The sequence below is a fragment of the Streptomyces sp. NPDC001617 genome (genome assembly GCF_053596855.1).
In genome coordinates, this window is record NZ_JBSFHA010000006.1 from 1 (window position 1) to 223912 (window position 223912).

Below are 223912 nucleotides of genomic sequence, written 5' to 3' on the forward strand. Positions count from 1 at the left end.
CTGCTGTCGCTGCCCGGCTCGCCGATCCTCTACTACGGCGACGAGATCGGCATGGGCGACAACATCTGGCTCGGCGACCGGGACGCCGTACGCACACCCATGCAGTGGACCCCCGACCGCAACGCGGGCTTCTCCTCCTGCGATCCGGGACGCCTCTACCTCCCGACGATCATGGACCCCGTCCACGGGTACCAGGTGACGAACGTCGAGGCCTCCATGGCCTCCCCGTCCTCCCTGCTCCACTGGACCCGACGCATGATCGAGATCCGCAAGCAGAACCCGGCCTTCGGGCTCGGCTCCTTCACGGAGCTCCAGTCCTCCAACCCGGCGGTCCTGGCCTTCCTGCGCGAGTACGGGGACGATCTCGTGCTGTGCGTCAACAACTTCTCCCGGTTCGCCCAGCCGACCGAGCTCGACCTGCGCGAGTACGACGGACGGCATCCCGTGGAGCTGATCGGCGGGGTGCGTTTCCCGGCGATCGGTGAACTGCCGTATCTGCTGACCCTGGCCGGGCACGGCTTCTACTGGTTCCGGCTCACCCGAGTCGCATCCCGCATCGGCCGACGACGATCTTGAGCGTATGCCGAGGAAAGGACGCGTCACCATGCCGAAGACCGCATCGCTGAGCCCGAGACCCACCGTCGTCACCGATCCCATGGCCTCGCTCGCCGGGCTGCTCCGGGAGTGGCTGCCGCGGCAGCGCTGGTTCGCGGGCAAGGACCGGCCCGTCACGGAGCTCGGCCTGCTCTCCCTGACCGAGTTGTTCCCGGGCTGTCTGCATCTGCTCGTCCAGGCCGGACACGACTGCTACCAGCTGCTGCTCGGCGTACGGCAGCATCTGTCGCCGCGTCACGGGCCGGCCCTGATCGGCCGGGCGGAGACCGGTCCCCTGGCCGGTCTGACGGTGTACGACGCCCTGCAGGAGCCCCGGTCGGCGCAGTTGCTGCTGGAGCGGTTGCGGCATCCCGGCACGTCGGGTCCCCTGCGTTTCGAGGCCGACCCGGCCACCGAGGTGCCCGCCGGGCTGGTGCCACGCGTGCTGGAGGCCGAACAGTCCAACTCCTCGCTGGTGTACGGCGAGGAGTTCATCCTCAAGGTCTTCCGGCGCATCCAGCCCGGTGTCAACCCGGACCTGGAGGTGCCCGGCGCGCTCGCCGGTCAGGGCTGCCGACGGGTGCCCGCGCCGGTGGCGTGGTTCCGGACGACGTATCCGCACGCGGCGACCCTCGGAGTGCTCCAGCCGTTTCTGCGCGACGCCTCCGACGGCTGGACGCTGGCCCTGCAGGCGCTCGCCTCGGGCGACGACTTCACCGCGCAGGCCCATGAGCTGGGCCGCGCCACGGCGGAGGTGCATCTCGCGCTGGGCGCCGCCTTCCCCACCGGGGCGCATGACGAGGGCGGCCGGACGGCGGTGGCGATGGCCGACCGGCTGGATGCCGCCGCGCACGCCGTCCCGGCGCTGCGGCCGTACGTGCCAGGGCTGCGCACCGCCTTCGGCGCGCTCGTCGCCTGCGATCCCGGGCCGCCCGCCCAGCGCATCCACGGCGACCTGCACCTCGGGCAGGTGCTGCGGGCCGGCCGGGACTGGTTCGTCATCGACTTCGAGGGCGAGCCGTCCCGTCCGCTGGCCGAGCGGCGCGCTGCCCAGTCCCCGGTGCGGGACATCGCCGGCATGCTGCGCTCCTTCGACTACGCGGCCCGGCAACGCCGCCCCTGGCGCCCGGAGTGGGCCCGCCGCTGTCGGGAGGCGTACTGCGCGGGCTATGCCGAGCGGGCCGGCTGGGACCCGCGCAAGAAGCACACACTGCTGCGCGCCCACGAGACCGACCGAGCCGTGTACGAGGTGCTGTACGAGGCCCGGCACCGCCCCGACTGGCTCCCTGTACCGATGGCGGCGATCGAGCGTCTCGCCGTGAGAGGAGGCTGACCCCATGGCCCTGCGTGACACGTCACTGCCCGAGGCGTCCGGTCCGGCGCTGTCCGGGGCGGCCCCCGCCCTGGACCCGGGCGACCGCGAACGCCTGCTGGCCGGCCGCCATCACGATCCGCACGCGCTGCTCGGCGCCCATCAGGTGCGGGGCGGGATCGCCTTCCGCGCCCTGCGGCCGTACGCCCGTGCGGTCGCCGTCGTCATCGACGGGGAGCGGCACAGGCTCACCTCGGAGGGCGACGGCCTCTTCTCCGGCGTACTGCCGCTCGACGCGGTCCCCGCGTACACGCTGGCGGTGAGATACGCCGACGGCGAGCACGAGGCGGCGGACCCGTACCACTTCCTGCCCGCCCTCGGCGAGCTCGACCTCCATCTCATCCGCGAGGGCCGGCACGAGCAGCTGTGGAAGGCGCTCGGCGCCGAACCGATGACGCACGAGGGCGTCACCGGCACCCGGTTCACCGTGTGGGCGCCGAACGCCCAAGGGGTGCGCGTCACCGGGGAGTTCACCTGCTGGGACGGGACGGCACTGCCCATGCGCTCACTGGGTGCGTCGGGCGTGTGGGAGCTGTTCGTACCCGGCATCGGCGAGGGCGCGCGCTACAAGTTCGAGATCACCTCCCGGTACGGCGGCCGTTTCCTCAAGGCCGACCCGATGGCGCGCCACGCGGAGGTCCCGCCGGACACGGCGTCGATCGTGCACGCCTCGCACTACGAGTGGGGCGACGCCGACTGGATGGCGCACCGGGGTGACATCCCGGTGCACGAAGCACCCTTCTCGGTCTACGAGGTCCATCTCCCCTCCTGGCGGCCCGGACTGACCTACCGTCAACTCGCCGACGAGCTCCCCGCGTACGTCAGCGGCCTGGGCTTCACCCACGTCGAGTTCATGCCGGTCGCCCACCACCCCTTCTCCGGTTCCTGGGGCTACCAGGTCACCGGCTTCTACGCGCCGACCCCGCGGCTGGGGACACCCGACGACCTCAAGTACCTGGTGGACGCCCTGCACCGGGCCGGCCTCGGGGTGATCGTGGACTGGGTGCCCGCCCACTTCCCCAAGGACGACTGGGCGTTGGCCCGGTTCGACGGGGATCCGCTGTACGAGCCCGGGGACGCGCGGCGTGCCGAGCATCCGGACTGGGGGACGTACGAGTTCGACTTCGGGCGCACCGAGGTGCGCAACTTCCTCGTGGCGAACGCCGTCTACTGGTGCGAGGAGTTCCACATCGACGGCCTGAGGGTGGACGCCGTCGCCTCCATGCTCTACCTCGACTACTCGCGCGACTCCGGCCAGTGGACGCCGAATGTGCACGGCGGGCGCGAGGACCTGGACGCGATGGCGTTCCTGCAGGAGATGAACGCGACCGTGTACCGGCGGGCACCGGGTGTGGTGACGATCGCCGAGGAGTCGACGGCGTGGGACGGGGTGACGCGCCCCACCGAGAGCGGCGGTCTGGGCTTCGGCCTGAAGTGGAACATGGGCTGGATGCACGACTCGCTCGGCTACATGGCCCACGAGCCGGTCCACCGCAAGTACCACCACAACGAGATGACCTTCTCGATGATGTACGCCTACAGCGAGAACTACATCCTGCCCATCTCCCACGACGAAGTCGTCCACGGCAAGCAGGCGTTGGTGTCGAAGATGCCCGGCGACTGGTGGCAGCAGCGCGCCAACCACCGTGCGTACCTGGGCTTCATGTGGGCCCATCCGGGCAAGCAACTCCTCTTCATGGGCCAGGAGTTCGCACAGGGCGCCGAGTGGTCCGAGCCGCACGGCCCGGACTGGTGGCTGGTCGATGCGGCCTACGGGGCGGAGGCCGACCACCGCGGGGTACGGGACCTGGTCCGCGACCTCAACACCGTCTACCTCCGTACACCCTCGCTGTGGCAGCGCGACACCGATCCCGCGGGCTTCCGCTGGGTGATGGGCGACGCCGCCGAGGACAACGTCTTCGCGTTCCTGCGGTTCGCCGCCGACGGCTCGCCGCTGCTCGCCGTCTCCAACCTCTCCCCCGTCGTCCGCCACGACTACCGCCTGGGTGTTCCGGACCACGTCCCTGTCTGGCGGGAGATCCTCAACACCGACGCCGCGTGCTACGGCGGCAGCGACGTCACCAACCCGGACGACCTCAAACCCGAGGACGGGACGATCACGCTCACCCTGCCCCCTCTCGCGACGGTCTGGCTGAACCCGTTGCACTGACCGATCGCGCGGGTACTCGGTGACGGCGTATCCGCAGCGATGTCCCGGAGGCAGCCCACGTGCGCACTGTCGGAGTGGAGGAAGAACTCCTCCTGGTGGACCCGGAGACCGGCGAGCCGAAGGCGCTGTCCGCGGCCGTGCTCGCCCGGGCACAGCTGTGCGGCCAGGACCAGGGCGTGTTCGAGAAGGAGCTGTACGGCCAGATGCTGGAGCTCGCCACGCATCCCCAGGCCGAGATGGCGGACCTGGGCGCGGATCTCGTCCGCTGCCGCCGGGAGGCCGCCCGGCACGCCAGCGAGATCGGGTGCACGGTGGCCGCGCTCGCCTCCTCGCCCCTTCCCGTCAGCCCGACGGTCGGCATGAGCAGCCGCTATCAGTGGATGGCGCAGCAGTACGGCATCGCGGCGCGGGAGCAGCTCGTGCTGGGCTGCCACGTCCATGTGTCCGTCGAGTCCGACGAGGAGGGCGTCGCGGTCCTGGACCGTATCCGGCCATGGCTGTCGGTACTGGCGGCGCTGAGCGTCAACTCCCCCTTCTGGCAGGGCAGGGACACCTGCTACGACAGCTATCGCAGCCGGGTGTGGCCGCGCTGGCCGTCGGCCGGCCCGACCGAGGTGTTCGGCTCGGCCGAGCGCTATCACCGGCGGGTGGCGAACATGGTGGCGAGCGGGGTGATCCTCGACGAGGGAATGGTGTACTTCGACGCCCGGCTGTCCCGGCGGTACCCGACGGTGGAGATCCGGGTGGCGGACGTGTGCCTGCATGCCCGGACCGCCGTCCTCGTCGCGCTGCTGGCCCGGGGGCTGGTGGAGACCGCGGCGCGGGAGTGGCGGGCGGGCCACGCGCCGGTGGACCACAGTGTGAGCCTGCTCCGGCTGGCGTCCTGGCAGGCCGCGCGCTCCGGGCTGACGAAGGAGCTGCTCCACCCGGCGACGATGCGCCGACTGCCCGCCGAGAACGTGCTGGCGGGGCTGGTGCAGCACGTCGAGGAGGCGCTCGCGGAGAGCGGCGACCTGGAGCAGGCCCGCGCGGGCTGTGCCGCGCTCCTGGACGGCGGCACAGGTGCGCGGATGCAGCGCGAGCTGCTGGAGCGGACGGGAAGCCTCCGGGAGGTCGTCATCGCGTGCGTTCGTCACACGCAGGAGTAGGGCCTCCTCCACCCCGAGATCATCACAGCTCCGCAACTTCGCACGTTCCGGTCACCATCCGCACTCACCTGGGCTAGATTCGAGCACCGTCGACAACAGAACCCGTCGGCATGGTCACCCTCCGTACAGCTCAGGAGCAGCGCATGCGCGATGTCGCCCTCGCTCCCCGCACCGTCGCGCCCCTGACCGGCGGGCTGGCCGACAGCCTCTTCGACATGGCGGTCCTCGAACCCACCCTTCCGCTGCTCGCCCGCCGTCCCGACCCCTCCTCCGCCACCTGGGAGGAAGTGACCGCCGTCGAGGTCCGGGACGAGGTGATGGACCTGGCCAAGGGGCTGGTCGCGTCCGGGATCTCGCCCGGCCACCGCGTCGCGATCATGGCGCGAACCCGCTACGAGTGGACGGTGCTCAGCTACGCGCTGTGGGCGGTGGGCGCCGAGGTGGTCCCCATCTATCCGACCTCCTCACGCGACCAGGTGGAGTGGATCCTCAGGGACGCCGGCTGTGTGGCCGTCGTGGTGGAGGACGAGCAGGCCGTGATGACGGTCGGCTCGGTGTGCGGGGCGCTGCCGCTGCTGCGCCACGTGTGGCAGCTGGACGCGGGGGCGATGGGCCAGCTGGTCGAGCGGGGCGCCTTCATCCCGCTGGCCACGGTCGAGTCGCTGCGCCGCATCGTGCTGCCGGACTCCACCGCGGCCATCACCTACACCTCCGGGACCACGGGCCGCGCGCTGGGCTGCGCGCTCAGCCACCGCAATCTGGCGAGCCCCTGCGACACGCTGCTGCAGGGCTGGGGCCACACGGTGATCCCACCGGGCGAGCGGCAGGCGTCCGTGCTCGCCTTCCTGCCCTTCTCCCATGTCTACGGCCTTCTGGTACAGAGCCTGTGCATCCGCGGCGGCATGCTGATGGCCCATGAGCCCGAGATGACCGAGGAGGCGCTCTCGGCGGCCCTGCGCACGTTCCGCCCCAGCTATCTCTGCGCGGTTCCCTCCCTCCTGGAGAAGATCTACAAGAACTTCCTCCGCGCCGCCCAGGAGACGGGCAGAGGCGCACTGTTCGAGCGGGCCGCGGACACGGCGCGGGACTTCGCGGCGGCGCTGGAGCGGCAGCGGCTGGGCGGCGGCTCGGGCCCCGGCTTCGATCTGCGGCTGCAGCACGCCCTGTTCGAGCGGACGGTGTACCGCAAGCTGCGGGCCGCGCTCGGCGGCCGGGTGGTCCGCGCGACGTCCGGCGGCTCGCCCCTCAGCCGCGAACTCTCCCTCTTCTACGAGGGCATCGGGATCTACGTCAACGACGGCTACGGCCTCACCGAGGCCTCCGGCGGCGTCACCGCTCAGCCGCTGGGGCGGGAGATGTCGGGCACCGTCGGGCAGGCGCTGCCGGGCAACGACATCATCGTGGCCGACGACGGCGAGATCCTGGTCCGCGGGCCCTCGGTGTTCCAGGGCTACATCAACGCCGAGTCGGCGACCCGGACCATCCTGCGCGGCGGCTGGCTGGCCACCGGGGACATCGGACGGCTCGACTCCGAGGGCTATCTCACGATCACCGGCCGCAAGAAGGACATCATCGTCACCAGCAGCGGCAAGAACGTCGCCCCGGCCGCACTGGAGCAGCGGCTGCGGATGCATCCGCTGATCCACCAGGCGGTCGTCGTCGGCGACAACCGCCCCTGCGTGGGGGCCCTGATCACGCTGGACCCGCAGTTCCTGGCGTACTGGCGCGGCTCCCTGTCGCTGCAGAGCGACATGCCGAGCCGGGAGGCCCGGGAGGAGAACGCCCTGCGGGAGGAGATCGGGCGGGCCGTGGCCGCGGCCAACAGCGCGGTGTCGCGCTCGGAGTCGATCCGGGTCTTCCGGGTGCTGCCGGAGCAGTTCGACCAGGCCAACGGTTTGCTGACGCCGTCCATGAAGCTGCGCAGGGACGCCATCGTGCAGCATTACGCGTTCGAGATCGACGCGATGTACCAGGCCCGCTCGCGCCCGCTCCGGCAGACCGTGCCGGACGAGCTGTCCACCTGGGACGAGGCGGACAACGTCTTCCGGTGAGCAAAGAGGTCGCTCCGCACGCGTCACAACCGATCGGTCCCCGATAGGCGTAGCCGTCGCCGGCTCGGGAACCAAGAAACGGCAGGGACGAGTGAGCCGAGCCGACGGGCCCGGCCCGAGCGAGAAGGTGAGATGGCAGCCGAGCGCCGTGGGAATGGAGGTCCGGTCTCCGGGGACACCCCGAAGCGGGTCGGACGCTACCCGGGCGAGCTGCACGACGTGACGGACGCGCGCCTCGACGCGGAGCGTTTCCTCGAGGACCTCGCGCGGGTGACGCCGCCGACCGCGCGGGAGCACTGGGACGACATCCTCCTGGTCGTCGCGGAACTCACCGCGAACGTGGTCCAGTACGCACCGGGCCCCTTCGAGGTCCGGCTGCGCAGAACCTTCGACGGGGTGCACGTCGTCGTGCACGACACGAGCACCACACCCCCGGCGCCGCGCCCCTTCGACCGCGCCGGAGGCGGCGGGGTCGGCTGGCATCTGATCCATACGCTGTGCAGCCAGGTCAGCGTCGTCACGCAGGAGGACGGGAAGGACATTCACGTCTTTCTTCCCTGGTGAGGGCGTTACGCAGTGGCGTGGAACCGGCACGCGGATCTGAGCGACTCCGAACGCGACGACGACGTCTGCCTGCTGCGGTGCGATCTCACACAGTAGGCGCCGTCGGCACGACGGGGACTCGTGATCCAAAAGGTTCACTCCTGCCCGGTGCGTTTCGGCAGTGCGTTGGGCAAGGTAGTCCTCGACGCGTTCGTCTGCCTGCCGCGTCCCACTGGCGGAACGGCTGGAGTCACGGTGGGATCGATGTGGTGCGAGCAGCGATCCAGGGCATGCGAAGGACGTTGGATGCAGACCGCCTGGAGCCGCAGAAAGGGATGAACGACGTGACACGACCCAGGATCCTGGTGGTTGGCGCGGGTTTCGCCGGCGTGGAGTGCGTGCGCCGGCTGGAGCGGAAACTCGGGCCCGACGAAGCCGACGTCACTCTGGTGACACCCTTCGCCTACCAGCTCTATCTGCCGCTGCTGCCCCAGGTCGCCTCCGGCGTGCTGACGCCCCAGTCGATCGCCGTCTCGCTGCGCCGCAGCAAGAAGTACCGCACCCGGATCATTCCGGGCGGCGCGATCGGCGTCGACCTGAAGGCCAAGGTATGCGTCATCCGCACCATCACCGACCAGATCGTCAACGAGCCCTACGACTACATCGTGCTGGCACCCGGAAGCGTGACCCGCACCTTCGACATCCCGGGGCTGACCGAACACGCCTTCGGAATGAAGACCCTTGCGGAGGCCGCCTACATCCGCGACCACGTCATCTCCCAGCTCGACCTGGCCGACGCCAGCCAGGACCAGGCGGAGCGCGAGTCGCGGCTGCAGTTCGTGGTCGTCGGCGGCGGATACGCCGGCACCGAGACGGCCGCCTGTCTGCAGAAACTCACCCATGCCGCGGTCAAGCGCTACCCGCGCATCGACCCGGGGCTGATCAAGTGGCATCTCATCGACATCGCGCCGAAGTTGATGCCCGAGCTGGGCGACAAGCTGGGCCGCAGCGCACAGGAGATCCTCGCCCGTAGGGGTATCGACGTCTCGCTGGGCGTCTCCATCGCGAAGGCGGGCCCCGAGGAGGTCACCTTCACCGACGGTCGGGTGATCCCCACCCGCACCCTGATCTGGACCGCCGGTGTGGTCGCGAGCCCGCTGATCGCGACCCTCGGCGCGGAGACGGTCCGGGGCCGGCTGGCGGTCACCGCCGAGATGAACCTGCCCGGCCAGGACGGCGTGTTCGCGCTCGGCGACGCCGCCGCGGTGCCCGACAACGCGAAGGAAGACGACACCGCCGTCTGCCCGCCCACCGCCCAGCACGCGATGCGCCAGGGCAAGCACATCGCCGACAACGTCATCGCGACCCTGCGGGGCAATCCCCTGACCCCGTACGTGCACAAGGACCTCGGTCTCGTCGTCGACCTCGGCGGCAGGGACGCCGTCTCCAAGCCGCTCGGCATCGAACTGCACGGCCTGCCCGCGCAGTTCGCCGCCCGCGGCTACCACTGGATGGCGCTGCGCACCAACGTCGCCAAGGTCCGTGTCGCCACGAACTGGACGCTCAACGCGATCGCCGGTGACGACTTCGTGCGCACCGGCTTCCAGGCCCGCAAGGCCGCCAAGCTGAAGGACTTCGAGTACACCGACGCCTATCTGACGCCGGAGCAGGTGCGGGAGCACATCGAGGGGAAGGGCGGCCAGGAGACATGAGGCGGGTGCCGGCGTCCCGGTCGTCCCGTGTCATGCTGAGATCCGGATCATGACGTGAAGCGGGAGTGAGTACGGCGGCGTGAGGGCAGTGGGTGGGTCGGTCCGGGCGCGGCTGCGCGATCTCGTCGCGGCCTCCGACCCCGGGCTGCTGCGCCTGGCGGCGGGCCTGCGGACCGTGGGCGCCATCGCCCTCACGCTGGCCGTGCTCGGCCTGCTGGGGGCCGACGTCCGCCACCTGGTGGGCGGGGCCATCGCGGCCATGGTGGCCACATTCGCCATCCGCGAGAAACAGCGGGCGGAACAGGCCGTCACGCTCGCGCTGGGCCTACCGGTGGCGCTGGCCTCGCTGACCCTGGCGGCGGTCCTGCACTCGCGGGTGGTGGCCGGGGACGTCTTCTTCGTCGCGCTGATCTTCTGCGCCGTCTACGCCCGTCGGTTCGGCGACCGAGGCACCGCCCTGGGGCTGATGGGCTTCCAGGTCTACTTCATGTCCCTGTTCGTCGGCGCCACCGTCTCGACCCTGCCGCGGCTGTACGGGGTGGTCGCCGTGGCCTTCGCGAGCAGTGCCCTGGTGCGCTTCGTCCTCGTGCCCGAGACACCCGCGGGCATCCTGGAGCGGCTGCGCGACGCCTTCCGGGCCCGGCTCGCCCAACTGGTGTCGGCGCAGCTGGAGCTGCTCGACGCCGGGCCGCAGGAGATCGACAAGGCGCTGCAGGACGTCCGCGACGGCACTGCGCGCCTGCACGAGACCGCCATGATGATCCAGGGCCGGCTGGAGGACGGCACCGACGACGAGACCATGGCCCGGCTGGTGCAGCGGCGTGTCGCGGACGCCGAGATCGCCGCCGAGCGCCTGGGCCTTCTGCTGCTCACGGCGCGCAGTGCCGAGCGGGCGGACACGCTGACCCTGCATCTGCCGGGAGCGCCCGTCCCGGAGGGCGGGCATCTGCCGGTGCGGGAGGAGGCGACCACCACCCTGCGCCGTGATCTGGAGGCGCTGCGCCTGCTGGTCCTGCGGCCCGTCTCCTCGGGGACGGGCGCCGGTCTGGTCCAGGTACGCAACCGGCTGCTGGGCTACCGGGACGAGGAGAACCTGCCGAAGGCCTCTCCGGCCGTCCAGGACGTCTTCCGCGGCATCGGCGAGGCCGCCCGGGCGGTGCTCGGACTCAGGATCGCGCTGGGCGGGCCGCCGGACGAAGCGGACGACACCCCGTCGACGGCACGCTCGCGCGAGGAACTGGACGCCGAGGACGCCGCCATCGACGCGGGCGAGGAGGCGGCCCAGGCGCGGCTCACGGGGTGGGACCGGCCCACCACGCGGGCGGCCGTGCAGGTCGCGGTGGGGTCGTCGCTGGCGATCGTCGGCGGCGAGTTCCTCTCCAGCCAGCGCTGGTACTGGGCGGTGCTGACCTGCTGGATCGTCTTCATCAACACGGCCTCGACGGGCGAGATCCTGGTCAAGGGCTACCGACGGCTGTTGGGCACGGTCCTCGGCGTCGTCGCCGGGCTGCTGCTCGCCGGCCTGGTCGGCCACCACACCTGGACGGCGTTCGGGCTGGTGCTGCTGTGCGTGTTCGCGATGTTCTACACGGCACCGCTGTCGTACACGCTGATGTCGTTCTTCGTCACGGCGGCCCTCGGCGTGCTGTACACGCTGCTGCACACCTACAGCCTGTCGGTGCTGGTGCTGCGCGTGGAGGAGACGGCGCTCGGCGCGGCCTGCGGGATCATCGCGGCGGCGGTCGTACTGCCGGTGCAGACGGACCGCCGTACGAACGATGTCCTCGACACCGTGCTCGACCGGCTCGCCGAGGTCACCGAGGCCGCGATCGACCAGCTCAGCGGCGGGCCGCCGGACGAGCTGCTGGACAAGGCGCGCGACCTGGACCAGGCGCTCGCCGATCTGCGGGCCGCCACCCAGCCGCTCACGCACCCGGTCACCCCGCTGCGGACCCGGCGCAACACGGCCCGCTATGTCGTCGCGCTCCTGGAAACCTGCGCATACCACGCCCGTTCGCTGGCCGCGATGGCCGAGCTGCTGCCCACTCACCCGTCCATCGCGGCGGACCCACGACTGCGCCGGGCCGGACAGCGCATCCTGCGCAACATCCAGGCCATCTCCGCACGCGTCGCCGACGAGCGGGCCGCCGTCGCGATCGAGACGGGCGCGAGCATCGCCTCCCTGCTGGAGTCCGAGCTGCCCGGCGTCTCGCGGTACGGGCGGATCACCGACCGGGTGCTCAGGCATCTCCAGCGGCTCGACGAGGCCGTGGTGGGCCTGGCGCGGCCGCTGAAAGTGCCGGTGGCGGCACCGAAGCGGTGACCCCCGTCAGAAGTCGGTGGGCAGGCCGCTCACCTCGGCGATGCCACGCAGTTCCTCGTTCTGGCGGTGCCGCTCCCGGATGTAGTCGGCGATCTCGCCGAGCCGTGCCGGATCGGAGGCGGTGTCCGCGTCGGTGACCACGCGGATCGGGCCGGTCTCCTCCAGTTGGATCTCGATGACCTCGTTGTCCAGTCTGCCGGTCACCGCCGCGGCGATGACCAGGGCGGCCTCGTCGCGAATCTCCTGGGGCAGTCCGTCGGTGCCGTCGCCGTCGAGTGCGAAGTCCAGCGCGGGCAGCCGCTCCTCGTCGAGCGCCCGCAGGACGGGCTCCACGACATCGAGCAGGAGCCGGTAGTCGTCCGTGTCCATCCGGGTGCGCAGGATTCCGAGGTACATGTCGACGGGCCGATGCTCGGGTGGGAACTCGGATTCGTTCATCCCGTCCGTGTGCCCAGCCTCGCGAGGGTCAGACCCTTTGCCAGCGGGCCAGTGCGAACGAGAACATCCCGAACAGCACGAGACCGGCGGCGACGCAGGCCAGCAGCCATGGACCGAGCGGGGTGTGGGCGAAGGAGCGCAGGGTGTCGTCGAGGCCCTTGGCCCGGTCCGGTCGGTAGTCGACGGCCGCGCGTACGGCGAAGCTCCCCGCGGCCGCGAACACCAGGCCGCGCGCCGCACCGCCGCCCACGCCCGTGACGTCCACGAGCCGGATCGCCCACCGGGACATGCGACCGAGCTTGAGTTCGCGACGGTAGTCGCGTCGTACGGCCCGTGCGCCCACCCAGACTCCGGCCACCACGACCCCGGCTCCGGCCGCGCCCACCAGCCACTGTCCGGCGGGCAGGTCGAGCGCCCGGGCGGTGACGTCGCGGGACTGCCGGTCGCTGGAACCACCGCCGCCCCCGTGCGGGCCGGCCGCGAACGCCAGCACCGAGGAGGCGACGAACGCGTAGAAGACACAGCGGACCGCGGCGAGCAGCCGCTTCCTCACACTGCGGCCGTCCGGCCCGACCGAGCCGAAGACGGCCTCCGACAGCCGCCACAGCGCCATCCCGACGAGGCCCAGTCCCAGCGCCCACAGCAGGACGGCGCCGAAGGGCTGCCCGGCCAGCTCGGCGACGGCGCCGCCGCGGTCCGCCTGCCGGTTCGTGTCCCCGAAGGCGACCTGCAGGGCCAGGACCCCGACCAGGCAATAGATCGTGCCCCGCGCGGCGAGCCCGGCCCGGGCGGCGCCCTCCGTCAGGGAACCACGTGCCGCCCGCTCGGCCTCGACACGAGTGGTATGTGACATAGCACTGGCATTCATTCGACCCTCCCGCCGTCCGACTGCCCCGACCCGGCCCCGGCACACCCGGCCCGTGCTCAGGACCTCCGCATCCGTGTGCCCCGCCGACTGCGCCCGAGGGCGTGCACATGCTCCAGGGCGTCCAGGACGACGGTGCGGTCGTGCCAGGCGATCCATCGGCCGGCCTCGGCGCCCATCACGTCCAGGGCCTTGAGCTGGGCACGGGACAGCTCGTCCAACCTGTGCTCGACATGCGCGGACACCATGCCGACGCACAGGCCCGACGCCGTCGTCAGCGGAACGCTGTGCACGGCCCGGCTGCCCGCCGCGAGGATCGCCGCCCGGGCCGGTTCGTCGAACACCGGGTCGCTCTCCACGTCCTGGACGGTGACCTGGGCGATGTCGCGAGCGGCCTTCGCACAGGAGGTGCCGTCGTCGCCGACGTGGGCGAAGAAGTCGACGAAGTCCTCGGTGAGACCGGTGTGCTTCTCGATGTACAGGCCGCCGTCGACCCGGTCGGCCAGCTGGACGTTGCCCATGTCGGCGCCGACGACGGCGAGGGTCTGGGTCAGTACGGCGCTCAGGACCGCGCTGCGGTTGTCGGCGTCCGGCCGGTGTGCCGGCGCGAAGCTGATCGCGGGTTCGGGGTGCCGGGCGCGCCGCGGGAACCACAGCCTGTCGTTCGCGGGACGCGGGGCGGACACCAGAACGCCCGCCAGCGTCCGCAGCTTGACGTTGTGGCGCTGGGAGGCGCGCTGCAGCAACGCGAACGCGCTGTCTCCGTCGGACAGCTGGTAGCGCTCCTGCAGGATGCCCTGCGCCTGTGCGATCAGCGGACGGGTGCGGGCACGGGCGCGCAGTCCGCGCACCTCGGCGCGCAGCCGCTCCACTTCGTCGTGCTCCACGTGCTCGTCGGCTGTCATGGATTCCCCTGGCCCTTCGGTTCCGGTCGACCTCTCACAGCCGTGCCCGCGTGCGAAGGAGAGCGCGTTCGGGCACGGCTGCGGCTCGCTTTCCCCGTCCGGTCACCTGTACACCGCGCGGTCGGGATGTACGGCGGAGCCGGAGCCGGTGGTCAGTCGGCCACGAGTACGTCGGTCGGCCGGGCGTGGTGGGCCAGGGACCCCGCCGTCAGCAGGCGGTGGGCCGCCTCCAGGGCCCGTCCGACGTCGCGCGTGCCGGTGGTCACGCACAGGGTGTAGGCCAGGTCCTGCGCCCGTGGCCCCGCCCAGCCCCTGCCGGTCTCGGCCTCCTCGGCCGGCAGGGCCTCGTACTCCTCGACGAGTTTGCGCAGGACGGCGGGATGAGGGATCAGCATCGCTCTCGCTCCTTCTCGCATCCGTCCGTTCAGGCCGCGACCGTGCGACGCCCGGCGTCCCGTCGGCTCTGCTGCCCCAGGGCCTCGGCGCGCACGCGGGCGCAGCTGCGGCTGATGAGGCGGGAGACGTGCATCTGGGAGATGCCGAGCTGGTCGGCGATCCGGCTCTGGGTCATGTCCTCGAAGAAGCGCATGTAGAGGATGGCGCGTTCACGTTCGGGCAGGCGGCGCAGACCTTCCTTGGCGGACTCGCGGTCGATGACGACGTCGTACGAGGAGTCCTGTTCGCCCAGGGTGTCCGCGAGGCTGTAGCCGTCCTCGTCGCCGGAGAGCTCGGCGTCCAGGGAGAGCGTGCTGAAGCTCTCCAGGGCCTCCAGGCCGCTGCTGATCTCGTCCTCGGTGAGCCCGGTGTGGGCGGCGAGGTCGGCGACGCTGGGCTCGGGGCTGCCCGGGGTCTGGGCGAGCTCGCGGCGGGCCACCCGGACCTTGTTGCGCAGTTCCTGGACGCGGCGGGGTACGCGCAGAGCCCACATCCGGTCCCGGAAGTGGCGCTTGACCTCGCCGGTGATGGTGGGCACGGCGTAGCTCTCGAAGGCGCCACGCTCCGGGTCGAAGCGGTCGATCGCCTTGACCAGTCCGAGGGCCGCGACCTGGCGCAGGTCCTCGACGGTCTCGCCGCGGTCCCGGAACCGGCCGGCGATGCGGTGGGCCATGGGCAGCCAGGCGGTGACGAGTTCGTCGCGGATGGTGTCCCGCTCGGGACCGTCCTGGAGGGCTGCCAGACGGACGAAGAGGTCCGCCGTGTCGGGTGCGTCGTCGTGCCGCCGCGCCGAGGACGCGGTCGGCCGGGTCTGCGTGCCGGGACGGCTTGTCGACATGTCGATGAGCATGCGGATTCGCTCCTGAACGAGGGGGGTGTCAGGGACTTACCGCGGGAAGGTCGCCGCCCGGACCGGTTCGAGGGGCCCGGGGCGGTCAGTCCGCTCCCGCTGGCGCGCCTCCGGTCCGAAGCACGAAATTCCGCCTGCCCGGCCGTTACGACGACAAACAGCCGTCGCGCGAAAACTTCACGGCAGCTCCACCACGGCGGTGATGCACTTGCCGCCGGCGGGCAGTTCGGACACGCGCACATCGCGTGCCAGGCGGCAGACGATGGGCCACCCGTGGCCGCCCACCCGGTGCCGGCCGCACGCGTCGACCGGCGGCCTCACCACCGGCACCTCGTCGCTGCGGTCGCTCACCGAGACACACAGACAGGGTCCGGCGACATCGACGTGGAAGTCCGTGACCCCACCCCCGTGCAGAATGGCGTTGCTCGTGAGTTCGGAGGCCACCAGCAGAGCGTCACCGAGGGCTTCGGGATCGCACGTCGTGTGGGTGGCGCGGCAGCGCTCGCTCACCACCCGCTCCACGGCCCGGCGCGCCTCGACCGGCCTGCACAGCCGTGTCGGCCCGGCGCCTGCCGCGCCCGGCGGCTCGTAGGCGGTTTCGGTCGTGCGCTTCTGGCACATCGCCTGGCTCCCTGTCGGTGGGTGAGTTCTGGCTCCTGATCGGTGAGGGATACAGCCGAGCCCGGCCACCCGCGACCACCGCACCGGGCGGGCACCGCGATTCTCTTCTGTTCGGCTCACCGGCATCCGCCCCGCCAAACCTCCTGTACGGGGTCATGAACACCGGTCTTTCCGCAGCGCGACGGGGTACCCGGTCGTTATGACCGATGTCGTGGACTCAGACGAACTGCTGCGCCGTCTCCGGCGCGCCCACGCCTGCGCACAGCAGGAGGAGCGAGCCTGGCGGGCGCGCCGCGACGACCTCGGGGCGGCCGAGCCGGATCCGGCGCGCGACGCCGTGGTACGGACGCTGGCGTACGAGACGGTGGTCCGGGTGCTGGACGAGGTCCTGACCCCCGGCAAGCACACCGGCCCGGTCTGACCAGGCACTCCGTTCAGCCGACGGGCCGGCCGATGGGCACGGAGGTGGAGGCGGGCATGGCCCCCGCGAAGTGAAACCGGTCACTTGACCCGATTCTGGCTGCGCGAACCCGCGCGGATGGTTTACCGTTCATTCATACGTGGTGGCGGAGTGGACCGCATCGTCCTCCGGCATCACCGCGAACGGCCCTGGCTGGTCTCCCCCGTCCAGCCAGGGCTTTTTCATGCCCTGGTGCGCTGTCGCGCGAAAGTCGTCGTCCGCCGAGGTGCTCGGGGCGCCCACAGCGGCTGAAATGGGCGTAGGCAAACACCGGACCCCCTGCCGGCGAGGAGCCCCGCGTCATGACCAAAGCGATAAAACTGCTGACCGCCCTCCCCCAGCCCCAGCGACAGCGCCTGATGGCACTCGCCAAGGAGGTCTCCTTCCCGGAGGACACCCGGATCTTCGAGGCGGGGGGCCGGGCCGACCGGTTCTGGGTCATCCGCTCGGGGGCGGTCTCCCTCGACCAGCGGGTCAACTCGCTGCAGCGGGTGACCGTGGCCAGCCTCGGCTCGGGCGATCTGCTCGGCTGGTCCTGGCTGTTCCCGCCGCACGAGTGGGACTTCGGCGCGGAGGCCTTCAGCCCGGTGCGCGCCTACGAGTTCGACGCGGCGCAGGTGCTGCGGCTGTGCGAGGAGGACCCGCAGCTCGGCATCGTGCTGGTGCGCAGCGTGGCCGAGATCCTCGCGCACCGGCTGGAGATGACCCGCGGCAAGCTGATGGAGCAGTACGCGGGGCACCGGCGCGGCGTCCTGTAGCCCCTCAGACGCGGTAACGCCGCAGGGCCGGCACCGCCGCGGCGAGGGTCAGCATCACGGCGACGACCAGGAGGCCGCCGCCCGCCACGGCCGTGCGCGGGCCGAAGGCCGAGCCCGCGGTTCCGTGCAGGACGTCGGCGAGTCGCGGGCCGCCCGCGACGACGACCGTGAAGACGCCCTGCATACGGCCGCGCATCTCGTCCGTGGCGGCGGACAGCAGGATCGCGCCGCGGAAGACCATCGAGACCATGTCGGCGACCCCGGCGACGGCCAGGAAGGCGGCCGCGAGCCACAGGTTGCCGCTCAGTCCGAACCCGGTGATCGCCGCACCCCAGGTGACGACCGCGCCGATGACCATCCAGCCGTGCCTGCGGGCCCGGGAGAAGGTGCCGGAGAACAGCCCGCCCAGCACGGCCCCGATGGGGATCGCGGCGAACAGCAGGCCGAGGGCGAGCCCTTCACCGTAGGAGCTGAAGGTCTGGGCGGCGAGCTGCGGGAACAGGGCGCGGGGCATGCCGAAGACCATCGCGATGATGTCGGCGAGGAAGGACAGCAGCAGCACCTTGTGCAGGGAGATGTAGCGAAAGCCCTCCGCGATCTCGCGCACGCCGGCGCGGCGAGCCGCGGCGCCCGCGAGCGGGGGCAGTGACGGCAGCCTGTAGACCGCCCAGACGGTGACGCACAGCGCGAGGGCGTCGATCAGGTACAGCTCGGGCAGGCCGATGACCGGGATCAGGGCGCCGGCGAGCAGCGGTCCGACGACCTGGCCGGTCTGCATGACGGTCGAGCCGAGAGCATTGGCGGCGGGCAGCTGGGCCTCGGGGACCAGGCGGGCGATGGAGGCGTTGCGGGCAGGGGCGTTGAGGCCCCAGAACGCCTGCTGCATCGCCAGCAGGACCATCAGCGCGGCCACCGACTCCAGGCCGGTGACGGCCTGGAGCCAGAACAGCAGCGAGGTGACGGCTATGCCGCTGTTCGTGATCAGCAGCAGCTTGCGGCGGTCCATGCTGTCGGCGACCGCGCCGCCCCACAACGCGAACACGATCAGCGGCAGGAGGCCGGCGAGGCTGGCGGCGCCGACCCACGCCGAGGAGCCGGTGATGTCGTAGATCTGCTTGGGTACGGCGACCGCGGTGAGCTGGCTGCCCACCGCGGTGACGATGGTGGAGGACCAGAGCCTGCGATAGGCGGGGATGCGCAGCGGGCGGGTGTCCATCGCCCAGCGGCGCCAGCCGCGCCGGGGCGGGTCGACCGCGACGGGGTCCGGTGCCTGCGGTTCGGTGCTGCTCTCGCTGGTGTCCACGGGCTTCCTGGTTGCTCGATACATCTTTCGGGGCCAGGGTCACTATCCCAGCACCGTCCGAGAGTTCGGGACGCGCAGTCTCAGTTTGTGGACTTCACACCGCGGACTTTCACGCCCTGGCGACGAGCGTGACGCCGAGCGTGATCATGGTCGCCGCGACGAGCCCGTCCAGCACGCGCCAGGCGGACGGCTTCGCCAGGAAGCGGCTGAGCAGTCGGCCGCCGAAGCCGAGCGCCGCGAACCAGCAGAGGCTGGCGAACGCGGCGCCGAGGCCGAAGGTCCAGCGCAGCGCGCCGCGGTCGGCGGCGATCGAGCCGAGCAGGAAGACGGTGTCGAGGTAGACGTGCGGGTTGAGCCAGGTCAGCGCGAGGCAGGTGAGCACCGCCCGCCTGCGTGACCCCTCGGCCCGGCCCTCGGTGCTCAGGGCGCCCTGCGGCCTGACCACCCGGCGTGCGGCGAGGGCGCCGTAGCAGAGCAGGAAGGCGCCGCCGATCCAGCCGACCGCGGTGAGCGCCCCCGGATACGCCACCACCAACGCGCCGACGCCGCCGACTCCGAGGGCGATCAGGGCCGCGTCGGACAGGGCGCAGATCCCGACCACGGCGAGGACGGCGTCACGGCGGATGCCCTGCCTCAGGACGAAGGCGTTCTGGGCGCCGATGGCGACGATGAGTGAGAGGCCGGTGCCGAATCCTGCGGCCGCGGTGGTCAGGGCGTTGGTCATGCCATCGACGTTACGGAGACGATCACTGCCCGTACAGCTAAAGATTCTTACGTATCATTAGCGGATATGAAGTCCGAGCTGACCGAGCTTCCCCTGGACCAGGTGCGGACGCTGCTCGCGGTGGTGGACGAGGGCACGTTCGACGCGGCGGCCGCCGCGCTGCATGTGACGCCGTCGGCGGTCAGTCAGCGGGTGAAGGCGCTGGAGCAGCGCACGGGCCGGGTGCTGCTGATGCGCACGAAACCGGTGCGGCCGACGGAGTCGGGCGAGGTCGTGGTGCGGTTCGCCCGCCAGCTGGCCCGGCTGGAGCGCGACGCGCGCGCCGAGCTGGGCATGAGCGGGGCAGGGGAGCCGACGCGCGTGTCGATCGCGGTCAACTCCGACTCCCTGGCCACCTGGTTCCTCCCGGCGCTCACCCGGGTGCGGCACGAGCCCCGGCTCTGTTTCGAGCTGCGTCGCGAGGACGAGACCCGGACGGCGTCGCTGCTGCGGGAGGGGCTGGTGATGGCCGCGGTGACCTCCTCGCCCGAACCGGTCACGGGGTGTTCCGTGCGCGCGCTGGGCCGGATGCGCTATGTCCCGGTGGCCGACCCGGACTTCGCCCGCGAGCACCTCGACGGGCCGCTGCGGGACGTACTCGCCGTCGCGCCCACGGTGACCTTCGACCGCAGCGACGACCTGCAGGACGCGTTCGTGCGCCGGCTGCGGCGCGGCGCGGGCGGTGCGAGTCCGGTACGGCACTTCGTGCCGACCTCGGAGGGGTTCGTGGAGGCGGTGGCCGCGGGGTTCGGCTGGGGTGTGGTGCCGGAGGTGCAGGCCGAGCCGCTGCTGCGGGCCGGGCGGCTGGTGAACTTCGCGCCGGACCATGCGGTCGACGTCCCGCTGTACTGGCAGCAGTGGAAGCTGGACTCACCGGCGCTCGCGGCGGTGGCCGAGGTGGTCGTGAAGGCGGCCGCCGAGGCACTGCGCGACTGAGCAGAAGGCCTCCGCCTCCCCGCCGCCCAACAGGTCGAGTGCGGCGGCCCACTGCGCCGGGGCGAGGGGGTCGACACCCTCCCCGTCCGTCCTCCGGTAGCCGGTTCCCTGGTCGTGCACGCGCCGGACGAAGCCGTCGCGCATGACCAGGTAGGACAGGACCGCGGCGGGGTGTTCGCGCAGGGCGGCCGACAGGCCGGGCAGGGACTCGGCGGTGAGGTTCTCCGTCACGGGATGTGGCCGTGGATCAGCAGGCGGGGATCGAGGTCCTGGACGGTCCGCAGTGCGCCGAAGAGGCCCTCGGCCGATCCTTCCGGGAAGAACGGCGCGCCGAGGTAGGTCATGCACATGTCCCCGGTGAACACGACGTCCTGGTCGGGGAGATGGACAAGGAGACCGTCGCTGGTCCCGCCCCCGGCGATGGGAATGAGGTCGAACCGCGTGCCGCCGACGGTCAGTGTCTCGGGCCGGCCGACGAGCCGGTCGGGGACGACCTGCGGGCGACGGGTCCGGTCCGACGGGACCAGGCGCGGCAAGGGCGGCGGGCCCGCTGCCTGGAGCGTCAGGAACTCAGGGTCCGCAGCTGCGCGGCGGCGCTGTCCAGCAGCATCTCCAGGGCCGTCGGATAGGCGCTGTCGACCATGCGGGTGGCCAGCAGGGGTGCGGCCTCGGCGATGCGGGGGTGGGTGGTGCGGGGCAGACGGGCGTACGTGGAGCGCCACATGTCCTCGTCGGCGTGCAGGGCGGCGCTCGGCAGGGCCAGGGAAGCGGCGTCGAGGGCGGCGAAGGCCAGGGTCTGGTCGATGAAGGCGTGGTAGATGCGCACGGTGTCCGGGAGCGGGAAGCCGGCGGTGCGCAGCACGTCCAACACGGCCTCGTCGGCGGCCAGTTCATTGGCCCGGCCGGTGACACGGCTCGTGGTCAGCACGGCCGCCTGCGGGTGGCCGACGTACACCGCGTGGATGCGCAGGCCGACGGTGCGCAGGTCGGCCCGCCACTCCCCCGTCGGCCGCCAGCCGTCGAGGGCCTGGCCGATGAGGGCGTCGCCGATGGCGAGCGTCAGGTCGTCCATGCCGCGGAAGTAGCGGTAGAGCGTGCTCGGGTCGGCGTCCAGGGCGAGGCCGAGGCGGCGGGCGGTGAGGCCGGCGCTGCCGTGCTCGCGCAGCATCCGCAGCGCGGTCTCGACGATCAGCCGCTCGGAGAGCACCGTGCCGCTCTTGGTGGGACGGCGCCGGCGCCGCTTCTCCTCGGGCACGACGGGCTTGGGCACGGCGACTCCTTATGCCAACGCCATTGACCTTACGTGAACCGGCGGCGTTGTATCTGCGGCAGGGCCCCTCGTCATCACTCCTCAAGGACAGGGAGATCTGTCATGCGTGTACTGCTCGTGGGCGCCGGCGGAGTCGGCACCGCCGTCACCCGGATCGCGGCCCGGCGTTCCTTCTTCGACGCGATGGTGGTCGCCGACTACGACCCGGCGCGGGCCGAGGCGGCGGTCGCGGCCGTCGACGACGCCCGCTTCAGCGCCGAGCGCGTGGACGCGAGCGACGAGGCCGCGGTGACGGCGCTGCTGCGCCGGCACGACTGCGACGTGCTCCTCAACGCCACCGACCCCCGCTTCGTCATGCCCCTGTTCCGGGCGGCACGGGCGGCCGACGCCGGCTACGTCGACATGGCGATGTCGCTGTCCCACCCGCACGCCGAGCGCCCGTATGCCGAGTGCGGGGTCAAGCTCGGCGACGACCAGTTCGCGCAGGCCGAGGAGTGGGAGAAGGCGGGCGCGCTGGCCCTCGTCGGCATGGGCGTGGAACCGGGCCTGTCGGACGTCTTCGCGCGGTACGCCGCCGACGAGCTCTTCGACGAGATCGAGGAGATCGGCGTGCGCGACGGGGCGAACCTCACCGTCGACGGCTATGACTTCGCCCCCTCCTTCAGCATCTGGACGACGATCGAGGAGTGCCTCAACCCGCCGGTCGTCTACGAGGCCGACCGCGGCTGGTTCACGACGGAGCCGTTCAGCGAGCCGGAGGTGTTCGACTTCCCCGAGGGCATCGGTCCGGTCGAGTGCGTGAACGTGGAGCACGAGGAGGTGCTCCTCGTCCCGCGCTGGGTGGACGCCCGTCGGGTCACCTTCAAGTACGGCCTGGGCAGCGAGTTCATTGAGACACTGAGGACGCTGCACCTGCTGGGTCTGGACCGGACGACGCCGGTGACCGTGCCGAGCGCGGGTGGACCGGTGGCTGTCTCACCGCGTGACGTCGTCGCCGCATGTCTGCCCGACCCGGCGACGCTGGGCGAGCGGATGCACGGCAAGACCTGTGCGGGCACGTGGGTGCGGGGCACCAAGGACGGGGCGGCGCGCGAGGTGTACCTGTATCACGTGGTCGACAACCAGTGGTCCATGAAGGAGTACGGCAGCCAGGCCGTGGTGTGGCAGACCGCCGTCAACCCGGTCGTCGCTCTCGAGCTCCTCGCCACCGGCGCGTGGTCGGGCTCCGGCGTCCTCGGCCCGGAGGCGTTTCCTGCCCGTCCGTTCCTGGATCTGCTGAGCGCGTACGGCTCTCCGTGGGGCGTGCGGGAGCAATAACACCGTTTCTTCGCGACTTTCGCTGTTTCACTCGCGCATCGACAGGTGACCCGAAAACGAGTAAGCCATTCGCGAGGGCACGTACGACTTCGATCGCAGGTGACTGATGATGGACAACTGGCGAGACCAGGCCGCGTGCCGTTACGAGGACCCCGAGCTGTTCTTCCCGATCGGCACCTCAGGCCCCGCGTTGCTGCAGACGGTTCAGGCGAAGGCGGTGTGCGGGCGGTGTCCCGTGCGCGAGCGGTGTCTGGAGTGGGCGCTGGATCATGGGGAGATTCTGGGGGTTTGGGGTGGTATGGGGGAGATGGAACGGCGGGCGTTGCGGCGACGGCGGGCACGGGCGGAGGCGCGCCGAGGGTAGGGCCAATCGATAGAGCCCCGCGCCCCTAGGGGGTAGGACCGGCCGGCAGCCTCAAAGTGAACTCGGCTCCTGTGCCGGGTTCGCTTGCTGCTGTGACGCTTCCTCCGTGCGCGGCGATCAAGTGGCGGACTATCGACAGGCCCAGACCGCTGCCTCCGGTCCGGCGGCTGCGGGATTTCTCGGCTCGCCAGAAGCGGTCGAAGACGTGGGGCAGGTCCTCCGGGGCGATTCCGCTTCCGGTGTCCGTGACGGTGAAGACGATCTCGTCACCCTCACGGCGGGCCGTGAGGGTGACCGTGCCGTCGGGTGGGGTGTGGCGCAGGGCGTTGGAGACCAGGTTGGCCAGGGCCTGGCGCAGGCGGACGGGGTCCGCTTCCAGCCATGTGGTGTCGTCGGCCTTGGTGTGGACGGTGACTCCGGCCGTGGCGGCCGCGACGTGGTGGGCGGCGGCCACCTGGTCGAGGAGTTCGTCGGCGCGGACCGGCTCGGGGTGCAGGCGCAGGGTGCCGGCGTCGGCGGCCGCGAGGTCCTGGAGGTCGTCGATGATGCGCTGGAGGACCACGGCCTCCTCGTGCAGGGAGGAGAGGAGGGCCGGGTCGGGGTCGACGACTCCGTCCCGGGTGACCTCCAGCCAGCCGCGGATGTTGGTGAGCGGGCTGCGCAGTTCGTGGGCGATGTCGCTCACCATGGCCTTGCGCTGGTCCTCCAGGCGTTCGCGGCGCTCGGTGAGGTCGTTGAACGCCTCGGCCAGGATGCCCGTCTCGTCGCGGGTCGTGACCGGGACCCGGACGTGCAGTTCCGGGGGCTGTTGAGCCGCCGCGGTGAGTGCGCGCAGGGGCCTGACGAGGCGGGTCGCGACCACGGCGGTGACCGCGACCGTGACGGCCAGGACCAGGCCGACCACGCCGACGATCTTGGCCTTGTTGGCCGGGGACATGTCGAAGCGGGGCGGGGTGGTGTCGTCGCCGCCGAGGAACAGCTCGGCCACCGGGGCCACGTACGGGTCGAGTTGGGCGCGCAGTCCGTCTTCGGCGCAGGTCTTGGCCGTCTTGATGGCCGCCTCGTTGTCCACGGCGTACTTGGCGAGGACGTACCTGCTCAGCGGGTTGCTGCCCCTCGGGTTGAGCCGGAGGAACAGGGGCGCGTTCGGGCTCTGGCCGTGCTGCCTCAGACAGGCGCGGGCCGCATCGGTGAGGGAGGCGAGGGCCTTCTCCTCAGTGGGCGTGGGGTTGTCGAGTTGGTTGTAGCCGCATTCCTCGGGGAGGAGGGCGGTGGCCTGGGTGCCGTCCTGGTTGAGGATGACCGGTCGGCCGCCGGGGACCGTGGAGACCTTGGTGTCGATGCCGAAGCGGGAGTAGCACGTCCGTTCCTTGTTGGCGACAGCCTCCAGCTCGGAGCGCTCTCCGGCCGTGAGCTGATAGGGGCCCACCGCACGTGGGTCGATGCCGCTCAGCTGGGCGCCGGTCTCGGTGTACGTGTCGGTGTGCAGGGGGTCGACGGTGGCGGCGGCACCGATCGGCAGGGCGGTGCCCTTGCCGGCCGAGTCGGCGATGAGCGTGCGGTCGGCGGTGGTCAGGGCGATGCGGCGGCCGGTGCGCTCGGACAGGGTGCGAATCAGGGGCTGGACCCCGGTCCACCGGGGATGGGTGGCGGCATAGCCGCTGAGTTCGGCGAGGATCTTCATGTCGTCGGCGAGGTCCTGGCCCTGCTCCTCACGCAGGGCTCGGGTGGTGGTCTCCACCGCGAGCCAGGTCGTCGCCGCCACGGAGCACACCGCGATGAGCGCCGAGGCGAACAGCAGGCGGACCAGCAGGCGTTTGCGCAGCGGGATGCGGCGCTTCACGGGCGGCCGCCGCTGAGCTTGTAGCCCACCCCGAACACGGTCAGCAGCCGGACCGGGCGGCGCGGGTTCGCCTCGGTCTTCTTGCGCAGGTTCATGATGTGCACGTCGACGGCCCGCTCGGTGGAGGCCCGGTCGAGACCGCGGGTGACCTCCAGCAACTGCCGTCGGGTGAAGACCCGTTCCGGCTCCCCCGCCATGGCCAGCAGGATCTGGAACTCGGCCGGCGTGCACTCCACCGGCTCGCCGTCACAGCGCACCTCGTGCCGCTGCGGATCGACGGCGAGCCCCGCGGCCCGTACGACCGGGTCCTCGCGGACACCGACGGCGCGCCCGCTGCGCCGCAGCACCGTGCGGATACGGGCCATCAACTCCCGCGGGCTGTACGGCTTGGTCATGTAGTCGTCGGCGCCCAACTCCAGGCCGAGCAGGACGTCGTCCTCGTCGGAGCGCGCGGTCAGCATCAGCACCGGGATCTCCTCATCGGCGCTCCGCAGCACCCGGCACACACCGAAGCCGTCGACCACGGGGAGCATCAGGTCGAGGACCACGAGGTCGGGTCTCAGGCGTCGGGCGGCAGCCAGCGCGGCCCCGCCGTCGTGGACGACGGTGGCCGTGTGGCCCTCGGCCAGCAGGGACCGGCGTATGAGTTCGGCCTGCATCTCGTCGTCCTCGGCGACCAGCACATGTGCGCACACTCGGCGGATCCTAAGCGGTCAGCGGGCGAGGGACGTGGCGTCCCCCATGACGATGACGGGGTGCAGCTCCGGGTCGAGCGCGCGGAGCAGCTCCTTCATGTGCTTCTCCGCGATGCTGACACAGCCGTGGGTGGGGCCGCCGTGGTCCACGTGGATCCAGATGCCACCGCCGCGCTCCGACCCGAGCGGGCGGGTCCAGTCGAGGGGTGAAGTGCCGGGTTTGCGGTTGTAGTTGATGGCGACGACATAGTCGAAGGCACCCGCCAGCGACTCGCCCTCGAAGCCGGTGCCGGGCGAGGTGAAGGAGTAGGAACGGTGGTACGGCAGCTTCGAGCCGGGGTCGCCGAGCAGCCCGCCGGCGTCGGTGAGGCCGTAGACACCGATCGGCGAGCGCAGGTCTCCGGCCGTGTGGTGGTCGGTCCAGCCCCTGAGGGCGTTGTGGGCGGGCCAGCTCGCGCCGGCCTGCCAGCCGGTGGCGGTGCGCTCGTACAGGCCGAGCGTGGACAGCGGGGAGTTCTGGTCCTTGCCGGTGACGATGACGGCCTGGCGGGCGTCGGCGGGTATCTCGGCCAGCGTCTTCGGTCCCAGGCCGGACAGTTGCAGCGGGGCGGACTCGGCTCTCGCCCTGGACGTCGGCGTGGGGATCGGTACCGCCCCGGAGGTGCTCGTTCCTGTCGTGTCACCGCCGGAGGGATGGCCCGGCGTCGCCATGGCCCCGCCGCCGCATCCCGTCAGGAACAACAGGGACGCGGCGAGCAGGGCGGCACGGGGTCTGCGCGTGATCATGAACGCATCCTGGCGCAGAGATGTAAGGAACCGGTCAGGTTCTAGGCCTTGTTCGGCTTTCCCTGCTGATAGAGCCAGGATTGGAACAGGCCGTTCAGATCCTTTCCGGACTCCCGTTCGGCGAGATGCACGAACTGCGCCGTCGTACCGTGTGCGTTGCGGTGCTCGGCCGCCCAGGTCCGCAGGATGCGGAAGAAGGTCGGATCGCCGACGGCCTTGCGGAGTTCGTGCAGGGCCATGGCGCCGCGGGCGTAGACGGGCGTGCCGAAGAGGTTCGCGCCGCTGCCGGGGTTGCCGGGCGGGAAGGACCACAGGTCGTCGCTCGCGGGGCGGGCGTAGAGGGAGTCGAAGGTCTTCTGTGCGCTGTCGCCGCCGTGCTGTTCGCTGTAGAGCCACTCGGCGTAGGTCGCGAAGCCCTCGTTGAGCCAGATGTCCTTCCAGGTGGTCAGGGAGACGGAGTCGCCGAACCACTGGTGGGCGTTCTCGTGGACCAGGGTGCTCAGGTCGGGCGCCGAGTCGTAGAGGGGCCGCGTCTGGGTCTCCAGGGCGAAGCCGACGTCCGGCGCCTTGTCGACGATCGATCCGGCGTCGCGGTACGGGTAGGGCCCGAACAGCTTGCTCTCCCACTCCAGGACGGAGGGCAGCTTCTTCAGCACCGGCGCCGCGGCGGAGGCCTCGCGCGGGTCGACGGCGTTGTAGACGCGGATGCCGTCACGGGTGGTGTACCGCTCGACCTTGAACTTCCCGACGGTCGCCGTGGCGAGGTAGGTGGCCATGGGCCGGCTCTCGCGCCAGTGGAAGGTGGTCTTCCCGTGCGACGTCCGCTGCGAGAGCAGGGTCCCGTTGGACACGGCGGTGCGGCCCTTGGGGACGGTGATCGTGATGTCGTACGAGGACTTGTCCTTGGGGTGGTTGTTCCCCGGGAACCAGGTCATCGCGCCCTGCGGCTCGCCGGCGACGAAGGCGCCGTCGTCGGTCTTGATCCAGCCGTCGGCCGAGCCGTCGGGGTCGGTCACCTGCTTGGGGGTGCCGCTGTAGGTGACCTTGACGCGGAACTCCTGGCCCTTGCGCAGGGGGTGGCGCGGGGTGACGACGAGTTCCTGGCCGTCGCGGCGGAAGGCCGCCCTGGTGCGGTCGACCGTCAGACCGGTGACCTTCAGGCCCTTGAGGTCGAGGTCGAAGCGGGTCAGCCGCTGGGTGGCACGGGCGGTGAGGACAGCTGTGCCGTCGAGGTGGCGGCTCGCCGTGTCGTAACGGAGGGTCAGGTCGTAGTGCTCGACGTGGTAGCCGCCGTTGCCCGCGAGCGGGAAGTAGGGGTCGCCGACGCCGGGCGCGCCGGTGTCGGCGGCTACCGCGGTGCCGGCGCCGGCGAGCAGTGCCGCGATCGCGACGGGGACCGTCGTGGTCACCGTGGTGTGTCTGACGACCTGTCTGCGGGATTGCCTCACGTGCGCTCCTGGGGGATGGCGTTGATCGGTCGGCCCCAGGCTAGAGAGCCGAACGACTGGGATTCCTCCTCCTTTTGGCCAAGTCACGCAACGTGACCCCACATGGGCGCACTAGCCTCGGCAGCAGCCGCCACCCGAGAAAGGCACGACCGTGAGCGTTCACGTGCGACGCGTCTATGACCCGCCCCGGCCGGAGGACGGCGTCCGTGTCCTGGTCGACCGCCTGTGGCCGCGCGGCCTGTCCAAGGACGCGGCGCACGTCGACGAGTGGCCCAAGGCCCTCACCCCGTCGACCGAGCTGCGCCGCTGGTATCACGCGGGCGAGAGGTCCTACGAGGAGTTCGCGAGCCGTTACGAGGCCGAGCTGGCCGAACCCGAGGCCGCGGAACTCCTCGAACATGTGAGGGAGTTGGCGGGCAAGGGCACGATCACGCTGCTGACGGCGTCGAAGACTCCCGACGAGAGCCACGCGAGCGTGCTGGCCCGCCTCCTCCACGCGTGAGGCGTCAGCGCGTCTGCTTCGCCGCCGCCCGTCCCGCGGCCCGCCCCGAGAAGAGGCAGCCGCCGAGGAAGGTGCCCTCCAGCGCGTTGTAGCCGTGGACGCCCCCGCCGCCGAAGCCGGCGACCTCGCCGGCCGCGTACAGACCGTCGATCGGCGTGCCGTCGGCGCCCAGGGCGCGGGAGTCGAGGTCGGTCTGGATGCCGCCGAGGGTCTTGCGGGTGAGGACGTGCAGCCTGACGCCGATCAGGGGGCCGGCGGCCGGGTCGAGGATGCGGTGCGGGGAGGCGACGCGGCCGAGACGGTCGCCGATGTAGCGGCGGGCGTTGCGGATGCCCTGGACCTGGGAGTCCTTGCTGTACGGGTTGGCCATCTGCAGATCGCGGGCCTCGATCTGGCGGCGCAGCTCGGCCGCGTCGAGCAGCGGCTTGTCCGTCAGCTCGTTCATCTTCGCGACGAGTTGCTCCAGGTTCGGCGCGGTCACGAAGTCGGCGCCCTTGCGCAGGAAGGCGTCCACCGGGCCCGGGGCGCCCTTGCCGAGGCGGTTCTTCAGGACCGCCGCCTTGTCCTTGGCGGTGATGTCGGGGTTCTGCTCGGAGCCCGACAGCGCGAACTCCTTCTCGATGATCTTCTGGGTGAGGATGAACCAGGAGTGGTCGTGGCCCGCGATGTCCTCGGTGGTGCGCAGGTGCTTGAGGGTGCTCAGGGTGTCGTAGCCCGGCAGGCAGGGGTCGGGCAGGCGGCGGCCGAGGGCGTCGAACCACATCGAGGACGGGCCGGGCAGGATGCGGATGCCGTGGCCGGGCCAGATCGGGTCCCAGTTCTGCACGCCCTCGGTGTAGTGCCACATGCGGTCGCGGTTGACGAGGCGTACGCCCGCCTCCGCGCTGATGTCGAGCATGCGGCCGTCGACATAGGCGGGCACGCCGGTGACCATCTCGGTGGGCGGGGTGCCCAGGCGCTCGGGCCAGTAGCGGCGGACGATGTCGTGGTTGGCGCCGATGCCACCGGTGGTCACCACGACGGCCTGGGCGGTGAGTTCGAAGTCGCCTACGCGGTCGCGGTTGGAGGCGACACCGCGGGCCGAGTTGTCCTCGGCGAGGACCGTGCCGCGCACCCCGCGGGCGGTGCCGTCCTCGATGACGAGCTCGTCGACCTGGTGGCGGTGGTGGAAGGTGAGCAGGCCGTCGCGCGCGGCCTGCCTGGCGGAGTCGACGAAGGGCTCGACGACGCCCGTGCCGGTCCCCCAGGTCACATGGAAGCGGGGCACGGAGTTGCCGTGCCCGTCGGCGCGGAGGTCGCCGCGCTCGGCCCAGCCGACGGTCGGCAGCAGCTTGATGCCGTGACTCTCCAGCCAGGGCCGCTTCTCCCCCGCCGCCCACTCGACGTACGCGCGCGCCCAGCGCACCGCCCAGGAGTCCTCGTCGTCCGTCCGGTCGAACTGCGCGCTGCCCTGCCAGTCGCTCCAGGCCAGGTCGAAGGAGTCCTTGATGCCGAGGCGGCGCTGCTCCGGGGAGTCGACGAGGAAGAGTCCGCCGAACGACCAGAATGCCTGGCCGCCGAGGTTGGCGGCGTTCTCCTGGTCCACCAGGGCGACGCGCCGCCCCCTGCTGGTGAGTTCGTGCGCGGCGACCAGGCCCGCGAGGCCCGCTCCGACGACGATGACGTCCGCATCCATGGCGACCGTTCCCTTTCTCAATGGGCTCGTTGGGGGTTGCCGCTGCCGTCGGTCAACAGCGCGGTGAGAAGTTGCTTCAGCCAGACGCGGGCGCGCTCGACGTCCTTGTCCAGCAGGAGTTGGGTGGTGACTCCGTCGTAGGCGGCGACCACGGCATGGGCCGCGCTCTCCACGTCGCCGAGGACGGCGGGCAGCCGGGGGAAGCCCTGTGCGCGGGCCAGCCGGTCGGCGATCGCGCGCCGCAGCCGGGCCCGGTGCTCCAGCAGGGTCTCGGCCACCTGCGGATCGCGGGCGGCGTGCACCAGGAAGTCCGTCTTCACCAGGAGCCAGTCCAGGTCGAGGAGCAGCACTTCGGTGACACGGTCGACAGCCGCGGGTACGTCGAGGTCGGGGCCGTCCAGGGCGAGGGCGCCGGCGACCTGCTCGGCGATCAGGTCGGCGCGCTGCTGGTAGAGGGCGAAGAACAGCTCGTCCAGGCTGTCGAAGTTCGAGTAGAAGGCGCCTCTGCTGTACCCGGCGGCCTCGCAGACCTCCTCGATGGAGACCCGCCCGAACCCCTTGGCCGCGAACACCGCGAACGCGGCGTCGAGCAGGTTCGCCCGCGTGCGCACCCGGCGCTTCGTCACGCGCCGCGCCGTCTCCTCGACCACCATGCCGGTCCCTCCGTTGGATACAGGAATGTATCCGATACGTCGATGTATCGAAAGCACAGGCGGCGAAGGCTTTGCCCGACATCCAGCCCGGCATCCGGCCCGACATTTAGTGGGAACATATTTTCGATTAAGGAGTACGCTGGATCCATGACCACGCACCTCCAGGGCTCGCTCTTCGACCAGACCGACCGGCTCCGCCTCGGCCCCCTCGACGGGATCCGCCGGACGCCGCTCGGGCTCGGCGCCTGGATCGACGTGCTGCCCGGATGGCTGGCCGGTTCGGACACGCTGTTCGAACAGCTGGCCGCCGAGGTGCCATGGCGGGCGGAACGTCGCACGATGTACGACCAGGTCGTGGACGTCCCGCGACTGCTGGCGTTCTACAGCGCGGACGACCCGCTGCCGCACCCGGTGCTGGACGAGGCGCGGGAGGCGTTGAGCGCGCACTACGCCGACGAGCTGGGTGAGCCGTTCACCACGGCGGGCCTGTGCTACTACCGCGACGGCCGGGACAGCGTGGCCTGGCACGGCGACCGGATCGGGCGCGGTGCGCGGGAGGACACGATGGTCGCGATCCTCTCGGTGGGCGCACCGCGTGACCTGCTGCTGCGTCCGATGCGAGGGGGCGACACCGTGCGCCGGCCGCTGGGGCACGGGGACCTGATCGTCATGGGCGGCTCCTGCCAGCGGACCTGGGAGCACTGCGTACCCAAGAGCACAAGGGCCTCGGGACCGCGCATCAGCATCCAGTTCCGCCCGCACGGCGTGCACTGAGGCGGAGAGGCGGCCGCTTCGGATGCACGCGGGGGCGGCCTCCGGCGGACGGTGCCGGAGGCCGCCCTTCCTCCTGCCCCAGGTTGGCGCGGACCGGACGCCTCCGGTCCCGCCCCCGTCTGCTTTGCTGAGGCCATGCAGGCAGACGTACGTCAGGTCGCCGACGGTATTCATCTGGTGCGCGGCAGCAACACGAACTGGGTGATACTCGCGGACGGGGACGAGGTCACCCTCATCGACACCGGCTACCTGGGTGACCGGCAGCAGCTGCTCGCCTCCCTCGCGGCGGTGGGCAGTTCCCCGGAGGCCGTCGCGGCGGTGCTGATCACCCACGCGCACAACGACCACCTGGGGTCCGCCGAGTTCCTGCGCTGCACCTACGGCACGCCCGTCTACCTCCACGAGGCCGAAGTGCCGCACGCCCGACGGGAGTTCCTGCAGCAGGTGAGCGTCGGGCAGGTGCTGCGCAACAGCTGGCGGCCGGGGGTGCTGCCCTGGGCGCTGCACACCCTGCGCGTCGGCGGTATGGCCGACGTGCCGGTCGCCGCTGCCGAGGCGTTCCCGGTGCCGGGCGCGCTGGACCTGCCCGGCAGGCCCGTGCCGGTGCACACGCCGGGCCACACCGACGGGCACGTGGTCTTCCATCTCCCGGACGCCGGTGTGGTGATCGCGGGCGACGCGATCGGAACCGGTCACCCCACCTCACGCATCCAGGGGCCGCAGCTGCTGCCCGACATGTTCCAGCACGAGCGCGCCCGGGCCGTGGCCTCGCTCGACGTGATCGCCGCACTGGAGGGCGATCTGCTGCTGCCCGGACACGGTCCCGCGCACCGCGGTCCAGTCCGTGAGGCGGCACTTCAGGCCAAGGAGCGCGCCCTTTAAGGTGAGGTGACGATCACCCGCGAGGCAAGGACACGCGAGCCATGGCACTGCAGATCAGCGCGACCAACCCGGAGCACCCCGCGCTCCTGCTGGAACTGCCGTGGCAGCTGCCGCTGGAGGAGTGGCCGGAGGAGTACCTGGTCCCGCTGCCCCGCGGCATCTCCCGGCACGTCGTGCGCTACGCCCGCGCAGGCGACGAGGTGATCGCCGTCAAGGAACTCGCCGAACGGCCCGCGCTGCGCGAGTACGAGCTGCTGCGCGACCTCGACCGGCTCGGCATCCCCGCGGTCGACCCGCTGGCCGTGGTCACCGGCCGCACCGACGGCGAGGACGCCCCACTGGAGCCGGTCCTGATCACCCGGCATCTGCGCGGATCGCAGCCGTACCGCTCGATGTTCGAGACCACCATGCGCCCGGCCACCATGCACCGCCTCATGGACGCCCTCGCCGTCCTGCTGGTGCGTCTGCACCTGGCCGGGTTCGCCTGGGGCGACTGCTCCCTGTCCAACACCCTGTTCAGACGGGACGCGGGCGCCTACGCCGCCTACCTGGTGGACGCCGAGACCGGCGATCTGCACCCCCAACTCAGCACCGGGCAGCGGGAGTACGACCTCGACCTCGCCCGCGTCAACATCAGCGGCGAGCTGCTGGACCTGGAGGCGTCCGGGGCGCTGCACCCGTCCGTGGACCCGGTCGAGTTCGGCATGGAGATCTGCGCGCGCTACGGCGACCTGTGGCAGGAGCTGACCCGCACCTCCGTCTACCCGGCGGGCAAGTACCACTACATCGAACGCCGGATCCGCCGCCTGAACGACCTCGGCTTCGACGTGGCGGAGATGCAGATCCAGCACTCCTCGAACGGCGACACGGTCACCTTCGTGCCCAAGGTCGTCGACGCCGGCCACCACCAGCGCCAACTCCTGCGCCTGACCGGCCTGGACACCGAGGAGAACCAGGCCCGACGGCTGCTGAACGACCTGGAGAGCTGGATGGCCACCCAGGAGGACTACGCCCCGGGAGACCCCCTCGCCGCCCGCCCCGAGGTGCTGGCCCACCGCTGGGTGCGGGACGTCTTCCGGCCCACCGTGCGGGCCGTACCGCTCGAACTGCGCGGCACGATGGACGCGGCCGAGATCTACCACGAGCTGCTGGAGCACCGCTGGTACCTGTCCGAGCGGGCCCAGCAGGACATAGGCCTGGACGTGGCGGTCGAGGACTACATCCAGAACATCCTGCCCACGGCCCGCGAGACGCTGCAGCCCACGACCGGCGAGTGACTCAGGCGTGCGGGACCACGGCCACCGGACACTCCGCGTGGTGCAGGACCCCGTGCGCCACCGAGCCGATCCGCGCGCCCACCGCCGTACGGTGCGCACGCCGGCCCACGACCATCAGCTGGGCCCGCGCGGCCACCGCCAGCAGCACCTGCCCCGCGCTGCCGATCTCCACGTGCTCGACCACGGGGACGTCCGGGAACCGCTCCCGCCACGGCTGAAGGGCCGCGGTGAGGGCCCTCTTCTCGTACGGCTCCAGTCCCCCGGCCTCGTCGAGTAGCTCCATGGAGGCGGGGCTGTACGCGAACACCGGCGGCAGCGTCCAGGCCCGTACCGCCCGCACGGTCGCCCCTCGGGCGGCCGCCGTCTCGAACGCGAACCGCAGCGTCTCGGCGCTGTCGTCCGGCTCGCCCTGCTGACCGACGACGATCTCGCGGCCCGCCGCCTCGGTCGAGGGCTGGTCCCCGGCGCGGACGAGCACCACCGGCCGGGTCGCCTCGGCGATGACCTGCTGCCCGACCGACCCGAGCAGGAACCCGACGACCGGCCCGTGCCCCCGTGAGCCCAGCACCAGCAGCTCGGCCTCCGCCGCCGCGCCCACCAGCGCGTCGACCGTCTCCCCCTCCAGCACCTCGGTGGTCACCTCCAGACCGGAGTGCCGCGCGGCGACGGCCTGCGCCGCCTGGGCGACCGCGTCCCGCACCCAGCCGGCCTGGGTCTCCTGACCGGCGGCGTCGATCGCGTCGTACGGCTGGAACCGCCAGGCCTGCACCACCCGCAGCGGGAGCCCCCGGCGGACCGCCTCCCTGGCCGCCCAGTCCAGTGCGGCCAGGCTCTCCTCGGTTCCGTCGACCCCAGCGGTGATCGGGCGCGTCATCCGACTGCCTCCAAATGTCGTGGTCACGTCGCTTCAGTCTTCACTACGCTGACGCCGTGGCCTTGGAATGGGAGCAACTGAACGTGGACGCGGCCGACCCCGTCGCCCTGGGACGCTGGTGGGCCGAGGCACTGGGCTGGGTGGTCGTCAACGACTCGGCCGACGAGTACGAGATCCGGCCCGAGAAGGACCGGCTGCCGGGGCTGCTCTTCGCGCCGGTGCCCGAGGGCAAGACCGTCAAGAACCGGCTCCACCTGGACTTCCGTCCCGACGACCGGGACGCGGAGGTGGCCCGGCTGCTGGCGCTCGGGGCGCGGCGCGCGGACGTCGGGCAGGGCGAGCAGACATGGGTGGTGCTGCAGGATCCGGAGGGGAACGAGTTCTGCGTGCTGTCCTCGCGGCACGGCTGAGGGGTCCTGCCCGCTCCGTATCCGGCTGCCCGCGCCATATCTGAGCGAAGCGGGACGATCGAACATACGATGGGCGGGAGCCGGCGCGGCGACCGCCTTTGCGACAGGGCTCTCCGCGTCGTCGGTCCGACCACTCGGGGTGGGAGAGGCATGGCACAGGCGTCCGACGCTGCGCGGACCGTCATCATGACCGTGGACGACGACCCGGGAGTCTCCCGAGCCGTCGCCCGTGATCTGCGGCGGCGCTACGGCGAGTCCTACCGGGTCGTGCGCGCGGAGTCCGGAGAGTCCGCGCTGGACGCGCTGCGCGAGCTGAAGCTGCGCGGTGATCTCGTGGCCGTGATCCTGGCCGACTACCGCATGCCGCAGATGAACGGCATCGAGTTCCTGGAACAGGCGCTGGACGTGTATCCGGGCGCCCGGCGGGTCCTGCTGACCGCGTACGCGGACACGAGCGCGGCGATCGACGCGATCAACGTCGTCGACCTCGACCACTATCTGCTCAAGCCCTGGGACCCGCCGGAGGAGAAGCTCTATCCGGTCCTGGACGACCTCCTGGAGGCCTGGCGGTGCAGTGACTTCCGCCCGGTACCCAGCACCAAGGTCGTCGGGCACCGCTGGTCGGCGCGGTCGTCGGACGTACGGGAGTTCCTGGCCCGCAACCAGGTCCCCTACCGCTGGTACTCGGCCGACGAGCCGGAGGGCAGGCGGCTGCTCTCCGCCGCCGGGCAGGACGGGCAGCGGCTGCCGCTGGTGATCACCCCGGACGGGGATCCGCTCGTCGAGCCCGAGGCACCCGAACTGGCGGCGCGGGTGGGCCTGGCGACCACACCGGCGGCGGACTTCTACGACCTCGTCGTGATCGGCGGCGGGCCGGCCGGGCTCGGGGCCGCCGTGTACGGGGCCTCGGAAGGGCTGCGGACGGTGCTGGTGGAGCGGTCGGCGACCGGCGGGCAGGCCGGGCAGAGCTCGCGGATCGAGAACTACCTCGGCTTCCCCGACGGCGTCTCCGGCGCCCAGCTCACCGACCGGGCGCGGCGGCAGGCGGCGAAGTTCGGCGCCGAGATCCTCACCGCGCGCGAGGTCACCGGTCTCGAGGTCAACGGGGCCGCGCGGACCGTGCGGTTCTCGGACGGGTCGGCGGTCGCCGCGCACAGCGTGATCCTGGCGACCGGCGTGTCCTACCGGCAGTTGGAGGCGCCGGGCTGCAACGACCTGACCGGCTGCGGGGTGTACTACGGCTCCGCGCTCACCGAGGCGGCCTCCTGCCAGGGCCACGACGTGTACATCGTGGGCGGCGCCAACTCGGCCGGGCAGGCGGCCATGTACCTGTCCCGGGGCGCCAAGTCCGTGACGTTGCTGGTGCGCGGACCGGACCTGTCGGCCTCGATGTCGTACTACCTGATCCAGCAGATCAACGAGGCGCCGAACATCTCGGTACGCGCGCGTACCGTGGTCGAGTCGGCGCACGGCTCGGACCATCTGGAGCAGCTCACCCTGCGCGATGTGGAGACCGGCGAGACCGAACTCGTCGACGCGCAGTGGATGTTCGTGTTCATCGGCGCGGCCCCGCTGACCGGCTGGCTGGACGGCACGGTGCTGCGCGACGAGCACGGGTTCATCCTGGCCGGACCCGACCTCACCGCCGACGGGCGTCCGCCGGCGGACTGGGAGCTGGACCGGCCGCCGTACCACCTGGAGACCAATATTCCCGGCGTGTTCGTGGCGGGCGACGCGCGCGCCGAGTCCGCCAAGCGCGTCGCGTCCGCCGTCGGAGAGGGAGCCATGGCCGTGATGCTCGTCCACCGGTATCTGGAGCAGTCGTGAGCGGCCGGTTGATGCCGTGCAGCCCCGAGGAGGTCGGGGCCCTGTTCCTGTTCGAGAAGCTGTCGCCCGTACAGCTCGGGCAGTTGTGCAGCGCGGGCCGGGTCGAGCTCTTCGAGCCCGGACCGGTCTACACCGAGGGTGAACCCGCCACCTGCTTCTACGTCATGATCGAGGGCACGGTCGTCCTGTCGCGTCGCGTCGGCGGCGACGACGTGGAGGTCACGCGCACCTCCCAGAGCGGGGTGTACGCGGGATCCATGCAGGCCTACCTCGGGGACCGGGTCCCCCAGGTCTACAACAACTCCATGCGGGTCACGGAGCCGACCCGGTTCTTCGTGCTGCCCGGCGAGAAGTTCTCGGACTTCATGCAGGAGTGGTTCCCGATGGCGGTCCATCTGCTGGAGGGGCTCTTCTTCGGTTCCAAGAGCACCCAGCGGGCGATCGGACAGCGCGAACGGCTGCTGGCCCTCGGCTCGTTGTCGGCGGGGCTGACGCACGAGCTCAACAACCCCGCCGCGGCGGCCGTCCGGGCCACCGCGACCCTGCGCGAGCGCGTGGGCAAGATGCGGCACAAGCTCGCCGTCATCGCGCAGGGCAACTACGCCCCCGAGGTCATGGCGAACCTCATCGAGATCCAGGAACGCACCGCCGAACGCGTCGCCAAAGCACCCACGTTGAGCCCGCTGGAGGCCTCCGACCGGGAGGACGAGCTCGGCGACTGGCTCGACGACCACGACATCCAGGAAGGCTGGCGGATCGCACCGACCTTCGTCCAGGCCGGCCTGGACGTGGACTGGCTCGACCAGATCGCGGCCTCCGTGGACGAGGAGATCCTGCCGAACGCGATCGGCTGGCTCAACTACACCGTCGAGACCGAGCTGTTGATGGACGAGATCAACGACTCCACCGACCGCATCTCGCACCTCGTCGACGCCGCCAAGCAGTACTCGCAGCTGGACCGGGCGCCGTACCAGGTCGCCGACGTCCACGAACTCCTCGACAGCACCTTGCTGATGCTCTCCGGGAAGATCGGGGAGAGCATCAAGGTCGTCAAGGACTACGACCGTACGCTCCCGAAGATCCCCGCGTACCCGGCGGAGCTCAACCAGGTGTGGACCAACCTGATCGACAACGCGGTCTCCGCCATCAACAGTGCGGGCGGGGAAGGCACGTTGACCGTGCGAACGGCGTTGGAGCACGAGCAGTTGCTGGTGGAGTTCCGGGACACCGGGCCCGGGGTGCCGAAGGAGATCCGCGGCCGTATCTTCGATCCGTTCTTCACCACCAAGCCGGTGGGTGAGGGGACGGGGCTCGGGCTCGACATCTCCTGGCGGATCGTCGTCAACAAGCACCACGGCACGCTTCAGGTGGAGTCCGAGCCCGGGGACACACGCTTCCAGGTCCTGCTTCCGCTCACGGCCGCCGCCGACGAGACACCCGAGGAGTCTGTATGAACAGCGCCGACGGAATCGATCCGAGCGTTCCGCCGAGCGGCACCGGATGCGTGGAGTGCGACGCGGTGGGTGGGTGGTGGTTTCATCTGCGGCGGTGTGCTCAGTGCGGGCATGTCGGGTGTTGTGACGACTCGCCGTCCAAGCATGCGACCGCGCACTTCCGGGAGACGGGGCATCCGGTCATGCGCAGCTTTGAGCCGGGTGAGGGGTGGTTCTGGGACTTCAGCAGCTCGCAGTTGTACGAGTCCGGCCCTGACCTTGCGCCGCCGGTGAGTCATCCTGCGGATCAGCCGGCGCCGGGTCCTGCGGGGCGGGTGCCGGAGGATTGGGCTCGGGTGTTGCGGTCTTGAGCGCCCCAGGGGGTGGGGGTTCTGTTTTGGCGGCGGGTGCCGGTGGTCGGTGCCTCGTCGCGCGGTTCCCCGCGCCCCTTGACGGCGTTTCCCGAGGCCTTGACCTGGAAGCGCTGTCAGTGGTGCGTGCCAGGATGGGGGTGTGACGGAGAGCGTCTTCAACAGCCCGTTGGTCGGCCGCGACGAGGAGGTCGGGCGGCTGCTCGATGTGCTGGAGCGAGCCCGGCGGGGTGAGGCGGGGGCCGTGCTCGTGGCGGGGGACGCCGGGGTGGGGAAGACCCGGGTGCTGGGGGAGGTTGCGGGGCGGGCCGTCGGGGCCGGGATGACCGTGGTGGTCGGGCACTGTGTCGATCTCGGTGATGTGGGACTGCCGTATCTGCCGTTCACGGAGATTCTCGGGGTGCTGGCCGGGGACGAGCGGTTCGCTTCGGTGCTGGGTGCTCATCCCGTGGTGGGCCGCTTGCTCGGTTCAGGGGTGGACGCGGGCGGTCGGCTGGAGCTCTTCGAGGGCATGGCCGGGCTGCTGGCCGAGCTCGCCGATCTCTCGCCCCTCCTGTTGATCCTGGAGGACCTGCACTGGGCGGACCAGTCGTCCCGGGATCTGCTGCGGTTCCTGCTCAGCCGGGGCATTCTGCAGCGGTCGGCGGGCGGTGCGCCGACCCATCGTCTCGGTGTCCTCGCCTCCTATCGGGCGGACGACCTGCACCGGCGTCATCCGCTGCGGCCGTTGCTGGCCGAGCTGGTGCGGCTGCCCGCGGTGGAGCGGCTCGAACTGCGACCCCTGGCCGACGGGGAGGTCGCCCGGCTGGTGCGGGCCGTGCAGGATCGTCCGTTGCCGGATGCCACGATCCGGCGCATCGTCGAGCGGGCCGAGGGCAACGCCTTCTACGCGGAGGAGCTGGTCGCTGCCACGGACGCGGAGGCCGGTGGGGTACCGAGCGGGTTGGCCGATGTGCTGCTCATCCGGGTCGAGCAGCTCTCGGACACCGCCCAGCAGGTGCTGCGCACCGCCGCCGTCGCGGGGCGGCGTGTCGAGCACGAGGTGCTGCGGGCAGCGGTCGGGCTGCCGGAGGAGGAGCTGGAGTCGGCGCTGCGCGAGGCGATCGGACGCCAGCTGCTGGTCGCCGGGGGCGGGGACACGTACGCCTTCCGGCACGCCCTGACCCGGGAGGCGGTGTACGCGGATCTGCTGCCGGGTGAACGGTCCCGGCTGCACGGCACGTTCGCCCGGCTGCTCGTGGGGCGGGGCCATCCGGGCGAGACCGCTGCCGAGCGGGCCCATCACTATCGCGAGAGCCATGAACTGGCGGAGGCGCTGGCCGCCTCGCTGGAGGCCGCCGGTCACGCACAGCGGGTGGGCGCGCCCGCCGAGGAGCTACGTCATCTGGAGACCGCGCTCGACCTGTGGGCCTCGGTGGACGCGGCGGCCCGGCCCTCGGGCGAGGGCGTCGACCGGGTGACGCTCACCCTGCGTGCCTCGGCGGCGGCCGCACACGCCGGTGACTCGCATCGCGCGGTGTCGCTCACCCGGGCCGCGCTCGCGGGCATCGGCCAGGACGCGGACTCCGAACTCGCCGCCCGGGTGCGCTACACGCTGGCCGGCAATCTGATGAGCGTCGACAACCTCACGTCCGCCTTCGCCTACAGCAGCGAGGCCCTCGCGCTGATCCCCGCCGAACCGCCCACCCGGACCTGGGTGTGGGCGGCGGCCACCCATGTGATGGCGGCCCGGCACATCGGGGAGAACGAGACCGCGGTGCGGGTCGCCCGCGAGGCGCTGCGTGTGGCCGAGCAGCTGGGGGTGCCGGACGCGCAGGCCGATCTCCTGATCTCCCTGGCGATCCTGGAGGGCGGCGGCCGTCGCACGCCCGAGGGACGCGAGCGGCTGAAGGAGGCCCGCGAGCTGGCCCGACGGGCCGGGAACGCGCCGGTGGAGATGCGCGCCCTGTTCAACCTCGCCGTCGGCTGCTTCGAGTCCGGCGACCTGGAGGCATGTCTGCCGTGGGTGGCCGAGGGGCTGGACCGGGCCCGGCGGGCGGGGCTGCTGTCATCGCCGTATCCGCTGGAGATCCGGTATCTGCAGCTGCTGGTGCTGTACACACTGGGTCACTGGGACGAGTGCGTCCGGGCCGCGGCCGCCGACGCGGCGGTGCTGCCCGCGGCGGGCGGGTACGCGGCGGCGCCGGCTCTGTATGTGGCGCTGGCGCGCGGTGACCTGGGAGCCGTGGAGCGGGCCGAGGCCCTGTTGAAGGGGCCCTTCGACTGGATGGCCACGCTGGTCGCGGGGATCGCGCTGACCGAGGCGGCCGTGCTGCGAGGTGATCCTGCGGCGGCCGTGCAGCAGACGCGGGCCTCGGTGGAGGCGCTGACCGACGAGTCGGGTGCCCGGCCCTACGCCTCGGTCCGGCTGGCGGCCCTCGCGCTGTCGGCGGTGGCCGACGCGGCCGTGGAACTGCCGCTCGGCGGCGACGGTTCGCAGCGCTGGAAGGACACCGCCGACGAGCTGATCGAGTTGGCCCGCGACACGGCGGGGGGCGATGGGAGCGGCGCGCCCCAGGGCCCCGAGGGACAGGCCTGGCTGGCCCGCGCCGAGGCGGAGTGGGCGCGGGTCTTGTCCGGGCCGGACACGGCGGCCTGGGAGAAGGCGATGGCCGCGTTCGGGTATGGGGACGTGTACGAGCGGGTGCGCTGCCAAGTGGGGTATGTGGAGGCCCTGTTGGCGGCCGAGCGCCGGGAGGAGGCGGCCGTCCAGGCGCATGAGGCCCGAGCGGTGGCCGAGCGGCTCGGTGCGGCACCGCTGTTGGAGCGCCTGGACGGGTTGATACGCCGGGGCCGCCTCGCCGACGCCCCCTCGGACGGGTCACGCACCTCGCCGCTCACCGCCCGCGAGCAGGACGTGCTGCGGTTGCTCGCCCTCGGCCGCAGCAACCGGCAGATCGGCGAGGAGCTGTTCATCACCGGCAAGACGGCGAGCGTGCATGTGTCCAACATCCTGGCCAAGCTGGGCGCGACGAGCCGTACGGAGGCGGTGGCGATCGCCTACCGGAAGGGTCTCATCGCGCCCGGATCCCAGGCCTCGGGCTGAGTGGCCCGTGTCTCACCTCCGTCCGTCGCAGTCGAGGCTCTTGAGGTCGACGGAGTCGGCCATCGCCGCCATGCCCTTGTCGTTCGGGTGCAGATGGTCGCCGCCGTCGAAGAAGGGCAGGATCCGTTCGGGGTCGTAGGGGCTGCGCAGGATGCGGTCGAAGTCGGTGACGGCGTCGAAGTCGTCGCTGCCGCGGAGGTAGGTGTTGACCTCCTGGCGTACCGCCTCGGCGGCCGGATCCCATTCGGGCCAGCCCTTGAAGGGGCCGACCGTGGAGACGACGACGCACTTGCCCGCCGCGTGGACTCGGGCGGCGATCTCGCGGTAGCCGGCGATCAGGTCCTGGGCGGTGACCCCGGTGTGGGCCTTGAGGTCGTTGACGCCCTCGAAGAGGAAGACGGTACGGACCCCCGGCTGGGAGAGGACGTCACGCCGCAGGCGGTTCAGGGCGCTCTGGCCCGCGCCGTCCGCGAGGACCTTGTTGCCGGAGATTCCCTCGTCGGCGACGCCTCTGACGTCCGTGTCGCCCTTCTGGAGCCGGCGCGCGAGGTAGTCGGGCCAGCGGCGGTTGAGGTCGGTGGTGGACTGCCAGCCGTCGGTGATGGAGTCGCCGAGGGCGACGACGGCACCGCTGCCCGCGGATGGTCTTACGGAGACGGCGTCGAGGTAGGTCCAGGAGCCGGTGGTCTCCGTCCAGTTGACGGCGCCGTCCTCGGCGGTGTGGTCGCCCTGGGCGGCGTAGGACGTCTGCATGGCCATCCAGTGGCCGGTCGCCGGGCCCGCCGCGTCGGGTGAGTGGATGCTGATCACCAGATTGGTCGCGGCGGGGAGTCCGCCGGGCAGGGGATCGCTGAGCGCCACGGCACCGGCGGGGACGGTGACGGACCGGGCGCCGTCGAAGGTCAGGCGGCGGTTGCTGCCCGGGACGAGTTCGGCGCCGGTCCGCTGGATTCCGGCGTACGCGCTGTCGAAGGTCACCGGCCGGTCCCCGAAGGCGTTGGAGAGCCGGATCCGCAGACCGGTGCCGCCGACGCTGGTGTGCACGACCAGCCGGTAGCCGCGGTCGGCGACGGCGGCGCCCATACGGTCGGCGCTCGCCCCCCAGGTGACGACGTCATGCCTGTCGACGGGCGCTCCCCGTACGGCGAACTCCGGTTGCACATCGGCCGCGTGCACCGGTGCCGCCGCCTGGATCGCGCCGACCAGTACGAGCAGGGCGGCCAGCCGGACGGCCCGGGCGGACCGAGCCCTCACCACGCGAAGTCCTTGAGGATCATCGATCCGCCGGGTTCCACGATCACGGTCCGGGACGCACCGCCGTACGCCACTGTCGTGGTGCGCCCGCCCACACTGTGGATGCGTGCCTCGGTCGGCTTCCCCTGCTTCCAGCTCAGGTCGACGACGAAGCCGCCGCGGGCCGGGGCCCCGGTGAGGGAGCCGGAGGCGGCCCATGCGTCGGGGAGGGCCGGAAGGAGTTCCAGGTGGCCGGGGCGGGAGTACAGGAGCATCTCGGTGACGGCCGCCGGGGTGCCGAAGTTGGCGTCGATCTGGAAGACACCGTTGCCCGGCCCGAGTTCGTAGATGTCGAAGAGGTTGGGGGCGGTGCCGTTGCCGCCGTCGGTCGACGGGCGGAGGTTGTTCACGATCAGCCGGTAGGCGTTGTCGGCGTTCTTGAGGCGGGCCCAGCACAGGCTGCGCCAGGCGTTGGCCCAGCCGAAGCTCTCCATGCCGCGCGCGGTGAGCAGGGCGGTGGCGCCGGCAACGATGTCGGCCGAGGTGGAGCCGTCGGGGCGGATGCGGTCGCCGGGGAACAGGCCGATGAGCGGGGAGAGGTGGCGGTGGGTGGTCTCGCCCAGGTTGTCGGGCGACATCCACTCCTCCAGCCAGCCGGTCTTGGGGCTGACCTGGGACAGATAGAGCCGCTTGCGGAGGCCGGCGACGGTGTCCGCGTAGCCGCCGTCCTTCTTCACCTCGGCCGCTGCGACGCAGTAGTTGCCGAACAGCGCCCACACCAGCTCCTGGGCGTAGGTGATCCCCTTGGCGTCGAGCGGTCCCTGCTCCGGCGACCAGTCGCTGTCGGCGATCAGGACCTCCTTCGACGTGCCCGGCAGGGTGGTCGTCAGCAGCCGCGCCTCCCAGAACTCGCAGGCGCCCTTGAGGAGGGGGTAGATCTTCTCCAGGTGGGACCGCGACCGTGTGAACTCGTAGTGCTCCCAGAGGGTGTTGCACAGCCAGGCGTTGCCCGCCGGATGCCACCACCAGCCGCCACCGCCGTACGGGTTGGTGGAGATGGCGACGGTCCAACCGGCGCTCTTCCCGCTGGAGTTGCGGTAGCGGTTGCGCGGATCGTCGAACAGGCGGCGGGTCAGGTCGGTCCAGGACGGGACCTGCGCGACGCAGTAGTCGGTGAAGGCGTCGAAACAGGAGGACAAGCCCGCCCGGTCGGCCATCCAGTAGTTCATCTGGATGTTGATGTCGGTGTGGTAATCCCCCATCCAGGCCGGGTCGTTGCCGTCCAGCCACAGGCCTTGCAGGCCCAGCGGCAGGCTGCCGCGTGAACCGGAGATCATCAGGTAGCGGCCGAACTGCACATAGGTGGCCTCGAGTTCGGGGTCGGGTGCCCCGTCCCTGGCGCGGGCCGTGATCCGCTCCCAGGTGTCGAGGGAGCGCTGCTCGTCGGTGGACGCGCCGAGCGACAGGTCGAACTTCCCGAACAGCGCGCGGTGGTCGGCGACATGGGTGCGCAGCAGGGTGTCCGCCGAGTGGGCGGCCGCGTCGCGGACCTTGGTGCGGGCGAGACGCTGCGGGTCGAGGGACGGGTCGCGATAGCCCTGGGCCGCGTCCGGTGCGTAGTCGGTGCCTCCGCTGACGACGACGGTGAGGTCCTTGCAGCCCGAGAAGGCGACCTGCGACCCACTGACGGCGACCCGGCCTCCGGTGCCGTACGCGGTGACGGCGGCCCCGTACCTCAGTCCGTTGGGAAACGCGGCGCCGAAGGAGGTCGAGGCTTTCTCCCCGTGCGTGCCCTCCAGGGCTACGGTGCCGGTGTAACGGCCGCCGCCGCTCTGGGTGAAGTGCACGACGATCACGTCATCGGGCCGACTCGCGAAGATCTGCCGCTGGTACGTCACCCCCGACCGGACGTACGACGTCGTCACCACGCCCTGTGCGAGGTCGAGGGTGCGACGGTAGCCGGAGACCGAGCCCAGGTCGTGGTCGGGGATGTCGACGGTGAGCCGGGCGAGCAGGGTGAAGGAGCCGAAGTCGTCGCGGCCGTAGGGGAATTGGCCGTCGGCGTCGAGGGTGTCGTTGAGGCCGCCGGTCCACATCGTGGCGTCGGTGAGCAGGAGGAGTTCACGGCCGGGGTCGTTGCTCGCGAGGGCGCCGAGGCGGCCGTTGCCGACGGGAAGGCCCTGTTCGATCATCGAGGTGTCGTCGGCGGGGGCCTGCCACCACAGGGTGTGGCGTGAAGTCGCCGGTGATGCCGGTGCGCCGGCGGGACGCCGGGGTGCGGCCGTCGCGGTGAAGGCGGGGAGGGTCGCGAGGGCTGCTCCGGTGGCCGTGGCCAGGGCGAGCAGCTTGCGTCTGGGCAGGTGGGAGGAGTGGTCGGGGGTCATGGCGGCTCCTGGTGGGTCGTTCAGGACGACTTGGGTACGTCGATCCGGTCGATGTCCGGTGCGTAGCTGTTGCCGCTGTCGAAGGTGATCATGTTGGAGCCTGCCTTGAGGGTCAACGGGACCGTGACCGTTTCGGCCGTGCCCCAGTCACCGGTGGACGGGAACGTGTGGGTGGTCGCCCCGCCGCCATTGGTGGAGACGGCGACCGAGCGGGCGTCGCCGCTGACATAGGCGATCTTCACCTGGTAGGTGCCGGCCTTGGGCACGACGATGTCGTTGAAGGTGAGCTTGCCTCCGAGGTAGAGATTGCCGACCTTCTTTCCTCCGGAGCAGGCGGAGCAGTCGGCGACGGAGGCGTTGCCGGCGAGGGTATTGCCGCTCGACTCGGCCTCGTAGCCGGTGAAGCCGAGCGTGCTGCCGTGCGGGGTGACCGTGAAGAGACGGGAGCCATGGGCGGGCAGCGCCTCGGCGACCTTGTCCTTGAAGCTGCCGAGGTTCTCATGGTTCCACAGGTCGCGCACGGTCGCCCTCCCGGTGAAGCCCAGGGAGGCCCAAGGGGCGGAGACGGCGGCGGGCGAGTCGGCGAGGTTGAACAGGGCGACGGTGTAGCTGCCGTCGGGGTTCTTCGCGGCCCACACCCGCTGGGGGTCGGAGGGGGTGATCGGGCGTGCGGGCGGGGTGGCGCCCTGGTTGAAGGCGATGACTTCCGTGTTGGTCAGGAGGGAGAGGCCGTAGGAGTCGAGGCGGGTGAGGTCGTCGCCGGTGAAGAGAGGGGACTTGGCGATGGCCCAGAGGGTGGCGTAGCTCTGCCGCTCGGCCTTGGTCAGGCCGTCCATCGCGCCGTTGCCGACGTCGAGGGAGTCGAGGTCGTTCCAGCCGCCGGGGCCCGCGTGCCTGGTCCAGCCGGGAGCGTCGTCCCAGCGGTCGTCGACGGAGTTCTCCCAGCTGACGAGGGTGTTGCAGTAGCACTCGACGTCGGTGTCGATGCGCCAGCCGTTCGAGTACTTCTTCCAGTCGGCGGCGTGGCCGATGTCCAGCGACCAGGACAGTTCGAGGTGGATCGGGCGGCCGGTGGCGGCGATGGCCTTGTTCCAGGCGGCCACGTCGGCAACGTTGTCGTACTGGTCACCGCTCTTGCCGGACCCGGGCCCGACGCCGTCGAGCTTCAGGAAGTCGTAGCCCCATCCGGCGATCAACCGGGCCTGCGCATCCACGTACTTCTGGGTGCAGGGGCGGGAGAAGTCGAGCTTGTAGGAACTGTCCCAGCCGTTGGTGGTGCGCAGGTCGCCGTAGACGATGTCGGCGGTGGTGCAGCCCTCGGCGTTCCAGACCGGCGTCCTGCCGTCGCCGTACGCCTCCTTCTCCAGACCGGCGGGCAGGTAGATACCGGCCTTGAGACCCTTGGCGTGGATACGGTCGGCGACGGCCTTCATGCCGCTGGGGAAGCGCTTCGGGTCGGCCTTCTGGCGGCCGTACTGGTCGTACTCGGGCTTCCAGGTGGTGTCGCGCCACCAGCCGGCGTCGATGTTGACGTACTCGTAGCCGAACTTCTTCAGCTTGGCGGCCAGCGCGTCGGTCTGCTTGGTGACGTTCGCCTCGGTGAGGTAGCTGTAGTCGCCGTCCGGGTTGAGGCCGGGGTACTTGGAGGACTGCATGCTCCAACTCGACCAGCCCATATAGGGCTTGGCGGCGAGCGGCGGAGTGTCCGCGGTCCCTGCCCGGGCCGCGGGGGCTGCGGTGACGGCGCCTGCGGCGAGGGCCAGGACCACCACGGCTCTCAGGGCGCGTGCGGGCATGACGGCGTACGAGGATGACCGCATGGGTCGTACCTCCAGGGAGAGTTGGTTCAGCGGCTCGGGTGCGGGTGATCTGACGAGATGAAGGACTGGATCGCGGTGGCGGCGGCCCCGCGGGCCCACTCCTCGAAGGGCAGCGGGCGGGTCTGTACGTCGCACTGGGCGGCGGAGCCGAAGGCGGCGGCGGTGAAGGTGTCGCGTATCTGTTCGGCGAAGAGGTCGTGGGCGGCGAGCCCCTCGCCGGAGATGATCACGCGTTCGGGGCCGAGGAGGTTGGCTACGGTCGCGATGCCACGGCCGATGGCCTCACCGGCGTGGGCGTAGACCTCGCGGGCGCCCGGCACGCCACGGCGGGCGAGGTCGACCGCCTCGGTGGCGTCGGCGACCTGAGTACCCGTGGCCTCGCGAATCTGCCGGACGATGGCCGCCTCCCCCGCGATCGCCTCCACGCAGCCGCGGTTGCCGCAGTGGCAGGGCGGGCCGGACGGGTCGACGGTGACATGGCCGATCTCGCCGGCCACGCCGTGCGCTCCGGCGACGACCCGGCCGTGCACGACGAGGCCGCAGCCGATGCCGGCGCCGACGGTCACCACGGCGAAGTCGGACAGACCCACACCGGCGCCGAACCACTGCTCGGCGACGGTGAGGGCGCGGACGTCGTTGTCGACGGTGACCGGCAACCCCGTGGTCATGGCGGCGAGTTCGGCGAGCGGGACGTCGTGCCAGTCGAGGAAGGGCGAGTAGCGGACCACTCCCTCGGCGCGGTCCACGTCTCCGGAGAGAGCGATGCCCAGGCCCTGCACTCCCACCTCGAACTCGGTGGCCTCGGAGAGAAGCCGGCCGACGAGTTCCGCGAGAGCCGTGAGAACGGACCCCGGGTCGCGATCGGTCAACCGCAGTCGCCGTTCTGCCCGGATGCAGCAGCACAGGTCGGCCAGTACGGCGATGATCTCGTCGCCGGTCACCTTCATCCCGAGGAACAGCGCCCGTCCCCCGTCGACCCGCACGGGGTTGGCGGGCCGGCCGAGTACCGGACGTGTCTCCTCGGCCGCGTCCTCCACCAGGTAGCCGGCCTCGATCAGCGGCTTGACCGCCTTGGTGACGGCAGCCGGGGACAGCCCTGCCCGACGGGCCACCTCCAGCCGGGTGAGGGGCCCTTGGGAGAGGACCGTGGTGAAGATCTGCGAGGCGGCCGGCGTGTTCGCCGGGAACGTCTCGACACGAGGGGTCGGGCGCATGGCCGGAAACCTAGATGTCTTCTTTTCCGCCGTCAATAAAAGAAACAGGATTCGTCTGTGAGGGGACTGTCAGTGGCGGGCGGCACAATCACCTTATGACGACGATCAATTGGGCCGAGCTGGACCATGCGTCCGGGAGCGCCGAGAACATACCGGGGCTCTTCGCCCGCCTCGGCGGCTCCGAGGACGATGCGGTCTGGTCGGAGCTCTGGTCGGACCTGTGCCACCAGGGGTCCGTGTACGCGGCGAGCTGGGCGGCGATGCCCGTACTCACAGACATCGCGCTCGGCAAGGCTCCTGGTGAGCCGCTTCAAGCGGTCCTCATGGCGGGACTGATCGCAACAGATCCCGACGATGCCCGCCAGGAGCAGTACGCGCGCGAGATACGCGAGTTGCTCCGCGTGTCACGGGGACTGCTGGACACCCCCGGCCTCGACCCGAGCACTTTCGTCTACCTGCAGATGGCCGTGCTCGCCTTCGAGGGCGCGGGCGTGTGGGCCGAGGCACTCGAGGGCGTGAACAACGAGGAGTACGAACTGGAATGCCCCCAGTGCGAGGACACCCTCTACGTGGCCTTCGGCTCGTACGGGACGTTCACCTCGGCCGGTGACTACGTGCTGTCCGGCGCCACAGCCCCGGAGGCCCGGGGGAAGTTGACACCGACGCCCCCGGAGCGCCTCACGGGCATCGGCGCCCGCCTGCACCGGGAAGCCCTCGCCGTCGGCCAGGACGAGGTCGCTCTCGCGCTGACCTACGTCTTCGGCACAGCCCACTGCCCCTCCTGCGACGCCGGGTTCAGTGTGTCCGACGAGGTGGAGAGGCAGTGGGTGTGACGGAGCGGTGTGCCGTCAGTGCCCGTCGGCCGGGGTGTTGGCCTCGGTGACGTTGACGGCGGCCCAGGCCTGGTCCACCGTCTGGTACTCGACGCTGCTCGCGCCGTACAGGTCACTCGCCGCCTTCAGCGTCGCGACGCGCGCGTCGTGGAAGTCGGTCGTGGAGACCATGTAGCGGGTCAGGGCGCGGTAGAAGATCGCCGTGGCCTTGGTGCGGCCGATGCCCTTGACCGTGGAGCCGTCGACGGTCGGCGAGTCGTACGTGACGCCGCCGATCGTCTTCTGGCCGCTGCCCTCGGCGAGCAGGTAGTACGCGTGCGAGGAGACGCCGGAGCCGGCGTGCACCTCCGCGTCGTACACCTCGGGCGCCCAGTAGTCGACCGTGCCCTCGAGCTTGTCGAGGGACGGGTGGTCGAGGCGGCGCAGGAACTTCTGGGCCAGGCCCATCTTCTCGCCGATGAGGTAGTCCGGCTTGTCCGACGCGTTGTTGGTGAAGAACTCGACGTTGGAGCCGAAGATGTCGGCGAGGGACTCGTTCAGCGCGCCCGGCTCGCCGTACTGGTTGCCGTCCGCGTCGACGCGGGTGGGCTCCAGCTTGGCGGTGGCGTCCACGACGCCGTGGGTCAGCTCGTGGCCGGTGACGTCCAGAGCGACCAGCGGCTTCTTGAACATGTCGCCGTCACCGTCGCCGTACAGCATGCAGCCGCACGTCGGGTCCCAGAACGCGTTGGCGATCTGCTTGCCCCAGTGCACCATCGCCTTGGCGGGCTTGCTGTTGTTCGCGATGCCCTTGCGACCGAAGGTCTTCTTGTAGAAGTCCAGGGTCTTGGTGATGCCGTACTGCGCGTCGGCCGCCGCGCTGTTGCGGCTCGTGGTGGCGCCGTTGCCGAAGACGTCGTTCTTGGTGGTGATCTTCGTGCCGCGGCCGAAGCTCTCCGTGTAGCTGCCCTTGGCGTCCCGGGTCTCGGTGCCGTAGCGGGTCGGGTCCTTCAGCTGGAAGGTGGTGCGGGCCGTCTGGTTGGTCTTCAGCGGGACCTTGCCGACGAAGAGGGACTTGCCCGTGCCGTTGGCCGTCTTCGGGTAGTGGGTGGCGGCGGACACGGACGCGGCGTCGGAGGCCGCCAGGAGTCCGGCCGCCTGCGAGCCGCTGCCGGTCGCGGGGTCGGCCGTCTCGCCGCGCTCGCGCAGGGTGTCGAGCACCTTCGGCGAGAGGAACTCGTCGCTGTCCGGCGTGTTGCTGCGCACCTTGCCGGTGACGGCGTCGACGACGACCGTGCGGGAGCCGGCGCCCTCGCCGACGGCGCTGTCGGTCACGGTCACCTGATAAGCGAGCGCGGAGGCGCCGTCGCGGGCGTCGACCACGAGTTCGGCGCTGCCGGCGTCGCCCTTGGCGACCGAGGCGGCCTTCTGCTCGGCCTGCGCGGCCGAGAGCTTGGCGGTGGCGGTCGAGGCGGGCTTGACGGTGTGGTCGGCCGCCCGGGTGACACCCGCGTACGAGAGCCGCTTGGTGAGGTGGACGACGAGGTCGCCGCCCAGCACTGCCATGCCCTGGTGCGTCCGGGTGAACCGGACGTGGCGCGCACCCTCGGGGTCGATCATCACGTCCTGGGCGTGGAGCTCGTCGCCTTGGGAGACGCCGGTCGCGGACGCGTGGGCGAAGGCGGCGGAGCGGGCGGCCGAGACGACGGACGCGGCCGAGGTCTGGACGGCGGCAGCCGCATGAGTCCCCGTGTCCTGGCCCGCGAAGGCGGTGCCCGCGAGGCCGGTGGCAGCCGTCGTCACGGCGACGGCGACTGCCACGCTGCGTATGTGCGGTCTACGCACTGGTGAGGGTTCCTTTCCTCGTAAGGCGGCCGGGATCACCAACCGCCTTGAGGGATGGCGCGGTTGGGCGCCATGGGGGCTGGTCGGGCCCCGGTAAGAAACCCTTTCGGATAAGTCATGCACATGTAAAGCCCAAATGATCTCTTTCAGTGCGATATATGGCAATACTTTGCAAACTCAACCCGCAGAGTGATCAAAGGATCACCAACTGTGTGCCACTTGTGGAGATGTGACGAGACGGAAGAAGGTTGCCTCGCGTGAATGTGACCCATCTCGCATCCAGGGGAACGGCCTTGGGGACGGCCGTGCTCTGCCTCCTCGCGGTGCCCGCGCACGCCGCTGCGACCGGTGCGCTCCCGCAGCCCGACCTGACCGGCGTCACCGGCGTGCTGCGCAGCGCCCTGAGACAGGGCGCGCCCGGGGCGATCGCCCGCATCGACGACCACGGCACGGTCCGGACGGCGGCCGTCGGCATCGCGGACCGAAGCACCGGACGGGCCATCGGCAACACCGACCGGTTCCGCATCGGCAGTGTCACCAAGGTCTTCTCGGCGGTGGTGCTGCTGCAGCTGGTGGACGAGAAGAAGCTGAACCTGGACACCTCGGTCGACCACTACCTGCCCCGCCTGCTGCCCGACCGCCGGATCACGGTGCGGCAGGTGCTGGGCCACCGCAGCGGCCTGTACGACTACACGAACGACATGTTCGCGAGCTCGGTCTCCGGCTTCGAGGCGGTCCGCTCCAAGGTCTTCACCTACCGTCAGCTGGTGGACCGCTCGCTGCGGCACGCCCGCACCAACACCCCGGGCGCCGCGTACGCGTACTCGAACACCAACTTCGTCGTCGCCGGGATGCTCATCGAGAAGCTGACCGGCCACTCCGTGCATACCGAGTACGAGAACCGCATCATCAAGCCGCTGAAGCTGCGCGACACCTTCTATGTCCACCCCGGCAAGAAGATCCCCGGCCGCCACGCCGACGGCTACCTCACCCCGGACAAGGCAGGCGCCGCCCTGGTCGACGCGACCGAGCAGACCGTCTCCTGGGCGCAGAGCGCGGGCGCGATCATCTCCAGCACGCGGGACCTCGACACGTTCCTGTCGGCACTGCTGCGCGGCCGGCTCACCTCGGCCGCGCAGCTGAAGCAGATGGAGCGCATGATCCCGGTGAACAGCACCCAGGCGTACGGACTCGGGCTGCGGCGCCGCGACCTGTCCTGCGGGATCTCGGTCTACGGCCACACCGGCGCCGTGCAGGGCTACTACACGTACGCCTTCGCGACCAAGGACGGCCGCCGCAGCCTCGCGGCCGTCGCCAACACGTCCAACAACGCCGCCGTGCTCAACACCATGCTCGGCACGCTGGAGTCCGCGTTCTGCGGCAAGTCGGCGAAGCTGCGGCGCGGTGCCACGGTCGTGGAGCGCCACGGGGACCTCGCTCCCGCGGTCGTCCGTGACTAGTCGGACCTGACCGTCAGCCAGTCCGGGCTCGCGACCCGGGGACCTCCCTTCGCGACGAGGTAGAGGGTGTGGACGCCGGTCAGCCGGCGGGGAAGCGTGACGGACTGCTCCTGCCAGGTGTCCGCGGAGCCGGTGGCGCGCACGGGAAGGGTCCCGGCCACCGGCCCCTGCGGGCTGTCGAGCCGGAGTTGCAGCGCACAGCCGGAGGTGCAGGTGGAGGCGAGCCGTACGGTGAGCCGGCCACCGCTCACGCTCACGCGCCGGTACGCGATCCAGTCGCCGGCGCCCAGCACGCCCGTGGCCGCCGTGCCGCGCTCGACCCCGTGCAGGGACGTGGCCTGTTCCGCCTGGAGCGTGCCGGAGGCGTCGGGACCGTCGCCGTACAGACGCAGGTCGTTGACCACCCAGGGAGCCGGACCGCTCGCGGTGAGGGTGATCCGGACGTACCGGGCCGTCTGTGTCGGGAGGACTGCGTCCTGGGTGAAGGAGCGGCCGGAGACCCGGGCGAGGGCTCTGCTCCAGTTCGTTCCGTCGCGGCTGACGGAGACCGAGAAGCCGTAGGGCTGTCCGCCGGTGTCGCGGCCCGCGTCGAGGGAGAGCCGGTCGAAGGTCTGTGTCTCCCCCAGGTCGACTGTCAGCGACTGGCCGGGAGCCTGCGCGGCGGCCGCCGTCCAGCGGGTGTTGATGTCCCCGTCGACCGCGGCGGAGGCATTCGTGCCGTCGCTCGCGGTCACGGTCCAGGTTCCGTGCCGGACGCGCTGTCGGCAGCCGGGCAGGTCGCAGCCGGCCGACCAGACCGGCTCGCCGTACTCGTAGGCGCCGATGTCGGGAGCCGTGCCCCGCACATCGGTGGTGATCCCGTCGATCGGTTCGCCCGTGTCGATGGCGGGTGAGCCGCCGGTGAGCCAGAGTTCGCCGTTGACGGCGTCCGTGTAGCCGGGGGTGGAGGTGATCAGGTTGGAGCGGACGACCGGGAGCGGGTCGCCGGTCCGGGTCGCGCTGACCGGCATGGGTCCGACGATGTTGCTGAGGTACGAACCGGAGGCGTCGGTCGCCCCGCTCAGCAGCACCGAATTGCCGTTGATGCCCACGCCGTAGCTGGAGTTGTGGTCCTGGTTGGCGACGCTCGGGCCGGTGTGTCCGTTGAAGAAGGTGCCTCGACTGCCCGTGTTCCAGGCGACGTTGTGGTGCAGCAGGAAGTGGCCGGAGTAGTTGTCGACGTAGAAGCCGACCTGGCCGTCGGCGTCGTGCGAGGTGTTGTGGTCGACGGAGGTGCCGGAGCCGTCCAGGCTGCAGCAGACGTAGAAGGGCGCGCCGTCGCGGGAGGTGCGCATAGCCTCCGACATGTCGTTGTACGCGATGCGGTTGCCGTGGAACTCGGTGCCGTTGAGCTGCCAGGCCGTGTCGATGGAGGCACGTCCGGAGCGGCGGATCGTGTTGCGCGTGACGGTGTGGTCGTTGCCGTTGATCTCGATTCCGGGTGTGTAGCTGCCCATCCAGCCGACGTCGTGGATGTAGTTGTCGGTGACGGTGTTGCCGGTGCCGCGCACCAGGACGCCGTCGCCGGCGGACTGTGAGATCTCGCTGTTCTCAAGGGTGTTGCCGGTGCCCAGGATCTGCACGCCGGAGTCGAGGATGCGGGAGGCGACGATGTGCCCCTCGAAAGGCGGGATCGCGAGGTCGCTGTCCGGTGGCATGGGAAGGGTCGAGAACTCGGAGACATAGGTGGCGTGGAGGCCGTCGACCACGACTCCCGTGCTCGACCTGCCCGTTCGCAGCGAGGTGCCCCACAGGTCGAGGCCGCGCACGGTGACGTAGGAGCTGTCGCTCAGGTCGACGCCCCACAGGCGGTGCTTCGCGGTCACCGTGTGTCCGGCGATACCGCCCTTCGGGGGCACCAGGTAAAGCCGGTGGGCCGTCTTGTCGTAGTACCACTCCCCCGGCTGGTCCAGGGCGGCTTTCGAGCCCACGAGGTAGTAGTTGCGGTAGTTCTGGTTGCCCATGCACAGCGGCGGGCAACGGTAGTTGCCGCCGGTGAAGTCCAGCTTGCCGGGCGAGGTCGCGGTGACCGTGCCGGTCTGCTGGGCCCACGGGTTGGAGCCCGCCCAGAGGTGCACGGTCGCTCCGATCCAGTCGGCGTCCGGCAGGTCGGGGTCGTCGATGTGCTGGTCGGTGGAGGTGGCGTCGGCCTCGGCCCAGGTGGCGTTCAGCGGATCGGAGCCGGAGTTGGGCCAACGCCCTTCCGCCGCACGGCCGTTGTCCAGGAACACCGCGTTGAAGTCGGGGTCGAGGGGCAGGTTCGTGTCGGCGGCGACCAGTCCGTCGCCGGCCTCCTTCCAGCCGGTCACCGGCTCGGTGCCGTCGACGGTCACCGGGCCGTCGCCGTAAGCGGCGAGGGTGATCGGGGCATCCCGGGTGCCGGAGGGCGGGGTGACCTGCTCACGGTAGGTACCTCGGTGGATCAGGCAGGTGTCGCCGGGGTGGACGCGGGCCAGGCAGGCCTCGATGGTGCGGAGGGGGTTCGACCGGGTGCCGTGGGCGTGGTCGCTGCCCCAGGTGGCCACGTGGTAGGTACGGCCACCGGGGTCCGCCGCCTGTGCCTGAACCGGTAGGGCCAGCAGGGCTGTCACGGCGGCCAGTACGGACAGGTGTCTCGGTCTCATGTGCCGTCTCCAGCGGTCGGGGGTTGCCGCCAGGCCGCCTCGGCCCTGGGTCCGTCGGGGGGCGCCGAGCACCGCGCGTCTCAACCAGTGCTCACCGGGACGGAGTTGGCCGGTCAGTACGGGGAGGGCCGTACGGCGGGAGCGAGAACAGCCGTGTGCCGCGCACGTGCGGTCGGGACGCGGTGCCTGCGTATGTGCCAGGGCATGAGGATCGTGCCGGGGTGCGACTGGGCGCCGGCGGGCGGCAGTTCGCCGGCCAGTAGTGGCGCCGCGGTGACGGTGGCCGGCGAGGCGGTGCGCCGACTCCGGCCCGGACGCCGTCTCCTCATCGAGAACCACCTGCCACCTCTACGCCGGAGGGCTGGATTGCGATAGTTTTCGCAACCTGCGACCGCTTCGAAAACGTAGGAGATTCATCCGATGACGTCAACAGTCCGGGCAGGATCCGGTGAAGCGAGGCGGCGCACACTGGCCGAAATCGCCGAGGAGGCAGGGGTTTCCGTCTCCACCGTCTCCAAGGTGCTGCACAATAGATCCGATGTATCTGCGGAGACCAGGGCCAAGGTGCAGCGCCTGCTGGAGAAGCACGGCTATCTCGCGCGGCAGCGGTCCACGGCCACGGCGGCTCCACCCGGCGGGCTCATCGATCTCGTCATCAACGAGCTGGACAGCCCCTGGGCGGTCGAGCTGATCCGCGGTGCGGAGGACGTGCTGCACGAGGCCGGCATGGGACTGGTCGTCTCGGCCACGCACGGCCGGCGGAAGCGGGCGCGCCAGTGGCTCGACTCGCTGGCCACGCGCCCCACCCGCGGCGCGATCCTGGTCGTACCCGAACTCACCGCCGACCAGCACACGGACCTGGCCGGCCTCGGCATCCCGTACGCCCTTGTCGCGCCGATCGACGAGCCCGCGCCCGGCATCCCCTGGGTGGGCGCGACCAACTGGCCCGGCGGGCTCGCCGCGACCCGTCACCTGATCGAGCTCGGCCACCAGCGCATCGCCGTCATCAGCGGACCGGAGCGGCGGCTCACCTCACGTGCCCGCGTCGACGGCTACCGCTCCGCGCTGACGGAGGCCGGGCTCCCCTTCGACCCGGAGCTGGTCCGCTACGGCGACTTCACCCACGGACTCGCGTACCAACACGCCCTGGACCTCATGGCGTTGGCCCACCGTCCCACGGCGATCTTCGCCGGCAGCGACCACCAGGCGCTGGGTACCTACCGTGCGGCGGCCGAGCTGGGACTGCGCATTCCCGACGACGTCAGCGTGGTCGGCTTCGACGACCTGCCGTTCGCGGACTGGGTGACCCCACGGCTGACGACCGTGCGCACCCCCATCGCCGACATGACCGCGCTCGCCGCCCGCATGGTGTTGCGGCTGCTGGCGGGGCAGGAGCCGGAGACGACCCGGGTGGAGGTGGCCACGGAGCTGGTCGTGCGGGAGAGCACCGGGCCGGTGATCTGACCTACGGCTCCGACAGGAACAGCTCCACGACCGGGACGAGCACGTCGGGGCGGATGACCGGGAGCGTAAGGGTCAGTGTGTCGGCCGCCTGCGGCAACGGGTCGAGGTGGGCGTGCGGTTGCGGGGTGCTGTCGAGGTGGGAGAGCCCGACTTCGCTGCCGTCGTTGAGCAGGTGGGCGTATTCCACACGGCCGGCAAGTCCGGGCAGATGGACGTGCCGGAACGGCCAGGCGAACAGGTGCAGATACAGGCGGTTCCCGCGGCGGGTGTAGACGCTGTGGGCGGGCGGCGTGAAGGGGGCGGGGCCGGCACCGTGGACGGCGCGGGCGTGCAGTCGCATCCAGTCCGCGAGGGAGTCCAGGGTGGCTCGGGCTCGGGGCTCGATGTTCCCGCGGCCGTCGGGGCCCACGTTGAGGATCATGTTGCCGTTGTTCGCGACGGACTGGACGAGCATGCGCACCAGATCGCCGGGGTCCTTGAACTCCAGGTTGTCACGGTGGTAGCCCCACGAGCCGTAGAGGGTCTGGCACGCCTCCCACATGACCTCGACGCCGTCCTCGGTGAGCGGACGGTCCGGCTGGTACTGCTCGGGGGTCACGTAGTCGCCCGGGATGCCGAGGCGGTTGTTGACCACGATGCCGGGCTGGAGGGCGCGGGTGGGGGCGAGGAGTTGCGGGGAGTCCCAGTCCTCCGGCCCCTTACCGGGCATTCCACCGCGGTTCCAGGGAAACGTGAAGTCGTAGAACATCAGGTCCACCTGGCCGTACGAGGTGAGCAGCTCCTTGACCGATCTCGTCGACGCCGCGAACCGCTGCCTCGTCCTCGGTTTCTCCGGTACGACGCTTCCCGGCGAGCTGAAGCGGCTGGCCGACAGCGGACTCGGCGGTGTCATCCTGCACACCCGCAATGTCGCCGGACGCGCCGAACTGCGCGAGCTCACCGACGAGTTGCGCGCGCTGCGCCCCGGTCTGCTGGTCTCCGTCGACCAGGAGGGCGGCGGCATCGGTCATCTGGCGAGGGCGGGGGCGCCGGAGACCCGGGGGGCCTGGGCGCTCGGCGTCGCCGACGACACCGCGCTGACCGCCGCCGTCGCGGACGCGCTCGCCCGGCACCTGGCCGAGTGCGGAGTGGCCGTGAGCTTCGCCCCGGTGGCCGACCCGCACCGGGTCGCCGCCAACCCCATTGTGCGCACCAGGGCGTTCGGCGCCGACCCGGATCACGCCGCCCGGCACGTCACCGCCTGGATCGAGGCCACGCTGGCCGCCGGAATCGCCCCGTGCGCCAAGCACTTCCCCGGTCACGGCTCGACCGCCGTGGACCCGGCCGCGGGGGCGCCAGGCCGTGCGCGTGCAGTCTGCGGACCAGACGTCGGCCGCTGGGGTCGGTAATGGCCATGGCGTCGGCCAACTCGCGCGGTGTGACGGCTCGTCCGGCGAGGTCCTGCTCGATTGCGGCCAGTCTTGACAACGTTGCCGGACTCAGCCCGACCGTCCGCGCGAGTTCCCGCATACGGTCGTCCTCCTCCCGGCCAGGCCGAGTCCGCGGCTGCCCTCCCGGCCCCATCGGCCCGATGACCAGCCCGCCGTCCTCCATCAGATAGCCGCACGGCCGGTTCTCCGACTCCGCGCGTACGGCGGCCCGTTCGGCGAGCACCACCGAGGTGCGGGCCGACGGTCCCACGCCGAAGCCGGCCGCCACTTCCACGCCCAGCGTCTCCCGGGCCTGGTCCAGTACCGGTACGACGAGCAAGTTGCGGCTGAGGCTCTCGAACAACGTGCGGCGGCCGAGCACCACCACACCGCGTCGGCCGCGGTTCTCGATCCAGGCGTCGGCGAGCTCGGGCGTGGCCCGCAGCAGGTGCAGTAGGCCCGTGCGGCCGCGCTCCAGGTCACCGGAGCGGCCGAGCCCGTTGACGCAGAAGACACCGGCGGCGAACCCGGCGGCGCCCGCTCGCTCGGCCCGGATGCGCAGCACCAGTTCGTGCAGTTCCGAGCGGATGCTGGACGGCGTGGGCGAGCCGTTCAAGACCCGCAGGGTGCCGCGCAACCGCCGTAGCACCGCGGTGCGTGCGGTGATGACATAGCCGTCGCCGTCCGGCAGGGACCGCCGGTGGAAGGCGCCGATCTCGTCGGCCGTCTGGTCGTCGGCGTAAGGAAGGCAGGTGACCCGGGTGCTGTCGAGGTGCAGCGCCTCCGTCACCTCGGAGACCACCTCGTGGTCGAAGGTGTCGATACTGACCGGCACCGGCTGCCAGCCGCGGGCCTGCGCCTGCGCCAACGCCAGTGCCAGGTCGAGGGCCGAGCTGCGCATGACGGCGACGGGCAGACCGCGGGCGAGGACGTCACGGCAGGCGCGATACGGGACGGCGCCCACCAGTAGCCCGTCCAGGGCATGTCCGTCGACGAGGCGCTGAACTCGGGGCAGGATCTCCTGCTCGTGCCCGTAGGTCACCCACTTCAGGGAGATGCCGGACAGGGGCTCGACGGCCTCCTCGAAGACTCCACGCCGGCTTGCGTGAACGACGACCCCGATCGACAGACTCATACCTACCCCTCCGCGCCGGAGCTCTCAGCGATAGCAGGTGGTGAGCCCTGGGTGCCAGGGGCACGCGATTCCGGCGAAGCCACCGTTGGGGCCGACATCGACGCCCAGCGTGTCGCCGCCGCGCAGCACCTGCCGGTCCTGGACCAGCCCGTCGGCGCCGTCCCGGATCGTCTCCACCAGCCAGCGGCCCGGGCCGATCGACAGCGGCACCGTCGCCGTACGGGCGGCGCCCGCGTACACCCCGCCCAGGAACCAGCGGTCGCCGCTGCGGCGGGCCAGGACGGCCGAGTCGCCGGGCTGTCCGGCGAGCAGCCGGGTGTCGTCCCAGGCGGCGGGCACCTGGTCGAAGAAGGCGCGGGCGAGCGGTCGGGCGTCGTACGACTCGGGGGTGCCGGCGAACATCTGCAGGCCCGACTCGTAGGCGACGGCGAGGCCCACCTCGGCCGCGTCGGAGTTGGGGCGCAGGCCCACGCGCTGGAAGGCGCCGGGGGTGAAGTCCATGGAGCCGATGACGTTGCGGGTGAAGGGCAGGGTGGTGAGGTGGGCGGCGGTGTTGGTGCGCTTCTCCTCGCCGCCGACGCCCTCCATCGTCATGACCTGCGGCCAGGTGCGCTGGATGCCCTTGGGGATCGTGGAGCCGTGGAAGTCGACCATGAGGTGGTGGGCGGCCGTGTCCCGGAGGATGGCGTCGTACCACTGGAGCATGGGCTGCGCCTCGGAGTTCATGAAGTCGATCTTGACTCCCTTGACGCCCCAGCGTTCCAGGGTGGGCAGCCACTGGGCGCGTTCCTCGGGGGTGTCGAGGTCGCGTTGGTGGATCCAGACGACGATGCCGACACCCTTGGCGCGTGCGTAGTCGACGAGTCGGGGCATCCAGCTGTCGGTCTGCCAGTTCGGGTCGGTGGTGTCCCACGCGTCGGTCCTGAAGTACCAGCCGGCGTCGACGGCCTCGTAGGGCCAGTGCCGTTCGGCGGCGTAGTCGACGTAGCCCTGCTGCGCGGCCAGGCTCTGGCCGGCCTCCTTGCCGCCCGCGAGCCAGGTCCACAGGACGGTGCCGGGGTGGATCCAGGACGTGTCGGCGACCTTGGAGGCAGGGGCGAGGTCGTCGGTGAAGGTGGAGCGGGTGACGGTCGCGAGGTCTCCGGTGATCATGGCCCGCCAGGGGGTGGCGAGCGGGCCGTCGGTGTGGACACGGTCGTCGGCGAGCTTGATGCGGTAGGTGCCGGTGCCCTGGTCGTGGGCGAGCCGGGCGCCCGAGTACGCACCTGTGAGGTCCGACTCGGCCAGCAACGTGTAGCCACCGTCGGTGGAGAAGAGGGCCTGGTCGGAGTACTCGCCGGTGGGGGCGGTCGCGGCCGTGTACTGGTTGAACTGGCCCTCGTTGTCGACGCGGTAGGTGCCGAGCCAGGCGCTCGCGTCCGGCGGCAGGTTGAACGCGGACGTCTCGCCGAGCACGTCGCCGTGGCCGGCGGGCAGGACGTAGCGGTAGGCCACGCCGTCGGCGGAGGCGCGGACGACGAGGTCGAGGCGGGCGCCGGCGGAGGTGGCGAAGGACAGGCGCGTCTCGTTCATGCGGACCCGGCGCTCCAGCCGCTTGCCGGACTTGGTCCGGTAACGCTCGTCGACCCAGCGGTCCTTGCGGTGCAGGAGGTGCAAGTCGCGGGAGAGATCGGCCTGTTCGGTGACGATGCCGACGGGCGAGGGGGCGATGACGGTACGGCCGCCGCGGGTCACCGACAGGCTCAGCGTGCCGGTGGTGTCGTCCAGGGAGATCCGCGCCTGGGGTGCGTGGGGCGCCTCCGACACGGTCCAGGTCTGGTCGTGCTGTTCGGCCCGCGCGGGCGCGGTCATACAGAGCGTGGCCGCCAGGCCGGCGCAGAGCGTGGCGACCGCGGTCCTGATCGGAACCGCCATAGGAACCCTCCCTGATGAAGTGCCGGATCTGACGGAGCTTCAATACATCGGGTGTATCAACGAAACTATGAAGGCATAGTGCACCTGTCAACGACTCTGTCAGCAACAGTCTCACCCGAAGCTCTTGACTCCTCCGATGTATTGGAGTTGCCTGCGTCCCTCGTTCCAGACGCACCCGACCTTCACGACCTCACCGGAAAGGACCCACGATGAACCGGAGATCCGTCTTACGCGCCGGAGCAGGCCTGCTGGCCGGCGGCGGCGCGCTCGCCCTGCCGCCCGCGCCGCTCGCCGTCGCGGCGACGTCCGCCGCGGCCGCCGGCCCGACCGACGGGTGGACGCAGACCTCGTTCACGTACAGCTGGCAGAAGCCGTGGAACCTCGACCTGAGCGACCGGCACAGCTACAGCGGCGGTGTGCACCGGATGTGGGTGTACGCCACCGACGAGCCGTTCGAGGAGGGCAGCTCCACCGACCCGCGCACCGAGATGCGCTGGAAGGTCGACTACACCACCGGCGACCACATGTGGGACGCCGACGTCTACCTCCCCTCGGGCACGGACGGCGCCTCCTTCGTCCAGATCCTGCGCAGCGTCCATCCCTCGGGCACCCCCGCCACCGACATCATGCTCAACGTCTACGACACGGGCGGCGGTACCGTGCGGCGCTACGACGGCACGGTGCTCAAGACCGGCGCGTACGACACCTGGTTCAACGTGAAGATCGCCCATCAAGCGAGCAGCGGGACCGGGACCGTCAAGGTGTACTTCGACGACTCGCTCGTCCTGACGGTCGCGGACCGGGGTCCGGCCACGCGCTACTTCAAGAACGGCGTCTACGACCACGGTTCGGGGCGCGCAGAGGCCCGTTTCCGCAACCTCACCTACTGGACGCGGTGAGGCGGCGCCGCTCGCGGAACAGGATGCCGAACGGTCCGCGGACGCCGTACCCCACGGGGCGGCGGGTGACCGAGGCGCCGGCTCGCTCGGCCCGGGCGAGCTGGTGTTCGGCCAGGTCGAGCAGGGCTCGCTGGAACGGCCGGAAGCCGGGCGCGCTGGAGTCCACCAGGGACCGTGAATCGGAGAGTGCCTTTCCGGCCTTCTCGCACGTCGCGGCGGTGAGCGCCCCGATCGCCTCGGTCTGCTCGCCCTGTTCGAGTGCGGCGCGGGTGACGCCGAAGCGGTCGAGGTCCTCCTGCGGCAGATAGAGACGTCCTTCGGCGAGGTCCTCCGTCAGGTCGGTGAGGAAGTCGAGGCGTTGCAGGCCCTCGGCGAGCAGCCGGCAGCGCGAGCGGAAGAGCTCGTCACCGCCGCCCCGGTGCTGGAGGTCCTCCATCACCATGAGGGCGGGCAGGGCGAGCTGGTCGATGTAGCGCTGAAAGTCGGCCTCGGTCTCGTGGCCCGCGAAGTGCAGCTCCTCCTCCGTGCCCTTGAGGTAGGTGCGCACCCAGTGGTGGGGCAGCTCGCGTGCGGACGCCGTGTGCAGGAAGGCCCGGAGGACCGGGTCCTGGGCACGGCCGGTCTCCAGGCCCTCGGTGACCTGTTCGGACCAGGCGTGCCAGCGCGGCAGGCGTTCATGGAGGGGCCCCTGATCGGCCAGGTCGTCGGTGCGGGCGAGGAAGGCGTAGGCGGCGACCAGATGCGGTTGCAGCGACGGCGCCACCAGCAGTCTCACCACGGCGTAGTGCGCGACGATCCTGCGGCTGAAGACCCGGGCGGCGATCGTGTAGTCGGCGTGCAGAGCGCGGTCGTGCACTCCGGCGGCCTTCAGTCTGCGTTCCCAACCCGGCACGACCGACCCGTCTCCCTTCCTCCCGGGCCACCACCGGCCCGACTCCTGCGCCGACCCTAGCTTTCGATCGCCGGTGACATGTAATGGCTTCGGGGAACCCTCGCCCGGCGGCGGACGTTTTCGGGACAACCCCACCGGGGCGCACACGACTGGACGAGGGCGGCACGATGAGCGAGTTGGTCCCCGGCGGGAACACGCCCCTTCCCGGCGGCACCGTGACCATCCGCGTGCCCGGCCCCTTCGACGTCTCCGCGCTCATCACGGACGAGAGCGGCAAGGTCCGCGGCGACGCCGACTTCGTCTTCTACAACCAGCCGTCCGCTCCGGGCGCCCGCCTCAGCGGCGACACCCTCACCGTCGACCCGCCGAGGCTGCGCCCGGGAGCCACCCGGGTCACCGTCGTCGTCAGCCCGGCCGACCCCGGCACCCCCCTCGGCCGCCTCCCCGCCCCCACCCTCCGGGCCACCGCTCCCGACGGCCGCCTGCTGGCCCGGTTCGCCCCGCCGCCCCCGCGGCAGGAGACGGTGCTGTTGCTCGCGGAGATCTACCGCCGGGGCACCGGCTGGAAACTGCGGGCCCTGGGGCAGGGGTACGCGGACGGACTGGCCGGTATCGCACGGGACTTCGGCGTGGACGTCGCGCACGACGGGGCGGGGTCGGCAGCGGCGCCGACCTCCACTGCGCCGGGCGCGTCCTCGACCGTAGGCAGTCCTGCGGGAGGACGGGGTGCGCCGCCGGTGCGGACACCAGCGGCCCGAGCCACTGCCCCCGCCGTCCCCTCCCCGGACCCGGACGGCTTCCTCGCCCTGGTCAACTCCGCCCGCGCGCGGGCCGGTTCCCCTCCCGTCTCCCTCGACGCCCGCCTCGCCGACGCTGCCCACGCGCACGCCTCCGCCATGGCCGCGGCGGGACGTCTCGGTGTGGAGGGCCGGGACGGCGTCTCCGTCCACCAGCGGATCACGGCCACCGGATACACGTACATCACGGTCGGCGAGCACCTGGTCTCCGGCCCGCGCACGACCGCCGAGTTCGTCGACTACTGCCTGCGCACCGACCAGGCCCGACGCACCCTGCACGACCCGGCCTTCACCCACGCCGGTCCGGCCCACGTCAGCGGTGGAGGCGACACCTACTGGACGGCCCTGTGGGCGAGACCCCTCACCCCCGCCGACCTGGCCCGTACAACCGCCGAGGTCGTCGAGCTCACCAACCGGGAGCGCGCCAGGGCCGGTCTGCGTCCGCTGGCCGCCGACCCGCGGTTGTCCGCCGCGGCCCAGGCGTACAGCACGGACATGGCGGTCCGCGCCTTCTACTCCCACACCTCCCCGGAGGGCACCCAGCCCTGGGACAGGGCGGCCGCCGCGGGCGCGCGACATCGCTCGATCGGCGAGAACATAGCCTGCGGCCAGCGCTCCCCCGCCGAGGTCGTGGACGGCTGGATGAACAGTCCGGGCCACCGCGCCAACATCCTCAAGCCCGACTTCACCCACATCGGCGCAGGCTTCGCGGGCGGCGGCCCGGCGGGCACGTACTGGACACAGCTGTTCGGCGGCTGAACCGGCCGCCGGCATGCCCCCAACATCCGCGCCGCGCCGCGATCTTGGCGGAATGGAATCCTCCGGGACAGGATGCCCGTATGAAGGGTTCCCTCTTTTCCAGTGAGCACATGGTCCAGCCCGCCGCCGCGCCCGGGATGACCGTCGAGAACGCCAAGTGCGTCAAGTGCGCGGTGAACGGCGAGATGCTCGCCCGCCAGGGCGCGATGATCGCCTACCGCGGCAACCTCCAGTTCGAACGCAAGGGCCAGGGCGTCGGCGGCATGCTCAAGCGCGCGGTCACCGGTGAGGGGCTGCCCCTCATGACGGTGCGCGGGCAGGGCGAGGCCTGGTTCGCGCACGAGGCGCAGAACTGTTTCATCGTCGACGTCGACCCCGGCGACGAGTTCACCGTCAACGGCCGCAACGTCCTGTGTTTCGACGCCTCGTTGTCGTACCGCATCGCCACCGTGAAGGGCGCGGGCATCGCCGGCGGCGGCCTGTTCAACAGCGTCTTCACCGGGCAGGGCCGACTGGGTCTGGTCTGCGAGGGAAATCCGCTGGTCATACCGGTCTCGCCGCAGTATCCGGTGTACGTCGACACGGACGCGGTCGTCGGCTGGACGGCCGGCCTGCAGACCTCGCTGCACCGTTCGCAGTCCATCGGCTCGATGCTGCGCGGTGGCTCGGGAGAAGCCGTGCAGCTGATGCTGCAGGGCGAGGGTCACGTGGTCGTACGGCCCAGCGAGGTGACCCCGCAGAAAGCACAGCAGCACTGAGACCTCGTGAGGTGATCTGCGCCTCACGGGCAACCTCCTCGGCGTACGTGACGTCTTGACCGGCAACGGGTGATGCCCTGGCCTCCGGGCCGGGGCACATTTTTCGAGGGTCTATACACACCATGTATACACAGAGCGTAGAGATGGCATGTATAGACGGCGCGTATACCTACCGAAAGGGATCCATGTACGGCAAGGCATTCGCCCCGGAGTACCAGGGCGCCCTCACCGCGCTGTCCGTCAACTCGTCCCTGACCGACGTACTGGCGGCCGGGACACGGCAGTTGAGGGCGGCCGAGCAGGACGGGCAGCACGGGGAGGCGGCTCGCTCCGGGCTCGCGGTCGCCGAGGCGCACCGGCGACTGGGGCAGATCCGGGACGCCGACCGGGCGTGGAAGGCGAGTTACCGAGCCGCCCGGGAGGCCGGGGACACGGCGGCGATGGCCTGGGCGCTGTGGAGCGGCGGCACACTGGCCCGGCAGCGGGGCGGGTTCCCGCTGGCCAGGCGGCTGCTGGCGCTGGCGGCCGAGCTCGGCGAACGGGGCGGCGATGTCGTCGTGCGCGGCTACTCGCTCGCGGGCCTCGCCGAGACGGGCCGTATCCAGGGCGACTACGAGGAAGTCGCCCGGCTGCACGAGCAGTTGCTCGCCGAGGCCCGACGGCGCGGCGAGGCCCGGCACACGGTGTGGGCGCTGGAGGGCATCGCGCAGATCCACCGCAACACCGGCTCGTTCGACACCGCGTACGCCCTGTTCGAGGAGGCGGCCGAGATAGCCGGGCGCGCCGACGACCGGCGCGGGCACGCGTGGGCACTGCGCGGCCTCGCCGACATCGTCTCGGTGCGGGACGGGGACGTCGAGCGGGCTCTCGGGCTGCTGTCCGAGGCGGAGGCGACCTGCCGGGCCATGCGGCTCTCCAGCGCGCTGGCCTACAACCACAAGATGCGCGGCAACGTCCTGTACCGGGCCGGGCGTTACGCCGAGGCCCGGGAGCTGTACGAGCGGGCGCTGGCGGAGTTCCGGGCGATGAGCGAGCCGCGAGGCGAGGCGTTGTCCCGGCTCGGGCTGGCCAAGTCACTGGCCCGGCTCGGTCGCGACCGAGCCGAGACCGCCACCGAACTTGCCGCTCTGGCACACGAGTTGGAGCGGATCGGATTGCGGCACGCGCGGGAGATGGTGGCCCGGGCGCAGGAGGAGTTCCGCGTGCGGGCGGAGGTCGTCCGGTGACGGCGCTCTCCTCGGCCGCGCGGCCACCGCTCGACACCATGCTCTCCTCGTCGCTGCGAGCGCCACTCGACCCCACCCAAGTCCTGGACCATTGCCGCGAGTTGGTACGACCGGCGTTGGCCGAGTCCGTCGGGCGGCTGCATCCCTGGGTGGGTGAGATGGCCGCGTACTCCTTCGGCTGGTGCGAGGTGGGCGGTGCGCCCGCCGTCACCTCCGGTGGCAAGGGCGTGCGGCAGGCGCTGGCCGTGCTCGGGGCAGAGGCGGTGGGCGCGCCGGCGCGGGCCGGGGTGCCGGCGGCGGTCGCGGTGGAGCTGGTGCACACCTTCTCCCTGATGCATGACGACATCATGGACGGCGATGCGGTGCGGCGCCGTCGCCCCACGGTGTGGAAGGCGTACGGCACCGGGCCCGCGGTCCTGGCGGGCGACGCCCTGTTCGCGCTGGCCGTCGAGACCCTGGCCGCGCAGGCCGCCGGCCCGCAGGCGGTGCGGGTGCTGTCGACGGCGCTGGGCGACCTGGTGCGCGGGCAGGCGGACGACCTGCAGTTCGCCGCGCGGCCGTGGACCGGTCCCGAGCGGGTGCGGCCCGGGGAGTACCGGGCGATGGCCGAGCACAAGACGGGTTCGTTGCTGGGCTGCGCACTGGGGCTGGGCGCGCTGCTCGGCGGTGCGGCGCCGTCGACGGTCGCGGCCCTGGACCGTGCCGGACGGCATCTGGGGATCGCCTTCCAGGTGGTGGACGACGTGCTGGGCATCTGGGGCGATCCGGTGGTCACCGGGAAACCCGTCCACGCCGACCTCAAAGAGCGCAAGAAGACGTTCCCGGTACTGGCCGCGCTCGACTCGACGGACCCCGCGACACGCCGTCTGACCAGGCTGCTGGACGCCGGCGGTGCGGAAGAGGAAGCCGCCGCGCTGATCGAGGCGGCGGGCGGGAGGGCGACCGCGCTGACCGAGGTACGACGCCACATCACCGCCGTGGAAGCGGCTTTGGGCGACATGCCGCTTCAGGGGCGGGCCGTGCACGGACTGCGGTCGCTGCTGGGCTTCCTGATGCGCCGGGAGCTGTGAGACGCCCCTTCGGGCGGACCTCGGAGAACCGGCCGTCGACCCCTCCGAAACCGAGTTGACCTTCGCCGTGTGCCGAGTAAGGGTGCAAGCGGTGCGGACCGTCGCCCCGCACCGGAAGGGTGACCGCCGTGATCGGGATGTCGGAGATCGAAGCCGCGGCCGACCGTATCGCCGGGCATGTCGTACGCACCCCGACGGTGCCCTGCCCCGGCCTGACCTCGCTGCTCGGCGTCCCGGTCACCGTCAAGCTCGAACTGCTGCAGCGCACCGGGTCGTTCAAGGCCCGCGGGGCCACGGCCAAGTTGCTGTCGCTGAGCGAGCCGGAGCGGGCCGCGGGTGTGGTGGCGGTCAGCGGCGGCAACCACGGGATCGCCCTCGCGGTCATGGCCGCCGCCCTCGATGTGAAGGCCACGGTGGTCATGCCGCGCTCGGCGCCCGCGCGTGCGGTCGAGATCGCCGAGGACGCCGGGGCCTCCGTACGGCTGACGGACGACATGGCCGGGGCCTTCGCGCTCACCGCGCGGCTGCGGGAGGAGGGGCTGACGCTGGTGCATCCCTTCGACGACCCGGTCGTGGTCGCCGGACAGGGCACGGTGGGGCTGGAGTTCGCCGCCGACGCCGGCGAGCTCACCGACGTCCTGGTCAGCATCGGGGGCGGCGGGCTGATCGCCGGTGTGGCGGCGGCGCTGCGGGACAGGCGGCCGGGGCTGCGCATCTGGGGTGTGGAGACCGAGGGCGCCACGGCCATGTCGGAGGCGCTGGCGGCGGGCGGCCCGGTGCCGGTCGCCCTGTCGTCGATCGTGTCCACGCTCAGCGCGCCGTCCGTGTCCCAGCTGACGTACGACCATGTGTCGGCGTTGGTCGACGAGGTGCTCGTGGTGTCCGACCAGGAGGCGGTGCGGGGCACCCTCGACCTCGCCGACCACGCCAAGGTGTGGGCAGAACCCGCCGCCGGCTGTCTGCTGCCCGCGGCCCGCCGGGTGCTCGAACGGGTCGGTGAGGGTGCCCGGCTCGGGCTGGTGGTCTGCGGGGGCAACGCGACGACCGGCGATGTCATCGGCTGGACGGAACGCTTCGGGCTGCGCTGAGTTCCTGTCGCCGCGACCCCGGAATGGGCTCTCTTGAATTCCGGTCAGCCAAAGGCGACTTCCTCGAACCGGGCCAACTCGACATGAACAAACAACTTCATCGGCCCACGAGTTGCAGATTCTTTGAACACATCCCGTTGCACCCCCCGTACCTCTCTGTGAAAGGTGAGAGCCAGGGGTTCAGCGAGGGATGACCATGGTCAAGGCGCATGTCTTCACACACGAGCTGGTGGCCGGGAGGTACCGGCTCGTCGATGTCGTCCACCGCGAGACGAACCGCGTCTGCTGGTACGGCAAGGCGGTCGACGGCGCCGGGCGGCCCTATCTGCTCACCGAGATCCCCCTGCCCGCCGACGCGGACGGGGAGGCGGCGCCCCGGGCGACCGCGCGGGTCATCCGCATGTCCGAGACCATGGGCCTGCTGTGTCCCGGCTCGGTCGCCACGGTCATCGACGCCGTGGAGGAGAACGGCACCCTGTGGATCGTCACCGAGTGGATCGACGGTACTCCTCTCGGCGAACTCCTCGCCCAGCAGGGCACGTTCAACTACATCCGGGCCGCCCGGATCGGCCTGGAGCTGCTCGACGTGCTGGAGGTGGCGCACGGCGAGGGCATCACCCATGGGGAGCTCAGCCCCGGCCAGGTGTTCGTCACCGACCGGGGCTCGATCGTGGTCACCGGCTTCGGACTGGCCGGCGCGACCCTGGCACCCCGGCTGACGGCACCCTCGTACGCCTCGCCCGAACAGGCCCGCGACGAGCGCATCGGGCCGGCCGCCGACCTGTGGGCGCTCGGCGCGATGCTGTACACGATGGTCGAGGGACGGGCGCCCTTCCGGGACCGGGACCGGCCCGAGACCACGCTGAAGGGCGTGGACCGGCTGCCGCTGCGCACGCCGGTGCACGCCGGACCGCTCACCCGGACCGTGCTGGGACTGCTGCGCAAGAACTCCCGGGAGCGGCTGACCCGCCAGGTGGTCCGTGAGTCCCTCACCCGGGTGCTGACCGAGGACCCCGACACGGTCACGGAGACCGTGCCCCGGCCGCGGTTGCGCGGCGTCTACACCGCCGCCGTGCACGCCGTGCCCGGGTGGAGCAGACGCACCATGGCCGCCGGCACCGCACTGGCCGTCGTGACCATCTCGGTCGCCGCACTGGCCGTCACCCACGAACTCCCCGGCACCGACACGTCCTCGACGGACGCCGCCTCCCAGCCGACCGCCTCCGCACCCGCACCCGCGTCTCCTTCCACGCCCGCGGACCGCACCGACGGCAGGAACTCCACGCCGTCCGCGTCGCCGACGCCCACCGCCTCCCCGACAACGTCGTCAACGCCCTCGGCCCCGCCGTCCGCCTCGGCCTCCGCGCTGCCGCAGGGCTTCCAGCGCTACACCGCGCCGGAGGGCTTCTCGGTCGCCCTCCCCAAGGGCTGGAAGCGGCTGGACACCAAACGCGTCGGCGATCTGTCGTACCGCGTGACCTTCGGCGCCGACGGCGATCCGCGCACCCTCGCGGTCACGTACAGCACGGTCCTTGGCCCTGATCCCGTCGCGGTCTGGCGCGACGACGTCCAGCCGGAGTTGGAGCGGGAGGGCGGCTTCCAGCGGATCGGCGAGATCAAGGCGACGACGTACCAGGGCCACAAGGCCGCCGACATGGAGTGGTTCACCGTCGCCGACGGCAAGAAGACGCGCACCTTCGGACGCGGCTTCCTGCTCGGCGGCGGCCATGGCTTCTCGCTGCGCTGGACGACCCCGGCCGCCGACTGGGAGGACTCCGCCAACCGTCAGGCCCTGGACACCTTCCTGCGGACCTTCCGGGTGCCGTCAGCCTGACGGGCGGGGTGCGCGCATCGCGCGCAGGGGCGCCCTGTGCAGTGGAGTGGTGTGCCAGCGTGCCGTGAAGGTCCGCTCCGGCAGGGAGCAGGTCACGGTCAGGCGGTGCGGGGTCTCCAGGAACACGACGTCCACGGCGAGGGTGTCCGCGTCGGCCCATCCCCCGCTCACCGCGGTGGGCAGCGGCTCGTCGGTGACGATCCAGCCGGCCTCCCCGAAACGCAGATCCAGCGGGTGGCCGTCCTCGGTGAGCGTGAGACTCCAGCCGTCGGGGCCCGACGTCACGGCGACCGAGGTCAACTTCGGCACGTCGGCGCAGGTGCCGCCGTACGGAGTGAACTCGGCGCGCCAGTCCGCCGTCCGCCCGGGCGAGGCGGGCTTCCCGGCGGCCGGCGGCAGGGCGAGCCGGGCGAGGCGCTCCCGCAGGGCCGTGTCCTCGTCGTCCCGGCCGGTGAGCGACTCGGGTCCGAAGGCGGGCAGCAGGTGCTCCCAGACCAGGTCGAGCACCTGCTGCATCTGCTCGGTCGCCGCCGTGGTCGCGATGACCGCGTCGTGCTCGGGCAGCACCAGGCAGAACTGCCCGAACGCCCCGTCGCCGCGGTAGCCGTGGCGCGCCATCCAGAACTGGAGGCCATAGCCCTGCTGCCAGTCCGACACCGCCGGACCGGCGCCGGAATTGTCGATGTGCGGGCGCGTCGCCTCGGCCACCCACCCCTCGGGCAGCAGCCGCTCCCCCTCCCAGACCCCGTCCTGCAGATACAGCTGTCCCAGCCGCGCGATGGCGTCGGTGCAGGCGTGCAGCCCGCTGAAGCCGAGCTCCCGGCCGGCCCGGTCGTGCAGCCAGGCCGCCTCGCCGATGCCGAGCGGATCGAACAGGCGAGGACGGAGATACGCGGTCAGCGACTGACCCGTGACGCGCTGCACGATCGCCGCGAGGGTGTACGTCGTGGGCTGGTTGTAGGCGAAGACGGTCCCCGGGTCGCGGTCGGGCCGCACCAGCAGGAAGCCGCGCACCAGCTCCGCGCGGTCGGCGGCGAGCGCCCGGTCCAGCGTCTCGGCCTCGTGCCCGCTGGACATGGACGCCACATGCCGGACGAGCATCGCGCGGCTGCGCGGGTCGGTGATGTCCGCCTCGAACTCCGGGAAGTACGAGATCACCGGATCGTCGAACCGGAGCAGCCCCTCGGCCGCCGCGAGCCCGGCGGCCGTCGCCGTGAAGCTCTTGCTGAGCGAGTACAGCAGGTGGGGGCGTTCCGGGGTGTACGGCGCCCACCAGCCCGACGCCACGAGCCGGCCGTGTCTCAGGATCATCAGGCTGTGCGGCTCGATGTCCGGGGCGGCTTCGAGGGCGTCGAGGAAGGCGTGGACGCCGGCGGCGTCGACGCCCTGGGCGGCGGGGGTGGCGGAGGGCAACGGGCGAGCACTCATGACCACATCCTCCTCGGTGATCCACCGCGGATCCAGGCCCGTTTTCCGTCGCCGAGGCAGGATACCCGGCGGCCATGGTGCGCATCGGATACACGATGATGACGGAACAGGCCGGCCCCCGTGAGCTGGTCGACCATCTGGTACGGGCCGAGGAGGCCGGTTACGACTTCTCGGTGACCTCGGACCACTACTTTCCGTGGCTGCGCTCGCAGGGCCACTCGCCCTACGCCTGGAGCGTGCTGGGCGCGGCGGCCCAGGCGACCACGCGCATTCCGCTGATGACGTATGTGACGTGTCCGACCGTCCGCTACCACCCGGCGGTCGTCGCGCAGAAGGCGGCGACGATGCAGCTGCTGTCCGAGGGCCGGTTCCGGCTGGGCCTCGGCTCCGGGGAGAACCTCAACGAGCATGTGGTGGGCGGCGGTTGGCCGTCGGTCGACGTACGCCACGAGATGCTGGAGGAAGCGGTCGAGATCATCCGGGCGCTCTTCAAGGGCGGTCATGTCAACCATCGCGGCACACACTTCGACGTGGAGTCGGCCCGGCTGTGGGACCTCCCGGACCAGCCGCCACCCATCGGCATCGCCGTCTCCGGCGAACAGTCCTGCGCCCTCGCGGGCCGGCTGGCCGACCTGGTCATCGCCACCGAGCCCGAGGAGGGGCTGCTGACGTCGTTCGACGAGCACGGCGGCGAGGGCAAGCCGCGGGTGGGCCAGCTGCCCGTCTGCTACGACCCCGACCGGGACACGGCCGTGCGGCGCGCGCACGCGCAGTTCCGCTGGTTCGGCGGCGGCTGGAAGGTCAACTCCGAGCTGCCGCACCCGGATTCGTTCGAATCGGCCACCCAGTACGTCACCACCGACGACATCGCCTCGTCGATTCCGTGCGGCGACGACCCCGACGACTTCGTCGAGGCGGTACGGCCGTACGCCGATGCCGGGTTCGGGGAGATCGCACTCGTGCAGATCGGCGGAGAGTCCCAGCCGGCGTATCTGGACTGGGCGGAGAAGACCCTGCTGCCCGCGCTGCACGACGCGTTCGGCTGACGGTCGGCGCGTCGGCGCACCGAGCCCCGGCAAACCATGACCAACGGGTGCCTATAGGCTGCCGGTCTGCACTTCTGCAGTCCGACAAGCTTTGCACAGGAGAGTCATCGGTGACACTGGCGATCGACCCGTCCGAGGCGTCTGAGACCTCTGAGCCGTCCCCCGCGCCCCTGTCCGACCTGGTGGCGCGAGACGCCCGGGAGTTCGGGGTCTACGCGCGCACCGGCGGCTGGGCCTTCGGCCTGATGGTGGCGCGCAGCGTCCGGCCCGGCGGCCAGGGCGCGGAGGAGACGCCGAAGGTGTCCGCGAAGGAGTTCGCGGAGCTGGCCGGGTGCTCCCCGGAGCGCGTGATGCGCTACTACAAGGCCTGGGACCGGGCCGCCGACGACGGCATGGTGCCGCACTTCGAGGCGCTGCAGCCGGGCCAGGAGGTGGAGCTGCCGGACGCCGACGTGTGGCTGACCTACTACGTCTCCCGCAACAGCGCCACCTCCGAGCGGGGCACCGCCATCGGCGAGGCCGCCGAGGCCGAGGGCATCCGCCCCACCAAGGCCCTCGAAGTGGCCGAGAACCCCACCGCGCTGCGCGCCGCGATCCTCGCCGACCCGTCCACGGCCCGGGCGGCCCGCCAGGCGCTGCTCGACCGGGTGCGCGAAGACCCGGAGCTGCAGGCCGAGTTGGCTCGGGACGTCGTCCGCACCGACGACCTGAAGAAGGCGGTGGCCACCGAGAGCCGGGCCGCCGACCGGATCGGCTATGTGCGCCAGATCGCCGAGTCCGGCCAGGTCAAGACCCCGGCGGGGCAGACCATCGACGCACCGGTCGACCTGCGTCAGGAGGCCGAGCGGCACCTCTCGCTCATCGACGAGCTCGACGAGGACGAGGACACCGGCGAGTGGGCCTCCGAGGCCTACGACACCCTGAAGTCCCTTGTCGCTGAGACGGTCGAGTCGGACCCCGAACTGCGCGTCCAGGAGCGGCGGACCAGGTTCTACAGCAGCCTGCAGAAGGCGACGAAGGCCTTCGAGGAGCTGACCTTCGACGATGTGCAGGAGTTCGTCGAGGACGACATGGTGCAGCGCCTGGAGGAGCTCCAGCAGGCCATCGACTCGTGCCTGACCGCGCTGCGCGGCGCCACGGACTGAGCGTCCCGACCGGGCGGGGCTGAGTAGCCGTACTCATGCCACCGCCCACCCGCTCGACCAGCATGGGGGCTCCTGATTATGAGGAGCCCCCATGACCGCTGTTGTGCACTCCGCCGTCCCGCGACGGCAGCTGCCCGCCGTGCTCGCCGCCCTCGTGGTGCTGGGCATGGCCGTGTCGGCCTGGGGCGCGCGACCGCACGACCTGGTTCCTGGAGACCGTGTGGGTGCTGGTCGGCCTGCCACTCGTGGTGATCGCCTGGCGGCGCTTCCCGCTGACGAACCTGCTGTGCTGCCTGCTGGCCGTGCACGCCATGGTGCTGGCGGTGGGCGGCCACTACACCTACGCGCAGGTGCCGCTCGGCGACTGGGTGCGGGACACCTTCGGCCTGGACCGCAACCCGTACGACCGCTTCGGCCACCTCATGCAGGGCTTCGTCCCGGCGGTGCTGGTACGGGAGCTGCTCAGCCGTACCTCGCCGCTGCGCGGCAGCCGCTGGCTGGCCCCGCTCACCGTGTGTGCGTGCCTCGCCTTCAGTGCCGTGTTCGAGATGCTGGAGTGGCTGGCCGCGGTGGTCGGCGGACACTCCGCGGACGCCTTCCTGGCCACGCAGGGCGATGTGTGGGACACACAGTGGGACATGTTCTGCGCGCTGATCGGCGCCACGGTGTCGGTGCTGGTGCTGTCCCGGGCGCACGACCGGCAGCTCGACACCCTCGGGGTCACTCCGGCGTATGCCGGTGCCGGGTCCACAGCGGGATCGCATACCAGCACAGCACGTACCACGCGACGACTCCCGTGACGATCCAGGGCACGGCCCCGTTGTGGGTCGCGACCCGGAGGATCAGCAGGAGCGAGGAGGTCATGGTGGCGAGGAGGAGCACCAGGCCGACGTAGGTCATCCGGGAGGCCCATTCGACGGCCTCCGCCTTGACCCGCTGCCCGGACACCAGGCGGTGCAGGGACACGGGTCCGATCAGCGCCCCGGTCGCGGCGGCACCCAGGATCACCGTGACGATGTAGATGGTCTTGTCGGTGTGTTCCAGCGAGGCGTACTTCTGCTGGAACACCACGGTGAGCAGGAAGCCGAACAGGATCTGCACCCCGGTCTGGGCGACCCGGACCTCCTGGATCAGCTCGCCCCACTTGCGGTCGGCTCTCTCCTCCTCGGTCTCGTGCCGGCCCCACTCGTTCACGTCCGCACCGCTCTTGGAGCCCGTCAAGGTTCCTCCCGCTCGGTCGACCCGTGTCTCTTCCCCGACCGGGTTCCCGGTTCGCACGGAATTGACCGGGCCGGGCGGGAAACGACCACTGTTTGGGCGATCACACGGCGGTTACACGGAGCGGACGGCCTACGACGACCATCCGAGGAGTCCACGACCATGTCCGGCACCGAGCTCACGCTCACCCTCAGCGGCGCCACCGCCGACGACGCCCGCGCCGTCGTGCGGGTCCTGGAGCCCTCCTTCGGGAATGCGAAGGAGGAGCTGCCCGCCGACGACCGGGTGACGGTCCACACGGCGAGGTTCGAGCACGATCCGGCGGGCGCCCCGCCGTCCGCCGCTCCCGTGGGCACCGGTCACCTGTCCGGGGCGGTGACGGTGACCGTGCAGGGCGCTCCGGAGGCGGTGGCGAAGGCGCACGACGCCCTGAATCAGGCGTTCACCGCCCAGGACCAGGGCACGGTCTCCGGCGACCAGGAACAGGAACGGCAGCTGCTCCTGGAGCCGTGAGCGGGCCGCGGGCGGTTACCAGCGGCCTTCGACCTGGTCCTTGATCCGGCGGTCGTAGAGGTCGCCGATCGCGGCGAGGGTCTCGTCGGAGAGATCCGGCAGCCTGGCGGCGGCCGCGTTCGCGCTGGCCTGCTCGGGCGAGCGGGCGCCGGGGATCACGGTGGTGACACCGGGCTGCTGGACGATCCAGCGCAGGGCCAGCTGGGCCGGGGTGTATCCCTCGGGGGCGAGAGCGGCGAACTCCACGGCGGCCTCGACGCCGGTCGCGTAGTCGACGCCGGAGAAGGTCTCGCCCTGGTCGAAGGCCTCGCCGTGCCGGTTGTAGGTGCGGTGGTCGTTGTCCGGGAAGACGGTGTCCTTGGTGTACTTGCCCGACAGCAGGCCCGAGGCGAGCGGGACGCGGGCGATGATGCCGACGCCGGCCTTCTGGGCGGCCGGGAGCACCTCGCGCAGGGGCTTCATCCGGAACGGGTTGAGGATGATCTGCACGCTCGCCACACCCGGCCGGGCGATCGCGGTCAGCGCCTCCGCGCAGGTCTCCACGCTGACGCCGTACTGGGCGATCCGCTCCTCCTCGACGAGGGTGTCGAGCGCGTCGAAGACCTCGTCCGTGGAGTAGACGGGCGTGGGCGGACAGTGCAGCTGGACCAGGTCGATGCGGTCGACGCCGAGATTGCGCCGCGAACGGTCGTTCCAGGCGCGGAAGTTGTCGAGGACGTAGTTCTCCGGGATCTGGTCGACCCGACGGCCCATCTTGGTGGCGACCAGTACATGCAGGTCCGGGCGGCCCGCGAGGAACGCGGCGATGGTCTGCTCGCTGCGCCCGTCGCCGTAGACGTCGGCGGTGTCGAAGAAGGTCACCCCCGCCTCGGCCGCCGCCTCCAGCACCGCCAGGGCTTCCTTGTCGTCGACGTCTCCCCAGTCGGCGCCCAGCTGCCAGGTGCCGAGACCGATGACGGATGCGTGCTGATCAGACCTACCGAAAGTGCGCTCGTCCATGGCGTCAGTCTGTCATCCGTCACGCCCGAGCGCGGAATGGGCCGCTCCGGTGCGGGACCGGTGAATTGTTCACTCACATGAGTGCGGTGATTGGGCAGAGGGTGGACTCGTGTCAAGGCACGCCTAGCGTGGCCCCCGTGACTGATCGTTCAGTGAGCAACCATCCCGCCGAGGCTTCCGACGACCCGTCCTGGAGCCGCCGCGGCTTCCTGCTCTCGGCCGCCGCCCTGGCCGCCGTGCCGGTCCTGATCGCCGCCGATCCGGCGGTCGCGGCACAGGAGTTGCCGGACTTCCCTGCCGACGTCGACCTGTACCGCTCGGCGTACCGCAACTGGGTCGGCGAGATCACCGCCGACGGCCTGTGGGCCTGCGCCCCGACGAACCCCGCCCAGGTGGTCGATGTCGTCAACTGGGCCTGGGGGCACGGCTGGACGGTCCGCGCCCGGGGTTCCTCGCACGGCTGGTCGCCGCTGACGATCACCGAGGGCACGTCCTCGGACGCGAAGGTCCTCCTCGTCGACACCGCCCCGCACCTCACCGGCCTCTCCCTCGACTCCCCGACCGCCGTGCGCGCCGGCACCGGAGTCACCCTGGAGGGCCTCCTCACCTACCTGGAGGAGCACGGCCTCGGCGTCACCGCCGCGCCCGCTCCCGGCGATCTCACGCTGGGCGGCGCGCTCGCCATCGACGCGCACGGCTCCGCCGTACCGGCGAAGGACGAGGAGCGGCTGCCGGGGCACACATACGGTTCGCTCAGCAATCTGGTGCTGTCGCTGACGGCGGTCGTGTGGGACGAGGGCGCCGGGTCGTACGTGCTGCGGACGTACGACCGCGACGAGGCGGACTGTGCCGCCCTGCTCACCCATCTCGGCCGCTCGCTGGTGACCGAGGTCGTGCTGCGCGTGGGCGCGAACGTCAATCTGCGATGCCTGAGCCGTACGGACATCCCGGCCGCCGAACTCTTCGCCGCGCCGGGCTCCGACGGGCGCACTCTCACGAGCTTTCTGGAGGAGGCGGGGCGGGTCGAGGCGATCTGGTTCGCCTTCACCGAGTTCCCGTGGTTCAAGGTGTGGAGCGTGGCTCCGACGAAGCCGCTCACCTCACGGCACGTGACCTCGCCGTACAACTATCCGTTCTCCGACAACGTGCCGACCGTGGTGGCGGACCTGGTCGGGCGGATGACCTCGGGGGCGGCCTGGTATCTGGCTCCGGTGCTGGGCAACGCGCAGTCCGATGTGGCCACGGCCGGGCTCCTGGCGACACTGTCCGCGGACATCTGGGGCCCGTCGAAGAACACGCTCCTGTACATCAAGCCGACGACGCTCAGGGTGACGGCGAACGGGTATGCCGTGCTCACCACACGGTCCCAAGTCCAGCGCGTGGTGGCAGAGTTCACGTCCTTCTACCGGGAGCGGCTCACGGCGTACGCCGCCCTCGGGCGCTTCCCGGTCAACGGCTCGGTGGAGATCCGGGTGACCGGCCTCGACGACCCGGCGGACGCCGAACTCGACGGTGCCCACGCCCCGTTGCTCTCCGCCCTGCGGCAGAGCCAGGCGCACTCCGAGTGGGACACGGCCGTGTGGCTGGACGTCCTGACACTGCCCGGAACACCGTACGCGGAGGCGTTTCTGCGGGAGTTGGAGCAGTTCCTGCTGCACGGTTTCGACGACGAGCGCGCGCTGACCCGGGTCGAGTGGTCCAAGGGCTGGGCGTACACCGATGACGCCGTCTGGAGCGACGAGGACGTGCTGGATAGGACGATTCCCGCGTCGTTCGGCGACGCGGTGTGGGGGCAGGCGGCCGGGGTCCTGGACCGGCTCGACCCGCACCATGTCTTCGGCAACGCCTTCCTCGACCGGCTGTTCGCTCAGGGGGTTGCCGTCCTCGGGCGCCGCTGAAAGGCTCCCGATCATGACTGCCTTCATCGCGCCCGACGGAACCGAGCTCGCCTACCACGTCCTCGGCGACGACGGCCCACCCGTGATCTGTCTGCCGGGCGGGCCGATGCAGGCGTCCGCCTACCTGGGCGAGTTCGGCGGCCTGTCCGCGCACCGCCGGCTCGTGCTGCTGGATCTGCGGGGCACCGGCGACTCCGCGGTCCCGGAGGACCCGGCCACCTACCGCTGCGACCGGCTGGTCGAGGATGTCGAGGCCCTGCGCGAGCACTTGGGCCTGGATGCCGTGGACCTGCTCGGGCATTCCGCCGGGACGAACCCGGCCGTGCTGTATGCGGCCCGGTACCCGGAGCGCGTGAACCGGCTCGCCCTGATCACGCCGAGCGCGGTGGCCGTCGGGCTCGGAGTGCCGCCGGAGGTACGGCGGGAGACCGCGCGACTGCGCCGCGAGGAGCCATGGTTCCCGACGGCGTTCGCCGCCCTGCAGGACATCACCTCGGGCCGGGCGACGCCCGACAGCTGGGACGCCATCGCGCCTTTCCTGTACGGCCGTTGGGACGAGCGGGCACGTGCCCATCACGCCGCCGGCGCCTCGCAGCGGAACCAGGAGGCAGCGGCCGTCTTCGGCGCCGAAGGAGCCTTCGACCCTGCCGCCGCCCGGGCCGAACTCGCCCGCTTCGAGGCCCCGGTGCTCCTGCTGGCCGGTGAGGTCGACCTCAACTCCCCCGCGCCCATGGTCGCCGAGTTCGCCGGGCTCTTCCCGAAGGGCGAGTGCGTGGTGCAGCCGGGCGCCGGGCACTTCCCGTGGCTCGACGACGCCGAGCGGTTCGTGGCTACGGTCGCGGGGTTCCTGGCGTGAGGTGTTCCTGGACGAGGGGGGCGTAGCGCTCCACGATGTCGTCGATCGCGGCCGTCCGGACCTGGGGGCCGCGGGCGAGGCCGTAGATCACGCCGAGGCCGAGCAGGGCGGCCACGGCGAGTTCGGCACGCAGGCCCGCGTCGGGGCCGGCCAGGCGGGCGGTGAGGCGTTCGGTGACCTGGGTGCGGAAGTTGGCGCGCAGGATGTCGCCCTGTTCGGCGTGCAGGGGCGCGAAGACGATACGCAGGAGCGGGTCGGCGCCGAGCTGGGACTGGCTGACCAGGACATGCCGGACCATGTGCCGGCCCAGCTCGTCCAGCGGGGCGTCGAGCAGGGCGTCCGCGTCGGCCTCGAAGGACATGACACGGGCGAACAGGGCGTCCTTGTTGCCGAAGTACTTCAGGATCAACGGCGCGCTGACACCGGCGCGTTCGGCGACCGCCTTGAGGGTGATGTCGGCGTGGGCGTGCCGGGCCAGCAGATGGCGGGCGGCCTTGAGGATGGCCGTCTTGGTGGCCTCGGCGTCCCGGCGGACGGGTGCGCCGGTGGTGGGGGGAGTGCTCACGGCACTCATGCTCCCTCCAGCGCCTCGTCACGGGCGCCCTGGGCACGGCCACGGGCCCGGCGTGTCCCGCGCCGGCCGGCGTCACCGGGGATGGTCAGGGCCGTCGCGCTCGCGGCGAGGGCGACGGCGCCGGCGATGGTGAACGCCATCAGATAGCCGTGCAGCGTGGGCACCGGCACTCCGCCGACCGGGCTGGTGTGGTGCACCAGGACGGCGGCCACGGCGGCACTGGAGGTGGCCTGGCCGATGGTGCGCATCAGGACGTTCACGCCGTTGGCGGACGCGGTCTGGGAGGCCGGGACGGCGTGCAGGATGAGGGTGGGCAGCGCCGAGTACGCCAGAGTCGTGCCGGTGCCGACGACCGCCGCGCCCACCATGATCATCCAGAGGTCGCGGCTGTCGGCGATACGCACCGCGTACCCGCACGCGATGATCAGCGCGCCGAGGGCCAGCGTGATGCGGGGCCCCCGGGCCGTCGAGATGCGGGCCGAGACGGGTGAGAACAGCAGCATGATGAAGCCGCCCGGCAGCAGCACCAGGCCGGTGCCGACGATGGACAGGCCGAGCCCGTAGCCGGTGGCCTTGGGCGCCTGCACGAGCTGGGCGGTGACCAGGGAGTTGGCGTAGAAGGCGAACCCGGTGAAGAGCGCGGCCACATGGGACAGGCCCACCTTCGGCCTGGACACCAACCGCAGGTCCACCAGCGGCCGTTGGGCCTTCAGCTGCTGCCACCACCACAGGGCGAGCACGACCACGGCACCGGCGAACAGCGCCACGATCCGCGGGCTCCCCCATCCCCACTGGCCGCCCTGGGACACCCCCAGCAGCAGGCAGATCAGTCCCACGGCGAGCCCCAGTGCGCCCAGCACGTCGAAGCGGCCCGGCTCCCGGAGGGGCGACTCGCGGACCGCCCACCAGACCATCGACACGCCCAGGGCGCCCAGGGCCGCGGTCACCCAGAACATGACGTGCCAGTTCGCGTACTGGATGATCAGCGCGGCGGCGGGCAGGCCCAGCGCGGCGCCGATGCCTACGGTCGAGCTCATCAGGGCCACCGCACTGCCGCGGCGCTCGGGCGGCAGCTCGTCCCGCAGGATGCTGATGGACAGCGGTACGACGGCGGAGGCGGCGCCGGACAGCGCGCGGGCCGCGATCAGCACGCCGATGTCCGAGGACAGGGCGCAGGTGACGGAGCCGACGGTCATCAGGCCGAGCGCCGCCATCAGCACCCGCTTCTTGCCGTACATGTCACCGGCCCGGCCGAGGACCGGGGTGAGGACGGCGCCGGCCAGCAGGGTGGCGGTGACCATCCAGGAGACGGTGCCCGCGGAGGCGCCGGTCAGCCGGGGCAGGTCGGGCAGGAGCGGCACGACGACGGTCTGCATGACGGCCATCAGCGTGCCGCCGAACGCCAGCACCGGGACCGTGAGCCGGGTCCGCAGGGCCCTCTGTCCGAAGGGCTCGACCATCGGTGCGGGCTGCTCCATCGGCACTCCAGCGGGTGGCACGGGAAACAAAAGGGTGAATGGCAATTCACCCTAGCCGGTGAATTGCCATTCACCCAAGGATTACCGGTGGCCGTGGCAGCAGCAGGTGGGACGCCGACCACTCCGGCCGACTGCCTGGAAACGGGCCGCCTCGACGACGACCGCACCAAGGTGATGCTGCGTGATCACCTGACCGGCGCCGGTCAACCGGCCTCCGCCGTACGGCACTCCGGGTGCCCCCAGCCCTGCGCGTTCTTGGCGATGGACTCGCCCGCCGCGTAGGAACGGCCGCACGGACAGCGGCCGGGGAACTTGGCCTTGATGGTGCGCGAGGAGGAGCCGCCGTTCTTCCGCGCCGTGCCGGGCTTCCGGCGCGGCGCGGACGCCTTCGGGGTGTCCGGGGAGGGCGGCGGCACCGGTGAGCCGAGGTCGCTGCCCGCGGGTTCCTGGACGACGGCCGCCTGGCTGGCGGCGCGGTCGGCGAAGTCGTTGAGCGGATCGCCGTCGACCTGGTGGGCGGGGACGTAGCGGAACTCGACGGAGCGGCCGTCGAGCAACTCGTCGATGCGCACGACCAGTTCCTGGTTGGCGACCGGCTTGCCGCCGGAGGTCTTCCAGCCGTTGCGCTTCCAGCCCGGCAGCCAGGTGGTGACGGCCTTCATCGCGTACTGCGAGTCCATCCGCACCTCGAGCGGCACGCCCGGGTCGGTGGACGCCAACAGCCGCTCCAGCGCGGTGAGTTCGGCGACGTTGTTGGTGGCCCTGCCGAGCGGTCCGGCCTCCCAGCGGGCCGGGGTCTCGGAGTCGTCGGAGACCACCCACGCCCAGGCCGCCGGTCCCGGATTTCCCTTCGAGGCCCCGTCGCACGCGGCCACCACACGTTCACGCATGGGCTCGATCATGCCACGGACGGACGGGGCCTCCGGCAGGGTCTAGGACACGTCCTCGGTCTTCGGCAGCTCACCCTCGGTCGTCGCGATGTCGATCACCGAGAAGCTCGCGCCCTGCGGGTCGCTGAGCGCCGCGAAACGGCCGTACGGGCTGTCCATCGGCCCGAAGCGCAGGGTGCCGCCGAGCTTGGTCGCCTTGGACACCGCGTCGTCGCAGTCGTCGACCACGAAGTACAGGTTGACGTACGACGGGATCTCGGGCGGGAACTCGTCGCCCATCCGCATCCGGCCGAGGACCGTGGTGTCGCCGAGGTTGAACAGGCGGAAGTCGACCGCGTCGTCGACGATCTGCTGTGCCGTGTACGGGAAGACGGCGCGGAGGAACGCGTCGGTCTTCTCGGGTTCGCGGGTGAAGACCTCGGCCCACCCGTAGGCGCCCGGCACGGCCGTCACCTCGAAGCCCTCGTGGGTGCCGGCCTGCCACACACCGAAGACGGCGCCGCTTGGCTCACGGCCCAGGCACATGGTGCCGAACTCGCCGACCTGCATCGGCTCCATCAGCACCTCGCCGCCGTGCTCCCGGATCCTCGCGGCGGTCGCGGCGGCGTCCGGCGAGGCGAAGTAGAGGCACCACTGCGACTGGCCCTCCTGGCCGGTCATCGGCGGTACGACGGCGGCGACCGTCTTGCCGTCCACGTAGGCCTGTGTGTAGTTGCCGTACTCCGACGACGCCTCGCCGAAGGTCCAGCCGAGGACGTCGCCGTAGAAGCTCTTGGCTCCCTCGACGTCGTCGAACATCGCATCGGCCCAACAGGGGGTTCCTTCAGGTTGTACGGCCATGGCTGCGGCCCTCCCGAATCGACGCTTGGTCCGTTTCCTCACGCTAGTCATCCGTCCGCCGAAGCGCGCGCCGAACGGTCGCGTCCGTTCCAGACTGGTCGTGGCGGGGTTTCGGCGCTGCGGACGAGGTGCGGGATGACGAACGGGACGATGCACGCGTGGTCGGTGGTGGCACCCGGACCGGTCGAGGAGGGCGGCCTCCGGTTCGTGGAGAAGCCGGTCCCAAAGCCCGGTGACGACGAGTTGCTCGTGCGTGTGCGGGCGTGCGGGGTGTGCCGCACCGATCTGCATGTCACGGAGGGTGACCTGCCGGTGCGCCGGGCCGGAGTGACGCCCGGGCACGAGGTGGCGGGCGTGGTGGCCGGGTGCGGGGCGAAGGTGGCGGGGTTCGCGGTCGGTGACCCGGTGGGGGTGGCGTGGCTGCGGCATACGGACGGCACGTGCGCGTACTGCTCGCGCGGGGCCGAGAACCTCTGCCCGTCCTCGCGGTACACCGGCTGGGACGCCGACGGTGGTTACGCGGAGTACACGACCGTACCCGCCGCCTTCGCCTACCGGCTGCCGGACGCCCTGTCCGACGTGGCCGTCGCTCCCCTGCTGTGCGCCGGGATCATCGGCTACCGGGCGCTGCGGCGGGCGGGGCTGCCGCCGGGCGGGCGGCTGGGTCTGTACGGGTTCGGCGGCAGCGCTCATCTGTGTGCGCAGGTGGCGCTGGCCGAGGGCGCCACCGTGCACGTCCTGACGCGCGGGGCGGCGGCCCGGCGGCTGGCGCTGGACCTGGGCGCCGCCTCGGCGCAGGACGCGTACGCGATGCCGCCCGAGCCCTTGGACAGCGCGATCCTTTTCGCGCCGGTCGGCGATCTGGTCCCGGTCGCGCTGCGCGCGCTCGACCGCGGCGGCATCCTCTCCATCGCCGGCATCCACCTCAGCGACACACCTCCGCTGCACTACGAGACCGAGCTGTTCTACGAGAAGCAGGTGCGCAGCGTCACCTCCAACACCCGTGCGGACGGGCGGGAGTTCCTCGCCCTCGCCGCCCGGCACGGCGTGCATGCCACCACGCACACCTATCCCCTGTCGGGCGCGGATCAGGCGCTGCGGGACCTGAAGGCGGGGCGTTTCGACGGAGCCGCCGTACTGGTGAACGACCTCTCCTGAGCGCCAGGTCGAGGCGGTCGTACGCCCTGTGCGCCCAGCGTGCACCAGAGGCCGACCTGCGCGGGATCGTGACGGCCCTGCGCGGCCGGCGAGGTCGCGAGATGTGCACCGCCGGTAACGGAAACCGCCCCCTTCACGCCGTACCGGGTCTCGATCAAGGGCTGTTGCCTTGTACATGCGGTGCGCACCTGTCAGCCGCTACGGCCCGCCTTCCTCACCGACCACTCCGCTCACCCCTGTCCACCCTCAGGGAGGGAACGTGTCCGCCCCCGAAAGCGCCCCCGCCACCGACGACCCCGTCCCCGAATCCGCCGCCGAAGCCCAACTGACCAGTCTCAGCACGCAGGCGGCGCGTCAGCTCGCCACGACGACCAAGTCCGAACCACAGATGCAGGCGATCAGTTCGCGCTGGCTGCTGCGCTCGCTGCCCTGGGTGGACGTCAAGGGCGGCACCTACCGGGTCAACCGGCGTCTGCAGCTGCGGATCGGCCGCGGGCGGGTGCAGTTCGAGCAGAACGGCGCCGACGACATCAAGGTCATCCCCGAGACGCTCACCGAACTGCCGGTGCTGCGCGGGTACTCCGACACCGAGGTGCTCAGGGAGGTGGCGACCCGGTTCCGGGTCCGCGAAGTCCGGGCCGGCCAGGTGCTGTTCGAGGCCGGGCGACCGGTCACGGAGACCTATCTCGTGGTGCACGGCCGCTTCACCCGCTACACGGAGGGCAAGTACGGCGAGGAGGAGATCGTCGGTGTCGTGTGCGACGGCGATCAGATGGGCGACGAGGCGATCGGCCGGCCCGATCCGCTGTGGCTGACCTCGGTCCGGGCGGAGACCGCGGGCGTACTGCTGGTGCTGCCCTGGGACGTCGTCACGGAGTTCACCGACCGGGTGCCCTCGCTGGCCGCGCATCTGAACGCGTTCGCCGAGCGGCAGAACCTGCCGATGAACCGCAAGGGCGAGGCCGACGTGCCCGTGCAGGCCGGCCACGTCGGTGAGCCGACGATCAACGGCGGTTTCGTCAACTACGATCTCGCCCCGCGCGAGTACGAGTTGTCGCTCACCCAGACCGTGCTGCGGGTCCACACCCGCGTGACCGACCTCTACAACAACCCGATGAACCAGACCGAGCAGCAACTGCGCCTGACCGTCGAGGAGATCCGCGAACGACAGGAGTGGGAGCTGGTCAACAACCGGGAGTTCGGGCTGTTGCACAACGTCGACTACGGCCAGCGCATCAGCACCTTCACGGGACCGCCGACCCCGGACGACATGGACGAGCTGCTGTCCATGCGCCGCAGGACCAAGGTGTTCCTCGCCCATCCGAAGGCGATCGCGGCCTTCTTCCGGCAGTGCAACCGGCGCGGTCTGGTGCCGGGCACGGCGACCGTCGAGGGGCACGAGATCCCCGCCTGGCGGGGCGTCCCGATCTTTCCCTGCAACAAGATCCCGGTCAGCGACCGGCACACCAGCAGCATCATCGCGCTGCGCACCGGTGAGTCCGACCAGGGCGTGATCGGCCTGTACCAGACCGGTATCCCCGAGGAGTACCAACCGGGCCTGAACGTACGGTTCATGGGCATCGACCGCGCCGCGATCATCAGCTACCTGGTGACGGCCTACTACTCGCTGGCCATCCTGGTGCCGGACGCGGCGGGCATCCTGGAGAACGTCCAGATCGGCCGGACGGTCGACTGAGGTGGAGCACGCGATGCCCTCCCCCGCGTCCCCGTCGGCCCTGCCGGGCCCGCCGAACCTGGCCGGCAGCCTGCGCGCCCGGCGCGGCGGCGCGATCCCCGGGCTCAGGTACCGGCAGGTCGCTCCCGCCGACCCGGAGAAGGTGCGGGAGGTCGACCGCAGACTGGAGGCCTGGGCCCGCGGCCTCGACCTGTTCCCCGACGCCTGGTCGGGGGAGTTCGGCGGCTTCCAGTTCGGCCGGGCCGTGGTCCTGCAGCATCCGGCGGCGACCGACCTGGAGCGCCTGACCGTCGCCGGCAAGCTGCTGCTGGCGGAGAACCTCGTCGACAGCGTCTACTGCGAGGAGGACGAGGGCCGGGGCGGCTCCGCGCGCGGACTGGGCGGCCGACTGATCATGGCGCAGTCGGCGCTCGACCCCTACCACGGCCCGCCCGGGCTCCAAGAGCAGTGGCTGCACGGAGTGCAGGCCGACGGGCCGCTGCGCTCGTACCACTTCGCGCTCAAGGACTACGCCGTCCTCGCCACCCCCAGCCAGACCGACCGGTTCGTGCACGACATCGCCCGGCTGCACCTCGGGTATCTCGCCGAGGCCGCCTGGTCCGAGATCGGCCACATGCCACGGGTGTGGGAGTACCTGGTGATGCGGCAGTTCAACAACTTCCGGCCCTGTCTGTCGATCGTCGACGCCGTGGACGGCTACGAACTGCCCGAGGCGCTCTACGCCCGCCCCGAGATCCAGCGGATCACCGCACTCGCCTGCAACGCCACCACCCTCGTCAACGACCTGTACTCCTTCACCAAGGAGCTGGCGAGCGGCCCCACCCACCTCAATCTGCCGGTGGTGATCGCGGCCGACGAGCGCTGCGGCCTCAAGGCGGCCTATCTCAAGGCCGTGGAGATCCACAACGAGATCATGGCCGCGTTCGAGGACGAGTCCGCCCTGCTGTCCGCCACCTCACCGCTGGTCGAGCGCTACGCCCGGGGTCTGTCCGACTGGGTGGCCGGCAACCACGAGTGGCACGCCACCAACACCCACCGCTACCACCTGCCCAACTACTGGTAGTCCCCCCGCTCACTTGACGTTCCGTCACCAATCCTACGAGGAGTGACAGTTGACCATCGCACCCACCCAGTCGACGTACCAGGACCGTGTCGCTGACTACTGGAACGCCGAGGAGAACCCGGTCAACCTCGAACTCGGAAAGCTCGACGACCTCTACCACCACCACTACGGCGTCGGACCGGCCGACCGGTCGGTCCTCGACGAGCCCGACCCGGCCCTGCGCCGCGAGCGGATCACCGCCGAACTGCACCGCCTGGAACACTCCCAGGCGGAACTCCTCGCCGCCCACCTCGGACCCCTCTCCCCCGCCGACCGCGTCTTCGACGCCGGGTGCGGGCGCGGCGGCGGCAGTGTCGTGGCGCATCTGCGGTACGGCTGCCACGCGGACGGCGTGACGATCTCCGCGAAGCAGGCGGAGTTCGCCACCGAACAGGCCCGCAGGCGGGGCATCGACGACCGGGTGCGCTACCACCACCGCAACATGCTCGACACCGGCTTCACGACCGGCGCGTACGCCGCGTCGTGGAACAACGAGTCGACGATGTACGTCGAGCTGGAGCTGCTGTTCGCCGAGCACGCCCGGCTGCTGCGCCGCGGCGGACGCTATGTCGTCGTCACCGGCTGCTACAACGACACCTACGGGCGTGCCTCGCGCGAGGTGTCCCTGATCAACGCCCACTACATCTGCGACATCCACTCGCGCTCGGAGTACTTCCGGGCGATGGCACGCCACCGGCTGGTCCCCGTCCATGTGCAGGACCTCACGGCCGACACCATCCCGTACTGGGAGCTGCGCCGGCAGGCCGACCACCTGGTGACGGGCATCGAGGACACGTTCCTGACCGCGTACAAGAACGGCAGCTTCCAGTATCTGCTGATCGCGGCCGACCGGATCTGATCCGTTCCGGCACGGGCTCGTGCGATGAATGTGGCATCCCCGCATCGCGCGAGCCCGTGCCGGAACTCCCCCGGGCGGCTCCCCTTTGCTGGGCGAACACTGAACTCCGTTCCGGGCCTTCCCCCTTGGGCCCGCCTGTGCTTGCCTGGGGAACCGTTTTCGGTTGCCGGGGCGGGAGTTGCTGGATGCGGAAGCCGTGGATCGTGGGGGTGCTGCTGGCCGGTGCGCTGCTGCTCGGCGCGTGTGGCGACCCCTCGTCCGCGCCGCAGGCGCCGCCGCCCTCCCCCACTGTGCCGAGAGCGTCCGCGTCGACGACCCACCAGCAGGCACCGGCTTCGGCCGGTGTCCCCGCCGTGGGGCCCCGGGTGCTGTACCTCGGTGACTCGCTCGCGATGGAGGCGCAGAACGTCCTGGGCAAGCAGCTCCGCCAGGGCCTCAACGCGACCTACACCGCCGCCCCCTACTCGGGCACCACCCTCTGCGACTATCTGGAGGGCACGGGCGCCAAGTCGCTCGTACCGGACGCGGACAAGGCCGCCGCGCTGGTCCGTTCGCGGCATCCGGACTACGTGGTGCTGCAGTTCTGGGGCAACGCGTGGGCCTTCACCTGGTGCATGGACGGCATCAGCTACCACGCCTCGCAGCAGAAGTACTTCACCCGCTACAAGGCGGACCTGCGTCGGCTCACCGAGCAGATCGCGGAGGCGGGCGGGTCCAAGCGGCCCAAAATCGTGTGGGTGTTGCAGGGCCCGGACCCGATCACGCCGGACCGGGTGCGGCGCGTGAACGAGATGTACGAGCAGCAGGCGGCGGCCTCCGGTGACATGGTCGCCGACGCGGGCGCCACGGTCAGCCCGGCCGGGGCCCGCTACACCTGGTCCCAGTACCTGCCGTGCACCGTCTACGAGCGCGAGCACCCCGACTACTGCACCCAGCCGGACCAGGACCGTACCGCCCTCCACCTCGACAAGGACTACCTGCACTTCTGCCTGGTGCCCACGACGCCCACGCCGAGGCCGTGCCCGGTGCGCTCTCCCGGCATCCTGCGCATCGCCCAGGAGATCACGCGCGCCATCGCGAAGGACGTGCGGTGAGCCCGGTCCGGCTCACCCGGTGACCTCCCGCGCCCACGGCAGCAGCAGCCGCTCCAGAAGGACGACGAGGTAGAAGAGCAGCACGCTCATCGCGCTGAGCAGGGCCATCGCGGCGAAGGCCAGCGGGGTGTCGGCGTTGGTGCCGGAGGCGACGATGACATGGCCGAGGCCGTAGGACGGTCTGGGTGCGGTAAGTCGACGCTGTTGCGGCTGATCGCCGGGCTGTTGCCGCCGACGCGGGGCGAGGTGCTGGTGTCCCGCGACGGAACCCGCGAACCGGCCGCTCGGTCTGCTCGCGACGATGGGCCTCGACGGCTTCCGGCGGAGGCTTCCGCACGAGCTGTCGGGCGGGATGCAGCAGCGGGTCGCGCTGTGCCGGTCGCTGATGCAGCGCCCCCGGGTGCTGCTGATGGACGAGCCGTTCTCCGCGCTGGACGCGCTGACCCGAGACGAACTGTGCGCCCAGTTGCAGCGCACACACCGCGCACATCCCTCGACCGTCGCGCTCGTCACCCACTCCGCGGACGAGGCCGTCCTGCTCGCCGACCGGGTGGTGGTGCTCACTCCCCGCCCCGGCCGGATCCGTACGGTCCTGGACGTCACCCTGCCCCGGCCGCTCACCCGCACCGAGGCGGGTCAGGCGGAGCAACTGGCCCGGCGGGCGGCGGAGTGCACGCGCTGCTGCTGGACAGCGAGGGCTGACCCGTCGCCCGCCGAGGGCCGTCACTCCCCCGCGTACGCCTTCTCCAGGGCGGCGATGTCGAACTTGCCCATCGCCATGAAGGCCTTGGTCGTCCGGGACGCCTTCTCCTGGTCCGGGTCGCTGATCATGTCGATGAGGTGGTCGGGGACGACCTGCCAGGACACGCCGTACTTGTCCTTCAGCCAGCCGCAGGGGCCGGGCTCGCCGCCGTTCTCGGTGAGCTTGGTCCAGTAGTAGTCGATCTCCTCCTGGTCCGCGCAGAAGATCTGGAAGGAGATCGACTCGTTGAACTTGAACTGCGGCCCGCCGTTCAGTGCGACGAACTTCTGGCCGTTGGCCGTGAAGTCCACGGCCAGGACGGAGCCGGCGGGGCCCGCTCCTCCCTCGACGTTGCGGCCGACGCGTCCGATGCTGGAGTTCTTGAAGATCGACACGTAGTAGTGGGCGGCCTCTTCCGCCTGGCCGTCGAACCAGAGACACGTGGTGAATCCGTCGGTGGTCATGACTACCTCCTGGGCATCGCGGAACCCTGTCACCCCTGTCGACCGATCCTCGCCGGGAAACTCATCGGTCGGGCGGCGAATTGATCCATGTGGCCGTGTCACACCCCCGAACTAGGCTCCCGATCATGACGGCATCAGCTGCGGACACCATCCACCCCTTCCGCATCGACATCCCCCAGGCCGACCTCGACGATCTGCACGACCGCCTCGACCGGACCCGCTGGCCCGACGAGCTGCCCGGCGTGGGCTGGGCCTACGGCGTGCCGTCCGGCTATCTGCGTGAGCTGGTGCGGTACTGGCGGCACGAGTACGACTGGCGGGCGGCCGAGGCGCGGCTGAACGAGTGGCCGCAGTTCACCACCGAGATCGACGGCGCCCTCGTGCACTTCGCGCACATCCGCTCGCCCGAGCCCGACGCCACCCCACTGATCGTCACACACGGCTGGCCGGGGTCGATCGTCGAGTTCCTCGACATCGTCGGTCCGCTGACGGACCCGGCCACGCACGGCGGCGACCCGGCCGACGCCTTCCACGTCGTCCTGCCGAGCATCCCCGGCTTCGGGTTCTCCGGACCCACCCGCGAGACCGGTTGGGAGGCGCGCCGGATCGCCGACGCGTGGGTCGAGCTGATGACGCGCCTCGGCTATGAGCGGTTCGGTGCCCAGGGCGGCGACTGGGGCGCCGGCATCTCCCGCGAACTGGGCCGCGTCCACCCCGACCGGGTCATCGGCATCCACCTCAACCTGCTGCCCGGCGGACAGGCGGCCACCGAACCGACCGCCGAGGAGCTGGAGGCGCTGAGCCCCACGGAGCGGGAGCGCACGCTCGCCTCGTGGCGCCGGTGGGACGCCTGGTTCCGGGACGGGGCGGGCTACTTCCATGTGCAGTCGACCCGTCCGCAGCCGCTCTCGTACGCCCTCACGGACTCGCCGGTCGGTCAACTCGCCTGGATCGTGGAGAAGTTCCGGGAGTGGACGGACGCCGAGGAGCTGCCGGAGGAGGCCGTCGACCGGGATCGGATGCTCACGAACGTGATGCTGTACTGGCTGACGGGCACGGCGGGCTCGTCAGCCCGGGTCTACTACGAGCGCGCCCACGCCACAGGCGACCGGATCGCCGCCCCGGACCGGCCCTCGACCGCCCCGACCGCGGTGGCGTCCTTCCCCGGCGACCCGCAGATCCCACTGCGCCACAAGGCCGAGCGCACCGAGAACATCGTGCGCTGGACGGAGCTCGACCGGGGCGGGCACTTCGCGGCGATGGAGGAGCCGGACCTGCTGGTGGACGACGTACGGGCGTTCTTCCGGCAGCTGCGCGCCAAGGGCTGAGCAGCCGCTCTGCCCTTGGCGAATCTGCCGCGGGCAGAGAACGGCCCGAAGAGCATCGCCCGAGGTCAAGAGTGGAGTCGACGGCATCCCCGCGACCACGAGGAGAACCGATGACTCCACTCAGCACGCTCGCTCCACGCGCCGAGGAGGGCGACACTCCGCCCTCCCGCTTCGACGACCATCTCGCGGCCCAGCTCCTCGGCCAGCGGATCGTCGTCCTCGGCACCCAGGTCGACGAGGTCTCCGCGAACCGGGTCTGCTCCCAGCTGCTGATCCTTTCTGCGGAGGACCCGCGGACGGACATCAGCCTGTACATCAACAGCCCGGGTGGCTCGGTGCACGCGGGGCTCGCCATCTACGACACGATGCGGCTGATCCCGAACGACGTCTCGACCCTCGCCATGGGCTTCGCGGCCAGCATGGGCCAGTTCCTGCTCTGCGGCGGCACGCCCGGCAAGCGGTACGCCCTGCCGCACGCGCGGATCATGATGCACCAGGGCTCTGCGGGCATCGGCGGCACCACCTCCGACATCACGATCCAGGCGGAGAACCTGGAGCACACCAAGCGGACCATGGAACGGCTCATCGCCGAGAACACGGGCCAGACCCCGGAGTCCATCTCCCGGGACGGCGACCGCGACCGCTGGTTCACGGCCGAGGAGGCCAGGGAGTACGGCATGGTGGACCACGTCGTGGAGTCCTTCGCGGACGTCCGCCCGGCCGCCCCGAAGCGACGGATGGGGCTCTGACATGGCGAACTACACGATTCCGTATGTCGTCGAGCGCACCGCGAACGGCGAGCGCTCCTCCGACGTGTTCAGCCGGCTGCTGTCCGAGCGGATCATCTTCCTCGGCACCGAGATCGACGACGGCGTGGCCAACGTCGTCATCGCGCAACTCCTCCATCTGGAGTCCTCGGCCCCGGAGAACGAGATCGCGATCTACATCAACTCGCCCGGGGGATCGTTCACTTCACTGATGGCGATCTACGACACGATGACGTTCGTACAGGCACCGATCTCGACGTTCTGCGTCGGCCAGGCGGCATCGACCGCCGCCGTGCTGCTGGCCGGTGGCGATCCCGGACGGCGGTTCGTGCTGGAGCACGCCCGCGTGCTGCTCGGGCAGCCGGCCAGCGGCGGACGGCAGGGCACGATCTCCGACCTGTCCCTGCAGGCCAAGGAGATGGTCCGGATCCGCTCCCAGGTCGAGGACGTGCTCTCCCGCCACACGCACCACGACCTCGCGACCCTGCGTGCCGACATGGACCGCGACAAGGTGTTCACCGCCCAGGAGGCGGTGGCGTACGGGCTGGCCGACGAAGTGCTGAGCCGGCGCCTCGTGGCGATCTGAGGCGCCGTTCCGCGGTCGTCGTCAGGCGACCAGGCAGAGCCCGTTGTACGGCGACGTGGAACCGCCCCGGCTCCTGGCGGTCCGGCGGCTCGTGACCCGTACGAGCTCGCCCTGCGCCAGCGACAGCAGGTCGCCGAGGCCCAGTCCCAGGGCGTGGGCGGCGGCCGCGAGGACCTCCGAGGAGGCCTCCTTGCGGCCCCGCTCCACCTCGGAGAGGTACGGCATGGAGATCCGGGCCGCGTCCGCCACGTCCTTGAGCGTGCGCTCCTGGGCCAGGCGTTCACGCCGCAGGACGTCACCGACCAGGTCGCGCCACAGGGGCTCCTTCGGCACGGGGGCCGTGGGTGCTGACGGAGCCGGTGGCGCCTGGCCCGGTGACGGCGCGACGGCCGGGCGCTCGGCCTGTGGGCGGCGCAGTGGAATGACTCGGGCTTCGTTCGGCGCTTGGCTGCTCACCTGTCCAGACTAAATTTCCTCGACCCGAAGGGAAGAGATCGGCATTCTGCCCTGGGTGAATCACTACCGGTGGAGGGCGCGATGACAGCGATGCGGGAGACGTTCAACCAGGATGCCGAGCGGTACGACCGGGCACGACCGCGGTATCCCCCGGCACTGGTGCGGGAGTTGGCCCGTGCGGCGGGGCTCGGCCCGGGCAGCAGGGTCCTGGAGATCGCCCCTGGCACCGGCCAACTCACCGTCCCACTGGCCGAGTTGGGCTGCCATGTCACCGCGGTGGAGCTCGGCGACGCGATGGCGGGCGTGGCCCGGCGGCGGCTCGCCGACTTTCCCCGAGTGGACGTGCAGGTGGCCGAGTTCGAGAGCTGGCCGCTGCCCGACGAACCGTTCGACCTCGTGGTGTGCGCGACCGCCTTCCACTGGCTCGACCCGGCCGTGCGGGTGGTCAAGCCGGCACGGGCCCTGCGTCCCGGCGGCACGCTGGCCCTGATCCTCACGGAGCATGTGGCGGGCGGCACGGTGGAGTTCTTCGCCCGTGCCCAGCGCTGCTACGAACGCTGGGACCCGGCCACACCGCCCGATCTGCGGCTGCGGCCCGCCTCGGAAATCCCCACCGGCTCCGCCGAGTTGGACGACTCCCCGCACTTCGGGCAGGTGACCGTGGCCCGCCGGACGCAGGACATCACCTACACCACCGACGAGTACATCGACGTCCTGCTCACCTACTCCAACCACCGTGCCCTGCCCCCGCCGTCCCAGCAGGGCCTGCTGGCCTGCCTCCGGCGGCTGATCGACACGGGGCACGGCGGGCGCGTCACCAAGCGTTACCTCCACGAACTGATCGTCGCCACCCGCGTCACGGACTGAGACGGCACGCATGGTCCGGCCGAGGGCGGGTACCCGCATGGCGAGGACCCGAGGCAGACAGACGATCAGATGTCGGATCGTGACTTTCGTGGGAGAGGAAGAAATGGATACCGCCGTGAATCGGTCGACCGGAGCGATCGTGGAGACGACCGCCCGGACCGCCACGGGAGACGGACCACTGCCGGGCATCGAGGAGCCACGTTCGGTGACTCCGAGGGACGCACGCGAGCTGTCCCGCCAGTTCTTCCAGCGGCTCGCGGAACTCGAGGAGGGGACGCACGAGTACCAGTACGCGCGCAACACGCTCATCGAGATGAACATCTCGCTGGTGCGGTTCGCCGCCGGGCGCTTCAGGGGGCGCGGCGACGAGATGGAGGACCTCGTCCAGACCGGGATGATCGGCCTGATCAAGGCGATCGACCGGTTCGAGCTGTCCCGCGAGGTGGAGTTCACCTCGTTCGCGCTGCCGTACATCGTCGGCGAGATCAAGCGGTTCTTCCGCGACACCACCTGGGCGGTGCACGTCCCGCGGCGGCTGCAGGAGCTGCGGGTGGAGCTGGCCAAGGCACGCGAGGAGCTGGCCAGCCGGCTGGACCGGGAGCCGACCGTGGCCGAGCTGGCCACGCTGATGAACATCTCCGAGAACGAGGTGATCGAGGCGCAGATCGCGGCCAACGGATACAACTCCTCGTCCCTGGACGCGGCGCTCACCGGTGACGGGCCCGAGGGCGGCGAGGCCGTTCTCGCCGACTTCATCGGCGTCGAGGAGGACGGGCTGCGACTGGTCGAGGACTTCCAGTCGCTGGCCCCGCTCATGGCCGAGCTGGGCGAACGGGACCGGCAGATCCTTCATATGCGGTTCGTGGAGGAGGCCACCCAGGCGGAGATCGGCGAACGGCTCGGCTGCTCGCAGATGCATGTGTCCCGCCTGATCAAGCGGATCATCGCGCGGCTGCGCGAGGGAATGCTGGGCGAGCTCGGCTGCGCGTGAGGGACAGGCGCGCGTACGCGTGACCGCCGCAGGCCACTGCGGCGGTCACGCGCCGTTCAGCGCCACGACGGCGCACACCCGCTTGCCGACCGGCACCCGTTCGACGGTGACCCGCTTCGCCAGCGCGTGGACTATCTCCAGGCCGTGTCGGCCGACCCGCTCCGGGTCCCGCGGGAACCGGCGCGGCAGGGCACCGCTGCTGTCGTAGACGTACACGGTGACGGCGGTGTCCGTGCCCTCCAGCTCCAGGATGTACGGGCCGTTGCTGTGCCGGTCCGCGTTGGTGACCAGCTCGCTCACCACCAACAGGACCTCGTCCTCGGCCCGTCGCTCGATCGTGGCGCACCACTCGGTTCTCAGGCGGCCCACGAAGTGCGCGGCGAAGGACCGGGCCTCGGCGATACAGCCGGGCTCTCCGGTGTAGTGGGCCGCCCGCCTCAGTGGTTCCACCGGCACATCGAAAACAGTCGGTATCACTGCCCCGCCCACGTGCTCGTTCATGCGTTTCTCTCTCGGAATGCCGGACTGGCCGGACGCTGTCGCACCAGTGCTGATACCCCGAGCCGCGCACCCCAGTCCCGTTGCGCCCCGATGTGTCTGCTTCGACTCAGAGTGACGGTGATGTGGCGGACGACATCGGAGCACTTTATGGGGTGGTTGTGCCGGACGCGGGCGGCGATTCCGAGGCCGAGGATTGGGGCGAGGTCTGCGGCTCGGTGCTGGGCGACTCGGAGGACGGGGTCACCGAGCTGGGCGTCGACGAGGAGGGGGCCGTCGAGGTCGGCGGGCACGACGTCGTCGCGGGAGACGCAGGCGGCGACAGGGAGGGCGTCGGCGTCCCGGTGCTCGCGCTCGGTGACGAGGCGCACGGGGACGGCGAGGTGGACGATGAGGACGAGGGTGCCGTGGGCGTCGTCACGCTGACCGCCGGCGAGGGCTGCGCGGGCGGCTGGACCGGCTTGTCGTGGTGGCCGGTGTCGCCGCGGTGCCGGGAGATCCACTGGCCGCTGTCGGGGTCGTAGATCACGAAGATGTTGACGATCTGTGGGGCGGGCGTGACCACGACGACGTTCGAGGAGCGGTACGACGACCATGAGTCGCCGGTCGGCCTCGGGGTGGTCTGCACAGCGACGGGCGGGGTCAGCGGGTTGCCGCAGGCGCAGCGCGCCCGGGGCACGCCGTGGCCGTCGACGAGGACGGCGGTACCGGCCTGGAGGACGGCCTGGTAGCCGGTGGGGGCGCCGTCGCGGTAGCCGTGGTTGGTGACGCGGGTGTCCATGCGCAGCTGCACGGGCGTGAGCGAGCGCAGATAGGCGGGGACCTGGGCGGGGCCGATACCCTCGACCGAGGCGAAGGCCCTGTTCTTGGCCGGGTCCGCCTGCAGGTACCTGATCTGCTTCTCCACGTCGCAGGCGGAGACGTTGCGGGTGCCGCCGTACAGTCCGGCCGCCCCGCCGTCGACGCCGCGCACGGCGTTGGCCTGCGCGGACTCGGTGGCCGGCGAGGGTGAGACGGGGGCGGCGGAGCTGTCCGTGGCCGTCGACGGGGTGAACGGGTCGGGGCCGGTCTTGCCCGCGGCCTGCAGGAAGACCTCGCCGCTCTTGGCGGAGCCGCCGCCGTTCGAGTGGGTGAACACGACGGCGAGGACCACGGCGGCGACCACCGCGGTGGTGAGTACGGCGACACGGGGCGCGGACTTCCACCACGGGCGGTGGGGTTCCGGCGCGGGCGGGCCGCCGCCGCTGCCACCCGGTGGCTGCGAGGGCGGGCCGGAGGGTGGCTGGGAGGGACCCGACAGGGGGCCTGAGGGGGGTCCTGTGGGGCGGCCGGAGGACGGCGGTTCGACGCTCACGAGCTCTTCTTCCCGAAGGGTCTTTTCCTGCGATTTGCCCGGGTTATTGCGTATTGAGAGCTGATCTCCCCATTGTGTGCCACGCTCCCATACCGCTCGCAAGCCGACGCGGACGGCCCTCCCGGCGGGCGAGGTGTGCGGGCGCTGCTTAGCGTGGCAAGAGTGAGTCCGCGAACCCCCTCCGACCTGGCCGTCTCCCGTCATGGCTGGGTGCAGGCCCTCGCCGCGGTGCTGGCGGCGCTGATCGCCATGGGGGTGGACGCCGCGCTGGGGCTGTGGGCGGCCGGGGCGACAGATCTGCCGGACGGCGCGTTCGCCCGGGTCGTCACGGCGACGGTGGTCACGGCCGTGGGCGGCACGATCACGTTGTCCGGCGACGCCGGCGGGCTGGCCGACACCAACGCCGGGCTGACCGTGATCCCCCTGTCCGTCACGCTGGTCGGCGCGCTGGTCCTCGCCGCCGGTTTCCTGCGTCCGCTGCGGCACCGTGCGGTCGCCGGCGCACCGGAACTGGCCGGATGGGCCGCCCGGATCGCCGTGCTCTGGCTCCTCGCCCTCCTCGGCATGGCCTTCGGCGCCCGCCAGACCTTCACGATCTCGCTCGGCAAGGGCACGATCAGCGACATCGGCGACCTGTTCGGCGTCTCCCCGAAGGTCGGCTTCAAGACGGACGTGCCGCTGACCGTGTTCTTCGGTCTGCTGTGGCTGGCGGGTGTGCTGGTGCTGGCTCTGCTGGTCTCGCGCGGGGCACCCCTGCCGGGCCGGCTCCTCCGCTTCCAGGAGTCGGTGCGCCCGGCCGCGTACGCCATGGTCGTCCTGCTCCTCGCCCATGTCGCTCTGGGCATCCTCATCGCCCTGGTCGTGACGGTCACCCGCGGCCACCGCGCCGAGACCCTGGCCGTGATCCTCCTCGGGATGCCGAACCTGGTCTGGCTCGCCCTGACGCTCGGTCTCGGCGCCACCTGGACGGGCCGGGTCCAGGGCCCGTTCGGTCTGCCCATGCCGCATGTCCTCGACGAGGTTCTGCGCACCAAGGACGTCTCCACGCTCAACCTCAGTACCCTCTCCGACTACGACTCCCGGGTCTGGTGGCTGATGGCCCTCGACGCGGTCCTGCTGCTGGCCGCGGCCTTCCTGATGGCGGCCCGCTCCCCGTCCCGTGTACGCGTCTGGCAGCACGCCGTGCACATGGCGGTGGCCCTGGCCCTGACCGTCCTCATGATCTGCCTGGTGGGCCGGATCTCCGCCCACTACGGCCTCTCGGTCCTGGGCATCGGCGACCTGGGCGGAAACCTCAACGGAGACCTTTCCCTCGAACCCAAGGTCTGGTCCGCACTCGGCCTGGCCCTGCTATGGGGGCTGGTGACCGGCTTCCTCGGCGCGCTGCTGGCGAGGCCCGTGCGGCGACGGGGGCCGGCGGAAAAGGAGTGGGAGAGATGACGTCCTCCGTGGGAGTGTGCGCCGAGTCGAGGGAGGGGCACGACATGACATTGGCACTCGAAGACCGCCTGGCCATCGTGGAGTTGATCGCGCTGCACGGTCACCTGGTCGACGACGGGGAGCTGGACCGGACGCACGAGGTGTTCACCTCGGACGTCGTCTACGACCTGTCCGACTTCGGGCAGGGCGAGATCGTCGGTCTCGCGGCCTGGCGGGAGGCGGCGCCGGCGCCGGGCGCGGCGAATCCCGTGGCGCACCACGTGACCAACGTGGTGGTCGAGGAGGTGGCCGGGGACCGGGTCCGGGTCCGCTCCAAGGGGCTGGGCATCAAGGCGGACGGCTCGTGCGGGTCGGTGACGTACGAGGACGTCGTGGTGCGTGTGGACGCCGGCTGGCGCATCTGCCGGCGCCGGGTGGTGGCGCGACGGGTGCCGCTCAGCGGGCTGGGCCAGGGGTCCTGAAGACCGGTTCGGCCCAGCGGGGAGGGGATTTCGGCCGCTCCCCCGCGGCTCTGCCCGCCACCTCGGTCGGTGGATGGCCCGGTGTCTCGTCGCCCGTGACGGCGGCGCGCAGGGCTGCCACGAACGCGAGGCAGGAGTCGTGGCGATCCTCCGGGGACTTGGCCAGGGCCTTCGAGAACACCGCGTCGACGGGCCGGGGGAGCTCGGGGCGGGACTCGGTCAGCGCGGGCGGCTGGTCGTACTGGTGGGCCCAGAGCAGGGCCATGTCGTCGTCGCGGCGGAAGGGCGGGCGACCGGCCAGGGACTCGTAGACGACACAGGCGAAGCCGTAGACATCGCAGCGTCCGTCGACGGGCCGGCCGGAGATCTGCTCGGGGGCCACGTAGTCGAGCGTGCCGACGAACTGGCCGACGGTCGTGAAGCCGGTCAGGGACAGCGACTTCTTCGTCAGGCCGAAGTCGGTCAGGTACGCGTGCTCGGGGTGGTCGCTGTCGGTGCCGCGGGCGACCAGGATGTTGCCGGGCTTCACGTCCCGGTGGACCAGCCCGTGTTCATGGGCCGCGTCCAGCGCGGAGCCGACCTGCGCGGCGATGCGCAGGGCCGTCGAGGGCGCGAGCGGGCCCCGGCGGTCCAGGACATGGCGCAGATCGCTGCCCTCGACGTACCGCATGGCGATGTAGAGGACGCCGTCCGTCTCGCCCGCCTCGTAGATCGGCACGATGTGCGGGTGGTCGATCGCCGCGGCCGCCCTGGACTCGTGCGTGAAGCGGAGGCGGAAGGTGTCGTTGCGGGCGAGTTCCGGAGCGAGCAGCTTGACCGCGACGGTGCGTTCCAGGCGCAGATCGCGGGCGCGATAGACGACGGCCATGCCGCCTCGGCCGATCTCCCGCTCGATGCGGTACCCGGCGACCTGCCTGCCGATCAGCTCGGAGGGAGGGCCCGAGAAGAGGCTCGACTCACGGGCCATCGGGCGTCACGACCTGGGTGGGCGCATGACCGGCGTCGGCCGCGGCGGCGCGCGGTCCATCGTCCGTCGCGTAGGTGCTCAGGTGTGTTCCGTCGCCGTAGACCCAGCGGCCCTGCTCGGTGTCGTAGAGCCAGACGGATTCCCCGTCGACGACGATCCCGATACGCAGTCCCTGCGTACGGCCGCGGAAGGACTCCCCGTCCAGACCGCCGCCGGCGAGGTCCTCGACGGCCGACCGGTAGCGGGCCAGCGCCTGCTCGGCGCGGGTGAGCAGGGGGCGTGGGTCGGCGGTGCGGGCCTGGGGGCCGCCGGCGGCGGGCGGGTCCTGGGGTACGGCGACCAGGAAGCGGCCGTCGACCCAGGCGGACCAGCCGTTGGCGCACAGGACGTGTGCCCAGTCGCCGCGCCGCTCGATCAGCTGGACGGGCAGGAGGGCGTCGAGGGGGATGGTGGGCCGGGCCGGGTCGGGGGCCTCCCAGGCGGGCATGCCGTGCTGGGGGACGACATGGGTGGGCCGGAAACCGGGGCTCGTCATCGCGGCTCCTATTTCCGCATCACGGCGGGTTCGTGCCGGCGCAGCAGCCGGGAGACGACGTACCCGAAGAACGCCGACAGCACGATCAGCATGGCGATGTTGAACAGCCACACCCCGGCCGAGTGCTTGAACAGCGGGTCGCCGGTCAGGTCGCCCGGCACGATCCGGGCCAGTCCGACGGTGCCGGCCATCGCGCCGAGCGCCCACCGGGAGGGCACCAGCCAGGAGAGCTGTTCGAGGCCGGGCACGCCGTGGAGCTTCAACAGGGCGCCGCAGAAGACCACTTGGACGATGGCGAGCAGCACCAGCAGCGGCATCGTCACCTCCTCCTTGCGCACCGTCGCGGAGACCAGCAGACCGAGCATCATCGCGGTGAACGCCAACAGGGCGACGGCGACGGTGATCTCGACAAGGGGCGGCATCAACACACCTTCGCCGCCGGGTGCGTTGAGATCGACGCCGGCCAGTCCCACCAGGGTCAGCACCACGGCCTGCAGCACGGTGACCGTGCCCAGCACGACGACCTTCGACAACAGATACGCCGATCTGGACAGACCCACCGCGCGCTCCCGCTGGTAGATGCTGCGTTCCTTGACCAGCTCGCGCACGGCGTTGGCCGCCCCGGTCAGAACGCCGCCGACGCACAGGATCAGCAGCGCGTTCATCGCGGTCTCCTGGGTGAGCTTGCTGCCGGCCAGTGCGCGGGCCATGGCGCCCATCACGAACGGCAGGGCGATCATGATGGCGAGGAAGGTGCGGTCCGCTCCGAGGGCGGCGGTGTAGCGGCGAACCAGGGTGCCGAGCTGGGCGCCCCGGCTGCGCGGGCGGGCGGGCGGAGTGATGACCACCGGCCCGGAGCGAGGCACACGGGGCTGTGCGGTGGCCTCGGTGACGTAGTGCCGGTGGAACGGCGAGAGGTCGAAGTCGCCGGCCCAGTCGCGGTCCCGGTCGTGTTCGAAGGCCTCGAAGGCCTCCGGCCACTGCTCGAAACCGAAGAAGGCGAGGGCGTCGTCGGGCGGCCCGTAGTAGGCGACCTTGCCGCCGGGCGCGAGGACGAGGAGACGGTCGCACACGTCGAGGCTCAGGACGCTGTGGGTGACGACGATGACGGTACGGCCGTCGTCGGCGAGGCCGCGCAGCATGTGCATCACCGAGCGGTCCATGCCGGGGTCGAGGCCGGAGGTCGGCTCGTCCAGGAAGAGCAGGGACGGCTTGGTCAGCAGCTCCAGGGCGACGCTGACCCGCTTGCGCTGGCCGCCCGAGAGGCTGTGCACGGGCTGCTCGGCCCGCTGCTCCAGGCCCAGTTCACGGATGACCTCGTCGACCCGGGCCCGGCGCTCGGCCTTCACGGTGTCCTCGGGGAACCGCAGTTCGGCGGCGTAGGACAGGGCGCTGCGGACGGTGAGCTGGGCGTGCAGGATGTCGTCCTGCGGGACGAGGCCGATGCGCTGGCGCAGCTCGGCGTAGTCGCGGTAGAGGTCACGGCCGTCGTAGAGGACCGTGCCGTGGTCGGCGGGGCGCTGTCCCGTCAGGGCGTTCAGGAGGGTCGACTTGCCGGCGCCGCTCGGGCCGACGACCGCGAGCAGGCACTTCTCCCCCACCGGGAAGGACACGTGGTCGAGCAGCGTCTTGCGGCCGTGGTCGACGGCGACCGCGAGGTCCTGCACGTCCAGGGAGACCTCGCCGCTGTCGACGTACTCCTGCAACTCGTCACCGACCAGGCAGAACGCCGAGTGCCCGATGCCGACGATGTCGCCGGGGCCGAGGGGGGCGACGGTGACGGGGGCGCCGTCGAGAAACGTGCCGTTGTGGCTGCCGAGGTCGGCGATCTCGTACGTGCCGTCGGGCAGCGCGCGCAGTTCGGCGTGGTGGCGGGAGACGACGAGGTCGTCGATGACCAGGTCGTTGTCGGGGGCGCGGCCGATGCGGACGGTGCGTGTCGGCAGCGGGCGGACGGTGGTGGGCTGCCGGAAGGTGCCGGTCAGCCCCGGCATGGAGACCGCCGAGGGGCGCTCCGTGACCGGCGGCGGGCACTCCAGCAGTACGGCGCGCGGTCCGTCGGACGGACTGCCGAACCGGATCACGCTCCCCGGCCCCACGCCCCACTCGTGCACGCGGCGGCCGTCGGCGAAGGTGCCGTTGGTGCTGTTCTCGTCCTCGAGGGTCCAGTGGTCGGCATGGGGCCGCAGCACCGCGTGGTGCCAGGAGACCCGGGCGTCGTCGATGACGATGTCGCTGAGCGGGTCGCGTCCGACGTGGTAGTCGTGGCCCGGGCTCATCACCGTGGAGCCCGAGTCGGTCTCCAGGACGAGCTCGGGTGCCGTCGGCATGAACGACCGCTCCGCCATGCGACAGATTCTACCGATTCGTCCATATGTGCGCCCGACATGGCAAACCCGGCGGACGAGCCTCAGCCGACCGGCATCACGAGCGCCGGGGTGATCCGCTGCATACGCAGGGCATCGACGGACTCGGCCAGCAGCTCGTACTCGGTGGTCTCGTCACCGGTGGCGATCCGCACCAGCCGCCCGGCCGCCAACTCATCGGCCACCAGGTCCTGTTGAGTGACATCGGCACACCAGGAGCGCAGGATCGCGGGCACGTCGGGGACGGTATGGGCGACCGGGACGAGCGAGCTCGGGGGGAAGTACTCGGCCTCGGGCTGCGGATCGAGCCGGTCGGCGATCCAGTTGGCGCGCTCGCGCAGCCACCACAGCGCCAAGGCCAGGGTGGGGGCCCGATAGGTCCCCAGGGGTACACCGATACGCTGTCCGGCACAGACGCCGTACGCGGTGACATGACATAAGAACTCGTCGTGCACGTTTCGCTCCCCCGCTGCTCGCTCGCCTGTCGGCCTTCCTCGCTTTCCATGCGGCTCATCGCGGTACGTGACGGCACTCTCGCTCGCCGTGAAGTCCCTTGACTGTTGAGTATGTTCACTACTGAAACACTGTCACCACGACTTTCCGGCCAGTCTCCTGGCATATTCACAGGGGCTGTTGGCCGAAAAGTGGCGGGCGTCGTCATTACCCGAGGGGTAATCGACGGTCCGGCGTGGGGCGGGCATGGTGGTCGTACCGGGTCGCCGAGACGCGAATCCGGGCCCTGACCAGCAATGACACCTCGATGGAGGCTGATTTCCCATGTCCGCGAACACCGATCGTCACGAGACCGCCGTCGCCCGTTACTTCGAGGCCTGGAACGCGGCCGAGCCCGAGGAGCTGGCAAAGGCGGTCGCCGCCGCCTGGACCCCGGACGGCTCCTACACCGACCCGCTGACCGACGTCAGCGGCCACGAGGGCATCGTCGCGGTGATCGCGGCGGCCCACGAGCAGTTCCCGGGATTCTCCTTCCGGCCGACCGGTGCCGTGGACGGGCACCACGACACCGCCCGCTTCGCATGGGAACTGGTCAGCGAGGCGGACGGCTCGGCTCCGGTGGCCGGCTTCGATGTGATCACACTGGACGCGGACGGCCGTATCCGCACCGTGCTCGGCTTTCTGGACCGGGTGCCGGCCGGGGCCTGAACGCCGCCTCCACGATGAGTTTCTCCGCTCGCGGTGGTCTCTTGAGTAGGACGACCACCGTGAGCGGAGGACACATCATGGCCACGACCGGACAGCTCCACGAGGAGTTCACCGCCGTACTGCGCAAGAGTCCGAGCGTTGGCGGCTGGACCTATCTCGTCTGGCCGAAGAGCGTCGAGTTCTTCGGCACCCGCGGCCTCGTCAAGGTCCGCGGCACCATCGACGGACACCCCTTCCGCAGCTCCTTCATGGCCCTGGGCGACGGCACCCACAAGCTCCCCGTGAAGGCCGACATCCGCAAGGCCATCGGGAAGGGCGAGGGCGACACGGTGACCGTGCACCTGGAGGAGCGGCTCGGCTCCTAGCCGAGCACCGGGCCCACGAACGCGGCCACCGGCGTGTGGTGGGCGACCGGCCCGCAGCTGTCCGGCCCCGGCGCCTGGTCTACCGCGAGAACTGCGAGACCTGCGACGCAGCCCGCTGGTGTCGCCCGAGACCGGGGCCGCCCGGCACGAGACGGCGTACTGCTGGGCGCCGACCTCTCAGAGGCGGCGGTCCGCCTCCGAGAGGTCGGCGAGCGGCTTACGGCCTGACGATCGCGTCGATGCGGGCCAGTTCCTCGGCGTCGAAGTCCAGGTTGCGGGTGGTGGCGACGCTGTCCTCGATCTGCTGCGGGCTGCTCGCGCCGACCAGCGCGGAGGTCACCCGGCCGCCGCGCAGCACCCAGGCGAGGGCCAGCTGGGCGAGGGTCTGGCCACGGCCCTTGGCGATCTCGTCGAGGGCGCGCAGTCGGCCCACCAGATCCTCGGTGACCGCGTCCGAGTTCAGGAAGGGGCTGTCGCTCGCCGCCCGGGAGTCCTCGGGGATGCCGTCGAGGTAGCGGGAGGTGAGCAGGCCCTGCTCCAGTGGGGAGAAGACGATGGAGCCGACCTGGAGCTCGTCGAGCGCGTCCAGCAGGCCCTCGTCCTCGGGGCGGCGGTCGAGCATCGAGTAGCGCGGCTGGTGGATGAGGAGCGGGGTCCCCAGCTCGCCCAGGATGCGGGCGGCCTCGCGGGTCTGCTCCGCCGAGTAGTTGGAGATGCCCACGTAGAGCGCCTTGCCCTGCTGCACGGCCGAGTGCAGGGCGCCCATCGTCTCCTCCAGGGGAGTCTCCGGGTCGGGGCGGTGCGAGTAGAAGATGTCCACGTAGTCCAGGCCCATCCGCGTAAGGCTCTGGTCCAGCGAGGACAGCAGGTACTTGCGGGAGCCCCACTCGCCGTACGGGCCGGGCCACATGAGGTAGCCGGCCTTGGTGGAGATCACCAGCTCGTCGCGGTAGCGCGCGAAGTCGTCCTTGAGTGCCTCGCCGAAGGCCAGCTCGGCGGCGCCGGGCGGCGGGCCGTAGTTGTTGGCCAGGTCGAAGTGGGTGACGCCGAGGTCGAAGGCGCGGCGCAGGATGGCCCGCTGGGTCTCGACGGTCCGGTCCGCCGGGCCGAAGTTGTGCCACAGGCCGAGCGAGATCGCGGGGAGCTTCAGTCCGCTGCGTCCGGTGCGCCGGTAGGGCAGATCCGCGTAGCGGTCGGGGTGTGCGGTGTACAACGCGACTCCAGAGGGGTTGGCACACGGTTTCCGGTTCCGGAGAACCGGTACCCACTCTTTCGTGACCTGCGGGCAGTGGTCCAACAGGAGAATGCGATGAAACTCAGCGGATAGGCTTCTCAATCATGGAACTGCGCCATCTCCAGCACTTCGTCGCGGTCGCCGAGGACCAGCATTTCACCCGGGCCGCCGAACGGCTGATGGTGTCCCAGTCGGGCCTGTCGGCCTCGATCCGGGCGCTGGAGCGGGAACTGCAGACACCGCTGTTCGTGCGGACGACCCGCCGGGTGACCCTGACCGAGGCGGGGCGCGCGCTGCTGGGCGAGGCGGAGCGGATCCTGGCGCAGGTGCGGTCGGCCCATGAGGCGGTCGCGGCCGTGCAGGGGGTGCTGCGGGGCACGCTCTCGCTGGGGACCGAGCAGTGCATCGCGGGGGTGCATGTGGCACGGTTGCTCGCCGTGTTCCGGCACCGGCATCCGGACGTGGAGATCCGGCTGCGGCAGGCGGGTTCGGTCGAGCTCGCCGAGGAGGTCGCGGCGGGGCGTCTCGACCTGGCGTTCGCCTACCGGACCCAGGAGGACAGCGACCAGCTGCGCTCGGTGTCGCTGGCCGCCGAGCCGATGACGGTGCTGTGCCACCCCAGCCACCGGCTGGCCACCGGCGATGTGGCGGTCACTCCGGACGACCTCGGGGGCGAGGTGTTCGTCGACTTCCACCCGGACTGGGGCCCGCGCCGCACCACGGACGCCGCCTTCGCCGCCGCGGGCGTCCGGCGGACCGTCGCCCTGGAGGTCAACGACGTGCACAGCCTCCTGGACCTGGTGGACGAGAGCCTCGGCGTGGCCGTCGTACCGCGCCACTTCCGGCACAAGCGGGAGTCACTCGCCGCCCTGCCCGTGAAGGGCACCGACGAGACGGTCTACGAGACGGTGGCCCTGCTGCCGCCGCACCGCGCGACCAGTCCGGCTGCCCGCGCGCTGATGACACTTCTGGAGCAGGGGACGCACGACGAGCCCTGATGCGCGATGGTGGAGGGATGCATGCCAAGGACATCCTCATCGACGGGTACAACCGCATCCAGGAAGAAGTCCACGCCACCGTCGAGGGTCTCGGCCCCGACGCCCTCAACCACCGCCCCTCCCCCGACGCGAACTCCATCGCCTGGCTGGTCTGGCATCTCACCCGCGTCCAGGACGACCATGTCGCCGACGCCTTCGAGCTCGACCAGGTGTGGCTCACCCAGGACTGGGAGAAGCGGTTCGGGCTCGACCTGCCCCGCCGCGACACCGGATACGGCCACAGCCCCGCGAAGGTCGCCAGGGTGCGGGTCGGCTCCCCCGAGCTGCTGACCGGCTATTACGACGCCGTCCACGAGCAGAGCCTGGGGGTGCTGCGCGAGTTGGCCGCCAAGGACCTGGAGCGCATCGTCGACGATCGCTGGGACCCGCCGGTCAGCCTGGGCGTACGCCTGGTCAGCGTCCTGGCCGACGATCTCGAACACGTCGGCCAGGCCGCCTATCTGCGGGGGCTGGTTCAGAGCGCCGCTTCGTAGCCCGGCACGACGACGTCCTCGATGAGGGCCCTGCGCTCGTCGAAGGGGATGAACGCGCTCTTGAGGGCGTTCACCGTGACGGTGCGCAGGTCCTCGACCGTCCAGCCCGCCTCCTGCACCAGCAGGGACATCTCGCGGGTCATCGTCGTGCCCGACACCAGACGGTTGTCGGTGTTGAGGGTGACCCGGAAGCCGAGGTCCTTCAGGGCGGTGATGGGGTGCTCGGCGATCGAAGTCGCCGCGCCCGTCTGGAGGTTGGAGGTCGGACACATCTCCAGCGCGACACGGCGGTCGCGGACCCAGCCGGCGAGCCGGCCCAGCTTGCCGTCGACGATGTCGTCCGTGATGCGCACGCCGTGGCCGATGCGCTGGGCGCCGCACACCTGGAGAGCCTGGTGGATGCTGGGCAGACCGTGGGCCTCACCGGCGTGGATGGTGAACGGCACGCTCTCGCGGCGCAGGTGCTCGAACGCGTCGAGGTGGTCGGCGGGCGGGAAGCCGTCCTCGGCGCCGGCGATGTCGAAGCCGACGACGCCGGCGTCCCGGAAGGCGACGGCCAGGTCGGCGGCCTCGCGGACGCGGTCGAACATCCGCATCCCGCACAGCAGGGTGCCGACCCGGACCGGGGTGCCGGCCGCGGCCGCCTTGGCCATACCGGCGGCGAGGCCCTCCTGGACGGTCTCCACGACCTCGCTCAGCGCCAGACCACCGTTGGTGTTCAGCTCGGGGGCGTAGCGCACCTCGGCGTAGACGACACCGTCGGCGGCGAGGTCGAGGACGTACTCCTCGGCGGTGCGCAGCAGGCCCTCGCGGGTCTGCATCACGGCGAGGGTGTGCTCGAAGGTGGCTATGTAGCGCACCAGGTCGCCCGAGTTCGCGGCTTCGTAGTACCAGGCGGCCAGCTCGTCGGGGTCGGTGGTGGGCAGGGTGTGGCCGACCTCGGCCGCGAGCTCCACCACGGTGGCGGGGCGCAGGCCGCCGTCGAGGTGATCGTGCAGGACAGCCTTGGGCAGGCGGCGGAGGGCGTCGGCGTCTACGCGCGTAGCAGTCACGGTGGTTCTTTCCTTGGCGGGCGGTGAAGAGCTGGTGTGGTCGTCAGTCGGCGGGCTGGAGCAGGTCCCAGCGGTTGCCGTAGAGGTCCTGGAAGACGGCGACCGAGCCGTAGGACTCGTGGCGGGGTTCCTCCAGGAAGGTCACGCCGGCGGCGAGCATGTGGGCGTGATCGCGGGCGAAGTCGTCGGTGTGCAGGAAGAAGCCGACGCGTCCGCCGGCCTGGTCCCCGATCCGGCCGCGCTGGACCTCACCCTTGGCCCGGGCGAGCAGCAGGCCGGTGCCCTGCCCCTCCGCGCCCGGTTCGACGACGACCCAGCGGGAGCCGTCCGGGCGCGGGGCGTCCTCGACGAGGCGGAATCCGAGGGCCCCGGTGTAGAAGCGGATCGCCTCGTCATAGTCGTCGACGACGAGGGTGACCAGGGCGACGCGTCTCATCGTGGGCCTTTCGGAGCGGGCGATTGACGGGTGAGGTTATACGTAAAACTCCACGCACGCCAGTCCGCACTGTCGGTGCCGTTGTCCAGAGCGCAGTGGACCGTCTGCTGCGCGGCGACTACGCGGGCCGGACGGCCAGGCACGCCTTCGCCCCCACCTCGGTCGTGCTGCCCTGTGCCGCGGGCCTGCTGTACCGCCTGCTGTTGCCGCACCGCCTGTCGGGCGGGCTCGCCGAGGCCGCCGTCGCCGTGCCGCTCCCGGCCTCGCTCCTGCTGACGTACGTCCTCGCCGGCGGCGTCCTCGGCCCGTTCCTGGGCCACCCTCGCCCCGTGCTGCTGGTCGCCGCGCTCGCCGTCGCGGCGACCGTGTGCGGGCTCTCGTTCACCCTGGGCCGCCTCTCCACCCGCGTCCTGCGGCTGGACGCGCGGGCCGGTGCGTCCGTCACGCCGGCCTTCGGGATGAACAACAGCAGCGGCAGTGCGGCGCCCACTCACGACGCCGCAGCCCGACCGGCCGCAGGGCCTGCTGCCGGTGCCCTCGTACGGGTTGCCGCAGAACGCGGCGGCGGGAGCGGGTGGTGCGGGGGTTCGCCGACAGACCCTAAGCCTCCCGCCCGAGACCTCCGGCCCGAGGTGTGATGCCGCACGAGCCGGTAGCGTCCCCGCCATGAAGATCACCGAACCGCCGCGCGGTCCCGAGCAGCGCCGAGGCGACGTACTGGCCCGGTTCGAGCGGGAGTTGGACATCTGGGTGGCCACCGCGGACGCCGACGGGCTGCCGTGTCTGGTCGCGCTGTGGTTCGTCTGGGACGGTGCGGCCTTCTGGGTCTGCACCCGGCTCACCAATCCCACGGGCCGCAATCTGCGCGACGGCGGTCGCACCCGGCTCGCCTTCGCGGACACGCGGGACGTCGTACTGGTCGACGGCGAGGTGGAGACGTTCGTCCGCGAGGACGTGCCCGCCGCGGCGGCGGACGCGTTCGTGGCGAAGACCGGCTGGGATCCCCGCCGGGACAGCGCCTCGTACGCGTTCTTCCGGGTGCGCCCGCGGGCCGTACAGGCGTGGCGAGGCGAACACGAGCTGCCCGGACGGCATCTGATGAGGGAGGGAGTGTGGATGCGCTGAGCGCCCGGCGAAGGACCACCCGGCGGCCCTCTCAACCGGCCTGCCGGTGAAGGGCGTCGAGGCGGGCCAGCTCCTCCTCGCTCAGGCGGAGGGCGCCCGCCGCCACGTTCTCGGCGAGGTGGTCGCGGTTACCGGTGCCGGGGATGGCGAGGACGTGCGGACCTTGGTGCAGGGTCCAGGCGATGCGCACCTGGGCGGGGCTCGCGCCATGCGCTCGCGCGGTGGCGAGCACCTCCTCGTCGTGGGCCGAGGTCGCGCCGCGCTCTCCGGCGCTGCCCGCGACGGCGTAGAAGGGCACGAAGGCGATGCCCTGTTCGCCGCAGACGCGCAGGAGTTCGTCGGCGGCGGGATCGGGGCGGTCGAGCGCGTACCGGTTCTGTACGCACACCACGGGCGCGATGGCCTGCGCCTCGGCGAGGTGCCGGGGTTCGACGCCGGAGATGCCGAGGTGGCGGACCAGACCCGCCTCCCGCAGCTCGGCGAGAGCGCCGAAGTGCTCCGCGATCGAGTCCCAGCGCTGCTCCGACCTGCGCAGGTAGACCAGGTCGAGGTGGTCGCGGCCGAGCTGGCGCAGGTTCTCCTCGACGTGGCCGCGCAGTTGGTCCGGGCGGGCCCAGGTGGCCCACTCCCCCGAGTAGTCGCGCAGCGGACCCACCTTCGCGGCGATGACCAGGTCGTCCGTGTACGGCGCCAGCGCGCTGTTGATGAGCTCGTTGGCGGAGCGCAGGGAGGAGAAGTAGAAGGCGGCGGTGTCGATGTGGTTGACGCCGAGCTCAACCGCCTTGCGCAGCACGGCGATCGACCGGTCGCGTTCGCTCGGCGTGCCGTGGTGGAAGGCGGCGCTGCCCGTCAGCCGCATCGCGCCGAAGCCGATGCGGTTGACGGACAGGTCGCCGAGTTTCCAGGTGCCCGCGGCGTCCGCGGCGATCGTTTCAGAGGCCATCGGCGGAGTCTCGCACACCTGACGGGGCCGGTCAGCAGGAGAGGTTGGCGCCCGCCCCCACACCGAGTATCCGGGTGAACCGCTGGTAGGCGTCCACCCGGCTCTGCACCTGCGCCGGGTTCTTGCCGTCGCACTCCAGCGAGCCGTTGATGCTGCGGATGGTCTGGCCGAAGCCGGCGCTGTTGACCATGGCGTTGTGTGGGGTCATGGTGCCGGGACCGGTCCGGGTGTTCCAGTACCCGGCCGCATACCCGGCCGGGCCCTTCGCGTCTGCTACGTCGCCGCAGCCCCCTCCGCGACGTCAGCTGAGCGGCTTCTCCAGGATCGCCTTGCGGTGGCTGAACGTCTCGATCGAGTAGCGGCCGTGGTAGCTGCCCATGCCGCTCTCCCCCACGCCGCCGAACGGCAGGTCGGAGACGGTGAGATGGGCGAGCGGCAGCCCGTGGCCGAGGCCGCCGGAGGAGGTCTCGGCGGCGATGCGACCGCGCGTCTCCTCGGACTCGGAGAAGACGTACAGCGCGAGGGGCTTGTCGCGGTCGTTGATGAAGTCGATCGCCTCGTCCAGGCCGGGCACGGTGACGAGGGGCAGGATCGGGCCGAAGATCTCCTCCTGCATGACGGGCGACTTGGGGTCGACGTCGGCCAGGACGGTCGGCGCGATGTACTTCGTCGCACGGTCGCGGTCACCGCCGACGACCGCGCGCCCCGAGTCGAGCAACCCCGAGAGCCGGTCGAAGTGGCGCTCGTTGACGATCCGGCCGTACTCGCCGGAGGCCGACGGATCGGCGCCGTACAGGGCCTCGACGGCGCGCACGAACAGGGGCTCCAGGGCGGCGGCCGTCTCCGGGTCGGTCAGGACGTAGTCGGGTGCGACGCAGGTCTGCCCGGCGTTGAGGAACTTGCCGCGGGCCAGTCGGTCGGCGACGACGGCGAGGTCGGTGTCGCGGTCCACGAACGCCGGGGACTTGCCGCCGAGTTCGAGGGTGACCGGGGTGAGGTGCTCGGCGGCGGCGCGCATGACGATGCGGCCGACGGTGCCGTTGCCGGTGTAGAAGATGTGGTCGAAGCGCTCGGCGAGCAGCGCCGTGGTCTCCGGGATGCCGCCCTCGACGACGGCGACCGCGTCGGTGTCGAGGTGAGCGGGCAGCAGCCGGGCCAGCGCGGCGGAGGTGGCCGGGGCCAGCTCGCTGGGCTTGACGACCACCGCGTTGCCCGCGGCGAGCGCGCCGACCAGCGGGGCGAGCAGGAGTTGGGCGGGGTAGTTCCAGGGGGCGATGACGAGGACGACGCCGAGCGGGTCGTACTGCGTCCAGGCGCTCGCGTCGGCGCCGAGATGGGCCGGGACCGGGGCGGGCTCGGGGCGCAGCCAGTCGGCGAGGTGGTCGAGGGTGTGGTCTATCTCGCGGATCGTGAAGTCGATCTCGACGCGGTGGGCCTCGGTGGCGCTCTTGCCGAGGTCGGCGTGGAGAGCGGCGGCCAGCTCGGTGCCGTTCTCGGTGAGCATCTCGCGCAGTCGGCGCAGCTGGGCGGTGCGCCACTCGACCGGCTTGGTGCGGCCGGTGCGGAAGGTGGCGCGCAGCCGGGCGACGACGTCGGCGGGCTGCTCGGGGGTGGGCTGGTTCACGGTGCCTCGCTGCAGGTGCGGTGCGGGCCCTGCGGGCTCGCGGATGCGGTCTCGACTGTCAGGTGTATATGCCAACCTTTCATACACCAAAATAAATTCCGGCGCCTTGGCACCTACTTTCCGCTACAGGTCCGTCACCTGCGCACGAGTTCCCGGAGACGGCGCTCCAGATAGGCCCGCTCGGCCGGGCTCTCCGTGTGGGCGATGGCCGCCTCGTACGCCCGTACCGCCTCCGTGTTGCGGCCGAGACGGCGCAACAGGTCGGCGCGGACCGCGTGGAAGACGTGGTAGTCGTCCAGCTCCAGGGCGTCGACGAGGTCGAGGGCGGATGCCGGTCCCTCGGTCTCGGCCACGGCGACCGCCCGGTTCAGGGCCACGACCGGGCTCGGGGCGAGGGCCATGAGCTGGTCGTACAGCTGCCGGATCTGCCCCCAGTCGGTGGCGTCCGCGCTCGGCGCGTCGCTGTGCACGGCCTGGATGGCGGCCTGGATCTGGTACGGCCCCGGTTGGTTCCGGCGCAGGCACCGCCGTACGAGCGACTGTCCCTCGGCGATCAGCTCGCGGTCCCAGCGGTCGCGGTCCTGCTCGGGGAGCGGCACCAGGTCGCCCTGCTCGTCCAGACGGGCGTCCTGGCGTGAGTCGACGAGCAGCATCAGCGCGAGCAGGCCGGTGGCCTCGGGCTCGTCCGGCATCAGCTCCGTGAGGAGGCGGCCGAGGCGCAGGGCTTCGGCGCACAGCTCGGGTGTGCCGCCGTAGCCCTCGTTGAAGATCAGGTAGACGACGGCGAGGACGCCCCCCAGCCGGTCCGGGAGGTCGGCGTCGCGAGGCACGCGGTACGGGATCCGGGCGTCGCGGATCTTGGCCTTGGCGCGGACGAGGCGTTGGGCCATCGTCGGCTCGGGGACGAGGAAGGCGCGGGCGATCTGCGGCGTGGTGAGCCCGCCGAGCAACCGCAGGGTCAGGGCGACCTGGGACTGGGGGGCGAGCGCGGGGTGGCAGCAGGTGAAGATCAGGCGGAGCCGGTCGTCGCGCACGGGGCCCTCCTCGGCCGGTGCGTCGGGAGTGTGCAGCAGGGCGGCCTCGGCGTGTCGTGCGTCCCGCTTCGCCTCCCGGCGCAGCCGGTCGACGGCCCGGTTGCGTGCCGTGGTGATGATCCAGCCGGCCGGGCTGGGCGGCACGCCGGTGTCCGGCCAGCGCTGGACGGCCGTGGCGAAGGCGTCCTGGACCGCTTCCTCGGCGAGGTCGATGTCGCCGAGGAAGCGGACGAGGACGGCGACGGCGCGGCCGTACTCCGCGCGGAAGACGGCCTCGACGTCGACGGGCCGCGGTGTCACTCCTCGGCCTGGTGCATGAACGGCCGCACCTCGATGGGGAGGGTGGTGGCCCGAGTGGCCTTCCTGCCCCACTCCAGGGCCGCGTCCAGGTCGGGGGCCTTGATCAGACAGATCCCGCCCAGGAACTCCTTGCCCTCGGCGTATGGCCCGTCCGTGATCAGCACGTCCCCGCCCTTCGGCCGCAGCACGGTGGCCGTCTCCGGGCCGTGCAGGCCGCCGGCGAAGACCCAGGCGCCGGCCTCGCGCAGCTCGGCGTGGAAGGTGTCGAGGTTGCGGACGATCTCCCCCATGGCCTCGGGTCCGGGTGGTGTTCCGTCGGTCGGGGTGATCACGCTGAGCAGGTAGTACTGCATGACGTCCTCCTTGGCGTCGTCTCGTTCTCTCACCTCCTACACGAACGGCACACCCCTCGATCGACACCGCGCACGAACGGATCGGGAGAATCATCTCCATGACCACCGAGACCGCCGAGACCGCCGGGTCATCCGCACCGCACCCGCTCGTCGCCACCGCCCACTCCCTCGCCGACGGCCTCCTCGTACCGTGCGCGGCGCGGGTCGACCAGGAGGGCGTGCCTGCGAGCCATATCGAGGCGATCAAGCGGTCCGGGCTGCTCGGAGTGAGCGCGCCCCAGGAGTACGGCGGTGCCGGCGCCCCCGACGCGGCGGCACGGGAGATCATGGAGATCCTGGCCGGGGCCTGCTGCTCGACCTGGTTCGTGCAGACCCAGCACCACACACCGGTGCGCATGCTGGCCAAGACCGACCTGCCGGTGCGGGAGCGGCTGCTGCGACCGCTGGCGACCGGCGAGCTGCTGGCCGGCATCGCGTTCGCGCACGTCCGCGCCTTCCCACGGGTGCCGGTGCGGGCGACGGCCGAGCGGAACGGCTGGCGCTTCGACGGCACGGTGCCCTGGTACACGGGCTGGGGCCTCAACGACGTGATGCTGCTGGCCGGAGTCACCGACGCCGACGAGGTGGTGTTCGCGTTCACCGAGGCCCGGGAGCAGCCGGGCCTGCGCCCGTCGCCGCCGATGCGGCTGGCGGCCCTGACCGCGTCCCGGACGGTGTCCCTGGACCTGGACGGCCTGCGGCTGCCCGACGAGTCGGTGGTCCTGCGCACCCCGCAGGAGGAGTTCGCCCTGGTCGACCGGCCCCGCAACACCAACGCCTCCCCCGCCGTCTTCGGGGTGGCGTACGCGGCCCTGCGGCTGCTGGAAGAGGCCGGCGAGCCGGGGACGGCCCGGGCGCTGCGCGACCGGACCGACGACGTACGGCGCCAGGTGTACGCCCTCTCCGACCACCCCGTACCGCACGAGCGGATCGAGGAGCGGCTGGCGCTCAAGACCCACGCCTTCGACCTGATGCGCGCGGCGACGACGGCGGCCGTCGTGGCCCACGGCGGCCGGGCCATGGATCTCGGCAACGCGGCCCAACGCCTCGCCCGCGAGGGCATGTTCCTGCTCGTGCAGGGCCAGACGACCGAGGTGCGCCGGGCCCACCTCGACGCACTCGCGGAGATCTGAGGCTCGCCCGGCTGTTCATCGGACGTTCAATCAGGGGTCAGTTTCGCCCGCTCCCAGTGAGCAGAATCGCCTCATGGCGACCGCACAGGCAACCGACAACAAACTTCCCGGCGAGCTGAAGGACGTCCCCGGCTGGTTCCCGCCGCTGGACCAGGTCCTGTTCACCTGGCTCCTCGACCGGCAGGAGACCAGCGGCTTCAAGGGCGACCTGCTGGAACTCGGCGCGTACATGGGCAAGAGCGCGATCCTGCTGGGTCGGCACCGGCAGGACGGCGAGGAGTTCACGGTCTGCGACCTCTTCGGCGGTGAGGCTCCGGACGGGGCCAACCGGGCCGAGACCGCGAAGTCGTACTCCTCCCTCACCCGGCAGGCCTTCGAGCGCAACTACCTCTCCTTCCACGACGCCCTGCCCCGGGTCCTGGAGGCCCCCACCTCCGTGATCCCACAGGAGGTGGCCTCGGGCAGCTGCCGCTTCGTCCATATCGACGCCTCGCACCTGTACGAGCACGTCCGCGACGACATAGGCGCGGCCCGCGACCTCCTCGTCCCCGACGGCATCGTCGTCCTCGACGACTTCCGCTCCGAGCACACCCCGGGCGTCTCGGTCGCCACCTGGGAGGCCGTCCTCAACCGCGGCCTGCGCCCGATCTGCCTCACCACCCAGAAGCTCTACGGCACCTGGAGCGACCCGGAGACGGTCCAGGAGGAGCTGCTGGAGATGCTCAGGGCCCGCACGGACGTGGGCCTGAGTGTCCAGGAGGCAGCGGGCCACCGTCTGATCCGCGCCCGAGCCCACAAGGGCATGCAGGCCCCGCCTTTCCCCCGTTCCCGCCACTACGAGGAGCCGAAGCCCCAAGCGCCTTCAGCACCGGCGCCGGCCCCCACTCCGACACCCAGGCCCCGACGCCCCCGCTCCCGAGCCCGCCGCATCGGCGTGGACCTCCTGCCCCCGATCGTCACGAGGGCGGTCCGCCGAGCCCGCACAAACCGTTCTTGAAAGCCGGCAGTTGAGCAACTCCCTTAGGGGCGCGGGGAACTGCGCGACCAGCCACGACGGCGCCGCACCCGCCACACGACAGACCGCGGCACCCCCGTAGGCGAACTCAACTCGCGAACGGAACCTGCGCAGAGGGCGCGACCCGCTCACCGACCGGATGCTGCCACACCCCCTCCGCGGCCAGCCGCGGCAGCACCCCCTCCCCGAACCAGTACGCCTCCTCCAGGTGCGGGTACCCGGAGAGCACGAACTCGTCGATCCCGAGGGCGTGATACTCCTTGATCCGCTCGGCGACCTCCGCGTGGCTGCCGACGAGCGCGGTACCCGCACCACCCCGCACCAGCCCGATGCCGGCCCAGAGGTTGGGATGGATCTCCAAGCCGTCACGGTTGCCGCCCCCGTGCAGCGCCAGCATCCGCTGCTGCCCGGCCGACTCACTCCGCGCGAGCCCGGCCTGCACGGACTTCACGGTCTCCGGATCGAACCCGTCCAGCAGCCGGTTGGCCTCGGCCCAGGCCTGCTCGGAGGTGTCCCGGGTGATGACATGCAACCGAATCCCGAACCGCGGGCTGCGCCCCTCCTTGGCCGCGAGCCCCCGGATCCAGGCGATCTTCTCGGCGACCTGAGCCGGCGGCTCGCCCCACGTCAGGTACGAGTCCACGTATCTGGCGGCGACCTCACCGGCGACCGGCGACGACCCACCGAAGTACACCTCGGGAACCGGGTCCGGCACCCGCGCCAGCTTCGCGTCCTCGACCTGCAGGTACTCGCCCCGCAGATCGACGGTCTTGCCCTCCCACAGCCCTCGTACGATCTCCAGGAATTCACCGGTGCGCCGGTACCTGGCGTCCTTGTCCAGGAAGTCGCCGTAGGCCCGCTGCTCATGGCTCTCGCCACCGGTGACGACATTGAGCAGCAACCGTCCGCCGCTCTGCCGCTGGAAGGTGGACGCCATCTGTGCGGCGAGCGTCGGCGAGACGAAGCCGGGCCGGAAGGCGACCAGGAACTTCAGGCGCTCGGTGTTCTGGCTGACCATGGCGGTGGTCAGCCACGCGTCCTCGCACCAGGCACCGGTCGGGGTGAGCGCGCCGACGAAGCCGAGGTCCTCGGCGGCCTTGGCGATCTGGCTCAGATAGGCGACCGTCGGCGGCCGGTCCCGTCCGGAGGCCGTGGCGGGCGTGCCATGGCCGCCGCCGACCACATGGCGGCTGTCGCCGTTGGTGGGGAGGAACCAGTGGAAGGTGAGGGACACGGGAGGTCTCCGATCAGGCAGGTGTGGGGGAACACGTCATCGGCGTTCTCCTTCAGAGCAGGCCGTGACGGGGTGGCCGGGTGCCATTCAGCACATACCGGCCGATGTGCTGGATCTTCCAGCGGGTCGGGTCGTGCAGGGTGTGGGTGCGCGCGTCTCGCCAATGCCGGTGCAGATTGAGGGAGTTGAGGGCGGAGCGGGTGCCGGACACCTCGAAGAGCGCACCCGCCACCTCGACAGCGGCCTGCGCGGCCCGCACCTTCGCCGCGGCGACCGCGATGGACGCCTCGGCCGCCGTGTCGTCGGTGAGATCGGCGCGGGCCACGTCGACGGCGCGAGCCGCGTCGCGGAGCAGCGCCTCCGACGCCCGTACCTGGAGGGCGAGTTCACCGAACCGCTGGATCAGCAGCGGGTCCTCCGCGGCGGTCTCGGCCCCGCTCTCGAACCACGGCCGGCTCTTCGTCCGCACGAACCGAACCGCTTCTTCGAGCGCTCCCCCGGCTATCCCGGCATCGATCGCCGCGTGCAGCAACTGCGCGACGGCGCCGTGAAGTTGAGGCCCCTGGAAGGTGAGGTGGTGCGGAAACACCCGGTCGGCGGGCACCTCGACGCCCTCCAGGCGGACGGTGCCACTGGCGGTCGTACGCTGCCCCATGCCGTCCCAGTCGTCGACCACCGTCAGGCCGGCGGCGTCACGGGGGACGTAGGCGACATGGAGGTTGTCCTCCTCGGCGCGGGCCGCCACGGGGATCCAGTCGGCGAACAGCGCGCCGGTGGAGTAGTGCTTGACGCCGGTGAGCAGGTACGAGCCGTCGGCCTGCGGCTCCAGCCGGGTGCGGATGTCCTGGACGTGCTTGGTGCCCGCCTCGGACTGGGCGTTCCCCAAGCGGCGCCCCGCCAGCAGCTCCGCGAAGAAGAACTTCCGCTGCTCCTCGGTTCCCTGACGGCTGATCACATTCACGTAGGCGAAGTGGCTCTGCGGGATCTGGGCGAGGCTGCCGTCGGCCGAGGCGAGCAGCCGGAAGATCTCCGCGAGGGTCGTCGCGGTGACGTCCGCGCCGCCGTGCTCGGCGGGGACGGTGACGGCGAGCAGTCCGGAGGCGGAGAGCCGGTCCAACTCCTCGCGGGGAAGCCTGCGTTCGGCGTCCCGCGTGGCGGCACCGGCCCGGAACTCCTCGGCCAGCGCTGCCGCGACGGCCAGGGCCTCGGCGTCGTCGGCGATGATGTGGGCGGCCATGGCGCTCAGCTCGCCGCCGCCAGGAGCGGGGTGCGGCCCAGGGCCGTCGAGAACCGGTCGACCACCTGGCCGAGCGCCTCGGTGGCGCCCGGCGCGACCGTCAGCGAGCCGTCCTCATGCACGGTGATGTCCTTGTCGAGCGTGAACCAGCCCTGCACGACATGGGCCGCGCCCATGGAGCTGAGGACCGGGCGCAGGGCGTAGTCGATGGCCAGCACATGCGCGGTGGAGCCGCCGGTGGCCAGCGGGAGCACGGTCTTCCCGGTCAGGGCGTACTGCGGGAGCAGGTCGAGCAACGCCTTGAGGACACCGGAGTACGAGGCCTTGTAGACGGGCGTGCCGACCACGACTCCGTCGACCTGCGCGAACAGCTCGGTGGCCGCGACGATCGCGGGGTGTTTGAAGTCCGCGCCGAGCAGGGCCTCAGCCGGAAGGGTGCGCACGTCGAGCGGGATCACCTGATGCCCCTGTGCGATCAGCCGCTGGTCCAGGTGGCGCAGCAGGCGGTTGGTGCGGGAGGAGGCGGAGGGGCTGCCGGAGACGGACAGGACGGTGGCCATGGGTCCTCTTTCGGGGATGCGTCCTCTGTCGAGGAGGCGGGGCGCCCGCGCGCGGCGGGCGCCCCCGGGGAAGCGGTCAGGAGTACCAGGTGGGTTCGGGCAGTTCGCCCTCGAGGACCCAACGGCCGACCTCGCGCCGCTTGTAGGCGACGGGGTCGTGCAGGGTGTGGGTGCGGACGTTGCGCCAGAACCGGTCGAGTCCCTCGCCGGTGGCGGTGGAGCGGGCGCCGGTGACCTCGAAGATCTTGCCCGCGATCTCCAGGGCGACGTCGGTGGCGCGGGCCTTGACCGCCGCGACCCGGACCTCGAAGGCGCCGCGGGCCTCCGGGGTGACCGCGTCCGGGTCGTCGTGCAGCTTCTGGCCCTCTTCGGCGACGGCGTCGGCGAGGGCCTCGGCCGCCCAGAGCTTGGCGGTGAGGTCGCCGTAGATGTCGATGACATACGGCTCGTCGACCGCGCGCTCGTGACCGCCGTGCAGCCAGGACCGTGCCCTGGTGCGGGTGTAGGTGGCCGCGGTCTCCAGGGCTCCGCCCGCGATGCCCAGGTAGAAGTTGACGAAGACCAGTTGGATGGTGGGGACGTTGAGGGTGTTGTAGACGCGCGGCTGGAAGACCTTGTCGACGTAGCCGGCCGCCGACGACCACGGGGTGCGCACCCCGTCGAGGGTGACACCGCCGCTCTCGGTGAGGCGCTGGCCGATGTTGTCCCAGTCGTCGTGGAAGGTCAGGCCCTCGCTGTCGGAGGGCACGATCGCGAAGACGTGCTGGTCAGTGCCCTCCAGGACGCCTTCGAGGACGGTGACGTCGGAGACCTTGCTGCCGGTGGAGAAGGACTTGCGGCCGGTGAAGACCAGGTCGTCGCCGTCCTCGGTGACGACCACGTCCTTGTCGCGGGGGTTGACGGCCCCGCCGAAGAACCACCGGTTGCGGCCGGCCTCGGCCTCCACCTGCTCCCACTGCTCGCGGGTGCCGACCAGACGGGCGGCCCAGAACCACAGGTAGTGGTAGCCGAGGAGCTGGCCGATCGAGCCGTCGGCCTTGGCGACCTCGCGGACGACTTGGTAGGCGGTGGGCCAGTCCTGGCCTGCGCCGCCGTGCTCCGTGGGACCGAGCAGGGTGACCAGGCCGGCGTCCTTGAGGAGCCGGACCTCGGCGTACGGGGTGGCGCCGGCGCGGTCGCGCTCGGCGGCGTCGGTGGCGAGGACCGCGGCGACCTCGGCGGCACGGGCGATCCAGTCCTGCGCGGTCTGCGGGGCGGGGCGGGTGGTCCAGTCGGTGGGCGTGGCGGTGCTCATGTCGTACGGCCTCCTTCGTGGTGCGGGCGCTCAGGCGTGGACGGGGACGGACTCGGGCTCTGTGTCCGGGAGTCGGGCCTCCAGTTCACGGACGAGCGGGAGCACACGCTTGCCGAAGTACTCGACCTCCTCGTGGTAGTGGAGGAAGCCGAGGAGCAGGAGGTCGACGCCGAGCTTCTTGTAGGCGACGATGCGCTCCGCGATCTGTTCCGGGGTGCCGATGAGCCCCGTACGGAAGCCGTCGTTGTACTGGACCAGGTCCTCGAACGAGGAGTCCTGCCACATGCCCTTTTTGTCACCCGTCGACTGCCCGGCCTGCTTCACCGCGGCCCCGAAGCCCTCGACGGCCTCGGTGTCGGCCTTGGCGACGATCTCACGGAGCGTCTCGCGGGCCTCGGCTTCGGTGTCACGGGCGATGAGGAAGCCGTTGAGGCCGAACTTGGGTGCCGTACGGCCGACTTCCGCGGCGGACTTGCGGACGTCGTCGATCTGCTCGATGACTCCGTCGAAGTCCTTGCCGTTGGAGAAGTACCAGTCGGAGACCCGCCCGGCCATGGCGCGCGCGGCGGTGGAGTTGCCGCCCTGGAAGATCTCCGGGTGGGGGCGCTCGGGGGTGTTCAGGGGCTTGGGCTTGAGGGAGAAGTCGCGCAACCGGTAGAAGTCACCGGCGAGTTCGGTGTGGTCCTCGGTCCAGATCTGGCGCAGGGCGCGGATGAACTCCTCGGAGCGGCGGTAGCGCTCGTCGTGCTCCAGCCAGGGCTCGCCGAGGGCGGTGAACTCGCCCTTGAACCAACCGGACACGACGTTCACCGCGAAGCGGCCGTTCGAGAGATGGTCGGCGGTGGCGCCGAGCTTGGCGAGGACGCCGGGGTGCCACAGGCCCGGGTGGACGGCGGCGATGACCTTCAGGCGCTGGGTGGCCAGGAGGAGGGCGAGGCTGAAGCTGGTGGACTCGTGCTGGTACTCGGCGCCGTAGCTGGCCATGTAGCGGACCTGGCTGAGGGCGTAGTCGAAGCCGTTGTTCTCGGCGAGGACGGCGAGGTCGCGGTTGTACTCGTATCCCCAGTCGGTGCGCTGCTCGATCTTGCTGGTGACGAGTCCCCCGCTGACGTTGGGAACCCAGTAGGCGAATTTCAGGGGCGCTGCGGACATGCGGAACTCCTGTTGCGGAATCTTTTTGGGCACGCCGAATTCACAGGGTGCGCGGCCGCGTTCAAGTGGTGTGCGGAAGCGGGGAATTCAGGCTGAGAAAAGGGAAAACGCGGCGGATCGCGGAGAGTTGATCAGGCCGCGGGGCAACAGGAGGCGCTGGAGACGCGCGCGAGGTCGACATGGCGTCGCCGCGTGAGGTCCAGTCGCATCTTCATGCCCTCGATCGTGGCAGCCGTCAGGGAGAAGCGTCAAGGAAGACCCGACCGGTCTCGTATCGCGGACCATTGAATTTCACGAACGTGTGACAGGGAAACCCTTGAACCCCGTGGAAAATCCGACGCATTCTGCTGATCGTGCGGACAGAACAACTGGAATACATCGCGGCCGTGACCCGGCTCGGCTCGCTGCGCCGGGCCGCGGAGGAACTGCGCCTGTCCCAGCCCGCGTTGAGCGAGACCGTGCGCAATCTGGAGCGGGAGCTGGGCGTCGACCTCCTGGAGCGCAAGCGGTCCGGGGCGACGATGAGCGCGGAGGGCCGGGAGCTGCTGCCGCACATCATCAATGTGCTGGACGCGGTGGACCGGCTGCGCTCGGCGGCGGGAGAGAAGCACCGCATCAGCCGTATGGTGCGCGTCGGCACGGTGAACGCGGCGACCGTCCCGCTGCTCATTCCGGTGGTCCGCGACTTCCGCACCGCGCACCCGCTCACCCAGGTCGAGGTGGTCGCCGCGCAGCAGACGGAGATTCACCGGGCCCTGTCGGAGGGCGGTTTCGACCTCGGTCTGGTCAACCATCTGGACGGCGACGACCTGCCGGCCGGCTTCGAGTCCACGGAACTGCTGCGCGGACGGCCGGTGGTGTGCGTACGCCCCGACAGCCCGCTCGCCGCGCTGACCGCCGTGACGGTGGACGACCTGCTGTCCCAGCCCGTCATCGCGATGCGCACCGGATACGTCATGCACCGCTACGTCCACCGCCTGCTGCGTGGCCGCGACGCCGCGTTCTCGTACTCCACGGACGGCGCCGAGATGGGCAAGCTGATGGTCGCCGAGGGGCTCGGGGCAACGGTACTCCCGGACTTCAGCGTCATCGGGGACCCGTTGGAGCGGCAGGGCACGATCACCTGCCGGCCGATCGCGGACGCCGAGTCGACCCGGGTGCTGCTGATGCTCCGGCGGCGCAGGGCCGAGTCGGTGCCGCGGGCGGCGCAGGACCTCTACGAGGTGTTCCTGCGCAGGGCGCGCGAGCTGGGCGGCACGCTGCCGTGAGGCCGGCCCGGTCAGTCGTCGTCGCCCGCCGGGACCACCACGAGAAAGGCGTCCGACTTCAGGTCCATGATCACTGTCGCGGGCTGTCCTTCGGCGCGGCGCTTGGCCGCGTACTCCTCCGCCGGCCACGATCCGCGCGGAGCTCCCGCAGGAAACCGCTCCAACACCTTCGCACCCATCGCGGCAGACACCTCCGGTTCCGGTTCCCACAACGACCTGTCCTGTTCACCTGCCCGCGATCGCCGCGGACATGTGTGCCCGGCCGGACCTGGTCGCGACCGAGTGTCGAGCAGCGCCCGCGCCGTGCGAAGGGCCCAGGATCGGCTCATGAACGTCTCCGTGGCCCTGTTCACATCCGACCTGCGCCTGCACGACCATCCAGCACTGCGGGCCGCTAGCGGGTCCCATGAGGTGGTCCCCCTGTTCGTTCGCGACCAGGGCGTGACGGACGCGGGTTTCGCCGTGCCCAACCGGCTGGCCTTCCTCGCCGACTGTCTGCGTGACCTCGACGCGGGCCTGCGCGAACGCGGCGGCCGGCTCGTGGTCCGCTCCGGCGACGTCGTCGACCAGGTGTGCGAGGTGGCCGCGGAGACCGGCGCCGACGAGGTGCACATGGCGGCCGACGTGAGCGCGTACGCGCAGTCGCGCGAGCGCCGGCTGCGGCGCGCGCTGGAGGCCGAGGGGCGCCGCCTGCACGTCCACGACACGGTGACGACGGCCGTCGCACCGGGTGCGGTGACGCCAGCCTCCTCGGACCACTTCGCGGTCTTCACGCCGTACTTCCGGCACTGGTGCGGGCAGCGGCTGCGCACCCCGCTGGCAGCGCCACGCACCGTGAGAGTTCCGGAGGGCGTCGGTTGCGAGGACCTGCCCTCCCGCACCGGCCTCACCGGCCTGTCGCCGGGTCTGGTGGCCGGCGGGGAGGCGGAGGGCCGCAGACGCCTGGCCTCCTGGCTGCGCGGCGGCATCACCTCGTACGAGGACCGCCACGACGACCTGGCGGGCGACGCCACCTCCCGGCTCTCCCCGCACCTGCACTTCGGCACGCTCTCCCCCGTCGAACTCGTCCACCGGGCGCGCAAGGTGGGCGGGCCGGGCGCCGAGGCGTTCGTACGGCAGCTCGCCTGGCGGGACTTCCACCGGCAGGTCCTGGCCGCCCGGCCGGCGGCCGCCACCGCCGACTACCGTACGAGACACGACAGTTGGCGCACCGACAACGAGGCACGTAAGGACATCGAGGCATGGCGGGACGGCCGTACCGGCTATCCGCTGATCGACGCGGCGATGCGCCAACTGCGCCACGAGGGCTGGATGCACAACCGGGGGCGGCTGCTGACCGCGAGCTTCCTGACCAAGACCCTCTACGTCGACTGGCGCGTCGGCGCCCGGCACTTCCTCGACCTCCTGGTCGACGGCGACGTCGCCGACAACCAGCTCAACTGGCAGTGGACGGCGGGCACCGGCACCGACACGCGCCCCAACCGGGTGCTCAACCCCGTGACACAGGCGAAGCGGTACGACCCCGACGGCATGTACGTACGGCGCTGGGTGCCCGAACTCGGCGGGATCGAGGGGCCCGCGGTGCACGAGCCCTGGAAGCTCGCGGGGCTCGACCGGGCCGCCCTCGGCGACTACCCGGACCCGATCGTCGACCTCTCCGACGGCCTCGCCCGCTTCCAACGCGCCCGAGGGCGCTACTGAGCTGCCCGCTCGCCCATCGACCCCTCTGACCTCTACACATAAAGGCGAAATAAGCGCAGAATGTACCCACGCGGCGCTTACCGCACACCGCACGGACGCGGTCGGGCCTGCGAGTCGAAGGAGACGAGTCATGGCGAACGTCTCGCCCACCAGAGGTGACATAACGAGCCACCCTGATGTTTCCGAGATGCGGGCACGCTACGCCCGTATGCTCGGCGGTCGCGATGTGGCGCTCGTGGACGGACCGGTGTTCCTGCTCGGTCTGTACTGCGCCGCATCCCCGTGGATACTCCACTACACGACAAGCCAGCCCCCGCTGGTGACGCACAACCTGATCGTCGGTATCGCGATCGGTCTGCTGGCTCTCGGGTTCACCCGGGCTCCCGAGCGCATGTACGGCCTCAGCTGGGCCTTCTGCGCGATAGGCGTCTGGATGATCATCGCGCCCTGGGTCGTGGGCAGCAGCCCCGACGCCGGAGTCGCGCTGAACAACATCATCATCGGCGCCCTGGCCGTGATCCTGGGCGCGATGTGCGCCGGTACGGCAGCGAGGAGCGCCCCGACGCCGTAGGAACTCCCTGCGAAAGGAACACACCCCGGCCGGTCCACGCGCGCGTGGACCGGCCGTTCGCCGTCATCGCCCGGGGACCAGCCAGGGTGACTGCGGCAGCGGGCTGCCGGTCTCCAGGAGCGACTTGAGGTTGGACAGCACCGCCGGCCAGCCGCCCGAGACGTCGTGCAGGGCGCCCTCGTCCCAGAGGTCCTCGTGGGTGACGGTGAGACGGACGATGTCCTCGTGCGGGGTGATCTCGAAGGTGACCTTGGAGTATGTGTCCTCCTGCCCTTCCTTCGCCGGATCGACCCAGGTGGTGACCAGGCGGGTCGGGCGCTCGCTCTCCACCACGGTGCCGACGACGTCGGCGATGCCGGAGCCGTCCGTGCGGACGTGCTCCCAGCGTGAGCCCTGCCGCCAGTCCGAGACATTGCTGTGGCCCCAGTAGGCGGCGGTCAGGTCCGCGTCCGTGAGGGCGTCCCAGACCTTCTCGGGGGTGCTGCTGATGTAGGTGACGTACACGAAGGTGGGCTTGTCGGTCATGGCTTCCTCGGCTCGTCGTCTCACGGCGCTCAGCGCGCTCAGGCGCGGGCGCTCGAACTTGTCGATCCACCGCTCCTGAATCTCGTGGAGCGGTACCGGATTGAGGTAGTGCAGCTTCTCCCGCCCCCGCCGCACCGTGGCGACCAGGTTGGCGGCCTCCAGGACGGCCAGATGCTGGGTCACCGACTGGCGCGTCATCTCGATGCGCGCGCACAGCTCGCCCAGCGTCTGCCCGTTGTGCTCGTGCAGCCGGTCGAGCAGCCGTCTGCGCGTCTCGTCGGCCAGCGCCTTGAAGACCTTGTCCATCCCGGATTCGCTCTCTGCTCGCACACTCAACGTTATGCAGGTAATTACCTGCATGTCAATCCCGCCACCACCGGGCGGCCGTCCCCGGACGGCTCGGTCAGCCCGGCGAGCCGGCCTCGGCGCAGGGGTGACACGGAACGAGATCCAGGCGTCCGGCGGGAGGTCGGGCCGGTTCGGTACCGGTCGCGTCTCCTCCGACCAGGCGTCCGGGGCGAGTTCGGCGGCGGCGTGGCGCCAGAAGCGGACCGCGGGCTCGTTGTCGTACTGGAAGGCGACCTCCCACGGGCCGGGGTGACGCTCGACGACCTCGCGAACCGCCCGGACGCCGATGCCCTCGCGCCGCGCGCCGCGTACCACGAAGAAGCTGTTCAGTACGCGTGTCGGACCGGTGAGGCCGCGGACGAACGCGAAGCCGAGGGGACGTCCGTCACGGACGAACAGGTACGGCTCGCGGTCCGCCTCCGTGAAGGCCTCGGCGACCCGGTCGCTGCGGAACGTCCCGTCGGGATGGGGCAGTACGCCCAGGAACCCCGACAGGTCGTGACGGAACATCAGCCACAGCCGCTCCACGGTCGGGCGGTCTTCGGCGGTCGCGAGGCGGACGGACATGTCGGGCACGGGGGCTCTCCTGCGGTGCGTCGATCGGTCTCGGGCATGAGAAAAGCCTCTCCGGGCGGACATCCGTCCGGCCGGAGAGGCTTCATGGATGACGAGAACCCAGCGCAGGTACGGCAGTCGGGGCGAACCCTTTTCCCTCAGGCGCCGGCCGGCTCCGGGTTCGCCGGTTCGGGTGTCAGGTACTCCTCCGTGATCTCCTTCGGGCCGAATGGCCACACCTTCTCGAAGCGGGCCCACAGCACGTACGCGACACAGCCGAGGGCGAGCCAGGCCAGCGACCACTCGATGGGGTGACGGCCCGGGGAGTTCTTGTCCGCGTAGCCGTAGATCACGCACCAGCCGACGAAGGCGACGATGCTCGGCACCGGGTAGAGCCACATCCGGTACGGGCGGTTCAGCGTCGGCTGGCGTTTGCGCAGGACGCTCAGCGCCAGGATCTGGGCCAGCGCCTGGACGATCACCATCACCGTGGTGAGGAGCTGGATCAGGGTCGCCAGATCGGTGTGCCGGCCGATCAGGAAGCCGATCGCGGTGATCACCCCCATGGTCGCCAGGCCCAGCATCGGGAAGCGGTGCTTGGGGTGCAGCTTGGCGTAGGGGCGGAAGAAGACCCGTTCACGGGCCGCGTCGTACGGGACGCGCGAGCCGCCGAGCAGGCCGGTGAAGACCGAGGCGAAGGCCGTGATCAGGATCAGGACGGTGACGGTGTCGGCGGCGCCCTTGCCCCATGTCTTCTCCAGCACCGCCGAGGCCACCGAGGTGGAGGCGATGTCCTTAGGGTCGATCATGCGGTGCCAGTCGATGACGCCGAGGGTGCCGATCTGCAGCAGCAGGTAGATCGCCATGATGCCGAGGATCGAGTAGACGATCGAGCGGGGCAGGTTGCGGCCCGGATCCTTGATCTCCGCGCCCATGTAGGCCGTGGTGTTGTAGCCGAGGTAGTCGTAGATGCCGATGGTCAGGCCGCCCGCGAAGCCCAGCCAGAAGCCGCTGCTGCCCAGGTCGAAGGCGTGCGCCGGGTAGGTGAAGGCGAGGTGGCCGCTGAAGTCGGTCGCGGCGGCCAGGATGACCAGGAACACCGAGGCGATCATGACCGCCCACATCACGGTCGTGATCCGGGCGATGTGCTCGATGCCCCGCCACAGCAGGACGATCACCAGCGCGATGACCCCCAGGCCGATCAGGTCGCCGGAGGTCTGCCCCAGGTCGGGGGCGAGGTAGCCGAGGTACTGGACGAAGCCGACCACACCGGTCGACATGATCAGCGGGATGAAGAGCATCGCCGTCCAGACGAACAGGAACGGCATCAGCCGGCCGGTGCGGTACTGGAAGGCCTGGCGCAGATAGACGTAACTGCCGCCGGAGCCGGGCATCGCGGCGCCGAGCTCGGCCCACACCAGCCCGTCGGCGAGCGCGAGGATCGCCCCCGCGACGAAGCCGATCACGGCCTGCGGTCCGCCGAAGGCGGCGACCATCAGCGGGATCGTGACGAACGGGCCGATGCCGCACATCTGGCTCATGTTGATGGCCGTGGCCTGGAACAGGCCGACACGGCGGACGAAGCCACCACTGGGTGGCGGGCTACCGGACATGGGGGCTCCTGACGGTGGGTGCGATGCGAGAGGGATGAGGTACGGCGCGTGCGGGCCGGTATCCGGTGGCTGACTGGCCGATAAAGTTAAGGAGCCTTACTTGATGCGTCAAGAGGGGATTCCGCGTGGGCGAGAATGGTGCGATGGCCGCCGGTGACGTCGTAACACAACAGGAACAGCCCTGGAACCGGCAGCGGCTGCGCTCCACCAACGAGCGGCTGCTCCTGGACCGGCTGCGCTCCACCGGCCCCGCCTCGCGCGCCCAACTGGCCCGCGACACCGGCCTGTCCAAGCCGACGGTCTCCAGCGCCCTCGCCGCGCTGGCGTCGGCCGGCCTCGTCCATGAGGTCGGCACCCTCGCCCCCGAGCGCGGCCGTACGGCGGTCCTGTACGCACCGGACCCGGCGGCCGGTTACGCCCTGGGCATCGACGTCGGCCGCGGCTGGCTGCGGGTCGCGGTGGCCGACCTGGACGGCTCCGTCGTCGCCCGGTCCGATGTACGCAACCGGGCCCGCAGCTCGGGCGCGATGGCCGACCTGGTGGTGGCGACGGCCCGGCAGGTGGTGGCCGGTTCGGGGGTGGCGCCGGACGAGGTGGTGCACGCGGTGGTGGGCACGCCCGGCGTGTACGACGAGCAGCAGCGCCGGGTCCGGTACGCGATGCATCTGCCGGGCTGGGGGCGCGCCGGGCTCTTCGACCGGATGCGGGCGGAGCTGGGCGTCCCCCTGGAGGTGCACAACGACGCCAATCTGGCCGCGCTCGGCGAGTACACGTACGGGGTCGGGGCGGGGAGCCGGCTGTTCGCGTACATCCTGATCGGCACCGGTCTCGGTATGGGTGTGGTGAGCGACGGGCGGCTGTTCACCGGGGCGCACGGTCTGGCGGGCGAGATCGGGTTCCTGCCGTGGCCGGGACAGCAGAAGCCGAAGCGGCTGGAGGACGCGGTGTCGGGGGTGGCCGTGGTGGAGGCGGCGCGCCGGTTCGGCATGAGCGGGCAGCTCACCGCGAAGGCCGTGTTCGACGCGGCCCGGCAGGGAAACGACGCCGCGGTCAAGGCGGTTCAGCTGGAGGGCGAGCGGATCGCGCACACGGTGGCCGCAGCCGCGGCCGTGCTCGACCCGGATCTGGTGGTCCTCGGCGGCGGGGTCGGCCACAGCGTGGACCTGCTGCTGAAGCCGGTGCGCGACAACCTGCGGGCACTGACGCCGCTGCGGCCGAAGGTCGCGCCCAGCCGACTGGGCGAGGACGCGGTCCTGCTGGGCGCGGTCGCCACGGCTCTCGGCACCGCGCGGGACGTGGTGTTCGAGCGCCGATCGGCAGCTTCCTGAACAAGTCCCGCCCGCGGCGCGGTGATTGACACGGCCTGCTCGGCGTCCTAGCGTGACCGAAGTTAGTAAAGTTTCCTAACTTTACGAAGGGGCTGGAGACTCCGTGAACAGACACCGTCTCGCCACGGCCGCCGTAGTCCTGGGTCTGTTGGGTTCCCTGACGACCAGCGCCTGGGCCGGGCCCCACCACCATCGGGCCGGCCCACCCGGCCGACCGACCCGTGTCTCCTCCGCGCCGGGCAGCGCGATCGCCCTGTCCGGCTACACCATCCAGTCGACGGCCAAGGTGTCCGACACCGCGTCCGACATCTCCTCCCCCGGATACCCGGCGACCGGCTGGTACCCGGCCGGCCCGCGCTCCACCGTTCTGGCCGCCCTGCTCGCCGACGGCGTGTACGCGGACCCCTTCTACTCGACCAACCAGAAGAAGATCCCGAAGGCCGACTTCCAGGTCCCCTGGTGGTACCGCTCCGACTTCACGGTCGCCGACACCGCCGAGCGCACCTACCTCGACTTCAGCGGCGTGATCTCGGCGGCCGACGTCTACGTCAACGGCAAGCAGATCGCCACCACCAAGGACATCACCGGCGCGTACACCGACCACGAACTGGACGTGACCTCGCTCGTGCGCTCCGGCACGAACACGGTCGCCTTCCGCATCCAGCCCAACGACCCGAACAAGAACCTCACCATGGGCTGGATCGACTGGCTCCAGCCACCGCCCGACGAGAACATGGGCATCGTGCGGGACGTCCTGGTACGCCGCGGCGGACCGGTCGCCCTGCGCGACGCTCACGTGATGACCAAGCTGGACGTGCCGTCGCTCACGTCCGCCGACCTGACGGTCAGGGCGCAGGCGCGCAACGACTCCGACACACCGGTGACGACGGCCGTCTCCGGCGGCATCGGCGCGACGGCGTTCCAGAAGACCGTCACCCTGGCCGCGCACGAGACCAAGACCGTCACCTTCACCCCGTCCGACACGCCGGGCCTGCACCTCACGTCGCCCAGGGTGTGGTGGCCGGCGGGCATGGGCGGCCAGCCCCTGTACGACCTGAACCTCACCGCCTCCGTCTCCGGCACCCCCTCGGACACCGCGCACGAGACCTTCGGCATCCGCGACGTCCAGGCGCCGCTGAACTCCGACGGCGCCCGGCAGTACCGCGTCAACGGCCGCAAGTTGCTGATCAAGGGCGGTGGTTGGTCGCCGGACGAGTTCCTGCGCTGGGACCGCACCTATGTCGAGGACCGTCTGAAGTACGCCCTCGACCTCGGCCTGAACACCATCCGCCTGGAAGGCCATCTGGAACCGGACGAGTTCTTCGACCTGGCCGACCGCTACGGCGTCCTCACGCTGCCCGGCTGGGAGTGCTGCGACAAGTGGGAGGGCCAGGTCAACGGCGACGAGTCCGGCGAGAAGTGGACCGCCGCCGACTATCCGGTCGCCAAGGCGTCGATGGCCGCCGAGGCCGCCCGGCTGCGCGACCACCCGAGCGTGATCTCCTTCCTGATCGGCAGCGACTTCGCGCCGGACGCGACGATCGAGAAGAACTACCTCGACGCCCTGAAGTCGGCCGACTGGCCGAACCCGGTGGTCGCCGCCGCCTCCGACAACTCCTCGCCGCAGCTGGGCAGTTCGGGCATGAAGATGACCGGCCCGTACGACTGGATCCCGCCGGACTACTGGTACGCCAAGCGCGAGGGCGGCGCCACCGGCTTCAACTCCGAGACCAGCGCGGGACCCGACATCCCCACGCTCGACACCCTGCGCCGCATGATGACGCCGGCCGAGCTGGACACGCTCTGGCAGAACCCGAACGCCAAGCAGTACCACCGCTCCCCGTCGTCGACCTTCGGCACGCTCAAGCTCTACGACAACGCCCTCACCGGCCGCTACGGCGCCCCGACGAGCCTGACCGACTACGTCAGGAAGGCCCAGCTCGCCCAGTACGAGAACGTCCGCGCCCAGTTCGAGGCGTACGGGCGGGGCGCCACCGACTCCTCGAAGCCGTCGACCGGCGTCGTCTACTGGATGTTCAACAGCGGCTGGACCTCGCTGCACTGGCAGCTGATGGACCGTTACCTCGACCAGGGCGGCGCCTACTTCGGGGCGAAGAAAGCCAATGAACCGCTGCACATCCAGTACTCCTACGACGACCGCTCGGTGGACGTCCTCGACAGCCGGCCTACGGCGGCCTCGGGACTGACGGCCCGGGCGACCCTGTTCAATCCCGACGGCACCCAGAAGTACGACAAGACCGTCACGGGCCTCAAGGTGGACGGCGACGGTGCGCACACCACCGCGCTCACGCTGCCCGCGTCGGTGAGCGGGCTGTCGACGACGTATCTGGCCCGTCTGACGCTGACCGACGCCTCCGGCAAGGAGGTCAGCCGGAACGTCTACTGGCTCTCCACCAAGCCGGACACCCTCGACTGGGCCAACACCGACTGGTATTACACACCGACGACCAGCTACGCCGACCTGAAGGGACTCTCCTCGATGGCCCAGGTCCCCGTGTCGGCAACGGCGTCGACGGTGTCCGCGGGCAGCACGTCCACCACCACGGTGACCCTGCGCAACACGGGAAGCGGGAAGACGCCGTCGCTGCTGACCGACGTACACCTCGTGGACGCCAAGGGACAGCCGGTGCTGCCGGTTCAGTGGTCGGACGACGAAGTGAGCCTGTGGCCGGGTGAGTCGGTGACGCTGACCGCCACCTGCCGGACCTCGGATCTGCACGGCGACGCGCCGCACATCAGGGTCTCCGGCTGGAACACCCGGGAGCTGACGGTTCCGGCGGGGTGACCCCGTGGGGCCCGGTGCGGCCGGGCCCCACGGACGTCAGCTGACGTTGAGCGCCGTGTCGTCGATGACGAAGGACGTCTGCAGGGTGGAGCCCTCGGTACCGGTGAACTTGAGGGTGACCGTCTGCCCCGCGTAGCTCGCCAGGCTGAAGCTGCGCTGGGTGTAGCCGCTGGCGGCGTTCAGGTTGGAGTAGGTCGCCAGGGTGCCCAGGACGGTCCCGGAGCTGTTGAGGACCTGGACCTTGAGCGTGTCGTACGCCGTGCTGGTGCTGGTCTCCGCCGTGTCGATGTGCAGATAGAAGCTGAGCGCGGCGGTGGTGCAGTCGGACGGGATGGTCACCGACTGGGAGAGCGTGTCGGTGGTGGCGGAGCCGTAGCCGTCCAGCCAGGCGTAGTACGAGCCCGTACGGGCCGACTCGCTGCTGGAGTTGGTGATGACGCCGCTGGTGGCGCTCCAGGTGGTGTTGCCCGACTCGAAGCCGTTGTTGCCGAGCAGCTGGGCGGCGGTGCAGGTGCCGGAGCCGCCGCCACCCCCACCGCTGCTGCCGCTCGCGCCGGCCAGCCACTCGGTGGCGTTGAGGGCGAGGGCGGCGTTGGTGGCGCCGGAGTCGTTCCAGCCGTCGTAGAGGGTGTTGCCGGACTGGCCGGTACCGTCGTCGATGGGCGAGCTGTCGCCCCAGAAGGCAACGCGGCCGCTGCCGAAGGTGCTGGTCAGGAAGAAGGCGCCGGTGTTGCCGGAGTAACCCGTGCGGTAGAGCAGGCCCTTGACGTTCGAGTTGTCCGAGGGCTTGAGGGTGGCGGTGGTGCCGCTCGCGATCAGGCTCTTGGTGACGGTACCGAAGGAGCCGTGCAGGACCGGGTCGCTGCTGTCGCTGATGGCCGACGGGTAGTCGGAGCTGATGCTCAGCGAGTCGATCGAGAACCCGAACGGGTCGGTCGAGTCGACGCTGTTGTTGGTCATCAGGTCGTTGAGGATCTCGACCGCGTCCTCGCCGTCGTTGTTGCGGTCGGCGCCCGTGTGGTCGGAGATCATGAACAGACCGCCGCCGTTGTTGACGAAGTTCATGATCGCCGTCTTCTCGGCGGTGGTGAACAGGGTGTTGGGCTCCGGCAGGACCAGGGTGTCGAAGTTCGACAGGTCGGTCGTGGACGAACCGCCGTAAGTGAGGGCGCTGGTGGCGGTCTTGAGGCTGTAGCTGCCGGTCTTCTGCAGGTCGACGCCCCACGAGGACAGCGCGCCCGTCCAGTCGGTCTCGGCGGACGGGGACGAGTCCTGGGCCAGCGGGTCGGGCTTGCTGGTGGAGATGATCCAGTCGGCGTTGCCTGCCTCTTCGGCGTGGCCGTCGTCGAACAGGATGCGGTGGGTGGTGGCCGCGTGGGCGTGGGTGGCACCGACCGTGGTCTGGAGAGCGGCGCCCGTGGCGAGCAGACCGAGGGCGGCGAGGGCCGTAGCGAGTCTGTGGCGGGGTCTGGAACGAGTGAGCATCCGGCGTACCTCCGTGAGGGGTTGGGGACGAAAGCCGTGCGGGATGCGGCCCTACACGCGTAGACAAAGGGCATCTGCGCGCGTAGACATCCGGTCGCACGCTAGCCGTGCTACCGAACGGTTGAACGGTACATGGCAGAACAGGAGCTGAACAGCTGTCACCGGACCCTCTTGACCGAAGCGGAACGGACTGTCCCTCCCCGCAGAGGGCATCCGCATACTGCGGGGGCCTTGACAAAGAGGGGCGGAGATGGAGATCTCAGGCATCATCAGTGCCATCCTCATCGGGATCATCATCGGTGTGCTGGGCCGGCTGGTCGTTCCGGGCCGCCAGCACATCGGGATTCTGCTGACGATTCTCGTCGGCATCGTGGCCGCGCTGCTCGGCGCGGCGATCGCCAATGCCTTCGGCGTCGCCGACACCAAGGGCATCGACTGGATCGAGTGGCTCATCCAGATCGGCCTCGCCGCACTCGGCGTCGCCGCGCTGGACCGGACACGGGCACGCCGCTGACGGCGGCCGGAGCGCCGGTGTACTGACCGCGTCGGCCTGGGCGTGGCTCGTGGGCGCCTCGCCCGGGCCTGGTAGCCAGGCCCGCCGACGCGGCTCCCCTCGGCAGTCGGCGGGCCCGCTGCCTCGACCGAGCGCCGTCAGCGGGAGAGTCGGGCGCTGCGGGAGGCTGTCCCCCAGGTGGTGTTTCCACTGCTGAGGCTGCCAGTGGGGGCGGATCGTGAGGCGGGGCCGTTCGGCCCTCGACTCCGGTCCGAACGGCCCCAGTTGGGACTTCAACGTCGCGCCGTCAGCGCGGCGATGCCTTCGCGGCAGGAAGGGAACTCGGGGGTCCAGCCCAGCTCCCGTTCCGCCTTGGCCGAGGACACGCGCATGTTCGTCGTGAACATCGTGTGCGCGTAGGACATCGGCCTGGTCAGCCAGAGCGGCACGGTCAGCGGCTTCGGCAGGCCGAACTCCTCGGCCACGCACAGGACATGGGCGCGGAAGCCGAGTGGGGTGCGGTCGGTGATGTTGTACGCCTGTCCGGGGCGGCCGCGTTCGACCGCGGCGGCCACCGCGCGCGCCGCGTCGGTGAGGTCGATCCACGGCAGGACCCTGCCGCGGTCGTCGGGGGCGGGCAGCTGCCGCTTGCGCAGCATGGGCAGGACGGCGTCGGTGCCGCCGGGGCCGTAGAACAGGCCGAACCTCAGGGCGATGCCCTCCAACCCGGCCGCCTCGAAGGTGAGTTGCTCCTTGATGCGCATGCCCTCGACGTGCCGCTCCAGTTCCGGGTCGGTGCCGCGCGGACCGAAGGGGTCGTCCTCGGTGAGGGTGTGGGTGCCGAAGTCCCCGTAGCCGTAGCCGAAGACCATCGACTCGCTGACGAAGCGGCGGGCGCCGGTGGCCCGGGCGGCCTCGACGAGGTGCTTGGTGCCGTCGATGCGCAGCGCGTCCGTGGCGTGCATGTCGCGGTGGCGCATGGGCGCCTTGTGCAGGGCGGTGGCGGCGTGGATGACGGTGTCGAAGTGCTGTCCGTCGACGGCGCGCAGCAGGGCGTCCCGGTCCATGAGGTCGGCCCGTACGCCGTTGGCCGGTCCGCGGCCGAGCCCGGTGACCTTGTGGCCGGACTCGGTGAGCGCGCGGATGATGTGACCTCCGAGGACGCCGCTGGCGCCCGCGAGGAGGATGCTCTGGTTGCTCTGGTTCGTCGTCATGACCATGCGACGGATCGGGTCGCCGCGGATGTGACATCCCCGCGGAAGCGACCCGCGCTACGGGGTGTACGTGTGCGGAATCGTCGTGGTCAGCGGCTCGAAGCCGAGCCGTTCGAGGATCGGGCGGCTCTGGCTGGAGGCGTCGACCTGGAGGTAGCGGTAGCCGCGGTCGAGGGCGGCGCGGCCGCGATGGGCGACCAGGGCGCGGTAGATGCCGCGCCCGCGCCAGGCCTCGACGGTGCCACCGCCCCACAGCCCCGCGAACCGGGTGCCGGGCACCAGCTCCATACGGGCGGAGCTCACCGGCTCGTCGCCGGCCAGGGCGACGACGGCGACGATCGTGTCCGGCTCGCCCGTGATCTGGGCCAGCAACTGGTGGCGCATCCGGGTGCCGTCCTTTCCGAACGCCTTCTCGTGCACGTCGACCACGAGGTCGACGCCCGCCGCGTCGGTGACCGGCAGTACGCGGATGCCCTCGGGCGGCTCGGCGTCGAGGTCGAGGCCGGCGACCTCGGCGATCATCAGCGTCTCCTCGGGCTCGGCCTCGAACCCCGCTGCCCGCAGCCGCTCCCCCAGGTCCACCGGCAGGTCGTGCCCGTAGAGCTTCCACTCGAACTCGCGGCCGAGCCCGGAGTAGTAGGCGATCTGCTCGGCGATCGCCGCGTCCGCGCTCGTCTCGTCCAGGTCGGACCAGACCACGGCGTTCCAGCCCTGGGCGGAGGCCACCTGGCGCACCACACGGCCGACCCTTTCGACACGCACGTCGGGGCTGCCCGGCTGGGCGCCTTCGCGCATGTCCCGGTCGAAGAGGGCGAGCACCCCAGCATGATCCATGTGATCACTCCAGCACCAGGAGGCGACTGCGGCAACAGGTTTACGAGCCGTCGTGCGGCCGGACGGCCGCGAGATACGCGGTGAGCCGGTCGCGGTTGCGGGCCAGGCAGTCGATGCGGGCCTGGATGCGGTCGATGTGGGCCTGCAGGAGTGCGGCGGTCTCGTCGGTGAGCAGGCCGGCGGGGAGCAGGATCTCCTGTGGGCAGGAGAGGGCCGCGGCGACGGTCTACACGTCCGGTGAGCACTGCCCGATGTGTGCGGCCGCGCACGCCTGGGCGGGCCTCGGGCGGATCGTGTATGTGGCCTCGTCGGAGCAACTGTCCTCCTCGCTGGCCGAGTTGGGGGTTCCCGCGCCGCCGGTGGGGACACTGCCGGTGGGCGAGGTGGCACCGGGTGTGGTGGTGGACGGGCCGGTGCCGGAGCTGGTGGAGGAGGTGCGCGCTCTGCACGTCCGCTTCCACCGCGGGGAGGGGTGAGGCCGGCCCGTCGCGCCCGAGATGCAGCGGTCCGGCCGTAGTGCCTACGATCTACGGACAAGCAGACCAGGTGGCCGGCCCGGTCTCCTCCAACGGGAGGAGGCGCTTGCTCTTGCTGCGCGCACATCGGCTGATGACCGCTCATGTCGCGCTGGTCGCGGTCGCCACGATCGTCCGCATGACGATGCCCGCCGTGCGCGCTCCGGCGTGGGCGGTGATCGGGCTCGCCGGTATCGCCGCCGTGCTCATCGGCGCGCATGTGCGTCGGCCCGCCCATCGCCGGCCCTGCTGGCTGCCGACCGCCGGGCTGTTCACGTTCATCGCGGACGCCGGCCGTCTCGCCACCTGTCCGCTGTCCGCCGCGGGTCTTGCGCTGCCGGTGTGGGTGAACCTGATGCAGCCGGCCGCGGGGCCCCACCTCTACTCCGGCCCCTCCCCTACGGCGTCCCCGGCGACGGCACTCGCGGGCCTGGATGTCGACGACCGGCGCGGTGACGCGCTCCGCGCCGACAACCACCACTGGACGGTGCGCGTGCTGGACCACCTCGACGGCCTGGACGCGGTCGCCGCGTTCCTGTGGGAGAGGGCATCCATGTCACGCCGGCCGCCTGTCCCCACGGCGCTGAACTCCGACACCGACATCGACCGGCCGAACGGCACGCTGACCCGGCCGGCCGCACGCTTCCCGCTGAAGCCGAAGGGCTGAGACGGCATGACGACACACAACGACGACGTGGACTGGGACAGCTGGCCGGTCGTGGACTACCTCGCGGAGAACTACCGCGACGTGCACCCGTCCGACGCCGCGGTCATCGCCCATCACTCCGCCTTCTACCGGCGCCTCGCCCCGGACTCCCTGGCCCGCTCGGTCGAGTTCGGGGCGGGCCCCAACCTGTACCCGCTGATCCTCGCGGCCGCCGCGAGCCGCCGTATCGAGGCCGTCGAGGCGGGTGCCGGCAACGTCGCCTATCTGGAGCGGCAGATCGTGTGCGGGCAGGAGGCCAGCTGGCTGCCGTTCCACGCGCTGTGCCGGCGTTTGAACCCCGACCTGCCCGCCACCCTGGCCCGGGCGCTGGCACACGTCCACGTCGTCCACGCCGATGTCCGCGAACTCACCCCCGGCGGCTACGACTTGGCGTCGATGCACTTCGTGGCCGAGGGCGCCACCGAGGACCTGGCGGAGTTCGCCGACTTCTGCCGCACCTTTGTGCGCTGCGTGGTCCCGGGCGGGTGGCTGGTGGCCGCCTTCATGGAGAACATGCCCACCTACCGCATCGGCCCGGCGTCCCGCTGGCCCGGCTGTCCGGTGGACCCGGGGACGGTCACACGGGTGTTCGCCCCACTGACCCGGGAGTTGACGGTCACCCGCATCGATGCCGACCCGACGTCGCCCGACTACGGGGACTCGGGGACGGTGCTGCTGACGGCGGTGGCGCGCTAGGCGAGCTGCGGCGTGGCGGTCTCGGGCGTACGGCCGTGGAGTGGGGCACCCGACCACAGGGCTCGGTGGTGCGGTGGTCGGGCACGTGGTTCACGGTTCGGGCACGCGGTTCACGGTGGCGGAGGCCCCGCCGGGCTCCCTCCGGCGGGGCCTTCCGTCGTACGAGGCGCGTCCGCTCAGCGCGTCGCCCGTCCGCGAAAGCGGCGGTGGAGCGCGGTGCCGGCCAGGATCAGCCCGGCGCTCGCGACCGCCGCGGGGAGCGTCTCGTCGGCGCCGGTGTGGGCGAGGGAGGCCGCGGCCCGCGGTCCGGGGGGCGGCTCGGGCGGACTGGTCCGCTGCGGGGCCGGGGCGACGGGGTGGTGAGGGTGGTCGCCGGAGGCATTGACGGACGTGTTGCCGGTGGCGGCGTTCCCCGCGCCGACCACGCTCACCGTGTTGCCGCTGACGTTCACCGGCAGGTGGACCGGGAGCTGGATGACGTTGCCGGAGAGGATGCCCGGCGAATCCTTTCCGCTGCCGTGGGCCGCACTGCCGCGGTCCGCGTCGCCGGGCCCCGCGGGTACGCCGCCCGGCACCCCGTGGCCGCCCTCGTCGGCGCAGCTGTTGCCCGCGGCCGGGTTGAGGAGTCCGACCACGTTCACGGTGTTCCCGCACACGTCGACCGGCACATGGACCGGGAGCTGGACGGTGTTGCCGGAGATCAGGCCGGGCGAGCCGGCCGAGCCGCCGTCGGCCGTGGAGTCCGCGTGGGCGGGCGCTGCCAGCGCCATCGCGCCCGAGGCGGCGGCGACGGCGATCACACCGTTCCGGGTAACCCTTCGCATAGGTTCCCTGCCTTCCAGAGATGGTCGCGGGCCGCTGCCCGCACCGGAGCGCGGGCACGCGCCCGCACCACGTAAAACGCGGGCGAACCATCCGAGTTATGGCTTATCGGCCTTTCACTCCATCGAGCGGCACGGTTGTCGAACTAGCGGTAAAAACGTCGAGTATGCCCGGCGGGCGCACAGGGTAGGGCACGTCGGCCCGCCCCGCTCGCCCGGAGGCGGGGGCCGAACCGTCCGCTTATCGTGATCGAGGACGCCGTTCCTCCCCGGTCCGCGGCGGGCGTCCTTGGAGGCATTGATGCTTGCCGAGCTGTCAACGCGGTCCGTGGTGCGGCGCTGCGCACTCACCGGGGCCGTAGGTCTGGCCCTGCTCGCCGCGGGGCTTCCCACGGCGGCCGCGGACGGCACCGGACCCGACCTCTCGCGGTTCTACCGGCAGGAGGTCGCGTGGTCGCGGTGCAAGGGCGCGGACATGCCCAGGGATCTTCAGTGCGGCAAGGTCACCGTGCCTCTCGACTACGCCAGGCCCAAGGCCGGCACCCTCGACCTCGCGCTCGCCCGTTACACCTCCACGGCGAAGAAGAAGCGGGGTTCGGTGGTGCTGAACTTCGGCGGACCGGGCGGCGCGGGCGTCAGCGAACTCGCCGCCGACGGCGAGGACTTCATGGACCTCACGAACGAGTACGACGTGGTGAGCTTCGACCCGCGCGGCGTGGGCAGGTCCTCCCCCGTCAGCTGCGGCGACGGCTCCGACGAGACCGCGGCCGCACTCGACGAGACCGACCTCGGTGAACCGCAGTCTCTGCTCAGGGAGTTGAAGAAGGCGGCCGACCAGTGCGCGAAGCACTCGGGCCCGGTGCTCCCCCACATCGGCACGGTGAACGCCGCGCGCGACATGGACGTGATACGCCAGGCCCTCGGCGACAAGAAGCTCACCTACCTCGGTTTCTCCTACGGAACCCGGCTCGGCGCGGTCTATGCCGCCCAATTCCCCAAGAAGGTGGGCCGGTTGGTGCTCGACGGGGTGGACACGCTCACCGAGCCGATGTCCGAACAGGGAGTCGCGGGCGCCGAGGGCCAGCAGACGGCGCTCGACGACTTCATCACCTGGTGCGTCAAGGACGTCGCCTGCCCCTTCGGCCAGGACGAGCGCGCCGCCCGGGATCAGGTCGTACAACTCGTCGACTCGCTCGACCAGAACCCGGTACCGACCGACTTCGGCCAGGACTTCACCGGGCAGGACCTCGTGGGCGCCATCGGCCAGGCGCTGTACAGCAAGAGCCTCTGGCCGTCGCTGGAGCGCGCGCTCTCCCAACTCGTCGAGGACGGGGACACACGGGGGGTCATGAACTTCGCCACCGGCGGGGCCGGCCGGGCGGGGACCGGCGGCGGTCTCGTCGACGAGGACCAGGTACCGCTCGACAATCTTCCGGCGGCACTGATGGCGATCAACTGCGCGGACGATCCCGATCGCCCCGGCGCCGACCGGATCACCAAGGACCTCAACGAGCTGCGCGCCGAGTACCAGGAGGCCTCACCGGTCTTCGGCCGCTACCGGCTCACCGAGCTGCTGATGTGCTACGGCCGCCCCAAGGGCACCGACTTCATCCGCGACAAGGTGCGCGATGTGCACAGCGCGAAGATGCTCCTCGTGGGCACCCGTGGCGACCCCGCGACGCCGTACCGCTGGACCGTGGAGACGGCGAAACGGCTCGGTTCCTCCGCCGTGGTCCTCGACAACAGGGGCGAGGGGCACACCGGTTACGGCTCCTCGAAGTGCGTGCACGGAAAGGTCGACGACTTCCTGCTCTACGGCTCCCTGCCGCCGAACGGCAGCTCGTGCGGACCGGAGGAGGACGACTGAGTCACGCCTCCCAGTCGTACGCGAGACGGTGCAGGGCCCCGGCCGTCCGTAGGAACCCGTCGTCGCCCAGCAGCGCGCGCAGCTCGGCGTTGAACCGGTCGATCTCCGGCTGCGCGGCATCCAGGGCTGCTGCTCCGGCATGGGTCAACTCCAGGACCACTGCACGGTGTTGCCTCGGATGCGCCTGCTTCGAGAGCAGCCCCGCCTTGGCGAGGCGCCCCACGAGCGCCGTGACGGCGGACTCGCGCAGACCGAGGACACGGGCCAGCTCCTGCTGCGTCAGGCCGGGCTGCGCCTGTACGGCGAACAGCGCGCCGATCTGCGCGGTGGTGACGCCGGCGGCGGCGAGGCAGCGCCGGTCCACCGAGGTGCGCAGACGATGGGCCGCCCGCTGCAGCAGGAAGTAGAGACGCTGATCCGGCTCGGACATGGGCCGATCTTGACAGAGGCCATCGGCCCACGCCACTCTCACTTCACTGGTGAAGTGAGACGGAGGGTGGACGGGACGATGGATCTGGAGCTGGTCCGCAAGGCCCTGGGCGAGCAGCCCTTCAGCAGGCTGCTGGGCACCCGGCTGGTGGACTGCGGGGACGGCGGGGCCACGCTGGAGCTGGACATCCGTGAGGACCTGCTCCAGCAGTACGGCTTCGTCCACGGCGGTGTCCTGTCCTACCTGGCGGACAACACGCTGACCCTCGCCGCCGCCACGGTCGTGGGGCTCGGGGTGATCACGTCCGGGTTCACCATCGACTACCTCCGTCCGGCCACGGGCGCGGTGCTGCGCGCGGACGCCCAGGTGGTGCGGGCGGGGCGGACCCGTGTCGTGGTCCGCTGCGACGTCACGACGGTCGACGGCAGTGGGATGCGGACCCTCTGCGCCGTGGCACAGGGCAATGTCGCGGTGACCGAGTCGGCGGGCTCGGCCCGCTGACTTCGGAACTCCACCGCGACCCGCACGATCGGGCACGTCACCCAGTGGAAAGGGTGCCGGGCAGGGCCGGCACCAGGTACTCGCGGACGCCGGTCGGGTTCGAGGGACTCCGGGGCGTGCAACTCGCCGACCGCGACGTCCCGTTCACGCAGACCGGCACCTTGCGCAGCCTGCCGGCCTCGGAGTGGACGCCGTACGTCACATCGCCGACGCAGGCACCCGCCCAGTAGCCGAACGCCGGGAAGAAACCCAGGTATTCGCCGGCGAGCGTCGGGAGGGAGAGCTTGGCGGTGTCAGGGGCCCGGGTTTCCTTCTCGAGCCGCGTCATGAGACGTCCTGCGAGGGTCGGGCATCGGCTGGTGCGGCGATGCGGGAGACGCCATCCGGCGGCCCGAGAGCGATTGGCAATGGATTACGGCGAATGCCTGGTTCACTTCCTCCCCGTGCCAGCCCGGCGAAACGGTCCTATCGTGCTCTTATGGAGCACGATCTGAGTCCCTCAACCCTCTCCGAGCTCCGGCGCCCGCGCCCCTATCCGGCCGTGTCCGTGCTGACGCCGACACACCGCCGCGAGCCCGACAACGCTCAAGATCCGGTCCGGCTGCGCAATGTGGTGGCCGAGGCCAAGAAACAGCTGGAGTCCGACCCGGCGGTGAGCCGGGAACGGCGCTCCGACGTGGTCCACCAGCTCGACCAGGCCCTCGCGGAGGTGGATCTGGCGCATGCCGAGGACGGACTGGTGATCTTCGCCGCTCCGGGTGAGCACCAGGTCTGGTCGCTCGCCCGTGCCGTGCCCGAGCGCGTGGTCCTCTCGGACACCTTCCTGACCCGCAACCTGGTCTCCGCGCAGGCCGCTGAGCGGCCGTTCTGGGTGCTGTCGGTCTCCGCCGACCGGGTCACCCTGTGGAGCGGCGGCCCGGACCGCGTCACGGAGGAACGCACCGGCGGATACCCGATGAGCAGGACCCCGGAGAACTTCGACGCCGAGCGGCAGGAGCGCATCGGCGACATGCCGAGCACGTTCCGCGACGAGGGCACCCGGCACTTCCTGCGGGAGGCCGACGCCGCGATGGGCATGGTCCTGCGCGAACAGCCGCGGCCGCTCTACGTCACCGGTGAGCAGGCCGCTCTGTCCCTGCTGGACGAGGTGGGCAGCGTCACCAAGGAGGCCATGCACATCCCGCACGGCGGTCTCGCGCACGGCACGCCCGACGCCGTGTGGCAGGCGGTCCGTCCGATGGTGGCCGCCGAGGCCCGTCGCAGTACCGAGGCCGTCGCCCGGGAACTGGAGACGGCCCGTGGTCGCAAGTCGTTCGCGGCCGGTGTCGACGAGGTCTGGCAGAGCGCCCGCGAGGGCCGGGTACGGCTGCTCGCCGTGGAGGAGAACTACCGCGTGACGGTGCGCGACGTCCTCGGCGACCATCTGGTGCCCGCCGCGACCGGAGACCTCGACGCCCGCGAGGACATCGTGGACGAGATCGTCGAGCAGTGCCTGGAGACGGGCGCGGACGTCCGCTTCGTGCCGGACGGGACGCTGGCCGACGCGCGCGGGATCGCGGGCGTGCTGCGGTACTGAGACGAGGGCGGAGGTCCGGGCCGACGTCCGGACCTCCGTACCGGATTCAGCCGCTGACGCTCGCCGCACCCGTCTCCAGGTGCCCGGTGAATCGGCGTGACCATGTCGCGTCGGAATCGACGGTGACCGTGAAGTCGTACCAACCGCTCTGATACGCGACGGCGTTGAAGAAGTCCTCGGTCGACCCGCCCGCCGCGACCGTGTACGTCCAGGGTCCGTCACCGCGGTAGTGGTGGGAGGTGATGGTGAACGTCATCGATGCCGAGCCCGAGTTGGCCATCTTGAAGTAGACCGCCGGCTTGCCGGTACCCGGCTCGACGGAGTAACGCGTGCTCACCTCGGCCGACTTGCCCGCCTTGGTCGCGTCGCCCTGGAAGCGGCGCAGGAAGCGGTTGGGGCCGACCATGGTGAGGTCGTACTTGCCGTCGCCGTACCCCGAGCCGATGTTGAAGTAGTCGGAGGCCGTGCCGCCCGGGTCGACGGTGTACTGCCAGGGCGTGGTGTCGCGGTAGGCGCCCGGGTGAAGGGAGAAGTGCGCGGCACGCTGAGCCGCTCCGCCCTGGTTGGTCATGGCGAACCAGGCGAGGATCTTGCCGCCCGTCCCGAACTCCAAGTGGTCCAGATAACCGTTCGGCTGGTAGGGCAGCGCGCGGGCGGGCCGGGTGCCGGTCTCCTGGGCGGGCAGCGCGTTGGTGGTGGGCACCGGGTTGGGGAGCGGGCCGCAGGTGTCGTAGCCGATGACACTTGTGGCGGGCAGGGAGACGGTGCCGTACACCGGGTTGGCGAAGTCGAAGACGCCGGTCAGGTCGCCGCTCACCTTGCGGCGCCAGGCGCTGATGTTGGGGCAGGAGGCGGGCTTGCCGAGCGCCGACGTCCAGGTCTCCAGGAAACGCAGCACCGAGGTGTGCTCGAAGACCTCCGAGGAGACCCAGCCACCGCGCGTCCAGGGCGAGATGACGATCATCGGAACACGGAAGCCGAAGCCGTACGGCACTCCGCCCAGGAACTCGTCGGCGGTTCCGGCGGGCGGGGCCGGGGGCGGGACGTGGTCGAAGCACCCGTCGTTCTCGTCGTAGTTCAGGAACAGGACGGTCGCGTCGAAGACGTCGGGGTCCGCGGCCAGGGCCTGGTAGACGAGGTTGACGAAGTGGGCGCCGTCGCCGGGCGGGGCGTAGGGGTGCTCGGAGGAGGCCTGGTCGGGGACGATCCAGGAGACCTGCGGGAGGGTGCCGGCGACGACGTCGGCCTTGATAGCGGCGGCGATGTCGTCGGGCGTCGAGCCCGTGGTCTTCGGGACCGATGCCATGCCACGGTCGTGAAGAGGGCTGCCCGCCTTGGAGTCGGCGAAGTTCTTGAAGTAGGCGCAGCCGTTGTCGCCGAAGTTGTCCTGCGCGTTCTGGTAGACCTTCCAGGTCACTCCGGCGTTCTGCAGGGCCTCGGCGTAGTTCTGCCAGGTGAGGCCGGACTCGTCGCCCCCGTCATAGCTGGAGGAGTCGACCTTGCCGCTCCACAGATAGGTGCGGTTGGGCCCGGTGGCGCTGAGGGTGGAGCAGAAGTAGGCGTCGCAGACGGTGTAGTTGTCGGCGAGCGCGTAATGGAAGGGGAGGTCGGAGCGGTCCAGGTAGCCGAGCGAGCGGACATTGCCCACTCCCGAGACCCAGTTGTCGAGGCGGCCCTTGTTCCAGGCGGAGTGCTGCGAGGACCAGGAGTGCGGCAGGTCGCCGTTGCACTGGGCGAGCGTCTCGCCGTCCTTGCCGCCCGCGTCCGGGGTGGCGCTGAGCTTCCACGGATACTGTCGTCCGGAGCCGTTCGGCTGGTTGAAGACCGAGTACCCGCCACTGAGCGCGATGGCGCTGCGGTCGTCGAAGCCTCGGACGCCCTTCAGCCGCCCGAAGTAGTGGTCGAAGCTCCGGTTCTCCTGCATGAGGATGACCACGTGCTTCACGTCCGAGATCGTGCCGGTCGCCGCGCTCTGGGCAGCGACCGCCGTACGTGAACCGGTACCCACCGTCATGCCCGCCGCCACGGTGGCGCCGAGCCCCACGAAGCCTCTTCGGCTGATCGGTGTCATTCGCCCCGCCCTCGTCACAGGAGTGCCCCTGCGGCACACCGCGCGCAAGGGTGCACGGGGTGATCGTCAAGGTCCATACCTGGGGGGTGAGGTGGAGGTGAACAAACGTCAAAGCCGCACCGTGCGGAGCGCGTTGCGCTCAGACGCTGCCGAACAGCGTGCTCAGGCCACGGTCGACGGCCTCCCCCAGATCCTCCTGGCCGGCCGCCACCACGGCGTAGGTGCGCAGCAGGAAGCGGTGCAGGGCCGAGGTGTCGAACTGGAGGAGGGCCATGCCGTAGGGCGAGTGGAGTTCCAGGACGGTGCGGGCGCTGCCGCAGGGCCAGAGGTGGACGTCGCCACCGCCTGCGGGACCCCGCAGGCCCTCCTCCAGGAGGGTGCGGGCAAAGGTCCAGCTGACCTCCGTGCCGTCGAGGGAGACATCGGGCGGGAAGTCGAGGTGCACGGCCAGCGGGTCCTCGGAGGTGTAGCGAAACGTCACCGGGACGGGCAGCTCCTGCTCGTCGGCCGTGATCAGGCGACCGCGGGCGGGCTGCTCGAGAGTGATGTCCATGGGTCGGTCTCCCCTGCGGGTCGGAGGTCGGCCGGATTGCCGACGTGCTTGTACGACCTCGCAGATGCCGATCGCATTACGCGGAAGCGCTTTCACGTTTGTGTGACCTGCGTCACTACTCCAGGGGGACGGGAGAGTTCCCACCCTGACCGCCCCTCCCGCCGGGCCGGCGCGGACAGGGGGGTGCGAATGCTTCGCCGGAGCCGACACCGGCCGGACACCCCCGGACGCCGCCCGTCCGCCCTGGATCGGGCCGATCCTCGTATGCCATGCTTCTTAGAACAGACACCCGTCGAACACGCGACTGAACACACGCCAAGGCTCCGCTGCGATGCCTCAAGTCACGTACGTCATCTACGACTTGACCCATCGGGCGACGTAGGCGCCAGGCGCAGCCGGACCGCTCCTTGAAGACGCTGGCATATGCCAGAAGCACCACCGTATCGTGTGTTGCCAAATCCCTTACAGGGCGTCGCGGGCTGTGCAACAGTCGTAACGGTCCCTCCGTCCACCTTGGTCGTACCGTCCCGCATCGGAGCGCGTCATGCCGTCCCACCTCTCTGCGGATCATCCAGCCGCCCAGCCGCCGGGGCGCGGCTCGGTCGACGCACTGATATCGCAGACGCGGCGGCTCAAGGGCGACGTGGACGCCGTACGGCGGGACGCGCACGGAGACGGATCGGACCCGGAGGAACGATGGCAGCGCGCACTGAGCGAGCTGGCGCTGCACCAACTCAACGATCTCGAGACCCATTTGGCGCAGTTGCGGGACGGCCCGCAGCCCGCGCCACCGCACCCGGCCCCGTCCCCGGCGTCCGCTCCCCGGCGCGGCTCGCTGCTCAGCAGGGTCGGCAGTGCGGAGTGGAACCTGCTGACGGACGAGGCGAGTTGGTCCGGTGAGCTCTACCAGATCCTGGGCCGCGCCCCCGCCGCCGCCCCGCTCACCCTCGACGAACTGCCGTCCCTGGTACTCGACGAGGACCGCGCGAAACTGACGACGATGGTCACGGACTGCCTCGTCGACGCCAAGCCCATCGACGGGGAGTTCCGCATCGTGCGCCCGGACGGCGAGGTGCGGACCGTGCACATGATGGGCGAGCCCGTGCTCGACGCCGACGGCAGCACCGCCTCCATGTGGGCCGTACTGCGGGACGTCAGCGAACTGCGCCGCAGCCAGAGGGCGGTGAGCGAGACCCGTGACTCGTTGCAGCGCCAGCAGCACCGCGCGCAGACCGAGCACCGGCTCGCGGTCGAGCTGCAGGAGGCCGTGCTGCCGCCGTGGCGTGGCTCCCTGCGGCTCCCGCACCAGGGACCCGAGACACTGGATCTGGCGGCGCACTATCTGCCGTCGTCGACGAGCGCGCTGATCGGCGGCGACTGGTACGACGCGCTCGAACTGCCCGACGGGCAGACCCTGTTGACCGTCGGTGACCTGACCGGACACGGCGTCGTCGTCACATCCGGCATGGCGATGCTGCTGGGCGCCCTGCGGGGCATGGCGATGGCCGGCACCGAGCCGGGCCACCTGCTCTCCCTGCTCAACCAGTTACTCGACGCCACCGTGCAACCGGCCCTGGGCAGCGCCGTGTGCTGCCGCTACCGGCCCGAGACCCGCACCCTGACCTGGGCGCAGGCCGGACACCCCGCCCCGCTGCTGTTCCGCGGCGGGACGGGGCGCAGGCTGCACGCACCGGGCGGCGTCCTGCTCGGCGCGACCTCGGGCGCCACCTACGAGCAGGTCCACGAGACCCTCGAGGTGGGCGACCTGCTCCTGCTGCACACCGACGGGCTGGTGCCCGGGTATGACAGCAGGACGGAGCCCGCGAGCCGACTCCTCGACCTGGCCCCCCGCTTCGGCGAGGCGCGCACCGCACAGGACTGCGTACGGATGGTCGTGGAGGCGTTCGGCGAGACCGAGCGTGACGACGACGCGTGCGTGCTCGTCGCCAGGGTGATCTGAAACCCCCACTGAGGAACCCCCGTGAGGTTTCAGTCCCCTTTGAGGTTTCAGTTCCCTTTGAGGTTTCAGTGATGACTGCAGCGGCACGAACCCCCTATACCCGTGCGCTGTTGCCGCCCTGGGACGTCTTCTTCGGCAGGGCGAGTTTGATCTCCTCCCGCAGCTCGTGGATCCTCGGATAGCTGGAGTACTCGGCGGTGAGCCGGTACATCTGGCGCAGCCGGTCCCAGGTGCGGTGGGAGGAGTTGGATCCCATCGACATCAGGGCCAGGCGTGCGTAGCGGTCGGCCTGTTCGGGGTCGTCGGCGATGAAGCAGGCGGAGGCCATGGACAGGAAGTCGAAGATCTTCGACCGCTGGCGTCCGTCGACCCTGAGGGCCAGGGCCTTCTCCGCGTAGTGCTGGGCGTGCGCGGCCGCCGTGGGGTCGTGCTCGGCCAGCGTGCGGTAGGCCAGGGCCTGCATGCCGTAGAGGTCCTCCTCCCTGAACATCTGCATCCAGCTCGGCGGCGGGACATCGCCCTTGTCGGAGACGAAGAGGTCCTCCGCCTGGCCGAGGGTGCGGCGCATGGCTTGGCCCTTGCCCATGGACGCCTGTGCCCAGGCCTCGATGGTGTAGAGCATGGCCCGGGTGCGGGGCAGCACCTCGTCGCCGGAGCCGGACTGGGCGAGTTTCATGAGGTCGAGTGCGTCGTCGGGCCGGCCCAGGTGCACCATCTGGCGAGCCGCCCGGGAGAGCGCCTCCCCCGCACGGGGCCGGTCGCCGCCCTCCCGGGCCGCGTGGGCGGCGATGACGAAGTACTTCTGGGCCGTGGGTTCGAGGCCGACGTCGTGGGACATCCAGCCCGCGAGGACGGCGAGGTTGGCTGCGACGCCCCACAGGCGCCGCTGGAGGTGGTCGGGATGTCGGTAGGCGAGCATGCCGCCCACCTCGTTGAGCTGGCCCACGACCGCCTTGCGCTGCAGCCCGCCGCCGCGGGCGGCGTCCCAGGCCCGGAACACCTCGACCGAGCGCTCCAGTTCCTCGATCTCCTGCGACCCGATGGGGGCGGCCTCGTAGCGGTCGAACCCGGCGGGGTCGGCGTGCAGGGGATCGTCGAAGCGTGGGGCGTCGGCCCTGAGGCCCGGGTCGGTGTGCAGCCAGTCGTACATGGCGCTGCTGAGAGCGGATCCTGCGGTGAGCGCGACACCCGCACCCACCAAGCCGCGTCGGTTGAGCATGAGGTCCATTCCCGTGAATTCGGTGAGGACCGCCGCGGTCCGTTCGGGCGCCCACGGCACGCCGTCGGGATGTTCCACACTCCCGGCGTCCGGCCGTTTCCCTGTACGCCCGTGCCGGACCAGACCGAGGTCCTCGATGGTCACGACACGGCCGAGACGCTCGGTGAACAGAGCCGCCAGCACCCGCGGCACCGGATCGCGGGGGATCTCCCCCGTCTCGATCCAACGCCGCACCCGGGAGGTGTCGGTCGACAGTTGGGGATGGCCCATGGCCGCCGCCTGCCGGTTGACCAGCCTCGCGAGTTCACCCTTGGACCAGCCGGCCAGGCCGAACAGGTCCGAGAGACGGGTGTTGGGTTGTCCGCTCACGTCAAGCCCCCAGGTTCTCGGCTGAGTTGACAGTAGCCGGGTGAGAGTTGCCGGGCGACTATTCGCCAGGGTTCGCCAGGGTGCGCCAGATGGTGTGCCACTGGGCATCAGGTGTCAGGTAGGAATGCGCTACCCCGACCCGGTTGCCGTTGTGAACGACAGGCGCATTCCCCAGGGTGCTCCTGAAGGGCCGGGCCGGGTAGCGCCGTCACGCAGACAGGCAATGCAGGCACACGAAGGGATCTGTTTCGCCCATGTACACAGCATCGTCCTCCGTGTCCGCCCCGCCCCGGTCGCTCCGCCCCCGCCCGGCGGCCGGCGGCCCCTACCTCGACCCCGCCGTGCGTCCGCCGGCCCCCGCGCTCGGTGCGGGCCGGCCGCTGCGCACCCCGGGGCTCGGCACCCAACCGCTCAGCGGGAGACTCGACTTGTCCGGCCCCCAGGGCGCCCAGCTGCGTACGGCGCTCGCGTCGGTGCACCGGATCTGTCCGGAGTTCGCTCCGGTGCAGGTGCTGCGCCGCAGCGGACGCTCCGTGCTCCTGGTCGGTACGACCGGACGCAGCACGGCCGTCGCCAAGTGTTTACTGGACCAATCCCCCGTGTGGTCCGAGCGGATCAGGCACGAGATAGCGGCCTACCGCTCGTTCGTCCGGCACCGCCCTCCGGTGCGGGTGCCGAGACTGATCGCGGCGGACCCGGACAACTGCACCCTGGTCATCGAGCGGATGCCGGGACGAGTGGCGGCGCTGCAGCGGCACCCGGCCGAGGCCCCGCCCCGGGCGGACATCAGGGCGGCGCTCGGCGCGATCTGCCGGCTCAACGCCTGGCGGCCGCCGGCGGGCACCTTCGACGCCCCGCTCGACTACGCGTCCCGGATCTCCCGCTATCACGAGCTGGGGCTGCTGACCGACCGGGACATGGGCGACCTGCAGAAGTTGCTGCACGGCATCGCGCACTCGGCGGGCCGGCAGGGCATGGGCCAGTTCTGCCACGGCGACGCACTGCTCTCGAACATCCTGTTGTCCCCGGCCGGTCCAGTGCTGGTGGACTGGGAGCACGCGGGCTGGTACCTGCCGGGCTACGACCTGGCGGTGCTGTGGTCGGTCCTCGGCGACGCCCCGGTGGCGCGCCGTCAGATCAGCCAGATCGCCCAGTCCGCGGGGCCCGCCTCCCGGGACGCGTTCCTGGTGAACCTGATGCTCGTACTGACCCGTGAGATCCGTACCTACGAGACGGCCGTGCAGCGTTCGATGCACGACTCGACCCCGGCGGCACCGGGGGTGGCCCACCCGAGTGCTGCGCCGTCCGGCGAGGAACAGCGGCTGCTGCTGAGGCGGCTGCACGACGACTGCCAGCTGGCCCGAAAGGCCGTACGGGCGGCGGTCGGCACTCGCTGACGGGGACGAAGGTCCGCGGTGCGCTTCGAAGGCGGCGCACCGCGGACCTTCGTATGTCCCGGTGTCCCCAACGTCCCCATGTCCCCTGTCCGCAAGGTTCGTCGTACGGCCATTGGTGTAAGCCTCTGACGCCGTTGACATGGGAAATCGCCTGTCCCTGGGCATGATTGACGGATCGTCGGCCAGCGAGTACCACTGACCCACGCTCGGCCCTGCACGCCCCGTCACGCTCGTCCGTCCCAGGAGGCTGCATTGCGAGGAACCGTCACCGACCCCACGTCCACCCCCGGCCACAGACGCGCCCGCAGAACCGCCGGTGCCCTGGCCTCGGCGGCGCTGCTGCTGCCGCTGCTGGGCGCGGCTCCGGCCGTGAGCACCGACGACTCGTCCGCGAGTTCGCTGCAGCGGGCGTTCGCCTCAGCGGCCGCCGAGTACCACGTCCCGCAGAGCGTCCTGCTCGGAGTCTCGTATCTTCAGTCCCGCTGGGACGCGCACGCGGGCGCGCCGAGCGTGTCCGGCGGCTACGGCCCGATGCATCTCACCGACGCCCGCGCCGCCCTGGCGGAAAGGTCTCACCACAGCGAGGGCACGGAGGACGCGCGCGGCGACAGCGCCCGCGCGGCCCTGCACCCCGCGGTGAAGGTGCCGTCGGACTCCCGGCTCCCGGCCCGGCTCAAGACCCTGCCGAAGGCGGCCGAGCTGACCGGTATTCCGGCGGAGCGGCTGCGTACCGACCAGAGGGCGAACGTGGCGGGCGGCGCCGCGCTGCTCGCCGCCGCGCAGAAGGATCTCGGCGAGCCGCCGAGCGCCGACCCGGCGGACTGGTACGGCGCGGTGGCACGCTTCTCCGGCGCCGACGACACGGCGACGGCGGCCACGTACGCGAACGACGTCTACGACGTGATCCGCACCGGTGAGGAGCGCACCACGGACGCCGGGCAGCAGGTCGCCCTGGCCGCGCAGCCGGGCGTCGCCCCGGACACCGCCCAGATCAGGGAGACGGGCCTGCGCGGTCTCACCGCCGATGGCACGGAGTGCCCGAAGTCGGTGTCCTGCGAGTGGATCCCGGCCCCGTACCAGGAGTTCGGGGACAACGACTACGGCAACCACGACCTGGGCGACCGTCCGGTCTCGCAGAGCATCAAGTACATCGTCGTCCATGACACGGAGGGCGCCTGGAACGGTGTGCTCAACCTGGTCCAGGACCCGACCTATGTGTCGTGGAACTACACCATTCGTTCGACGGATGGACTGATCGCCCAGCATGTGAAGGCCAAGGACGTGGCGTGGCACGCGGGCAACTGGTACATCAATGCCAAGTCGATCGGCATCGAGCACGAGGGCTTCCTCGCCTCGCCGGACGCCTGGTACACGGAGGCGATGTACCGCTCGTCGGCGCGGCTGGTGCGCTATCTCGCCGCGAAGTACGGCATCCCGCTGGACCGGCAGCACATCCTGGGCCACGAGAACGTGCCCGGCCCGACGACGTCGACCATCCCCGGCATGCACACCGACCCCGGGCCGTACTGGGACTGGCGGCACTACTTCTCGCTGCTGGGACATCCGTTCAAGGCGACCGGTGGCGAGAAGAGCGGGCTGGTGACGATCCGGCCGGACTACGCCAGGAACCAGCCGACGTACACGGGCTGCGTCACCTCGGGCCGGCCCTGCGCGGCGCACGGTTCGAGCGAGGTGCGGCTGTACTCCGACCACGACGAGAAGTCTGCGCTGATCAAGGACGTCGGTCTGCACAAGGGCGCCGACTCGACGATCGACGTCAACGACGTGGGCTCGCGGGTCTCGACCGGGCAGCAGTACGCCGTCGCCGGGCACCACGGCGACTGGACGGCGATCTGGTACCTGGGGCAGAAGGCCTGGTTCCGGAACCCGAAGAAGCACCCGACGGCGGTACCGGCCTCGGGCCTGGTCGTGACGCCCAAGGCGGGTCTGGACAGCATCCCGGTGTACGGCCGTGCCTACCCGGAGGCGGCGGCGTATCCGACGGGAGTGCCGGTGCAGGCGGTGTCACCGCTGCCGTACACGCTGCCGAAGGGGCAGAAGTACGTGGTCGGTGACGAGGTGCCCGGCGAGTACTACTACGCGGTCACCTTCACCACCGACTCGCACCGGGTCGTGCTGGGCAAGGACCTGTACTACGAGATCCAGTTCGGCCACCGGGTCGCGTTCGTGCGCGCGACGGACGTGGAGGTGCGGACCGGCCGGTAGCCGCCCTCAGCCCTGCTGGAAAAGCTCCGCCGGGAGCGGCTTCAGCAGGGCGTACAGGTCGTCGGTGATGGGGCGGTCCCAGGCGGCGATGGTCACCAGGACGTTGTCGCTGCGGTCGAACTGAACGCAGGAGATCCGGCTCTCGGAGAGCTTGAGGCGGCGGACGATCAGAAGGTTGTCGCCCTGCATCACCGGCATGTCCTCCACTCCTACGACCGTCACCTCCTCCTCGTTCTCCAGCGCGAGCAGCAGCTGGGCGACCTCGAAGGGGATCTCGCCGTCGGCGACCTCGCGGGCCGGGGAGCCCTCGGGGAGGTTGCCGATGATCATCGCGGGGCCGCGGCCGCCGAAGAGGTCGTAGCGCAGGAAGACGCCCTGGCAGGTGCCGTCGGGGGCGGGAAGCAGGCCGGCGCCGAGATTGCCGGGCCAGTCGCCCGGGTCCATGGCCAGGACGTCGAAGTCGGGGCCGGCGGGGGTTGCGCTGCGGCGGCGGAGGAACGACATGTCGCCCATGGTAATGGTCAATGAGGTGGTCTTGCGGGTGCGGGTCGGTGGGGGTTGGTCTCGCCCACACGGCGGAGCCGCACATCGATACAGCCCCGCGCCCCAAGGGGTTGCCCGTCACCCTTGCTTGAATGCCAAGGTAAGCCCGGTGATCTCCGTGCCCATCTTGCGGCAGACCGCGGAGAGCAGGCGGACCGCCGTGGGCTCGTCCATCCCCATTTCGCTTGCGATCTCCGCCTCGGTGCGGCCCTCGGCCGCCAGGTTCGCCGCTGTGCGTTCGCGGGTCGTGAGGGTGTCCGTCTCCGTGCTGTGCAGGCGGCGCGGGCGCAGCCCTGCCGCTGCCAGTTCGTCGCGGGCCCTTTCCACCAGGCCGTCGGCGTTGCACTGGACGGCTGCGTCCAGGCCTCGATAGAGGTGTTCCGCGGCTTCCCTGGGGCGGCCGGTGCGGCGGAGTTCCGTGCCGAGGGAGACGAGGGAGCAGGCCAGTTCGTAGGCGGCCGGGGAGCGTTCCAGGTGGGCTACGGACTCCTCCAGGTATTTGGCGCGGGCCGAGCCCGAGGAGACCTCGGCGGCTGTGCGCAGCGCCTGGCCGATGGCGGACGGGGTGCCGAACTGGCGGGCGCGGGCGACCGCTTCGAGGGCGGTGGTGACCGCGCGTTCGGGGGTGTCGTGGGCCTCGGCGCGGGCGAGGTGGAGCTGCCAGGGGCACCACGCGGGGTTGCGGATACCTCGCGGGTCGAGGCGGCGGCCCGCCGCGGACAGTTCTTCGGCCGCCTCCTGGTGCAGGCCGCGGGCGAGCAGCAGCTCTCCGCGGACGGTCTGGGCGTCCGGGAAGACCACGGCGGCCGGGAAGGGGGACGTGAAGGAGTAGTCGTCGGCGGTCTGCGCGGCCTCGGTGACGCGGCCCCGGGCCAGCAGGACCTCGATGAGGATGCCCACGGCGTACCAGTGGGCCGGGGTGCCCGGGCCGACCCGTTCGGCCAGGCGCAGACCCGCGCGGACGAAGTCCTCGGCCTCCGCGAGGCGCCCGCGCCGGTAGCGGACGTAGGCGAGCAGGGTGTACCCGAAGGAGAGGTGGGCGCCGCGCCAGCCCTGGCGTTCGAAGTCGGCGATGCCGGACGCGAAGAGCTCCTCGGTGCGGCCGGGGCGGTCCGCGTACATGAAGGCGAGGGCGACCAGGACGGGAACCTCGAAGCCGCGGTCGGGCTCGGCCCAGCCGAGGCCGCCGGCGAGGGCGCGTTCGGCGTGGTGGAGGGCGATGTGGGCGGGCTCGCCGCGCAGGATCGCGTCCCAGGTGCGCAGGCCGATGATGTAGCGCTCGGTGAGGTCGCGGCCCTTGAGGCGGTCGGCGAGCTTGGTGAGGCGGCGGGAGCGGGAGGGGTGGTCGGGTTCGTCGGCGCGGAAGGCGTCCCACATGAACTGTTCGGCGACCATGCGCAGCCTGACGCGGGCGTCGTCGGTGACGTGGATCTCGCGGGCGAGGGTGTCGGAGGCCTCGGCGAGGCGGTCGCTGTGGGCGAGGACCTGGGACAGTCGGTAGACGATGTGGTGGCGAAGACGGGGGTCCGCTATCGGTTCTTCGAGGGCCGCGCGCAGGTGGTTGACCGTGGTGGCGGGTTCGGTGAGCAGGGAGGCGGAGCCGAGTTCGTGGAGGACGGCTGCGCGGTCCCCGTAGGGCGGGGGTTCGCGCAGGGCGCGGGCGAGGTAGCTGCGGGCGGCGTCGGGAGCGCCGGCCCGGAGGGTCTCCTCGGCGGCGGCGCGCAGTTGCTGCACGACCCAGATGTCGCCGTCGGGGTGGGTCTCCAGGAGGTGGCGGGCGGCGGCGGAGGGGCCCTGGCCGGCGTTGATCACGCACCAGGCGGCCTGGCCGTGCAGGGCGACGCGGACGCCGGGCGGGATGGCCCGGTAGACGGCGGTGGCGATCAGCGGGTGGACGAACTCCAGGGTCTCGGCGCCGGTGAGGATACGGGCGCCGCGCAGGGCGTCGGCCGCGTCGGCGGCCTCCTCGTGGCCGAGTCCGGCGACGGCGGCGGCGAGCAGGGGCTGGATCTCGGTGCCGAGGACGGCGCAGGCCCAGGCGAAGCGGACGGTGGAGGTGCCGAGGCGTTCGAGGCGGGCGACCAGGCCGCTGCCCTTGACTGCGGCGGCGAGGTCGCGCAGCAGATGGGCTCCGGTTTCGGTCGGGGTGACACCGCGGTCGCGGACCTTGGCGACCAACTCGACGGTCTCGAAGGGGTTTCCGGCGGTGACGGCCCAGCACTCGCGGCAGAACGCGTCGTCGGCGTGGGTCCCGAGCCCCTCCCGCACCAGGCGGGCCACGGCGGCCGCGCTGAGCGGTTCCAGGTCGAGCGGGCGTCCGCCGGCCCGGCCGGGCAGTCCCCTGAACGACTCGGCGTGATCGGGGAGTTCGTCGGGACGGTAGGCGACGACCACCAGCAGCGGGAGCTGTTCGGCACGGGGCGCGAACGCGGCCAGCCAGCGCAGGGATTCGGGGTCGGCCCAGTGCGCGTCGTCGAGGACGAGCACCACGGGGGCGCGCAGGGCGGCGAGATGGGTGAGTACCCAGTCCAGGCCGTCGCGCAGGCCCTGTTGGTCGGGCGGGGCGGCCGCGGTGGGCGCGCAGAGGCCGAGAGCGGGGCCCACGATGTCGTACCAACTGCCCAGCGAGGCACGGAGATCGGTCTCCGCGGCGCCGGCGAACTGAGGTTGCAGCAGCTGGCGGGCGACGTGGAAGGCGACGCGCTGTTCCTGGTCGCCGCCGCGGGCGGAGAGTACGGTGCAGCCCCGCGCGTCGGCGCGCCGGCGGACCTCGGCGAGGAGGGTGGTCTTGCCGATGCCGGCGCGCCCGGCGAAGGCGAGGAGGGCGCCGCGCGGTCGGTCCGGCGCTTCGGACCCGCTCATGCGCAGACCGGTGAGCGTGGCCAACGCCTCGTCGATGGCGGCGAGTTCGCTCTCGCGCTCGAAGAGGATCCTTCTGCTCCGTGCGATGCGCTGCACCATGACGTACCCCCCGCCACGGCGGTGTACCCGCGCGGGGAGCGGGCACGCACCGTGGTCTACAGGCACCTCAGCGTACGCCCGCGAGAGGTCCCGCGCCGGGTTACGAGCAGTTCCGACCGACACGTTTCAAACGGCTTTCCGATGCCGTTCGTGATGCCGGGCGACCCGGGCCCGATTGCCGCAGGAGGGCTTGCACCACTCCTGCCGCGGGTGCTCCTTGAGGAAGTAGCGGACGCAGCGCGGGGCGTGGCAGGCGCGCAGCCGCTGCCGGTCGGGACCGGCGAGGAAGGCGATCGCGGCGTGCGCGAGGGCCGCCGTGAGGTCGTCGGTCTCGACCGTTCGCCGGTGTACGAGGGGTTCGGCGTCGTCGGCCCAGTGCAGGACCGGCACGGTGGGGGTGCGGGCGGCCGCGGCGTTGAGTCGGGCGACGGCTTCGGGCACGGACAGCAGGCGGGCCGCATCGGCGGGGCTGGGCTCACCGGGGCGTACGGCACGGGCGAAGAGGGATCGCACAGCGGCGCGCAGATCTCGTACGGCGGCGAGGTCGCCCTCGTCGGCGATCCAGCGGTCGGCGTCCGGGAGGGTCTCGGGGTGGGCCCGGACCCAGGCGGTGAGCCCGGTGGGGTCGGTGAGGTCGTCGGCGACTCCGCCGTGGCCGTCGTGGCGGATGGTGAGGGCGAGGTCGAGGGAGAGGTGGGTGTCCCTGCTGAGCGAGTCCGGCATGGAGCTAATGATAGTTTCGCTGGTAACCATTAGACCCTGAGGGGAGCCGTCGTGGAGGATCTGCGCCGGCTGTTGCGTGAGCTGGAGGTGTTCGCAGGCGACCTGCCGGCCTTCGATCCGGCCGCGACACCCGGCACTCCGGTCGAGCTGTTCACCGAGTGGCTGCCGGCGGCCGTGGAGGCGGGGGTGCGTGAACCGCATGCGATGACGCTCTCGACGGCGGGCGCCGACGGGAATCCGTCGGCTCGGACGCTGATCCTCAAGGGCGTGGGTCCCGAGGGCCGGCAGTTCGCGTCGGACGGTGGCAGCGTCAAGGGCCACGACCTCGCCGAGCGGCCCTTCGCCGCGCTCACCTTCTCCTGGTCGCCGCCGGCCCGGCAGGTCCGGGTCCGGGGTCCGGTGGTACCGGCGAGTCCGGCGGACAGTGCTGCGGACTTCCTGGCCAGGGGCATCGCGGCCCGCGCCCAGTCGCTGCTCGGCCGACAGTCGCAGCCGCTCGCGGAGCCGGCCGAGCGGGACATCGCCGTCGAGGAGTCGCCGGCCCGGCTGGAGTCCGAGCCGGACCTGGTCCCGCCGGGCTGGACGCTCAACGCCGTACAGCCGGAGTCGGTCGGGTTCTGGCAGGGCGACAAGGAGCGACGGCACACACGGCTGGTGCATCTGCGGGAGGGCGGGGGCTGGCGCAAGCAGCTGCTGTGGCCCTGACTCCGTACTCCCCTCACTCGTCCGCCACCGCCGGCGGAACCACCGCGACCGGGCTCCCCGCATGCGGCAGCACCGCCTGTGGCACCGAGCCCGTCATCCGGGCCGGGGCCCGCAGACGGCGGCGGTGGCGGCCGACCGCGACCAGGTCGGCGTCCTGGGCGGCGGCGAGCTGGAGGGCGGCCGCGTCGCCCGGCATCGCGCCGGGCGTCGGCCCGCACCTCGGGGCGGGCCTCGCGGTGCGGGGCGAGGAAGCCCTCGGCGAGGGTCCAGGTCTCGTTCTCCGCGGCGCTCGTCCGAACCGTCGGGGGTGTGCCGGTCGGGCGGCACACACAGCCCGACCGGCACACCCCCGACGATTCACGTCAGGTCGAACTCGCCCTCCCTCGCCCCCGACACGAACGCGCCCCACTCCGCCGGTGTGAAGATCAAGGAAGGGCTTTCCGGCCGGCCGCTGTTGCGCATGGCTATGAATCCCTCGACAAAGGCGATCTGGACATCCCCCAGGCCACGGCTGCTCGAGTGCCAATCGGCGTTGCTGAGGTCCAGCTCGGGCTTGTCCCAGCCCGCGAGCGGATGCTGCTGGATGGTGCTCTCGGCCACGTCCGTGCTCCTCCCGATGCGTCGTCCGCGGCCAGCCTAGCGATCGATTTCCCAAGTCAACAGGCCACGTGAGGGGGACCTTTCCGGAGCCCGTCAGGACTCCGGCGGTTCGCTGCCCACGAGCCACATGGAGAAGAACTGCGATCCGCCGCCGTACGCGTGCCCGAGGACCCGCCGCGCGCCCTCCACCTGGTGTTCTCCGGCCTGCCCGCGCGCCTGCAATGCCGCCTCCGCGAACCGGATCATGCCGGAGGCGCCGATGGGATTGGTGGACAGGACACCGCCCGACATGTTGACGGGAAGATCGCCGTCCAGTTCGGTCACCCCGGACTCGGTCAGCTTCCAGCCCTCGCCCTCGTCGGCGAAACCGAGGTTCTCCAGCCACATCGGCTCGTACCAGGAGAACGGCACGTACATCTCGACGGCGTCGATGTCCCGGCGCGGATCGGCGATCCCGGCCTGCCGGTACACGTCGGCCGCGCAGTCCTTGCCGGCCTGCGGCGAGACGGCGTCCTTGCCCGCGAAGAGAGTCGGCTCGCTGCGCATGGCGCCGCCCAGCATCCAGGCGGGCGGCCGGGGCGCCCGCGCCGCCCCCGCCCTGCCCGTCAGCACCATCGCGCAGGCGCCGTCGGAGGACGGGCAGGTCTCGGAGTAGCGGATCGGGTCCCACAGCATCGGCGAGGCCTGGACCTTCTCCAGGGTGATGTCGTGCTCGTGCAGATGCGCGTACGGATTCTTGAGCGCGTTGCGCCGGTCCTTGTACGCCACCAGCGAGCCGACCGTGTCGGGCGCGCCGCTGCGTCGCATGTACGCGCGCACATGCGGCGCGAAGAAGCCGCCGGCCCCGGCCAGCAGGGGCTGCTGGAAGGGGATCGGCAGGGACAGGCCCCACATGGCGTTCGACTCGGACTGCTTCTCGAAGGCCATGGTCAGGACGGTGCCGTGGACGCGGGACGCGACGAGGTTGGCCGCGACCAGTGCCGTCGATCCCCCGACCGAACCGGCGGTGTGCACGCGCAGCATCGGCTTGCCGACCGCGCCGAGCGCGTCGGCGAGGTACAGCTCGGGCATCATGACGCCCTCGAAGAAGTCGGGGGCCTTGCCGATGACGACGGCGTCGATGTCGGCCCACGTCAACTCGGCGTCGTCGAGCGCCCGCCCGGCCGCCTCCCGCACGAGTCCCGCGATCGACACGTCCCGCCGAGCCGCCACATGCTTGGTCTGGCCGATCCCTACGACGGCCACGGGCTCCTTGCTCATCGCGGATCCCCTTCGAGTACGGCGACCAGGTTCTGTTGCAGACACGGGCCGGAGGTGGCGTGGGCGAGCGCCCGGTCCCAGGCGCCCCGATGGATGCCGGCGGCGGCCTCTCCGATGCGGATGAGCCCGGCGGCCATCATCGGGTTGGCGGCGAGGGCTCCGCCGGACGGGTTGACGCGGACGCCGTCGCCGAGTCGGAGCGCCTTGCGCAGCACCACTTCCTGCGAGGTGAAGGGCGCGTGCAACTCAGCGGTGTCCACGGGCCGTTCGAAGGCGCCGGCCTTCTCGGCGGCCAGGCGGGTGGAGGGTGAGTCGGTGAGATCGCGTACCCCGAGGGAGTGGGCCTCGATGCGATGGTCGATGCCGCGGATCCAGGCGGGCCGCTCGCACAGTTCCCGGGCCCGCTCCCCCGCCGCGAGGACGACGGCGGCGGCTCCGTCGCCGATGGGCGGGCAGTCGCCGGTACGCAGGGGTCGTACGAGATAGTCGCCCTGCGGCACCGAACCTCGCAGCTGTGCATGGGAGTTGGCTGACGCGTCCTGTCGGCTGCGGGCGGCGACCGCGGCGAGGGCGGGCTCGTCGGTGTCGCCCGCGTCGATCAGGGCCTGCGCCTGGAGGGCGGCCAGGGCCACGGAGTCGGGCCACAGGGGTGCCACGTAGTACGGGTCGAGCTGCCGGGTGAGCACGTCCCGCACCGAACCGGGTGAGGATTTGCCGTAGGAGTAGACGAGGGCGGTGTCGGCATCCCCGGTCAGCAGCTTGGTCCACGCCTCGTACAGGGCCCATGCCCCGTCCATCTCGACGTGCGACTCGGAGATCGGCGGCCAGGCGCCCACGCCGTCGAGGGCCAGGGTGAAGGAGAAGGCGCGGCCGGCGAGGTAGTCGCTGGAGCCGGAGCAGGTGAAGCCGATGTCGGCGGTCTTGAGGCCGGTCTGCTCGAGCACGCCGTGCAGGACCGGCATCAGCATCTCCACCTCGGAGAGCTCGTCGGTGGTGCGCCGGTGGTCGGTCTGGGCGAAGGCGACGACCGCGATGTCACGCGTCACAGCAGCTCCTTGTAGGTCTCGTACTCCGCGTCGGGTTCGCCGGTCGGCCGGTAGTGGTCGGGGTAGCGGGCCCCTTCGGTCCACACGGCCTCGACCCGCAGGCCCATGCGCACCTGGTCGTAGGGGATGCCGCCGATACGGCCGTGCAGGGCGAGGTCGGCGCCGTCGAGGGCGATGTGGGCGTAGACGTACGGGACGTCGATGTCGAGGTTCTTCGCCTTGATGTTGACGATGCAGAAGGTGGTGACCGTGCCGCGCGGTCCGACCTCGACCTGTTCCGATGTGGCGACACCACAGGTGGGGCAGGCGCCGCGCGGCGGGACGTACACCTTGCGGCAGGAGGGGCAACGCTCGCCGACCGTGCGGCGGTCGGCGAGGGCGTGGATGTAGGCGGACTGGGCGCGGCCCGGCGAGTAGGTGTAGTCGAGGCGGGCGGGGGCGACGATGCCGGTGACCGCGTCCACGAACTCGCCGCTGTGGCCTGCGGGTTGGTCCGGTTCGCCGTCGTACGGCTCGAAGCAGGCGATGTCGGTGATGGCACCCGTACGCTCCTCGGCCCACCGGACGCGCACGCGCATCCCGGTGCGCACGGCCTCGGGGCCAGGGGCATCGAGTGCGTGCAGGAGGGCGGTGTCGGCGCGGTCGAGACGCACCAGCACCCAGGCGAAGGGGGTGTCGAGGGGCTGACCACGCCGGGGTTCGTGGTTCCAGGCCCAGGTGGTGACCGTACCGGTGGACGCGACTTCGACGAGGTCGCGGAGCTCCTCGGCGGTGACGGGGTCGTATTCCACGGGCGGGACGAGGGTGCGGCCGTCGCCGGTCTTCACCCCGAGAACGACCCGCTCACGCAGACCGGTCAGAAAGGCGCTCTGAACGGGGCCGAGGGAACGGGTGAAGGGAAATTCGACGGCGAGGGGGGCTTTGAGGACTTCGGGCATGCCCGGGCTCCTTCGGGTCAGGCGCGCTTGTATGTGGGCGGTCGCTTCTCCGCGAAGGCGCGAGCACCCTCCTTCGCGTCGGCGGTGTCGAAGATCGGCCAGCCGCGCTTGAGTTCGGAGGCAAGACCGTCGGTCTCGGTCATCTCGGCGGTCTCGTAGACGGACGCTTTGATGGCCTCTACGGCCAACGGGCCGCAGGCGTTGATCAGTTCGGCGATCTCCAGGGCCTTGGCGAGGGCCGTGCCGTCCGGGACGACGTGACCGATCAGGCCGATGTCGGCGGCCTCGCGGGCGGTGTACGGGCGGCCCGTGAGCAGCATCTCCAGGGCGTGGGTCCGCGGAATCTGCCGTTGCAGGCGGACCGTCGAGCCGCCGATCGGGAAGAGGCCGCGTTTGACCTCGTAGAGGCCGAACGTCGCCGACTCGCCCGCGAGGCGGATGTCGGTGCCCTGGAGGATCTCGGTGCCGCCCGCCACGCAGTAGCCCTCGACGGCGGCGATCACCGGTTTGCGCGGGCGGTGGTGGCGCAGCAGCGCCTTCCAGTGCAGGTCCGGGTCGGCCTTGAGGCGGTCCCGGTACTGCTCGCCCTCCGTGCCCCGTCCGGCCAGGGCCTTGAGGTCCATCCCGGCGCAGAACGAGCCGCCCGCGCCGGTCAGCACGATCGAGCGGACCTCGTCGTCCTCGTCGGCCTCGACCCAGCCGTCGTAGAGCCCGACGAGCATCGGCAGCGAGAGTGCGTTCTTCGCGTCGGGCCTGTTGAGCGTGAGCACCAGTGTGGCGCCTTCGCGCTCCACGGTGAGGTGTTCCGTCCCACCCATGGCCATCTCCCCTCTCCAGGAACGAGAACAGGTTGCAGTAGCCGGGGAGGCACTTCAAGAGTTTTCTGACAGACAGTCAGATTTCTTCGCGCGAACCCTTCCCAGTTGCCGCGCCCTTTGCTCTGATGACCGGCGAACCGACTGATGTGCCTTTCGTCGTCATGGCTGCCGGGGGTCAGGAGGAGCGGTGGAGTACAACCTTGCGGACCTGTTCGAGTCGGTCGTGGACGTGGTCCCCGACCGCGAGGCCCTGGTGTACATCGACCACCCGGGGACGGGTGCGGAGCAGCGGCTGACGTACGCGGAGCTGGACGCGGCGGCGAACCGCGTCGCTCACCATCTGATCGACGCCGGTCTCCGTCCGGGTGAGCATCTCGGGCTGCACCTCTACAACGGGATCGAGTACCTGCAGACGGTGTTCGGATGCCTCAAGGCGCGGGTCGTCCCGGTCAACGTCAACTACCGCTACGTGGAAGACGAGTTGGTGTATCTGTACCGGGACGCCGATCTGGTGGCGCTGGTCTTCGACGCGGAGTTCGACGGACGGGTGGCGGGCGCGCTGCCGCAGTGTCCGAAGCTGCGGCATCTCGTGCGGGTGGGCGGTGAGGGCGAGGGGGTCTCGGGCGCCGTCCCGTTCACCGAGGCCGAGGCCGGCGGCTCGCCGGAGCGCGGGTTCCCGGCACGGTCGGGTGACGACCAGTTCATCATCTACACCGGCGGCACCACCGGGATGCCCAAGGGTGTGATGTGGCGTCAGGAGGACCTGTTCTTCTCGGGGTTGGGCGGGGGCGCGCCGACCGGTGAGCCCGTGAAGCGGCCGGAAGAGCTCGCCGAGCGCGTCGCGGCCAGGGGCTCCGGCATCACGTTCTTCCCGACTCCCCCGCTGATGCACGGCACTTCGACGCTCACCTCGTTCATCGGCTTCAACTTCGGGCAACGGGTGGTGATCCACCGGAAGTTCGTGCCGGAGGAGGTGCTGCGGACCGTCGAGAAGGAGAAGGTCACCAGCATGTCGCTGGTCGGCGACGCGATGCTGCGGCCGCTGATCGACGCGCTGGGCGGGCCGATGAAGGGCACGGACTGCTCGTCGGTGTTCAGCGTGTCGTCCTCCGGCGCGATCATGTCGGAGACGGTGCGGCGGCAGTTCCAGGAACTGCTCCCGAACGCCATGCTGCTCAACAACTACGGTTCGTCGGAGTCCGGCTTCAACGGTACGGCGACGAACGACTCCGGGGCCGGGCAGAGCTTCCGCATCCGCGTCAACTCCCGTACCCAGGTGGTCGACCCGGCCACGCACGAGCCGATGGCGGTGGGCGAGGTGGGGCGGGTGGCGCAGTGCGGTCACGTCCCGCTCGGCTACTACAACGACCCGAAGAAAACCGCCGAGACCTTCTTCGAGAAGGACGGCGAGCGGTGGGTGCTGCTCGGGGACATGGCGACGGTGGACGAGGAGGGCGTGGTCACCGTCCTGGGGCGGGGCTCCCAGTGCATCAACACGGGGGGCGAGAAGGTGTACCCGGAAGAGGTCGAGCAGGCCCTCAAGTCCCATCCAGACGTGTACGACGCGCTGGTGGCCGGGGTGCCCGACGCGAAGTGGGGCAACCATGTGGCGGCGGTGGTGCAGCTGCGCGCAGGGGCGCCGCGTCCGTCCCTGGACGACGTCCAGACGTTCTGCCGCACGCATCTCGCCGGGTACAAGATTCCGCGCCAGCTGGTGATCGCGGAGGCGATACGGAGGTCGCCCAGCGGCAAGGCGGACTATCGGTGGGCCAAGGAAGTCGCCGTGGCAGCGGATCAGTAGCGAAACAGCCGGGCGGGGAGCGGGGCCGGCCGAGCCGGGCGGGGAGCGGGGCCGGCCGAGCCGGGCGTACTCTTTGCGCGCGGTTGACCCGGGCCTTTGAACGGAGGGTGACGTAGGGCCGTACGCGAGGTTGGCGGCTCTGGACCTGCGGGCCCGGTCCGCCGTGCCATCAGCTGTTTCGCACGGAAGGACCCACGGGTGTCGCACCTCACGCCCCCTCGCCAACTGCCGGAGACGGACGCGGACGCGCCGGACAGGCCCACAGCCGAGGAGGCCCCGCCCGCGCCCACGGTGCCCGACACCGAGCCGGGCGCCGCGCCGGACGTAGAGCCGGCGGACGAGGAGGCGACCGACACGCCGGACGAAGCGACCGGGCCGACGACGAACACAGAAGCAACGGAGGAGGCGGACGCCGCCCCCGCCCCCGGCCGCCCCGGCTGGTTCGGCTGGCGCCGTCGCTACCCCCGCACCGCAGCTGCCGTGCGGATCGGTACGAGTGTGCTGGCCGGGGTGCTGGTGTTCGTCGTGCTCCTCGTGCCCAACCGCCTCGACCGGATCAACTTCGAGGCGTTCCTCCGCCTCCCCGTCGAGGGGATCTTCCTCGCGGCCGTCCTGCTCGTGCTGCCGTCGAAGGCACGGCGGATCACCGCCGTCTCCCTGGGGGCGTTCCTCGGCCTTTCCACCGTCCTGAAGTGCCTCGACATGGGCTTCCGCCAGACTCTCGCCCGGCCGTTCGACCTGGTCTTCGACTGGGTTCTGCTGAGCGACGGGGCGGACTGGGTGAAGGACTCGTTCGGGCGCTCGGGCGAGGTGCTCGCGATCATCGGGGTGATCGTCCTGCTCGTCCTCGTGCTCGTGCTGAGCGCGCTCGCGATGGTGCGGCTGGCGGACGTGATGGCCCGGCACCGCCCCGTGGCCGTGCGCAGCACGCTGGTCCTGGGCACCGCGTGGATCATCTGCTTCACCATGGGTGTGCAGTTCGGCGGTGTCACGGTCGCCACCAAGGGCTACACCCAGTACCTCGCCAACCGGGTGCAGTACGTCCGCGACGGCCTCGGTGACGCCGACGTCTTCAAGAAGCAGATGGCCGTCGACGCCTTCGCCAACACCCCGTCCGACCAGCTGCTGACCGGACTGCGCGGCAAGGACGTGATGTTCACCTTCATCGAGAGCTACGGCCGGGTGGCGATCGACGATCCGTCGATGGCGCCGGAGATCGACGCGACGCTCCAGGAGGGCAACGCCAGGCTCAAATCGGCCGGATTCGCGGCCCGCAGTGGCTGGCTGAGGTCGCCCGTGACGGGCGCCGGCAGCTGGCTCGCCCACTCGACCTTCCTGTCCGGCCTGTGGATCAAGAACCAGCAGCGCTACCGGACCCTGACCACCAGTAACCGCGCGACCCTCACCAGCTACTTCCAGAAGACCGGCGCCTGGCGCACGGTCGGTATCGTCCCGGGCGTGCGCAAGGCCTGGCCCGAGGGCAAGTACTTCGGCCTCGACCACATCTACGACTCCACGCACCTCGGCTACCAGGGCCCGTACTTCAGCTGGACTCCGGTCCCGGACCAGTTCAGCCTGGAGGCCTTCCAGAAGCTGGAGCACGGCAAGAAGAACCGCGACCCGATCATGGCGGAGATCATCCTCGCCTCCAGCCACAACCCCTGGTCCCCCATCGCCCACACGATCGCCTGGAAGGACCTCGGGGACGGCAAGGTCTTCTACAAGATCAAGAAGGAGGGCACGAACCCCACGGAGGTCTGGAAGAGCGCGAAACGGGTCCGGACCGAGTACCGCAAGGCGATCCAGTACTCCCTGGACAGCCTGACCCAGTGGATGCAGCGCTACGGCGACGACAACACCGTCCTCGTCTTCCTCGGCGACCACCAGCCCGTCCCGACGGTCACCGGCGGCACCGCCAACAGGGATGTGCCGGTCACGATCGTCGCCCGCGACCCGAAGGTCCTGGACCGCGTCTCCGACTGGGGCTGGACGGAGGGCCTCAAGCCCGCGGACAACGCCCCCGAGTGGACCATGAACAAGTTCCGCAACCGCTTCATGACGGCGTACGGTCCGCAGGGCGGGTGAGCGGGTCGGCCGGCGCCGGCGCGGCGTTGTGCCGTACGGGCGGTGACGGCGGGCCTCCACTCGTCGGTCCGTCACACGACGACGGCTGACCGTCCGGCGGCTACCGACAGCTGCCGGGCGCCCACCGCTGACCGAGACGGCCACGCACCGCCGGGCCCTCAACCCGCCAGAAACTCCCCGATCGCCGCCAGGAACTCCTCCGGCTGTGTCTCGTGCACGAGATGCCCGGCGTCGATGGTCACCAGCCGGGCGTCGGGGATCAGTTCGGCGAGGGTGGTGATCTGTTCCTGCGGGACGAGACTGGTGGGGCCGCCCCCGATCAGCAGCGTAGGCATGGTGATCCGCCCCATGTGGTCCCACCACACCGGGGCGGGGGCGTTGCGCTGCGCGTCGGTCGCCCGGATCATCGCCCAGTCGAACGGCAGGTCCCCGTCGGGCCGTTCGGCCGGTGGTCGGGGCGGGTCGAGGGGGATCGGCGCGGGGACGTCCTCCAGGACGAGGCGTCGTACGACGTCGGGCGCCTTCTGCGCGAGGAGATACGCCACCGCGCCGCCCAGCGAGTGGCCCACGACGTCGGCGCGGTCGACGCCGAGGGCGGTCAGGAACTCCCGTATGTCGTCGCGCATCGTCTCGTGGGCGTACGTGTCCGTCCCCTCCCCCGGCCAGTCGCTTCGCCCGTGGCCGCGCAGGTCGGCTGCGTACACCCGGCGCGGGTACGGGCCCGACGCGAGCCGTTCGGCGATCGGGGTCCAGTCCGCGCCGTCGGTGCCGCGGCAGTGGAGCAGGAGGAGGGGCGGCGCGTCCTCGGGGCCCCAGGCGCGGTACGCGAGCGTGATGCCGTTCGCCTTGACGGTGCGGAGGTCGGCGTCCATGCCGGGCAACCTAGCCGGTGGGGCCCGGTGGCAGGCCTCTACTCTGCCGACGGCAGAGACGCCGCGTCTCCGTCCAGGAAGGCGGCGACACGAGCCGCGAACCACTCGCCGTCGTCCACCCACGGGTAGTGCCCGGCACCGGGCTGGACGGTGAACTCCGCGTTCGGGAACGCCTCGGCGGCGGCGCGGGCCAGTTCGGGGCGCGGGCCTCCGTCGAGTTCGCCGGCGAGGACCAGCACCGGTGCGGTGACATGGGCCAGGGCGGCACGGGTCGCGGGTGGGTCGTAGGCGCCCTCGGAGCCGTAGATCGCGCCGGCGTCGTCGTTGAACTCGTCGTCGGAGCGCGCCTCGTGCGCGGCGGCGGCCTCGTCCCAGCAGCCGTAGAAGAAGGGGGCGAAGGCGCGGTCGTAGTCGGTCTTGCCCGTCAGCCATTCCTCGAACAGGGGGAACGCCTCCGCGAACCAGGACTCGCTGCTCCTCAAGCGCGCCGCCTCCAGCCGGTGTTCGGCGGTCGGGGCCAGGCCCAGGGCCCACGGCGTGGCGGTCACCAGCACCAGCCGTGCCACCCGCTTCGGGAACCTGGCGGTGTAGAGCATGGCGAGGCTGCCGCCGGCCGAGTGTGCGAGAACGTCCATCTCCTCGATTCCGAGGTGGAGACGCAGCGCCTCCACGTCGTCCACGAGCCGGTCGCACCGGTACGTCGCCGGGTCCACCGGCACCGCGGAGTCACCGGTCCCCCGCAGGTCGAGCAGAACCAGCCGCCGGCGCCCGGCCAGACCGCCCAGCTCGCCGAGGTAGGCGGAGGCCTGCATCGGCCCACCGGGCAGCACGACCAGCGGGTCACCCTCCCCGCGCAGGGGTAGGCGAGCTCGGTCCCGTCGGGTGCGATGAAGGTCGGCATGCCGCCGATGATCGTGGTCCACGACCCCGCCCGCAACGGGCTTCTTCCGATCTGTGCGGCTTCCCGGTGAGAAAATGAGGGCAGACCCCTTGCCTGTGCCGAGGGGGCCTGAATTACTGATCCCGGACAGCTCGACCGAATGATCGGTCGGTCGGAGTGACAGGGTCGGCTAGGGAGAAGTTCCCATGACGGATGCTGTGGAGCTGCTGGACACCGGGGAACGGCTCGATGCCGAGGCGTTGCGGGCGTTGCAGTGGGAGCGGTTGCGCGCCTCGTTGCGGCATGCGTACGAGCATGTGCCGTTCTACCGGAAGTCCTTCGAGAAGGCGGGTGTCCACCCGGACGACTGCCGTTCGACGGCCGACCTGGGCCGGTTCCCGTTCACCACCAAGGCGGACCTGCGGGAGAACTACCCGTACGGGATGTTCGCCGTGCCCCAGGACCGCATCCGTCGTATCCACGCGTCGAGCGGTACCACCGGGCGCCCGACGGTCGTCGGCTACACGGACAACGACCTCTCCCTGTGGGCCGACATGGTGGCCCGCTCCATCCGGGCCGCGGGCGGCCGCCCCGGTGACAAGGTGCATGTGGCATACGGATACGGGCTGTTCACCGGTGGCCTCGGCGCGCACTACGGCGCCGAACGGCTCGGCTGTACGGTCATCCCCGCGTCCGGCGGTATGACGGCCCGCCAGGTCCAGCTGATCCAGGATCTGGAGCCGCAGATCATCATGGTGACGCCGTCGTACATGCTCACACTTCTCGACGAGTTCGAGCGGCAGGGCGTCGACCCGCGCGGCACCTCGCTGCGGGTCGGCATCTTCGGTGCCGAGCCGTGGACGGAGGAGATGCGGCGGGAGATCGAGGAGCGGTTCGCCATCGACGCGGTCGACATATACGGCCTGTCCGAGGTGATCGGCCCGGGTGTGGCCCAGGAGTGCGTGGAGACCAAGGACGGGCTGCACATCTGGGAGGACCACTTCTACCCGGAGGTCGTCGACCCGATCACCGGCGAGGTGCTGCCGGACGGCGAGGAGGGCGAGCTGGTCTTCACCTCGCTGACCAAGGAGGCGATGCCCGTCGTGCGGTACCGGACGCGCGATCTGACCCGGCTGCTGCCGGGGACGGCGCGGGTGTTCCGGCGGATGGAGAAGGTCACCGGGCGCAGCGACGACATGGTGATCGTGCGGGGCGTCAATCTCTTCCCCACACAGATCGAGGAGATCGTGCTGCGGACGCCGGGGGTCGCGCCGCACTTCCAGCTGCGGCTGACCCGCGAGGGCCGCCTCGACGCGCTCACCGTGCGGGCGGAGGCCCGGCCCGACGCCGGTCCCGAGGTGCGGGACGCCGCCGCTCAGGCCATCACGGCGGCGGTGAAGGACGGCATCGGCGTCTCGGTGGCGGTGGAGATCGTCGAACCGGAGTCGCTGGAGCGGTCGGTGGGCAAGATCCGGCGGATCGTGGACCTGCGGTCGGAGCGCTGAGGGCCCCGCCGGTCAGGCGCGGGTCGCCTTTTCTTCGTCAGCCCTGGGCGGCACTCGCGGCCAAGGACGGCGCGGCCGGTCGAGTGATCCCGGACAGGTCCCGGTAGACCACGCTGTTGCGGTCCGTGACCGAGCGGCCCAGGGCGTGCTGCGGCCACCAGCCGCCGGCCATCCGGCGGCTGCGCTCACCCCACTCCAGGGCCTCGGCGTCGCGCGCCTTGAAGAAGTTCAGGGCGTAGCCGCCGGTGTGGATGCGCAGCAGGGAGAAACCGCCCGGATACTCCTTGGCGGCGCCCACCTCCTGCAGGGCCACGTGCGGGGCGAGCGGCAGCACGGTCCGCTTGTTGCGGTGGGTGTGGCCGGCGTGGTGGAGGAAGACGCCCGGGGTGGCGGCGTAGGCCTCGAGGATCGAGCGGGCCTGGCGGCGGCCCATGCGCTGCCCGGCGCTGACCGGGAAGAGGGAGTCCCGTACGGCCAGCGGATGGTGACCGAAGACCACGGTCGGCTGTTCCCTGTGCTCGCGCAGGCGGCTGCGGAACCAGGACAGTTGCTCGGCGCCGAGGCCCCCGGAGTCCGCGCCGTTGCCTCGCTTCTCGTAGGTGTCGAGGCCGATGATCCGCAGCCCGCCCAGGTCCCGCACGAAGTACCCGGGCTCGTCCGCGCGGCCGAACCCGTGCCGGAAGGTGTCGTCGCCGTCCTGGGAGCCGGGCCGGTCGTGGTTGCCCCGTACGACGAAGTAGTCCCGGCCATGGTCGCCGAACCCGTCCAGGATCCGTCTCGCCCGTGCCAGGTCGCGTGGCGCGCCGCCCGCCGAGATGTCGCCCGCGGCCAGCAGTACGTCCGCCCCGCGGCGGCGGGCCTCCTCGACCAGGGCCCGGCTCATGATCTCCGGGTACGGCGGCAGGCCCGGCTGCTGGGCCACCCCGCGCATCATGGGGATGCCGGTCACGAGGCCGGCGATGGTCTCGCCGAGGTGCAGGTCGTTGCAGAGCGCGAGGGACATGACATGGCGGCCGGGCGGGGGCTGCGGCGTGGTGAAGGCGTACGGGCCGCCGTGCGAGCCCAGGCCGTGGCGGGAGGTGCCGGCCGCGTTGCCGCTCACCAGGTGCAGCGTGGTGGGCCTGGCGGTCGCGCCCCGGGAGCGGGCCTGGTAGTAGTACGTCTGCCCGGGCTCCAGGCCGGTGAGTTCCACGTGGTGGTGGGCCGTGGGCCGGTCCTCGCCGGCGACGCGGTTGAGGCGGCCGGGGTGGGTGCCGTAGACGACCTCGCCCTCCGTGACGGCGGGCAGCATGTGGCCGAGACCGTCGTCCGTGCCGGGCACCCCGGTGTACCAGGTGATGACGGCGCGGTCCTCGGTCAGCGTGACCAGTTCCAGGTGGACGGCCGCGACGGTGTGGGGATGCGGCAGATGTGCCCGGTAGAACGAGGCGGCCCGGAGCAGCGCCGGGACGAGCGTGGCTCCCGACCGCACCACCTCACAGGGGCCGGGCAGGCCCGCGAGGGCGGCGAGGGGAGCGGAGAAGCAGCATCGCATGCCTGGTATGTGCCCTCCTGCCGTAACAAGGGACATGGTAATAGCGGCCGTACCAGGTATGAAATAGGACTTTCCTGTGCGTCGCGTCACGTCACGTGGCGAAGCGATCACGCAGCTCCCGCTTCAGGATCTTCCCGCTCGCGTTGCGCGGCAGCTCGTCCACGAACACCACCCGTTTCGGCGCCTTGAAGTGGGCGAGTTTCTCGCGCGCGTGGTCGATGAGTTCGGCCTCGGTGACCTTGCCGCGCGGGACGACGACCGCGGTGACGGCCTCGATCCAGCGCTCGTCGGACAGGCCGATCACGGCGACCTCGGCCACGGCGTCGTGCGTGTACAGGGCGTCCTCGACCTGGCGTGAGGCGACCAGTACGCCACCGGAGTTGATGACGTCCTTCACCCGGTCGACGATCGTGTAGTAGCCGTGCGCGTCGCGCACCGCGAGGTCGCCGGAGTGGAACCAGCCGTCGCGGAAGGCCTCGGCGGTCTCCTCGGGCTTCTCCCAGTAGCCCTCGCACAACTGCGGTGACTTGTAGACGATTTCGCCGGGCGTGCCGTCGGGGACGTCCTTGCCGTCCTCGTCGACCACGCGGGCGTCGACGAACAGGACGGGTCGGCCGCAGGAGTCCATGCGGCCCTTGTGCTCGTCGGGGGCGAGGACGGTGGCGAGGGGGCCGATCTCGCTCTGGCCGAAGCAGTTGTAGAAGGCGAGCCCGGGCAGGCGCTCGCGCAGGCGCTCCAGGACCGGCACCGGCATGATCGAGGCGCCGTAGTACGCCTTGCGCAGTCCGCCGAGGTCGCGCGTGGCGAAGTCCGGGCGGTTGGACAGTCCGATCCACACCGTCGGCGGGGCGAACAGGCTGTCCGCGCGGTCCGTTTCGATCAGGTCGAAGAGGCGGTCGCCGTCGGGCGCGTCGAGGATGATGTTCGTGGCGCCGACCGCGAGGTACGGCAGCAGGAACACGTGCATCTGCGCCGAGTGGTAGAGCGGGAGCGAGTGCACGGGGCGGTCGCCGGCGCTGAGGTCGAGGGCGGTGATCGCGCTCAGGTACTCGTGGACCAGGGCGCGGTGGGTCATCATCGCGCCCTTGGGGAGGGCCGTCGTGCCCGAGGTGTACAGCAACTGCACCAGGTCCTCGGTGCGCGGCTCGGGCCCGTCGTACGCGGGTGCCGTGGCCAGCCGGGCCAGGAGCGAGTCGTCGGCGTCGCGCAGGGGCAACGTACGTACACCGTCCGCCAGTCGACCCGCCAGGTCGGGGTCGGCGAGGACGAGCGAGCTGCCGGACTGGCCGACGATGTAGGCGAGGTCGTCGCCGGTCAGGTTCTGGTTGACCGGCACATGCACGAAGCCGGCCCGGGCGCAGGCCAGGAAGCCGATCAGGTAGGCGTCGGAGTTGTGGCCGTAGGCGCCGACCCGGTCTCCGGGCGCGAGGCCCTGGTCGAGCAGGACGCTCGCCGCGCGGGAGACGGCCTCGTCGAGTTCCTCGTACGTCCATCTGCGGTCGCCGTACTCGACCGCGACCCGCGCCGGGGTGCGCCGGGCGCTGCGCCGCAGCACCCCGTCAACCGTGCTGCCCTGTCCCTGCGTCATGACTCATGATCCTCGGTCCATGGCCGGGGCAGGTCAAGCACGTTCGTACGGTCAATCGCACCTTCCCCCAATGACGTTGGGAGACACCATTGCGCACCCGCCCGAGACGACTGCTCATCGCGGCGTTAGCCCTGCTCACCGCGTCCACCGCACTTCCGGCCGCCGCGGCCGAGCGGCAGGCCCGTCAGGAGAATCCGGCGCGCGGCGGACTGTCCGCCGTGATCCGCTACACCGAGTACGGCATTCCCCACATCGTCGCCGAGGACTACCCCGACCTCGGCTTCGGCACCGGCTGGGCGCAGGCCGCCGACCAGGTGTGCACGCTCGCCGACGGCTTCGTGACCGTGCGCGGCGAGCGCTCGCGCTACTTCGGACCCGACGCGGCGACGGACTTCTCCCTCTCGTCGGCCGCCGACAACCTCTCCAGTGACCTGTACTTCCGTGGCGTACGGCAGTCCCGCACGGTGGAGAGGCTGCTCGCCGAACCGGCTCCTGTGGGCCCGAGCAAGGACGCGAAGGACCTGATGCGGGGCTTCGCCGCCGGGTACAACGCCTGGCTCGCGCAGAACCGGATCAACGACCCGGCGTGCCGGGGTGCCGCCTGGGTGCGGCCGATCACGACGACGGACGTGGCGACCCGCTTCTACGCCATCTCCGTGCTCGGCGGCCAGGGTGGTGCCGTGGACGAGATCACCGGGGCCAAGCCGCCCACCGGTGCCGCCAGGGACACGAAGGCCACCCTGGATGCCCAGGCCCTGATCAAGGCCGTACGCGCCCGGTCCGCCGACTCGGACATGGGGTCGAACGCCGTCGCCTTCAGCGGTGCCACCACGGCGAACGGCCGCGGTCTGCTGCTGGGCAACCCGCACTACCCGTGGCACGGCGGACGCCGGTTCTGGCAGGTGCAGCAGACCATCCCGGGCGAGCTCAACGTCGCCGGGGCGTCGCTGCTGGGCTCGCCGACCGTCTCCATCGGCTACAACTCCCGTGTGGCGTGGAGCCACACCGTCGCGACCGGGGTCCCGTTCAACCTCACCCGGCTGACGCTCGACCCGGCCGATCCCACGGTCTACCTGGTGGACGGCAAGCCCGAGCCTATGACCAGGCGGACCGTGACGGTGGCGGTCAAGGACGGCGCCCCGGTGACCCGCACCCAGTGGTGGACACGCTACGGCCCCGTCGTCGCCGACCCGCAGGGCGATCCGCCGCTGCCCTGGACGGCCACGACGGCCTACGCGTTCAACGACCCCAACGCCGCCAACCTGCGGTTCGCCGACACCTCGCTCGGATTCGGCAAGGCGCGCAGCACGGCGGACGTCCTCGCGTCCCTCGACCGCCACCAGGGAATGCCGTGGGTGAACACCATCGCCGCGGACTCCTCGGGACACTCCCTGTACACCCAGTCGCAGGTCCTGCCCCGGATCACCGACGACCTCGCGGCGCGCTGCTCGACGGACCTCGGCAAGGTCACCTACGCGCAGGCGGGCCTGGCGGTCCTCGACGGCTCCCGCGGCGACTGCGGGCTCGGCAGTGACAAGGACGCCGTGCAGCCCGGCATCTTCGGGCCCGCCCGGATGCCGACGCTCAAGGACGCCCCGTACGCGGAGAACTCCAACGGCAGCGCCTGGCTGACCAACGCCGACCACCCGCTCACGGGGTACGAGCGCGTCTTCGGTGACATCGGGACGCAGCGCTCGCTGCGGACGCGGGGCGCGATCGAGGACGTGGCGGCGCTGGCGCAGCGGGGCGGGCTGACGGTCCGGGACCTCCAGCAGCAGGAGTTCACGAACCGGGCGCCCGCGGGCGAGCTGGGAGCGGCCGACACGGCGAAGGCATGCGCAGCGCTGCCGGACGGAACGGCAACCGGCAGTGACGGCAGGGCGGTTGACGTCTCCGGGGCCTGCGAGGTGCTCGCCGCCTGGGACCGGACCATGAACACCGACAGCCGGGGCGCTCTGCTCTTCGACCGCTTCTGGCGCAGGCTGACGGCCGCGGTGCCGCCGGCCCAACTCTGGAAGGTGCCGTTCTCGGCGGCCGACCCGGTCCACACGCCGAACACGCTCAACACCGCCGCGCCCGGCTTCACCACGGCCCTCGCGGACACGGTGAGCGAGCTCCGGACCGCGGGCATCCCGCTGGACTCCCCGCTCGGAGAGCACCAGTTCGTGGTGCGGGACGGCAAGCGCATCCCCGTCCCTGGTGGCACGGAGAGGCTGGGGGTGTGGAACAAGGTCGAGCCGGTGTGGAACGCTTCGCAGGGCGCCTACACGGAGGTGACGACCGGGTCCAGCCACATCCAGGCGGTCGGCTGGGACGGCAGCGGCTGCCCGGTGGCCCGCACCCTGCTCACGTACTCCCAGTCCGAGAATCCCGACTCGCCGCACTACAGCGACCAGACCCGGCTGTTCTCCGGCGAGAAGTGGGTGACCGCCCGCTTCTGCGAGAAGGACATCCAGTCCTCGCCGGTGCTCAAGGTGATCCGGGTCCGGTCATGACAGGTGCTCACACCGGACGGGTGCGCCCCTTCCAGTAGGGGTCCCGCAGCCGTCGCTTGTACAGCTTGCCGTTGGGGTCGCGGGGCATCTCGGCGATGAAGTCGACGCTCTTGGGCCGCTTGTAGCCGGCGAGTTGTCCGGCGCAGTGGGCGAGGAGGTCGGCGGCGAGGTCCGGCCCGGGTTCATGTCCCGGGGCCGGTTCCACGACCGCCTTGACCTCCTCGCCCCAGTCGTCGTGCGGGATGCCGAAGACGGCGGCGTCGGCGACGGCGGGGTGGGCGAGGAGCGCGGACTCTATCTCGGCGGGGTAGATGTTGACCCCACCCGAGATGATCATGTCGATCTTGCGGTCGCGGAGGAAGAGGTAGCCGTCCTCGTCCAGGTAACCGAGGTCGCCCACCGTGAAGAAGTCGCCGATGCGGTTCTTCTTCGTCTTGGCCTCGTCCTTGTGGTAGGCGAAGCCGCCGGTGTTCATCTTCATGTAGACGGTGCCGAGTTCGCCGGGGGGCAGCGGGTTTCCGTCGTCGTCGAAGACGGCGAGTTCGCTGATGGGCCAGGCCTTGCCGACCGTGCCGGGCTTCTTCAGCCAGTCCTCGGCGGTCGCGAAGGCGCCGCCGCCCTCGCTGGCCGCGTAGTACTCCTCGACCGAGTTCCCCCACCAGTCGATCATCGCCCGCTTCACATGGTCCGGGCAGGGGGCGGCGCCGTGGATGGCGTGCCGCATGGACGAGACGTCGTAGGACCGCCGGACCGGCTCCGGCAGTGCCAGCAGCCGGTGGAACTGGGTCGGGACCATGTGGGTGTGGGTGCACTTCTCGCGGTCGATCAGCCGGAGCATCTCCTCGGGCGTCCACTTGTCCATCAGGACGAGCCGGTGCCCGATGTGCAGGGACGCGCCCGCGAACTGGAGTACGGCCGTGTGGTACAGCGGTGAGCAGACCAGGTGGACGTTGTCGTCGAACGGCCTGATCCCGAAGATGCCGAGGAAGCCGCCGAGATACGCCTCCTCGGGCCGTTTGCCGGGCAGCGGGCGACGGATGCCGCGCGGTCGGCCGGTCGTACCCGAGGTGTAGTTCATGACCCAGCCGAGCTCGCGGTCCTCGGGCGCCGACTCCGGTTGTCCGTCGAGGAGTTCGGCGTACGGCCGGAAGCCCTCGACCTCGCCGACCGCGTACCGGTGGGTGGCCGGGAGGCCGGCCTCGTCTGCGGCGTGGCGGGCGGGCTCGGCGAAGCGCTCGTGGGCGATGAGCACCTTGGAGCCCGAGTCGGCGACGATCCAGCCGATCTCCGGGCCGACGAAGTGGTGGTTGATCGGGACGAGGTAGAAGCCCGCCTGGGTGGCGGCCAGGTACGCGGTGAAGAACTCGATGCCGTTCGGCAGGACGACCGCGAAGGCGTCCCCGCGCGTCAGGCCGGCGGCGCGCAGGCCGTGGACGAGACGGTTGGCGGCGGCGTGCAGTCGTCCGGCGGTCCACTGCTCGCCGTCGGGGGCGGTCAGGACCGCGCGGTCGGGGTCGGTGGTGGCCTGGGCCCAGAATCCGGTGGGGGGCGTGCTCGTCACGTGCCGCTCCTTCCGGCGATGCGGTTGATGCGGTCCACGGCCTTCTCGAAGCCGCGGGTGAGGTCGTCGAAGACGGCCTGGACACTGCGTTCGCTGGTCATGCGGCCGACGATCTGGCCGACCGGCGTGCCGAGCAGCGGCTCGACCTCGTACTTCTGGATGCGGGTGAGGGCCTCGGCGACCAGCAGGCCCTGCAGGGGCATGGGAAGGGTGCCGGGTCCGGCCGTGTCGTCCCAGGCGTCGGTCCATTCGGTACGGAGCTGGCGTGCGGGTTTCCCGGTCAGGGCGCGGGAACGGACCGTGTCGCCGGAGCCGGCTGCCAGGAGTTTCCGGGTCACGGCGGAGGAGGTGAGGTCGGCTTCGGTGCAGGTCAGCCAGAGGGAGCCCAGCCAGACGCCCTGCGCCCCGAGGGCGAGCGCGGCGGCGACCTGCTGTCCGCTGCCGATGCCTCCGGCGGCCAGGACGGGCAGCGGGTCGACGGCGTCGACGACCTCGGGCGTGAGCACCATGGAGGCGATCTCACCGGTGTGGCCGCCGGCCTCGTAGCCCTGGGCGACGACGATGTCGATGCCGCCCTCCTTGTGTTTGACGGCGTGCCGGGAACTGCCCGCGAGGGCGGCGACCAGCACGTCCTGGTCGTGGGCGCGAGCGACCACGTCGGCGGGTGGGGAGCCGAGGGCGTTGGCGAGCAGCCGGATCGGGTAGTCGAAGGCGACGTCGAGCTGGTTGCGGGCGACCTGCTCCATCCACCCGGTGATACGCCACCCGGACGCCTCGCCCTCGGCCAGCTCGGGGACGCCGTACTTGGCGAGGGTGTCCTTCACGAACTGCCGGTGCCCGTCAGGGATCATGGCCTCGACGTCTGCTTCGGTGACGCCTTCGACCTTCTTGGCGGGCATGACGACATCGAGGCCGTACGGCTTCCCGTCGACATGCGCTTCCACCCAGTCGAGGTCGCGTTTGAGGTCGTCGGGGGCGGTGTAGCGGACCGCGCCGAGCACACCGAAACCGCCGGCCCGGCTGATGGCCGCGGCGACGGCGGGGAACGGCGTGAAGCCGAAGATGGCGTGCTCGACTCCCAGTTTCTTGCTCAGCTCCGTCTGCATGGGCGCAGAATGCCGCAGTCCTCCGGACGACGGAAGGGGTTTTCTGATAGACCGTCAGATTTATTGGGCGGGATGCCTGGTTGACATGAGTCACGGCCGACACGAGTGTTTCTCAGGTGACCGATGACGCAGCGGGCGGGCGCGGACTCTCCCGCCGTCAACTGGCCCGAAGAACCCTGGCACTGGGCGGCGCTCTGGCCATCGCCCCGTTCCCGGCCGGCCCGGCGGCCGAGGCGGCACCGTCCTCCGGTCGCCCGACCCTGCACCACGGCTCCCCCGAGCGCGCGGGTCTCCTCCCCGCCCACCTCCACCGACTGGTCACGGACGCCGAGGCGTTCCTCGGCCCCTCCCCCAAGCACCCCTGGTACGCGGGCGCCGTCCTCCTCGCCGGACGCGGCGGCACGGTGGCGCTGCACCAGCCCATCGGCATGGCGGTGCGCTACCGGTCGTACGACGAGAAGACCGACACGGGCGTCGAGTTCCCGGCCGACCAGCAGATCCCGATGACCGAAGACACGATCTTCGACCTCGCTTCGGTGTCGAAACTGTTCACCTCGCTGCTGGCCGTGCAGCAGATGGAGCGGGGTGCGCTGGAGCTGGAGGGGACGGTCGCCTCGTACGTCCCGGAGTTCGGAGCGGCGGGCAAGCAGGACATCACGATCCGTCAACTGCTCACCCACACCTCGGGGTTCCGTGACTGGCTTCCGCTGTACAAGGCGCCGACGCGCGAGGCCAGGATCCAACTCGTCTACGACGAGAAGCCGATCAACCCTCCCGGTACCAAGTACCTCTACTCCGACCTCAACCTGATCTCCCTCCAGCTGGTCCTGGAGAAGATCACGGGTCGCCCCCTGGACGCCCTCCTCCACGACGAGATCACACAGCCGCTCGGGCTCGACCGCACCCGTTACAACCCGCCCACGGCCTGGCAGCCGAGGATCGCGGCGACGGAGGACGAGCGGGCACCCTGGTCCGGTCTGGACCGGGGGCTCGTGTGGGGCGAGGTGCACGACGAGAACGCCTACAGCCTGGGCGGGGTCGCCGGGCACGCCGGGGTGTTCTCGTGCGCCTGGGACCTGGCGGTGCTCGGCCGGACGCTGCTCAACGGCGGCTCCTACGGCCGGGCCCGCATCCTGCGCCCGGAGTCGGTCGAGCTGATGTTCACGAACTTCAACACCGCCTTCCCCGGTGACGAGCACGGGCTCGGCTTCGAGCTCTACCAGCACTGGTACATGGGCGCGATGGCAACTCCCCGCACCGCGGGCCACACCGGCTTCACCGGCACCTCGCTGGTCCTCGACCCGACAACGGACTCCTTTCTGATCGTGCTCGGCAACTCGGTGCATCCGGTGCGGAGTTGGCGTTCCGGTTCCGCGCCCCGGGTCGCGGCCGGCAACAACCTGGCCCGGGCCGTACCCGTCCGCCCGGCACACGGCCGCACCGCCTGGTTCTCCGGAATGGCGAACGCCACGACGGCCACGCTCACGCTCCCCGCCCTCGACACGACGTCGGGCGACGCGGGGCTCCACGCCGCCCTGTGGTGGGACACCGAACCCGAGTCGGACGTACTGGTGCTGGAGACCACGACGGACGACGGCGCGACCTGGCAACCCCTCCCGTTCACGACCACACGCCACGGCGAGCGGCCGCGGGAGCACCCGTCGGGTTCGGTGACGGGATGGTCGGGCCGCGTCTGGCACCGGGCGACGGCCGATCTCCCCGCGCACGCTCGGCTGACCCTGCGCTGGCGTTACGCGACGGACAAGCGGTACGTGGGTCGCGGCGTGTATGCGGACGGGCTCCGCGTCGAGGCGTCGGACGGCGTGCTGTTCGATGGAGCCCGCCCGGCGGACTCGGCACGGATCGCGGCGGTGGGCTGGGCGCCGTCGGAGGACTAGGAGGCGGCCGCTCACCTCGGCCGCTGTGAACCGACGCCGGCAGATAAGGCTCTCACGTCGCCTCTTCGACGCGATTCAGGCGGGTGACTCCGCCCGCATGAGGGCAATTCCGCGGGCCGGGGCCGGCGGCCGGCGCCTCGCCTGATGCGGAAAGCAGCGGAATCGGCGCGGAGGGCACTCCGTTGTGCGCAGCCGCTTGCTGGGGCCACACCCGGACGGTGCGGGTGCTGTTGGCATACGGCGCTGATCCCGGCCGCCGGGAGGACCACGGCACGGGCCGGTCCCCTCTGCAGTGGGCGGGCAACGGCCCGCACCCCGAAGTCGCCGCTCTCCTCACCGCGGCGGGCGCCCGGTGATCAGCTCGTCCGCGACCCATCGAGCGACCCCGGCGGGATAGGGCGCCGACAGACCAAGGACGATGTGCCGGAAACCGGCGTCGATCGCCTGCGCAATCGCGTGCCGCGTGTCGCCGGGGCGTTCGTAGGAGACGGGCAGGTGGATCGAGCGCGTGATGGACGCGGGATCGCGGCCGATCTCGGCGCAGTAGCGGTCCAGGAGGGCGCTGCGGCGGGTGACGTCCTCGATGTCGCCGCCCGGGATGTTCCACAGGTCGGCGTGTTCGGCGACCAGGCGGAGCGTTGCGGAGGAGCGGCCGCCGACGAGGATCGGGGGGTGCGGGCGCTGGACGGGTTTGGGGTTGCCGAACGCTCCGGTGAGGTGGATGTGGGGGCCGTCGTGGTCGAACGGTTTCTCCTCGGTCCACAGACGTCGTATCACCGTGAGGGCCTCCGCGAGGCTCTCCACGGCGTGGGCGGTGTCGTGGAAGGGCAGGCCGTGGGCCCCGTACTCGCGGTGGGCCTCGGGCGGGTGCGGGCGTGAGCCGACGCCGATGCCGAAGTCCAGGCGGCCGTCGGAGACGATGTCGACGGTCGTGGCGATCTTGGCCAGCATCGCGGGCGGGCGGAAGCGGTTGCTGGTCACCAGCAGACCGAGCCGCAGTCGGCGGGTCTGGGCGGCGAGGGCCGAGAGCAGCGTCCAGCCCTCATGGATCGGCCCGTCCGGGTCGCCGGCGATCGGCATGAGGTGGTCGAACAGCCAGGCGTGCTCGATCTCCTGGATCGCGTCCGCCTCGCGCCAGACCCGCAGGACGTCCTGGTAGGCGACCTGCATGGGTGCGGTCATGATCCCGAAGCTGGGGCGGGGTGCGGGCGTCATGGGGGGGGTGGTCCTTTCCGCAGGGAGTGGTCGGCCTCAGGGGTCTTCAGCGGCGTCGCAGTGACGGGTCGAGCAGCGCGGGCGGGGTGTCGAACTTCTCGTGCGCGGCCAGGTCGGTGCCTGGCGCGACGATCTCGTCGATCGCGTCCAGGACGTCCGCGGAGAGCACGGTGTCGGCGGCGGCCAGCTGCGCGTTGAGGTGGTCCAGGGTGCGCGGGCCGATGAGCGCAGCGGTGACGGCGGGGTGCGCGGTCACGAAGCCGAGGGCGAGCTCAATCAGGGTCAGGCCCGCCTCGTCGGCGACCTTGGCCAGCCGTTCGACGGCGTCGAGCCTGGCCCGGTTGTACGGGAGGGTCAGGTCGAAGCGGTCCGGCATGAACGCCGAGCGGCTGGTCGTGACCTCCCGGCCCTCGCGGACCGCGCCCGACAGCCAGCCCGAGGCCAGCGGGCTCCACACCAGCACCCCGAGCCCGTACTCCTCGGCCACGGGCAGGACATGGGCCTCGACACCGCGCTGCAGGATCGAGTAGCTGGGCTGTTCGGTGACGTATCGGCCCAAGTGGTGTGCGCGAGCCGCCCACTGGGACTGCACGATCCGGTGGGCGGGGAAGGTCGAGGAGCCGAAGTAGCGGATCTTTCCGGCCCGTTGGAGGTCGGTGAGCGCCGACAGCGTCTCCTCATCGCTGGTGTTCGGGTCCCAGCGGTGGATCTGGTAGAGGTCGACATGGTCGACGCCGAGCCGGCGCAGGCTGTCCTCCAGCGCGGTGACCAGCCAACGGCGCGAGCCGCCCTGGTGGTTGCGCTCCTCGCCCATCGGCATGGCCGCCTTCGTGGCCAGCACGATGTCGTCCCGGCGCCCGGCGACGGCCTTGCCGACCATCTCCTCCGACTCGCCGGCGCTGTACATGTCGGCGGTGTCGATGAGGTTGATCCCGGCCTCCAGGGCGGCGTCGACGAGGGCGGTGGCCTCGTCCTGTGTGGTGCGCCCGATCCTGCCGAAGTTCATCGCGCCGAGCGCGAGGGAGCTGACCTGCACACCGGTGTGGCCCAAGGTGCGGTACTGCATGACGGTGTTCCTCCGTTACGGACGAAGAGGGGGAAGAGAGGCATGGCTGGTGACAGGGCTCGCGCTCTGGCATCATGACCGAAGCGGAACCTTGTTCCGGAAACGACGATACGGAACACCGTTCCGTTTTTGCAAGCACGATGACGGAGGGAACGTCCGGTGACCGACAGCGACGAGAGCGCGGGGCGCACGCCCCGGCCCAAGCGGACGGACGCCCGGCGCAACGAGAAGACGCTGCTGGACGCGGCCGCCGCGGTCTTCGTCACGTCGGGCGTGGAGGCCCCGGTGCGTGACATCGCGGCCAAGGCCGGCGTGGGGATGGGCACGATCTACCGGCACTTCCCCACCCGCGCGGATCTCATCGTCGCCGTCTACCGGCACCAGGTCGAGGCCTGCGCCGAGGCCGGCCCGGCCCTGCTGGCGAGCAGCCCGACCCCGCATGCCGCGCTGGCGCGATGGATCGACCGGTTCGTCGACTTCCTGGTCACCAAGCACGGACTCGCCGGTGTCCTGCAGTCCGACAACACCGGCTTCGAGACCCTGCACGCGTACTTCCTCGACCGCCTGGTGCCGGTGTGCGCCGAGCTGCTCGACGCCGCGGTGGCCGCCGGCGAGATCCGCCCCGGCCTCCAGGCCTACGAGCTGATGCGCGGCGTCGGCAACCTCTGCATCGGCGCGGAGACCGACGCCCGGTACGACGCCCGCCGACTGGTCGAGCTGCTGGTCGCGGGGCTACGCCGGGTCGACTGACCGCCTGCCGGTCAGCACCGGCTGGTAGAAGCCGCTGGTGTCCGGGGCGTGCCAGACGAGGTCGGTGAAGCCGGCCGCGGCGGCGGCATCCGTCACCTGCTCCGGGGCAAGCGCCCAGGAGGTGGCTCGGCGGACCCGCACCTCCCACCCCGCCCCGTCGGGCACGAGCTGGAAGTACTCCTGGTCGTAGTGCTCGCCGTCGTCGCGCCAGTGCCAGAGCTGGAAGGTGATCGACCGGCCCTCGGAGTCGTACGACACCTGGGGCGCCGTGGACGCGGGGCGGGTCCGGCGGACTTCTGCGTAGTCCCGGAGGGTGAGCAGGAGCAGCCCGCCGTCCCGCAGCACCCGCCGCATCTCGCGCAGGGCCGCCCGTAGGTCGGACTCGGTCAGCAGGTGGGCGATCGAGTTGTCGGCGGAGACGACCACATCGAAGAGGCCCGCTCCGAAGGGCAGTTGACGCATGTCGGCGGCCACCGTCGCCAGGTCGACACCACGCGTCCCGGCTTCCGTCCCGGCCCGTGCCGCGGCCACGGGGCTCAGATCGCTGCCCATCACCCGGTGTCCGGCCCGTGCGAGCCCGATCGCCTGGGTGCCGATTCCACAGGCGCAGTCCAGCAACCGGTGTGGTCCTGGGCCGAGTTGACGGCTGATCAGGCCGTCCAGCGCGTCGGCCTGGCGGGTCATGCTCGCGTCCCAGTCCGGGAAGATCCGGTGGTAGTCGGGGGCCAGCGAGTCGTAGAAGTCCCGCGCCGAGGAGGTCACTCGCCGGTCGCTTCCAGCACGGCCATCGCCGCGTTGTGCCCCGGCACCCCGCTCACTCCCCCGCCGCGCACCGCGCCCGCTCCGCACAGCAGCACGTTCGCGTGCCGCGTCTCCACGCCCCAACGGCCGCTGCCCTCCTGGGAGTAGGGCCAGGCCAGAGCACGGTGGAAGATGTTGCCGCCGGGCAGGCGCAGGTCGCGCTCCAGGTCGAGCGGGGTCTTCGCCTCGATGCACGGACGGCCGTCGGCGTCGACGGCCAGGCAGTCGGCGAGAGGCTCGGCGAGGTGGGCGTCGAGCTGCGCGAGAGTCGCCTTGAGGAGTTCCTCGCGTACCGAGTCGTTGTCCCGGTCGAAGAGTCGCGCCGGGGTGTGCAGGCCGAAGAGGGTGAGGGTCTGGTAGCCCTGCTCGACCAGGTCGGGGCCGAGGATCGACGGATCGGTGAGGGAGTGGCAGTAGATCTCGGAGGGCGGGGCGGCGGGGAGTTGGCCGGCGTCGGCCTGCGCGTGGGCGGTGGCCAGCTGTTCGTAGCCCTCGGCGATGTGGAAGGTGCCGGAGAACGCCTCGCGCGGGTCGACCGACTCGTCGCGGAGCCTGGGCAGCCGCTCGAGCAGCATGTTCACCTTGAGCTGGGCGCCCTCGGCGGGCGTGGGAGGCGCGTCCGAGGTGAGCTCGGCCAGGGCCTGCGGGGAGGCGTTGACGAGGACGTGCCGGGCGGCGGCGACGCCTTCTCCGTCCGACGTGCGGTACGTGATCTCGGCGGCTGCGCCGTCCGTGTCGATCCGTACGGCCTCGTGGCCGGTGGCGATGACCGCGCCCGCGTCCCTGGCCGCCGCGGCCAGGGCGTCGGTCAGCGCGCCCATGCCGCCGACCGGGACGTCCCAGGCGCCGGTTCCGCCGCCGATGACGTGGTAGAGGAAGCAGCGGTTCTGGGCCAGCGAGGGGTCGTGGGCGTCGGCGAAGGTGCCGATCAGGGCGTCCGTGAGGACCACGCCCCGGACGAGGTCGTCGGCGAAGCGGTCCTCGATCGCGACGCCGATCGGGTCCTCGAACAGAGTCCGCCAGGCCTCCTCGTCGTCGACGCGGCGGCGCAGTTCGTCGCGGCTGGGCAGCGGCTCGGTGAGGGTCGGGAAGACGCGCTCGGCGACGCGGCCGGTCATGCCGTAGAACCGCTGCCAGGCCTCGTACTCGCGCTCGGAGCCGGTGAGCCGGGCGAAGGCCTCCCGGGTGCGCCGCTCGCCCCCGCCGACCAGGAGCCCGGTGGGGCGGCCGTCGCGCTCCACGGGGGTGTACGACGAGATGGTGCGGCCGCGGACCCGGAAGGCGAGGCCCAGGTCCCGCACGATCTTCTTCGGGAGCAGGCTGACCAGGTACGAGTAGCGCGACAGCCGTGCGTCCACGCCGGCGAAGGGCCGCGTGGAGACCGCGGCACCCCCGGTGTGGTCGAGGCGCTCCAGGACCAGTACGGAGCGTCCGGCCCGGGCCAGATAGGCGGCGGCGACCAGGCCGTTGTGGCCTCCGCCGACGACGACGGCGTCGTAGGTGCGGTGTCCCTCGTGTGCGGTCATGGTTCTTCGTAACACGTGATGATCTAGGTCGGCCAGAGGGGGACGGCCTCGGAGTCAGTGCCCGCCGGACGCCCGCTGCTGCTGGCGCAGCACCGCGACCCTGCGGTACAGCTCGACGGCCTCGGCGCCGCGCCCGAGCTGCTCCAGGCAGTGGGCCTCGTCATTGCGGCTGGCGAGGGTGTCGGGGTGCTCGGGGCCCAGGACGCGCTCCCGGGCGGCGGCCACCCGCCGGTACTCGGTCAGGGCGTCGGCCCAGCGGCCCAGCCAGCCGAGGCCGACGGCGACCTCGCGGCGGCTGACCAGGGTGTCCGGGTGATCGGGCCCGAGGACGCGCTCGCGGATGGCGCACACGTCCCGGGACTCGGCCAGCGCCTCCTCCCAGCGGCCCAGGCGCCCCAGGTTGACCCCGAGGCCGTGGCGGGCGCGCAGGGTCTCGGGGTGGGTGGGGCCCTGGACGCGGGTACGGTCCTCGATCAGCTCGCGGTAGAGGATCAGGGCCTCTCCGCTGCGGCCGAGACGGCCGAGGCTGATGCCGACCTCGTAGCGGGCGGCGAGGGTGTCGGCATGGTCGGGGCCGAGCGCCTGGGCGCGGGCCTCGGCGACTTCGCGGTAGGTCTGCAGGGCCTCGGGCCAGCGGCCCAACTGGCCGAGTGCGTAGGCGACTTCGTAGCGGGTGACCAGGGTGTCGGGGTGCTCGGGGCCGAGCACGCGGGCACGCGCGGCGGCCACGTCGCAGGCCATCCGGTACGAGTCCTCCAGGCGGCCCAGCCGACTGAGGTTGAAGGCGAGGTTGTGGCGGCAGCGCAGGGTGTCGGGATGGTCCGGGCCCATGCCGCGCTCGCGGGCGGCGAGCACCGAGGTGTACACCTGATGCGCGTCGAAGTGACGGCCCAGCTGGCCCAGCACGTACGCCATTTCCTGGCGGGCGGCGAGCGTGTCGGGGTGGTCGGCGCCGAGCGCCCGGGTCCGGGCCGCGGCCACGAACTTGTACTCCTGCAGCGCGTCGGCGGCCCGGCCCGTGCGGCTGAGGGTGAAGGCGATCTCGTAGCGGCTGGCGAGGGTGTCGGGGTGGTCCGGGCCGAGCAGGTGGCCGCGCTCGGCGGCGACCGCGCGGTGCACCTCGCCGGCCTCCTTCCAGCGGCCCAGGCGCCCGAGGCTGAGCCCGGCGTTGTGCCGTCCGGCCAGGGCGGTGAGGGTCTGCGGGGAGGGAGCCGACGGCTGGTCCGGCGCGGGATCGTCGGGCCGTCCTGCGGCGGGCGGGGCGATCCACTCGCCGGTCAGACCGGCCCCGGCGTCCGGCGGTGTGGTGCTCAGACCGGCGCCGGTCGCCTTGTGGCCGGTGGTCATGCCGCGGGTCCAGGACGGCAGGCGGGGCTCGCGCGAGGGCTCCTGCTCGGGCGGGCGGAAGGTCGGCTGGGGGGTGACGACGGTCGGCACGTACGTCGGTGTCGTGCGGCCCAGACTGATCCTGCGGGCCAGCTCCCGCGCGTCGTGCGGACGTTGCTCGGGACGCTTGGCCAGCAGGTCCAGGATGATCTTCTCGAGGTACTCCGGGAGTTCGGCCCGCTGGCTGCGCGGGGGCCGCGGCGGGGTGTCCCGGTGGCCGACCAGGATCGCCCACGCGTCGTCGAGGTCGAACGGCGGCGCCCCGGTGGCGATCTCGTACAGCACGCACCCCAGCGAGTACAGGTCGCTGCGCTGGTCGACCTCCGAGCCGCCGATCTGCTCCGGCGACATGTAGTGCGGGGTTCCCATCGCGATGCCCGTGCCGGTCAGCCGGGAGGTGAAGCCGATGTCGTGGCCGAGGCGGGCGATGCCGAAGTCGCAGATCTTCACCGTGCCCTCGGTGAGCCGCATGATGTTGGCGGGCTTCAGGTCGCGGTGCACGATGCCCTGCTGGTGGGTGTAGGCGAGGGCGGAGGAGACCTGGTCGGCGATGTCCACGACGTCACCGACGGGCAGCGGGTGGTGCTTGTTGTCCTCCAGGAGCTGGCTGAGGTTGCGGCCCTCCAGGAGCTCCATGACCAGGTAGAGGATGCCGTCCGCCTCGCCGAAGTCGTGGACCACGGTCACCCCGCGGTGCGAGAGGGCGGCGGCCACCCGGGCCTCCCGGCGGAAGCGCTCGCGCAGGACTCTGGTGAACGCCTGGTCGTGGTGCGGGCCGAGCGGCTTGAGGCACTTCACGGCGACCTGCCGACCGAGCGACTCGTCCCGGGCCCGCCACACCTCGCCCATACCGCCCCGCCCGATCAGGTCGAGCAGCCGGTACCGGCCCTGGATCAGCCTGCTGTCCCCCATCGTCTGCGATCGCCCCCGTACGGTTCGCCCCGCCCACCCCTGGCTCGTCCAGTATGGCGAGCTATCGTCCGAGTTTGTACGGGGCCGGGCGGGAGCCGGGGCCGAGCCGTGCCATCGCGCGAAGAATGTGTTTGGGCGGGAGTTGCCAGCGCACACGTGCGGGAACGCAGCGCAGCAGGTTGCCCGTGGCACGCAGTTGCAGGGTGACGGTCCCGGGTTTCGGGGCGGGTCTGCCGTACAACTCGTGAGCGTACGGCGGCAGGGCGGCGTACGCCAGATGTGCCACGCGCCGCCACAGCACCTCGCGCGCCGGGACCAGGAGGGGATGCGTCGGCGGCCGGAGGAGGAAGTCGTCCACTTCGCGTGCCTCCGGTCCGACGGCGAGTTCGGGCCGGATCTTCTCGAAGTAGGCGTTCATCTCCTCCTGGTCGGCCGGTACGGCGTCCGGGTCGAGGCCCACCAGCCGCGCGCTCTCGCGCTGTTCGCCGATGTAGCGGTCGGCCTCGGCGTCGGTGAGCCGGAGGCCGGAGCGGCGTGCGACCTGCAGATAGGAGTCGATCTCGGCGCAGTGCACCCACAGCAGCAGCTCGGGTTCGTCGACGCCGTACCGCTCCCCCGTGTCCGGGTCGGTCGCCGACAGCATGGTGTGGATCTTCCGGACGCGGGCGCCGGCGCGTTCGGCGGCCTCCGTGGTGTCGTAGGTGATGGTGCCGACGAAGTTCGCGGTCCGCATCAACCGGCCCCAGGCGTCCTTGCGGAAGTCGGAGTTCTGCATGACGCCGCGCACCGCGCGGGGGTGCAGCGCCTGGAGATAGAGCGCGCGGATCCCGGCGACCCACATCATCGGGTCGCCGTGCATCTGCCAGGTCACCGACGTCGGCGTGAACAGCCCGGGATCACCCATACCGGCAGGCTAACGCCGTACGCGCGGCATCCCCAGACCGATCCACGAGATGATCTCCCGCTGGATCTCGTTGTTGCCGCCGCCGAAGGTGAAGATGACGGCCGAGCGGTAGCCGCGCTCCAGCTCGCCGTGGAGCACCGCGCCCGCCGAGCCCTCCTTCAACTCGCCCACCGCGCCGACGATCTCCATCAGCCAGGCGTAGGCGTCCCGGCGCACCTCGGAGCCGTGGACCTTGACCGCGGAGGCGTCCTGCGGGGTGAGGGTGCCCTCCTGGACGGCGTTGACCATCTGCCAGTTGAGGAGCTTCATCGCGTCGAGCTTCACATGGGTCTGGGCGAGGCGGCGGCGCACCCAGGGCAGGTCGATCACGCGGTGGCCGTCGGCGAGTTTGGTCTCCATGGCCCAGCGCTGGACGTCGTGCAGGGCGCGGATCGCCATGGTGCCGTGGGCGGCGAGGGTGACGCGCTCATGGTTGAGCTGGTTGGTGATCAGCCGCCAGCCCTGGTTCTCGGCGCCGACGCGGCGGGAGACGGGGACGCGGATGTCCTCGTAGTAGCTGGCGGTGGTGTCGTGGGAGGCGAGGGTGGTGATGACGGTGCAGGAGTAGCCGGGGTCGGTGGTGGGGACCAGGAGCATGGTGATGCCCTTGTGCGGCGGGGCGTCCGGGTCGGTGCGGGTGGCGAGCCACACCCAGTCGGCGGTGTCGCCGTTGGTCGTCCAGATCTTCTGTCCGTTGACGACGTACTCGTCGCCGTCGCGCACCGCGCGCGTCTTGAGCGAGGCCAGGTCGGTGCCGGCGTCCGGCTCGCTGTAGCCGATCGCGAAGTCGATCTCGCCGGCCAGGACCTTCGGCAGGAAGTACGCCTTCTGCTCGTCCGTGCCGAACTGCATGATCGTCGGCCCGACCGTGTTGAGCGCCATCAGCGGCAGCGGGACACCGGCCTGGGCGGCCTCGTCGAAGAAGATGAACTGCTCCATCGCCGTCAGCCCGCGCCCGCCGTACTCCTTGGGCCACCCCACGCCGAGCCAGCCGTCCGTGCCGAGGCGCCGGATGGTCGCGCGGTAGAAGCGCTTCTGCGCGGCCGGATCGCCGTGCCGGGCGTAGGCGTTGTCGGGCACCAGCTCGGCGAAGTAGGCACGCAGTTCGGTGCGCAACCGCTGCTGCTCGGGCGTGTATTCGAGGTGCACGGCGCCTCCAGGCATCCCAGGCCGGTCCTGACGGCGCACACGGTAGAACGTGTTCCAGAAATTGGGAATGGCGAGGGACAGGGAAAGGGCCCCTGGTCGCCGACGGCCCATCGGCGAATTCCAGGGGCCCTTTCCGGTGAAATGCTCAGTGCGGGACGGGAGTTGCCTCGGTGACGCTGGTGGCTCGCACCGGTTTCGGAGCCAGCACGCGCTCCGCCAGCAGCCCGAAGAGCAGCCCGAAGGATGTCCACAGAGTGAGCTGGACGGCCAGGGCCGCCAGGCGGAACTGCCAGAGCAGGGTGGCCGAGAATCCCTTCGGGACTTCGTTGACGGACGGCAGGAACGCGTAGGCGAGCCCGACGACGAGGACGAAGAACGCCCCGGCGGCGAGCGTCGCGTTCCAGTTGCCCAGACGGGGTGCGAGGCGCTTGCCCAGGATCACGGTGGCGATCGCGAGCAGCACGCTGAGCAGCACCATCAGGAAGTACAGGGTGGTGCGCTTGCCGATGGTGCCGGGGTCGCCGACGGACGGCGGGTTGGCGGGGTACTTCAGGAAGGGCACGACGTACACGGCGATCAGGCCGGCGACCGCCAGGAGCAGCGCGCTCGCGCGCGGTCCGAAGCGGCCGATGCGGCCCAGGGCGAAGCAGTACGAGAGGGCGGCGATGCCGCCGAACGCGACGCCGTAGACGAGGACACCGGTGGCAAGGCCCGCGGTGGACTGCATCGTGCGGCTGACGACTTCCATGCCGTGCTCGTGCGAGTGCGCGTCTTCGTAGGCGATGGCCGCGTCGACGCGCGGTTCACCGAGGAAGTAGGCGACGACCAGGGCGAGCAGGCCCGCGGCGAGTCCCGCGAGCATGCCGCGCACCAGGAGGTTGCGGACGGTTGCGGAGTTCATGGGCTCGTACGTGCTTCCTGGCAGCCGTCAGTGGCAGGGGAAGCCGAGCAGATGGCGGGCGTCGTGCACCCACTCATGGACGTCGGATCCGCTCATCACGGAGGTGGCGCCCTGCTCGGCGCCGACGAAGTAGAGCAGGACCAGCATCAGGATGCCGAAAAAGACCGCCCAGGGGACGATCGCGCCGATCGGCAGCTTCGCCGGTACGACGGTGGGAGTGGTGGTCGGCTGAGCGACAGACTGCGCCATGGCAGGCCCTCCTGGGGAACTCGCGTCCCGTTTCGGTGGTGCACAGGACGACGGGGCGGGTCTGACTCACCCAGCCCGCACCGAGGGTGCGGGCCCGGCTTACAGTGGCGCGACCGTGCCGGCTTCTCACCGGCTTCCGCTGTGCCGTCGTCGATATCGATCGTCGATATCGTCCGTGAAGGTACCGCGAAGCCGAGGTGCGGCCAAGAGCGCGTAGGGGCGCGGTAAGCGCCCCAGGTGAGCCGTTTCCCCCGTCTGATCAAGGGACTTGGAGCAATATGCAGCCCGGGAACGAGCGCAGGACGAGCCGAGTGATCTTGATCTCACCTGCGCTCACGGCGGCCCTGCGGGAGGCGCGCTTCGACGACGGCTGCTCCCTGGACACCTCCGGGCTGCGGCAGGCGCAGGCGGCGGCCGACACGCTCCCGGTGCCGGACCGGGCCTTGTCCTCCCCCACCGTGCGCTGCCGGGAGACGGCCGCCGCGCTGGGCCTCGACGCAGTGTCCGTGCCCGAGTTGGCGGGACTGGACGCGGGCCGCTGGCGCGGGGCGACGCTGGCGGAGGTGGGCGAGCGGGAGCCGGATGCGCTGGTCCGCTGGCTGGCCGACCCGGACTCGGCACCGCACGGCGGGGAGTCGGTGCGGGCGGTGTGCGACCGGGTGGCCCAGTGGCTGGAGTCGGCGACGCGGTACATGGGCCGCACGGTGGCCGTGGTCGAGCCCGAGGTGGTGCGGGCCGCGGTGGTACGGGGCCTGGGCGCACCCGAGTCGGCGTTCTGGCGTACGGACGTGCCACCACTGACCGCTGTCGAACTCAGCGGCAGGGTGGGGCGGTGGAACGTACGGATCGGGCGACCGCTCGGCGGCGCGGATTGAGCGGCACGGATTGGGCAGCGCGGATCAAGCGGCGCGGATTGGACGGCGTTTCGGATTGGGCGGCGCGCCACGGCCCGCCCGCGTGCGTCAGTTCAGCGTGCCCAGGAAGTCCGTGCACGCCCGTGCGCACTCGCGGCAGGCCTTCGCGCCGTCCTCGGCGCCCGCCAGCCGGTCGAAGGCGTGCGCGCACTCCAGGCACACGGTGCGGCACCACTCCACCTGGATGCGGATGCCGGCCTCGTCCAGGCGGTTCTGCTCGGACAGCACACGGCAGGTCGCGTCGCACACCTCCGCGCACATGATGCCCTTGCGCCGTACGAGTTCCTGCTCCTCCGTCCCGTCCGGGTCCACGAGGCTCGCGCGCAGAGCACACGCCCGAGCGCACTCGGTACACGCCTGCGCGCACGCGAAGCGGTCCTCCAGGAACCGGAAGAGCTCCTGCTGGGATGTCGTCGTAGTCACACGGTTCGGGTAGCCGGTGCCCACCGCGTCAAACACGGCGTTCACCAGGGTTTGCACCGCCCTCCCGCCTCGGGGCCGGGGTGACCCGGGTTCACGCCGGAGGCCCCGGGTACTCGCGGGCCATGAACAGTGCATCGATGGTCTTCGCCGCCGGCAGCGCCGCCGCTCTGGGACTCATCGCGGCCGGTGTGGTGATCGTGGCCGTGCTGATCGGCGCCTTCGTGCTGGGCGCCCGGATCCGGCGCCGCGAGCCCGCTCCGCCGCGCCCGGACGAACAGCCCCGGCTCCCGGACGAGGGCCCGGTCCGCGAACTCCTGGAGAACCGCGAGCCGGCCGAGGTGCCGCGCGGTGACCGCCGGCTGACCCCGCACGAGCTGCCCGGCCACGGCAATTCACCGACCCGGTCGGCCCCGTCGAAGGAGCGGCCGCGCTGGAGTGGCGGGAGCAGCGGGTCGTACGGCAGCGGCGGGTCCGGCGGCCGTTGACGAACGGCGCCATGCGGGTCGCCGATGGTGCTGGGTCCCGCTTCGCCGAGCCGGACGACACGCTGTGCGCGAACGAGAATGGACCTGCACCGCCTGCGGCACCGTCCACGACCGGGACACCAACGCCGCGACCGGAATCCGTGCCGTAGCGGCACAGCAACCAGTCGAGAAGGCCAGAATCCCTCGCCCTTCAGGGCGAGGAGCATGTCATTGCACCGGACACGAGCAGATCGTCGCGGACGTGCGCGAACGAGACCCGCAGGGCGCCCGCGATGCCGTGCGCGCACACGTTCAGTGCTCTTCGCGCCCCAGGACGTAGAGGTGCGGAAGGTTGACGACGATCGCCTCCTGGGTGCTGCGGGCGATGACCACCACGGCTTCCTCGGCGGGATCCGGGTTCTCCTCGCGGTGCGGCACGAACGGAGGGACGAAGATGTAGTCGCCGGGAGAGGTGCGCAGCCGTACCTCTTCAGGGGTGCCGCCGGAGTCGTCGAGAAAGACGAACTCGGGGTGTCCGCTCAGCACGTGGATGGCGGTCTCGGAGTCGCCGTGGTGGTGGTTCGAGGACGAGGTCGACGGGGCGACGTGCGTCTGGCCCATCCACAGTTTCTCGGAGCCCACCGTCTTGCCGCTGACGGCGGCGAACCTGCGCATCCCGCCGGTCTGGGCGGTGTCACCGTCGAGTTCGTCGGCACGGATGTGGTGCAGCCGGGCACGGAGGGGCGTGGCCGGGTGGCCTGCACGGTCACCGAGATGAGGATGGAAACCTTCGCCGGGCGTGGTCAGCGGCTCGCTCATGCCTCGGACGCTAGAGCCGCCCGGAAAAGAAGGTCAAGGGGACACCCTGGCTCACGGCGGGATGAGCGAGGCGGCCTGCCTGGATGAGGCGCCGGTCGTCTGCTGCGGCAGACGCACGCAGTACCGACGCCTCCGACCGCGAGCGGTCCGGGCATCCCGCCCTGCGCACAGCCATGGCCCATCCGGCGCCGCCGCCTGGAACCCGCCCGGCACCTCCTGATCGCCTCCACACTCGCCATCCCGGCGATCGCCGCGACCGTCGGCACCCCGACCTCCAGGCGTTCAACAACACCTACCACCGAGAACCGGGCGCCTCACCACGAGCCGTCGGACACTCAGGGCGGCGATGAAGGCCTCGGCGGGAAGAACCCCTGGGCCACACCACCGAACACGGCCCGCCCCAGCGTGCGTACCGCCGCGAAGTCGACGGCGCCGTCCAGGAACTGTTCGCCGGGCGCTGGGATGTCGTCGCCGGCGCAGGCACGCCGTGAGTCAGGCGGCGGGGGAGGGTTCCGGCGTCGGTTCGGATTCTGCGGCAGTGCCTTCGGGGCGTCGGCGTTCGTGGTGCCAGGAGGCCGCCCAGGCGAGCACCGCGCCGCCCACCGCGTAGGCACCGAGCACCCACAGCGCCGACGTGATGGCATGGCCGGAGAAGTACACCGTGTTGCGGACCAGGGTGGTACCGGCGCCCGGCGGCAGGGCCTGTCCGATCGCGCTCCAGAACGACGGGAGCAGTGGCGCCGGGTAGACGCCGCCGGAGCTGGGGTTGCCCAGCACCACGAAGAGCAGGACGACCACACCGGTGCCCAGGAGACCCAGCAGGGTCTGCAGCGCGAGCGCGGTCGCCGCCGAGGCGAGGACGACCAGGGCGCCGATGCCGCTCAGGGCCCAGAAGTGACCGCCGAGCGCGTCGAACACCGGCCCCACGATGGCCGCTCCGGCGATCCCCGACACGGCCGCGTACACCACGAGGACGGCGAGACGGATCAGGGTGCGGTGCCGGTTGGCGGGCCGGGAACCCGCCGCCATACCCATGATCGTCGCGGTCAGGTAGCCGCCGATCACCCAGCCCAGCACGAGGTAGAAGGACGTCATACCGCGCCCGTCCCCGGCGTTCGGGGGCCGGATGTCGGTCACGGTGATCTGCCGCTTCTCCGCCGCCTCGATCTTCTGGGCGATCTGCGTGGCGGTCTGCGACACCGACGGCCCGCCCGCCGAGGCGACCAGGAGGGTGTCCTTGGTGCCCGCCGGGTCGAAGAGGAAGGCGGCGTCCGTCTTCCGTGCGAGGACCCACTGCCGGGCGGCCGCGGCGCTCGGTGCCGCCGTGGCCTCGACCGGGTCGCCGTCCAGGGCGTCGAGCTGGGCGACGATCTTCGCGGACGCCTGTTGCGGAGCGGCGACCGCCACCGGTATCCGGTGCGGCGTGGGTGAGTGGAAGGCCCCGACGTAGGACACGACGAAGGCGAGCTGGACGAGCAGGCCGCCGAGCACGAGCCCGAAGGCCCGGAACGTGACGGCGTCCTTGAACTCGGCTGCGAAACCGCGGGACGGCGGGGAAGGTGCGTTCACGCGCGCATGATCGCACAGGCAGATGAACCTGACGGTCGTCCCGGACCCGCAGCAGCTCACGGACGTAGCTGCTGGTCAGAAGATCGTCACGTCCGAACCACCCCCGTCGACCAGGATCGTCTGCCCGGTGACATGGCCCGCGTCCGCGGAGACGAGATAGGCGACCGTCCCGGCGACGTCCTCGGGCAGGCAGACCCGGCCGAACGGGGACGTCGCCTCCAGGTCGTCGATCGAGCCGCCGGCGGTCGCGGCCCTGCCCAGTCGTCGCCCCATCTCGGTGGCGAAACACCACTTCACCTACCGGCGGCATGGCGGCTTTGCTTGAGCCACGCCGATCGAGATGCGCGGCTCAGATCCGCAGGATTTCTCCCTGCGGATCGAAGCAAATGAGTCCATGCTCGCGAGCCAAGGCCGCCGCATACGCGGATACTTCCTCAGCCCTGCTGTAGGACATGAGCAGATAGACGATCGGGCCCGATGCCTCATCGATGACCGGCGGTGATGCCCAGGGACTGCCCTGGACATCGTCGGGGTACCGCTCGACGAGCGCCTCGACGTAGGCCCCGATACGAGGCGACGGCTCCATCACCACGTCATCCGAGTCCAGGTAGCGCTCGTAGAGCTCGTCGAAGGCCGCGCCCGCTTCGTCGTTGTCGCGCGGCGGCTCACCATCCCATACGACCAGGTCATAGCTCACGGCCGAATGATCGCAGGCACCGCCCCGGCTCGAGCCGGCACCCGTCGTTCGCCGCCACCAGGCTGCCGACGATCACAGGCGTGAACCCCGCGCCGACCCCCTGTGGGGCGTACATCGTGCACTGGGCCACGCTCCGTCCGAGCACGATGGCGAGGATCAGCAGACCGGGAGACTTCGAGTCGACCAGCTTCATCACCCCGGCGAGCATCACCGGGCGGCGGCCGATCCGGTCGGAGGGCGCGGAGTACGAGATCATGTAGCGGACCAGCAGCGAGTTCGCCATGAAAGATGCCAATACCGATGCAGCTGGCGAGCAGCAACGTACCTGGTTTGCGCAGGACTTCGGCGATCGGCATCCTGGCCGCCGTGCTGTCCCGCTTCGCCTCGGCGAACACGGGGCTCTCCGCGAGCCGCACTCTGACGAACATGCCGATCGCCGGCGTCACCACGCTGAACAGGAACGGCACGCGCCAGCCCCACGAGCGGAACTGGTCGTCGGGGAGTGTGCGACGAAGGTGACGACGAGCGTGGACAGCAGCGAACCCACCGGCGCGCCCATCTGCGTGAAGCTGGGCCACAGGCCGTGTCGCCGGTCACCGGCGTGCTCGACGACCATGAACGTCGCGCCCCCATTCACCACCGAGGGCGATGCCCTGCACGACGCTCAGTGCGACCACGACACGAATGCCGTGGCCCCTTGATGCTCCCGGGTTCCAGCCATCGTGGTCCCGTGTCCGCCGTCGGGTGATGTCCGGCCGCACGGCCGCGGCCGCCGGAACCCGGGAGGGTCAGTCGACGAACTGGTAGTCCGTGACGATCAGGCCCTGCTCGTTCAGGGTCATGAAGTCGAATCCGCGGGAGTCGGAGGCACCGTCCGCGACGCGGTACATCTCCCAGTTGAAGCGCACGGAGTCGTGATGGCCGTTCGCGTTGGGGACGACGCGGAAGGCGAACACCCCCGGCTTCACCCACTTCTCGTAGGCCGTCGTGATGCGCTCCTGGAGTTCATCGTGGCCGTGCACCTCCTGGGCGGGGGTGTAGTGCGCGGCGTCCGGGGCGAACAGTTCGGAGATGGCCTTGCGGCGCAACTCGGCGTCAGGCTCGTTCCACATCGCGATATAGCGGGCCGCGAAGTCGTTCAGGTCGGTCATGGTTCTTTCTTCCTTGCTTTCGTCAGTACTCGGGGATGGCCGACGCCGGTGTCGTCACTTGGGCACGGCGGCCGGGTTCTTGGGCAGTGCCTGCACGATCAGGGCGAGGAGGACAGTGATCGCCACGATGTAGCAGAGGCAGGCACGGAACGCGTCGGAGAAGTCCGCCGACACGGGGGCGTCGCCGAGCACGTTGTAGAAGACGAGGCCGATGAGGGCCACGCCGACGCCGTTGCCGACCTGTAGTCCGGTGGTCAGCACTCCCGAGGCGGAGCCGGCGTCGTGTGCCGGAACGCGGGCGAGCACGGTCGAGGCGAGCGGCGCGATGGCCAGCCCCATGCCTGCGCCGTCGAGGAACAGACCTGGGATGAGCCAGCCGATGTTGCCGTGGACTCCGATGGAGCCGACGGCCCAGATCTGCAGGGCCATACCGACGAGCCGGATGGCACAGCCCACAGCGATGGTCTGCGGCCCGAAACGGGCGGCGACCTTTCGGGCCGACATGGAGGTGATGATGTAGCCGATGCCCAGGGCGCCGAAGACCAGACCTGAGTCGAGTGGTTCCAGGAGCCTGCCCTTCTGCAGGTAGAGGGCGAGCACCAGGAAGTACGAAGCCATACCGGCGAAGAAGGTCAGCTGGGCGAACAGGCCTGCGGTGAAGGCGCGTTCCTTGAAGAGGGAGAGGTCGACGGACGGCGAGCGGCCGTTCGCGCGCAGCCGGTTCTGCTGCACGGCGAACGTGACGAACAGCGGAATCGAACCCACCAGCAGGATCCAGGCCCAGGCGGGCCAGCCCTGCTGCCGGCCCTCGATCAGCGGCAGGCAGACCGCGGTCAGCGCCACCGTCACCAGGACCATGCCGACCAGGTCCAGCTTCGGGCGTCCCGGCGCCTTGGACTCCGGCACGTAGGTGAGGGCCATCGCCGCGGCGACAAGGCCGATCGGCAGGTTGATGAGGAAGCAGGCGCGCCAGCCCATGCCGAAGAGGTCGAACTTGATGAGCAGGCCGCCGATGAGCTGGCCGAAGACCGCGGCGAAGCCGGAGATCGCGCCGTACCAGTTGATGGCCCGGGCGCGGGCGGGTCCCTCGTACACGGTGGAGAAGATGGCGAGGACCTGGGGTGCCATCAGGGCGGCCCCGGCGCCCTGCACCACGCGGAAGGCCAGCAGGGTGCCGGTGTTGGGGGCGAGGCCGCAGGCCGCGGAAGCCAGAGTGAAGGAGATCAACGCGATCACTAACAGCCTGCGACGGCCGAAGAGGTCGCCGAGCCGGCCGCCGGTGATCATGCCGACGCCGTACACCAGGGCGTAGCTCGCGACGATCAGCTGGATCTGTGCCTCGGTGGCGTGCAGGTCCGCCTGGATCGCGGGGATCGCCACGTTGACGATGAAGAAGTCCAGGCCGCTCAGGAAAACACCGACCAGGACGATGGGCAGGGTGAGCGGATGCGGTCCTGTCGAGGTCGACTCGGCTCGTGTTGATCCGCCCGGGGACGCGGCAGAGGTGGTGCAGGTGGTCATGGAGGGAAGCTCCTGATCAGGGCAGGCCAGAGCTACCGGTCCTGCCGACCTGGGTGTGCGGTGACCCAACCGTCCCGTCCAGAAGTGGGAAGCTCAATTACTTCCGAGGTAGGAGCGGCCCAACTACCATGCCTGACCAGGGAGAACGAGTTACGAGAAGTTTCCGGCACCCGGGGCGGAGACATAGGCGCGGACCGCGTCCGCGGTGATCTCGTCGGCGGGGAAGAACGACTCGATGATCAGCTCGGCCACGGTGATGTCACGCGGCGTACCGAAGGTGGCGAGGGTGCCGAAGAAGGACAGCACATGATCGCCGCGGCGCAGCTGGAACGGGATGCAGATGTCGCCCGCGACGGGCAAGTCGACGTCGGGCTCCTCCTGGTCGCAGCGGTACTCCAGGAGTTCCTCGTACAGCGGCCGCAGACGGGGGTCCGAGGCGGCACGCCGACGCAGTCGGCCCAGCAGTTTGGCTCGCCACACGCCGAGGTTGGCGACGCCAGGGGCCATTCCCTTGGGGTGCAGGACAAGTCGCAGCACGTTCATCGGGGGTTCGAGCAGTTCGGGGGCGCAGCCCTCGGTGAACAGCGCGAAGCCCCGGTTGGCCTCGACGAGGTTCCATTCACCGTCGACGACCAGCGCGGGGTTGGGGTCGTGGCCGCGCAACACCTGTCTGACGGCGTCCAGCACCGGACCCATGGCCGGGTCGGCGAGGGGTTTCTGCTCGTAGGCGGGGGCGTAACCGGCCGCCAGCAGCAGAGGGTTGCGGTCACGCATGGGGATGTCGAGTTGCTCGGCGAGGCGCAGGATCATGGCCCGGCTGGGATTGGCCCGCCCGGTCTCAAGGAAGCTGATGTGCCGGGCCGACACGTCCGCCTGGTTGGCGAGGTCCACCTGACTCAGGCGCCGACGTTCGCGCCACTCCCGCAGCAGTGAGCCCACCGATGACGGCGTACCTCGCTCGGACACGGCCATGCGTGTGCTCCACTCCCCGTCCCGCTCGCCGCCGTGGCGACGCCCCGGCGTTGTCACGGTAGACACTCAGCCGCCGTGCGACCACCGCGCGATCAATTTCCCGCCACTGGATGCCGTACCCGATCACCGTGTACGGCATCGCGTCAGGAGGACAAGTCCCTCGATGTGCCGGGCCCCGAGCCGGCAGGTCACAGAACCGGGCTTGACCGAAGTCCGCCCACGAGCTGCAGCCAATGACTGACGCACCATCAGAAAGGTCAGCAGAGGTCAGCAAGCGGCGGACGTCCACGCACCCCCGCCCCAGCCAAGCCCTTCGGCGCATCTCGGCAGGTCAACGCACCCTTCCTCGCGGCTTCAACGCCACCGGAGGCAGTTCAGGAGCCGGCAGCGGTGCCCCGTCGTACCCCTTCACCTCACCGAACCGCGACCCTGTCATCCAGTCCTCACGAGCCTGCACGATCTCTTCCTGGGACCGCCCGATCCAGTTCCAGAACATGATCAGCTCCTCATCGAACGGCTCACCGCCCAGCAGCATCAGCCCGGCGTCCGACGCGGCGCGCAGCGGGAGTTCGGTGCGGCCGCAGCCGAGGTAGAGCATCGAGCCCGGCAGGACCGGCACGCCGTCGACGTGGGCCTCGCCGGACATGGCGAGCACGGCGTACTCGAAGTCCGGCTCCAGCGGGAGGCGTACGTCCGCGCCCGCGGCGAGGGTCAGGTCGGCGCCGACGATCGGCGTGTATGTCGTGCCCGGCGAGGTCGCGCCGTCGAGGCTGCCGAGGATCAGCTTGGCCTTGAGACCGGGCGCGGTGACGCGCGGCAGCTCGGCGTGGTGTTCGAAGTGCGGTTCGGTGTGGCGGTGGCTGTCCGGGAGGGCGACCCACAGCTGGGCGCCGTGCAGGAAGCGGGCGTGCGGGCGGGGGCTCTCCTCGGAGTGGCTGATGGCCCGGCCCGAGGTCATGAGGCCCAGTTCGCGGGGGCGGATGGTCTGGAGGCTGCCGGTCGAGTCACGGTGCAGCACCTCGCCCTGGTGCAGCCAGCTCACGGTCTGCAGGCCCATGTGCGGGTGGGGTGGGACCTGCATGCCGGGTTCGTCGGCGATGTCGTCGGGGCCGTAGTGATCGACGAAGCACCAGGCGCCGACCATACGGCGGCCCAGGTTGGGCAGCAGTCGGCGGACCTCGGTGGACTCGCCGAGCTTGACGCGGCGAGGGCTGAGGAGTTCACGGACGGGCTCCGCCACCACGAAGCCGCGGCCACCGCACACGGCGGGAACCGGCTCGCGATCAAGATTGCTCATGGCGCCCAACCTAGCCCCGCGAAGCGGGTCCCGTCAGTCCGTCACTCGGGCTGTCCTGCCGACGCGTGAAAAATAGTAGCCATGTACATAGTATCCATGTACTGTATTCACCATGAGCAACGGTTCCGAGAAGGCGACACCCGGGTTCCTGGTGTGGCGTCTGTCGATGAAGTGGCGGGTGGCCGTCGACCGGGCCGTGGCCCCGCTCGGGCTGACCCACGCGCAGTACTCCCTGGTCGCCTCGCTGTACGGCATGCACCGCAGCGGTGAGCGGCCCAGCCAGCGTCGGCTCGCCGACCACGTGGGTCTGGAGCCGCTGTACGTCTCCAAGCTGGCCCGCGGCCTGGAGTCGGCCGGCCTGCTCGAACGCACCCGTGACCCCCGCGACCCCCGCGCCGTGCAGCTGGCCCTCACCGAGCAGGGGCGCGAGGTCACCGGGCGCGCGATCACGGTCGTACAGGGACTGCTGCGGCAGTTCATGGAGCCGCTCGGCGGTCTGGACAGCCCGCGCGGGCGGGAGTTCGTCCGCGATCTGACGGCGTTGCTCGACGCACCTCTTGATCCGTTCAGCGAGAACAGTGAGAACGAGAAGGAGCAGTCATGACCACCACCGCACCCCTCGCCAACGCCCGCGTCCTCGGCCTGGCCCACTATGCGGCCCGCGCCGTCCTGGAGAGCGTCCTGGCCCGGCACGGCGCCACCTTCCCGCAGAACATCACCCTCAGGCTCGTCGCCGTCGCCGAGGCGCCGGTCGAGCGCGAGGAGCTCGTCGCGCAGGTCGTCGGCTCGCTCAAGGTCGACGCGGCCGACGCACAGGAAGTCGTCGAGGAGCTGGTCGCCAAGGGGCTGCTCGCGGCCGAGGAGTCCCGGCTCCGGATCACCGACGCCGGCCGGGAGTTCTACGCCGAAGTCAGCGCCGAGAGCGCCGAGTTCTCCGCGCGGGTCTGGGGCGGCATCCCGGAGGAGGACCTTGCGGCCGCCGGCCGCGTGCTCACCCTGGTGACCGAGCGGGCCAACGCCGAACTGGCCGCGATGGCGGCCTGACAGCCCCTTCGCCACTGGGTTGGAATATGCAACGACCTTGTTCGGTTGAGCAGGCCGAAGGAGGTCAGCAGTGAACACGACGTACTACGACCACGGGACACCGGCGGAGCGCTGGGAGCGCGCGCGGATGTTCTTCGACGCCAAGGACTACGCCGCCGCGGCGCGGGTGCTGGGCGCGCTGGTCGAGGAGGTGCCGGAGCAGACCGGACCGCGGCTGCTGCTGGCCCGCTCCTACTACCACTCCGCCCAACTGCGGCGCGCCGAGGCCGAATTGCGCGTCCTCGTCGAGCGGGACCCGGTGGAGCACTACGCCCGGCTGATGCTCGGCCGCACGCTGGAGCGGCAGGGGCGGCAGGAGGAGGCCGCGTCGCATCTGCGGATCGCCTCGGCGCTGGCGGGCGACTTCGAGCAGGTCTGAGCGGGACCGTACGAAGCGGTTCCGACCGAGACCGTACGACACGACGGCCGGGCCCGGTTCCCGTGTGGAGCCGGGCCCGGCCGTACGCCGTGGGTCACTCCCCCGCGTCGCCGTCCCTGGCCCGCGTTCCGTCCAGCAGGGCGCGCAGCACCTGTTCGTCGCCGGGCGGGAGTGCGGTGACGAAGTGCGCGAGGACGGCCTCACGGTCGTCCTCGCCGTCGAGCAGGCGCCGCATCTTCAGGGCCGCGAGCCCGGCGACGTCCGCGGTCGGCGTCCACAGGAAGGAGCGGCCCTGGCGCCGGCGGGAGACCGCGTCCTTGGCGAGCAGACGGGTCAGGATGGTCACGACGGTGGTGTAGGCGAGGTCGTCCCCGAGCCGCTCCTGCACCCAGGCCGCGGTGGCCGGGCCGTGCGCCTCCCTCAGCGCACCGAGGACCTGGCCCTCCAGCTCACCCTGTCCGCGCCGGGGCCGCCGGTGTTCCCGCGCCATGTCCCGTCTCCCTCCGGCGTCGGCGTGTCGCCACACGCTACTTCACGGCCGGGTCACCTCCGTAGGTGCGCCGTCCGCGCCGGTGCGCGATCTCGCCGACGACGACGTCCGCGAGGATGAAGCCCGCGAGCGGGATGCCGAGCAGGGGGACGAAGTAGCCGAGTACGACGATGGCGGCGACGCACGGGACCAGGATCATCGGGGGCACCTGCTGCCAGGACCCGCGCGGGATGGGCCGGCCGAAGGACGAGCCGCGGCCGCGCTGCCACCACATGCGGTAGCCCCAGACGATCAGCAGGATCAGGGCGAGTGCGAGCGCCATCAGGGCAAGTTGGTTGACCAGGCCGAACAGGACGCCCGTGTGCAGGTCGATGCCCCAGCGGGTCAGCTTGGCCAGCAGCGGGTGGTCGTCGAATCGCAGCACGTCGGTGACCTGGCCACTGGTCGGGTCGACCGCGACCGAGTCCTGCTTCTCGGGCCAGCTGCGCCGGACCTGTTTGACGACATAGGCGGATTCCGCGTCGGCGGGCGGCACGATCTCCACGGGGTCGGTGAGGCCCTCGGCGCGCGCGGCCGCGAGCACCTTGTCGAGGCCGACGCCGTGTTCACCGGACCCGGCGGAGGCGGAGGCGCCGTGGCCGGCGTGCTCGCCGCCGACCGCCGCGGAGACGGACGGGGTGGCCTGGCCGAGCGAGGTGCGCAGTTCGTCGATGGTGGCGCCGGCGTACGTCGACCAGGTCAGTCCGGTCGCCGACAGGAAGAAGAACCCCGCGGCGGCCCACACGCCGACGGTGCCGTGCAGAGCGAGCGTGCGGCGCCGGCCGCTGGTGCCGCGGACCTTGCGCAGGGCGCGGCGGCGGGAGAACCACAGCACCAGTCCGCCGCCCGAGATCACCCACAGCCAGCTCGCGGCGAGCTCGCTGTAGAGGCGCCCGGTGTCTCCCAGGTGCAGGTCGCGGTGGAACTCGTCGATCCAGGTGCGCAGCGGCAGCGCGCCGGTCGAGCCGTACTGTTCGAGGGCGCCGCGCACCTTGCCGGTGTACGGGTCGACGAAGACCGCGAGGGAGTGGTCGGGGTCGACGCCCTTGACGCCGGACAGCAGCACCCTGGTTGTGGCGTCGGCCTCCGGAGAGGGCCGTACGGCGGACACGGTGCCCTCGGGGTGGGCCTTGCGGGCGGCGGCGACCTGCTGGGAGATCGGCAGCTTGCCGTCGCCGACCTCGGCCACGGTCATCTCATGGGCGTAGACGAGTTTCTCGGCCTGGAACGCTCCGGCGTACAGAAAGCCGGTGACGGCGGCGACGAGCAGGAACGGGGCGACGAACACGCCCGCGTAGAAGTGGAGACGCAGGACGAGGGGGCGCAGTGGGGCCCACCGGCCGGGGGACGGGGACGGGGCGGGCTCGGATCGGGGGGCCTCGTCTGTGGTGGTCGAGGGAGCGGTGGACATCGGCGGGCTTCTCCGGGGGACGGGACGATGAGGCTGTAGCGGTCCAGTAGTCGGAGGCGAACGGCCCCGAGTTCCCGAAGCGTCAAGTGGTCTACGTCACACACCGATCGGCCAGTTACCGGGTGCCATGGCATCCTGGCCCGATGGCAACTCCCCGTGATCACGCGCCCCTTGCCGAGCAGGTCGAGCAACTCCTCGCCGGCGACGGCCCGCTGCCCATCGTCACGGCCGGTGACCCGGTGCTGCGGCGCGGCACCGAGCGCTTCGACGGACAGCTGGACCCCGCCCTGCTGGCCCGCTTCGTCGAGGCCCTGCGTCTGACCATGCACGCGGCCCCGGGCGTGGGCGTCGCGGCCCCGCAGGTCGGGGTACCGCTGCGGATCGCGGTGATCGAGGACCCGGCGCCGGTGCCGGAGGAGGTCCGGCTCGTCCGGGGCCGGGTACCGCAGCCGTTCCGGGTGCTGGTCAACCCGTCGTACGAGCCCGTCGGCCCCGAGCGGGCCGCCTTCTTCGAGGGCTGCCTGAGCGTGCCGGGCTGGCAGGCGGTCGTGGCACGGCACGCCCAGGTGCGGCTGACGGGCGAGGACGAGCACGGGCGTCCGGTGGACGAACTGTTCAGCGGCTGGCCGGCGCGGATCGTCCAGCACGAGACGGACCATCTCGACGGGACGCTCTACCTCGACCGGGCCGAACTGCGCTCGCTCTCCTCGAACCAGGCGATGGCGGAGCGGTGGGCGCAGCCGGCACCGGACCGGGCCGCGAAGGCGCTCGGCTTCGAGCTGCCGTAGAGACTGGAGCTGCCGTGGAGACGAAGTCCCTTGCCGCGCCGGTCAGTTGTCCCGGTAGGCCTCCAGCAGTCGCAGCCACACCTCGCTGATCGTCGGGAACGACGGGACCGCGTGCCAGAGGCGGCTGATCGGGACCTGGCCGGCGACCGCGATCGTGGCCGAGTGGATGAGTTCGCCGACGCCGGGGCCGACGAAGGTCACGCCGCGCAGGATCTCCGCTTCGAGGTCGACGACCATGCGGGCGCGGCCTTTGTAGCCGTCGGCGTACAGGCCCGCGCCGGACGCGGAGGTCATGTCGACGTCCACGGCCCGTACCCGGTGTCCGGCATGTTCCGCCTCCGCGAGGGAGAGGCCGACGGCGGCCGCCTCGGGGTCGGTGAAGACGACCTGGGGGACGGCGTGGTGGTCGGCGGTGGCGGCGTGGGCGCCCCACGGGTCCGACTCCAGGATCGGTACGCCGGAGGCACGGGCGGCGATGGCGGCGCCGGCGATGCGGGCCTGGTACTTGCCCTGGTGGGTGAGGAGGGCGCGGTGGTTGACGTCGCCGACCGCGTAGAGCCAGTCGCTGCCGGTCACACGGAGGCTGTCGTCGACCGGCAGCCAGCTGCCCGGTTCGCGGCCGATCGTGTCGAGGCCGATGTCGGCCGTGCGGGGCTTGCGTCCGGTGGCGAAGAGGATCTCGTCGGCCTCGATGCGGTCGCCGGCGTCGGTCACCACCACGACCGTGCCGTTCTCGCGGGTGACCGACTCGACCGACGTGCCGGTACGGACGTCCGCGCCGGCCTCGGTGAGGGCCTCGGCGACCAGTTCTCCGGCGAAGGGTTCCATGCGGTTGAGCAGGCCCTTGCCGCGGACCAGGAGGGTGACCTGCGCCCCGAGCGCCTGCCAGGCGGTGGCCATCTCGGTGGCGACCACTCCCCCGCCGACCACCACGAGCCGGCCGGGCACCTCCTGCGCGCTCGTCGCGTTTCTGCTGGTCCACGGCTTGATCTCGGCCAGGTTCGGCAGATCGGGCAGGACGGCGTCGGTGCCGGTGCAGACGGCGACGGCGTGCCGGGCGGTGAGCACCTTCCGGGTGCCGTCCGAGCCGGTGACGGTCACCGTGCGCGGGCCGGTCAGGCGGCCGTGGCCGCGGTGGAGGTCGGCGCCGATGCCGTCGAGCCACTGGGCCGCGCCGTCGTCGTGCCAGTCGGAGGTGTAGTAGTTGCGGTGGGCGAGGACCGCCTCGGCGTCCAGCGGGCCCTGCACCGACTGGCGCAGGCCGGGTACGCGGCGGGCGTCGGCGCGGGCGATGACCGGGCGCAGCAGGGCTTTGCTGGGGATGCAGGCCCAGTACGAGCACTCGCCGCCGACCAGTTCGCTCTCCACGACCGCGGTGGACAGGCCGGCCGCACGGGTGCGGTCGGCGACGTTCTCCCCCACGGGCCCGGCCCCGAGCACCACGACGTCGTACGCGATGGTTTCCGTTTCCGTCATGGGGTCAGTCTGGTGGGTGGTGTGGCCTCAGGCCACACGGGTAGGGGCGCGGAATACGCGACCGGCCGGCCGCGTTTGTGCCGACGGCTTCGCCCCGACAGCAGGAAGAGGGAATTCAGGTCATGAGCAGCACCGTGGAGCTCACCAAGGAGAACTTCGACCAGACGGTCACGGACAACGACTTCGTCCTGATCGACTTCTGGGCGTCCTGGTGCGGGCCCTGCCGTCAGTTCGCGCCGGTCTACGAGAAGGCGGCCGAGGAGAACCCGGACCTGGTGTTCGGCAAGATCGACACCGAGGCGCAGCCGGAGCTGGCCGCGGCCTTCGGTATCCAGTCGATCCCGACGCTGATGATCGTCCGCGACCAGGTCGCGGTGTTCGCACAGCCGGGCGCGCTGCCCGAGTCCGCCCTCACGGACGTCATCGGACAGGCGCGCAAGCTGGACATGGACGAGGTGCGCAAGGCCGTCGCCGAGCAGCAGTCGCAGGCCGAGCAGAACGGCCAGTGACGTCTTCCGGATTACGGCCGGTGGCTCCCTCCAGAAGCCGGTGACTCCTCCTAGAAGGGGTATGGCGCCACGTCTCCGCGCACCGTCGTCCAGCGCACGTCGGTGAAGGCCTCCACGTTGGCCTCACCGCCGAAGCGGGCGCCGGTGCCGGACGCGGCGATGCCGCCGAAGGGCGCCACGGCCTCGTCGTTCACCGTCTGGTCGTTGATGTGGACGATGCCGGTCGGGATGCGCTCGGCGAGGTCGAGACCGCGGGCCGTGTCCCGGGTGACGATGCCCAGGGAGAGGCCGTACTCGCCCGCCGCCGCGAGGGCCGCCGCCTCGTCGGCGGTGGCGAAGGACCGTACCGGCGCGACCGGGCCGAAGACCTCCTCGGCGTAGGCCGGGGTCTGGTCGTCGACGCCCGCGAGGACCGTCGGCCGGTAGAAGAGCCGGTCGTGGGTGCCGCCCGCGGCCAGCTTGGCGCCCCGGGAGGTGCTGGCGTCGACCAGCCCGCGCACCTTGGTGAGCTGGGCGTCGTCGATGATCGGGCCGAGGTGGACCTGCTCGCGGTGCGGGTCGCCCACGGCGAGCGAGTCGGCCTTCGCCGCCAGCCGCTCGACGTACTCCTCGTACAGGGACTGGTGGACGAGGTGGCGGCCGGTCGTCATGCAGATCTGGCCCTGGTGGAAGAACGAGCCCCAGGCGGCCGTGGAGATCACCGCGTCGATGTCGGCGTCCTCGAGGACGACCAGGGCCGAGTTGCCGCCGAGCTCCAGGTGGACGCGCTTGAGATGGCGTCCGGCGGCCTCGCCGACCGCGCGGCCGGCCGCGGTGGAGCCGGTGAAGGAGATGACCGGCACCTGCGGGTCGGCGACCAGGGCCTGACCGACGTCCGGACCGCCCGGCAGCACATGCAGCAGCCCCTCCGGCAGACCCGCCTCCGCGAAGACCGCGGCGAGGGACAGCCCGCCGCACACCGCCGTGCGCGGATCCGGCTTGAGGACGACCGCGTTGCCGAGCGCGAGGGCCGGGGCGACCGAGCGGATGGAGAGAATCAGCGGGGCGTTGAACGGCGAGATCACGCCGACCACACCGACCGGGACGCGCCGGGTGTACGACAGCCTCGGCGCCTCGCTGGGCAGGATCTGTCCGGCGGGGCGGGAGGCGATCGCGGCGGCCTCGTAGCACTCCTGGGCGGCGACGTGCAGTTCGAAGTCGGCCTTGCCGGGGATGGAGCCGGACTCGCGGACGATCCAGTCGCGCAGCTCGTCGGCGTGCGCGGCGAACAGGTCGCCGGCCTTGCGCAGGACGCCCGCGCGCACGAAGTGCGGGACGCGCGCCCACTCGGCCTGGGCGGCGCGGGCGGCCTCGGCGGCCGGGGCCACGTCCTCGGCGGAGGCGAGGGTGACGGTGGCGAGGGTGTCCCCGGTGGCGGGCTCTGTGACGGCGTACTCCGGCCCCGACAAGGGGTGGGACTGCCAGGTTTTCGGGTCGAGCAACGGCATGACGGCTCTCCGTTTCGTCACCGGCGGGACTCAGGCCATGAGCGGAAGTCCCGAGTAGTTGGCGGCCAGTTCGGCCGCTGCGTGGCGGGATGCGGTGATGCGACGCAGCCGTGCGAGCTGCAGCCGGTTCTCGAACACATCCCCATCTGGTTGAGCGTGCAACATCTTAGTCATGTCGTACGAGAAGCGCGTGGCCTGCCACACACGCGCGAGGCACACCTCCGAATAACTGTCGAGGAGCTGCTCGGATCCGCTGCGGTGCAGCTCGGCGAAGGCACGGGCGAGGACGCGGACGTCGGAGACGGCGAGGTTGAGGCCCTTGGCGCCGGTGGGCGGCACGATGTGGGCGGCGTCGCCGGCGAGCAGGAGGCGGCCGTGGCGCATCGGCTCGTGGACGTAACTGCGCATCGGCGTCACGGCTTTGGCCGTGATGGGGCCGCGGTGCAGGGTCCAGTCGGCGTCGATGGCGAAGCGGGCGGCGAGTTCGTCCCAGATGCGGTCGTCGGGCCAGTCGTCGGGGTCGGTGTCGTTGGAGACCTGGAGGTACAGGCGGGAGACATGCGCCGAGCGCATGCTGTGCAGGGCGAAGCCGTTCTCCCCGCGCGCGTAGATGAGCTCCTCGCAGGAGGGGGCGACGTCGGCGAGGATGCCGAGCCAGGAGTACGGGTAGTCGTGCGCGTGCGGGCGGCTGACGGCGGCCGGGAGCGTGTCGCGGGAGATGCCGTGGAAGCCGTCGCAGCCGACCACCCAGTCGCAGTCGAGGGTCTGTTCATGGCCCTCGTGCAGGAACCGTACGACGGGGGACTCGCTCTCCGCCTTCTCGATCGCGAGCGCCTCCGCCTCGAACAACAGCGGTGGTCCGCCGGCCAGTTGGAGCGCGACGAGGTCCTTCACGATCTCGGTCTGGGCGTAGATGGTGACGGTGCGGCCGCCGGTGAGGGTCGGGAAGTCGATGTGGTGGCGTTCGCGGTCGAAGCGCAGCTCGATGCCCTGGTGGACGAGCCCCTCGGCGTTCAGCCGCTCGGCGGCGTCCGCCTCGCGCAGCGCGTCGACCGTGCCCTGCTCCAGCATTCCGGCGCGCTGGCGCTGCTCGACGTACTCCCGTGTCCGCGCCTCCAGGACGACGCAGTCGATGCCGGCGCGGTGCAGCAGCCGGGCCAGAAGCAGTCCGGCGGGGCCGCCGCCGATGATGCCGACCTTGGTGCGCATGCCCGCCTCCCGGGGGTTCAGCTGGAGTCGCGGTGGACCATCGTGGCTCCGAGCACCTTGTGCGTCTCGGGCGCGGCGCCGGGGTTGCGGACCGCGCGGTCGACCAGTTCGGCGAGGTCACGGCCGGACGGCAGCCTGATGTGGACCGTGCTCAGCCGGGGCCTCAGCAGCCGGCCGAGCATGAGGTCGTCGGCGCCGATGACGGCCGTGTCCTCCGGGATGCGCACGCCTTCGTCCTGCAGGGCGCGCATCAACAACATCGCGTACTCGTCGTTGTACGCGAACACGGAGTCCAGGTCGAGGTCACGCCAACGGGCGGCCAGGCGGGCCGCGGACTCCTCCTCGTAGGCGAGGGGGAGCTCGGTGACGGTTGCGCCGGTGCCGTCCACGGCGCTGCGCACGCCTTCCAGGCGGGACAGGGAGAAGGACTCCAGGCCGTCCTCCTCGGGGACCACCACGCCGATACGGCGCCGACCGCGGTCGTGGAGGTGGCTGCCGGCGCAGTGGCCGACGGCCTGGTGGTCCATGAGCAGGGCGTGGGCGCCGTCGACGGAATCGGGGCCGAGGGTGACCACGGCCCGGGCGCCGGAGCGCTTGAGCACCGTCACGCCCTGGGGGCCGAGGGCTCCGGCGCCGGGCACCAGGACGGCGACCGGGCGCAGTTCGGCCCAGGCGCGGGCGGCCTCGTCGCCGTGCACGCCGACGCTGCCGTACTGGACGACGGTGTAGTCGAGGCGGCCGAGCTCCCACTGGAGTTCGCTGATGAACCGGCTGTAGAGCGGGCCCACCGGGAAGGTCGGCGCGGGCATCAGGACCATGCGGCTGTGTCCGGCGCGCAGGCTGCGGGCGGCGGCGTGCGGCACGTACCCGAGTTCCTTGGCGGCCTCGTGGACCCGGCGGCGCGTGGGCTCGCTGATCCGTACGGCGCTGGTGTTGTTGAGGACGTAGGAGACGGTCGCGCGCGAGACTCCGGCCAGACGGGCCACATCGGCGCTCGTGGGCACCGGGCGCGGTGCCGGAGACGAGGGCACGGGTGTTTTCGGTATCTGCACCATGACGTACGGCATCTTTGCAGAAGCTGTGGCCGAGGCCACATCCGGGGTTTGACGAACATGTTCGGCACGAACTTGTTCGCAGCGAACATGTTCGCTACCGTGGCGGCATGACAGACCGCCCCGACACCCCGCGCAGCCGCCGTGAACGTCCGGCCAAACCCGCTCTGAGCAGGGAGGGCATCGTGACCTCGGCCCTCGCGATCCTGCGCTCGGAGGGCCTGCAGAAGGTGACCATGCGGCGCCTGGCGCAGGAGCTCGACACCGGCCCGGCCTCGCTGTACGTCTACGTCCGCAACACCGCGGAGCTGCACGCGGCCGTCCTGGACGAGCTGCTGGGGACCGTCGAGGCGGCACCGGCCGAGGGCCCGTGGCGCGAGCGGCTGGAGCGGGTGCTGACCTCGTACACCGTGATGCTCTTCGAGCACCCGACCCTCGCCCGCTCCGCGCTGACCGCCTGGCCGAGCGGCCCGCACTACCTGAACCTGATCGAGTCGCTGCTGGCTCTGCTGGACGAGGGCGGTGTCCCGCCCGCGCAGGCCGCGTGGGGCGTGGACCTGCTGCTCCAGCACTGCACCGCCTCGGCCGCGGAGCACGCGGAGGGGGCGCCCGAGGCCGACTGGGACGCCCTGCGCCGCGCCCTGCGCGACACCTCGCCCCGCACCCATCCGCGGATCGCCGCCCTCGGTGACGCACTGCTGTCGGGGTCGCCCGAGGACCGTCTGTCCTGGGCACTGCGGACGCTGATCACCGGCATCGAGCTGACCGCCGTACCGCAATGACCTCAAGGAGTACGCGATGACCACGCACCACCCGACAGCCGTCGTCGGCGCCGGTCTCGGCGGCCTCACCCTCGCGCGCGTGCTGCACGTGCACGGGATCGAGGCGGCCCTCTACGACCTCGACACCTCGCCCGCCGCCCGCACCCAGGGCGGGATGCTCGACATCCACCACGACACCGGCCAGGTGGCGCTGCGCGCCGCGGGGCTGTACGAGCCGTTTCTGGCCCACGTCCACCAGGGCGGGCAGGCCACGCGGGTCCTCGACAGGGACGCGGTGGTCCACCTGGACCGGCCCGACGACGGCGCTGGCGGTCGCCCCGAGATCGACCGCGGCGACCTGCGCGACCTGCTGCTCGGCTCCCTGCCCGAGGGCACCGTCCGGTGGGGCACCAGGGTCACCGGAGCGCGGGGGGTCGGCGGCGGGCGGCACGAGGTGGCCCTGGCCGACGGCACCGTCTTCACCACGGATCTGCTGGTGGGCGCAGACGGGGCCTGGTCGAAGGTGCGCCCGCTCGTGTCGGACGCCCGACCGGCCTACACCGGCGTCTCGTTCGTCGAGGCGGATCTCCGGGACGCCGAGGTGCGTCATCCGGTGAGCGCCGAGGTGGTCGGCGGCGGCATGCTGTTCGCACTCGGGGCGAGCCGGGGACTCCTCGCGCACCGGGAGACCGACGGCAGCCTGCACGTCTACGCCGCCGTGGAGGCCGCCGAGGAGTGGCTCGACGGCATCGACTTCACCGACACCGAGGCGGCCAAGGCGCATGTCCTGGAACACTTCGCGGACTGGGACAAGAGCCTGCGGGCGCTGGTCGGTGACGCCGACGGGGCGCTGGTGCCACGGCGCATCCACGCCCTGCCGGTGGGTCATCGCTGGGCACGCGTCCCGGGCGTGACGCTCCTGGGGGACGCCGCCCATCTGATGTCGCCGTTCGCGGGCGAGGGCGCGAATCTCGCCCTGCTGGACGGGGCCGAGCTCGCTCTGGCGCTGGTCGCGCACCCGGATGACACCGAGGCGGCGCTGGCCGCCTACGAGGAGAAGCTGTTCCCCCGCAGCGAGCTCTCCGCCGCCGAGTCCGCCCAGCAGGGTGAGCTGCTGTTCCGCGCCGACGCACCGCAGGGACTGCTGGACATGTTCGCCGGGCACGGCTGAGCCGGCGGGGCGGCTCTGGCGGCTCTGGCGGCTCTGGCGGCTCTGGCGGCGAGCCTCGCGCGGAACGGGCGGGCTCGGGGCGGGGCAGCTCGGCGCCGGTGCCGAGCCGCGCAGGGCCGGGCCACGCCTGCCGACGGGCTCAGCCGCGCAGAGGCTCGGTGCCCGTGACGCGGGCCGCTGGGCCGCTGGGCCGCTGAGTCGACCCGACGGGCTCAGCCGCGCGGCGGCTCCGTGCCCGTCACGCGGGCGACCAGGTCGACCCAGCCGGCCTCCAGGCGCTCCATGGGCATTCCGCACTGCCGGGTCAGATGGTGGATGAGCGCGGGGTCGAGAGAGGCCAGCAGCGTCTGGGTGAGCAGGTCGCAGTCGGCGTCCGGCACGATCTGACGCAGCAGCACCAGGATGTGCGTGCGCAGCGCCCGCGTCGACGGGTGGGAGAACCGACGGGTCGGCTCCGGCTGGGCGGCGAGCTGCAGATCCAGATGTTCCACCGAGCGGTACAGCGCCGCCACACCGAACGCCCGCAGCCGATCGAGCGGCGGTGCCCCGGGACCCAGCGGCGGAGGTCCGCCGAGGAAGTCGGCCTGCAGCTTCTTCGCCGAGTGGTCGAGCAGCGCCATCAACAGCCCGGTCCGGTCCCCGAAGCGCCGGAAGACGGTCCCCTTGCCCACCTGGGCCGACGCGGCCACCGCCTCCATCGTGACCCCGGCCACCCCGTGCTCGGCTATCAGCCGGGCGGCCGCGTCCAGCAGCCGGGCCCGGTTGCGCGCGGCGTCGGCGCGCAGGCACGGCTCGTCCTCGACGGAGCCGAGCTGCAGCAACTCGGCCTCCCCGAAGGGCTCCTGAGGCCTCGGGAAGGGCGGGAGAGAGGCGGACATGAAGACAGCGTAAAGCATCGGGAACAAAACTGGACCGCGGTCCGGTTAGAGTGCTACAACATTAAACGGACCCCGGTCCGCATGGTGACAGCAGTGTTTCAGCACTTTGGAGTTCGCATGTCTGTTCGTATCCTCGCGCTCGTCGGCAGCCTTCGCGCCGGTTCGCACAACCGCCAGCTCGCCGAGGCGGCCGTCAAGTTCGCGCCCGAGGGTGCGGACGTCGAGATCTTCGAGGGCCTCGCCGAGATCCCGTTCTACAACGAGGACATCGACGTCGAGGGCAACGTCCCGGCCGCCGCCGCCAAGCTGCGTGAGGCCGCCCAGGCCGCCGACGGCTTCCTGCTCTTCGCCCCCGAGTACAACGGCACCATCCCCGCCGTCCTGAAGAACGCCATCGACTGGCTGTCGCGCCCGTACGGCGCCGGCGCCTTCGGCGGCAAGCCGGCCGCCGTGGTCGGCACCGCGTTCGGCCAGTTCGGCGGCGTGTGGGCGCAGGACGAGACCCGCAAGGCCCTGGGCATCGCCGGCGCCAAGGTCCTCGAGGACGTCAAGCTCTCCATCCCCGGCTCCGTGGTCCGCTTCGCGGAGACCCACCCGGCCGACGACGCCGAGGTCGCCGCCCAGCTCACCGAGGTGATCGCCGGCCTGCACGGTCACGCCGGCGAGGTCGCTGCCGCCTGACCGGCGCGGACATGACCCTGGAGGGCCGGAGCCCGTTGGCTCCGGCCCTCTTCGCGTCTCAGGCCACCGCCGTCGCGGCCAGCTCGCGCAGCTCCCCCAGCGCGGCCGCGATCGCCGGCCGTTCGCGGCCGCCCGTGCGGGTGCAGGTGAGCAGTTTGCGGTGCGGGTTGCCCGTGCAGCGCACCCGGACGATCGGCAGATGCGGGGTGAGGTGGGCCAGGCGGGGGATCAGCGCGACGCCCAGCCGGTTGGCGACGAGGTGCGCGGTGACGTTCCAGTCCACGGCGTGATGGTTCACGTCGGGACTGAAGCCCGCCTTGCCGCACGCCGACATCACATGAGTGCGGCAGGCGCTCTCCGGCACCGGGGCGATCCAGCTCTCGTGCGCCGCGTCCGCGAGATCGACGCGCTCGCGACCGGCCAGGGGATGCTCTTCCGGTACGACGAGGTCGAACGGGTCGTCCAGGAGCGGCTGTTGGTCGAAGCGGGCGTCGCCGAGCGGCGGATTGTGCGGGGTGGCCTCGACGATCGCCAGGTCGATCTCCCCTTCGAAGAGCAGGTCGAAGCTCTCCGGGACACCCAACTCCTGGATGCGGACCGACAACCGAGGATGTCGCTCCTGCAGACGGGCCGCCATCGGCGCGAGGAGCACCGCCGCGGCCACCGCCAAGCCGCTCACGCGCAGCGGCCCGGCCGGCTCGCGGTGATCGGCCCGCAGGTCGAGCTCGGCCCGCTCCCAGCGGGCCTGGATGGCGTCGGCGTGGGCGAGCAGGCTCTCGGCGGCCGGGGTGAGCCGCACCCCGCGCCCTTGTGGTTCGAGCAGGTCGACGCCCAGGTCGCGGGCGAGCTGGCGGATCTGCTGGGAGGCGGCGGACGGTGTGAAGTGCAGCGCTCGGGCGGCCGCGGTGACCGTGCCGTAGTGGGCGACCGCCCGCAGGACGTGGAGCCGGCGCAGGTCAATCATGAAGCCCACGCTTCAAGGTGAGGTCCGGAAAGTCAACCTGGACGTGCACGAATCCTCTGCCGCACCCTTGACCGTGTCGCGACGGTCAACCAGCCACGACGTACGAGGAGTCTGTCGCCATGACCAGCACCACCGGCACCACCTGCCCGCACTGCGGCTGGCCCGACGGCGCCGAGCCCTTCCAGGTGGTGTCCCGGCACACCACGGCCGCGGGAAGCACGCTGTGGACCCGCTGTGCCTGCGGTTCGCTCCAGGTCAGGACGGTCGACGGCTGCGGCGCGCGCATCGTCTCCCGCGGCCGTCCCGTCTGACCTCAGTCCAGCTCGGCGAGGCGCGGCACGAGCGGCCCGACGAACCGCTCCATCCACCCCGCCGTCTCGCCGAGCCGCGGCGAGAGGATCAGGGTGTCGATGCCGAGGCCCGTGTAGCCCGTGATGTCCTTGAGGACGGCGTCGGCGTCGCCCTCGTTCAGCGCCTCGCCGCTGTAGGCGACGGTCTTGCGGATCGCGTCGTAGTCGCGCCCCTCGGTCTCGCAGTGGCCGCGCAGCACGTCGAGCTTGTGGCGGACCTCCTCCGGCGAGGTCGCGAAGAGGTTGCACGCGTCGCCGTAACGGGCGACCAGACGCAGGGTCTTCTTCTCCCCTCCCCCGCCGATCATGATCTCGGGGTGCGGGCTGCTGACCGGCGCTGGGACGCACAGGGTCTCGGCGAGCCGGTAATACGTGCCCTCGAAGGGGCCGTTGACGTTCGGGTCCCACATCTGCAGACAGATCCGCAGGGTCTCCTCCAGCCGTTCGAAACGCTCGGCAAGCGGCGGGAACGGCACACCGAGTCCCTCGTGCTCGCGGTCGTACCAGGCCGCCCCGATGCCGAGGGTGGCCCGGCCGCCGGACAGCACGTCGAGCGTGGTGGCGATCTTGGCGAGCAGACCGGGATGGCGGTACGTCACTCCGGTCACCAGCGCGCCGAGACGGACCGTGGAGGTGTGGGCGGCGAGGTAGGAGAGGGTGCTGTAGGCCTCCAGCATGGGGTCCTCGGCGCCGCCGTTGAACTCCATCTGGAAGTAGTGGTCCATCACCGAGAGCCAGCTGACCCCGGCCGCCTCCGCCGCGGCACCGGCGGCGGCGAGTTCGGCACCGAGCGCGGCCCCGCCCCCACTGTGGTCGAACCGGTTGATGTGTACGCCCACTCGCATGTCGCTCTCCGTTTCGCCGCGCCCGCGCCTTCTCCGCTGACGCTAGATCTTCGAGCGCTCTCGAAGTCAAGGGCCGGCACCCCATACGGATCTCACAGCGGACACCAAAATCATTCAAAGCCGGACCCGCCGCCGTCCCCCTCTGCGAGGGTGAACCGATGCAGACCTTCTACCGACAACTGCTCGAACTGATGCCCAAGTTGGGCATTCAGGTGACCGACCTGGGACCGGGGACCGCGGTGGTCTCCCGGCGCGGCCGACGTGTGCGGACCCCGCTGGGACCGGGCGCGGACCTGCTCACCAGGGACGACGGCCGGTACGCGGTCACCGGTGCCGGCAAGGACACCTGGGTGGTGGCGCGGGGCAAGGGCCTCGGCCGGTGGAAGAGCGTGCGGCTCGGCGACAGCGGCGCACGGCTGCTCTTCGACGAGCGGGCCGGGAAGGACGAGCGCAGGCTGCAGCTGGCGGCCGCCGAGTACCTGTGCACCCAGCACGTCGCCGCGATGCTGGACCTCTACCGCGTCAACTGCGTCTTCGACGTCGGCGCCAACGCCGGTCAGTACGCCGGGCGGCTGCGGCGCCTCGGCTACACCGGCCGGATCGTCTCCTTCGAGCCGACCGCGGACGCCTTCGAGCGGCTGTGCACGGCAGCCGCCGACGACCCGGAATGGCACGTGCACCACCTCGGCCTCGGCCGTGAGGACACGGTGAGCGCCATCCACACCGGCTGGAACACCATGAACTCGCTGCTCCCGCCCAGCGACTACGGCCGCGGCCGCTACCAGCGGTTCACCAGGACCCGCACCGAGGAGATCCGCATCCGCCGTCTGGACCAGGTGATGGACGAGGCCCTCGACGGCATCGACGAGCCGCGCCCGTTCCTGAAGATGGACACCCAGGGCTACGACCTGGAGGTGTTCGCCGGTGCCGGGGAGCGGACCGGGGACTTCGTGGGCCTGCAGTCGGAGGTGGCCGTGCTGCGGCTGTACGAGGGCAGCCCGCGGATGAGCGAGGCGGTGGCCGCGTACGAGGACAGCGGGTTCGAGACGACCGGGCTGTACCCGGTGACGCGCGAGGCGGCCACGGGCCGTGTCGTCGAGTTCGACTGCGTGATGATGCGCGCCAAGGCCGCACCCGAGTCGGGCTGAACGCCCGTCAGGCGGTGCGCTCCGCCTGGGCCACGTCCCCCTCGCCCTGCGGCTCCCGATCCTCCCGCTTCTTCGAGGCGCGCAGGCTGGTGATCGTGGTGACCGTCAGGACCAGCACGATGAAGCCCAGCGAGAACGGGATGCTGATCTCCGGGACATGGACTCCGGACTCGTGCAACGCGTGCAGCACCAGCTTGACGCCGATGAAGCCCAGGATGATCGACAGGCCGTAGCTCAGGTGGACCAGCCGCTTGAGCAGGCCGCCGATGAGGAAGTACAGCTGCCTCAGACCCATCAGGGCGAAGGCGTTCGCGGTGAACACGATGTACGGGTCCTGGGTCAGCCCGTAGATGGCGGGAATGGAGTCCAGGGCGAACAGCACGTCGGTGGAGCCGATCGCCAGCATCACGACCAGCATCGGGGTCAGGACCCGCTTGCCGTTCTCCTCGATCCACAGCTTGGTCCCGTGGTAGCGGTCGGCCACACCGAAACGCTTCTCCACCATCTTGAGCAGCTTGTTCTCCTGGTACTCCTCCTCGTGCTCCTCCTTGCGCGCGTCCTGGACGAGCTTCCAGGCGGTCCAGATCAGGAAGGCGCCGAAGAGGTAGAACACCCAGGAGAAGGCGGAGATGATCGCCGCGCCGGCCGCGATGAAGCCGGCGCGCAGCACGAGCGCCACCAGCACGCCGACCATCAGCACCCGCTGCTGGTACTGCGAGGGCACCGCGAACTTGCCCATGATCAGCACGAAGACGAAGAGGTTGTCGACGCTCAGCGACTTCTCGGTGATGTACCCGGCGAAGAACTCCCCGGTGGGCCCGGAGCCGCCGAAGACGAGCAGCCCGATGCCGAAGAGACAGGCCAGCACCACCCAGACGATCGTCCAGATCCCTGCTTCCTTGATGGACACGTCATGGGGCTTGCGGCCGACGAAGAAGTCGACAGCGACGAGCGCGCAGAGGGCCGCGACGGTCAGCAGCCAGACGGAGAGGGATATGTTCACGGACGGTGCTCCTGATGCCGGTGGGGGGTCTCGACAGCGTTGTCGGCGTCGGTGACCCCTTCCACCTCTCACAAGTGAACAGAAGGTCATGACCTGGTATGGGAGCAGCCACCCGCCGAACGGCGGGGAGGTTCCGCCGGACGGCGGCGGTCCGGACAGGGGCGGATACGCGGATCATGTCGCACCAGAGCCGCCGCGCCCCGCGTGAGGAGAAGCCATGTCCCGGATTCCGCCCCCGTTCGACCCAGAGCTCGCCGCCGCCCTGGAACTGATCAGCCAGGTCGTACAGCCCAGCCTGACCCCCGACGAGATCGACCTGGTACGCCAAGGCCCCGGCATCCAGATGCTGGCCGACCTCGACCTGACCCTCGACGGGTTCTTCGAGGTCGAGGACCGCGCCGTCCCGGGCCCGGAGAACGCCCCCGACATCTCGCTGCTGATCGCCCGTCCCGCCGCACCGGTGAGCGCGGGCCCGCGGCCCGTGATCTACCACGTCCACGGTGGCGGCATGGTCCTGGGCAACAACCGGGTCGGAGTGGACGTACCGCTGGCGTGGGGCAGGGAACTCGACGCGGTCGTGGTGTCGGTGGAGTACCGGCTGGCACCGGAGCACCCGCATCCCGCGCCGATCGAGGACGTGTACGCCGGTCTGCTGTGGACGGCGGAGCACGCCGAGGAGTTCGGCGGCGACCCCGAGCGGATCGTGATCGCGGGCGCCAGCGCGGGTGGCGGCCTGAGCGCGGCGCTGGCTCTGCTGACCCGGGACCGCAAGGGTCCGCGGCCGATCGGGCAGGTGCTGATGTGTCCGATGCTGGACGACCGCAACGACACTCCGTCCACGTACCAGATGGCGGGTCTCGGCGTCTGGGACCGCACGGCCAACGAGACCGGCTGGACGGCACTCCTCGGCGCGGAGCGCGGCGGCCCGGACGTCTCCCCGTACGCCGCCCCCGCCCGCGCCGAGGACCTGACCGGCCTGCCCCCGGCCTTCCTCGACGTCGGCTCGGCGGAGACCTTCCGCGACGAGGCCGTCGCCTTCGCCTCCCGCATCTGGCAGTCCGGCGGCATCGCCGAACTCCATGTCTGGCCCGGTGGCTTCCACGGCTTCGACGGCTTCGCCCCGCAGGCGGCGCTGTCCCAGGCGGCGCGGGCGGCGCAGGTGGACTGGCTGCGGCGGCTGATCAACGGGTGACGGCACGGACATCCCGTCGTCCGGGACGGCAGTGATGGTGACCCGCCGGTTCGCCTTCGGCGTGCCGAGGAAGCGCTGACCGGCGGGGGCCATGCGGAGTGAACCGGTACGGAACCGGGCTCCCCATCGGAGTGCCCCGTACCGCACCATGTGCGTATGAAAGAGCTGGCGGGACGACTGACCGCGCTGGACCCGGATGCCGGGGCCGCGGTGCAGGTCATCTCCTACTTCGACCGGCTGGCCGAGACACGGGCCGGGCTGGAGGCACTGGTGCGCGGGGCCGCCGTGCTGGCCGGGTGTCCGGCGCGGCTCGTCGACGCGGGCCGGCGGGTGCGGCTGCGGGTCGAGACGGACGGGGTCCGCAGGGACTCCGAGGTCCCGCCGGACGCGGACTGGCCGTGTGCGGCGCTGGAGCCCGGCGGCGAGCCAGCCCTGTGGCTGGAGCGGGCGGAGACCGAGCCGAGCGTGGTCGACGCGGTGATCCTGGAGCGGGCCGCCGGCGCGATACGGCTGGTCCTGGACCGCACCCGGGGCCGCGCCCCGGCCTCCCCCGCCGACGACCCGGCACTGGTGGAGACCCTGCTGGACGCCTCGGTGCCCGAACCGGCCCGGCTGCACGCGGCCCGCGCGCTCGGTATCGACCTCACGGCACGGGTGCGGGCCCTTGCCTCGGGGGACGGCCGGCCCCGGATCACGGTCGACCTCGGCGCCCTTCCGCCCGACCGCCTCGGTGTGGGCCCCGCCGTCCCGGTGCTGGACCTGCCGGGCTCATGGGCGGCCGCGCGCACGGCCCTGCGGTTCACGGCCGAGGGCACCACGCAGGACCCCGGTCCACGTGTGGTCCACGCCGACGAGCTGGGCGGAGTCGCGCTGCTCGCGGATCTCGTCGTACCGGGTGCCGAGCCGCCGCCCGACGTGCGGGCGCTGGAGGCGGCCGCAGCGGCGGTGCCCGGCCTGCTGGCGACGCTGCACGCCGTGGCCTCGACGGCGAGTCAGCGGGCGGCGGCGGCCGAGATCAACGTGCACCACTCCACCCTCCAGGACCGGCTGACCCAGGCCGAGCATCTGCTGGGCTGGCCGCTGCGCACTCCGCAGGGCCGGCTCAGACTTCAACTGGCGCTGACGATGCGGCACTTGGCCCGGCCGTGACCTCACCGCCGTACAGGTTCCGGGCGCCACAGGGTCGTCGTCGGTCGCGGGGTGGTCATGATGGCCGCCTCCGGGAGGACCGGCCGCCGGTGCGGTCGATCGTGAGTCCGGACGGTACCGGCGCAACCGGCGTGCCCGCCAAGGAGTTTCGACCGGCTAGCGGAGGGCGAAGGACGCCCGGTGCTGCCATTCCGCGCCGGTGTGGACGACCAGGTCGACCGTCGGTACACGTGCTGTGATCGGGAGGCTGGGGCGAAGGGTGGCTTCCAGTTTGTCCAGCACCGCCTCGTCCTGGCCCTGGGCGACCGTCAGATGCGGGTGGGCCTCGTACCTGCCGCCGTACGGCGGGGCTTCCGGCCAGCGGTCGACGACCGACTCGGTGAGCCGGCGGAACGGGGCGTCCGGGACGGGGGCGAGGTAGAGCAGGCCGGGGAAGCGGCCGCATTCCTCGAACCGCACGTCGAAGGAGCGGTGGCGTCCGAAGATCTCGTCCAGGGCGGCGCAGGTGCCGTCGTCGACGAGGGACGCGTGCAGGAACGGGAAGAGCACGGTGACGTGAGCCGGGACCCCGGCTCGGGCGGCGGGGTCGTAGCGCTCCCGCCAGGCCCGGACCGCGGGTTCCGCCTCCGGCACGGGCACGACCAGCGCCGTCTGCCCCGCCGAGAAGTTCTCGGATGCTTCGTCTGCCATGCCATGGGTGTACCAGGCCGATCCCGGCAACCGCGACCAGACATGACTTGCGTACGCGGTATATGTGCATCAGCCGACAATTGCGCTGGTGTCCTATCCTGGACCGCACCACTTCGGACGGAGGAACCAGCCCCCATGACCGCGACGGATCCGGCGCTCACCGCCCTCGCCCAGGGCTGGTGCGCCCTCTCGCTGCTGCACGGCCGGATCGAGGCCCACATCGAGCGCGCGCTGCAGGCCGGGCACGATCTGAGCGTGCGGGAGTACTCGCTGCTGGACGTGCTCAGCCGACAGCACGACGGGGAGGGCGGCCATCTCCAGATGAAACAGGTCGCCGACGCCGTGGTCCTCAGCCAGAGCGCCACGACCCGACTGGTCACCCGCCTCGAGGACCGGGGCCTGCTGACCCGCTACCTGTGCCCCACCGACCGGCGCGGCATCTACACCAACGTCACCGAGGCCGGACTGAAGCTGCTGGATGAGGCTCGCCCCACCAATGAGGCAGCCCTGCGCGAGGCCCTCGACGAGGCCGCACGGAATGCGGAGCTGGCCCCCCTGGTGAAGGCGGTCGAGACGCTCGGCGTCGCCGCCTGAGACCGAGGCCCCCGTGAGCGCTGATACTCCGGGGGCTTTCGCGTGCCCGGTTGACCGCTCGATCGCTTCAATCCATCCTCAACCGGCCGTCGACCGCTGCTGGTTCATCAGGCCGAGCGCCGCGTCCGCCGCCGTGGTGACGATGTCCGCGGTGGCGCCCGCCGCCCCGGCCACGTCGGTCACCAGTCGGACGTCCTTGCGGAGCAGGGGTCCCGCATGGACGGCGATACGGTCCAGGGTGGCGCCGGCGGAGGCGACGCGGTCCAGGGCGAAGCTGGCCGCGCTTCCCTTGCCGAGGATCTGGGCGAGGGCGGCGGGGTCGACAGCGAGGTCGCGGCCGAGGGCGAGGGTGTCGGCGGCTGTGGCCAAGTTGGCCGTGAAAAGCAGGTTGTTGAGGAGTTTCGCCACCTGTCCGGTGCCCAGCGGGCCGGTGTGGACGACCGGATCGCCGTACGTCGCGAACACCGGACGGCAGTAGGCCACCGTGCCGGGCTCACCGCCGACCATGACCACCAGCCTGCCCTCGGCCGCCCGCGGGCCTCCCCCGCTGACCGGGGCGTCGACGAGGGTGACGCCGTGGGTGCGGGCGCGGTCGGCGAGCCGGCGGCAGGTGTCGGGGTGGACGGTGCTGTGCACGGCGATCACCCCGCCCTTGCGGAGGCCGGACAGGACACCGTGCTCGCCGGTGACGACCTCCTCGACGTCCGCGTCGTCCACCACGCAGACGCAGACCAGGTCGCTGACCGAGGCGAGGTCCGCGGGGGACGTGGCGCGCTTCGCGGGGGTGTCGGCGAAGGGGACGAGGGTGGCGGGGCGGCGGGCCCAGAGGGTCGTCTCATGGCCCGCGTCGATGATCCGGCGGGCCATGGGGGCGCCCTGGCTGCCCAGGCCGATGAAACCGACGCGCATCAAGTGGCCTCCTGCTCAACGGTGTGGGGAGCCGCCGCCGGTTCGGGTGCGGCGGGCCGGGGGCGCCAGAAGGTGGCGAGCAGACCGGCGGTCGCCACGACGGCGACGCCGAGCGCGAGACCACCGCCCGCCCAGCCGGTGACGTCGATGCCGGCCGCCTCGTCCACGGAGGCGCTGCCGGGTCCGAGCACGGCCAGCGCCAGCGCGACGACGGAGAGCGTGAGGACGTACTCGTAGCCCTCCTTGAAGACGAAGAACCCGTTGGGGCGGTGGGCGAGCAGGCCCGCGACCAGCATCACCGAGATGACGGCCGCGCAGGCCAGCGGGGTGAGCAGGCCGGCCAACAGCAGTACGCCGGCGCCGATTTCGGTGAGCACGCTCAGCCACGCCTGCAGGGTGCCGTGGGTGAGGCCCAGGCCGGTGAACCAGCGGGCGGTGCCCGCGATACGGCCGCCTCCGCGCCAGTGGTTGTAGCCGTGCGCGATCATGACGACGCCCAGGACCAGACGCAGCAG

At 71.2% G+C, this 223912-nt stretch carries 207 protein-coding genes, 10 pseudogenes and 1 riboswitch (1 of these 218 cut by a window edge); of the genes and pseudogenes, 100 read left to right on the plus strand and 117 right to left on the minus strand.

Annotation, left to right across the window (positions count from 1 at the left end; genetic code table 11):
- From ACWC09_RS06555 to ACWC09_RS06590, 8 genes are all read left to right on the plus strand, one after another.
- Positions 1 to 576, plus strand: a 576-nt coding sequence (locus ACWC09_RS06555; RefSeq protein WP_450849140.1) for an alpha-glucosidase C-terminal domain-containing protein, incomplete at its 5' end; no start/stop codon positions are given.
- A gap of 28 nt (positions 577 to 604) precedes the next feature.
- Complete coding sequence (locus ACWC09_RS06560; RefSeq protein WP_450849142.1) at positions 605 to 1927, plus strand: maltokinase N-terminal cap-like domain-containing protein; 1323 nt, start codon at positions 605 to 607, stop codon at positions 1925 to 1927.
- A 4-nt stretch (positions 1928 to 1931) separates the two neighbouring features.
- A complete protein-coding gene (glgB, locus tag ACWC09_RS06565; protein ID WP_450849144.1) occupies positions 1932 to 4136 on the plus strand; it encodes a 1,4-alpha-glucan branching enzyme in 2205 nt (734 codons plus the stop codon).
- A 59-nt stretch (positions 4137 to 4195) separates the two neighbouring features.
- Positions 4196 to 5284, plus strand: a complete 1089-nt coding sequence (locus tag ACWC09_RS06570) for a glutamate--cysteine ligase 2 (protein ID WP_450849146.1) — start codon at positions 4196 to 4198, stop codon at positions 5282 to 5284.
- Positions 5285 to 5427: 143 nt separating this feature from the next.
- Complete coding sequence (locus tag ACWC09_RS06575) at positions 5428 to 7335, plus strand: AMP-dependent synthetase/ligase (RefSeq protein WP_450849148.1); 1908 nt, start codon at positions 5428 to 5430, stop codon at positions 7333 to 7335.
- A gap of 132 nt (positions 7336 to 7467) precedes the next feature.
- Positions 7468 to 7899, plus strand: a complete 432-nt coding sequence (locus ACWC09_RS06580) for an ATP-binding protein (protein WP_450849150.1) — start codon at positions 7468 to 7470, stop codon at positions 7897 to 7899.
- Between the two features lie 314 nt (positions 7900 to 8213).
- A complete protein-coding gene (locus ACWC09_RS06585; protein ID WP_450849152.1) occupies positions 8214 to 9590 on the plus strand; it encodes an NAD(P)/FAD-dependent oxidoreductase in 1377 nt (458 codons plus the stop codon).
- Between the two features lie 79 nt (positions 9591 to 9669).
- Positions 9670 to 11913: an FUSC family protein gene (locus ACWC09_RS06590; protein WP_450849154.1), complete on the plus strand. Its 2244-nt coding sequence runs from the start codon at positions 9670 to 9672 to the stop codon at positions 11911 to 11913.
- A gap of 6 nt (positions 11914 to 11919) precedes the next feature.
- Here ACWC09_RS06590 and ACWC09_RS06595 read toward each other — a convergent pair whose 3' ends face one another.
- The 6 genes from ACWC09_RS06595 to ACWC09_RS06620 all read right to left on the minus strand — a co-directional run bounded on the left by ACWC09_RS06595 (position 11920) and on the right by ACWC09_RS06620 (position 16027).
- Entirely contained in the window at positions 11920 to 12351 is a 432-nt protein-coding gene (locus tag ACWC09_RS06595; protein WP_450849156.1) for a hypothetical protein, read from the minus strand.
- Between the two features lie 28 nt (positions 12352 to 12379).
- Positions 12380 to 13219 (minus strand): DUF1206 domain-containing protein, encoded by an 840-nt coding sequence (locus ACWC09_RS06600; protein ID WP_450849158.1) that lies wholly within the window; start codon positions 13217 to 13219, stop codon positions 12380 to 12382.
- Positions 13220 to 13275: 56 nt separating this feature from the next.
- On the minus strand, positions 13276 to 14121 hold the full coding sequence (locus ACWC09_RS06605; protein WP_450849159.1) for an ANTAR domain-containing protein: 846 nt from the start codon (positions 14119 to 14121) through the stop codon (positions 13276 to 13278).
- Between the two features lie 152 nt (positions 14122 to 14273).
- Entirely contained in the window at positions 14274 to 14516 is a 243-nt protein-coding gene (locus ACWC09_RS06610; RefSeq protein WP_450849161.1) for a DUF5133 domain-containing protein, read from the minus strand.
- Between the two features lie 29 nt (positions 14517 to 14545).
- Complete coding sequence (locus tag ACWC09_RS06615) at positions 14546 to 15406, minus strand: SigB/SigF/SigG family RNA polymerase sigma factor (protein ID WP_450849163.1); 861 nt, start codon at positions 15404 to 15406, stop codon at positions 14546 to 14548.
- Between the two features lie 177 nt (positions 15407 to 15583).
- Entirely contained in the window at positions 15584 to 16027 is a 444-nt protein-coding gene (locus ACWC09_RS06620; protein WP_450849165.1) for an ATP-binding protein, read from the minus strand.
- Between the two features lie 199 nt (positions 16028 to 16226).
- On the opposite strand from ACWC09_RS06620, the gene ACWC09_RS06625 reads away from it, so the two are divergent.
- Positions 16227 to 16448, plus strand: coding sequence for a hypothetical protein (locus ACWC09_RS06625; RefSeq protein ID WP_450849167.1), 222 nt, complete (start codon positions 16227 to 16229; stop codon positions 16446 to 16448).
- A 341-nt stretch (positions 16449 to 16789) separates the two neighbouring features.
- Positions 16790 to 17245: a cyclic nucleotide-binding domain-containing protein gene (locus tag ACWC09_RS06630; RefSeq protein WP_450849168.1), complete on the plus strand. Its 456-nt coding sequence runs from the start codon at positions 16790 to 16792 to the stop codon at positions 17243 to 17245.
- Positions 17246 to 17249: 4 nt separating this feature from the next.
- Here the strand turns inward: ACWC09_RS06630 and ACWC09_RS06635 are convergent, their stop codons facing one another.
- Both ACWC09_RS06635 and ACWC09_RS06640 read right to left on the minus strand, forming a co-directional pair.
- On the minus strand, positions 17250 to 18548 hold the full coding sequence (locus ACWC09_RS06635) for an MFS transporter (protein WP_450849170.1): 1299 nt from the start codon (positions 18546 to 18548) through the stop codon (positions 17250 to 17252).
- 109 nt (positions 18549 to 18657) lie between these two features.
- Positions 18658 to 19272, minus strand: a complete 615-nt coding sequence (locus ACWC09_RS06640; RefSeq protein WP_450849172.1) for a LysE/ArgO family amino acid transporter — start codon at positions 19270 to 19272, stop codon at positions 18658 to 18660.
- Between the two features lie 66 nt (positions 19273 to 19338).
- Between ACWC09_RS06640 and ACWC09_RS06645 the strand changes: the two genes are divergently transcribed.
- Positions 19339 to 20247: a LysR family transcriptional regulator ArgP gene (locus ACWC09_RS06645; protein WP_450849174.1), complete on the plus strand. Its 909-nt coding sequence runs from the start codon at positions 19339 to 19341 to the stop codon at positions 20245 to 20247.
- Here the strand turns inward: ACWC09_RS06645 and ACWC09_RS06650 are convergent.
- The 3 genes from ACWC09_RS06650 to ACWC09_RS06660 are packed head-to-tail and all read right to left on the minus strand — an operon-like array spanning position 20182 to position 21517.
- A complete protein-coding gene (locus tag ACWC09_RS06650) occupies positions 20182 to 20478 on the minus strand; it encodes a hypothetical protein (protein WP_450849176.1) in 297 nt (98 codons plus the stop codon). The two genes, ACWC09_RS06645 and ACWC09_RS06650, sit on opposite strands and share 66 nt — an antisense overlap.
- Positions 20475 to 20783, minus strand: a complete 309-nt coding sequence (locus ACWC09_RS06655) for an MBL fold metallo-hydrolase (RefSeq protein ID WP_450849178.1) — start codon at positions 20781 to 20783, stop codon at positions 20475 to 20477. The genes ACWC09_RS06650 and ACWC09_RS06655 overlap by 4 nt, the downstream gene beginning before the upstream one ends.
- A gap of 26 nt (positions 20784 to 20809) precedes the next feature.
- Positions 20810 to 21517, minus strand: coding sequence for a TetR/AcrR family transcriptional regulator (locus ACWC09_RS06660; RefSeq protein WP_450849180.1), 708 nt, complete (start codon positions 21515 to 21517; stop codon positions 20810 to 20812).
- A gap of 102 nt (positions 21518 to 21619) precedes the next feature.
- Between ACWC09_RS06660 and ACWC09_RS06665 the strand changes: the two genes are divergently transcribed.
- Positions 21620 to 22834 carry a saccharopine dehydrogenase family protein gene (locus tag ACWC09_RS06665; RefSeq protein WP_450849182.1) on the plus strand — a complete coding sequence of 405 codons (1215 nt, stop codon included), beginning with the start codon at positions 21620 to 21622 and terminating at the stop codon, positions 22832 to 22834.
- A gap of 109 nt (positions 22835 to 22943) precedes the next feature.
- The gene (locus ACWC09_RS06670) at positions 22944 to 23198 is read left to right on the plus strand and encodes a WhiB family transcriptional regulator (RefSeq protein WP_450849183.1); all 255 of its coding nucleotides are present in this window, start codon (positions 22944 to 22946) and stop codon (positions 23196 to 23198) included.
- Positions 23199 to 23223: 25 nt separating this feature from the next.
- Here the strand turns inward: ACWC09_RS06670 and ACWC09_RS06675 are convergent, their stop codons facing one another.
- Genes ACWC09_RS06675 through ACWC09_RS06690 form a run of 4 tightly spaced genes read right to left on the minus strand, consistent with a single transcriptional unit; the run spans position 23224 to position 27970 of the window.
- Entirely contained in the window at positions 23224 to 25041 is a 1818-nt protein-coding gene (locus ACWC09_RS06675) for a sensor histidine kinase (RefSeq protein ID WP_450849185.1), read from the minus strand.
- The gene (locus tag ACWC09_RS06680) at positions 25038 to 25736 is read right to left on the minus strand and encodes a response regulator transcription factor (RefSeq protein WP_450849187.1); all 699 of its coding nucleotides are present in this window, start codon (positions 25734 to 25736) and stop codon (positions 25038 to 25040) included. The genes ACWC09_RS06675 and ACWC09_RS06680 overlap by 4 nt, the downstream gene beginning before the upstream one ends.
- Positions 25737 to 25754: 18 nt before the next feature.
- Positions 25755 to 26522: a L,D-transpeptidase family protein gene (locus tag ACWC09_RS06685; protein ID WP_450849189.1), complete on the minus strand. Its 768-nt coding sequence runs from the start codon at positions 26520 to 26522 to the stop codon at positions 25755 to 25757.
- A 41-nt stretch (positions 26523 to 26563) separates the two neighbouring features.
- Positions 26564 to 27970 carry a M1 family metallopeptidase gene (locus tag ACWC09_RS06690; RefSeq protein ID WP_450849191.1) on the minus strand — a complete coding sequence of 469 codons (1407 nt, stop codon included), beginning with the start codon at positions 27968 to 27970 and terminating at the stop codon, positions 26564 to 26566.
- Between the two features lie 151 nt (positions 27971 to 28121).
- Between ACWC09_RS06690 and ACWC09_RS06695 the strand changes: the two genes are divergently transcribed.
- A complete protein-coding gene (locus tag ACWC09_RS06695) occupies positions 28122 to 28472 on the plus strand; it encodes a DUF488 domain-containing protein (RefSeq protein WP_450849193.1) in 351 nt (116 codons plus the stop codon).
- A gap of 4 nt (positions 28473 to 28476) precedes the next feature.
- Here the strand turns inward: ACWC09_RS06695 and ACWC09_RS06700 are convergent, their stop codons facing one another.
- Positions 28477 to 30147, minus strand: a complete 1671-nt coding sequence (locus ACWC09_RS06700; RefSeq protein WP_450849195.1) for an FAD-binding dehydrogenase — start codon at positions 30145 to 30147, stop codon at positions 28477 to 28479.
- Positions 30148 to 30164: 17 nt separating this feature from the next.
- Complete coding sequence (locus ACWC09_RS06705; RefSeq protein WP_450849197.1) at positions 30165 to 30800, minus strand: TetR/AcrR family transcriptional regulator; 636 nt, start codon at positions 30798 to 30800, stop codon at positions 30165 to 30167.
- 147 nt (positions 30801 to 30947) lie between these two features.
- Here ACWC09_RS06705 and ACWC09_RS06710 point away from each other — a divergent pair, with 147 nt between their 5' ends.
- The 3 genes from ACWC09_RS06710 (at position 30948) to ACWC09_RS06720 (ending at position 33733) form a co-directional block, all read left to right on the plus strand.
- On the plus strand, positions 30948 to 31574 hold the full coding sequence (locus tag ACWC09_RS06710; RefSeq protein ID WP_450849199.1) for an alpha-ketoglutarate-dependent dioxygenase AlkB: 627 nt from the start codon (positions 30948 to 30950) through the stop codon (positions 31572 to 31574).
- Between the two features lie 135 nt (positions 31575 to 31709).
- The gene (locus tag ACWC09_RS06715; protein WP_450849201.1) at positions 31710 to 32456 is read left to right on the plus strand and encodes an MBL fold metallo-hydrolase; all 747 of its coding nucleotides are present in this window, start codon (positions 31710 to 31712) and stop codon (positions 32454 to 32456) included.
- Positions 32457 to 32497: 41 nt separating this feature from the next.
- The gene (locus tag ACWC09_RS06720) at positions 32498 to 33733 is read left to right on the plus strand and encodes a DUF4032 domain-containing protein (RefSeq protein ID WP_450849203.1); all 1236 of its coding nucleotides are present in this window, start codon (positions 32498 to 32500) and stop codon (positions 33731 to 33733) included.
- Between the two features lies 1 nt (position 33734).
- Here ACWC09_RS06720 and ACWC09_RS06725 read toward each other — a convergent pair whose 3' ends face one another.
- A complete protein-coding gene (locus tag ACWC09_RS06725; RefSeq protein WP_450849205.1) occupies positions 33735 to 34607 on the minus strand; it encodes a universal stress protein in 873 nt (290 codons plus the stop codon).
- A 56-nt stretch (positions 34608 to 34663) separates the two neighbouring features.
- Here ACWC09_RS06725 and ACWC09_RS06730 point away from each other — a divergent pair, with 56 nt between their 5' ends.
- From ACWC09_RS06730 to ACWC09_RS06750, 5 genes are all read left to right on the plus strand, one after another.
- Positions 34664 to 35017, plus strand: a complete 354-nt coding sequence (locus tag ACWC09_RS06730) for a VOC family protein (RefSeq protein WP_450849207.1) — start codon at positions 34664 to 34666, stop codon at positions 35015 to 35017.
- Between the two features lie 150 nt (positions 35018 to 35167).
- Positions 35168 to 36844 carry an FAD-dependent oxidoreductase gene (locus ACWC09_RS06735; protein ID WP_450849209.1) on the plus strand — a complete coding sequence of 559 codons (1677 nt, stop codon included), beginning with the start codon at positions 35168 to 35170 and terminating at the stop codon, positions 36842 to 36844.
- Positions 36841 to 38298: an ATP-binding protein gene (locus ACWC09_RS06740; protein WP_450849211.1), complete on the plus strand. Its 1458-nt coding sequence runs from the start codon at positions 36841 to 36843 to the stop codon at positions 38296 to 38298. Before ACWC09_RS06735 ends, ACWC09_RS06740 begins: the two co-directional genes overlap by 4 nt.
- The gene (locus tag ACWC09_RS06745) at positions 38295 to 38648 is read left to right on the plus strand and encodes a UBP-type zinc finger domain-containing protein (protein WP_450849212.1); all 354 of its coding nucleotides are present in this window, start codon (positions 38295 to 38297) and stop codon (positions 38646 to 38648) included. Before ACWC09_RS06740 ends, ACWC09_RS06745 begins: the two co-directional genes overlap by 4 nt.
- 142 nt (positions 38649 to 38790) lie before the next feature.
- Entirely contained in the window at positions 38791 to 41733 is a 2943-nt protein-coding gene (locus tag ACWC09_RS06750) for a helix-turn-helix transcriptional regulator (protein WP_450849214.1), read from the plus strand.
- A 12-nt stretch (positions 41734 to 41745) separates the two neighbouring features.
- On the opposite strand, the gene ACWC09_RS06755 is transcribed toward ACWC09_RS06750, so the two are convergent.
- The 4 genes from ACWC09_RS06755 to ACWC09_RS06770 are packed head-to-tail and all read right to left on the minus strand — an operon-like array spanning position 41746 to position 48384.
- On the minus strand, positions 41746 to 42987 hold the full coding sequence (locus ACWC09_RS06755; RefSeq protein ID WP_450849216.1) for an SGNH/GDSL hydrolase family protein: 1242 nt from the start codon (positions 42985 to 42987) through the stop codon (positions 41746 to 41748).
- Positions 42984 to 45350, minus strand: coding sequence for a glycosyl hydrolase family 95 catalytic domain-containing protein (locus tag ACWC09_RS06760; protein ID WP_450849218.1), 2367 nt, complete (start codon positions 45348 to 45350; stop codon positions 42984 to 42986). The genes ACWC09_RS06755 and ACWC09_RS06760 overlap by 4 nt, the downstream gene beginning before the upstream one ends.
- A 20-nt stretch (positions 45351 to 45370) precedes the next feature.
- Entirely contained in the window at positions 45371 to 47170 is a 1800-nt protein-coding gene (locus ACWC09_RS06765) for an alpha-galactosidase D (protein ID WP_450849220.1), read from the minus strand.
- A 26-nt stretch (positions 47171 to 47196) separates the two neighbouring features.
- On the minus strand, positions 47197 to 48384 hold the full coding sequence (locus tag ACWC09_RS06770; protein WP_450849222.1) for an ROK family transcriptional regulator: 1188 nt from the start codon (positions 48382 to 48384) through the stop codon (positions 47197 to 47199).
- A 95-nt stretch (positions 48385 to 48479) separates the two neighbouring features.
- Between ACWC09_RS06770 and ACWC09_RS06775 the strand changes: the two genes are divergently transcribed.
- Positions 48480 to 49217, plus strand: coding sequence for a hypothetical protein (locus ACWC09_RS06775; protein ID WP_450849224.1), 738 nt, complete (start codon positions 48480 to 48482; stop codon positions 49215 to 49217).
- A gap of 15 nt (positions 49218 to 49232) precedes the next feature.
- Here the strand turns inward: ACWC09_RS06775 and ACWC09_RS06780 are convergent, their stop codons facing one another.
- The gene (locus tag ACWC09_RS06780) at positions 49233 to 51017 is read right to left on the minus strand and encodes a M4 family metallopeptidase (RefSeq protein ID WP_450849226.1); all 1785 of its coding nucleotides are present in this window, start codon (positions 51015 to 51017) and stop codon (positions 49233 to 49235) included.
- A 317-nt stretch (positions 51018 to 51334) separates the two neighbouring features.
- Here ACWC09_RS06780 and ACWC09_RS06785 point away from each other — a divergent pair, with 317 nt between their 5' ends.
- The gene (locus ACWC09_RS06785; RefSeq protein ID WP_450849228.1) at positions 51335 to 52501 is read left to right on the plus strand and encodes a serine hydrolase domain-containing protein; all 1167 of its coding nucleotides are present in this window, start codon (positions 51335 to 51337) and stop codon (positions 52499 to 52501) included.
- On the opposite strand, the gene ACWC09_RS06790 is transcribed toward ACWC09_RS06785, so the two are convergent.
- Both ACWC09_RS06790 and ACWC09_RS06795 read right to left on the minus strand, forming a co-directional pair.
- Positions 52498 to 55164: a discoidin domain-containing protein gene (locus ACWC09_RS06790; protein WP_450849230.1), complete on the minus strand. Its 2667-nt coding sequence runs from the start codon at positions 55162 to 55164 to the stop codon at positions 52498 to 52500. The genes ACWC09_RS06785 and ACWC09_RS06790 overlap by 4 nt on opposite strands.
- Positions 55165 to 55277: 113 nt before the next feature.
- Positions 55278 to 55493, minus strand: coding sequence for a hypothetical protein (locus tag ACWC09_RS06795; protein ID WP_450849232.1), 216 nt, complete (start codon positions 55491 to 55493; stop codon positions 55278 to 55280).
- 91 nt (positions 55494 to 55584) lie between these two features.
- On the opposite strand from ACWC09_RS06795, the gene ACWC09_RS06800 reads away from it, so the two are divergent.
- Positions 55585 to 56628, plus strand: a complete 1044-nt coding sequence (locus tag ACWC09_RS06800) for a LacI family DNA-binding transcriptional regulator (RefSeq protein ID WP_450849234.1) — start codon at positions 55585 to 55587, stop codon at positions 56626 to 56628.
- Position 56629: 1 nt separating this feature from the next.
- Here ACWC09_RS06800 and ACWC09_RS06805 read toward each other — a convergent pair whose 3' ends face one another.
- Positions 56630 to 57376, minus strand: a complete 747-nt coding sequence (locus tag ACWC09_RS06805) for an alpha-L-fucosidase (RefSeq protein WP_450849236.1) — start codon at positions 57374 to 57376, stop codon at positions 56630 to 56632.
- A gap of 34 nt (positions 57377 to 57410) precedes the next feature.
- Between ACWC09_RS06805 and ACWC09_RS06810 the strand changes: the two genes are divergently transcribed.
- A complete protein-coding gene (locus ACWC09_RS06810) occupies positions 57411 to 58016 on the plus strand; it encodes a glycoside hydrolase family 3 N-terminal domain-containing protein (RefSeq protein ID WP_450849238.1) in 606 nt (201 codons plus the stop codon).
- A gap of 1180 nt (positions 58017 to 59196) precedes the next feature.
- On the opposite strand, the gene ACWC09_RS06815 is transcribed toward ACWC09_RS06810, so the two are convergent.
- Positions 59197 to 61086: a glycoside hydrolase family 97 catalytic domain-containing protein gene (locus ACWC09_RS06815; protein WP_450849240.1), complete on the minus strand. Its 1890-nt coding sequence runs from the start codon at positions 61084 to 61086 to the stop codon at positions 59197 to 59199.
- Between the two features lie 209 nt (positions 61087 to 61295).
- On the opposite strand from ACWC09_RS06815, the gene ACWC09_RS06820 reads away from it, so the two are divergent.
- Positions 61296 to 61985 carry a polysaccharide lyase family 7 protein gene (locus ACWC09_RS06820; protein WP_450849242.1) on the plus strand — a complete coding sequence of 230 codons (690 nt, stop codon included), beginning with the start codon at positions 61296 to 61298 and terminating at the stop codon, positions 61983 to 61985.
- Here the strand turns inward: ACWC09_RS06820 and ACWC09_RS06825 are convergent.
- Complete coding sequence (locus ACWC09_RS06825; protein ID WP_450849244.1) at positions 61966 to 62877, minus strand: squalene/phytoene synthase family protein; 912 nt, start codon at positions 62875 to 62877, stop codon at positions 61966 to 61968. The genes ACWC09_RS06820 and ACWC09_RS06825 overlap by 20 nt on opposite strands.
- 167 nt (positions 62878 to 63044) lie before the next feature.
- Here ACWC09_RS06825 and ACWC09_RS06830 point away from each other — a divergent pair, with 167 nt between their 5' ends.
- The 6 genes from ACWC09_RS06830 to ACWC09_RS06855 all read left to right on the plus strand — a co-directional run bounded on the left by ACWC09_RS06830 (position 63045) and on the right by ACWC09_RS06855 (position 70409).
- On the plus strand, positions 63045 to 64433 hold the full coding sequence (locus ACWC09_RS06830; RefSeq protein WP_450849246.1) for a CAP domain-containing protein: 1389 nt from the start codon (positions 63045 to 63047) through the stop codon (positions 64431 to 64433).
- Between the two features lie 80 nt (positions 64434 to 64513).
- Positions 64514 to 65191 (plus strand): AIM24 family protein, encoded by a 678-nt coding sequence (locus tag ACWC09_RS06835; RefSeq protein ID WP_450849248.1) that lies wholly within the window; start codon positions 64514 to 64516, stop codon positions 65189 to 65191.
- A gap of 185 nt (positions 65192 to 65376) precedes the next feature.
- Complete coding sequence (locus ACWC09_RS06840; RefSeq protein ID WP_450849250.1) at positions 65377 to 66417, plus strand: tetratricopeptide repeat protein; 1041 nt, start codon at positions 65377 to 65379, stop codon at positions 66415 to 66417.
- Positions 66418 to 66455: 38 nt separating this feature from the next.
- On the plus strand, positions 66456 to 67487 hold the full coding sequence (locus ACWC09_RS06845; protein WP_450849559.1) for a polyprenyl synthetase family protein: 1032 nt from the start codon (positions 66456 to 66458) through the stop codon (positions 67485 to 67487).
- 128 nt (positions 67488 to 67615) lie between these two features.
- Positions 67616 to 68575, plus strand: a complete 960-nt coding sequence (locus ACWC09_RS06850; RefSeq protein WP_450849252.1) for a threonine/serine dehydratase — start codon at positions 67616 to 67618, stop codon at positions 68573 to 68575.
- Positions 68576 to 68771: 196 nt separating this feature from the next.
- The gene (locus tag ACWC09_RS06855; protein ID WP_450849561.1) at positions 68772 to 70409 is read left to right on the plus strand and encodes a serine/threonine-protein kinase; all 1638 of its coding nucleotides are present in this window, start codon (positions 68772 to 68774) and stop codon (positions 70407 to 70409) included.
- On the opposite strand, the gene ACWC09_RS06860 is transcribed toward ACWC09_RS06855, so the two are convergent.
- Positions 70401 to 71837 (minus strand): serine hydrolase domain-containing protein, encoded by a 1437-nt coding sequence (locus ACWC09_RS06860; protein WP_450849254.1) that lies wholly within the window; start codon positions 71835 to 71837, stop codon positions 70401 to 70403. The genes ACWC09_RS06855 and ACWC09_RS06860 overlap by 9 nt on opposite strands.
- Positions 71838 to 71911: 74 nt before the next feature.
- On the opposite strand from ACWC09_RS06860, the gene ACWC09_RS06865 reads away from it, so the two are divergent.
- The 3 genes and pseudogenes from ACWC09_RS06865 (at position 71912) to ACWC09_RS06875 (ending at position 74828) form a co-directional block, all read left to right on the plus strand.
- Positions 71912 to 72883: an LLM class F420-dependent oxidoreductase gene (locus ACWC09_RS06865; protein ID WP_450849256.1), complete on the plus strand. Its 972-nt coding sequence runs from the start codon at positions 71912 to 71914 to the stop codon at positions 72881 to 72883.
- Positions 72884 to 72993: 110 nt separating this feature from the next.
- Entirely contained in the window at positions 72994 to 74028 is a 1035-nt protein-coding gene (locus ACWC09_RS06870; protein ID WP_450849257.1) for a hypothetical protein, read from the plus strand.
- Between the two features lie 91 nt (positions 74029 to 74119).
- Positions 74120 to 74828 (plus strand): annotated as a pseudogene (locus ACWC09_RS06875) (DUF2238 domain-containing protein).
- On the opposite strand, the gene ACWC09_RS06880 reads toward ACWC09_RS06875, so the two are convergent.
- Complete coding sequence (locus ACWC09_RS06880; RefSeq protein ID WP_450849259.1) at positions 74749 to 75249, minus strand: DUF6328 family protein; 501 nt, start codon at positions 75247 to 75249, stop codon at positions 74749 to 74751. The pseudogene ACWC09_RS06875 and the gene ACWC09_RS06880 overlap by 80 nt on opposite strands.
- A 159-nt stretch (positions 75250 to 75408) precedes the next feature.
- On the opposite strand from ACWC09_RS06880, the gene ACWC09_RS06885 reads away from it, so the two are divergent.
- Positions 75409 to 75759 (plus strand): hypothetical protein, encoded by a 351-nt coding sequence (locus tag ACWC09_RS06885; RefSeq protein WP_450849261.1) that lies wholly within the window; start codon positions 75409 to 75411, stop codon positions 75757 to 75759.
- Positions 75760 to 75774: 15 nt separating this feature from the next.
- Here ACWC09_RS06885 and ACWC09_RS06890 read toward each other — a convergent pair whose 3' ends face one another.
- On the minus strand, positions 75775 to 76758 hold the full coding sequence (locus tag ACWC09_RS06890) for an aldo/keto reductase (RefSeq protein WP_450849263.1): 984 nt from the start codon (positions 76756 to 76758) through the stop codon (positions 75775 to 75777).
- Between the two features lie 137 nt (positions 76759 to 76895).
- On the opposite strand from ACWC09_RS06890, the gene ACWC09_RS06895 reads away from it, so the two are divergent.
- Together ACWC09_RS06895 and ACWC09_RS06900 are read left to right on the plus strand one after the other, a co-directional pair.
- Positions 76896 to 78656: a cholesterol oxidase substrate-binding domain-containing protein gene (locus ACWC09_RS06895; RefSeq protein WP_450849265.1), complete on the plus strand. Its 1761-nt coding sequence runs from the start codon at positions 76896 to 76898 to the stop codon at positions 78654 to 78656.
- Between the two features lie 13 nt (positions 78657 to 78669).
- A complete protein-coding gene (locus ACWC09_RS06900) occupies positions 78670 to 79512 on the plus strand; it encodes an alpha/beta fold hydrolase (RefSeq protein ID WP_450849267.1) in 843 nt (280 codons plus the stop codon).
- Here ACWC09_RS06900 and ACWC09_RS06905 read toward each other — a convergent pair.
- The 4 genes from ACWC09_RS06905 to ACWC09_RS06920 form a co-directional block, all read right to left on the minus strand.
- A complete protein-coding gene (locus ACWC09_RS06905) occupies positions 79487 to 80086 on the minus strand; it encodes a TetR/AcrR family transcriptional regulator (RefSeq protein ID WP_450849269.1) in 600 nt (199 codons plus the stop codon). The genes ACWC09_RS06900 and ACWC09_RS06905 overlap by 26 nt on opposite strands.
- Positions 80083 to 81564, minus strand: coding sequence for an MFS transporter (locus ACWC09_RS06910; protein WP_450849271.1), 1482 nt, complete (start codon positions 81562 to 81564; stop codon positions 80083 to 80085). The genes ACWC09_RS06905 and ACWC09_RS06910 overlap by 4 nt, the downstream gene beginning before the upstream one ends.
- 203 nt (positions 81565 to 81767) lie before the next feature.
- On the minus strand, positions 81768 to 82466 hold the full coding sequence (locus ACWC09_RS06915) for a ribonuclease H family protein (RefSeq protein ID WP_450849273.1): 699 nt from the start codon (positions 82464 to 82466) through the stop codon (positions 81768 to 81770).
- A gap of 30 nt (positions 82467 to 82496) precedes the next feature.
- Positions 82497 to 83294, minus strand: a complete 798-nt coding sequence (locus ACWC09_RS06920; RefSeq protein WP_450849274.1) for a VOC family protein — start codon at positions 83292 to 83294, stop codon at positions 82497 to 82499.
- Positions 83295 to 83444: 150 nt separating this feature from the next.
- Between ACWC09_RS06920 and ACWC09_RS06925 the strand changes: the two genes are divergently transcribed.
- The 7 genes and pseudogenes from ACWC09_RS06925 to ACWC09_RS06955 all read left to right on the plus strand — a co-directional run.
- Entirely contained in the window at positions 83445 to 84452 is a 1008-nt protein-coding gene (locus tag ACWC09_RS06925) for a zinc-binding alcohol dehydrogenase family protein (protein WP_450849563.1), read from the plus strand.
- Positions 84453 to 84711: 259 nt separating this feature from the next.
- Complete coding sequence (locus ACWC09_RS06930; protein ID WP_450849276.1) at positions 84712 to 86148, plus strand: family 2B encapsulin nanocompartment shell protein; 1437 nt, start codon at positions 84712 to 84714, stop codon at positions 86146 to 86148.
- Positions 86149 to 86161: 13 nt separating this feature from the next.
- The gene (locus ACWC09_RS06935) at positions 86162 to 87211 is read left to right on the plus strand and encodes a family 2 encapsulin nanocompartment cargo protein terpene cyclase (protein ID WP_450849278.1); all 1050 of its coding nucleotides are present in this window, start codon (positions 86162 to 86164) and stop codon (positions 87209 to 87211) included.
- Positions 87212 to 87260: 49 nt separating this feature from the next.
- On the plus strand, positions 87261 to 88109 hold the full coding sequence (locus ACWC09_RS06940) for a geranyl diphosphate 2-C-methyltransferase (protein ID WP_450849280.1): 849 nt from the start codon (positions 87261 to 87263) through the stop codon (positions 88107 to 88109).
- A gap of 185 nt (positions 88110 to 88294) precedes the next feature.
- Entirely contained in the window at positions 88295 to 89203 is a 909-nt protein-coding gene (locus ACWC09_RS06945) for an SGNH/GDSL hydrolase family protein (RefSeq protein WP_450849282.1), read from the plus strand.
- Between the two features lie 159 nt (positions 89204 to 89362).
- Positions 89363 to 89431 (plus strand): annotated as a pseudogene (locus ACWC09_RS06950) (ATP-binding cassette domain-containing protein); the annotation flags it as partial.
- Positions 89432 to 89504: 73 nt separating this feature from the next.
- A pseudogene (locus ACWC09_RS06955) lies at positions 89505 to 89567 on the plus strand (hypothetical protein); the annotation flags it as partial.
- 359 nt (positions 89568 to 89926) lie between these two features.
- Here the strand turns inward: ACWC09_RS06955 and ACWC09_RS06960 are convergent.
- The gene (locus tag ACWC09_RS06960) at positions 89927 to 90409 is read right to left on the minus strand and encodes a VOC family protein (RefSeq protein ID WP_450849284.1); all 483 of its coding nucleotides are present in this window, start codon (positions 90407 to 90409) and stop codon (positions 89927 to 89929) included.
- 125 nt (positions 90410 to 90534) lie between these two features.
- Between ACWC09_RS06960 and ACWC09_RS06965 the strand changes: the two genes are divergently transcribed.
- The 3 genes from ACWC09_RS06965 to ACWC09_RS06975 all read left to right on the plus strand — a co-directional run bounded on the left by ACWC09_RS06965 (position 90535) and on the right by ACWC09_RS06975 (position 93090).
- Positions 90535 to 91737 carry an epoxide hydrolase family protein gene (locus ACWC09_RS06965; protein ID WP_450849286.1) on the plus strand — a complete coding sequence of 401 codons (1203 nt, stop codon included), beginning with the start codon at positions 90535 to 90537 and terminating at the stop codon, positions 91735 to 91737.
- 110 nt (positions 91738 to 91847) lie between these two features.
- Positions 91848 to 92486 (plus strand): ATP-dependent Clp protease proteolytic subunit, encoded by a 639-nt coding sequence (locus tag ACWC09_RS06970; RefSeq protein WP_450849288.1) that lies wholly within the window; start codon positions 91848 to 91850, stop codon positions 92484 to 92486.
- Between the two features lies 1 nt (position 92487).
- Complete coding sequence (locus ACWC09_RS06975) at positions 92488 to 93090, plus strand: ClpP family protease (RefSeq protein WP_450849290.1); 603 nt, start codon at positions 92488 to 92490, stop codon at positions 93088 to 93090.
- Between the two features lie 21 nt (positions 93091 to 93111).
- On the opposite strand, the gene ACWC09_RS06980 is transcribed toward ACWC09_RS06975, so the two are convergent.
- On the minus strand, positions 93112 to 93546 hold the full coding sequence (locus ACWC09_RS06980) for a helix-turn-helix domain-containing protein (protein ID WP_450849292.1): 435 nt from the start codon (positions 93544 to 93546) through the stop codon (positions 93112 to 93114).
- An 81-nt stretch (positions 93547 to 93627) separates the two neighbouring features.
- Between ACWC09_RS06980 and ACWC09_RS06985 the strand changes: the two genes are divergently transcribed.
- Positions 93628 to 94413 (plus strand): class I SAM-dependent methyltransferase, encoded by a 786-nt coding sequence (locus ACWC09_RS06985; protein ID WP_450849294.1) that lies wholly within the window; start codon positions 93628 to 93630, stop codon positions 94411 to 94413.
- Between the two features lie 103 nt (positions 94414 to 94516).
- Positions 94517 to 95404: an RNA polymerase sigma factor SigF gene (locus tag ACWC09_RS06990; protein WP_450849296.1), complete on the plus strand. Its 888-nt coding sequence runs from the start codon at positions 94517 to 94519 to the stop codon at positions 95402 to 95404.
- A 45-nt stretch (positions 95405 to 95449) separates the two neighbouring features.
- Here ACWC09_RS06990 and ACWC09_RS06995 read toward each other — a convergent pair whose 3' ends face one another.
- Complete coding sequence (locus tag ACWC09_RS06995) at positions 95450 to 95905, minus strand: ATP-binding protein (RefSeq protein WP_450849298.1); 456 nt, start codon at positions 95903 to 95905, stop codon at positions 95450 to 95452.
- A gap of 145 nt (positions 95906 to 96050) precedes the next feature.
- Entirely contained in the window at positions 96051 to 97256 is a 1206-nt protein-coding gene (locus ACWC09_RS07000; protein WP_450849299.1) for a DUF6777 domain-containing protein, read from the minus strand.
- A gap of 162 nt (positions 97257 to 97418) precedes the next feature.
- Between ACWC09_RS07000 and ACWC09_RS07005 the strand changes: the two genes are divergently transcribed.
- Together ACWC09_RS07005 and ACWC09_RS07010 are read left to right on the plus strand one after the other, a co-directional pair.
- The gene (locus ACWC09_RS07005) at positions 97419 to 98696 is read left to right on the plus strand and encodes a streptophobe family protein (protein ID WP_450849301.1); all 1278 of its coding nucleotides are present in this window, start codon (positions 97419 to 97421) and stop codon (positions 98694 to 98696) included.
- Positions 98693 to 99157, plus strand: a complete 465-nt coding sequence (locus ACWC09_RS07010) for a nuclear transport factor 2 family protein (RefSeq protein ID WP_450849303.1) — start codon at positions 98693 to 98695, stop codon at positions 99155 to 99157. The genes ACWC09_RS07005 and ACWC09_RS07010 overlap by 4 nt, the downstream gene beginning before the upstream one ends.
- Here ACWC09_RS07010 and ACWC09_RS07015 read toward each other — a convergent pair.
- From ACWC09_RS07015 to ACWC09_RS07030, 4 genes are all read right to left on the minus strand, one after another.
- Positions 99132 to 100124: a serine/threonine-protein kinase gene (locus ACWC09_RS07015; RefSeq protein ID WP_450849305.1), complete on the minus strand. Its 993-nt coding sequence runs from the start codon at positions 100122 to 100124 to the stop codon at positions 99132 to 99134. The two genes, ACWC09_RS07010 and ACWC09_RS07015, sit on opposite strands and share 26 nt — an antisense overlap.
- Positions 100114 to 100659, minus strand: a complete 546-nt coding sequence (locus ACWC09_RS07020) for a hypothetical protein (RefSeq protein WP_450849307.1) — start codon at positions 100657 to 100659, stop codon at positions 100114 to 100116. The genes ACWC09_RS07015 and ACWC09_RS07020 overlap by 11 nt, the downstream gene beginning before the upstream one ends.
- Before the next feature lie 8 nt (positions 100660 to 100667).
- The gene (locus tag ACWC09_RS07025) at positions 100668 to 103007 is read right to left on the minus strand and encodes an FHA domain-containing protein (RefSeq protein WP_450849309.1); all 2340 of its coding nucleotides are present in this window, start codon (positions 103005 to 103007) and stop codon (positions 100668 to 100670) included.
- A gap of 62 nt (positions 103008 to 103069) precedes the next feature.
- Positions 103070 to 103480 carry a hypothetical protein gene (locus ACWC09_RS07030; protein ID WP_450849311.1) on the minus strand — a complete coding sequence of 137 codons (411 nt, stop codon included), beginning with the start codon at positions 103478 to 103480 and terminating at the stop codon, positions 103070 to 103072.
- A gap of 322 nt (positions 103481 to 103802) precedes the next feature.
- Between ACWC09_RS07030 and ACWC09_RS07035 the strand changes: the two genes are divergently transcribed.
- Positions 103803 to 104186: a nuclear transport factor 2 family protein gene (locus ACWC09_RS07035; RefSeq protein ID WP_450849313.1), complete on the plus strand. Its 384-nt coding sequence runs from the start codon at positions 103803 to 103805 to the stop codon at positions 104184 to 104186.
- 77 nt (positions 104187 to 104263) lie between these two features.
- Complete coding sequence (locus ACWC09_RS07040; protein WP_450849315.1) at positions 104264 to 104551, plus strand: DUF1905 domain-containing protein; 288 nt, start codon at positions 104264 to 104266, stop codon at positions 104549 to 104551.
- 217 nt (positions 104552 to 104768) lie between these two features.
- Here the strand turns inward: ACWC09_RS07040 and mgrA are convergent, their stop codons facing one another.
- Positions 104769 to 105764 carry an L-glyceraldehyde 3-phosphate reductase gene (mgrA, locus tag ACWC09_RS07045; protein ID WP_450849317.1) on the minus strand — a complete coding sequence of 332 codons (996 nt, stop codon included), beginning with the start codon at positions 105762 to 105764 and terminating at the stop codon, positions 104769 to 104771.
- Positions 105765 to 105889: 125 nt separating this feature from the next.
- Between mgrA and ACWC09_RS07050 the strand changes: the two genes are divergently transcribed.
- Both ACWC09_RS07050 and ACWC09_RS07055 read left to right on the plus strand, forming a co-directional pair.
- On the plus strand, positions 105890 to 106783 hold the full coding sequence (locus ACWC09_RS07050; RefSeq protein WP_450849319.1) for a LysR family transcriptional regulator: 894 nt from the start codon (positions 105890 to 105892) through the stop codon (positions 106781 to 106783).
- 17 nt (positions 106784 to 106800) lie between these two features.
- On the plus strand, positions 106801 to 107316 hold the full coding sequence (locus tag ACWC09_RS07055; protein ID WP_450849320.1) for a mycothiol transferase: 516 nt from the start codon (positions 106801 to 106803) through the stop codon (positions 107314 to 107316).
- Here ACWC09_RS07055 and ACWC09_RS07060 read toward each other — a convergent pair.
- Positions 107298 to 108368 (minus strand): adenosine deaminase, encoded by a 1071-nt coding sequence (locus tag ACWC09_RS07060; RefSeq protein ID WP_450849322.1) that lies wholly within the window; start codon positions 108366 to 108368, stop codon positions 107298 to 107300. The two genes, ACWC09_RS07055 and ACWC09_RS07060, sit on opposite strands and share 19 nt — an antisense overlap.
- 43 nt (positions 108369 to 108411) lie before the next feature.
- A complete protein-coding gene (locus ACWC09_RS07065; protein WP_450849324.1) occupies positions 108412 to 108804 on the minus strand; it encodes a VOC family protein in 393 nt (130 codons plus the stop codon).
- A 95-nt stretch (positions 108805 to 108899) separates the two neighbouring features.
- On the opposite strand from ACWC09_RS07065, the gene ACWC09_RS07070 reads away from it, so the two are divergent.
- Positions 108900 to 109442 carry a hypothetical protein gene (locus ACWC09_RS07070; RefSeq protein ID WP_450849326.1) on the plus strand — a complete coding sequence of 181 codons (543 nt, stop codon included), beginning with the start codon at positions 108900 to 108902 and terminating at the stop codon, positions 109440 to 109442.
- 28 nt (positions 109443 to 109470) lie between these two features.
- Positions 109471 to 109929: a pyridoxamine 5'-phosphate oxidase family protein gene (locus ACWC09_RS07075; RefSeq protein ID WP_450849327.1), complete on the plus strand. Its 459-nt coding sequence runs from the start codon at positions 109471 to 109473 to the stop codon at positions 109927 to 109929.
- A 31-nt stretch (positions 109930 to 109960) separates the two neighbouring features.
- Here ACWC09_RS07075 and ACWC09_RS07080 read toward each other — a convergent pair whose 3' ends face one another.
- The 5 genes and pseudogenes from ACWC09_RS07080 to ACWC09_RS07100 form a co-directional block, all read right to left on the minus strand.
- Entirely contained in the window at positions 109961 to 110872 is a 912-nt protein-coding gene (locus tag ACWC09_RS07080) for an aldo/keto reductase (protein ID WP_450849329.1), read from the minus strand.
- Between the two features lie 31 nt (positions 110873 to 110903).
- Positions 110904 to 111110: pseudogene (locus ACWC09_RS07085) on the minus strand (chitinase); the annotation flags it as partial.
- 63 nt (positions 111111 to 111173) lie between these two features.
- On the minus strand, positions 111174 to 112511 hold the full coding sequence (locus ACWC09_RS07090; RefSeq protein WP_450849565.1) for an aldehyde dehydrogenase family protein: 1338 nt from the start codon (positions 112509 to 112511) through the stop codon (positions 111174 to 111176).
- Positions 112512 to 112630: 119 nt separating this feature from the next.
- A complete protein-coding gene (locus ACWC09_RS07095; protein WP_450849331.1) occupies positions 112631 to 113830 on the minus strand; it encodes an RNA polymerase sigma factor in 1200 nt (399 codons plus the stop codon).
- Positions 113827 to 114183, minus strand: a complete 357-nt coding sequence (locus tag ACWC09_RS07100; RefSeq protein ID WP_450849567.1) for a YciI family protein — start codon at positions 114181 to 114183, stop codon at positions 113827 to 113829. Before ACWC09_RS07100 ends, ACWC09_RS07095 begins: the two co-directional genes overlap by 4 nt.
- A gap of 98 nt (positions 114184 to 114281) precedes the next feature.
- Between ACWC09_RS07100 and ACWC09_RS07105 the strand changes: the two genes are divergently transcribed.
- Positions 114282 to 115355, plus strand: a complete 1074-nt coding sequence (locus ACWC09_RS07105; RefSeq protein WP_450849333.1) for an acyl-CoA dehydrogenase family protein — start codon at positions 114282 to 114284, stop codon at positions 115353 to 115355.
- Positions 115356 to 115428: 73 nt separating this feature from the next.
- Positions 115429 to 116352 carry a class I SAM-dependent methyltransferase gene (locus ACWC09_RS07110; RefSeq protein ID WP_450849335.1) on the plus strand — a complete coding sequence of 308 codons (924 nt, stop codon included), beginning with the start codon at positions 115429 to 115431 and terminating at the stop codon, positions 116350 to 116352.
- Between the two features lie 106 nt (positions 116353 to 116458).
- Here the strand turns inward: ACWC09_RS07110 and ACWC09_RS07115 are convergent, their stop codons facing one another.
- From ACWC09_RS07115 to ACWC09_RS07140, 6 genes are all read right to left on the minus strand, one after another.
- Positions 116459 to 117604, minus strand: coding sequence for an LLM class flavin-dependent oxidoreductase (locus tag ACWC09_RS07115; protein ID WP_450849337.1), 1146 nt, complete (start codon positions 117602 to 117604; stop codon positions 116459 to 116461).
- Between the two features lie 52 nt (positions 117605 to 117656).
- Positions 117657 to 118841, minus strand: coding sequence for an SfnB family sulfur acquisition oxidoreductase (locus ACWC09_RS07120; protein ID WP_450849339.1), 1185 nt, complete (start codon positions 118839 to 118841; stop codon positions 117657 to 117659).
- A gap of 5 nt (positions 118842 to 118846) precedes the next feature.
- Entirely contained in the window at positions 118847 to 119401 is a 555-nt protein-coding gene (gene ssuE, locus ACWC09_RS07125) for an NADPH-dependent FMN reductase (RefSeq protein WP_450849341.1), read from the minus strand.
- A gap of 76 nt (positions 119402 to 119477) precedes the next feature.
- Complete coding sequence (locus ACWC09_RS07130; RefSeq protein ID WP_450849342.1) at positions 119478 to 120695, minus strand: acyl-CoA dehydrogenase family protein; 1218 nt, start codon at positions 120693 to 120695, stop codon at positions 119478 to 119480.
- A gap of 30 nt (positions 120696 to 120725) precedes the next feature.
- On the minus strand, positions 120726 to 121847 hold the full coding sequence (gene sfnG / locus ACWC09_RS07135; RefSeq protein ID WP_450849344.1) for a dimethylsulfone monooxygenase SfnG: 1122 nt from the start codon (positions 121845 to 121847) through the stop codon (positions 120726 to 120728).
- Positions 121848 to 121978: 131 nt separating this feature from the next.
- A complete protein-coding gene (locus ACWC09_RS07140; protein WP_356352894.1) occupies positions 121979 to 122062 on the minus strand; it encodes a putative leader peptide in 84 nt (27 codons plus the stop codon).
- Between the two features lie 138 nt (positions 122063 to 122200).
- On the opposite strand from ACWC09_RS07140, the gene ACWC09_RS07145 reads away from it, so the two are divergent.
- Complete coding sequence (locus ACWC09_RS07145) at positions 122201 to 123115, plus strand: LysR family transcriptional regulator (RefSeq protein WP_450849346.1); 915 nt, start codon at positions 122201 to 122203, stop codon at positions 123113 to 123115.
- An 11-nt stretch (positions 123116 to 123126) separates the two neighbouring features.
- On the opposite strand, the gene ACWC09_RS07150 is transcribed toward ACWC09_RS07145, so the two are convergent.
- On the minus strand, positions 123127 to 123294 hold the full coding sequence (locus tag ACWC09_RS07150; RefSeq protein WP_450849348.1) for a hypothetical protein: 168 nt from the start codon (positions 123292 to 123294) through the stop codon (positions 123127 to 123129).
- A 148-nt stretch (positions 123295 to 123442) separates the two neighbouring features.
- Here ACWC09_RS07150 and ACWC09_RS07155 point away from each other — a divergent pair, with 148 nt between their 5' ends.
- Positions 123443 to 124816 (plus strand): cryptochrome/photolyase family protein, encoded by a 1374-nt coding sequence (locus tag ACWC09_RS07155; protein WP_450849350.1) that lies wholly within the window; start codon positions 123443 to 123445, stop codon positions 124814 to 124816.
- 130 nt (positions 124817 to 124946) lie between these two features.
- Positions 124947 to 125387, plus strand: a complete 441-nt coding sequence (locus tag ACWC09_RS07160) for an SPW repeat protein (protein WP_450849352.1) — start codon at positions 124947 to 124949, stop codon at positions 125385 to 125387.
- A 63-nt stretch (positions 125388 to 125450) separates the two neighbouring features.
- Here ACWC09_RS07160 and ACWC09_RS07165 read toward each other — a convergent pair whose 3' ends face one another.
- From ACWC09_RS07165 to ACWC09_RS07175, 3 genes and pseudogenes are all read right to left on the minus strand, one after another.
- The gene (locus ACWC09_RS07165; protein WP_450849569.1) at positions 125451 to 126218 is read right to left on the minus strand and encodes an ArsR/SmtB family transcription factor; all 768 of its coding nucleotides are present in this window, start codon (positions 126216 to 126218) and stop codon (positions 125451 to 125453) included.
- Positions 126219 to 126329: 111 nt separating this feature from the next.
- Positions 126330 to 126836, minus strand: a pseudogene (locus ACWC09_RS07170) (GNAT family N-acetyltransferase); the annotation flags it as partial.
- Between the two features lie 137 nt (positions 126837 to 126973).
- A complete protein-coding gene (locus ACWC09_RS07175; RefSeq protein WP_450849354.1) occupies positions 126974 to 128428 on the minus strand; it encodes an APC family permease in 1455 nt (484 codons plus the stop codon).
- A gap of 143 nt (positions 128429 to 128571) precedes the next feature.
- Between ACWC09_RS07175 and ACWC09_RS07180 the strand changes: the two genes are divergently transcribed.
- Together ACWC09_RS07180 and ACWC09_RS07185 are read left to right on the plus strand one after the other, a co-directional pair.
- Entirely contained in the window at positions 128572 to 129756 is a 1185-nt protein-coding gene (locus ACWC09_RS07180; protein ID WP_450849571.1) for an ROK family protein, read from the plus strand.
- A 103-nt stretch (positions 129757 to 129859) separates the two neighbouring features.
- Positions 129860 to 132562 (plus strand): glycoside hydrolase family 2 protein, encoded by a 2703-nt coding sequence (locus ACWC09_RS07185; RefSeq protein ID WP_450849356.1) that lies wholly within the window; start codon positions 129860 to 129862, stop codon positions 132560 to 132562.
- 36 nt (positions 132563 to 132598) lie between these two features.
- Here the strand turns inward: ACWC09_RS07185 and ACWC09_RS07190 are convergent, their stop codons facing one another.
- Positions 132599 to 134047 (minus strand): hydrolase, encoded by a 1449-nt coding sequence (locus tag ACWC09_RS07190; RefSeq protein WP_450849360.1) that lies wholly within the window; start codon positions 134045 to 134047, stop codon positions 132599 to 132601.
- 250 nt (positions 134048 to 134297) lie between these two features.
- Between ACWC09_RS07190 and ACWC09_RS07195 the strand changes: the two genes are divergently transcribed.
- Entirely contained in the window at positions 134298 to 134561 is a 264-nt protein-coding gene (locus ACWC09_RS07195) for a GlsB/YeaQ/YmgE family stress response membrane protein (protein WP_450849362.1), read from the plus strand.
- 272 nt (positions 134562 to 134833) lie between these two features.
- Here the strand turns inward: ACWC09_RS07195 and ACWC09_RS07200 are convergent, their stop codons facing one another.
- Positions 134834 to 135754 carry an NAD-dependent epimerase/dehydratase family protein gene (locus ACWC09_RS07200; RefSeq protein WP_450849364.1) on the minus strand — a complete coding sequence of 307 codons (921 nt, stop codon included), beginning with the start codon at positions 135752 to 135754 and terminating at the stop codon, positions 134834 to 134836.
- Between the two features lie 57 nt (positions 135755 to 135811).
- Positions 135812 to 136588: a GNAT family N-acetyltransferase gene (locus ACWC09_RS07205; RefSeq protein WP_450849366.1), complete on the minus strand. Its 777-nt coding sequence runs from the start codon at positions 136586 to 136588 to the stop codon at positions 135812 to 135814.
- A 203-nt stretch (positions 136589 to 136791) separates the two neighbouring features.
- Here ACWC09_RS07205 and ACWC09_RS07210 point away from each other — a divergent pair.
- The 3 genes and pseudogenes from ACWC09_RS07210 to ACWC09_RS07220 form a co-directional block, all read left to right on the plus strand.
- Positions 136792 to 137064, plus strand: a pseudogene (locus tag ACWC09_RS07210) (nucleoside deaminase); the annotation flags it as partial.
- Positions 137065 to 137176: 112 nt separating this feature from the next.
- Positions 137177 to 137770, plus strand: a complete 594-nt coding sequence (locus ACWC09_RS07215; RefSeq protein ID WP_450849368.1) for a hypothetical protein — start codon at positions 137177 to 137179, stop codon at positions 137768 to 137770.
- Between the two features lie 6 nt (positions 137771 to 137776).
- On the plus strand, positions 137777 to 138505 hold the full coding sequence (locus ACWC09_RS07220) for a class I SAM-dependent methyltransferase (protein ID WP_450849370.1): 729 nt from the start codon (positions 137777 to 137779) through the stop codon (positions 138503 to 138505).
- 176 nt (positions 138506 to 138681) lie between these two features.
- Here the strand turns inward: ACWC09_RS07220 and ACWC09_RS07225 are convergent, their stop codons facing one another.
- Positions 138682 to 139329, minus strand: coding sequence for a chaplin (locus ACWC09_RS07225; protein ID WP_450849372.1), 648 nt, complete (start codon positions 139327 to 139329; stop codon positions 138682 to 138684).
- A gap of 298 nt (positions 139330 to 139627) precedes the next feature.
- Between ACWC09_RS07225 and ACWC09_RS07230 the strand changes: the two genes are divergently transcribed.
- Positions 139628 to 141193 (plus strand): alpha/beta hydrolase, encoded by a 1566-nt coding sequence (locus tag ACWC09_RS07230; RefSeq protein ID WP_450849374.1) that lies wholly within the window; start codon positions 139628 to 139630, stop codon positions 141191 to 141193.
- A gap of 1 nt (position 141194) precedes the next feature.
- Here ACWC09_RS07230 and ACWC09_RS07235 read toward each other — a convergent pair whose 3' ends face one another.
- Positions 141195 to 141623, minus strand: a complete 429-nt coding sequence (locus ACWC09_RS07235) for a MarR family winged helix-turn-helix transcriptional regulator (protein WP_450849376.1) — start codon at positions 141621 to 141623, stop codon at positions 141195 to 141197.
- Between the two features lie 78 nt (positions 141624 to 141701).
- Between ACWC09_RS07235 and ACWC09_RS07240 the strand changes: the two genes are divergently transcribed.
- Positions 141702 to 142124, plus strand: a complete 423-nt coding sequence (locus ACWC09_RS07240) for a PaaI family thioesterase (RefSeq protein WP_450849378.1) — start codon at positions 141702 to 141704, stop codon at positions 142122 to 142124.
- A gap of 37 nt (positions 142125 to 142161) precedes the next feature.
- On the opposite strand, the gene ACWC09_RS07245 is transcribed toward ACWC09_RS07240, so the two are convergent.
- Complete coding sequence (locus ACWC09_RS07245; RefSeq protein WP_450849573.1) at positions 142162 to 142452, minus strand: hypothetical protein; 291 nt, start codon at positions 142450 to 142452, stop codon at positions 142162 to 142164.
- Positions 142453 to 142602: 150 nt separating this feature from the next.
- On the opposite strand from ACWC09_RS07245, the gene ACWC09_RS07250 reads away from it, so the two are divergent.
- Positions 142603 to 143700: a baeRF3 domain-containing protein gene (locus tag ACWC09_RS07250; RefSeq protein WP_450849380.1), complete on the plus strand. Its 1098-nt coding sequence runs from the start codon at positions 142603 to 142605 to the stop codon at positions 143698 to 143700.
- A 46-nt stretch (positions 143701 to 143746) separates the two neighbouring features.
- Here the strand turns inward: ACWC09_RS07250 and ACWC09_RS07255 are convergent, their stop codons facing one another.
- Both ACWC09_RS07255 and ACWC09_RS07260 read right to left on the minus strand, forming a co-directional pair.
- Entirely contained in the window at positions 143747 to 145771 is a 2025-nt protein-coding gene (locus ACWC09_RS07255) for a phosphocholine-specific phospholipase C (RefSeq protein WP_450849383.1), read from the minus strand.
- Positions 145772 to 145910: 139 nt separating this feature from the next.
- Complete coding sequence (locus ACWC09_RS07260; protein WP_450849385.1) at positions 145911 to 146324, minus strand: SsgA family sporulation/cell division regulator; 414 nt, start codon at positions 146322 to 146324, stop codon at positions 145911 to 145913.
- A 544-nt stretch (positions 146325 to 146868) separates the two neighbouring features.
- On the opposite strand from ACWC09_RS07260, the gene ACWC09_RS07265 reads away from it, so the two are divergent.
- The gene (locus tag ACWC09_RS07265; protein WP_450849387.1) at positions 146869 to 148284 is read left to right on the plus strand and encodes a PP2C family protein-serine/threonine phosphatase; all 1416 of its coding nucleotides are present in this window, start codon (positions 146869 to 146871) and stop codon (positions 148282 to 148284) included.
- A 94-nt stretch (positions 148285 to 148378) separates the two neighbouring features.
- On the opposite strand, the gene ACWC09_RS07270 is transcribed toward ACWC09_RS07265, so the two are convergent.
- On the minus strand, positions 148379 to 149872 hold the full coding sequence (locus ACWC09_RS07270) for a DNA-binding protein NsdB (protein WP_450849389.1): 1494 nt from the start codon (positions 149870 to 149872) through the stop codon (positions 148379 to 148381).
- A 254-nt stretch (positions 149873 to 150126) separates the two neighbouring features.
- Here ACWC09_RS07270 and ACWC09_RS07275 point away from each other — a divergent pair, with 254 nt between their 5' ends.
- Positions 150127 to 151269 carry an aminoglycoside phosphotransferase family protein gene (locus ACWC09_RS07275; RefSeq protein WP_450849391.1) on the plus strand — a complete coding sequence of 381 codons (1143 nt, stop codon included), beginning with the start codon at positions 150127 to 150129 and terminating at the stop codon, positions 151267 to 151269.
- Between the two features lie 252 nt (positions 151270 to 151521).
- Positions 151522 to 153495, plus strand: coding sequence for an N-acetylmuramoyl-L-alanine amidase (locus tag ACWC09_RS07280; protein WP_450849393.1), 1974 nt, complete (start codon positions 151522 to 151524; stop codon positions 153493 to 153495).
- A gap of 6 nt (positions 153496 to 153501) precedes the next feature.
- Here the strand turns inward: ACWC09_RS07280 and ACWC09_RS07285 are convergent, their stop codons facing one another.
- The 3 genes from ACWC09_RS07285 to ACWC09_RS07295 all read right to left on the minus strand — a co-directional run bounded on the left by ACWC09_RS07285 (position 153502) and on the right by ACWC09_RS07295 (position 157722).
- Positions 153502 to 153999: a hypothetical protein gene (locus tag ACWC09_RS07285; RefSeq protein WP_450849395.1), complete on the minus strand. Its 498-nt coding sequence runs from the start codon at positions 153997 to 153999 to the stop codon at positions 153502 to 153504.
- 117 nt (positions 154000 to 154116) lie between these two features.
- Entirely contained in the window at positions 154117 to 156999 is a 2883-nt protein-coding gene (locus ACWC09_RS07290; RefSeq protein ID WP_450849397.1) for an ATP-binding protein, read from the minus strand.
- A 126-nt stretch (positions 157000 to 157125) separates the two neighbouring features.
- Positions 157126 to 157722: a CGNR zinc finger domain-containing protein gene (locus ACWC09_RS07295; protein ID WP_450849399.1), complete on the minus strand. Its 597-nt coding sequence runs from the start codon at positions 157720 to 157722 to the stop codon at positions 157126 to 157128.
- 51 nt (positions 157723 to 157773) lie between these two features.
- Here ACWC09_RS07295 and ACWC09_RS07300 point away from each other — a divergent pair, with 51 nt between their 5' ends.
- Positions 157774 to 158427, plus strand: coding sequence for a pyridoxine/pyridoxamine 5'-phosphate oxidase (locus ACWC09_RS07300; RefSeq protein WP_450849400.1), 654 nt, complete (start codon positions 157774 to 157776; stop codon positions 158425 to 158427).
- Between the two features lie 13 nt (positions 158428 to 158440).
- On the opposite strand, the pseudogene ACWC09_RS07305 reads toward ACWC09_RS07300, so the two are convergent.
- The 6 genes and pseudogenes from ACWC09_RS07305 to ACWC09_RS07330 form a co-directional block, all read right to left on the minus strand.
- Positions 158441 to 158714, minus strand: a pseudogene (locus tag ACWC09_RS07305) (universal stress protein); the annotation flags it as partial.
- A 70-nt stretch (positions 158715 to 158784) separates the two neighbouring features.
- Positions 158785 to 159027 carry a DUF397 domain-containing protein gene (locus tag ACWC09_RS07310; RefSeq protein ID WP_151478766.1) on the minus strand — a complete coding sequence of 81 codons (243 nt, stop codon included), beginning with the start codon at positions 159025 to 159027 and terminating at the stop codon, positions 158785 to 158787.
- A gap of 93 nt (positions 159028 to 159120) precedes the next feature.
- Positions 159121 to 160287, minus strand: coding sequence for a thiolase domain-containing protein (locus ACWC09_RS07315; protein WP_450849402.1), 1167 nt, complete (start codon positions 160285 to 160287; stop codon positions 159121 to 159123).
- Positions 160284 to 161333: a thiolase domain-containing protein gene (locus tag ACWC09_RS07320; protein WP_450849404.1), complete on the minus strand. Its 1050-nt coding sequence runs from the start codon at positions 161331 to 161333 to the stop codon at positions 160284 to 160286. Before ACWC09_RS07320 ends, ACWC09_RS07315 begins: the two co-directional genes overlap by 4 nt.
- Positions 161330 to 162271 (minus strand): Zn-ribbon domain-containing OB-fold protein, encoded by a 942-nt coding sequence (locus ACWC09_RS07325; protein WP_450849405.1) that lies wholly within the window; start codon positions 162269 to 162271, stop codon positions 161330 to 161332. The genes ACWC09_RS07320 and ACWC09_RS07325 overlap by 4 nt, the downstream gene beginning before the upstream one ends.
- A 17-nt stretch (positions 162272 to 162288) precedes the next feature.
- The gene (locus ACWC09_RS07330) at positions 162289 to 163089 is read right to left on the minus strand and encodes a crotonase/enoyl-CoA hydratase family protein (protein WP_450849407.1); all 801 of its coding nucleotides are present in this window, start codon (positions 163087 to 163089) and stop codon (positions 162289 to 162291) included.
- 187 nt (positions 163090 to 163276) lie between these two features.
- Between ACWC09_RS07330 and ACWC09_RS07335 the strand changes: the two genes are divergently transcribed.
- Together ACWC09_RS07335 and ACWC09_RS07340 are read left to right on the plus strand one after the other, a co-directional pair.
- On the plus strand, positions 163277 to 164890 hold the full coding sequence (locus ACWC09_RS07335) for an acyl-CoA synthetase (protein WP_450849409.1): 1614 nt from the start codon (positions 163277 to 163279) through the stop codon (positions 164888 to 164890).
- A gap of 198 nt (positions 164891 to 165088) precedes the next feature.
- Positions 165089 to 166975 (plus strand): sulfatase, encoded by a 1887-nt coding sequence (locus ACWC09_RS07340; protein ID WP_450849411.1) that lies wholly within the window; start codon positions 165089 to 165091, stop codon positions 166973 to 166975.
- A 158-nt stretch (positions 166976 to 167133) separates the two neighbouring features.
- On the opposite strand, the gene ACWC09_RS07345 is transcribed toward ACWC09_RS07340, so the two are convergent.
- Both ACWC09_RS07345 and ACWC09_RS07350 read right to left on the minus strand, forming a co-directional pair.
- Positions 167134 to 167847 (minus strand): alpha/beta fold hydrolase, encoded by a 714-nt coding sequence (locus tag ACWC09_RS07345; protein WP_450849413.1) that lies wholly within the window; start codon positions 167845 to 167847, stop codon positions 167134 to 167136.
- A gap of 38 nt (positions 167848 to 167885) precedes the next feature.
- Positions 167886 to 168748: pseudogene (locus tag ACWC09_RS07350) on the minus strand (alpha/beta fold hydrolase).
- A gap of 185 nt (positions 168749 to 168933) precedes the next feature.
- Between ACWC09_RS07350 and paaK the strand changes: the two are divergent.
- On the plus strand, positions 168934 to 170232 hold the full coding sequence (paaK, locus tag ACWC09_RS07355) for a phenylacetate--CoA ligase PaaK (RefSeq protein WP_450849415.1): 1299 nt from the start codon (positions 168934 to 168936) through the stop codon (positions 170230 to 170232).
- Positions 170233 to 170269: 37 nt separating this feature from the next.
- On the opposite strand, the gene ACWC09_RS07360 is transcribed toward paaK, so the two are convergent.
- Both ACWC09_RS07360 and ACWC09_RS07365 read right to left on the minus strand, forming a co-directional pair.
- Positions 170270 to 171766 (minus strand): metallophosphoesterase, encoded by a 1497-nt coding sequence (locus tag ACWC09_RS07360; protein WP_450849417.1) that lies wholly within the window; start codon positions 171764 to 171766, stop codon positions 170270 to 170272.
- Between the two features lie 91 nt (positions 171767 to 171857).
- Positions 171858 to 173354, minus strand: a complete 1497-nt coding sequence (locus ACWC09_RS07365) for an acyl-CoA synthetase (RefSeq protein ID WP_450849419.1) — start codon at positions 173352 to 173354, stop codon at positions 171858 to 171860.
- A gap of 89 nt (positions 173355 to 173443) precedes the next feature.
- Between ACWC09_RS07365 and ACWC09_RS07370 the strand changes: the two genes are divergently transcribed.
- Positions 173444 to 175849 (plus strand): penicillin acylase family protein, encoded by a 2406-nt coding sequence (locus ACWC09_RS07370; RefSeq protein WP_450849421.1) that lies wholly within the window; start codon positions 173444 to 173446, stop codon positions 175847 to 175849.
- Between the two features lie 7 nt (positions 175850 to 175856).
- On the opposite strand, the gene ACWC09_RS07375 is transcribed toward ACWC09_RS07370, so the two are convergent.
- A complete protein-coding gene (locus ACWC09_RS07375; protein WP_450849423.1) occupies positions 175857 to 177410 on the minus strand; it encodes an acyl-CoA synthetase in 1554 nt (517 codons plus the stop codon).
- Positions 177407 to 178516, minus strand: a complete 1110-nt coding sequence (locus tag ACWC09_RS07380) for a nitronate monooxygenase (RefSeq protein ID WP_450849425.1) — start codon at positions 178514 to 178516, stop codon at positions 177407 to 177409. The genes ACWC09_RS07375 and ACWC09_RS07380 overlap by 4 nt, the downstream gene beginning before the upstream one ends.
- Before the next feature lie 116 nt (positions 178517 to 178632).
- Here ACWC09_RS07380 and ACWC09_RS07385 point away from each other — a divergent pair, with 116 nt between their 5' ends.
- On the plus strand, positions 178633 to 180414 hold the full coding sequence (locus ACWC09_RS07385) for a serine hydrolase (protein ID WP_450849427.1): 1782 nt from the start codon (positions 178633 to 178635) through the stop codon (positions 180412 to 180414).
- Between the two features lie 25 nt (positions 180415 to 180439).
- Positions 180440 to 180770, plus strand: a pseudogene (locus ACWC09_RS07390) (ankyrin repeat domain-containing protein).
- Here the strand turns inward: ACWC09_RS07390 and ACWC09_RS07395 are convergent.
- The gene (locus ACWC09_RS07395) at positions 180748 to 181629 is read right to left on the minus strand and encodes an LLM class flavin-dependent oxidoreductase (protein ID WP_450849429.1); all 882 of its coding nucleotides are present in this window, start codon (positions 181627 to 181629) and stop codon (positions 180748 to 180750) included. The pseudogene ACWC09_RS07390 and the gene ACWC09_RS07395 overlap by 23 nt on opposite strands.
- A gap of 46 nt (positions 181630 to 181675) precedes the next feature.
- Positions 181676 to 182695 carry an aldo/keto reductase gene (locus ACWC09_RS07400; RefSeq protein ID WP_450849431.1) on the minus strand — a complete coding sequence of 340 codons (1020 nt, stop codon included), beginning with the start codon at positions 182693 to 182695 and terminating at the stop codon, positions 181676 to 181678.
- A gap of 159 nt (positions 182696 to 182854) precedes the next feature.
- On the opposite strand from ACWC09_RS07400, the gene ACWC09_RS07405 reads away from it, so the two are divergent.
- The gene (locus ACWC09_RS07405) at positions 182855 to 183445 is read left to right on the plus strand and encodes a TetR/AcrR family transcriptional regulator (RefSeq protein WP_450849433.1); all 591 of its coding nucleotides are present in this window, start codon (positions 182855 to 182857) and stop codon (positions 183443 to 183445) included.
- Here the strand turns inward: ACWC09_RS07405 and ACWC09_RS07410 are convergent.
- The 7 genes from ACWC09_RS07410 to ACWC09_RS07440 all read right to left on the minus strand — a co-directional run bounded on the left by ACWC09_RS07410 (position 183428) and on the right by ACWC09_RS07440 (position 191312).
- Positions 183428 to 184207, minus strand: a complete 780-nt coding sequence (locus ACWC09_RS07410) for a class I SAM-dependent methyltransferase (RefSeq protein ID WP_450849434.1) — start codon at positions 184205 to 184207, stop codon at positions 183428 to 183430. The genes ACWC09_RS07405 and ACWC09_RS07410 overlap by 18 nt on opposite strands.
- A complete protein-coding gene (locus ACWC09_RS07415; protein WP_450849436.1) occupies positions 184204 to 185772 on the minus strand; it encodes a phytoene desaturase family protein in 1569 nt (522 codons plus the stop codon). Before ACWC09_RS07415 ends, ACWC09_RS07410 begins: the two co-directional genes overlap by 4 nt.
- 54 nt (positions 185773 to 185826) lie before the next feature.
- The gene (locus tag ACWC09_RS07420) at positions 185827 to 188070 is read right to left on the minus strand and encodes a tetratricopeptide repeat protein (RefSeq protein ID WP_450849438.1); all 2244 of its coding nucleotides are present in this window, start codon (positions 188068 to 188070) and stop codon (positions 185827 to 185829) included.
- 61 nt (positions 188071 to 188131) lie between these two features.
- Positions 188132 to 188974: an oxygenase MpaB family protein gene (locus ACWC09_RS07425; RefSeq protein WP_450849440.1), complete on the minus strand. Its 843-nt coding sequence runs from the start codon at positions 188972 to 188974 to the stop codon at positions 188132 to 188134.
- Positions 188975 to 188983: 9 nt separating this feature from the next.
- Positions 188984 to 190162: an acyl-CoA dehydrogenase family protein gene (locus ACWC09_RS07430; RefSeq protein ID WP_450849442.1), complete on the minus strand. Its 1179-nt coding sequence runs from the start codon at positions 190160 to 190162 to the stop codon at positions 188984 to 188986.
- A 145-nt stretch (positions 190163 to 190307) separates the two neighbouring features.
- Positions 190308 to 191063, minus strand: coding sequence for a CbtA family protein (locus ACWC09_RS07435; protein ID WP_450849444.1), 756 nt, complete (start codon positions 191061 to 191063; stop codon positions 190308 to 190310).
- Between the two features lie 27 nt (positions 191064 to 191090).
- Positions 191091 to 191312: a CbtB domain-containing protein gene (locus ACWC09_RS07440; RefSeq protein WP_450849446.1), complete on the minus strand. Its 222-nt coding sequence runs from the start codon at positions 191310 to 191312 to the stop codon at positions 191091 to 191093.
- A gap of 35 nt (positions 191313 to 191347) precedes the next feature.
- A riboswitch (cobalamin riboswitch) is annotated at positions 191348 to 191505 on the minus strand.
- 85 nt (positions 191506 to 191590) lie between these two features.
- On the opposite strand from ACWC09_RS07440, the gene ACWC09_RS07445 reads away from it, so the two are divergent.
- Positions 191591 to 192187: a histidine phosphatase family protein gene (locus tag ACWC09_RS07445; RefSeq protein WP_450849448.1), complete on the plus strand. Its 597-nt coding sequence runs from the start codon at positions 191591 to 191593 to the stop codon at positions 192185 to 192187.
- A gap of 87 nt (positions 192188 to 192274) precedes the next feature.
- Here ACWC09_RS07445 and ACWC09_RS07450 read toward each other — a convergent pair whose 3' ends face one another.
- Positions 192275 to 192649 carry a ferredoxin gene (locus tag ACWC09_RS07450; RefSeq protein ID WP_450849450.1) on the minus strand — a complete coding sequence of 125 codons (375 nt, stop codon included), beginning with the start codon at positions 192647 to 192649 and terminating at the stop codon, positions 192275 to 192277.
- A 122-nt stretch (positions 192650 to 192771) separates the two neighbouring features.
- Here ACWC09_RS07450 and ACWC09_RS07455 point away from each other — a divergent pair, with 122 nt between their 5' ends.
- Positions 192772 to 193134: a DUF6479 family protein gene (locus ACWC09_RS07455; RefSeq protein ID WP_450849452.1), complete on the plus strand. Its 363-nt coding sequence runs from the start codon at positions 192772 to 192774 to the stop codon at positions 193132 to 193134.
- Between the two features lie 64 nt (positions 193135 to 193198).
- Positions 193199 to 193453 (plus strand): zinc ribbon domain-containing protein, encoded by a 255-nt coding sequence (locus ACWC09_RS07460; RefSeq protein ID WP_450849454.1) that lies wholly within the window; start codon positions 193199 to 193201, stop codon positions 193451 to 193453.
- Here ACWC09_RS07460 and ACWC09_RS07465 read toward each other — a convergent pair.
- The 9 genes and pseudogenes from ACWC09_RS07465 to ACWC09_RS07505 form a co-directional block, all read right to left on the minus strand.
- Positions 193426 to 193932 carry a cupin domain-containing protein gene (locus ACWC09_RS07465; protein ID WP_450849456.1) on the minus strand — a complete coding sequence of 169 codons (507 nt, stop codon included), beginning with the start codon at positions 193930 to 193932 and terminating at the stop codon, positions 193426 to 193428. The genes ACWC09_RS07460 and ACWC09_RS07465 overlap by 28 nt on opposite strands.
- Before the next feature lie 492 nt (positions 193933 to 194424).
- On the minus strand, positions 194425 to 195501 hold the full coding sequence (locus ACWC09_RS07470; RefSeq protein WP_450849458.1) for a DUF3533 domain-containing protein: 1077 nt from the start codon (positions 195499 to 195501) through the stop codon (positions 194425 to 194427).
- A 75-nt stretch (positions 195502 to 195576) separates the two neighbouring features.
- Entirely contained in the window at positions 195577 to 195774 is a 198-nt protein-coding gene (locus tag ACWC09_RS07475; RefSeq protein WP_450849460.1) for an SDR family oxidoreductase, read from the minus strand.
- A 76-nt stretch (positions 195775 to 195850) separates the two neighbouring features.
- Positions 195851 to 196198, minus strand: coding sequence for a hypothetical protein (locus ACWC09_RS07480; RefSeq protein ID WP_450849462.1), 348 nt, complete (start codon positions 196196 to 196198; stop codon positions 195851 to 195853).
- Between the two features lie 40 nt (positions 196199 to 196238).
- Positions 196239 to 196878, minus strand: a pseudogene (locus ACWC09_RS07485) (MFS transporter); the annotation flags it as partial.
- Positions 196879 to 196986: 108 nt separating this feature from the next.
- The gene (locus ACWC09_RS07490) at positions 196987 to 197349 is read right to left on the minus strand and encodes a nuclear transport factor 2 family protein (protein WP_450849464.1); all 363 of its coding nucleotides are present in this window, start codon (positions 197347 to 197349) and stop codon (positions 196987 to 196989) included.
- 54 nt (positions 197350 to 197403) lie between these two features.
- Entirely contained in the window at positions 197404 to 198870 is a 1467-nt protein-coding gene (locus tag ACWC09_RS07495) for an MFS transporter (RefSeq protein ID WP_450849465.1), read from the minus strand.
- A gap of 150 nt (positions 198871 to 199020) precedes the next feature.
- The gene (locus tag ACWC09_RS07500; protein ID WP_450849467.1) at positions 199021 to 199842 is read right to left on the minus strand and encodes a helix-turn-helix domain-containing protein; all 822 of its coding nucleotides are present in this window, start codon (positions 199840 to 199842) and stop codon (positions 199021 to 199023) included.
- 331 nt (positions 199843 to 200173) lie between these two features.
- Positions 200174 to 201139, minus strand: a complete 966-nt coding sequence (locus tag ACWC09_RS07505) for a pirin family protein (RefSeq protein ID WP_450849469.1) — start codon at positions 201137 to 201139, stop codon at positions 200174 to 200176.
- A 112-nt stretch (positions 201140 to 201251) separates the two neighbouring features.
- Here ACWC09_RS07505 and ACWC09_RS07510 point away from each other — a divergent pair, with 112 nt between their 5' ends.
- The 3 genes from ACWC09_RS07510 (at position 201252) to ACWC09_RS07520 (ending at position 202601) form a co-directional block, all read left to right on the plus strand.
- The gene (locus ACWC09_RS07510) at positions 201252 to 201743 is read left to right on the plus strand and encodes a MarR family winged helix-turn-helix transcriptional regulator (protein WP_450849471.1); all 492 of its coding nucleotides are present in this window, start codon (positions 201252 to 201254) and stop codon (positions 201741 to 201743) included.
- On the plus strand, positions 201740 to 202183 hold the full coding sequence (locus ACWC09_RS07515) for a MarR family winged helix-turn-helix transcriptional regulator (protein ID WP_450849473.1): 444 nt from the start codon (positions 201740 to 201742) through the stop codon (positions 202181 to 202183). The genes ACWC09_RS07510 and ACWC09_RS07515 overlap by 4 nt, the downstream gene beginning before the upstream one ends.
- Before the next feature lie 70 nt (positions 202184 to 202253).
- Positions 202254 to 202601: a tetratricopeptide repeat protein gene (locus tag ACWC09_RS07520; protein WP_450849474.1), complete on the plus strand. Its 348-nt coding sequence runs from the start codon at positions 202254 to 202256 to the stop codon at positions 202599 to 202601.
- 94 nt (positions 202602 to 202695) lie between these two features.
- On the opposite strand, the gene ACWC09_RS07525 is transcribed toward ACWC09_RS07520, so the two are convergent.
- Together ACWC09_RS07525 and ACWC09_RS07530 are read right to left on the minus strand one after the other, a co-directional pair.
- Complete coding sequence (locus ACWC09_RS07525; RefSeq protein WP_450849476.1) at positions 202696 to 203091, minus strand: BlaI/MecI/CopY family transcriptional regulator; 396 nt, start codon at positions 203089 to 203091, stop codon at positions 202696 to 202698.
- A gap of 37 nt (positions 203092 to 203128) precedes the next feature.
- A complete protein-coding gene (locus tag ACWC09_RS07530; RefSeq protein ID WP_450849478.1) occupies positions 203129 to 204541 on the minus strand; it encodes a PepSY-associated TM helix domain-containing protein in 1413 nt (470 codons plus the stop codon).
- Positions 204542 to 204684: 143 nt separating this feature from the next.
- On the opposite strand from ACWC09_RS07530, the gene ACWC09_RS07535 reads away from it, so the two are divergent.
- A complete protein-coding gene (locus ACWC09_RS07535) occupies positions 204685 to 205329 on the plus strand; it encodes a peptide deformylase (protein ID WP_450849480.1) in 645 nt (214 codons plus the stop codon).
- A 42-nt stretch (positions 205330 to 205371) separates the two neighbouring features.
- On the opposite strand, the gene ACWC09_RS07540 is transcribed toward ACWC09_RS07535, so the two are convergent.
- Positions 205372 to 206805: a dihydrolipoyl dehydrogenase family protein gene (locus ACWC09_RS07540; protein WP_450849482.1), complete on the minus strand. Its 1434-nt coding sequence runs from the start codon at positions 206803 to 206805 to the stop codon at positions 205372 to 205374.
- A 122-nt stretch (positions 206806 to 206927) separates the two neighbouring features.
- Between ACWC09_RS07540 and trxA the strand changes: the two genes are divergently transcribed.
- Positions 206928 to 207314 (plus strand): thioredoxin, encoded by a 387-nt coding sequence (gene trxA / locus ACWC09_RS07545; protein WP_450849484.1) that lies wholly within the window; start codon positions 206928 to 206930, stop codon positions 207312 to 207314.
- A 50-nt stretch (positions 207315 to 207364) separates the two neighbouring features.
- Here the strand turns inward: trxA and ACWC09_RS07550 are convergent, their stop codons facing one another.
- From ACWC09_RS07550 to ACWC09_RS07560, 3 genes are read right to left on the minus strand one after another with little or no spacing between them, the layout of a single operon-like run.
- Positions 207365 to 208801 (minus strand): aldehyde dehydrogenase family protein, encoded by a 1437-nt coding sequence (locus ACWC09_RS07550; RefSeq protein WP_450849486.1) that lies wholly within the window; start codon positions 208799 to 208801, stop codon positions 207365 to 207367.
- A 30-nt stretch (positions 208802 to 208831) separates the two neighbouring features.
- Positions 208832 to 210010, minus strand: a complete 1179-nt coding sequence (locus tag ACWC09_RS07555) for a 4-hydroxybenzoate 3-monooxygenase (RefSeq protein ID WP_450849488.1) — start codon at positions 210008 to 210010, stop codon at positions 208832 to 208834.
- 17 nt (positions 210011 to 210027) lie between these two features.
- Positions 210028 to 211077: a LacI family DNA-binding transcriptional regulator gene (locus ACWC09_RS07560; RefSeq protein WP_450849490.1), complete on the minus strand. Its 1050-nt coding sequence runs from the start codon at positions 211075 to 211077 to the stop codon at positions 210028 to 210030.
- A 95-nt stretch (positions 211078 to 211172) separates the two neighbouring features.
- Between ACWC09_RS07560 and ACWC09_RS07565 the strand changes: the two genes are divergently transcribed.
- Positions 211173 to 211844: a TetR/AcrR family transcriptional regulator gene (locus ACWC09_RS07565; protein ID WP_450849492.1), complete on the plus strand. Its 672-nt coding sequence runs from the start codon at positions 211173 to 211175 to the stop codon at positions 211842 to 211844.
- 16 nt (positions 211845 to 211860) lie between these two features.
- Positions 211861 to 212994 (plus strand): FAD-dependent oxidoreductase, encoded by a 1134-nt coding sequence (locus ACWC09_RS07570; protein WP_450849494.1) that lies wholly within the window; start codon positions 211861 to 211863, stop codon positions 212992 to 212994.
- A 212-nt stretch (positions 212995 to 213206) separates the two neighbouring features.
- Here the strand turns inward: ACWC09_RS07570 and ACWC09_RS07575 are convergent, their stop codons facing one another.
- Positions 213207 to 213890 carry a TetR/AcrR family transcriptional regulator gene (locus ACWC09_RS07575; RefSeq protein WP_450849496.1) on the minus strand — a complete coding sequence of 228 codons (684 nt, stop codon included), beginning with the start codon at positions 213888 to 213890 and terminating at the stop codon, positions 213207 to 213209.
- Between the two features lie 99 nt (positions 213891 to 213989).
- On the opposite strand from ACWC09_RS07575, the gene ACWC09_RS07580 reads away from it, so the two are divergent.
- On the plus strand, positions 213990 to 214553 hold the full coding sequence (locus ACWC09_RS07580; RefSeq protein ID WP_450849498.1) for an NAD(P)H-dependent oxidoreductase: 564 nt from the start codon (positions 213990 to 213992) through the stop codon (positions 214551 to 214553).
- A gap of 58 nt (positions 214554 to 214611) precedes the next feature.
- Here the strand turns inward: ACWC09_RS07580 and ACWC09_RS07585 are convergent, their stop codons facing one another.
- Positions 214612 to 215517, minus strand: coding sequence for a LysR substrate-binding domain-containing protein (locus tag ACWC09_RS07585; protein WP_450849500.1), 906 nt, complete (start codon positions 215515 to 215517; stop codon positions 214612 to 214614).
- Between the two features lie 119 nt (positions 215518 to 215636).
- On the opposite strand from ACWC09_RS07585, the gene ACWC09_RS07590 reads away from it, so the two are divergent.
- Positions 215637 to 215828: a hypothetical protein gene (locus ACWC09_RS07590; protein ID WP_450849502.1), complete on the plus strand. Its 192-nt coding sequence runs from the start codon at positions 215637 to 215639 to the stop codon at positions 215826 to 215828.
- 2 nt (positions 215829 to 215830) lie between these two features.
- Here ACWC09_RS07590 and ACWC09_RS07595 read toward each other — a convergent pair whose 3' ends face one another.
- The gene (locus tag ACWC09_RS07595; RefSeq protein WP_450849504.1) at positions 215831 to 216712 is read right to left on the minus strand and encodes an LLM class F420-dependent oxidoreductase; all 882 of its coding nucleotides are present in this window, start codon (positions 216710 to 216712) and stop codon (positions 215831 to 215833) included.
- A 158-nt stretch (positions 216713 to 216870) separates the two neighbouring features.
- Here ACWC09_RS07595 and ACWC09_RS07600 point away from each other — a divergent pair, with 158 nt between their 5' ends.
- Entirely contained in the window at positions 216871 to 217860 is a 990-nt protein-coding gene (locus ACWC09_RS07600) for an FkbM family methyltransferase (RefSeq protein WP_450849506.1), read from the plus strand.
- 7 nt (positions 217861 to 217867) lie between these two features.
- Here ACWC09_RS07600 and ACWC09_RS07605 read toward each other — a convergent pair whose 3' ends face one another.
- The gene (locus ACWC09_RS07605) at positions 217868 to 218863 is read right to left on the minus strand and encodes a TerC family protein (RefSeq protein WP_450849507.1); all 996 of its coding nucleotides are present in this window, start codon (positions 218861 to 218863) and stop codon (positions 217868 to 217870) included.
- Between the two features lie 217 nt (positions 218864 to 219080).
- Here ACWC09_RS07605 and ACWC09_RS07610 point away from each other — a divergent pair, with 217 nt between their 5' ends.
- Together ACWC09_RS07610 and ACWC09_RS07615 are read left to right on the plus strand one after the other, a co-directional pair.
- Positions 219081 to 220055, plus strand: coding sequence for an alpha/beta hydrolase (locus ACWC09_RS07610; protein WP_450849509.1), 975 nt, complete (start codon positions 219081 to 219083; stop codon positions 220053 to 220055).
- Positions 220056 to 220211: 156 nt separating this feature from the next.
- The gene (locus tag ACWC09_RS07615; RefSeq protein ID WP_450849511.1) at positions 220212 to 221204 is read left to right on the plus strand and encodes a helix-turn-helix domain-containing protein; all 993 of its coding nucleotides are present in this window, start codon (positions 220212 to 220214) and stop codon (positions 221202 to 221204) included.
- 156 nt (positions 221205 to 221360) lie between these two features.
- On the opposite strand, the gene ACWC09_RS07620 is transcribed toward ACWC09_RS07615, so the two are convergent.
- Positions 221361 to 221894, minus strand: a complete 534-nt coding sequence (locus ACWC09_RS07620; RefSeq protein WP_450849513.1) for a 2'-5' RNA ligase family protein — start codon at positions 221892 to 221894, stop codon at positions 221361 to 221363.
- Positions 221895 to 222029: 135 nt separating this feature from the next.
- On the opposite strand from ACWC09_RS07620, the gene ACWC09_RS07625 reads away from it, so the two are divergent.
- A complete protein-coding gene (locus ACWC09_RS07625; RefSeq protein WP_450849514.1) occupies positions 222030 to 222488 on the plus strand; it encodes a MarR family winged helix-turn-helix transcriptional regulator in 459 nt (152 codons plus the stop codon).
- A 78-nt stretch (positions 222489 to 222566) separates the two neighbouring features.
- Here ACWC09_RS07625 and ACWC09_RS07630 read toward each other — a convergent pair whose 3' ends face one another.
- Together ACWC09_RS07630 and ACWC09_RS07635 are read right to left on the minus strand one after the other, a co-directional pair.
- On the minus strand, positions 222567 to 223397 hold the full coding sequence (locus tag ACWC09_RS07630) for an NAD(P)-dependent oxidoreductase (protein ID WP_450849516.1): 831 nt from the start codon (positions 223395 to 223397) through the stop codon (positions 222567 to 222569).
- Positions 223397 to 223912, minus strand: the 3' portion of a protein-coding gene (locus ACWC09_RS07635) for a DoxX family protein (RefSeq protein WP_450849518.1). It continues 27 nt past the right edge of the window; the window shows 516 of its 543 coding nt (coding positions 28-543); the start codon falls outside the window, past its right edge — the gene reads right to left on this strand; the stop codon is at positions 223397 to 223399. Before ACWC09_RS07635 ends, ACWC09_RS07630 begins: the two co-directional genes overlap by 1 nt.

Bases quoted from the DNA above. Each gene is read 5' to 3' on its own strand.
- ACWC09_RS06560 (WP_450849142.1), top strand. From the start codon at position 605: ATGCCGAAGACCGCATCGCTGAGCCCGAGACCCACCGTCGTCACCGAT.
- glgB (WP_450849144.1), top strand. From the start codon at position 1,932: ATGGCCCTGCGTGACACGTCACTGCCCGAGGCGTCCGGTCCGGCGCTG.
- ACWC09_RS06575 (WP_450849148.1), top strand. From the start codon at position 5,428: ATGCGCGATGTCGCCCTCGCTCCCCGCACCGTCGCGCCCCTGACCGGC.
- ACWC09_RS06580 (WP_450849150.1), top strand. From the start codon at position 7,468: ATGGCAGCCGAGCGCCGTGGGAATGGAGGTCCGGTCTCCGGGGACACC.
- ACWC09_RS06585 (WP_450849152.1), top strand. From the start codon at position 8,214: ATGAACGACGTGACACGACCCAGGATCCTGGTGGTTGGCGCGGGTTTC.
- ACWC09_RS06595 (WP_450849156.1), bottom strand. From the start codon at position 12,351: ATGAACGAATCCGAGTTCCCACCCGAGCATCGGCCCGTCGACATGTAC.
- ACWC09_RS06600 (WP_450849158.1), bottom strand. From the start codon at position 13,219: ATGAATGCCAGTGCTATGTCACATACCACTCGTGTCGAGGCCGAGCGG.
- ACWC09_RS06605 (WP_450849159.1), bottom strand. From the start codon at position 14,121: ATGACAGCCGACGAGCACGTGGAGCACGACGAAGTGGAGCGGCTGCGC.
- ACWC09_RS06610 (WP_450849161.1), bottom strand. From the start codon at position 14,516: ATGCTGATCCCTCATCCCGCCGTCCTGCGCAAACTCGTCGAGGAGTAC.
- ACWC09_RS06615 (WP_450849163.1), bottom strand. From the start codon at position 15,406: ATGCTCATCGACATGTCGACAAGCCGTCCCGGCACGCAGACCCGGCCG.
- ACWC09_RS06620 (WP_450849165.1), bottom strand. From the start codon at position 16,027: ATGTGCCAGAAGCGCACGACCGAAACCGCCTACGAGCCGCCGGGCGCG.
- ACWC09_RS06625 (WP_450849167.1), top strand. From the start codon at position 16,227: ATGACCGATGTCGTGGACTCAGACGAACTGCTGCGCCGTCTCCGGCGC.
- ACWC09_RS06630 (WP_450849168.1), top strand. From the start codon at position 16,790: ATGACCAAAGCGATAAAACTGCTGACCGCCCTCCCCCAGCCCCAGCGA.
- ACWC09_RS06640 (WP_450849172.1), bottom strand. From the start codon at position 19,272: ATGACCAACGCCCTGACCACCGCGGCCGCAGGATTCGGCACCGGCCTC.
- ACWC09_RS06645 (WP_450849174.1), top strand. From the start codon at position 19,339: ATGAAGTCCGAGCTGACCGAGCTTCCCCTGGACCAGGTGCGGACGCTG.
- ACWC09_RS06665 (WP_450849182.1), top strand. From the start codon at position 21,620: ATGCGTGTACTGCTCGTGGGCGCCGGCGGAGTCGGCACCGCCGTCACC.
- ACWC09_RS06670 (WP_450849183.1), top strand. From the start codon at position 22,944: ATGGACAACTGGCGAGACCAGGCCGCGTGCCGTTACGAGGACCCCGAG.
- ACWC09_RS06685 (WP_450849189.1), bottom strand. From the start codon at position 26,522: ATGATCACGCGCAGACCCCGTGCCGCCCTGCTCGCCGCGTCCCTGTTG.
- ACWC09_RS06700 (WP_450849195.1), bottom strand. From the start codon at position 30,147: ATGGATGCGGACGTCATCGTCGTCGGAGCGGGCCTCGCGGGCCTGGTC.
- ACWC09_RS06705 (WP_450849197.1), bottom strand. From the start codon at position 30,800: ATGGTGGTCGAGGAGACGGCGCGGCGCGTGACGAAGCGCCGGGTGCGC.
- ACWC09_RS06710 (WP_450849199.1), top strand. From the start codon at position 30,948: ATGACCACGCACCTCCAGGGCTCGCTCTTCGACCAGACCGACCGGCTC.
- ACWC09_RS06715 (WP_450849201.1), top strand. From the start codon at position 31,710: ATGCAGGCAGACGTACGTCAGGTCGCCGACGGTATTCATCTGGTGCGC.
- ACWC09_RS06720 (WP_450849203.1), top strand. From the start codon at position 32,498: ATGGCACTGCAGATCAGCGCGACCAACCCGGAGCACCCCGCGCTCCTG.
- ACWC09_RS06725 (WP_450849205.1), bottom strand. From the start codon at position 34,607: ATGACGCGCCCGATCACCGCTGGGGTCGACGGAACCGAGGAGAGCCTG.
- ACWC09_RS06735 (WP_450849209.1), top strand. From the start codon at position 35,168: ATGGCACAGGCGTCCGACGCTGCGCGGACCGTCATCATGACCGTGGAC.
- ACWC09_RS06745 (WP_450849212.1), top strand. From the start codon at position 38,295: ATGAACAGCGCCGACGGAATCGATCCGAGCGTTCCGCCGAGCGGCACC.
- ACWC09_RS06760 (WP_450849218.1), bottom strand. From the start codon at position 45,350: ATGACCCCCGACCACTCCTCCCACCTGCCCAGACGCAAGCTGCTCGCC.
- ACWC09_RS06765 (WP_450849220.1), bottom strand. From the start codon at position 47,170: ATGCGGTCATCCTCGTACGCCGTCATGCCCGCACGCGCCCTGAGAGCC.
- ACWC09_RS06770 (WP_450849222.1), bottom strand. From the start codon at position 48,384: ATGCGCCCGACCCCTCGTGTCGAGACGTTCCCGGCGAACACGCCGGCC.
- ACWC09_RS06775 (WP_450849224.1), top strand. From the start codon at position 48,480: ATGACGACGATCAATTGGGCCGAGCTGGACCATGCGTCCGGGAGCGCC.
- ACWC09_RS06790 (WP_450849230.1), bottom strand. From the start codon at position 55,164: ATGAGACCGAGACACCTGTCCGTACTGGCCGCCGTGACAGCCCTGCTG.
- ACWC09_RS06795 (WP_450849232.1), bottom strand. From the start codon at position 55,493: ATGAGGAGACGGCGTCCGGGCCGGAGTCGGCGCACCGCCTCGCCGGCC.
- ACWC09_RS06800 (WP_450849234.1), top strand. From the start codon at position 55,585: ATGACGTCAACAGTCCGGGCAGGATCCGGTGAAGCGAGGCGGCGCACA.
- ACWC09_RS06805 (WP_450849236.1), bottom strand. From the start codon at position 57,376: ATGTTCTACGACTTCACGTTTCCCTGGAACCGCGGTGGAATGCCCGGT.
- ACWC09_RS06815 (WP_450849240.1), bottom strand. From the start codon at position 61,086: ATGGCGGTTCCGATCAGGACCGCGGTCGCCACGCTCTGCGCCGGCCTG.
- ACWC09_RS06820 (WP_450849242.1), top strand. From the start codon at position 61,296: ATGAACCGGAGATCCGTCTTACGCGCCGGAGCAGGCCTGCTGGCCGGC.
- ACWC09_RS06830 (WP_450849246.1), top strand. From the start codon at position 63,045: ATGAGCGAGTTGGTCCCCGGCGGGAACACGCCCCTTCCCGGCGGCACC.
- ACWC09_RS06835 (WP_450849248.1), top strand. From the start codon at position 64,514: ATGAAGGGTTCCCTCTTTTCCAGTGAGCACATGGTCCAGCCCGCCGCC.
- ACWC09_RS06840 (WP_450849250.1), top strand. From the start codon at position 65,377: ATGTACGGCAAGGCATTCGCCCCGGAGTACCAGGGCGCCCTCACCGCG.
- ACWC09_RS06845 (WP_450849559.1), top strand. From the start codon at position 66,456: ATGCTCTCCTCGTCGCTGCGAGCGCCACTCGACCCCACCCAAGTCCTG.
- ACWC09_RS06855 (WP_450849561.1), top strand. From the start codon at position 68,772: ATGGTCAAGGCGCATGTCTTCACACACGAGCTGGTGGCCGGGAGGTAC.
- ACWC09_RS06860 (WP_450849254.1), bottom strand. From the start codon at position 71,837: ATGAGTGCTCGCCCGTTGCCCTCCGCCACCCCCGCCGCCCAGGGCGTC.
- ACWC09_RS06865 (WP_450849256.1), top strand. From the start codon at position 71,912: ATGGTGCGCATCGGATACACGATGATGACGGAACAGGCCGGCCCCCGT.
- ACWC09_RS06885 (WP_450849261.1), top strand. From the start codon at position 75,409: ATGTCCGGCACCGAGCTCACGCTCACCCTCAGCGGCGCCACCGCCGAC.
- ACWC09_RS06890 (WP_450849263.1), bottom strand. From the start codon at position 76,758: ATGGACGAGCGCACTTTCGGTAGGTCTGATCAGCACGCATCCGTCATC.
- ACWC09_RS06900 (WP_450849267.1), top strand. From the start codon at position 78,670: ATGACTGCCTTCATCGCGCCCGACGGAACCGAGCTCGCCTACCACGTC.
- ACWC09_RS06905 (WP_450849269.1), bottom strand. From the start codon at position 80,086: ATGAGTGCCGTGAGCACTCCCCCCACCACCGGCGCACCCGTCCGCCGG.
- ACWC09_RS06910 (WP_450849271.1), bottom strand. From the start codon at position 81,564: ATGGAGCAGCCCGCACCGATGGTCGAGCCCTTCGGACAGAGGGCCCTG.
- ACWC09_RS06915 (WP_450849273.1), bottom strand. From the start codon at position 82,466: ATGATCGAGCCCATGCGTGAACGTGTGGTGGCCGCGTGCGACGGGGCC.
- ACWC09_RS06920 (WP_450849274.1), bottom strand. From the start codon at position 83,294: ATGGCCGTACAACCTGAAGGAACCCCCTGTTGGGCCGATGCGATGTTC.
- ACWC09_RS06925 (WP_450849563.1), top strand. From the start codon at position 83,445: ATGCACGCGTGGTCGGTGGTGGCACCCGGACCGGTCGAGGAGGGCGGC.
- ACWC09_RS06935 (WP_450849278.1), top strand. From the start codon at position 86,162: ATGCCCTCCCCCGCGTCCCCGTCGGCCCTGCCGGGCCCGCCGAACCTG.
- ACWC09_RS06945 (WP_450849282.1), top strand. From the start codon at position 88,295: ATGCGGAAGCCGTGGATCGTGGGGGTGCTGCTGGCCGGTGCGCTGCTG.
- ACWC09_RS06960 (WP_450849284.1), bottom strand. From the start codon at position 90,409: ATGACCACCGACGGATTCACCACGTGTCTCTGGTTCGACGGCCAGGCG.
- ACWC09_RS06965 (WP_450849286.1), top strand. From the start codon at position 90,535: ATGACGGCATCAGCTGCGGACACCATCCACCCCTTCCGCATCGACATC.
- ACWC09_RS06970 (WP_450849288.1), top strand. From the start codon at position 91,848: ATGACTCCACTCAGCACGCTCGCTCCACGCGCCGAGGAGGGCGACACT.
- ACWC09_RS06975 (WP_450849290.1), top strand. From the start codon at position 92,488: ATGGCGAACTACACGATTCCGTATGTCGTCGAGCGCACCGCGAACGGC.
- ACWC09_RS06985 (WP_450849294.1), top strand. From the start codon at position 93,628: ATGACAGCGATGCGGGAGACGTTCAACCAGGATGCCGAGCGGTACGAC.
- ACWC09_RS06990 (WP_450849296.1), top strand. From the start codon at position 94,517: ATGGATACCGCCGTGAATCGGTCGACCGGAGCGATCGTGGAGACGACC.
- ACWC09_RS06995 (WP_450849298.1), bottom strand. From the start codon at position 95,905: ATGAACGAGCACGTGGGCGGGGCAGTGATACCGACTGTTTTCGATGTG.
- ACWC09_RS07010 (WP_450849303.1), top strand. From the start codon at position 98,693: ATGACGTCCTCCGTGGGAGTGTGCGCCGAGTCGAGGGAGGGGCACGAC.
- ACWC09_RS07015 (WP_450849305.1), bottom strand. From the start codon at position 100,124: ATGGCCCGTGAGTCGAGCCTCTTCTCGGGCCCTCCCTCCGAGCTGATC.
- ACWC09_RS07020 (WP_450849307.1), bottom strand. From the start codon at position 100,659: ATGACGAGCCCCGGTTTCCGGCCCACCCATGTCGTCCCCCAGCACGGC.
- ACWC09_RS07025 (WP_450849309.1), bottom strand. From the start codon at position 103,007: ATGGCGGAGCGGTCGTTCATGCCGACGGCACCCGAGCTCGTCCTGGAG.
- ACWC09_RS07035 (WP_450849313.1), top strand. From the start codon at position 103,803: ATGTCCGCGAACACCGATCGTCACGAGACCGCCGTCGCCCGTTACTTC.
- ACWC09_RS07040 (WP_450849315.1), top strand. From the start codon at position 104,264: ATGGCCACGACCGGACAGCTCCACGAGGAGTTCACCGCCGTACTGCGC.
- ACWC09_RS07050 (WP_450849319.1), top strand. From the start codon at position 105,890: ATGGAACTGCGCCATCTCCAGCACTTCGTCGCGGTCGCCGAGGACCAG.
- ACWC09_RS07055 (WP_450849320.1), top strand. From the start codon at position 106,801: ATGCATGCCAAGGACATCCTCATCGACGGGTACAACCGCATCCAGGAA.
- ACWC09_RS07065 (WP_450849324.1), bottom strand. From the start codon at position 108,804: ATGAGACGCGTCGCCCTGGTCACCCTCGTCGTCGACGACTATGACGAG.
- ACWC09_RS07075 (WP_450849327.1), top strand. From the start codon at position 109,471: ATGAAGATCACCGAACCGCCGCGCGGTCCCGAGCAGCGCCGAGGCGAC.
- ACWC09_RS07080 (WP_450849329.1), bottom strand. From the start codon at position 110,872: ATGGCCTCTGAAACGATCGCCGCGGACGCCGCGGGCACCTGGAAACTC.
- ACWC09_RS07100 (WP_450849567.1), bottom strand. From the start codon at position 114,183: ATGCAGTACTACCTGCTCAGCGTGATCACCCCGACCGACGGAACACCA.
- ACWC09_RS07105 (WP_450849333.1), top strand. From the start codon at position 114,282: ATGACCACCGAGACCGCCGAGACCGCCGGGTCATCCGCACCGCACCCG.
- ACWC09_RS07110 (WP_450849335.1), top strand. From the start codon at position 115,429: ATGGCGACCGCACAGGCAACCGACAACAAACTTCCCGGCGAGCTGAAG.
- ACWC09_RS07120 (WP_450849339.1), bottom strand. From the start codon at position 118,841: ATGGCCGCCCACATCATCGCCGACGACGCCGAGGCCCTGGCCGTCGCG.
- ssuE (WP_450849341.1), bottom strand. From the start codon at position 119,401: ATGGCCACCGTCCTGTCCGTCTCCGGCAGCCCCTCCGCCTCCTCCCGC.
- ACWC09_RS07130 (WP_450849342.1), bottom strand. From the start codon at position 120,695: ATGAGCACCGCCACGCCCACCGACTGGACCACCCGCCCCGCCCCGCAG.
- sfnG (WP_450849344.1), bottom strand. From the start codon at position 121,847: ATGTCCGCAGCGCCCCTGAAATTCGCCTACTGGGTTCCCAACGTCAGC.
- ACWC09_RS07140 (WP_356352894.1), bottom strand. From the start codon at position 122,062: ATGAAGATGCGACTGGACCTCACGCGGCGACGCCATGTCGACCTCGCG.
- ACWC09_RS07150 (WP_450849348.1), bottom strand. From the start codon at position 123,294: ATGGGTGCGAAGGTGTTGGAGCGGTTTCCTGCGGGAGCTCCGCGCGGA.
- ACWC09_RS07155 (WP_450849350.1), top strand. From the start codon at position 123,443: ATGAACGTCTCCGTGGCCCTGTTCACATCCGACCTGCGCCTGCACGAC.
- ACWC09_RS07160 (WP_450849352.1), top strand. From the start codon at position 124,947: ATGGCGAACGTCTCGCCCACCAGAGGTGACATAACGAGCCACCCTGAT.
- ACWC09_RS07165 (WP_450849569.1), bottom strand. From the start codon at position 126,218: ATGGACAAGGTCTTCAAGGCGCTGGCCGACGAGACGCGCAGACGGCTG.
- ACWC09_RS07175 (WP_450849354.1), bottom strand. From the start codon at position 128,428: ATGTCCGGTAGCCCGCCACCCAGTGGTGGCTTCGTCCGCCGTGTCGGC.
- ACWC09_RS07180 (WP_450849571.1), top strand. From the start codon at position 128,572: ATGGCCGCCGGTGACGTCGTAACACAACAGGAACAGCCCTGGAACCGG.
- ACWC09_RS07190 (WP_450849360.1), bottom strand. From the start codon at position 134,047: ATGCTCACTCGTTCCAGACCCCGCCACAGACTCGCTACGGCCCTCGCC.
- ACWC09_RS07195 (WP_450849362.1), top strand. From the start codon at position 134,298: ATGGAGATCTCAGGCATCATCAGTGCCATCCTCATCGGGATCATCATC.
- ACWC09_RS07200 (WP_450849364.1), bottom strand. From the start codon at position 135,754: ATGACGACGAACCAGAGCAACCAGAGCATCCTCCTCGCGGGCGCCAGC.
- ACWC09_RS07205 (WP_450849366.1), bottom strand. From the start codon at position 136,588: ATGGATCATGCTGGGGTGCTCGCCCTCTTCGACCGGGACATGCGCGAA.
- ACWC09_RS07220 (WP_450849370.1), top strand. From the start codon at position 137,777: ATGACGACACACAACGACGACGTGGACTGGGACAGCTGGCCGGTCGTG.
- ACWC09_RS07225 (WP_450849372.1), bottom strand. From the start codon at position 139,329: ATGCGAAGGGTTACCCGGAACGGTGTGATCGCCGTCGCCGCCGCCTCG.
- ACWC09_RS07230 (WP_450849374.1), top strand. From the start codon at position 139,628: ATGCTTGCCGAGCTGTCAACGCGGTCCGTGGTGCGGCGCTGCGCACTC.
- ACWC09_RS07235 (WP_450849376.1), bottom strand. From the start codon at position 141,623: ATGTCCGAGCCGGATCAGCGTCTCTACTTCCTGCTGCAGCGGGCGGCC.
- ACWC09_RS07240 (WP_450849378.1), top strand. From the start codon at position 141,702: ATGGATCTGGAGCTGGTCCGCAAGGCCCTGGGCGAGCAGCCCTTCAGC.
- ACWC09_RS07245 (WP_450849573.1), bottom strand. From the start codon at position 142,452: ATGACGCGGCTCGAGAAGGAAACCCGGGCCCCTGACACCGCCAAGCTC.
- ACWC09_RS07250 (WP_450849380.1), top strand. From the start codon at position 142,603: ATGGAGCACGATCTGAGTCCCTCAACCCTCTCCGAGCTCCGGCGCCCG.
- ACWC09_RS07255 (WP_450849383.1), bottom strand. From the start codon at position 145,771: ATGACACCGATCAGCCGAAGAGGCTTCGTGGGGCTCGGCGCCACCGTG.
- ACWC09_RS07260 (WP_450849385.1), bottom strand. From the start codon at position 146,324: ATGGACATCACTCTCGAGCAGCCCGCCCGCGGTCGCCTGATCACGGCC.
- ACWC09_RS07265 (WP_450849387.1), top strand. From the start codon at position 146,869: ATGCCGTCCCACCTCTCTGCGGATCATCCAGCCGCCCAGCCGCCGGGG.
- ACWC09_RS07275 (WP_450849391.1), top strand. From the start codon at position 150,127: ATGTACACAGCATCGTCCTCCGTGTCCGCCCCGCCCCGGTCGCTCCGC.
- ACWC09_RS07285 (WP_450849395.1), bottom strand. From the start codon at position 153,999: ATGTCGTTCCTCCGCCGCCGCAGCGCAACCCCCGCCGGCCCCGACTTC.
- ACWC09_RS07290 (WP_450849397.1), bottom strand. From the start codon at position 156,999: ATGGTGCAGCGCATCGCACGGAGCAGAAGGATCCTCTTCGAGCGCGAG.
- ACWC09_RS07295 (WP_450849399.1), bottom strand. From the start codon at position 157,722: ATGCCGGACTCGCTCAGCAGGGACACCCACCTCTCCCTCGACCTCGCC.
- ACWC09_RS07315 (WP_450849402.1), bottom strand. From the start codon at position 160,287: ATGAGCAAGGAGCCCGTGGCCGTCGTAGGGATCGGCCAGACCAAGCAT.
- ACWC09_RS07325 (WP_450849405.1), bottom strand. From the start codon at position 162,271: ATGCCCGAAGTCCTCAAAGCCCCCCTCGCCGTCGAATTTCCCTTCACC.
- ACWC09_RS07330 (WP_450849407.1), bottom strand. From the start codon at position 163,089: ATGGGTGGGACGGAACACCTCACCGTGGAGCGCGAAGGCGCCACACTG.
- ACWC09_RS07345 (WP_450849413.1), bottom strand. From the start codon at position 167,847: ATGGACGCCGACCTCCGCACCGTCAAGGCGAACGGCATCACGCTCGCG.
- paaK (WP_450849415.1), top strand. From the start codon at position 168,934: ATGACGGATGCTGTGGAGCTGCTGGACACCGGGGAACGGCTCGATGCC.
- ACWC09_RS07360 (WP_450849417.1), bottom strand. From the start codon at position 171,766: ATGCGATGCTGCTTCTCCGCTCCCCTCGCCGCCCTCGCGGGCCTGCCC.
- ACWC09_RS07365 (WP_450849419.1), bottom strand. From the start codon at position 173,354: ATGACGCAGGGACAGGGCAGCACGGTTGACGGGGTGCTGCGGCGCAGC.
- ACWC09_RS07380 (WP_450849425.1), bottom strand. From the start codon at position 178,516: ATGCAGACGGAGCTGAGCAAGAAACTGGGAGTCGAGCACGCCATCTTC.
- ACWC09_RS07395 (WP_450849429.1), bottom strand. From the start codon at position 181,629: ATGACGCCCGCACCCCGCCCCAGCTTCGGGATCATGACCGCACCCATG.
- ACWC09_RS07400 (WP_450849431.1), bottom strand. From the start codon at position 182,695: ATGCAGTACCGCACCTTGGGCCACACCGGTGTGCAGGTCAGCTCCCTC.
- ACWC09_RS07415 (WP_450849436.1), bottom strand. From the start codon at position 185,772: ATGACCGCACACGAGGGACACCGCACCTACGACGCCGTCGTCGTCGGC.
- ACWC09_RS07420 (WP_450849438.1), bottom strand. From the start codon at position 188,070: ATGGGGGACAGCAGGCTGATCCAGGGCCGGTACCGGCTGCTCGACCTG.
- ACWC09_RS07425 (WP_450849440.1), bottom strand. From the start codon at position 188,974: ATGGGTGATCCCGGGCTGTTCACGCCGACGTCGGTGACCTGGCAGATG.
- ACWC09_RS07435 (WP_450849444.1), bottom strand. From the start codon at position 191,063: ATGAACTCCGCAACCGTCCGCAACCTCCTGGTGCGCGGCATGCTCGCG.
- ACWC09_RS07440 (WP_450849446.1), bottom strand. From the start codon at position 191,312: ATGGCGCAGTCTGTCGCTCAGCCGACCACCACTCCCACCGTCGTACCG.
- ACWC09_RS07445 (WP_450849448.1), top strand. From the start codon at position 191,591: ATGCAGCCCGGGAACGAGCGCAGGACGAGCCGAGTGATCTTGATCTCA.
- ACWC09_RS07455 (WP_450849452.1), top strand. From the start codon at position 192,772: ATGAACAGTGCATCGATGGTCTTCGCCGCCGGCAGCGCCGCCGCTCTG.
- ACWC09_RS07465 (WP_450849456.1), bottom strand. From the start codon at position 193,932: ATGAGCGAGCCGCTGACCACGCCCGGCGAAGGTTTCCATCCTCATCTC.
- ACWC09_RS07475 (WP_450849460.1), bottom strand. From the start codon at position 195,774: ATGGGGCGACGACTGGGCAGGGCCGCGACCGCCGGCGGCTCGATCGAC.
- ACWC09_RS07490 (WP_450849464.1), bottom strand. From the start codon at position 197,349: ATGACCGACCTGAACGACTTCGCGGCCCGCTATATCGCGATGTGGAAC.
- ACWC09_RS07495 (WP_450849465.1), bottom strand. From the start codon at position 198,870: ATGACCACCTGCACCACCTCTGCCGCGTCCCCGGGCGGATCAACACGA.
- ACWC09_RS07500 (WP_450849467.1), bottom strand. From the start codon at position 199,842: ATGGCCGTGTCCGAGCGAGGTACGCCGTCATCGGTGGGCTCACTGCTG.
- ACWC09_RS07505 (WP_450849469.1), bottom strand. From the start codon at position 201,139: ATGAGCAATCTTGATCGCGAGCCGGTTCCCGCCGTGTGCGGTGGCCGC.
- ACWC09_RS07510 (WP_450849471.1), top strand. From the start codon at position 201,252: ATGAGCAACGGTTCCGAGAAGGCGACACCCGGGTTCCTGGTGTGGCGT.
- ACWC09_RS07515 (WP_450849473.1), top strand. From the start codon at position 201,740: ATGACCACCACCGCACCCCTCGCCAACGCCCGCGTCCTCGGCCTGGCC.
- ACWC09_RS07525 (WP_450849476.1), bottom strand. From the start codon at position 203,091: ATGGCGCGGGAACACCGGCGGCCCCGGCGCGGACAGGGTGAGCTGGAG.
- ACWC09_RS07530 (WP_450849478.1), bottom strand. From the start codon at position 204,541: ATGTCCACCGCTCCCTCGACCACCACAGACGAGGCCCCCCGATCCGAG.
- ACWC09_RS07535 (WP_450849480.1), top strand. From the start codon at position 204,685: ATGGCAACTCCCCGTGATCACGCGCCCCTTGCCGAGCAGGTCGAGCAA.
- ACWC09_RS07540 (WP_450849482.1), bottom strand. From the start codon at position 206,805: ATGACGGAAACGGAAACCATCGCGTACGACGTCGTGGTGCTCGGGGCC.
- trxA (WP_450849484.1), top strand. From the start codon at position 206,928: ATGAGCAGCACCGTGGAGCTCACCAAGGAGAACTTCGACCAGACGGTC.
- ACWC09_RS07550 (WP_450849486.1), bottom strand. From the start codon at position 208,801: ATGCCGTTGCTCGACCCGAAAACCTGGCAGTCCCACCCCTTGTCGGGG.
- ACWC09_RS07555 (WP_450849488.1), bottom strand. From the start codon at position 210,010: ATGCGCACCAAGGTCGGCATCATCGGCGGCGGCCCCGCCGGACTGCTT.
- ACWC09_RS07560 (WP_450849490.1), bottom strand. From the start codon at position 211,077: ATGCCGTACGTCATGGTGCAGATACCGAAAACACCCGTGCCCTCGTCT.
- ACWC09_RS07565 (WP_450849492.1), top strand. From the start codon at position 211,173: ATGACAGACCGCCCCGACACCCCGCGCAGCCGCCGTGAACGTCCGGCC.
- ACWC09_RS07570 (WP_450849494.1), top strand. From the start codon at position 211,861: ATGACCACGCACCACCCGACAGCCGTCGTCGGCGCCGGTCTCGGCGGC.
- ACWC09_RS07575 (WP_450849496.1), bottom strand. From the start codon at position 213,890: ATGCTTTACGCTGTCTTCATGTCCGCCTCTCTCCCGCCCTTCCCGAGG.
- ACWC09_RS07580 (WP_450849498.1), top strand. From the start codon at position 213,990: ATGTCTGTTCGTATCCTCGCGCTCGTCGGCAGCCTTCGCGCCGGTTCG.
- ACWC09_RS07585 (WP_450849500.1), bottom strand. From the start codon at position 215,517: ATGATTGACCTGCGCCGGCTCCACGTCCTGCGGGCGGTCGCCCACTAC.
- ACWC09_RS07590 (WP_450849502.1), top strand. From the start codon at position 215,637: ATGACCAGCACCACCGGCACCACCTGCCCGCACTGCGGCTGGCCCGAC.
- ACWC09_RS07595 (WP_450849504.1), bottom strand. From the start codon at position 216,712: ATGCGAGTGGGCGTACACATCAACCGGTTCGACCACAGTGGGGGCGGG.
- ACWC09_RS07600 (WP_450849506.1), top strand. From the start codon at position 216,871: ATGCAGACCTTCTACCGACAACTGCTCGAACTGATGCCCAAGTTGGGC.
- ACWC09_RS07610 (WP_450849509.1), top strand. From the start codon at position 219,081: ATGTCCCGGATTCCGCCCCCGTTCGACCCAGAGCTCGCCGCCGCCCTG.
- ACWC09_RS07615 (WP_450849511.1), top strand. From the start codon at position 220,212: ATGAAAGAGCTGGCGGGACGACTGACCGCGCTGGACCCGGATGCCGGG.
- ACWC09_RS07620 (WP_450849513.1), bottom strand. From the start codon at position 221,894: ATGGCAGACGAAGCATCCGAGAACTTCTCGGCGGGGCAGACGGCGCTG.
- ACWC09_RS07625 (WP_450849514.1), top strand. From the start codon at position 222,030: ATGACCGCGACGGATCCGGCGCTCACCGCCCTCGCCCAGGGCTGGTGC.
- ACWC09_RS07630 (WP_450849516.1), bottom strand. From the start codon at position 223,397: ATGCGCGTCGGTTTCATCGGCCTGGGCAGCCAGGGCGCCCCCATGGCC.